At 49.5% G+C, this 200,744-nt stretch carries 171 protein-coding genes, 2 pseudogenes and 1 CRISPR repeat array (1 of these 174 running past the window's edge); of the genes and pseudogenes, 95 read left to right on the top strand and 78 right to left on the bottom strand.

Annotated elements, in window-relative coordinates:
• The 5 genes from L9G74_RS06995 to hemC all read right to left on the bottom strand — a co-directional run.
• The coding region (locus tag L9G74_RS06995) for a beta strand repeat-containing protein (protein WP_238895582.1) at positions 1–3,499 on the bottom strand (3,499 nt) is incomplete at its 3' end.
• A gap of 579 nt (positions 3,500–4,078) precedes the next feature.
• On the bottom strand, positions 4,079–5,248 hold the full coding sequence (locus L9G74_RS06990) for a heme biosynthesis HemY N-terminal domain-containing protein (RefSeq protein ID WP_238895581.1): 1,170 nt from the start codon (positions 5,246–5,248) through the stop codon (positions 4,079–4,081).
• The gene (locus L9G74_RS06985) at positions 5,245–6,381 is read right to left on the bottom strand and encodes a uroporphyrinogen-III C-methyltransferase (RefSeq protein ID WP_238895580.1); all 1,137 of its coding nucleotides are present in this window, start codon (positions 6,379–6,381) and stop codon (positions 5,245–5,247) included. The genes L9G74_RS06990 and L9G74_RS06985 overlap by 4 nt, the downstream gene beginning before the upstream one ends.
• Before the next feature lie 37 nt (positions 6,382–6,418).
• Complete coding sequence (locus L9G74_RS06980) at positions 6,419–7,141, bottom strand: uroporphyrinogen-III synthase (protein ID WP_238895579.1); 723 nt, start codon at positions 7,139–7,141, stop codon at positions 6,419–6,421.
• 8 nt (positions 7,142–7,149) lie between these two features.
• Positions 7,150–8,079 (bottom strand): hydroxymethylbilane synthase, encoded by a 930-nt coding sequence (hemC, locus tag L9G74_RS06975; protein ID WP_238895578.1) that lies wholly within the window; start codon positions 8,077–8,079, stop codon positions 7,150–7,152.
• Positions 8,080–8,287: 208 nt separating this feature from the next.
• On the opposite strand from hemC, the gene L9G74_RS06970 reads away from it, so the two are divergent.
• Positions 8,288–10,723, top strand: a complete 2,436-nt coding sequence (locus tag L9G74_RS06970; RefSeq protein WP_238895577.1) for a class I adenylate cyclase — start codon at positions 8,288–8,290, stop codon at positions 10,721–10,723.
• Positions 10,724–10,729: 6 nt separating this feature from the next.
• Here L9G74_RS06970 and cyaY read toward each other — a convergent pair whose 3' ends face one another.
• On the bottom strand, positions 10,730–11,059 hold the full coding sequence (cyaY, locus tag L9G74_RS06965) for an iron donor protein CyaY (protein ID WP_238895576.1): 330 nt from the start codon (positions 11,057–11,059) through the stop codon (positions 10,730–10,732).
• A gap of 68 nt (positions 11,060–11,127) precedes the next feature.
• On the opposite strand from cyaY, the gene lptM reads away from it, so the two are divergent.
• The 8 genes from lptM (at position 11,128) to L9G74_RS06930 (ending at position 17,240) form a co-directional block, all read left to right on the top strand.
• Complete coding sequence (lptM, locus tag L9G74_RS22430; RefSeq protein WP_369123384.1) at positions 11,128–11,289, top strand: LPS translocon maturation chaperone LptM; 162 nt, start codon at positions 11,128–11,130, stop codon at positions 11,287–11,289.
• Position 11,290: 1 nt separating this feature from the next.
• Positions 11,291–12,535, top strand: coding sequence for a diaminopimelate decarboxylase (lysA, locus tag L9G74_RS06960; protein ID WP_238895575.1), 1,245 nt, complete (start codon positions 11,291–11,293; stop codon positions 12,533–12,535).
• 45 nt (positions 12,536–12,580) lie between these two features.
• Positions 12,581–13,408 carry a diaminopimelate epimerase gene (gene dapF, locus L9G74_RS06955; protein WP_238895574.1) on the top strand — a complete coding sequence of 276 codons (828 nt, stop codon included), beginning with the start codon at positions 12,581–12,583 and terminating at the stop codon, positions 13,406–13,408.
• The gene (locus L9G74_RS06950; RefSeq protein WP_238895573.1) at positions 13,405–14,040 is read left to right on the top strand and encodes a DUF484 family protein; all 636 of its coding nucleotides are present in this window, start codon (positions 13,405–13,407) and stop codon (positions 14,038–14,040) included. The genes dapF and L9G74_RS06950 overlap by 4 nt, the downstream gene beginning before the upstream one ends.
• A gap of 3 nt (positions 14,041–14,043) precedes the next feature.
• Positions 14,044–14,940 carry a tyrosine recombinase XerC gene (gene xerC, locus L9G74_RS06945; protein WP_238895572.1) on the top strand — a complete coding sequence of 299 codons (897 nt, stop codon included), beginning with the start codon at positions 14,044–14,046 and terminating at the stop codon, positions 14,938–14,940.
• On the top strand, positions 14,940–15,665 hold the full coding sequence (locus L9G74_RS06940) for an HAD-IA family hydrolase (protein ID WP_238895571.1): 726 nt from the start codon (positions 14,940–14,942) through the stop codon (positions 15,663–15,665). Before xerC ends, L9G74_RS06940 begins: the two co-directional genes overlap by 1 nt.
• 168 nt (positions 15,666–15,833) lie before the next feature.
• The gene (locus tag L9G74_RS06935) at positions 15,834–16,415 is read left to right on the top strand and encodes a HupE/UreJ family protein (RefSeq protein WP_238895570.1); all 582 of its coding nucleotides are present in this window, start codon (positions 15,834–15,836) and stop codon (positions 16,413–16,415) included.
• A gap of 180 nt (positions 16,416–16,595) precedes the next feature.
• Positions 16,596–17,240, top strand: coding sequence for a GntR family transcriptional regulator (locus tag L9G74_RS06930; protein WP_238895569.1), 645 nt, complete (start codon positions 16,596–16,598; stop codon positions 17,238–17,240).
• 82 nt (positions 17,241–17,322) lie between these two features.
• On the opposite strand, the gene L9G74_RS06925 is transcribed toward L9G74_RS06930, so the two are convergent.
• On the bottom strand, positions 17,323–17,502 hold the full coding sequence (locus L9G74_RS06925) for a glycine zipper domain-containing protein (protein WP_238895568.1): 180 nt from the start codon (positions 17,500–17,502) through the stop codon (positions 17,323–17,325).
• A gap of 348 nt (positions 17,503–17,850) precedes the next feature.
• Positions 17,851–18,351 carry a phenolic acid decarboxylase gene (locus L9G74_RS06920; protein ID WP_238895567.1) on the bottom strand — a complete coding sequence of 167 codons (501 nt, stop codon included), beginning with the start codon at positions 18,349–18,351 and terminating at the stop codon, positions 17,851–17,853.
• A 106-nt stretch (positions 18,352–18,457) separates the two neighbouring features.
• On the opposite strand from L9G74_RS06920, the gene L9G74_RS06915 reads away from it, so the two are divergent.
• Positions 18,458–19,336, top strand: a complete 879-nt coding sequence (locus L9G74_RS06915) for a LysR family transcriptional regulator (protein ID WP_238895566.1) — start codon at positions 18,458–18,460, stop codon at positions 19,334–19,336.
• A gap of 247 nt (positions 19,337–19,583) precedes the next feature.
• A complete protein-coding gene (locus tag L9G74_RS06910; RefSeq protein WP_238895565.1) occupies positions 19,584–20,693 on the top strand; it encodes a glycerol dehydrogenase in 1,110 nt (369 codons plus the stop codon).
• 99 nt (positions 20,694–20,792) lie between these two features.
• Here L9G74_RS06910 and L9G74_RS06905 read toward each other — a convergent pair whose 3' ends face one another.
• The 5 genes from L9G74_RS06905 to L9G74_RS06885 all read right to left on the bottom strand — a co-directional run bounded on the left by L9G74_RS06905 (position 20,793) and on the right by L9G74_RS06885 (position 27,150).
• Entirely contained in the window at positions 20,793–22,193 is a 1,401-nt protein-coding gene (locus tag L9G74_RS06905; RefSeq protein WP_238895564.1) for a YdgA family protein, read from the bottom strand.
• 232 nt (positions 22,194–22,425) lie between these two features.
• Positions 22,426–22,734 carry a DUF3325 domain-containing protein gene (locus L9G74_RS06900; RefSeq protein WP_238895563.1) on the bottom strand — a complete coding sequence of 103 codons (309 nt, stop codon included), beginning with the start codon at positions 22,732–22,734 and terminating at the stop codon, positions 22,426–22,428.
• A 1-nt stretch (position 22,735) separates the two neighbouring features.
• Positions 22,736–24,475, bottom strand: coding sequence for a PepSY-associated TM helix domain-containing protein (locus tag L9G74_RS06895; protein ID WP_238895562.1), 1,740 nt, complete (start codon positions 24,473–24,475; stop codon positions 22,736–22,738).
• Positions 24,472–24,783 carry a hypothetical protein gene (locus tag L9G74_RS06890; protein WP_238895561.1) on the bottom strand — a complete coding sequence of 104 codons (312 nt, stop codon included), beginning with the start codon at positions 24,781–24,783 and terminating at the stop codon, positions 24,472–24,474. Before L9G74_RS06890 ends, L9G74_RS06895 begins: the two co-directional genes overlap by 4 nt.
• An 81-nt stretch (positions 24,784–24,864) precedes the next feature.
• Positions 24,865–27,150: a FepA family TonB-dependent siderophore receptor gene (locus L9G74_RS06885; RefSeq protein ID WP_238895560.1), complete on the bottom strand. Its 2,286-nt coding sequence runs from the start codon at positions 27,148–27,150 to the stop codon at positions 24,865–24,867.
• A 231-nt stretch (positions 27,151–27,381) separates the two neighbouring features.
• Between L9G74_RS06885 and L9G74_RS06880 the strand changes: the two genes are divergently transcribed.
• A complete protein-coding gene (locus tag L9G74_RS06880; protein ID WP_238895559.1) occupies positions 27,382–28,677 on the top strand; it encodes a hypothetical protein in 1,296 nt (431 codons plus the stop codon).
• A gap of 63 nt (positions 28,678–28,740) precedes the next feature.
• Here L9G74_RS06880 and L9G74_RS06875 read toward each other — a convergent pair whose 3' ends face one another.
• Complete coding sequence (locus tag L9G74_RS06875; RefSeq protein WP_238895558.1) at positions 28,741–30,498, bottom strand: DUF885 domain-containing protein; 1,758 nt, start codon at positions 30,496–30,498, stop codon at positions 28,741–28,743.
• Between the two features lie 259 nt (positions 30,499–30,757).
• Here L9G74_RS06875 and L9G74_RS06870 point away from each other — a divergent pair, with 259 nt between their 5' ends.
• The 3 genes from L9G74_RS06870 to guaD all read left to right on the top strand — a co-directional run bounded on the left by L9G74_RS06870 (position 30,758) and on the right by guaD (position 35,556).
• A complete protein-coding gene (locus L9G74_RS06870) occupies positions 30,758–31,969 on the top strand; it encodes a M24 family metallopeptidase (RefSeq protein ID WP_238895557.1) in 1,212 nt (403 codons plus the stop codon).
• A 723-nt stretch (positions 31,970–32,692) separates the two neighbouring features.
• Positions 32,693–33,901, top strand: a complete 1,209-nt coding sequence (locus tag L9G74_RS06865; protein WP_238895556.1) for a BCCT family transporter — start codon at positions 32,693–32,695, stop codon at positions 33,899–33,901.
• 296 nt (positions 33,902–34,197) lie between these two features.
• Positions 34,198–35,556: a guanine deaminase gene (guaD, locus tag L9G74_RS06860; protein WP_238895555.1), complete on the top strand. Its 1,359-nt coding sequence runs from the start codon at positions 34,198–34,200 to the stop codon at positions 35,554–35,556.
• 1 nt (position 35,557) lies between these two features.
• Here guaD and L9G74_RS06855 read toward each other — a convergent pair whose 3' ends face one another.
• The gene (locus tag L9G74_RS06855; RefSeq protein WP_238895554.1) at positions 35,558–36,526 is read right to left on the bottom strand and encodes a sensor domain-containing diguanylate cyclase; all 969 of its coding nucleotides are present in this window, start codon (positions 36,524–36,526) and stop codon (positions 35,558–35,560) included.
• Between the two features lie 210 nt (positions 36,527–36,736).
• On the opposite strand from L9G74_RS06855, the gene L9G74_RS06850 reads away from it, so the two are divergent.
• Both L9G74_RS06850 and L9G74_RS06845 read left to right on the top strand, forming a co-directional pair.
• The gene (locus L9G74_RS06850; protein ID WP_238895553.1) at positions 36,737–37,168 is read left to right on the top strand and encodes a hypothetical protein; all 432 of its coding nucleotides are present in this window, start codon (positions 36,737–36,739) and stop codon (positions 37,166–37,168) included.
• Positions 37,169–37,212: 44 nt separating this feature from the next.
• The gene (locus L9G74_RS06845; RefSeq protein WP_238895552.1) at positions 37,213–38,049 is read left to right on the top strand and encodes a hypothetical protein; all 837 of its coding nucleotides are present in this window, start codon (positions 37,213–37,215) and stop codon (positions 38,047–38,049) included.
• Positions 38,050–38,057: 8 nt separating this feature from the next.
• Here the strand turns inward: L9G74_RS06845 and L9G74_RS06840 are convergent, their stop codons facing one another.
• Entirely contained in the window at positions 38,058–38,300 is a 243-nt protein-coding gene (locus tag L9G74_RS06840) for a hypothetical protein (protein ID WP_238895551.1), read from the bottom strand.
• Between the two features lie 293 nt (positions 38,301–38,593).
• On the opposite strand from L9G74_RS06840, the gene L9G74_RS06835 reads away from it, so the two are divergent.
• The 3 genes from L9G74_RS06835 to L9G74_RS06825 all read left to right on the top strand — a co-directional run bounded on the left by L9G74_RS06835 (position 38,594) and on the right by L9G74_RS06825 (position 41,606).
• Positions 38,594–39,136 (top strand): hypothetical protein, encoded by a 543-nt coding sequence (locus L9G74_RS06835; protein WP_238895550.1) that lies wholly within the window; start codon positions 38,594–38,596, stop codon positions 39,134–39,136.
• A gap of 31 nt (positions 39,137–39,167) precedes the next feature.
• A complete protein-coding gene (locus tag L9G74_RS06830) occupies positions 39,168–40,166 on the top strand; it encodes a hypothetical protein (protein WP_238895549.1) in 999 nt (332 codons plus the stop codon).
• A 75-nt stretch (positions 40,167–40,241) separates the two neighbouring features.
• Complete coding sequence (locus L9G74_RS06825; RefSeq protein ID WP_238895548.1) at positions 40,242–41,606, top strand: GGDEF domain-containing protein; 1,365 nt, start codon at positions 40,242–40,244, stop codon at positions 41,604–41,606.
• Positions 41,607–41,635: 29 nt separating this feature from the next.
• Here L9G74_RS06825 and L9G74_RS06820 read toward each other — a convergent pair whose 3' ends face one another.
• From L9G74_RS06820 to L9G74_RS06810, 3 genes are all read right to left on the bottom strand, one after another.
• Positions 41,636–41,869, bottom strand: a complete 234-nt coding sequence (locus L9G74_RS06820; RefSeq protein ID WP_238895547.1) for a DUF6429 family protein — start codon at positions 41,867–41,869, stop codon at positions 41,636–41,638.
• Between the two features lie 119 nt (positions 41,870–41,988).
• Positions 41,989–42,549, bottom strand: coding sequence for a DJ-1/PfpI family protein (locus L9G74_RS06815; RefSeq protein ID WP_238895546.1), 561 nt, complete (start codon positions 42,547–42,549; stop codon positions 41,989–41,991).
• A 591-nt stretch (positions 42,550–43,140) separates the two neighbouring features.
• Positions 43,141–43,584: a DUF4234 domain-containing protein gene (locus L9G74_RS06810; protein ID WP_238895545.1), complete on the bottom strand. Its 444-nt coding sequence runs from the start codon at positions 43,582–43,584 to the stop codon at positions 43,141–43,143.
• Between the two features lie 860 nt (positions 43,585–44,444).
• Between L9G74_RS06810 and L9G74_RS06805 the strand changes: the two genes are divergently transcribed.
• The 3 genes from L9G74_RS06805 (at position 44,445) to L9G74_RS06795 (ending at position 47,405) form a co-directional block, all read left to right on the top strand.
• Positions 44,445–46,136: an FAD-binding protein gene (locus L9G74_RS06805; protein WP_238895544.1), complete on the top strand. Its 1,692-nt coding sequence runs from the start codon at positions 44,445–44,447 to the stop codon at positions 46,134–46,136.
• A 62-nt stretch (positions 46,137–46,198) separates the two neighbouring features.
• Entirely contained in the window at positions 46,199–46,549 is a 351-nt protein-coding gene (locus L9G74_RS06800) for a cytochrome c3 family protein (RefSeq protein ID WP_238895543.1), read from the top strand.
• A gap of 268 nt (positions 46,550–46,817) precedes the next feature.
• Positions 46,818–47,405 (top strand): nucleotidyltransferase family protein, encoded by a 588-nt coding sequence (locus L9G74_RS06795; RefSeq protein ID WP_238895542.1) that lies wholly within the window; start codon positions 46,818–46,820, stop codon positions 47,403–47,405.
• 40 nt (positions 47,406–47,445) lie between these two features.
• On the opposite strand, the gene L9G74_RS06790 is transcribed toward L9G74_RS06795, so the two are convergent.
• The 4 genes from L9G74_RS06790 to L9G74_RS06775 all read right to left on the bottom strand — a co-directional run bounded on the left by L9G74_RS06790 (position 47,446) and on the right by L9G74_RS06775 (position 52,674).
• Entirely contained in the window at positions 47,446–48,504 is a 1,059-nt protein-coding gene (locus tag L9G74_RS06790) for an XdhC family protein (RefSeq protein WP_238895541.1), read from the bottom strand.
• An 84-nt stretch (positions 48,505–48,588) separates the two neighbouring features.
• On the bottom strand, positions 48,589–50,892 hold the full coding sequence (locus tag L9G74_RS06785; RefSeq protein WP_238895540.1) for a xanthine dehydrogenase family protein molybdopterin-binding subunit: 2,304 nt from the start codon (positions 50,890–50,892) through the stop codon (positions 48,589–48,591).
• Positions 50,876–51,361 (bottom strand): (2Fe-2S)-binding protein, encoded by a 486-nt coding sequence (locus L9G74_RS06780; protein ID WP_238895539.1) that lies wholly within the window; start codon positions 51,359–51,361, stop codon positions 50,876–50,878. Before L9G74_RS06780 ends, L9G74_RS06785 begins: the two co-directional genes overlap by 17 nt.
• Before the next feature lie 20 nt (positions 51,362–51,381).
• Positions 51,382–52,674 (bottom strand): cytochrome c, encoded by a 1,293-nt coding sequence (locus L9G74_RS06775; RefSeq protein ID WP_238895538.1) that lies wholly within the window; start codon positions 52,672–52,674, stop codon positions 51,382–51,384.
• Positions 52,675–53,414: 740 nt separating this feature from the next.
• Between L9G74_RS06775 and L9G74_RS06770 the strand changes: the two genes are divergently transcribed.
• Complete coding sequence (locus L9G74_RS06770) at positions 53,415–54,617, top strand: MFS transporter (protein WP_238895537.1); 1,203 nt, start codon at positions 53,415–53,417, stop codon at positions 54,615–54,617.
• 145 nt (positions 54,618–54,762) lie between these two features.
• Here the strand turns inward: L9G74_RS06770 and L9G74_RS06765 are convergent, their stop codons facing one another.
• Entirely contained in the window at positions 54,763–55,314 is a 552-nt protein-coding gene (locus L9G74_RS06765; RefSeq protein ID WP_238895536.1) for an acyloxyacyl hydrolase, read from the bottom strand.
• Positions 55,315–55,984: 670 nt separating this feature from the next.
• Between L9G74_RS06765 and L9G74_RS06760 the strand changes: the two genes are divergently transcribed.
• Together L9G74_RS06760 and L9G74_RS06755 are read left to right on the top strand one after the other, a co-directional pair.
• The gene (locus L9G74_RS06760; RefSeq protein WP_238895535.1) at positions 55,985–56,242 is read left to right on the top strand and encodes a helix-turn-helix domain-containing protein; all 258 of its coding nucleotides are present in this window, start codon (positions 55,985–55,987) and stop codon (positions 56,240–56,242) included.
• Complete coding sequence (locus tag L9G74_RS06755; RefSeq protein WP_238895534.1) at positions 56,242–57,474, top strand: type II toxin-antitoxin system HipA family toxin; 1,233 nt, start codon at positions 56,242–56,244, stop codon at positions 57,472–57,474. Before L9G74_RS06760 ends, L9G74_RS06755 begins: the two co-directional genes overlap by 1 nt.
• Positions 57,475–57,879: 405 nt before the next feature.
• Here L9G74_RS06755 and fis read toward each other — a convergent pair whose 3' ends face one another.
• The 3 genes from fis to prmA form a co-directional block, all read right to left on the bottom strand.
• Positions 57,880–58,185, bottom strand: coding sequence for a DNA-binding transcriptional regulator Fis (gene fis, locus L9G74_RS06750; RefSeq protein ID WP_037441607.1), 306 nt, complete (start codon positions 58,183–58,185; stop codon positions 57,880–57,882).
• A 14-nt stretch (positions 58,186–58,199) separates the two neighbouring features.
• Entirely contained in the window at positions 58,200–59,171 is a 972-nt protein-coding gene (dusB, locus tag L9G74_RS06745) for a tRNA dihydrouridine synthase DusB (protein WP_238895533.1), read from the bottom strand.
• A 146-nt stretch (positions 59,172–59,317) separates the two neighbouring features.
• Positions 59,318–60,205, bottom strand: coding sequence for a 50S ribosomal protein L11 methyltransferase (gene prmA / locus L9G74_RS06740; protein WP_238895532.1), 888 nt, complete (start codon positions 60,203–60,205; stop codon positions 59,318–59,320).
• A 372-nt stretch (positions 60,206–60,577) separates the two neighbouring features.
• On the opposite strand from prmA, the gene L9G74_RS06735 reads away from it, so the two are divergent.
• From L9G74_RS06735 to L9G74_RS06725, 3 genes are all read left to right on the top strand, one after another.
• Positions 60,578–61,300, top strand: a complete 723-nt coding sequence (locus L9G74_RS06735) for a fumarate reductase cytochrome b subunit (RefSeq protein ID WP_238895531.1) — start codon at positions 60,578–60,580, stop codon at positions 61,298–61,300.
• A gap of 65 nt (positions 61,301–61,365) precedes the next feature.
• Entirely contained in the window at positions 61,366–63,399 is a 2,034-nt protein-coding gene (locus tag L9G74_RS06730) for a fumarate reductase flavoprotein subunit (protein WP_238895530.1), read from the top strand.
• A complete protein-coding gene (locus L9G74_RS06725) occupies positions 63,392–64,138 on the top strand; it encodes a fumarate reductase iron-sulfur subunit (RefSeq protein WP_238895529.1) in 747 nt (248 codons plus the stop codon). The genes L9G74_RS06730 and L9G74_RS06725 overlap by 8 nt, the downstream gene beginning before the upstream one ends.
• Before the next feature lie 159 nt (positions 64,139–64,297).
• Here L9G74_RS06725 and L9G74_RS06720 read toward each other — a convergent pair whose 3' ends face one another.
• Positions 64,298–65,011 carry an HD domain-containing protein gene (locus L9G74_RS06720; RefSeq protein WP_238895528.1) on the bottom strand — a complete coding sequence of 238 codons (714 nt, stop codon included), beginning with the start codon at positions 65,009–65,011 and terminating at the stop codon, positions 64,298–64,300.
• 61 nt (positions 65,012–65,072) lie between these two features.
• Here L9G74_RS06720 and L9G74_RS06715 point away from each other — a divergent pair, with 61 nt between their 5' ends.
• The 5 genes from L9G74_RS06715 to L9G74_RS06695 all read left to right on the top strand — a co-directional run bounded on the left by L9G74_RS06715 (position 65,073) and on the right by L9G74_RS06695 (position 70,674).
• The gene (locus L9G74_RS06715; protein WP_238895527.1) at positions 65,073–65,672 is read left to right on the top strand and encodes a TetR/AcrR family transcriptional regulator; all 600 of its coding nucleotides are present in this window, start codon (positions 65,073–65,075) and stop codon (positions 65,670–65,672) included.
• A 105-nt stretch (positions 65,673–65,777) separates the two neighbouring features.
• Positions 65,778–66,800, top strand: coding sequence for an FAD:protein FMN transferase (locus L9G74_RS06710; RefSeq protein ID WP_238895526.1), 1,023 nt, complete (start codon positions 65,778–65,780; stop codon positions 66,798–66,800).
• Positions 66,801–66,902: 102 nt separating this feature from the next.
• Positions 66,903–67,820: a LysR family transcriptional regulator gene (locus L9G74_RS06705; protein WP_238895525.1), complete on the top strand. Its 918-nt coding sequence runs from the start codon at positions 66,903–66,905 to the stop codon at positions 67,818–67,820.
• Positions 67,821–68,079: 259 nt separating this feature from the next.
• Entirely contained in the window at positions 68,080–69,615 is a 1,536-nt protein-coding gene (locus L9G74_RS06700) for an MFS transporter (protein ID WP_238895524.1), read from the top strand.
• Positions 69,616–69,630: 15 nt separating this feature from the next.
• The gene (locus L9G74_RS06695; RefSeq protein WP_238895523.1) at positions 69,631–70,674 is read left to right on the top strand and encodes an HlyD family secretion protein; all 1,044 of its coding nucleotides are present in this window, start codon (positions 69,631–69,633) and stop codon (positions 70,672–70,674) included.
• Between the two features lie 323 nt (positions 70,675–70,997).
• Here L9G74_RS06695 and L9G74_RS06690 read toward each other — a convergent pair whose 3' ends face one another.
• The 4 genes from L9G74_RS06690 to L9G74_RS06675 all read right to left on the bottom strand — a co-directional run bounded on the left by L9G74_RS06690 (position 70,998) and on the right by L9G74_RS06675 (position 75,883).
• Positions 70,998–71,363 carry a hypothetical protein gene (locus L9G74_RS06690; protein ID WP_238895522.1) on the bottom strand — a complete coding sequence of 122 codons (366 nt, stop codon included), beginning with the start codon at positions 71,361–71,363 and terminating at the stop codon, positions 70,998–71,000.
• Between the two features lie 16 nt (positions 71,364–71,379).
• Positions 71,380–72,219 (bottom strand): hypothetical protein, encoded by an 840-nt coding sequence (locus L9G74_RS06685; RefSeq protein WP_238895521.1) that lies wholly within the window; start codon positions 72,217–72,219, stop codon positions 71,380–71,382.
• Positions 72,220–72,672: 453 nt separating this feature from the next.
• On the bottom strand, positions 72,673–73,776 hold the full coding sequence (locus L9G74_RS06680) for a Fic family protein (protein WP_238895520.1): 1,104 nt from the start codon (positions 73,774–73,776) through the stop codon (positions 72,673–72,675).
• A gap of 1,081 nt (positions 73,777–74,857) precedes the next feature.
• Positions 74,858–75,883: an SMP-30/gluconolactonase/LRE family protein gene (locus L9G74_RS06675; RefSeq protein WP_238895519.1), complete on the bottom strand. Its 1,026-nt coding sequence runs from the start codon at positions 75,881–75,883 to the stop codon at positions 74,858–74,860.
• A 163-nt stretch (positions 75,884–76,046) separates the two neighbouring features.
• Between L9G74_RS06675 and L9G74_RS06670 the strand changes: the two genes are divergently transcribed.
• The gene (locus tag L9G74_RS06670) at positions 76,047–77,021 is read left to right on the top strand and encodes an AraC family transcriptional regulator (RefSeq protein WP_238895518.1); all 975 of its coding nucleotides are present in this window, start codon (positions 76,047–76,049) and stop codon (positions 77,019–77,021) included.
• Between the two features lie 192 nt (positions 77,022–77,213).
• Entirely contained in the window at positions 77,214–78,098 is an 885-nt protein-coding gene (locus L9G74_RS06665; RefSeq protein ID WP_238895517.1) for a MurR/RpiR family transcriptional regulator, read from the top strand.
• A gap of 59 nt (positions 78,099–78,157) precedes the next feature.
• Here the strand turns inward: L9G74_RS06665 and L9G74_RS06660 are convergent, their stop codons facing one another.
• The 9 genes from L9G74_RS06660 to L9G74_RS06620 form a co-directional block, all read right to left on the bottom strand.
• Positions 78,158–78,862 (bottom strand): glutamine amidotransferase-related protein, encoded by a 705-nt coding sequence (locus L9G74_RS06660; RefSeq protein WP_238895516.1) that lies wholly within the window; start codon positions 78,860–78,862, stop codon positions 78,158–78,160.
• A 173-nt stretch (positions 78,863–79,035) separates the two neighbouring features.
• Positions 79,036–79,956, bottom strand: coding sequence for an N-acyl homoserine lactonase family protein (locus L9G74_RS06655; RefSeq protein ID WP_238895515.1), 921 nt, complete (start codon positions 79,954–79,956; stop codon positions 79,036–79,038).
• Positions 79,957–80,017: 61 nt separating this feature from the next.
• Complete coding sequence (locus tag L9G74_RS06650; RefSeq protein ID WP_238895514.1) at positions 80,018–80,893, bottom strand: alpha/beta hydrolase; 876 nt, start codon at positions 80,891–80,893, stop codon at positions 80,018–80,020.
• A 190-nt stretch (positions 80,894–81,083) separates the two neighbouring features.
• Positions 81,084–82,127 carry a PDR/VanB family oxidoreductase gene (locus L9G74_RS06645; protein ID WP_238895513.1) on the bottom strand — a complete coding sequence of 348 codons (1,044 nt, stop codon included), beginning with the start codon at positions 82,125–82,127 and terminating at the stop codon, positions 81,084–81,086.
• 10 nt (positions 82,128–82,137) lie between these two features.
• Entirely contained in the window at positions 82,138–82,779 is a 642-nt protein-coding gene (locus L9G74_RS06640; RefSeq protein ID WP_238895512.1) for an aromatic-ring-hydroxylating dioxygenase subunit beta, read from the bottom strand.
• Positions 82,776–84,077 carry an aromatic ring-hydroxylating oxygenase subunit alpha gene (locus L9G74_RS06635; protein WP_238895511.1) on the bottom strand — a complete coding sequence of 434 codons (1,302 nt, stop codon included), beginning with the start codon at positions 84,075–84,077 and terminating at the stop codon, positions 82,776–82,778. Before L9G74_RS06635 ends, L9G74_RS06640 begins: the two co-directional genes overlap by 4 nt.
• A 26-nt stretch (positions 84,078–84,103) precedes the next feature.
• Positions 84,104–85,603, bottom strand: coding sequence for a glutamine synthetase family protein (locus L9G74_RS06630; RefSeq protein WP_238895510.1), 1,500 nt, complete (start codon positions 85,601–85,603; stop codon positions 84,104–84,106).
• Positions 85,604–86,604: 1,001 nt separating this feature from the next.
• Positions 86,605–87,003 (bottom strand): VOC family protein, encoded by a 399-nt coding sequence (locus L9G74_RS06625; protein ID WP_238895509.1) that lies wholly within the window; start codon positions 87,001–87,003, stop codon positions 86,605–86,607.
• A 44-nt stretch (positions 87,004–87,047) separates the two neighbouring features.
• Complete coding sequence (locus L9G74_RS06620; protein WP_238895508.1) at positions 87,048–87,932, bottom strand: LysR family transcriptional regulator; 885 nt, start codon at positions 87,930–87,932, stop codon at positions 87,048–87,050.
• Positions 87,933–88,397: 465 nt separating this feature from the next.
• Here L9G74_RS06620 and L9G74_RS06615 point away from each other — a divergent pair, with 465 nt between their 5' ends.
• Both L9G74_RS06615 and L9G74_RS06610 read left to right on the top strand, forming a co-directional pair.
• On the top strand, positions 88,398–88,979 hold the full coding sequence (locus L9G74_RS06615; protein ID WP_238895507.1) for an NAD(P)H-dependent oxidoreductase: 582 nt from the start codon (positions 88,398–88,400) through the stop codon (positions 88,977–88,979).
• A 152-nt stretch (positions 88,980–89,131) separates the two neighbouring features.
• On the top strand, positions 89,132–89,560 hold the full coding sequence (locus L9G74_RS06610; RefSeq protein ID WP_238895506.1) for a DoxX family protein: 429 nt from the start codon (positions 89,132–89,134) through the stop codon (positions 89,558–89,560).
• 20 nt (positions 89,561–89,580) lie between these two features.
• Here L9G74_RS06610 and L9G74_RS06605 read toward each other — a convergent pair whose 3' ends face one another.
• The 7 genes from L9G74_RS06605 to L9G74_RS06575 form a co-directional block, all read right to left on the bottom strand.
• On the bottom strand, positions 89,581–90,216 hold the full coding sequence (locus L9G74_RS06605; RefSeq protein ID WP_238895505.1) for a LysE family translocator: 636 nt from the start codon (positions 90,214–90,216) through the stop codon (positions 89,581–89,583).
• A 50-nt stretch (positions 90,217–90,266) separates the two neighbouring features.
• Positions 90,267–91,124 (bottom strand): helix-turn-helix domain-containing protein, encoded by an 858-nt coding sequence (locus L9G74_RS06600; protein WP_238895504.1) that lies wholly within the window; start codon positions 91,122–91,124, stop codon positions 90,267–90,269.
• A gap of 148 nt (positions 91,125–91,272) precedes the next feature.
• Positions 91,273–91,914: a TorD/DmsD family molecular chaperone gene (locus tag L9G74_RS06595; protein ID WP_238895503.1), complete on the bottom strand. Its 642-nt coding sequence runs from the start codon at positions 91,912–91,914 to the stop codon at positions 91,273–91,275.
• A gap of 66 nt (positions 91,915–91,980) precedes the next feature.
• Positions 91,981–92,616: a DMSO/selenate family reductase complex B subunit gene (locus tag L9G74_RS06590; RefSeq protein WP_238895502.1), complete on the bottom strand. Its 636-nt coding sequence runs from the start codon at positions 92,614–92,616 to the stop codon at positions 91,981–91,983.
• A 13-nt stretch (positions 92,617–92,629) separates the two neighbouring features.
• A complete protein-coding gene (locus L9G74_RS06585; RefSeq protein WP_238895501.1) occupies positions 92,630–95,083 on the bottom strand; it encodes a DMSO/selenate family reductase complex A subunit in 2,454 nt (817 codons plus the stop codon).
• 49 nt (positions 95,084–95,132) lie between these two features.
• A complete protein-coding gene (locus tag L9G74_RS06580) occupies positions 95,133–97,100 on the bottom strand; it encodes an MtrB/PioB family decaheme-associated outer membrane protein (protein WP_238895500.1) in 1,968 nt (655 codons plus the stop codon).
• A gap of 12 nt (positions 97,101–97,112) precedes the next feature.
• The gene (locus L9G74_RS06575; RefSeq protein ID WP_438944551.1) at positions 97,113–98,060 is read right to left on the bottom strand and encodes a DmsE family decaheme c-type cytochrome; all 948 of its coding nucleotides are present in this window, start codon (positions 98,058–98,060) and stop codon (positions 97,113–97,115) included.
• Positions 98,061–98,343: 283 nt separating this feature from the next.
• Here L9G74_RS06575 and L9G74_RS22300 point away from each other — a divergent pair, with 283 nt between their 5' ends.
• Positions 98,344–98,964 (top strand): TetR family transcriptional regulator, encoded by a 621-nt coding sequence (locus L9G74_RS22300; protein WP_326521505.1) that lies wholly within the window; start codon positions 98,344–98,346, stop codon positions 98,962–98,964.
• 8 nt (positions 98,965–98,972) lie between these two features.
• On the opposite strand, the gene L9G74_RS06565 is transcribed toward L9G74_RS22300, so the two are convergent.
• The 6 genes from L9G74_RS06565 to L9G74_RS06540 form a co-directional block, all read right to left on the bottom strand.
• A complete protein-coding gene (locus tag L9G74_RS06565; protein ID WP_238895498.1) occupies positions 98,973–99,404 on the bottom strand; it encodes a hypothetical protein in 432 nt (143 codons plus the stop codon).
• A gap of 241 nt (positions 99,405–99,645) precedes the next feature.
• Positions 99,646–100,803 (bottom strand): DUF6607 family protein, encoded by a 1,158-nt coding sequence (locus L9G74_RS06560; protein WP_238895497.1) that lies wholly within the window; start codon positions 100,801–100,803, stop codon positions 99,646–99,648.
• A gap of 55 nt (positions 100,804–100,858) precedes the next feature.
• Complete coding sequence (locus L9G74_RS06555; protein WP_238895496.1) at positions 100,859–101,425, bottom strand: Lcl C-terminal domain-containing protein; 567 nt, start codon at positions 101,423–101,425, stop codon at positions 100,859–100,861.
• Positions 101,426–101,427: 2 nt separating this feature from the next.
• A complete protein-coding gene (locus tag L9G74_RS06550) occupies positions 101,428–102,861 on the bottom strand; it encodes an Lcl domain-containing protein (protein ID WP_238895495.1) in 1,434 nt (477 codons plus the stop codon).
• A 41-nt stretch (positions 102,862–102,902) separates the two neighbouring features.
• A complete protein-coding gene (locus L9G74_RS06545; protein WP_238895494.1) occupies positions 102,903–105,236 on the bottom strand; it encodes a proprotein convertase P-domain-containing protein in 2,334 nt (777 codons plus the stop codon).
• 6 nt (positions 105,237–105,242) lie between these two features.
• Entirely contained in the window at positions 105,243–107,387 is a 2,145-nt protein-coding gene (locus L9G74_RS06540; protein WP_238895493.1) for a TonB-dependent hemoglobin/transferrin/lactoferrin family receptor, read from the bottom strand.
• A gap of 909 nt (positions 107,388–108,296) precedes the next feature.
• Here L9G74_RS06540 and L9G74_RS06535 point away from each other — a divergent pair.
• Positions 108,297–108,851 carry a hypothetical protein gene (locus tag L9G74_RS06535; protein ID WP_238895492.1) on the top strand — a complete coding sequence of 185 codons (555 nt, stop codon included), beginning with the start codon at positions 108,297–108,299 and terminating at the stop codon, positions 108,849–108,851.
• Between the two features lie 227 nt (positions 108,852–109,078).
• Here the strand turns inward: L9G74_RS06535 and L9G74_RS06530 are convergent.
• The 3 genes and pseudogenes from L9G74_RS06530 to narX all read right to left on the bottom strand — a co-directional run.
• Positions 109,079–109,711 (bottom strand): annotated as a pseudogene (locus L9G74_RS06530) (IS5 family transposase); the annotation flags it as partial.
• A gap of 69 nt (positions 109,712–109,780) precedes the next feature.
• Positions 109,781–110,455: a two-component system response regulator NarL gene (gene narL / locus L9G74_RS06525; protein ID WP_238895491.1), complete on the bottom strand. Its 675-nt coding sequence runs from the start codon at positions 110,453–110,455 to the stop codon at positions 109,781–109,783.
• A 27-nt stretch (positions 110,456–110,482) separates the two neighbouring features.
• The gene (narX, locus tag L9G74_RS06520; RefSeq protein ID WP_238895490.1) at positions 110,483–112,288 is read right to left on the bottom strand and encodes a nitrate/nitrite two-component system sensor histidine kinase NarX; all 1,806 of its coding nucleotides are present in this window, start codon (positions 112,286–112,288) and stop codon (positions 110,483–110,485) included.
• Positions 112,289–112,877: 589 nt separating this feature from the next.
• On the opposite strand from narX, the gene L9G74_RS06515 reads away from it, so the two are divergent.
• The 6 genes from L9G74_RS06515 to L9G74_RS06490 all read left to right on the top strand — a co-directional run bounded on the left by L9G74_RS06515 (position 112,878) and on the right by L9G74_RS06490 (position 123,648).
• Positions 112,878–114,317, top strand: coding sequence for a NarK family nitrate/nitrite MFS transporter (locus L9G74_RS06515; protein ID WP_238895489.1), 1,440 nt, complete (start codon positions 112,878–112,880; stop codon positions 114,315–114,317).
• Positions 114,318–115,098: 781 nt separating this feature from the next.
• On the top strand, positions 115,099–118,860 hold the full coding sequence (locus L9G74_RS06510) for a nitrate reductase subunit alpha (RefSeq protein WP_238895488.1): 3,762 nt from the start codon (positions 115,099–115,101) through the stop codon (positions 118,858–118,860).
• Complete coding sequence (narH, locus tag L9G74_RS06505; protein WP_238895487.1) at positions 118,860–120,392, top strand: nitrate reductase subunit beta; 1,533 nt, start codon at positions 118,860–118,862, stop codon at positions 120,390–120,392. The genes L9G74_RS06510 and narH overlap by 1 nt, the downstream gene beginning before the upstream one ends.
• 17 nt (positions 120,393–120,409) lie before the next feature.
• The gene (gene narJ / locus L9G74_RS06500) at positions 120,410–121,135 is read left to right on the top strand and encodes a nitrate reductase molybdenum cofactor assembly chaperone (RefSeq protein ID WP_238895486.1); all 726 of its coding nucleotides are present in this window, start codon (positions 120,410–120,412) and stop codon (positions 121,133–121,135) included.
• Positions 121,136–121,139: 4 nt separating this feature from the next.
• Positions 121,140–121,817 (top strand): respiratory nitrate reductase subunit gamma, encoded by a 678-nt coding sequence (gene narI, locus L9G74_RS06495; RefSeq protein WP_238895485.1) that lies wholly within the window; start codon positions 121,140–121,142, stop codon positions 121,815–121,817.
• Positions 121,818–122,286: 469 nt separating this feature from the next.
• Positions 122,287–123,648 (top strand): ammonia-forming cytochrome c nitrite reductase subunit c552, encoded by a 1,362-nt coding sequence (locus L9G74_RS06490; protein ID WP_238895484.1) that lies wholly within the window; start codon positions 122,287–122,289, stop codon positions 123,646–123,648.
• Between the two features lie 235 nt (positions 123,649–123,883).
• Here the strand turns inward: L9G74_RS06490 and L9G74_RS06485 are convergent, their stop codons facing one another.
• The gene (locus L9G74_RS06485; protein ID WP_238895483.1) at positions 123,884–124,951 is read right to left on the bottom strand and encodes a methyl-accepting chemotaxis protein; all 1,068 of its coding nucleotides are present in this window, start codon (positions 124,949–124,951) and stop codon (positions 123,884–123,886) included.
• Positions 124,952–124,986: 35 nt separating this feature from the next.
• Positions 124,987–126,177, bottom strand: a complete 1,191-nt coding sequence (hmpA, locus tag L9G74_RS06480) for an NO-inducible flavohemoprotein (RefSeq protein WP_238895482.1) — start codon at positions 126,175–126,177, stop codon at positions 124,987–124,989.
• A gap of 199 nt (positions 126,178–126,376) precedes the next feature.
• Between hmpA and norR (L9G74_RS06475) the strand changes: the two genes are divergently transcribed.
• Positions 126,377–127,912, top strand: coding sequence for a nitric oxide reductase transcriptional regulator NorR (norR, locus tag L9G74_RS06475; RefSeq protein WP_238895481.1), 1,536 nt, complete (start codon positions 126,377–126,379; stop codon positions 127,910–127,912).
• Between the two features lie 47 nt (positions 127,913–127,959).
• On the opposite strand, the gene norR (L9G74_RS06470) is transcribed toward norR (L9G74_RS06475), so the two are convergent.
• Entirely contained in the window at positions 127,960–129,510 is a 1,551-nt protein-coding gene (gene norR, locus L9G74_RS06470; RefSeq protein ID WP_238895480.1) for a nitric oxide reductase transcriptional regulator NorR, read from the bottom strand.
• Positions 129,511–129,796: 286 nt separating this feature from the next.
• Here norR (L9G74_RS06470) and L9G74_RS06465 point away from each other — a divergent pair, with 286 nt between their 5' ends.
• From L9G74_RS06465 to L9G74_RS06450, 4 genes and pseudogenes are all read left to right on the top strand, one after another.
• Positions 129,797–130,342 carry a class I SAM-dependent methyltransferase gene (locus L9G74_RS06465; RefSeq protein WP_238895479.1) on the top strand — a complete coding sequence of 182 codons (546 nt, stop codon included), beginning with the start codon at positions 129,797–129,799 and terminating at the stop codon, positions 130,340–130,342.
• Between the two features lie 53 nt (positions 130,343–130,395).
• A complete protein-coding gene (locus L9G74_RS06460) occupies positions 130,396–131,154 on the top strand; it encodes a ferredoxin--NADP reductase (RefSeq protein ID WP_238895478.1) in 759 nt (252 codons plus the stop codon).
• Between the two features lie 14 nt (positions 131,155–131,168).
• Positions 131,169–131,477: a TehB family protein gene (locus L9G74_RS06455; RefSeq protein ID WP_238895588.1), complete on the top strand. Its 309-nt coding sequence runs from the start codon at positions 131,169–131,171 to the stop codon at positions 131,475–131,477.
• Positions 131,478–131,654: 177 nt separating this feature from the next.
• A pseudogene (locus tag L9G74_RS06450) lies at positions 131,655–132,865 on the top strand (IS256 family transposase).
• 25 nt (positions 132,866–132,890) lie between these two features.
• Here L9G74_RS06450 and L9G74_RS06445 read toward each other — a convergent pair.
• From L9G74_RS06445 to L9G74_RS06435, 3 genes are all read right to left on the bottom strand, one after another.
• Entirely contained in the window at positions 132,891–133,100 is a 210-nt protein-coding gene (locus L9G74_RS06445; protein WP_238895477.1) for a hypothetical protein, read from the bottom strand.
• 174 nt (positions 133,101–133,274) lie between these two features.
• A complete protein-coding gene (locus tag L9G74_RS06440; RefSeq protein WP_238895476.1) occupies positions 133,275–133,484 on the bottom strand; it encodes a DUF3892 domain-containing protein in 210 nt (69 codons plus the stop codon).
• 172 nt (positions 133,485–133,656) lie between these two features.
• Positions 133,657–134,103: a hypothetical protein gene (locus L9G74_RS06435; RefSeq protein ID WP_238895475.1), complete on the bottom strand. Its 447-nt coding sequence runs from the start codon at positions 134,101–134,103 to the stop codon at positions 133,657–133,659.
• A 166-nt stretch (positions 134,104–134,269) separates the two neighbouring features.
• Here L9G74_RS06435 and L9G74_RS06430 point away from each other — a divergent pair, with 166 nt between their 5' ends.
• Genes L9G74_RS06430 through cas6f form a run of 4 tightly spaced genes read left to right on the top strand, consistent with a single transcriptional unit; the run spans position 134,270 to position 139,247 of the window.
• Complete coding sequence (locus tag L9G74_RS06430; protein WP_238895474.1) at positions 134,270–135,481, top strand: TniQ family protein; 1,212 nt, start codon at positions 134,270–134,272, stop codon at positions 135,479–135,481.
• On the top strand, positions 135,475–137,568 hold the full coding sequence (locus L9G74_RS06425) for a type I-F CRISPR-associated protein Csy2 (RefSeq protein WP_238895473.1): 2,094 nt from the start codon (positions 135,475–135,477) through the stop codon (positions 137,566–137,568). The genes L9G74_RS06430 and L9G74_RS06425 overlap by 7 nt, the downstream gene beginning before the upstream one ends.
• A gap of 1 nt (position 137,569) precedes the next feature.
• A complete protein-coding gene (gene csy3, locus L9G74_RS06420; protein ID WP_238895472.1) occupies positions 137,570–138,640 on the top strand; it encodes a type I-F CRISPR-associated protein Csy3 in 1,071 nt (356 codons plus the stop codon).
• Position 138,641: 1 nt separating this feature from the next.
• Entirely contained in the window at positions 138,642–139,247 is a 606-nt protein-coding gene (gene cas6f, locus L9G74_RS06415) for a type I-F CRISPR-associated endoribonuclease Cas6/Csy4 (protein WP_238895471.1), read from the top strand.
• 129 nt (positions 139,248–139,376) lie between these two features.
• A CRISPR array of direct repeats spans positions 139,377–140,064; the repeat unit is 28 nt; unit sequence GTTTACTGCCGCATAGGCAGCTGAAGAA.
• Between the two features lie 67 nt (positions 140,065–140,131).
• Here the strand turns inward: cas6f and L9G74_RS06410 are convergent.
• Entirely contained in the window at positions 140,132–140,449 is a 318-nt protein-coding gene (locus tag L9G74_RS06410) for a helix-turn-helix domain-containing protein (protein ID WP_238895470.1), read from the bottom strand.
• Positions 140,450–140,551: 102 nt separating this feature from the next.
• Between L9G74_RS06410 and L9G74_RS06405 the strand changes: the two genes are divergently transcribed.
• The 3 genes from L9G74_RS06405 (at position 140,552) to L9G74_RS06395 (ending at position 142,975) form a co-directional block, all read left to right on the top strand.
• Positions 140,552–141,100, top strand: a complete 549-nt coding sequence (locus L9G74_RS06405; protein ID WP_238895469.1) for a VspR family transcription factor — start codon at positions 140,552–140,554, stop codon at positions 141,098–141,100.
• Positions 141,094–142,473: a DEAD/DEAH box helicase gene (locus L9G74_RS06400; RefSeq protein WP_238895468.1), complete on the top strand. Its 1,380-nt coding sequence runs from the start codon at positions 141,094–141,096 to the stop codon at positions 142,471–142,473. Before L9G74_RS06405 ends, L9G74_RS06400 begins: the two co-directional genes overlap by 7 nt.
• Before the next feature lie 196 nt (positions 142,474–142,669).
• The gene (locus tag L9G74_RS06395) at positions 142,670–142,975 is read left to right on the top strand and encodes a hypothetical protein (RefSeq protein ID WP_238895467.1); all 306 of its coding nucleotides are present in this window, start codon (positions 142,670–142,672) and stop codon (positions 142,973–142,975) included.
• A 24-nt stretch (positions 142,976–142,999) separates the two neighbouring features.
• On the opposite strand, the gene L9G74_RS06390 is transcribed toward L9G74_RS06395, so the two are convergent.
• From L9G74_RS06390 to L9G74_RS06370, 5 genes are all read right to left on the bottom strand, one after another.
• Positions 143,000–143,209: a hypothetical protein gene (locus L9G74_RS06390; protein ID WP_238895466.1), complete on the bottom strand. Its 210-nt coding sequence runs from the start codon at positions 143,207–143,209 to the stop codon at positions 143,000–143,002.
• Positions 143,209–143,718 carry a hypothetical protein gene (locus L9G74_RS06385; RefSeq protein WP_238895465.1) on the bottom strand — a complete coding sequence of 170 codons (510 nt, stop codon included), beginning with the start codon at positions 143,716–143,718 and terminating at the stop codon, positions 143,209–143,211. Before L9G74_RS06385 ends, L9G74_RS06390 begins: the two co-directional genes overlap by 1 nt.
• A 176-nt stretch (positions 143,719–143,894) precedes the next feature.
• Positions 143,895–144,923 carry a TniB family NTP-binding protein gene (locus L9G74_RS06380; protein ID WP_238895464.1) on the bottom strand — a complete coding sequence of 343 codons (1,029 nt, stop codon included), beginning with the start codon at positions 144,921–144,923 and terminating at the stop codon, positions 143,895–143,897.
• A complete protein-coding gene (locus tag L9G74_RS06375; protein WP_238895463.1) occupies positions 144,923–146,764 on the bottom strand; it encodes a TnsB C-terminal domain-containing protein in 1,842 nt (613 codons plus the stop codon). Before L9G74_RS06375 ends, L9G74_RS06380 begins: the two co-directional genes overlap by 1 nt.
• Entirely contained in the window at positions 146,761–147,393 is a 633-nt protein-coding gene (locus tag L9G74_RS06370) for a TnsA endonuclease N-terminal domain-containing protein (protein WP_238895462.1), read from the bottom strand. The genes L9G74_RS06375 and L9G74_RS06370 overlap by 4 nt, the downstream gene beginning before the upstream one ends.
• A 266-nt stretch (positions 147,394–147,659) precedes the next feature.
• Here L9G74_RS06370 and L9G74_RS06365 point away from each other — a divergent pair, with 266 nt between their 5' ends.
• Positions 147,660–148,316 (top strand): SDR family oxidoreductase, encoded by a 657-nt coding sequence (locus L9G74_RS06365; RefSeq protein WP_238895461.1) that lies wholly within the window; start codon positions 147,660–147,662, stop codon positions 148,314–148,316.
• Here the strand turns inward: L9G74_RS06365 and L9G74_RS06360 are convergent.
• Positions 148,313–148,819, bottom strand: coding sequence for a YbaK/prolyl-tRNA synthetase associated domain-containing protein (locus tag L9G74_RS06360; protein WP_275297271.1), 507 nt, complete (start codon positions 148,817–148,819; stop codon positions 148,313–148,315). The genes L9G74_RS06365 and L9G74_RS06360 overlap by 4 nt on opposite strands.
• Before the next feature lie 242 nt (positions 148,820–149,061).
• On the opposite strand from L9G74_RS06360, the gene L9G74_RS06355 reads away from it, so the two are divergent.
• Complete coding sequence (locus L9G74_RS06355; protein WP_238895460.1) at positions 149,062–151,461, top strand: TonB-dependent receptor plug domain-containing protein; 2,400 nt, start codon at positions 149,062–149,064, stop codon at positions 151,459–151,461.
• A 105-nt stretch (positions 151,462–151,566) separates the two neighbouring features.
• Here L9G74_RS06355 and L9G74_RS06350 read toward each other — a convergent pair whose 3' ends face one another.
• Both L9G74_RS06350 and L9G74_RS06345 read right to left on the bottom strand, forming a co-directional pair.
• A complete protein-coding gene (locus L9G74_RS06350) occupies positions 151,567–151,908 on the bottom strand; it encodes an AzlD family protein (RefSeq protein WP_238895459.1) in 342 nt (113 codons plus the stop codon).
• Complete coding sequence (locus tag L9G74_RS06345) at positions 151,908–152,681, bottom strand: AzlC family ABC transporter permease (protein ID WP_238895458.1); 774 nt, start codon at positions 152,679–152,681, stop codon at positions 151,908–151,910. Before L9G74_RS06345 ends, L9G74_RS06350 begins: the two co-directional genes overlap by 1 nt.
• A gap of 186 nt (positions 152,682–152,867) precedes the next feature.
• Between L9G74_RS06345 and L9G74_RS06340 the strand changes: the two genes are divergently transcribed.
• The 11 genes from L9G74_RS06340 (at position 152,868) to L9G74_RS22380 (ending at position 167,705) form a co-directional block, all read left to right on the top strand.
• Positions 152,868–153,527, top strand: coding sequence for a hypothetical protein (locus L9G74_RS06340; protein ID WP_238895457.1), 660 nt, complete (start codon positions 152,868–152,870; stop codon positions 153,525–153,527).
• Positions 153,528–153,620: 93 nt separating this feature from the next.
• Positions 153,621–155,789, top strand: a complete 2,169-nt coding sequence (uvrD, locus tag L9G74_RS06335) for a DNA helicase II (protein WP_238895456.1) — start codon at positions 153,621–153,623, stop codon at positions 155,787–155,789.
• A 179-nt stretch (positions 155,790–155,968) separates the two neighbouring features.
• The gene (gene ubiA / locus L9G74_RS06330; protein ID WP_238895455.1) at positions 155,969–156,844 is read left to right on the top strand and encodes a 4-hydroxybenzoate octaprenyltransferase; all 876 of its coding nucleotides are present in this window, start codon (positions 155,969–155,971) and stop codon (positions 156,842–156,844) included.
• Positions 156,845–157,250: 406 nt separating this feature from the next.
• Complete coding sequence (locus tag L9G74_RS06325) at positions 157,251–159,410, top strand: TonB-dependent receptor (protein WP_238895454.1); 2,160 nt, start codon at positions 157,251–157,253, stop codon at positions 159,408–159,410.
• A 51-nt stretch (positions 159,411–159,461) separates the two neighbouring features.
• Complete coding sequence (locus L9G74_RS06320) at positions 159,462–160,505, top strand: ABC transporter substrate-binding protein (protein WP_238895453.1); 1,044 nt, start codon at positions 159,462–159,464, stop codon at positions 160,503–160,505.
• Positions 160,506–160,507: 2 nt separating this feature from the next.
• A complete protein-coding gene (locus tag L9G74_RS06315) occupies positions 160,508–161,299 on the top strand; it encodes an ABC transporter ATP-binding protein (protein WP_238895452.1) in 792 nt (263 codons plus the stop codon).
• Positions 161,296–162,321 (top strand): FecCD family ABC transporter permease, encoded by a 1,026-nt coding sequence (locus L9G74_RS06310; RefSeq protein ID WP_238895451.1) that lies wholly within the window; start codon positions 161,296–161,298, stop codon positions 162,319–162,321. The genes L9G74_RS06315 and L9G74_RS06310 overlap by 4 nt, the downstream gene beginning before the upstream one ends.
• A 25-nt stretch (positions 162,322–162,346) precedes the next feature.
• Positions 162,347–163,180, top strand: a complete 834-nt coding sequence (locus L9G74_RS06305) for a methyltransferase domain-containing protein (RefSeq protein ID WP_238895450.1) — start codon at positions 162,347–162,349, stop codon at positions 163,178–163,180.
• Between the two features lie 417 nt (positions 163,181–163,597).
• Positions 163,598–164,059 (top strand): (2Fe-2S)-binding protein, encoded by a 462-nt coding sequence (locus tag L9G74_RS06300; protein WP_238895449.1) that lies wholly within the window; start codon positions 163,598–163,600, stop codon positions 164,057–164,059.
• Positions 164,056–166,311, top strand: a complete 2,256-nt coding sequence (locus tag L9G74_RS06295) for a xanthine dehydrogenase family protein molybdopterin-binding subunit (RefSeq protein WP_238895448.1) — start codon at positions 164,056–164,058, stop codon at positions 166,309–166,311. The genes L9G74_RS06300 and L9G74_RS06295 overlap by 4 nt, the downstream gene beginning before the upstream one ends.
• Before the next feature lie 56 nt (positions 166,312–166,367).
• Positions 166,368–167,705 carry a c-type cytochrome gene (locus tag L9G74_RS22380; protein WP_238895447.1) on the top strand — a complete coding sequence of 446 codons (1,338 nt, stop codon included), beginning with the start codon at positions 166,368–166,370 and terminating at the stop codon, positions 167,703–167,705.
• 186 nt (positions 167,706–167,891) lie between these two features.
• On the opposite strand, the gene L9G74_RS06285 is transcribed toward L9G74_RS22380, so the two are convergent.
• The gene (locus L9G74_RS06285; RefSeq protein ID WP_238895446.1) at positions 167,892–168,473 is read right to left on the bottom strand and encodes a nucleoside triphosphate pyrophosphohydrolase family protein; all 582 of its coding nucleotides are present in this window, start codon (positions 168,471–168,473) and stop codon (positions 167,892–167,894) included.
• Positions 168,474–168,611: 138 nt separating this feature from the next.
• On the opposite strand from L9G74_RS06285, the gene L9G74_RS06280 reads away from it, so the two are divergent.
• Positions 168,612–169,061, top strand: coding sequence for a YhbP family protein (locus L9G74_RS06280; protein ID WP_238895445.1), 450 nt, complete (start codon positions 168,612–168,614; stop codon positions 169,059–169,061).
• Positions 169,062–169,101: 40 nt separating this feature from the next.
• Here the strand turns inward: L9G74_RS06280 and hslU are convergent, their stop codons facing one another.
• From hslU to priA, 5 genes are all read right to left on the bottom strand, one after another.
• Positions 169,102–170,427 carry an ATP-dependent protease ATPase subunit HslU gene (hslU, locus tag L9G74_RS06275; RefSeq protein ID WP_238895444.1) on the bottom strand — a complete coding sequence of 442 codons (1,326 nt, stop codon included), beginning with the start codon at positions 170,425–170,427 and terminating at the stop codon, positions 169,102–169,104.
• 22 nt (positions 170,428–170,449) lie between these two features.
• Positions 170,450–170,974: an ATP-dependent protease subunit HslV gene (gene hslV, locus L9G74_RS06270; protein ID WP_207354491.1), complete on the bottom strand. Its 525-nt coding sequence runs from the start codon at positions 170,972–170,974 to the stop codon at positions 170,450–170,452.
• A 159-nt stretch (positions 170,975–171,133) separates the two neighbouring features.
• Positions 171,134–171,733: an SPOR domain-containing protein gene (locus tag L9G74_RS06265; RefSeq protein WP_238895443.1), complete on the bottom strand. Its 600-nt coding sequence runs from the start codon at positions 171,731–171,733 to the stop codon at positions 171,134–171,136.
• A gap of 3 nt (positions 171,734–171,736) precedes the next feature.
• On the bottom strand, positions 171,737–173,482 hold the full coding sequence (gene argS, locus L9G74_RS06260; RefSeq protein ID WP_238895442.1) for an arginine--tRNA ligase: 1,746 nt from the start codon (positions 173,480–173,482) through the stop codon (positions 171,737–171,739).
• A 174-nt stretch (positions 173,483–173,656) separates the two neighbouring features.
• Positions 173,657–175,852 carry a primosomal protein N' gene (priA, locus tag L9G74_RS06255; protein ID WP_238895441.1) on the bottom strand — a complete coding sequence of 732 codons (2,196 nt, stop codon included), beginning with the start codon at positions 175,850–175,852 and terminating at the stop codon, positions 173,657–173,659.
• Positions 175,853–175,969: 117 nt separating this feature from the next.
• Here priA and L9G74_RS06250 point away from each other — a divergent pair, with 117 nt between their 5' ends.
• The 23 genes from L9G74_RS06250 to mreC form a co-directional block, all read left to right on the top strand.
• Positions 175,970–176,986: a hypothetical protein gene (locus L9G74_RS06250; RefSeq protein WP_238895440.1), complete on the top strand. Its 1,017-nt coding sequence runs from the start codon at positions 175,970–175,972 to the stop codon at positions 176,984–176,986.
• A 236-nt stretch (positions 176,987–177,222) separates the two neighbouring features.
• Entirely contained in the window at positions 177,223–177,435 is a 213-nt protein-coding gene (rpmE, locus tag L9G74_RS06245) for a 50S ribosomal protein L31 (protein WP_037441662.1), read from the top strand.
• A gap of 752 nt (positions 177,436–178,187) precedes the next feature.
• Positions 178,188–179,435 (top strand): malic enzyme-like NAD(P)-binding protein, encoded by a 1,248-nt coding sequence (locus L9G74_RS06240; RefSeq protein ID WP_238895439.1) that lies wholly within the window; start codon positions 178,188–178,190, stop codon positions 179,433–179,435.
• A 217-nt stretch (positions 179,436–179,652) separates the two neighbouring features.
• Positions 179,653–181,560: an RNase E specificity factor CsrD gene (gene csrD / locus L9G74_RS06235; RefSeq protein WP_238895438.1), complete on the top strand. Its 1,908-nt coding sequence runs from the start codon at positions 179,653–179,655 to the stop codon at positions 181,558–181,560.
• A gap of 174 nt (positions 181,561–181,734) precedes the next feature.
• Complete coding sequence (locus L9G74_RS06230) at positions 181,735–182,604, top strand: MSHA biogenesis protein MshI (protein ID WP_238895437.1); 870 nt, start codon at positions 181,735–181,737, stop codon at positions 182,602–182,604.
• Positions 182,601–183,203, top strand: coding sequence for a PilN domain-containing protein (locus tag L9G74_RS06225; RefSeq protein WP_238895436.1), 603 nt, complete (start codon positions 182,601–182,603; stop codon positions 183,201–183,203). Before L9G74_RS06230 ends, L9G74_RS06225 begins: the two co-directional genes overlap by 4 nt.
• Positions 183,200–183,856, top strand: a complete 657-nt coding sequence (locus L9G74_RS06220) for an MSHA biogenesis protein MshJ (protein WP_238895435.1) — start codon at positions 183,200–183,202, stop codon at positions 183,854–183,856. Before L9G74_RS06225 ends, L9G74_RS06220 begins: the two co-directional genes overlap by 4 nt.
• Positions 183,840–184,166: an MSHA biogenesis protein MshK gene (locus L9G74_RS06215; RefSeq protein ID WP_238895434.1), complete on the top strand. Its 327-nt coding sequence runs from the start codon at positions 183,840–183,842 to the stop codon at positions 184,164–184,166. The genes L9G74_RS06220 and L9G74_RS06215 overlap by 17 nt, the downstream gene beginning before the upstream one ends.
• Positions 184,167–184,168: 2 nt before the next feature.
• The gene (gene mshL / locus L9G74_RS06210) at positions 184,169–185,872 is read left to right on the top strand and encodes a pilus (MSHA type) biogenesis protein MshL (RefSeq protein WP_238895433.1); all 1,704 of its coding nucleotides are present in this window, start codon (positions 184,169–184,171) and stop codon (positions 185,870–185,872) included.
• Between the two features lie 4 nt (positions 185,873–185,876).
• A complete protein-coding gene (locus tag L9G74_RS06205) occupies positions 185,877–186,776 on the top strand; it encodes an ExeA family protein (protein ID WP_275297268.1) in 900 nt (299 codons plus the stop codon).
• Positions 186,773–188,056 carry a tetratricopeptide repeat protein gene (locus L9G74_RS06200; protein WP_238895432.1) on the top strand — a complete coding sequence of 428 codons (1,284 nt, stop codon included), beginning with the start codon at positions 186,773–186,775 and terminating at the stop codon, positions 188,054–188,056. Before L9G74_RS06205 ends, L9G74_RS06200 begins: the two co-directional genes overlap by 4 nt.
• The gene (locus tag L9G74_RS06195; protein WP_275297267.1) at positions 188,053–189,801 is read left to right on the top strand and encodes a GspE/PulE family protein; all 1,749 of its coding nucleotides are present in this window, start codon (positions 188,053–188,055) and stop codon (positions 189,799–189,801) included. The genes L9G74_RS06200 and L9G74_RS06195 overlap by 4 nt, the downstream gene beginning before the upstream one ends.
• A 2-nt stretch (positions 189,802–189,803) precedes the next feature.
• Positions 189,804–191,024 carry a type II secretion system F family protein gene (locus L9G74_RS06190; RefSeq protein WP_238895431.1) on the top strand — a complete coding sequence of 407 codons (1,221 nt, stop codon included), beginning with the start codon at positions 189,804–189,806 and terminating at the stop codon, positions 191,022–191,024.
• Positions 191,024–191,509: a hypothetical protein gene (locus L9G74_RS06185; protein ID WP_238895430.1), complete on the top strand. Its 486-nt coding sequence runs from the start codon at positions 191,024–191,026 to the stop codon at positions 191,507–191,509. The genes L9G74_RS06190 and L9G74_RS06185 overlap by 1 nt, the downstream gene beginning before the upstream one ends.
• A gap of 62 nt (positions 191,510–191,571) precedes the next feature.
• On the top strand, positions 191,572–192,174 hold the full coding sequence (locus tag L9G74_RS06180) for a prepilin-type N-terminal cleavage/methylation domain-containing protein (RefSeq protein WP_238895429.1): 603 nt from the start codon (positions 191,572–191,574) through the stop codon (positions 192,172–192,174).
• A 54-nt stretch (positions 192,175–192,228) separates the two neighbouring features.
• Entirely contained in the window at positions 192,229–192,738 is a 510-nt protein-coding gene (locus L9G74_RS06175; RefSeq protein WP_238895428.1) for a prepilin-type N-terminal cleavage/methylation domain-containing protein, read from the top strand.
• Positions 192,739–192,781: 43 nt separating this feature from the next.
• The gene (locus tag L9G74_RS06170) at positions 192,782–193,243 is read left to right on the top strand and encodes a type II secretion system protein (RefSeq protein ID WP_238895427.1); all 462 of its coding nucleotides are present in this window, start codon (positions 192,782–192,784) and stop codon (positions 193,241–193,243) included.
• Positions 193,233–193,730, top strand: coding sequence for a prepilin-type N-terminal cleavage/methylation domain-containing protein (locus L9G74_RS06165; protein WP_238895426.1), 498 nt, complete (start codon positions 193,233–193,235; stop codon positions 193,728–193,730). Before L9G74_RS06170 ends, L9G74_RS06165 begins: the two co-directional genes overlap by 11 nt.
• A complete protein-coding gene (locus L9G74_RS06160) occupies positions 193,730–194,524 on the top strand; it encodes a prepilin-type N-terminal cleavage/methylation domain-containing protein (protein ID WP_238895425.1) in 795 nt (264 codons plus the stop codon). Before L9G74_RS06165 ends, L9G74_RS06160 begins: the two co-directional genes overlap by 1 nt.
• The gene (locus L9G74_RS06155) at positions 194,514–194,981 is read left to right on the top strand and encodes a pilus assembly PilX family protein (protein WP_238895424.1); all 468 of its coding nucleotides are present in this window, start codon (positions 194,514–194,516) and stop codon (positions 194,979–194,981) included. Before L9G74_RS06160 ends, L9G74_RS06155 begins: the two co-directional genes overlap by 11 nt.
• Before the next feature lie 4 nt (positions 194,982–194,985).
• Entirely contained in the window at positions 194,986–198,684 is a 3,699-nt protein-coding gene (locus L9G74_RS06150; protein WP_238895423.1) for a DUF6701 domain-containing protein, read from the top strand.
• A gap of 264 nt (positions 198,685–198,948) precedes the next feature.
• Positions 198,949–199,998, top strand: a complete 1,050-nt coding sequence (locus tag L9G74_RS06145) for a rod shape-determining protein (RefSeq protein ID WP_238895422.1) — start codon at positions 198,949–198,951, stop codon at positions 199,996–199,998.
• A gap of 47 nt (positions 199,999–200,045) precedes the next feature.
• Positions 200,046–200,744, top strand: the 5' portion of a protein-coding gene (gene mreC, locus L9G74_RS06140; RefSeq protein ID WP_238895421.1) for a rod shape-determining protein MreC. 171 nt of this gene lie beyond the right edge of the window; only the first 699 of its 870 coding nucleotides appear in the window; the start codon lies at positions 200,046–200,048; its stop codon lies beyond the right edge, outside the window.

Here is a 200,744-nt window from a genome sequence, read left to right as displayed (position 1 = left end):
GAGACTGCATACCATCAGCCCCTTCGGTGCCACTCCATGTCCCCGTCAGTGTTTGTCCTTCGACGACTTCATCGTTGCCGACTGCCACAGCAATGGTTGGAACATCATCAGCAATGACGATATCCAGTGAGCCGTTAGCAACACTGTTATCAGTGTCGGTAACAGAGACCGTTAGACTTTCAGTAAAGCTATCTGCACCAGCAGCATTGACCACGGCGCTATCGAGAGTGTAACTGTAACTTACTGTTCCGCCAGCAATTGAACCAGTAAAGCCCGTTAAGGTCAGGCTACCTTGCGGTGTATCAATAGTGACGTTGCCGCCTGCGGTATTGAGTGCCTGTAACTGAGCCAGTGTGAAATCTTGACCATGGACAGTCAGTGTTTGCAGACCATCAATGGTGTCAAAACTAAACACGCCAGTTTGGGTTAGCAGTGCATCATTTTCAGCACTTCCACCCGGCAGATTCGCTTCGTCAACGTTTATCTCTCCGCCTGCCATATCAAGACCAGTGAGACTAACGCCATCATCTGTGCCGGTAATGGTGATGGTTAAGGTGCTAGTGAGTGATTCAGTGCCATCAGTGGCGGTGTAGGTAAATACGGTCTGGGCAGTTTCGTCGGTCGCCAAGGCTTGTGATGCCGCGCCAGTAGCCGCAAAGCGGTAGCTGCCATCGCTATTGATGGTCAGCGTACCGTAGCTGTTAGTGAGCACGGTGGCTGCGCCATCCACGACCGCCGTGGCGGTGCCGCTGGTGCCGCTCAAAATACCGGTGACGCTGAGGCCATCGCCATCCACGTCGGTATCGTTGCTCAGTACGCCGTCTTCCGCCGCCACGATCAGGGTGGCATCTTCATGCACTGCGCCCACATCAGGTCGCAACACTGGCGCATCGTTGGTGCCAGTAATGGTGATGGTTAAGGTGCTAGTGAGTGGTGCGGTGCCATCAGTGGCGGTGTAGGTAAATACGGTTTGCGCGGTCACGCCCGCTGCCAACGCTTGTGACGCGGCGCCAGTGGCGGCAAAGCTGTAGCTGCCGTCGCTATTGATGGTCAGCGTACCGTAGTTGTTAGTGATCACTGTGGCCGCGCCATCTACTACCGCCGTGGCGGTGCCGGTGGTGCCGCTCAAAATACCGGTGACGCTGAGGGCATCACCATCCACGTCGGTATCGTTGCTCAGTACGCCTTGTGCCGCTGCGACAGTCAGGGTGGCATCTTCATCCACTGCGCCCACATCAGGTTGCAGCACTGGCGCATCGTTGGTGCCAGTAATGGTGATGGTTAAGGTGCTGGTGAGTGATTCAGTGCCATCAGTGGCGGTGTAGGTAAATACGGTTTGCGCGGTCACGCCCGCTGCCAACGCTTGTGACGCGGCGCCAGTAGCGGCAAAGCTGTAGCTGCCATCGCTATTGATGGTCAGCGTACCGTAGTTGTTAGTGATCACTGTGGCCGCGCCATCCACTACCGCTGTGGCGGTGCCGGTGGTGCCGCTCAAAATACCGGTGACGCTGAGGGCATCACCATCCACATCGGTATCGTTGCTCAGTACGCCTTGTGCCGCTGTGACAGTCAGGGTGGCGTCTTCATCCACTGCGCCCACATCTGGAGACAGCACTGGCGCATCGTTGGTGCCAGTAATGGTGATGGTTAAGGTGCTAGTGAGTGATTCAGTGCCATCAGTGGCGGTGTAGGTAAATACGGTTTGCGCGGTCACGCCAGTGGCCAACGCTTGTGACGCGGCGCCAGTAGCGGCAAAGCTGTAGCTGCCGTCGCTATTGATGGTCAGCGTACCGTAATCGTTAGTGATCACTGTGGCCGCGCCATCTACTACCGCTGTGGCGGTGCCGGTGGTGCCGCTCAAAATACCGGTGACGCTGAGGGCATCACCATCCACATCGGTATCGTTGCTCAGTACGCCTTGTGCCGCTGCGACAGTCAGGGTGGCGTCTTCATCCACTGCGCCCACATCAGGTTGCAGCACTGGCGCATCGTTGGTGCCAGTAATGGTGATGGTTAAGGTGCTAGTGAGTGATTCAGTGCCATCAGTGGCGGTGTAGGTAAATACGGTTTGCGCGGTCACGCCAGTGGCCAACGCTTGTGACGCGGCGCCAGTAGCGGCAAAGCTGTAGCTGCCGTCGCTATTGATGGTCAGCGTACCGTAGTTGTTAGTGATCACTGTGGCCGCGCCATCCACTACCGCTGTGGCGGTGCCGGTGGTGCCGCTCAAAATACCGGTGACGCTGAGGGCATCGCCATCCACATCGGTATCGTTGCTCAGTACGCCTTGTGCCGCTGCGACAGTCAGGGTGGCATCTTCATCCACTGCGCCCACATCAGGTGACAACACTGGCGCATCGTTGGTGCCGGTGATGGTGATGGTTAAGGTGCTAGTGAGTGAGTCAGTGCCATCAGTGGCGGTGTAGGTAAATACGGTCTGGGCGGTCGCGCCAGCGGCCAAGGCTTGTGACGCGTCGCCAGTAGCCGCAAAGCTGTAGCTGCCATCGCTATTGATGGTCAGCGTACCGTAGCTGTTAGTGATCACCGTGGCTGTGCCATCCACAACTGCGGTGGCGGTGCCAGTGGTGCCGCTCAAAATACCGGTGACGCTGAGGGCATCGCCATCCACATCGGTATCGTTGCTCAGTACGCCGTCTAATACGCCAACAGTTAAAGTAGCGTCTTCATCCACTGTGCCAACGTCCGGGGCTAATACTGGCGCATCATTAACTGGGGTCACAACGATGGTCAGGGTGGCGCTATCTCCGGTGTTCGTGGTGTAGGTCACCACTGGTACGGTGCCATTCCAATTTTCTGTTGGTGTGAAAGTGTAGCTGCCGTCGGCATTAAGGGTCAGTGTGCCGGATTCCAGCGTAGCAGTATCGTTGGCTGCGAAGGTAGTGCCATCAACGGTAAAACCGACCACGGTGAGATCAACACCATTGCTGGTATCGTTGGTCAACACATTACCGGTGGCTACAGTATCTTCATCGATAGTGTTGGTATCGTTTGCGGTCTGTACGGCTAACTCAAAAGGAACTTCGGTCGTGTCGGTCGGGGTGTCGGCAGTGGTGGCAAAGGTGCCAGTGTCGTAGCCTGATGCGGCCAGCACTTCGGCGCCATCGCGGCTCACGTCAACATAGCCTGAGTCACCTTGGTTAGCCAAGTTACCACCTGCCGCGGTTTCAGGCAGGTTAGCGGTTGGGTCTTCACCCGAGGCGATCAGTGCTTGCAGCTCGGCAATTTCAGCATCGGTGGCACCACCTGTAGCAGCACCAAGATCCAACTGCAGAGCCGCTGCGGCGCCACTTTCATCCAACGTCAGCAAGCTCCCATCTTGGGCGAGCAGTTCAGCACGAGCATTATCTGCGACGATCAATTGTGCACCAGCTGGCACAATTTCACCGTCACGCAATGGCCTTGGTTGACCATTTTCGACGATAGAAATTTGTCCGTTGATGCCTTTGATTTGACCGCTTTGTTGGATGGTAACTGTGTTCATACTGACCCCTACTACTCATGCTCAATTTGGTTAAGAGCTGAGCTTTTACGATGTTTGTTACAGGCGCGTAAACAACCACAACGCGTAGTTACGAAAATTACGACAATAGTAGGGGAGTATAGATGGGAAGTCAATTTTTTGACATTTAAACAAAATCAATAGAATCAATGCTATATCATAAATCTGTATAAATTTAGTACATTATTTATAAGAGTTTTTGCTCAAAAAAATGGCTTACGTCTAAGGTGTCACATTCTTATATCATTTAGTGATAGATATCGCGTATCGATGAGGTTGAATGGTGGCATCGCGCAGAAGCTGTTAGGGAGGTTAGGTTTCACGAGGCGGATGAACGTTTTCAGCACTGCGCGAGCGGGCGGTTGGTTGATGTAAACCCATGCTGAATGTGGTTTCAGTCGGCTTGTTTGGTTGACTAAGTGTCGCAGGCCGTGCTTTGTCCATAACGCATTTGACTGGAACAAAAATTAAACGCCAAAGACCAACAGCGTCTAGGTCACGCTTTGTTTCTAACGTGTTTCATTGGAAAGAATCAAACACGTTAGAAACTGCAACGAAAGATCAGAGAGCTTGCGCGGCGGCACGATAAGCATCGGCAGCCTGTTGTTGCTGAGCAAGTTGCTCATGTACGCGCGCCAGTGCGAGATAGTTGTTTGCCGATGGGTCTTGAGTGGCTAACTTTTGCAACGCTGCCAATTGTTGTTGTGGCTCGCGTAACTGTGCATACACTTGCGCCATGCAGCGTTGATAGGCGATACGGTTTTGGCACTTCACCTCAATGGACTGCAATAGTTTTAACAGTGCGCTATCGTCCGCTGAGATGATGCGGGCAATCACGTTAAACACCGCGTCATCGGCGTCATGTTTTACGGGTTTGCTTAGTAGTTTGATCGCTTCATCGTGTTGCTCAAGCAGATGCAGTTGTTCAGCATACGCTGCGATTAACGCATCTTGGGTTTTCTCTTGGCGAGAAAAACTGGCCCAACACGCATTGAGTTGTGCTAAATCTTGAGCACCAGCTTGTTGCAAGAGTGCAGTGCATGCTTGGTTGTTGAGCTGTTGGTATTGCGGCTCATCAATCAGTTGGCGTTTGAATAGCGCCGGCAAAATGGTGCGTAGCGCGGCCCAGTCGTGCTGTGCTTGATAGACATCGCGCGCCAGTTTCAGCAGTGGCGTTTTACTTTTTGCGCTCGGTTGTAGTTTGTCCAATTCAGTCCTGGCGGCGGTTTCGTCACCACTGCGCAGTAAGTAGCGGGTTCTGGCGGCGGTTACCGCTTCAAATGCCAACGGCAACTCTGCCGCTTTTTCTAAGTATTCGTCGCGCTCTTCGGTCTTCAACTGATATTGCGCCGCACGGGCAGCAGCCAGATAGTTGAGCACTGGAATTTCGCCTTGTTCGGCACCTTTGCGCATGGCGCGTTCGGCGGTAGGCCAGTTTTCTTCGGCCATCGCCAGTGCACCAACTAAGGTGTGCTTACGCGCGGCTTTCCGGCGCCAGCGTTGTGGCAGATAGCGGCTAGTGAGCACCACATTGAGCACGGAGACGACCACCCACTCAACCAGTTGTAATACGCCGTAAAACAAAATCATCGCTACGATGGCAAAAATCACACTGGTTTCCAGCTGCCAGCCGAGAAACGAGATATAAACATATCCTTTATTGCCGACAATCAGCGGGCTGAGCAGGGCGCCAGCGAGAATGATGATCAGATAAAACAGCACTCGGATCATGGCGCAACCTCCTCATTCGGTAGGAGGTTGCCATACGTCACCAACTGCTTAAGTTGCTTGCTGGAATTAAACTGCTGCACGGTAATGGCATCAAGTTTCAAGCTGGCCAGTGCTTCTAAACTGGCTAACACCTCTTGGGTGCTGCTGTCTTCCAAGTCGTAATATTGCTGAATCCATTTACGCGCGAGGGTGATCGATTGGCGGTAGTTCAGCTCGTTATATTGATACAGCGCGAGTTGTGCTTGCAGGAGCTTGTTGCGGATATTTTCTTCCAAATACCATTCTTGTTTGCCTGACAGCAGCGGCGTGACATCGGTAGACACTTTGCGAATGGTGAAAAAATCATCTTTTAATGCACGCCAAGTTTTCGCTAGGTTGGTGCGCCAATCGCTGAGGGACGTGGTGACTTGCTGATCGTCAGCCTCTGGCTCATCTTGCTGTTGCAAACGATTGAGCGGCATTTTCTCTAACTTGGCGATCACGCCATCCAACGCATACACGGTACCCGCAATATCGGCATTTTTGATTTCGCTCACTGCGGTAATATCTTCGGCAATGGCGCGGCGCAGCGGCACTAAGGATGATTCTTGCATGGCGGCGATACGTTCATCGGCGGCTTTTAACAAACCCACCGCAGTTTGCGGATCTTTTTCTAACCAGAGTTTTCGACCGGCCAGACGTACTAAGTATTCCGCTTCGGCGGCGAGCCAATGGTTTGGATGACGTTGTGCCAGCGCGGCGACTTTAGTGCCAAGCTGCTCTTCAGTTTGCTGCATTTTTTGCAGTGTGTTTTGGGTATCACCCAGCTGTTGCTGTTGCGTTTGCAGCGCTTGGCTCAACTGTTGTAGTTGCTGTGTTGGCGCGTTCTGCGCTTGCACAATCTGCTGTTGCAGCTGTTGGTTTTGCAACTGTTGCTGTTGTATCTGTTGATACAGCCAGAAGCTGGCGGCTAGTGCGGCAATTGCCAACAAGGTGACTAACAGTAAACCTAAACGCATCGGCCAAGGTGAACGAGCTTGAGTGGCTACAGCGGTGTCATTGCTTGATTGAGAGGGTGCCGTGGTTGCCTCGGTCGAAGCTTGGGCATGTTCTTGGTGTTGCAGTTGTTCAGCTGGCGCTTTCTCGTTGTCCATAAAACCAGTCCTAGAGAATGTGAAAACCGGGGGATAGTTACAGCGACAACGCCGCTAACACAGCCTGATCATTGGCTGCACCAGCGTTGGTTATATAACGGAATCCTGATTTATTGGCTTGCTGTTCCACCCGAATACTGGGCACTATGATATGACATGCCAGCAGCCAAGAGAAATTTTCTTTAGTGACGAGGTTGATTAGGTTAACAAGTGCTTCACCACTGGTGATCACAATCGTATCAATGCCAAAGTCTCGCCATGATTTAACTAACGTTTGGCTGTCGTAGGGCGGGCATTGGCGTTGATAAACTTCGCAGTATTGCAGCTGTGCCCCAAACGTTTGCAGTTGTTGCGCTAAGGTTTCACGGCCGCCGACGCCACGGACAATCACAATACGTTTGCCCTTGACCACAGCAGGTTGTAAGCCATCTAGGCTCAGCAGCCCTTCGGTTTGTTGGTTATCTAACGGCGTGCTGTGCGCTGTAATTCCCAGTGCTGCTAATGCTTGAGTGGTGGCTTGACCCACGGCGTAATATTGCGCCGTGGTGGGCCAATGGCTGACACTGGTTTGCGCACAAGTGACGGCATTGGTGCTGATAAAAATAACGATATCCGCTGCGGCCAGTTGCTGATTGAGCTGCGGCGCAGCGATGGTGGAGATCTGCAATAGCGGGGTTTCCATAAACGGGATCTCTCGTTGCTTGAGAGATCCTATCATGGCGTCATTTCGGCCAGCAGGCCGAGTTAGCAGCAGCTTCATAAGCGGGATTAGTTACCGTAAACCGCCTGCAAAATCGCTTTGGCACCTTTGCCCAGCAGCTCATCTGCCAAGGCGATGCCCAACGCTTCTGCTTCACTTACTTTGCCGCTGATTTCACCGCGGATCACTTCGGAACCGTCAGGGTTACCCACCAAGCCGCGCAGCAACATGTCGTCACCCGTGATTTCAGCAAATGCGCCAATCGGTACTTGGCAACCGCCTTCCAAGCGGGTGTTCATGGCGCGTTCGGCCAATACACGGTAGCGAGTTTCTTTGTGTTCTAACGGTGCCAACAGCGCTTTAACGCGCGCGTCGTCGCTGCGGCATTCAATACCAACGGCACCTTGGCCGTTCGCTGGCAGCGATTCACTGGTTTCGATAAAGCTAGTGATGCGCTCTTTGAGTTCCAAACGGATCAAACCGGCAGCGGCGAGGATAATGGCATCGTAGTCGCCAGCATCAAGTTTGCTCAGGCGAGTGCCCACGTTACCGCGCAAATCTTTAATCACTAAGTCAGGACGGCTTTCACGCAATTGGCATTGACGACGCAGGCTTGAAGTGCCCACCACCGCACCTTGTGGTAGCTCAGATAAGGTTTTGTAAGTGTTAGACACGAACGCATCGCGTGGGTCTTCACGTTTGCAGATCACTTGCAAACCTAAGCCTTCCGGAAATTCCACTGGCACATCTTTCATCGAGTGCACTGCGATATCCGCTTGGCCTTCGAGCATGGCAACTTCCAGCTCTTTCACAAATAAGCCTTTACCGCCTACTTTAGCCAGCGGCGTATCCAGAATGATGTCACCTTTAGTGCTCATCGGCAGCAGCTCGACCTGCAACCCCGGATGAATGCGTTCCAATTCTGCTTTGACAAATTCTGCCTGCCACATGGCGAGCGGACTTTTACGAGTAGCAATGCGAATAAGATTGTCTGACATGCCCGAAATGTTCCGTAAGTTATGTAATGTAAGTAATTGCGGCAATGCTAACATTGCCAGCAAGTGATTAGCACGAGCCAGCCCGCAATCTTTGCATTTAAGCGAATAACTCATACAGTAAAAGTGTGATGCGCATCGCAAATACTTGCTGAATGTGACAAACATGTTAGTATTAGTGGTTACTTAAGCAAGGAAGTGAGTAGTACGGATGATACAGCGCCAGCAGCAGTATTTTGCCTCTGCCGAGCGACTCAATCGAGTACGGCTCGCGCGTGCGCAAGCATTGTTTTCTCCACTGCAACAGCAGTTGTTTGCGCTGATCCCTGTACTGCTGCATTACCACGATGCACGCTTACCCGGTTACAACAATCCTCATACGCCGCGAGGCATTAGCCAATTTGAGCTGCAACAGCAGCACACCGACGCGCTCACTAAACTCAAGTTAACCTGTAACGCCGCCACTGCGGTCAAACCCCGGTTGGAAGGCGTGTATGTGATGGGCAGTACCGCCAGTTTTGGGCAAAACCCTAAAAGTGATGTCGATGTGTGGCTGGTGCATAGCATGGGTATTAGCTGTGCCGGGCTAAGGTTATTACGTCAGAAAACCGCATTGTTGCATCAATGGTTTGCCGACTTTGATTTTGAGGTGAACTTCTACCTGTTGCAGCCAGAGCATTTTAAGTGGCGGCAGCAACAAGTGCAGCAACCTTCCAGCGACGAATGGGAAGTACTCGGCCAAGAACATTGCGGCAGTGCACAACACTGGCTATTGCTGGATGAATTTTATCGCAGTCATATTCGATTGGCCGGTAAGCCAGTGGTGTGGTGGCCTGAAGGTGTGCCCGATCCTGAGCAATTACTGTATTTGGGTGACATGCGTGAGTTGCCCGCCAGCGAATATTTTGGCGCTTCATTGTGGCAACTCTACAAAGGCTTGGATAAGCCCCATAAAGCGCTGCTGAAAGTACTGCTGTTGGAGGCTTACGCCAGTGAATATCCAAAAACTCGGTTGGTATCTGAAGAGATTTGGCATCTCACTGACGAGGGCAATTTCTCCACCGATAATGACCCCTATCTACAACTGTATTTCACCATCGAGCGTCATCTCACGCGTCTCGGCGATTTTCGCCGCTTGGAAATTGCGCGGCGCTGCTTTTATCTCAAATGCGGTATTCGTTTGAGTGATCCGCACACGCGCCAAGATTGGCGTTTCCACGATCTGCGTAAATTGGTACGTGATTGGGAATGGCCTTACAGCCTCGTGGCAACCTTAGATAACTGCCATCAGTGGCATAGCGGCGAGTTGCAATGGTTTAACGAACAACTCAACCAACTGATGTTGGTGAGCTATCAAAATCTGCTGCGCTTTGCTTCGACACACCAGTTGAGCAAGAGCTTTAAAATTGAAGACTTAAGCCTACTCACGCGTAAGTTACACACCTACTTTAGCGAAGATGCTCAGCAACTGCTCAAACTCAACCCGCTGTGGAGCCAGTCGATTGTTGAGCCGCATCTCACCATCGTCAAAAGTGATTCGCAGCAGCAATGCGCGCTGTACCGTGTCAAGCCGGTGCCCAAGTTGTTTATGGGCGAGTCGGCGATCTATCACGCGGATAATATTGCCTCGGTGGTCGCTTGGGCCTGCTTGAACGGCGTGGCCGATAAAAATACCCGTTGGCATCTGTTTGCCGATTCGGCACGGCGCAGTCGTTGCCTGTCTTATGTGGCGCGACGGTTGGTGCCACGCTTAACCGAATGCGAACGGCGTGTAGCCAAGCTCGATTTGTGTCAGCCATGGTTTTATCGTCAAGTCATTCTGTTGGTCAATTTGGAATATGACCCCACAACGCAATGGCTGGGACAGGAGATAATGGTTGATTTGTTGGGCATCAATCCGCTGTCGGTGGGCCGTCGGCAGCAGTGTTTGTTGGGCAGTATTCAGCTACTGACGCAGAACTCGTGGGGCGAATGGCATAGCTATGAATTTAGTCAGGAGCTTGGGCTATTGGAACTGATCCAGTTTTTAGCGCCAGGACTCAAACGCTCACCGGCCAATCTTAATATTCAAGTGTTCAGCGGCTCGATTAAGGCGCGCACTCAATTAGCGGCAGCGCTGTGTCAGCTGTTTCGTCAATTGATTAAGTTAATCCACCGCGCCGAAAAAGGCTGTACCTTAGTTCAACCACTGCAACTCCGTGATAAACGTTTTGGGATTTTTGTGGATGATAAGGGCGTATGTTATCGCGATCTCAGTGATGTCACCTCGCTGTACCAACAGGTGGTGCGTGGTAATTTAGATACGGTCGCCAGCCAAGATGGTGGTCAAGTCTCACTCAGCAGTTTGCCACTTGGCATCCAAAACGTGGCGGTAAAAGGTGTGGTGCAGTATTTCTTGCAACCCAATGGAGAGCAGGTCAACGTGTTGGTGTTAGATGAAGTGAATGCGTTGAGCCACTACGTGCAGGCGGCGCAAGATGTGAATGATTTAGTGAATCAGGTGTCGCAACACTTTGCCTTTGATGATGTGCATAATCTCAAGCATCGCTTTAATTTCCCGCAGTTTTTTTTAGTGACGGGTGAACAACATGCGCCGCATATTGTGCCATTTGGCTTGTCATCCTCAATGGCACAATCACAATTCTAACGGCGGTTAGATATCCAGCGTTAAACCACTCAGTTGCGTGATGGTGTCACGCACGAACGGCATAAACTCACCGCCGTTACGTTGATCCAGCCATTTGCCATCTACATAAGCAAAGTGGAAGCCACCAAAACGCGAGGCAACCCATAGCTCATGCAAAGGTTCTTGCTTGTTAATGACCAACTTAGCGCTGTCACCAAACTCCAGTTGCAGCACATTGCCCGAGGCATCAATATCGATATCTGCCCCTTGCTCATCAATGGCCTGTTCAATGGCAGCTTCAATCTTTTCAAACATATCATCAGCGAGTTGATGATATTGCGTATCTGTCATAGCCATGCAATATCTGTCCTTTGCTTTCATCAAGATGAATGCGATTATAAGGCCAATGTATTTTTGATGCACAGATGTTGAGTGAAATGAAACGACTTTTATCCCTCATGATGTTGTCCTTGTTACTTGTGGGCTGCGGCCAGAAAGGACCGTTATATAAAACGCCGACTAAAACACCCAATAAGGTGCAAGCCCCAGTAAATACTGCGCCACAGCCGACAGCGCAAGGAGAGTAACGTGGACCACTTTCAGTATCAGGAAAAGCAACTCTTTGCTGAAGAGTGTAGTGTGGCTGAGCTAGCCGCTCAATATGGTACGCCGCTATATATCTATTCGCGTGCAACGTTGGAACGCCATTGGCACGCATTTGACTCTGCGGTCGCAGAGCATCCACACATGATTTGTTACGCCGTTAAAGCCAATTCCAACTTAGCGGTGCTTAACTTGCTGGCGCGCATGGGCAGTGGTTTTGATATCGTCTCTGGTGGCGAACTGGCGCGGGTGATTGCCGCCGGTGGTGATCCGGCCAAAGTGGTGTTTTCTGGTGTAGGTAAAACCCCAGCCGAAATGAAAATGGCGCTAGAGCTGGGCATTTATTGCTTTAACGTGGAGTCTCTGCCTGAGCTAGAGATCCTCAATGATGTGGCTGCCGGTTTAGGCACAATTGCGCCAGTATCGCTGCGTATCAACCCCGATGTTGACGCCGGAACTCACCCTTATATCTCTACTGGCTTGAAAGAGAACAAGTTTGGTATCGCCATGGATGATGCGGAAGCGGCATACGTGCGTGCGATGGAACTGCCTTATCTGCAAGTGAAAGGTGCCGACTGCCATATCGGTTCGCAACTGACTGAACTCAAACCGTTCCTCGATGCCATGGATCGCATGCTGGCGTTGATTGACCGTCTGGCTGAGCGCGGGATTGAGATCTCGCATCTGGATGTCGGTGGTGGTCTTGGCGTGCCGTACAACGGTGAAACACCGCCAGAGCCAAGTAGCTATGCTAGCGCACTGCTGGAGCGTTTAGGCGATCGTAACTTGAAGTTGATCTTTGAACCAGGCCGTGCGATTGCCGCCAACGCGGGTATCTTTATCACTGAAGTGCTGTTCCTCAAAGAAAACGCCGATAAAAACTTCGCCGTGGTCGACGGTGCGATGAACGATCTGATTCGCCCATCACTGTACAGCGCCTACCAACAGATTATTCCAGTGCGTAAGCATAGCCGAGCGCCAGCGGTTTACGATGTGGTTGGCCCAGTATGCGAAACCGGCGACTTCCTCGGTAAATCGCGCGAACTGACCATTCGGGCTGGTGATTTGCTGGCGGTGCGTTCTAGCGGCGCTTACGGTTTTGCTATGTCATCTAACTACAACACGCGGCCACGTGCAGCGGAGGTAATGGTTGATGGCACTAACCACTATGTGGTGCGTGAGCGAGAAAAACTCGCGCAGCTGTGGCAAGGTGAGACCTTACTGCCATAAACTGGCGTAAACTCGATTATTGTTTGTGGCGTTCAAGGAGTTATCTTGATTCAGTTCACCAAAATGCATGGGCTAGGCAACGACTTTATGGTGGTCGATGCCGTCACGCAGAATGTATTTTTCTCACCTGAGCAGATCCGCCGTTTGGCGGATCGCAACTTCGGTATCGGGTTTGACCAACTGCTGTTGGTCGAGCCGCCGTACGATCCAGAATTAGATTTTCATTACCGCATCTTCAATGCCGATGGTAGCGAAGTTGAACAATGCGGTAATGGTGCCCGCTGTTTTGCCCGTTTTGTCAAAAACAAAGGACTGACACAAAAGTACAAAATTCGCGTCAGTACCTCATCTGGTAAGATGCTGTTAAAACTCGAGAAAAACGGCTCAGTCACGGTCAACATGGGCGTGCCGATCCTCGAGCCTAACTTAGTGCCGTTTAAAGCCAAAAAGGTTGAAAAAACCTATTTGCTGCCATCACAAAGCCAAACGTTTTTATGCGGCGTGGTTTCCATGGGCAATCCCCATTGCGTGATTGAAGTGGACGATGTGGCTGCCACCGACGTTGATAGTATCGGCGCCGAATTGACCAAACACGAACGTTTTCCTAAAGGCGTGAATGTTGGTTTTATGCAGGTGATTAACCCAGAACATATCAAACTGCGAGTGTACGAGCGTGGTGCGGCAGAAACCTTAGCCTGCGGCAGCGGTGCCTGTGCCGCTGCGGCGGTAGGGCAACTGCAAGGCAAGTTAGCCAAAACGGTGCAAGTTGATCTGCCCGGTGGTTCGCTGACCATTGCGTGGGAAGGTGAGGGGCGTCCGTTGTATATGACGGGGCCCGCGGAACATGTTTACGACGGTCAAATACAGCTATGACAGAGGCAAATACTCGACGCAACCCGCCGTTTGATGAGCAGATTATTCGCGAATATTTGCTGGATAATCCCGACTTTTTCAACCGCTTTCCTGAGCTGTTGTTAGCGATGAAAGTGCCGCATGTTGAACGCGGTGCGGTATCTTTGGTGGAGCGTCGCCAAGAGCTGCTGCGTCAGCGTGTCGGCCAACTCGAAGAAGAGATCACCGCCTTGATGACCATGGCAACGCAGAACGAGCGCATCTTTCGCTTCAACCTGCAGCTGTGCCAAAAGTTGCTCGAGTGTGAAGACATTGGCGAGTTACGCCAAAGCCTCACACACGAGCTAAAACAAGAGTTTGGCTTTAGCCACGTGCGCTTGATTACCGTGCATGATATCGACTCTGATCTGTCGGTGATCTGGCGTAACCGTTTGGCTGATGGTTATTATTTTGGGCGGCTTACCCATCATGAAGCGATGCGCCTGTTTGGTGCTGAGGTCGGCTCGGTATCCTTAGCGCGGTTGTCGGAAGATGCTGGCCAAGTGATTTTTGCTATTGCTAGCGGTGATGCCGCACATTTTCACCCCGAGATGGACAGCATGTTGCTGGAGCAGATCCGCCAGTTGCTGGACCATATGATCCCGAAGTTGTAACTCATGACAGCGTTAACGGCGTCACCTTGGCTAGAAAAATTTGAGCGTTTCCTCAGCGCTGAGCGCCAGTTGTCCCGTTACACCGTGCGCAACTATCTCAATGAACTGCATCGTGTCGGCGCGCTGTTAACCGCTGCCGACTGGCAAAGTGTGAGCTATGAGCAGCTCAAAGCGGTATTAGCTAAACTGCATCGCCAAGGTTTGAGCCCGCGCAGTTTGTCGCTGTGTTTATCGGCGCAGAAGCAGTTTTTTGAGTTTCTGCTGCGTGAACAACAGATAGAAGCTAATCCCGCCGCCCAGTTATCCGCGCCCAAACAGGGCAAACCCCTGCCCAAAAACCTCGATGCCGACAGTGTTAACCATCTGCTCGATATCGACGTTACCGACCCGATCTCTGCCCGCGATAAAGCGTTGATGGAGCTGTTTTATTCCTCTGGTTTGCGTCTGGCTGAACTGGCCTCGTTGAATGTGAACGACATTGACTTGCAAGCGGCGGAGCTGAAAGTGGTGGGTAAGGGCAGTAAAGAGCGCTTGTTGCCGGTCGGCTCGGTAGCGATAGCGGCTATCAAGCAGTGGCTCAATTATCGCGCGACCATGCCGCAGCATGATAACGCCTTGTTTATTAGCCAACGCGGCGGGCGCTTATCGCATCGCGGCATTCAAGCGCGTTTGAGTTATTGGGGCCAGCAGCAGCTATTAGCGGCCAAAGTGCATCCGCACAAACTGCGACACTCGTTTGCTACCCATCTGTTGGAAGCCAGTGGTGATCTGCGCGCGGTGCAAGAACTCCTTGGTCACGCCAATCTGGCAACCACTCAAATCTATACCAGTCTCGATTTTCAACATCTGGCCAAAGTTTACGATGGTGCCCATCCACGCGCCCGTAAAGGGAAAAACTAATGCAGTGTTTTCAGAAGTTGCAACAAGTTGCGGCCATCAGTTTTGATTTGGACGACACCCTGTACGACAATCACCCAGTGCTGATTGCCGCCGAGCAAATCTTGCAGGATTGGTTGCAGCAGCAGTTTCCCAACACGGCCGCTTGGGGTCAAAGTGAATGGCGAGCCCGTAAGCGACAACAGCTCCAGTTGCAGCCAATGTTAATACACGATACCTCAGCGGCGCGCCTTGCCACATTAACTGCTGGATTGCAGGCCTGCGGATACGATGCCGCCACTGCTGCCGCTGGCGCACAGCAAGGTTTAGCGGTGTTTTACCGTGAACGTAGCCGCTTTACCGTGGCGCCGGAAGTGGTTGAACTACTGCTCGCGCTCAAGCAGCGTTATTCGCTGATTGGCATCACTAACGGCAATGTCGATCATCAGCAGATTGGCTTAGGCGCGGTGTTTGAACACGTCATTCATCCTGGTAATGGCGTACGCATGAAACCCTACTGCGATATGTTTGATATCGCCGCAAATGTGCTTGGTATTCCGCTGCCGCAGTTACTGCATGTGGGCGATAATCCGGTGACGGATGTTGAAGGCGCCCGCCGAGTGGGTGCACAAGCAGTATGGCTCACGCCCGCTTATGGGCGTTTGAGCGCCGTTGCTTGTGGTCAACTGCTGCCACACTGGCGTATTGGGCATATCAGCCAACTCAAGACCCTTCTACTGGCTGATTGAGCGATTAAAGCCGCCAACTCAACCATTCCAATGTCGTTCTTGTTAACAAACATTAAAGTTACAAATCCTTGTTATTCCTTGCTGTAATTTCTAGCAAAAAATAGTATTATCACCGCCGTAACATTTGATCTACAATTTAACCAAAGAATAACGTCATTGGGGGCGTTGGTGATTATACGTTTGCTCGTTTTGCTGTCAGCGTTCGTTAATTTGCCCGTATTTGCTGGTCCTCTAGGGGATGAAGGTAGTTTCGGGACGGGATTACTACATCCGCTGTTTGGTATTGATCATCTGCTGGTTGCGCTCAGTGTTGGGATGATCTGCGCCATGTCCTCTAAGCGATTCATCTGTCTGATCCCGATAGGTTTTCTATTCTTTTTAGCGCTCGGTGGTATTGCTGGCGTGCTGCATATGGCATTCCCGCTGGTGAACCTAGTCGTGGCTGGCTCAGTGGTGGCCGTGGGCGGTTTGATCGCCCTCAATAAAGATTTTCCAGTGTCATTTGTGATGGCGTTTGTGGGCTTGTTGGCGCTGTTTCATGGTTATGAACACGGCTCGCAATTGGCCGATATGCAGAACATGGCGGCGTACGGTATCGGATTTATCTTTGGCACCGTGTTACTGCTGCTGTTGGGCGTGTTGCTCGGGCGCGCCATTCTACACTTTGACCATCAACACCGTTGGTTGCGTTACACCGGTAGCGCTATCGCAGCTTTCGGTAGTTATTTAGTGGTGGGTGTGTTTGTCTAACGCCTGCCTCCGCAGTTATTTCTCTCTCTTACAAACATCATAAATTGAATATTTTTATTGAGTTAGCTGAGTATTCATGTAAATAGTATACCGTTTACATTTTTGCTCTACGCCGCTTGGAGTGTGCATGCTCAGCGATTTTGCGTGGTGCGGTTTGCCATTTCGCCGAAGGAGTATGCCATGACAATCGTGGTGAAAACCCTGTCAGAACAAGCTTATGAGATTATTCGTGAGCGCATCTTAACCCATGAAATTTTGCCGTCGAAACCACTGCGGCAAGATGCGTTGTCACAAGATCTAGGCGTGAGCAAAATTCCACTACGCGAAGCGCTGACGCGGTTAGAACAAGATGGCTTACTCAGCTCGCATCCCAATCGTGGTTTTATGGTGCGGCCGCTGACGATTGCAGAAGCCGAAGACGTGTTTCATCTCCGTGGTTTACTGGAGCCTGAAGCAGCAGCCACGGCTTGCTTACATGCGACCGCTGAGGAGCGCAAAAACGTCAGCCGCATCTTCAAACAGTTTGATGGTTTGTTGGTCAGCCAAGGCGCGCAAGCGGTCACCATCAACCGTGAGTTTCATCTGGCGATGATCCGCCCGATCAAACGTGCCGTGAGTTTGAGTATTATTGAAAAACTCCATTTCTTGTCAGAGCGTTATGTGCGCATGCATCTGGAACCGCCACAGCGTGGGCAGACGGCTTACAATGAGCATCTGCATATTTATGAAGCGTGGATGGCGGCAGATGCAACCTCGGTAAAAGCACTGCTATTTGAGCATAACGCAAATACGTTAGCCGACTTGCGGCAGCAGATCCCAACCTAGTTCTGCTGTTAACGCTTATCGCTTAACGCTTATCACATCTGGCTTCAAACAGCATAATTCAAGCCCATTCTGGCGATGATGATTAATCGTCATCATCGGTCGACTTTTGACTGGATGGCAACGAGCCAATGCCCACGCCCAGCAGCATGCCTAAGCTAATCCCCAGTGGAATATGTTTGATGGCAATCCCAAAGAGAAAGCCGACCACAAAGCCCACGGCAATATTGAACGTCAAGTTTTCATCGCGTCTGTTTTGGTTCATCTTGCCCTCGCTTGGCAGTCATGCTCGACATTTTCAGCCTCAGTCAGATAGAGGTGCGCTTAATTGACGTCCGTGTGTACTCCAATGGTGAGAACATTGTGTTCAGGTTCATATTAAGTGTAGCAAGCAAATTAGCATTTCATGCTGCAAGCTAAAATTTGCTCATGGTGATGCCGAATAAAACTCGCTGAACTTGGCGTGCTAGCGGCGGCTGCGCTCCGTGGCCGAGCAAGTCTGGGCTTGGTATTGTCCGCCGCATAAATTTGAAGCACAAAAAAAACGCCTCTGGGAAGGCGTTTTTGCTTGCTGGGTTATCATTCACCGGAATGATGTATTTCTAACAAACTGTTATTTCAGATTGTTTGGAAAATCTTTTGGTAATTCACTGGCGGCGCAGTTGATCACTTCTTCATTGTTTTCGCCGCAATCACGGACAAAGGTGATGGTGGCGAATTCGTCGATCACTTCTGTTGGGTAGGCTGGGCCGGCATCGCGATAGGCTTTCATCTGTTCGATGTGTTCGTTTTGGAAACACACGGTTTTTTTCGGGTCGTTGATGATCCAACGTGGGAAGAAGATGGTGCCGTGGAATACTTTGTCGCCCAAGTTGATAATCAGGCTCACGTCGGTGCCGGTAGGTTCAGTCCAAGAGATTTTGTACACATCGCTGGCAACGCGCACCAGATAGATCTGTTGGTCTTTGACCCAACGGTTACCCACGATACCGCTGTGAATGCGGTAGTCCATGGTTGCAGCGTTTTTAACGTAAATTTCGTAGTTCCAGCCATTGTCATAGGTATACACCAGATGTTTGCCGACTAAGCCGCTGACATCATTCTTATCAAACATATTCTTTACCTCTCATGTGCTGTTCATTTAACTTGTGCCCAGCTTAATCATTTTATATTTTTATAAAAAACGTAATTTTTGAATAAAAAACATAAAGAATTTTTATATGTTTAAAACCAGCATTGAGCAGTGGCAGCTGTTAGCAGCGGTGATTGAGCATGGCAGTATTGCCAGTGCAGCAGAGCAGCATCACCGTAGTCAGCCAGCGGTGAGTTATCAGCTAAATCAGTTGCAGCAGCGTTTGGGCGTAGAACTGTTGCAGTTACAAGGGCGGCGCTTGGTGTTGACCGAGGCGGGGGCGGCGCTGTTGGCGCAGGCGCAACTACTGTTGAATGGCTTTAGCGATTTGGAACTGCGGGCTGAGGCGATTCATGCCGGTCGGCGGGCGGTGGTGAATCTGGTGGTGGATAGTATGTTTCCACAGCCGTGGTTATTTGCCGGACTAAAGGCGTTCCATCAGCAATACGCGCAGACCCAAGTGCATGTGCAAGAGTCAGTGAAAGATGAGGGCATATTGCAGCTTCAACAGCAGGCGGGCGATTTGTATCTGATCAGCTTGCCGCCTGCTACCGCGCTAGAAAAACAGTTTGTGATGGATGTGCAGTTTGTCTGTGTGGCACACAGTGAGCATCCGTTGTTGCAAGTCGCGCCAGAACTGCGGCGCTCACAATTGGCGAACTATCCGATGATCCAAGTGGTGGATAAACAAAGCCAGCAGTTGAGTCAGCAATATCCAACTGCGCAGGAATCTTGGTATTTCACCTCGATTGATGCGGCGATTGGCGCAGTGGTGAATCAGCTCGGTTTTGGTTGGCTGCCTCAACAGCAAGTAGCGCCGCTATTGGCGGATGGCACGCTGGCGAGCATTGGCGTGAATAGCCGTACCACGCCACTCTATTTTGTGCGTGATGACCGCAGCCGCTACGATCCAACAGTGCAGGCGCTGAGTGAGGCATTACAGCAACAGATTGCTAAGGGCTGTTGACCTTTGTTGTATCCAGCTTACTTAGTTGACTAAGCGTCACTGGCCGCGCCTCGCCCATAATCCGTTTGATTTGCAGTTTAAAGGCCCGGAGTGACATGCACTGCTTAGCTTAATTAAAGCTGATGTTTTCACCCATTTATTGCACTGAATCTATCGATATAAACCCTTTGTTATTCGATTTTTCGAGGTCTATGCTGATCCGAGTTCGAAGGATTGAGACTGTTGAACTGAATACTCAGGAGGGTATATGTCTATTGTTCCACGTACCGTAACATCCCCCAAAAAATTCATTATTGGGAAAGGCCTTTTGGCCCAAATGCATGACTACGTTAAAGATTTCGGTGACAACGCATTTATCATCAGTGATGAATTCATTCTGAATCGCGTGCAAGAAGAAGCCGTGTCTGCACTGCAAGCCGCTAACATTGAAGCCAAAGCGGAGAAGTTTAACTACGAATGTAGTGAAGCGGAAATTAAGCGCTTGGGCGCGCTGGCTGAACAGCAACATGCCAATGTGATTGTGGGTGTCGGCGGCGGTAAAACGCTCGACTCAGCCAAGGCGGTGGCGTATTACCACAAGCTGCCCGTCGTGCTTTATCCAACTATCGCCTCTACCGATGCGCCTTGTACCGCACTGGCGGTGATTTATAGCGCAGAAGGGGAGTTTGAACGTTATTTGTATCTGCCACAAAACCCTGACGCCGTGATTGCGGATACGTCGATTTTGTGTGCGGCACCGCAACGCTTTTTCGCAGCGGGGATCGGTGACGCGTTAGCCACCTATTTTGAGGCGCGTACCTGTTATGCCGCTGATGGCATTAACTTGGTATTGAAAAAACCATCGCGTACCGGTTTAGGTTTGGCTGAGTTGTGTTATCAACTGCTGCGCGAAAATGTTGCTGCGGCGATGGATGCGGTGAAAAACAAGATTGTCACCCCAGCATTGGAGCAAACCATTGAGGCCACCATTTATTTGAGTGGTGTTGGTGCGGAAGCGGGCGGTTTGGCTGCGGCGCATGCGGTGAACAACGGCATGTCAGCCGTGCCAGATCTGCACCGGGCGCAACACGGTGAAAAAGTGGTGTTTGGCTTGTTGACTCAGTTGGTATTGGAAAACGCGCCGAAAGCGGAAGTGGATGAAGTGATCCGTATCATCAAAACCGCAGGTTTGCCGCTGACGTTGGCCGATATGGGGCTGCAACACTTCGTTGAAGCCGAATGGCGCACCGTGGCGAAGATTGCCTGTGCCGAAGGCGATACCATGGGCAATATGACCATGGAACTGAGCGAAGATGATGTTTATCAAGCGATGATTGCCGCTAACGCCATGGCTGAACGCTATAAGGCGCAAGCTTAAGCTCGGCAAAGTAAATGTGGTGCGTTCAGCACCGCGACTAACGCCTATTAAAACGAAAAAGCCGTCAAATTTGACGGCTTTTGTTTATACCACTGCGCGTTACAGTGGGATTGGGTTGCCATTCAGTGTGGTTTGACCTTGCTCGATGGCGGCTTCCAGCACTAACTTGCCATCTTTTTCCTGCAACATGCCGGTTTGGATCAGTTGATCCAGCACTACGCCTGATTGACTATCCAGCATCTGTTTTTGTTCATCAGCAGACATCTGCGCGAACTGTGGTGAGTAAGCTAATTGCTCTTTCAGTACCACGTTACTGATAAACGTCGCCATGCCTTTATCCGCATTGGCGTTCAGATGGGCTTTCAGGTGTTGTAACCAGAAAAATTTGTCAGTCAGTTGCTGAGCGGTCACTTGCTGGGTGATATCAGCAATGCTGCTATCGAGTTTGGCCGACAATTTACCTTCAGGCACTTCGGCACCCAGTTCAAAATTAAGCTGTGGCGACTTTTTCAATAACTCAGGCAGTTTTTGTTCTATTAGGCTAGCCATTTGCATCTGCACAGCTTCGGTATCTTGGCCAGCGCGATAACCATCTTCGATCAGCTGTTGAAAATCACGCAAGAAGCCATTGTCGATGTTGTTGATATCCATCGACAGCATCATGTTGTTGATATTGATATCTTGATAATGCGCTTCAGCCAGCTCGTAGCGCGCTTGAATGCTGCTGGTGTCGTTTTTACTATCAATCGTGTTGGCGGCTTTAATCAGCAACTTAGCCGCGTTGAAGTAATCAGAGGTAAAACTGCCCGCGGTGAAGGTGGTAGAAGATGCATAGAGATCGCCTGCCAGCGCACCCGCTAAGTCGGTATCAGCGGTTAGCTCGATTTTGATATCTTTGATGGCGGCATCAAATTCGCCTTCGCTGGTCAGTGAATCGATGTTGCCAGCGTAATGCAGGGTCTTACCTGACCATGAACCATCACCTTCATAACCACTAAATTTGAATGTCAGTCGGCCAGTGTCATCGCTAAAGTTGGCGGCAGTTATCTCATCGTGCACTTGCAAGCTGTTGGTCAATGAAGAGGTGACCACCAGTTTGTACAGTGGCTGCTCAGCATCCCACGTCAGGTATTTACGCAGTGGCTCGGCGGCAATTGCAGCGCTTGAGCTATAGAGGCCGAACAGCCCATTTTCATCAAACAGCAGCGGGCCAAATTTGGTATCCAGCGTCACATCAGTTTGCAGCTGTGGCAGATCTGCGGCAATTGGGTCGTTGGCAAATTGCGGTAGTTGCGCCAAATCTACGGCTAGCGCCAGCTGTGTCTTGGCACTGAACCAACCTTGTTCGTTGCTAAGAATGGTGACTTTGTAGCCTGGCGCAGCATTGAGTTGGGCAATCACATCTTGCATCTGTTGCTCAAAACGTGAACTCGCGTATTTAGGTGTGGCAACCACGGCTCCTGCAACAACAACCGCACCAACGAGCAATAGTTTTTTCATGAAAAATCCTTTTAGTTGATCACCTTGCTCGCAAAGCTACGAACAAAATTCGTGTATGTATGAGTATCAGACAAAAGCTGGCTGACATCGAAAGTTGACATAATATGCCATTGAATGAGTCGAAAAAACAAGGGGTAACTGAAATTAGACCATCAGTTTGGCAATTTTAGTTAAGCGGTTGTAACGGTGACAGCGGCCGCAGCAACGGGATGCTACGGCCGCTAAAGTGTGCTTAAGCCAACCAGTGGGTGACGGGTTTTGCTAATACCGCTAATAACTTAGGACGGTAGGTGAGCAGCAGTATCACGGTACAGGCCGCTAAGGTCAGTAACATGGCCCAGTTGATTAACGCGATAGAGATGCTGTCGATGGTTAACATCGGCCATAGTGACATCACTAACGCCACCCAACCCACTAACGTCAGCAGTCGCTGTTGTGCCAACGTGAGCGTCATATCGACAATCTTGTTGGCGTTACGGCCAGTGTTGACGCACAGCAGGTTAAAGCCGATAAAGGCCAAGACAAATCCGAGTAATGACATGTTATTGCTCCTGTAAACTGTCGGCTTGGCGTTTGTTAAAGCGTGGTTTTGGCTCGGCGGGTGACGCGAGGGTTTTTGCCGCCTGAATCTTCAACTGCACTTGGCGAGCCGCAAATAGCAGCCCTAAGCCCAATGCTAAGGCGGTTAAGTCAAAGCCGACACTGGCAAACTGGCCTTGCTGTAAGTTTTGCCAGATAAAATTACCGCCAGATAAACCATTCAGCAGCGGCAGCGACATCAAGCCCAATGCGGCCAGCAACAGCTGCTCGCGCCATGCGTGCAGATGCGGGCGGAAAATCGCGTGCAGCAAACATATCCCCCAGACGATAAAGAAGCCGTTGATCTCCCATTCGCCCCGTTCGGCCTGAGTGGCAGGCACTAAACGGTTGGCCCAGAAAAATCCCGCTACGGCGCACATCAGCCCGGCGATGGCCGCCACGTTCAGTCGTTCCACCAAGCGGTGGCCTTTCGGCATATAGCCGAGTTTCTGGCGGTCTTTCTCACGGGCGACCAGCCACATCACCAGTCCAGAAGCGATCATCACTGAGCCAAACACCCCTGACAAAAATAGCAGCGCGCGGGTGATTGGCGTGGCAAATAGCCCCATGTGGGTGGTTAACATAAATTTCCAAATGGTTTCAGCGGCAGAGTGCTCCGGCTCCTCTTTGGGGAGGAACTTGCCAGTGACGCCATCGTAACGCAGATCATCCAAGCTCGCTTTGCCGCCAAACAGTGACGGAGCCAAGGTGGTCACGCTGATTTCGGCGTCGGCTTTCCCCGGACGTTTGATGTTGATGCTATCAATCCCTTCTGGTGCACGTTGCAGGGCATCGGCGGCAATGGCATTGATGTCATACAGTCTGGCGTTATTAGGATTGGGCGCGGGCTGCTCGATGTTACCCCCGCCGCGGTAATCTCTTAAAAAGCCGCGCGGATCACCGTTGTACGCTGCACCAGCCACCATTGGCACTAACTGCCCCGCCAAAAATAGCAGCCCGGAAAAGGTTAAGATCAGATGGAACGGCAGGGCGATAACGCTGGTGGCCGCGTGAGCATCAAGCCAAGAGCGCTGGCCTTTTCTCGGCCGAAACGAGAAGAAATCTTTAAAGATATTACGGTGGATAATCACTCCGGTAATGATGGCGACAAACATGAAGAACGTGGCGATGACCACTAAGGTGCGGCCAATGGCCCAGTGCATGCCATACAGTTGGAAGTGGAAACGATAGAGGAACTCGCCACCCGCCGTGTCCCGTGGGGTGATCACTTGGCCGGTTGCTGGGTCCATCATGAAGTACTTCATGCCACGGTAACCTTCTTGCGGCTTGAGTTTGCCCGCACTATCAGTTGCTGGCGCTGCCGTCGAATGTTGCTGCTCGCTTTTGGCGGCCGCATTGTGGCTGCCCGGTTTGCCTTCTCTAGCTTCGCCTTGTTCTGGCTCTGGCACACGCCAGCGCACCTGATAAAGTGGCGTGCGAGCGGTGGGAAAACCGATGGTCCACTGCTCGGCATCGGCGCCATATTCCTCTAATAAGGCGGTCGCATGCGTGAGGCCTTGGCCTTGATCATAAATTGTGGCTTGCTGGGTTTCCGGTTGCATCCACTGGGTGATCTCTAAGCGATAGAACGACAGCGTGCCAGTGACGAAAATGGCAAAGAGTAGCCAGCCAACGGGTAATCCGGTCCAAGTGTGGACCCAAGTCATCGACTTGCGGAAAGAACGTTGCTTATCAAATTTCACACTATTGCTCCTGTCAGCCAGTACAGCGTAGCCGCAGCCGCAGCGGCGGGGATGGCTAAACCGATAAATGCGCCAATTAACGTACGGGCGTGAAACACCCACAGCACGGCGAGTAACTGTGCCACAAAGCCGAGCATGATGGCGCTCATGGTGGCGTCTTTCGCTGGCATTGCGAGCGTGATAGCAATTGCTGAACCCATTAAAATGGCAATGGCATAGGCGCCAAATAATGCCAATACGCAGCGGATGGTGGTGTTTAACCAGCCAATGCGGTCCAGTGGCGTATAAATGGGATTAACCAAAATCATGATGACATCCTCATCAAATGAGCTGATATAACGGCAAAAGCCGCACTCAAAGAGCGCGGCAATTGCTGGGTACTGTTGCGGTTAGAACGAGTAGGTGGCTTGCGCATAGTAAGCGCGTCCTGGCTCGTTGTAGGTGTTAGCCCCTTGAGTTGAGTTGGTCGACTCGCGGTACAGACGACGGTCAGTCAAGTTGGTCACACCGATGCTAAAGCGCAGTGAATCATTCAGATGATAAACCCCACCCAGACTTAACAAGCTGTATGGCTCGCGTTCACGTAGAGAATCGCCAGCGGCATCGGCGCCAGTTAAGGTCATGGTTTGTGGTTTCTGCGTACCGTAACGGGTCCAAGTGAACGACAGTGACAGATCGTCAATCACTTGCCAATCAACCATCGAGTTGATGGTATAACGTGGGATCACTGACAATGGTTGACCCGTGGTTTCATTACGGTTCTTGTCCATATAAGTCACGTTGGTGTTCCAGCTCAGCACTTCGCCGTATTCACCCAGCAACGGTACTTTTAAGTTACCTTCAACCCCTTCCACAATCGCTTTGTCGGCGTTGACCCATTGCAGCAGATAAGCACCGTTATCGTTTTCACCGTAGGGCACGAGGCCTGAGACAATTTTGCCATCGTAATCGTTGCGGAAGTAGGTCACGCTCGCATTCCAACCATCGTGTTGGTATTGCAGGCCGACTTCTTTGTTGACGCTGGTTTCTTGGTCGAGGTCGTCATTACCCAGAATGTAGCAACCAGCACCTTGGCTTGGGAACTGGTTAGGGCAACCATTACCACGGGTGTAATACAGATAATCTGGGTTTGATTGATACAAGTTCGGCGCTTTGAACGCTTTGGCGATACCGAGACGCAGAGTCAAGTCTTGGGTCAGCTCATATGAGGTGCTGACATAAGGGCTGAAGTTGCTGCCAAATTTGTCGTAGTGATCCATGCGCAGACCGGCGGTAAACATCCAAGCTTGCGTCAGCTCAATGTTGTCTTCGGCGTACAGTGCTTGGTATTTGCTATCGGACTTACCATCACGCTCATCGCTTAAACCATCAATGGCGCCGCCCATTGTGCCCTGAGAAACTGAGTGCGGATCATCCAGTTTATCTTGGCCAACTTCAAAACCGACGGTGCCGTTGTGCGCCATATTCCACAGTTTAAACGGAATGCTGGCGCTGCCTGCTAACTCATAGGTTTCATAAGTCGACGTAGACCATTCGGTATCAGAGGTAATACTGCCTTCGCCACCGCCCGCTAATCCTTCATTCATGCGATAGTTGCGGCTGTTTTCATAAGAGAATGACAGATTGGTATCACCCCAATCCCAGCTACCGCGATGGGCGATAGAGGCGCTTTGGCGATACATAACGTTGGTTTCGATGCCGTTATTGGCTAACTCGTTCATTAAGTCGCTACCGTTGGTGTTCACCGCGCGGTCACCCGCGTAGATGTTACCTTGACGGCTATAACCTGCTTCAACTTCCAGCACTTGATGTTTGGAAGCATCCCAACGTACTAAACCGTTAACGTCTTTATTGCGCACTCCTTCACGACCGGCTGGCGCCATGGCCGTTTCGGTGGTGGCGAAATCACCGTTTAAACGTGGATCGTCAGCGTCAGTTTTGGCGATGTTGCCATACAGGCGGAATGATAATTCATCGCTCAAGCCACCAGACAGGTTGAAGCCAGCGCGTTCACTGGCGCCTTCTAGGCTTTCTTCTGGTTGACTGGTAAACAAACTTACGCTGCCGTGTAGCTCTTTTGATGGCGCTTTGGTGATGATGTTGACCACACCACCAGAGGCGCCAGAGCCATAACGCGCCGCCGCTGGGCCACGCAGAATTTCGATACTTTCTACTGCATCGACTGGCACCCAGTTGGTATCGCCGCGGCTGTTACGCTCACCAGAGCGACCCATGCGCACGGAGTTACGTGATGATACGGGTTTACCGTCGATCAAAATCAGGGTGTTTTCAGGGCCCATGCCGCGCAGGTCGATCTGACGGTTGTTACCGTATTGGCCTGAGGCGCTGTTACCGGTGAGGTTAACGCCGGGCATTTTGCGAATAATATCCGCTAAGTCATTCGCAGGAGGACGACGGGCTAAGTCTTCAGCGGTGATAAATGATACACCCAGCGATTGTTTAATCTGCTGCTCAGCCGTACCGACTACTGTGATTTTTTCATCAATGGCGCGTTTTTTAGCTTGATGTTGCCCAAGAATCGAGGTGGTGTCAGCTACAGTTGCTGCTACATCTGGGCTCTGAGTCTCGGTATTGTTAGCATGTGCCATGCCTGCCGCTAACGCGAGGGCTAATGCACTCACTACTGATACAGTAGTGGGGACTGAACGGATCATCTATCGCTCCCAAAATTACAAATGATAATTATTAGCATTCGCGATATGGTAGTGACCTTGTGACCAAAACTCAAACCAGAATTTGTGGATAATCAATTAAGTATTACTTAATTAAGCGATCACGACAGAATAATTTATCGTTAAATCGGCTATAAGCAGTGGGTTATCCCTGTTAACATAACCTGAATCGCGGCTATCTTCTCCGCATTGCTGTTTGGTTTGTAGAATTTAATGATGTTATCTGTGATCTCCATCGCTTCTGAACAACGTACCCGCATCGCAGGCTGGCTTGTCTGTGGTACTGCGGCGAGTTATCTGTTAGCCATCGCACTCAATATCTCGTTATTCATTCCCACCATTATTGCTTGGCTTGCCGTGGCATTTTGCTGGCCGTCGTTAGGTAAGTCGGCACACAAACAAGCGGCGATTTTGTTTGGTTGTGGCGTGATCATGCTGCTGTGGGGCGCGATTAAGCAGGTGGAACTGGGGCTGTTTGATGCGGTGTCACGCAATCTGCCGCTACTCACCATGTTTGTGGCGGTGTCGTTTCTGGCGCTCACCAATCCCGAGGCAGAAGATACCTCACAGCCGATGGGCAAACGGGGGTTTTGGTCGACAATTCTGTCGTGTCATCTGCTGGGGGCGGTGATCAATCTATCGATCATCTTCGTGGTGGGAGATCGCTTGCAACGCAAAGCGCCGTTGACCCGCGGCCAGATCGTGGTGTTGATGCGCGGCTTCTGCTCTGGCGGGTATTGGTCGCCGTTTTTTATCGCCTTTGGTGTGGCAATGACGTATGCCAGCGGAGCGCAGTGGACGCGTACTGTGGTGCCTGGGCTGATTTTGGCACTGTTAATGGCGCTGTTTACCTACTATGAAATGCGCCGCTATCGCATTAATGGTTTTCGTGGTTATCCGCTGAAACGCGATAGTTTGCTAATGCCACTGATATTGGCGGTGTTGGTGCTGGTGTTACACACGGTTTACCCCGAGGTGCATATCCTCACCATTATCAGTATCGCGGCACCGATTGCTGCTTTGTTGTTTATCAAAGGGCGGCCACGGCGGCAGGTGTTGGTTACTTATATCGAGCGGCGTTTGCCGAGTGTGGCGAGCCAATTCGCGCTGTTTCTCGCGGCCGGGGTATTTTCTAGTGGGGTGGCGGCGTTGATTGCCAGTTACCCCGAACTGTTTCAATTCAACATTGCCCATATTTCGCCGTGGGTATTCTGGGGCGCCAGTTTAATGATGATTCTGGTCGGCTTGATTGGGGTGCATCCGCTGGTGAGTGTGTCGCTGGCAAGCCCATTGTTGCTGCCCATCGCCCACGATCTCAACCAACTGGCATTTCTTTATCTGTCGGTGTGGGGCACGGCCACGGCGGTGAGCCCGCTGTCGGGCGTCGGTTTGGCGATGGTGAGCCGTTATCAGGCCAACAGTATTGCCATTTTGCGCGATAACTGGCGTTACTTGCTGTTTATGTGGTTTAGCGCGGGTGCGCTGAACTGGCTAATCTTCGGTAGCTGATAACTATTTTTAGTGACAAAAAAGCCACGTTGATACGTGGCTTTTCGTCTTTAAATCAACAGATTAATCTTGATACGGTGACTTGCCACCATCGGCAATAAACTGGTCGATACGTGCATCCAACACCGACAGCGGTACCGAACCCATCTGCAACACGGTGTCGTGGAAGGCGCGAATATCGAACTTCTCACCTAAGGCTTGTTCCGCTTTCTGGCGGTTGTTCACTATGCTCATTTCGCCGAGATAGTAAGACAAGGCCTGACCCGGCCACGCGATGTAACGGTCAACTTCGGTGGTCACTTCATGGGTCGATAGTGCGGTGTTATCCAGCATGTAGTCCTGCGCTTGTTTGCGACTCCAATGTTTGGCGTGAATACCGGTATCCACCACCAAGCGGGCGGCGCGCCACATCTGATAACTTAGCATGCCAAACACTTCGTATGGCGTGTGGTACATGCCCATCTCTTCGCCAAGCTTTTCACTGTATAGCGCCCAACCTTCACCAAAGGCGGAGATGTAATAGTTACGGCGAAACTCCGGCAGCGCTTTGTTCTCAGCCGCCAATGGCATTTGGAACGCGTGGCCGGGGGCGGATTCATGCAGCGTCAGCGCTGGCAGTGAATACAGTGACCGAGCGGGCAGGTTGTAAGTATTCACCAAATAGACCCCCGGACCACCGCGACCGGCGGTGTAGTACGGCGCGATATCATCTGGTACCGGAATCACCGCAAATCGGCTGCGTGGCAGGCGGCCAAAGTACTGCGCCGCTTTGCCGTCAAACTCTTTGGCAATCCACGCGGCGCGGTCTAACAATGCTTGTGGCGTTTTGACGTAGAACTGCGGATCGGTGCGCAGAAAGTCGAGAAACTCTTTCAAGCTGCCATCAAACTGCACCTGTTTCATCACATCAAACATGCGCTGCTTGATGCGCGCTACTTCATCTAAACCGATTTGATGGATCTGCTCTGCGCTCAAGTCCAGCGTGGTGTAGGTGTTGATTTGCGATTGGTAGAAGGCTTTGCCGTCCGGCAGATCATATGCTGCCAGTGACTCGCTACCGTGCGGAATATATTCATTACGCAGGAAATCCAGCACCAGTTTATGGGCGGGGATCACCGCTTCGCTTATCGCTTTTAGCCCGGCTTGCTGTAACTCGGTTTTGAGTTTTGCGGGCAGGTTGGTTGGCATCTTGGTAAATGGACGATAGAAAATATTGTCGGCACCTTTGGCATCGACCACTGAGGCAGCGGTGGCGTCACGGCCTTGTAAGCTGATTTTTGGCAACACGAAACCACGTTCCATACCAGCGCGCATGTTGGCAATGTTCTGCTTAAAGTAGCGCGGCATGTCTTGCAGCCACTGAATGTAGTTGCGGTAATCCTGCTCGGTGTGGAAACCGTCGTCGGTCATGTAGGTCAAATCGCCCCAAAATGAGGTGTCGCCAGTAAGCGGACGTTCATACACTTTGTTGGTGATGTCGGAGATCAGCGAACCGATTTGTTGCTGGTATACCAGCAGGTTCATCTGGTTATCGGGCGATAACTTACTGCTATCGATGGTTGACAACTTTTGTTGCACATTTTGCCAGTAACTGAGGTTGGCTTGCTGCTTGGTTAAACTGACATCTGGCAAGGAACTTGGCACCGTGGCAACCACGCTATCTTCGTCCACGCCGTTTTGATCCTGACGCCATTGCCATTCAGTTTTATAAATATTTTCAAATGCTTGGTCGGCGCTGCTCGCCATGGCGCTAGATAGTGGTTGTAGAGCCAGCATTGATGCTAACAGCAACATGCGCGGAAAAACGGGTTTGCTTGGCACTGCCTTCTCCTTGTTGTATTAGTGTTGTCATTTCGTATACGTTATAAAAAGAACATGAAACCCTTTTTACGTCAATCGCTAAGCTTACGGAGCAGGCGTCAGCGCGCAGGCTCAATTGTTCAACTCATGCTGCCAGCGTTGGATAGCAGTGCAATAGCAGGGTAACAATCGATAGTAAGCAAATGTGTGCCGCATTAAGATAGTGCCATTTATCGCCGCTATGACCGTTAGCTTGGCGTGATAACCACAGAGAGAGATTATGAGTACCAAAGGCATTGGCGGCAGTACGCCAGAGCAAGCGTTAGCCCGTTTGAGCGATATGACCGCTGGCGCGGCGCAGATTGAACTAGCTGATTATCAAGCGCGTATTGCCAAGGCGCAGGCGTATCTGCGTGCCAACGGCATCGCCGCCTTGTATATCAACTCCGGTACCAATCTGAGCTATTTTACCGGCATCAAATGGGGCGTGAGTGAGCGGTTGATGGGCGCGGTGTTGCTGCCAACAGGGGAGATTTACTACCTGTCACCCGCGTTTGAGATCGACACCATCAAACAACGTTTGCTGGTGGATGGTGCCATTCTCGGCTGGCACGAACATGAAAGCCCGTACGCCTTGCTAATTGAGTCGCTCAACGAGCGCGGTATCAGCAGCGGCAAATTGGCCTTAGATGAATCAACCCAGTTTTTTATGGTGGATGGTATTCAACAGCAGGCGGGCAAGCTGACGGTAGTGAATGGTTTTAACGTCACCGCCCATTGCCGCATGCATAAACAGCCCAAAGAGACCGCGCTGATCAAACAAGCGATGCAGATGACGTTGGAAGTACATAAAGCGGCTGCCAGCATTTTGCATGAAGGTATCACCACCGCCGAAGTGGAAGCCTTTATCGAGCAAGCGCACCGCAAAGTGGGCGCCAGCGGTTCTTACTTCTGCATTGTGCTGTTTGGCAAAGCCACTTCCTATCCGCACGGCGTGGAATATGTGCAAACCCTTAAAGCGGGCGATATGGTGCTGATTGATACTGGCTGCAAGCTCAAAGGTTACCACTCAGACATCACCCGCAGTTATGTGTTTGGTGATGCAACTGACGAGCAACGACTCATTTGGCAGGCAGAGAAAAACGCCCAATTGGCCGCCTTTGCTGCCGCCAAACTCGGCGCACCATGTGGCAGCGTGGATGATGCGGCGCGCGCATCGCTGCAAGCCGATGGTTTAGGTGCAGATTACGATCTGCCGGGGCTGCCGCATCGCACTGGCCACGGTTTGGGTATGGATATTCACGAAGCGCCCTACTTAGTTCGCGGTAATCAAATTCCGTTGCAAACCGGCATGGTGTTCTCTAACGAGCCGATGATTGTGGTGCCAGAAGCCTTTGGGGTGCGGTTAGAAGATCACTTTTACATGAGCCAAACCGGACCAGAGTGGTTCACTGAACCGAGCCACAGTATCGACAATCCGTTCGCGCTGTAACAACACGCCCGTTGCTATTCTCCCATCTGCCGCGCGCCAAAGTGGCCGCCGCCGATGGGCTGTTGGCAGTGATTTTGAATTGGGAAATGTGATGTTCATCACAAAATTGCTGGGCATAAGCTGGTGTCATACGTCACGGCTGGGTGGCTGGCGTTTAATCCGCTAGCTGAAACCCACTGTATTTTCACATTTTTCGCTCAAAATAAGGCAAGCTCATGCCCGCTCGACCGTTTAATTCGCTACTCGCCGCCCGCACTATGCCGGGCATTCTTCTTCATCAATGGCTAACGCCATGCTCCAACGCCACGGGGCGATTTGATTACTGATATTTAAACTCGACGCTTGCGTAAGTTTACCCGTGACTGCTTTAACTCAACCCCGAACGGTGCGTCCTTTTAGGTTATACCAGCCCTCTCATTGCCGGAGTGGCGGGCGTGACCACCCAACTTGGTACGCCATCCTTACCAAACCTTTGGCAAGGAGCACACGACGCTGGTCGTTCCCATCTATTTTCTCCCCCATTGTTAACCGCAATGTGCATGCTCTTGTCTGCATCCAGACTTGGCAGGCCGCGCCCGCTCTTTTCGTGACGACACGACCTTTCGAACATGTAACCCCGGTAAAACAGATGATTCGGCTTACACCCTTTAGCCGCCTTGGTTGGCGACTGCAAACCCGATGAGAAACTCACGATAAAACCAACAGATAAACAGGAGATTTCCCGTGTTAATTTGGTTAAGTGCAGGTATTTGCTTAGCACTTTTGGCAATCATTTTCATTTTGTGGAAATGGGGCAACATTCAACTGATTGGCGTAACGCCAGTTAAAACCTTCAGCTTTATTGCGATTCTCTTTACCTCCGGCCTCGATGTCGGCTTGATTATGTTTCCGCTGACCGAGTTCAACCGCTACAGCACTCAAGCCGATTACGGTTTTACCAATCCGCTGGCGATTGAGTTTGGCTTTTGGGGCTTCTTTATCTGGGCGTTTTACTTTCTCACCTGTTTTTACTTCTGCATCATCGAACCGAAAGTGAAATTTTTTGCGATCCGCTGGGTGCAGCTGCTCAACAATGTGGTGATTATCGGCACCTGTGCCTTCACCGCCTTTTTGCTGCTGAAAAATCTGCCGTGGTATCTGCCAGCTTTAGGCGATGGCACAACCATAGCGCCAAGCTTTTATCTCATCGTATTTGCGGCGATTGCGCTGGCGGTATATAGCAGCACTGAACTGAAATATGTGCGGCTGCTGAGCCTGTCTTCAACGTTGCTGTTTTTGGGGTTGATCGCCTTTATGTGGGGCAGTGCCTTTTTGTGGGGCGATAGCCACATCAGCCAATATTTGGCCGAAGAGTCGTTGTTGTCGGGCTACTTTGAAAACATTCAGCACTTTCTGTTTCCTATCAACCAATACCATGCGTTTTATCTGTTTTGGTGGCTGGCGTGGAGTGTGATGATCGGCCAATTTACCGCGCGTTTTGCTGGTGGCTTGCGCACTTGGCAATTGCTGCTGGCGATGTTGGTGTTTCCGTCGATCCCGATTGCATTGTGGTTTGGCGTACTGTGGCATTATCACCAAGCGCATATCGCCACCACCGGTATCCGCAATGTGATGATGGTGGTGGTTGGCATTCTGTTTGTGGTGAATTCGCTCGACTCGTTGATCCGCTTGTACACCGACAACTTAAAGCTGACGCCGCAGCGCTTGGGACGCCGCAATTATCTGCTACTCAACTTCGCTGGGTTGGTGGCGTTAACGCTGCTATTTAAAATCGACTTTATTCGCATTCAGTGGGTTGGGGCGTTAGTGATTGGGCTGTTTTATAGCTGCGTTGCCTACATTCTGTATAAAAAATTCAACTCGGTGAGCCATATCACTAGCTCGCCGAAAGAGAACCAACTCAACTTCGACAAATTCAATTTAAGCCACTAGCCGCGCGGACAATGAATGCCAAGCGGGTTGTTTTGCTAACGGTTAACTGGTTGTGGATGCACTATTTTGGTTCGTTTAGCGCCAGTTTGCTCGCTTGGGTGGCAGGGGGCGGCGTAGCGCTAAAACAAATATCCACAAAAATAACCAGTTAACTATTGGCACAAATATCGCTAATATACGGTCGCTTTTTATGGTTTTCGGTTGTTATACAAAAATCGATTAACAAGGGCTGGGTGCTAATCACTGAGTCAAAAACCATTGGTATTTAATTTTTAAGTATTCAATGGAGTCTTGTTATGTCGATCCCTTCGATAGAGCCTGCTGTCGCCAGCATTTGTCCTTCTGCTCAAAATTGCGCCATTCGCGCAAGTTTTTTGCACTTTATTGCTAATCCCGCCGATGTGGCTACCCCCGCAGATAGCTACCAATATTTTGCCGATGGATTATTGGTGATTGAAAACGGCCTCATTGCCGAGTTACGTGATTATCGTGCTGATGACGCGGCTAAATATCCACAGTTGCAAGACCGTTCGGGTCAGTTGATCATGCCCGGGTTTATCGATACCCACATTCACTACGCCCAAACCGAGATGATCGCCGCTTATGGCGAACAACTGCTGGAATGGCTGGATACATACACTTTCCCCACTGAGCAGCAGTTTGCCGACAAGCACTACGCTGACAAAATCGCCCAGTTTGTGATTAACGAACTGCTGAAAAACGGCACGACGTCGGCCTTAGTGTTTGGCACTGTGCACCCGCAATCGGTCGATGCGATTTTTGAACAGGCGGCCGCCAAAAACATGCGTTTGATCGCGGGCAAGGTGATGATGGATCGCCATGCGCCAGACTACTTGCTGGATACGCCAGAATCGGGCTACGCCGAGAGCAAAGCCTTGATTGAAAAATGGCACAATCGCGGCCGTTTGCAGTACGCCATTACACCACGGTTTGCGCCCACCTCTAGCGCCGAGCAGTTGACCCTTACCGGTAAGCTGCGCGCGGAATACCCAGATACTTATGTGCAAACCCATGTATCAGAAAATAAAAATGAGATTGAATGGGCCAAATCATTATTTCCCGAATGCCGTGGCTACTTTGATATCTACCAGCATTACGGCTTAACCGGGCCAAAGTCGATTTTCTCCCATGCGATTCATCTTACTGAGGACGAGTGGCAAGCGTTCAGCGCTACCGACTCGGTGATTGCCTTTTGTCCCAGCTCCAATATGTTTCTCGGCAGCGGTCTATTTCCCCTCAAGCGGGCCAGCCGTGACAAGGTGCGCGTTGGTTTAGGTACCGATGTAGGCGCTGGTACCAGTTTCTCGCCGCTACAAACCTTGTGCGATGCCTACAAAGTGTTGCAGTTGCAGGGGCAGAAACTGTCGGCGTTGGATGGTTTTTATCTCGCCACCTTAGGTGGCGCTAGCGCGCTCAGTCTCAGTGACAAAATCGGTACGCTCGCCGTGGGGAGTGAAGCTGATCTCGTGGTGCTTAACTGGGCGGCGACCGAGGTGCAACAGTTACGGATGAGTAACGCGAAGAATTTGGAAGATAAGCTGTTCGCCTTAATGATGCTCGGCGATGATCGCAATATCGCCGCCACTTATGTGGCTGGGCACTGTGTTTATGATGCGGCCAATCTGAGCAAATAGCTTAGCGACGCCGAGGCTGCGCTTGTACAAACGCAACGCCATTTTTGCCCTGTTTTTTTACTTGGTACATGGCGTTGTCGGCTAATTGGTACAGCGCATTAAAGTGGGGATAAGGGCTAACAAATTGGCAAACGCCAATGCTTAAGCCGAGTTGGATGGCGGCACCATCTAGCTGAATTAATGGCTCTGTGCGAGCCAGTAACGCGCTGGTGAAATCGTTCAACTGGCGCTTATTGGTGGCCGGCACCAATACCACAAATTCATCGCCGCCCATTCTGCCAATGTGAGCCGCCGACGGTGCCAACTCTGACAGCCAGTCTGCGAGTTTGATCAGCACCTTATCACCACAGTGGTGACCAAATTGGTCGTTTATCAGCTTAAAGTTGTCGATATCGATAAACACCAGTGCGGCATTTTGTGGCGTTGGCCGCTGGTTCACACGTTCAAATTCAAACTCAAATTTGTGACGATTGAGGGCGCCAGTGAGCGGATCGCTACTCGCCAATAGCGCTAACTGCTGCTCATAACGTTTCTCTTGGGTGATATCGATGTGAGTGCCCATCATTCGCAGCGGCTTGCCGTCACGGTCAAACTCCACCACACGACCACGATCGGTCACCCAACTATGGCTACCGGTTTTATGCACCATTCGATGCACCACTTGATAACACGGCGTTTTGCCCGCTAAATGATCTTCCAGCGCGCCCACCACCTCCTTGTAGTCATCGGGATGGATCTTGCTTTTCCAAGTCTCCACGGTGGCGGCTAACTCTTGTGGCTGAAAGCCCAGCATTTGGCCCCATTCCATATTAAAAATGGTCAGCTTACCGCTAGGCACATGTTGTTCCCACAGGCATAGCCCCGTGCCGTCCAATGCTGCGGTGAGTTTTTCTTGCAGGCGCGCATTTTCGCGGCGTAAGCGAGCAACTTCTTGCTCAAGCAATTGTAACTGCTTCAGATGCTGTTCCATGATGATGCAGGTGTTATTGGCTCGTTGGCGTGATAAGAATATACGGGTTATGGCTGTTTACATTCTGTTCAATCTGGCAAAACGTTAAATAGAATGGCAACCGTGTTTTATGTTAATGACTCGATGCTCAAGAAGCGAGCAGAACATTTGTTTTACTGATGCAATGTGGTTCGTTATGCTGGAATACTTCAGCTATAACAAGGAAATGTTATGCGTAATTACAGGATGTTACTTGCCGTGACTGCATTGGTTTCTACCTCTTCGTTTGCTGTCGGTACCGAGTTATTGCCTACTCAACTCGCGTTGGCGAAAGAGCAATTGCAGCGTTTAACTGCGCAGACAACCTCTTCCTTTTCAGTGGTTGATAGCTCGGCCAAGCTGCTGCTGGTCGCGCAAAAGCCCTCGCCGTTGGACGCCTTCCGCCCAGCACAAAAGCAACAATTTATTGCTAGTGTCCAGTTTAACCAGCAGCATCTGCGTAACTTTGATATGCAATTACTGTCGCGGGAGCTTACGCCAACTGAGATTTATCAAGTGTTGTTACTACTCGATGCCGCCGAATATACACAGTTTTGCAGCCAGCTGGCGCGGGTTGAAACACCATTAGATATCTATCTTCTCACCTATGGAGGAGACGATTGATGCGCTTATGTTGCTTAGTTGTATGGTTGCTTTGTTGTGGCGCTGTGCAGGCGCAGTCTTTTTGCCAAGATGGTAAGAATGAAGAGGCGTTATATCAGGCCTTACAGCAGGTACGGGGGATAGGGGATGCAGATGGCGTGTCAGTGGATCGGTCATCGCTGTATGCAGCGGTGTTTCAGCAGTGCCAAATTGCACAGCAGCTCACGCAGTTAGCGGGCGTAGATAATGTCACGCTGCATAAGCTGTTTTTTGATTTGAATACCATCAGCTTTTTCACACTAGACGATGACCATATTGCCGCCATGCAGCAGGTGTTACGGGAGCAGCAACTGCGGGGATTATATGTGGTCCACCTCGCCCAAGTGCTCTATGAACGTTACTTGGTTGCGAGGTTATTTCCCCAAGCGCGGGCGATTCGGCAAGAGTTTTATCTACCACCACTGCCCGAATTCAACGACGTTACTTATCAGGGCCGGGGCCTGTTGAAATTCTCCCATCAGCAACTTATTTTGACGGGTGATGACTCAGAGCATCGTATGATTATTGTGGCGGCGCCTGGCTGTCACTTCTCACAAAACTTTTTGGCGTGGGCAGACGAACAACCAGAGCTAAGACAGTGGTTAGCAACCAATGCGTTGTTTTTGTTACAACCTAGTTTGAGTAATGATCTCGAAAGTGTGCAAGCAATGCAGCAACAATACCCGTGGCTAACGCTGGCGATTGCCTATAAAGCCGATGAATGGCCGCAAATTGGGCGTTGGGGCACCCCGAGCTTTTACTTCCATATCGCAGATCAGTGGCAGAGCTTTAGCGGCTGGCCTAGTGACGGCAATGCCGCTCAATTCTTCGCATTACAGCGGCAGCTACGTGTCAGCGATTAGCTCTGCCATTACTCTCGGCTTGGCAGATTGATAGTAAACAATGCCTCGGCGTCATCCGCTGCGCGCATATCACAGGGAGTTTGACAATGCGCGCAACTGGCGCGTTTAGCGCAGCACCACAAGCATAAACGCCACACCGCTTGTTTTGATTCTTTGTCCAAGCATTTGATATCTGCTGCACACAATTCACCCGCTAAAATTAACTTAGCGAGTTTCTCCTCACTGATGGCTAGATTGATATTCTTGGCCATATGACACACCTTGCTCGTTGTTTGTTCTACCCTAAAATATACGTTAATGAGAATTATTATCAAATGCAGATTGGGATTTTGCTGGTAAACGCACAAGCCGATAGCAAAGTGTTCATCGGGTCGCGACATGGATAATGGCAACTGCTGTGCTTTGAGTTTCACTGCGAGCGGGTAAATCGCCCCCTATCATTAAATCGGTTTAACTTAACTCAAACCGTAAAAGTTGGCGCTATGATGTTTGCCAAAGGTACAGCGGCAAGGGCGGCTGTCACGATATTTAAGGGGAGATGACCTTGAACAACTTGATGAAGTTTAGCTTGATAGCGTTGAGTTTCTTTGGGGTGATATTGATATCGGCGAGCGCGAATGCTGTGGAGTTAGCCGATGAAGACGTTATCGCCATGACGCAACAGTTGGAACAGCGGCCATTAGCCCCAGAAGCCGATGACTTACGCCAGCAGTTGTATGAATGGACCACCGACAGTGACGAGGTGCAGATCAGCGTGTGTGATGTGTTGGGGCCAATTCCAAGCCATGAGGAGATTCCCTACGCCAAAGAGCTGTTAGTTCAGTCATTTTTCGGCAATGCCGCCTATCAGTTGCAGCACCCTGCGAGTAAAAATGACCAATTAAAACTCCAGCTTGCGGGCATCACTAGCATGCTTAAAGCCTACCGCAATATCATCAAACAGCAGCCAGAAGCCCGTATTGCGACATATGATGCTTGGCTCAAAGCGCTAGATAGTGACAAACTAGCACGGCAGTTATTGCCAACCATTGCCCAAAAATGTTTGAGTGATGACCCACAGCAGAATCAATTTGCTGTATTGAGATAGTTATTTGCAACTACATAAATAAGGAGTGTTTATGCGAGGTAACCCACAGGGAATCGTGGTGTTGTTGTGCAGCCTAGTCGCGAGTTATGTGGCAGCGGCTGAAGCGCCGGAAATGACCCCAGCAGACTGGCGCACGGTGACCAACGGCATCATGGAGGATGACGGCAACGGCTATTATATGGATATTTATCAGAAGGAGGGTTTTGCTTTCTTTGGCTTGCGTTACGGTAAGGAGAGTAATCAGTTAAACGGCTTTTCAATGGGAGACCGCTGGACAATAGATAGTATGCCAGTGGGTGAAAAGATCCCTACTCAATGTTGGAATGAACAATCAAAAAAGTGGGTCGATCAATCACACGGCTTAGATGAACATCATCGTATCGAACATAATACGATCCACACCTACTACACCGGCACCAATGTACCGATTAAGTTAAAGGTCACGCCATTTGATACTCAAAGTGCAGCCTGGCAGCAGCAGCTTAAAAAATTCCCACAAGGTTTGAAATTTCAACAGGTTAAATGGCCTGCTCACGTGTTTCTTGTAGGGACTACTCAGGCAAGGGATGTGATATGCCGTGAAACCGAACAGGCGAAGTATCCCATCCGTGGTGATCGCCGCAGTATTGAAAAGCTTAACAACGCAATTATCGTTAACAGCTTATTCCGCGAGTTTTATCCCGATCGATACACTGGCACACGAGGACGCTTTACCCTCGATGATGGCCGCCATTTCACTTGGTATTTGCAAACAACCACGCTAGGAGAAAAGCTGCTGGCTGTACTGCAAAAGCCCGAGTTTGAGACCTTCGGCATGGAGGAACCCAGATACTATCAATGGACGGCGGATGGTTGGTTAGAAGAGGTGCAATGGTATGAGCATACCGACGATAGTCAACCTATGACTCAGCGTCTGACCTTTTCGTCAGAGTTTGCGCAGCAATTAGCCTCTCATCTTAAATCGATTGGTACCGCCATGCCTGCATTTGACCAATTTGACTCCTTAATGGATGAGCAGACAGACGAATAAATCATGAGTTGTGGTTGCTGAGTCGTCGGCAGCCACTACAATAAGCTCCTTATCTCAGATTTGTTTGGTTATCTCATGGGTTTAATCGACTTCCAACACGCTTCAATTCGGCAAAAGGTGAGCAGCTTATTTGTGGTGTTGCTGTCATTTTTGCTGGGCGTGATTGTATTTTCAGTCTTTAAGCTCAATCAGTTAAACCAAGATATGCGTGAAGTGGCTTACCTTGATATTCCCCTGAGTAAACTGGTTACCCAGTTAGAATTTATCGAGCTGGAGCAGCATCTGCAGTTGGAAGAGTATCAACTGCAGCAACAGCAGCACCAAACACTGAAACCGCATCAACAGCTGGTGTTTCAAAAACGTAAGCTGAAATCTTTGCAAGATCACGCTGTGAGCTTGCTAGAAGAAAACCTACAGCAAGGACGCGTTGTGCTCAATGTGGTTGCACATCAACAGGTACTGCATCAGCTCGTCAACTATCGCCAACTTAGTGATGCGTTTGAACAACATTTAAGTCAAATTTATGAGCAATCAGTAGCGGATGCATCGTTGTTGGCACAGACTGAAGCGCTCGCCACCGAGTTGGAACTCGAGCAAAAAAACTTGCTGCAACGCATCAGTCAAATGACCAGTAACGACGCCAATTTTACCGAACAGCAAGAGCAGGATTTTTTGCTCATCAACATTATTTTGGGTGTGTGTGCCTTGGTGATCGGCTTGATGCTTACCCTCTACATCACGCAGATTATTTTGCGCCGCGTTAATCGAATTCAGTCCAAGATCAAACGCTTTGGCAGCTCTCTTTCTGTTGATGATAACCGCACCGTTGCAGCCAGTTTACAAGCTAATCGCGATGAACTGGCGGAGCTGGAACATGATGTGGGCGTGTTGATGCGGCAACTGAGTAGGGAAATCGCCTCACGCGAAGAAGTGGAACAAAAACTGTTGCAACTTGCCACGCGTGACAAACTCACCGGTGTATACAATCGCCATAAATGGGATGAACAGATCAATCACAGCCTGAGTTTAGCGGAACGCGGTTATCCGTTTGGATTAATCTTGCTAGACATTGATTTCTTTAAAAAAGTGAATGACCAATATGGGCATAGTGCAGGCGATAAAATACTCAAATTGGTGACGAACGTCCTGCAACACGATACGCGTGATATTGATACCGTGTTTCGCCTCGGCGGAGAAGAGTTTGCCATCATCTGCCCAATGCAGGATCTCTCCAGCACCTTGATCATTGCTGAGAAAATACGTGTGGCTATCGCGCAAACCCATGCGCCCCAACTCCCCGCCGTAACTGTCAGCGCTGGCGTGGCGAGCTATCGACAGAACGACAGCGCCGCCACCATACTCAAACGTGCCGACCAAGCGCTGTATCAAGCCAAAGGCCAAGGACGTAATCAGGTGGTTAGTGAGGCTGAGCTGAGTTAGTGATATTTAAGGCTTGGGATAAATGGTCATTACTCTGACAAACTAAATAGTTGATGAAAAAGTTGCTCAGATTTTGCTTTTCCAGCAGCGGTCAGTACCAATGATTTGGACTTATTCACAGGGTTTTCTATTAACCCTTTAGCGTGCAGTCGCTGAGTAACTCCCCAGTCCAATTGCTTCCATGCGCTACCGTACTCATCGTGTAAGGTAAGAAACAATAATGCTAATGCTGCCTCGTCGATTTTATTCTCATCAATTTTCATAAGCTTCATTCCTTCTCATCCGTTGTCACTGCATGCTGTATCCACCTCATTCAACATCGAACTACTTGCTACATAACAGCCACCGACTACGCGGTGGCTGGGACAAAAGCTCAACGAGGTTATCCAAGCAGTTTGTTGAATTGAGCCAGCCAGTTCGGGTGTGCGGGCCAAGCGGGGGCGGTCACAAACAGGCCATCGGTGACCGCATCTGTTACTGGAATATCGGCGTAGTTAGCACCCGCTAACGCGACTTCCGGTGCGCAAGCCGGATAAGCCGAAATCGTCTTACCTTCAATCACTTTGGCGGCAGCTAGCAGCTGTGCGCCGTGGCATACCGCGGCAATAGGTTTGTGTTGTTGGGCAAAGGCTTGTACCAGCGCAATCACTTTACTATTGAGCCGCAGGTACTCAGGCGCGCGGCCACCGGGGATCAATAGCGCGTCAAATGCATCGGCGCTCACTTGGTTGAAATCGGCATTGAGGCTGAATAAGTGCCCCGGTTTTTCGGTATAAGTTTGGTCGCCTTCAAAATCGTGAATAGCGGTTTTTACTGTGTCGCCTGCCTGTTTGTCAGGGCAAACCACACTCACTTGATGGCCAACCATCTGTAATGCTTGAAACGGCACCATCAGTTCGTAATCTTCGACAAAATCACCAGCAATAATCAATATCTTAGCCATGCTTAATGCTCCTTGCGGTTGATGCGAAGCAGCGTCTGCTGCATAAGTGTCCCCATCAGGGTACTCTTGCTGATGGCGAAAAAATAGCCTGGTGAGAGTGTGGATTAGTTGTTAGACCGAAGATATTTATGCATGACACCTTGGAACGCGTTAGTGATTTTGTTTGTTGAACCATGTTTCAGTTAATGCGGGTGGCCGTGAGTCTATTTGATGCATTACTTTAATTTTTGCCAAGGTTAGAGGTTTTTATGGAATACCTCGGTGATATATTTGTTGTTAAGTAAATAATATTTATTGGTGTTTTGTTGGATATATTTTATTGAGTTTTTAGGTGGTGAATAATAACTGGTTTAATTAATGTTGGTTACGGTTGGTTTATTTGTTTTTATCTGTTGTTTAAATATCTTTGGATGGTTTTTTGAAATTTATTACTGACTTTTTAGTTTTTTCAAATGCTGTTAAAGCTGTTGATAAACTTTCTTATATAAACAGATATATATTGAGTTATCTATTCATGAACCGTGTGTTTCATCACGTTAGCAGACGGTGAAGTAGTAATACCCATCTGCTAACGATTGCTGTTAACGGGTATTAAGCCGCGGTTTCTGACGTAGTTGGATGACCAGTCAAAATTTCCTGCTTACGCTTTGCTTCAGGTAAATCATTGATACAGTAGTTGATATAGTACAGAGTAAAAATGAAAGTGTAGAAAGGGTTCATTATTAGGTCAATTCTATGTTCGTTAAGAGCATATTCTTGTAATGCTCTTTTCGCCTTAAATGCCCACACAATATACAATACGCTGGCTGCGATGGTTAAGACTCCTGCAATCACATCCGCTGTTGGTTCCCCTGAAGCACTAAATACGCCACTTAAACCAACACAAACAGCCAACCAAATAATAAAAACATTATCTGCAATTTTACTGTTGGTGATTTTTTCGATGCTTGCGCAGTTTTTATACAAATACAGCAGGGTGTAAATACCCGCTGTCGCTATAGTCAACAGTACCAGATTAAGCGTTTTAGTATTCACAGTTAGGAAGGTACGAATAAGTCCTGTGCGTGCTCTGCGTCGGCATACAGCCTTCAGATGCAAGGCGCAGTTTGCCGCGAATGGTGAGCCCTTTGCCAAAGCTGCAACGCAGCAGATGAGGCTGTACGCCACGCCCTAGGGGGATTGGTAAGCCCTCGCATTTCTGTGTTAGTTAACTTTGCCATGCTCCAGCATGTCAGCAGGTAACTGCCTAGAACTTCTACGGCTTACTAATCCAGAGCGCCGCGAAGACTTGTTTGTACCTTCCTCCGCTCAGCGATTGTTGCCATAAATCATCCTTGTTTTAGTTAAATGGTTTATAAATAAGTGAGGTTTGAAAATTTTCAAAAGGTAATATAAATATATTTCAGCGTCAAAAAAGATATGTTCGTCAAAAGTTTTATTTTGTCTCTTGTTGTTATATTAACTGTTTACTTAATTAGTGAGATTGCTCTTTACTAAATCCATTCTTTATTATTTAGGCTTAACTTAATCCAGTTTTGCTAAATGATTCACTTTCTCTAAATGAAAAATATCGATTAGATCTGTGAGCCAATAGTGTTTTTTCTCGCGTTATGAAAATAAAAACAGCTTTTTGAACACTCAATCGCAAATCAAACATGTTTTGAGAAGCACTGCAAAGACATAAATAACCATTCTTTTGGTAAAACATCATATGTCATATATTTAAATCCGTTCGTGGTCAGTTGCTAAAAATGACCATCGCGTAATCTCACCTGCACTTTTGGCAAATGTAATTCAATCAGGGTTATTACCAAAACAAACGGTGTTAATGGCACTTTTACCGTTAGCGGCTGGGGCTAGGGAGTAAAAGAATGAGCAATGGAGTAAAAAATAAAATGAGTAAAGATAATTCATCGAAATCGCAAGAACTCGATCAATATACTGCGAGCGTGCTGCAAAACGGCATCTCTCGTCGTAGCTTTTTAACTCGCGCCGCTATCGGCACTGGCGGGTTAGCTGTTGCTGGGCTGGGCGTAGGTACTGCTTCTGCCACCACTGCACCTGTAGTGGTGGGTGAACAATTTGGCGAAGTTGGTGGCGCTACCGTGAGCTTCCTGCCAAAACCGATTGCAATCGCTGACGCAGATATTGCATCAACTCAAACCTTTGATGTGATTGTGGTTGGTGCGGGTGCTTCTGGTGTGCCTGCTGCCTTGTCTGCTCGCGAAGCGGGTGCTTCAGTTGCTTGTTTGCAAAAACAAGCCTTCGCTGTTTCTCAAGGCAACACAGGTTCAGGCGTCGACCTGAAAACCAGTGATAAATCCGCCGTTGAGGCATTGGTTAACCGGCTGATGGCCGACAATCAACACCGTTCACATCCTGGTTTAATCCGTAAATGGGCCTACAACTCAGGTGAAGCGGTATCTTGGACGATTGACCGCATTAAGCAAGGTGGTGGTCAAGTTGAAGACCAAGGTACGGAACCACAGCACGGTATTCATGGGATTGCAGACAAAGGTGATCGTCTGAACTTTGTGACTTCTTTTTGCGGTCCAAAACCATACACCACCGGTGATGGCATGCGCGCACTGGCAAAAACGGCTGAAAAAGCGGGGGTGAAGTTCTTCTACAACACACCTGCAAAACAACTGATCCAAGATAAATCAGGCAAAGTGCTGGGTGTTATCGCGCAAACTCGTGATGGTAAATACCATAAATTCATGGCTAAAAAAGGGGTGATCCTGTCTTCTGGTGACTACCAAAACAACAAAGCCATGTGCGATTTCTTCATCCCAGATCTGAAAAACTTCGAACGTAAGCAACAAGATCGTACCGGTGATGGTTTTGCGATGGCCTACTGGGCTGGTGGTGTGATTGAACCTGTGGGTCATACCAAAATGCTGCACGATTTTGATGCCGGTCCAGCGTCAATGTGTGACATGCCGTTCTTGGTGGTTAACCGTGACGGTAAACGTTTCGTCAATGAAACTGTTGAAATGTCTTTGATGAACAACTACTTGAAAGATGAGCACAACGCTGGTCACTACTCTCAAGTGTTCGATGCAGACTACATGACTCAAGCGAAAGATTGGCCGGGTCATCTGTATAGCCCTGAAGAATTGAAAAACTATATGCCTGAAGAACCAGGTGAGAAAAAAGGCGTATTCCCATCCATCGCTAACACCTACAAAGCCGACACATTGGAAGAGTTGGCGAAAAAACTGGAATGCGATCCTAAAAACTTTGTCGCCACCGTTAAACGTTACAACGAGCTGTGCAAAAAAGGCAAAGACGAAGATTTCGGGAAAAAAGCAAGCCGTATGGTGCCAGTGTTGAAACCTCCTTTCTATGGTATTCACCGCCGCATGCGTATCTCTACCATCTGCTCAGGCATTTTGGTGAATGAAAACCATCAAGTATTGGATGCGGATGGTAAAGAGATCCCCGGCTTGTTCATTGTCGGTAACCTCGGTGGTGGCTTCTATGGTGGTGTTGACTATCCATTGACCGTATTCGGTTTGTCTCTGGGACGTTGCTACACCTTTGGCTACTTGGCAGGCAAATATGTTGCCGGTCTAAAAGCCTAAGGTCATCAAGAGCGAATGCCGAACACGGCATTGTTAACCCAATGAGAGAATGGACGAATACCATGAAAAAATTAACCGTAATCATGCTTTCCCTTGCCATGAGTATTATTGCAGGCTCAGTAATGGCTAAAGGTGACCAACTACTGGATCAGACTCACTTCGAAAAAGGCATTAAATGCGCGAGTTGCCACGGTAATGCTGAACCTCGTGAAGCGGTGACGATGATGAAATGTGTGCAATGCCACAACACCGAAAAACTGGCGAAGAAAACCCAAGACATGCAACCAACCAACGTGCACAACAACCGTCACTTTGGCACTGAAAGCGACTGTTTGAGCTGCCACCACGTGCACCAAACATCTGAAAATGCATGTGTAAGCTGTCACCCACGTTGGGGTTTTAAAGTCCCCTAGAGTGAACTGTCGCAACACAGTGAATCGTTAAACATCATGCAAGCCAAGCCACCGCCATGCGCGGTGGCTTTTTTATGACAGATCAGGCGGGCATCGCGTGGGTGGCCTGATGCATCTCTTCGTGAGCCAACTTTGCTATGCTCCAGCATGCCAGCAGTTAGCTGCCTTGAACTGCTATGGCTTACCAGTCCAGCGTGTCGCGAAGACTTGTTTGCACCTTCCTTAGGTTTGCATAATAGGGCGAAATTGATTTAACCAAGGAGTCGGCGTGACAGCATCAAATCATCCAATCGTGGGCATTTTGCTACTGGCAGCGGGCAAAGGCACGCGTTTTACGGCCGCGGGCGGCGAGGGCAATAAACTGTTGGCCTTGTATCCCAATAGCAACGGCGACCAAGTGCCGCTGTTGGCCTTTTCGTTATCACAAGCGGTAGCGTCTGGCTTACCAGTACGGCTGGTCACGCGCCCTGATGAGATGGAAATCATCGCCATGGCCGAGCAGTTTGGCGCAGCCGTTACCTTAGTGGCTAGCTCAGGCTCAGGCGAAACCATTGCGGCGGGCGTATGTGATAGCGCTAACTGGGCGGGGTGGTTAATTGCACCGGCAGATATGGGCTGGTTGCGCAGTGACGATTATGTGCAAGTGGCGGCGGCGCTAAGCAGTGATGAGGCGCAAGCGCGGATGATGTTTGACGATATGCCGGGGCATCCGGTCGGCTTTGGTAAAGGTTATGGCGCGGCGCTGAGCCAGTTAACGGGCGACCACGGAGCGCGCCAGTTGTTAGATGACACTAAGTTAGTCAAATTGGCAGGCCATAGCGGCGTTGTTAAAGATGCCGATCTGCCTGCCCAATAACGGTTAGCTTTTTGCGCGTTAGGCGTTGGCTTACTCAGCATTAGATGGCGCAGCTGGCGCCATCCTCTTCATTCAAGGGCGCAAGCTGATTGAGCGTACCTTGCACCACTGGCTTGGCGCTCATGTGCCCCAAATTTTTGATACGCACGATATCCGCCATAATGGCTAAGCCGATTTCTGCGGGGGTTTTACTGCCAATTGCTAAACCAATCGGCGCATGAATGCGCGATAGCTGCGCTTCGGTCAGCTCGCCGATGCGTTCTAACCGTTCGCGGCGTTTGGCGCTGTTGCGGGTTGAGCCCATGGCGCCGATATAAAATGCCGGCGTGTGCACCGCTTCCATCATGGTCAGATCATCTAAGCGTGGGTCATGGGTTAGCGACACAATGGCGGTGTTAGCGTGGCAGCTTTGTTGCTCCAGATATTTGGCCGGAAAGGTTTCCAGCAAACGCACGCCCGCAGGCAGTTGCTCAATATTGGCCAGCACGCTCTCACGCGGTTCTAGCAAAACCACCTCAAAACCGAGTGCATGACCAAACTCCATGCAGTAGTGTGCCACTGGCGAGTAGCCGGCCACTAACAACCTTGGCGCAGCCGCCATGCGGATATCAATGTTGGGGGCTTGGTAGGTAATTGCTGCTGTGGTGCCAGCAAAATCATCTTCGACGATTTGGGCGCACGCGTGCGGTAACTCAAGCTGTTTGCGGATGGCTTGGTAGCCTTGCACCGCATGCAATTGTTGTTTGAGATAATCGACGGTGGCGGCGCCAGCAGGCAGATATTCCACCAAAATCTCTAAAATACCGCCGCAGGGCAGGGTGACTTCTGGCGCGAGTTCGCCATCACCATAACGCACCACTTGCGACGCTTGTTGCCAGCGGCCATCAGCAATCTGCTGAATAAAGTGTTCCTCAACACAACCGCCAGACAAAGAGCCCTCTTGGCGTCCATCTTGTGTCGCCACCAACAAGCTGCCCGGCGAGCGTGGGGACGAGCCCCAAGTGTGCAAAACAGTGCATAACCACACCGGCACAGTGTCGGCCCAGGTGATCGCTTGTTGCAATACGCGAGCATCAAGAGGTTGCGAAAGATAGGACATAAGACAGCTCCTGAATTGAGCAGCGTGGCGTAAACACCACGCACAATAGTATGAAACAGGCCCGATGTGACTCGGGCCGCAACATTAGGCTTTTAAGGCCGCTTTAACATCGTCTGGCGTCATGGGGATTTTACGCAGACGCACGCCAACTGCATGGTAAATCGCGTTTGCAATGGCCGGTGCCACTGGCGTTACCGCAGGTTCGCCCAAACCTGCTGGCGCGTAGTCGTTTTTAATAAACTCGACTTTTACCTCTGGGGTTTGGCCAATACGCAGCGGCGTGTAAGTATCAAAGTTGCTGTCTTGGAACTTACCGTTAACCAGTTTAGTGCCTTCATACAGCGCCATTGATAGACCCCACAGTGCGCCGCCTTGGCATTGTGCTTCTGCGCCGTCTGGATCAACAATGATGCCCGCATCTACCGCCACGTGCAGTTTTTCCACATGCACTAAGCCAGTGTCGCGTTCAACTTTTACTTGGACTGCCACAGCAACCCAAGTTGGCATATCACGTTCTTGCCCGAAGGTTGACGCGATACCGATACCGCTGTCTTTTGGCAACTCTTTACCGTAGCCAATCATTTCGGCGGCTTTTTTCAGTACCGCCGCTTGACGGCTAGCGCCACCGGAGGCGATTGGGCCTGCACCCGCATTACGGCCTTCGGCAGTTAAGTGTTGCAGACGGAAATCTAATGGATCCACACCGGCATGGTGCGCCGCTTCATCCATAAAGCTTTCTACTGCCCAACCCACCCAACCAGGGCTTACTGAACGCAACCAACCCGGGCGGAAGGTATCGTTGGCTAAATCGTTCGATACCGCACGTACTTTCTGCGCGCCGACGTTATACCAGTGGTCCGCGCCCGCGATGGAGAATGGATCGTAAGGTTGGCCGTTGGTGCCTTTTGGCATAAATACCGGGATCATCACTTCCGTTGGCCAACCGGCAGTGGCGTGGTGTTCCATCGCCAGTACATGTTTGTCGCCATCAAAAGCCATACGCAGTTGTTGCAGTGATGCAGAGCGTGGGCTATCGAATTGCAAATCTTGTTCGCGAGTGAACACTAACTTCACTGGCTTGCCACCAATCGCTTTTGATGCCAGCGCGGCAGGAATGGTGTAGTCACCGTTCAGACGACGACCAAAACCCCCACCGAGCATGTAAGCGCGGATCACCACGTGATCTTCTGGCACTTGCAACGCCGCAGCCGCGACAGGCAGCGTCAGCGATTGCCATTGGCAGCCAGAGTGAATTTCCCACACGCCATCAGCATTTTGGAACACCAACGCGTTCAGCGGCTCCATCTGCGCGTGCAGTACGGTGTCGGTGATGTATTCGTGCTCAATACTGGAGGCGGCGTTGGCAAACACTGGCTCAGTGTTGGTATCGCCAGTATCCAAAATCGCACCTTTGCTGGCATCTTTTAGCAACTCACGGCCGTGGTTGATGATGTCAGCCTCAGAGACTTTCGCCGCTGGGCCAACTTGCCATTCCACTTTGACCAACTCAGAGGCTTTTTTAGCGGCATAGTAGCTGCTCGCTAATACCACCACCCAGCCGGGTACGGTGTTACTTGGGTCGTCCAGCGTGATGAACTGTTGATAACCTTTTACCGCTTTGGCAGCGCTATCATCTACTGACAACACTTTTGAGCCATAACGAGTGGGTGGCAGGATCGGCGCGGCATACACCATGCCTTCAACGTTGGCATCAATCCCAAACACGGTTTGACCGGTGGTTTTATTATTGATGTCCAAACCACGCACTTGCTGACCAACCAAGGTCATATCTTGGTTTGGTTTCAGTGGCAGTGCTTTTAATTCGTCTTCAGTGAATTGGCGGCTAACACCTTGGGCAATCAACTCGCCGTAACTGATCGACTTTTTACCGCAAATGATCTGGCCTTTGCTGGCTTGGCATAAGCGTTGTGGTACGCCCCACAGTTTAGCGGCCGCTTCCAGCAGCGCAGTACGACCAGCAGCACCAGCTTGGCGATAGATAGGCCAACTTTGTGATACTGACCAGCTACCACCGGTCACCATCAGGCCCCATTTTTTATCGCTATCGACGTGGATGATTTCCACATCATCCCAATCGGCTTCCAGCTCGTCCGCCAAAATACGCGCGATAGAAGTGCCCACGTGCTGGCCCATCTCGGCGCGGATGATGTTCACTTTCACTTTGCCAGCGCTGTCGATGGAGTACCACAAGGTCGGTTCGTACAGGGCGTCGGCATTTGGCAGCGGCTGACCGTTGTCAGTGGCTGGGTCCATTGCTGCCATCGCCATGCGCGGAAAACCAAAGCTCACGCCAGCCGCCGTCATCGCCACTAAAAAGCCGCGACGCGTCATGCCGGTGCCGTTGTCTTTATTAGGCAGTCTGCTCATCTTTGCCTCCCTGCATGCTCATGGTATTGGCCGCTTCGCGTACCGCTTCACGAATGCGCACGTAGGTCATACAGCGACACAAGTTACCACTCATTACCGCATCGATATCGTCATCAGAGGGATTAGGAATATCTTTCAGCAGCGCAGCGGCTTGCATGATTTGACCTGACTGGCAGTAACCGCATTGTGGCACTTGGTGTTTTTGCCAAGCCACTTGTACGGGATGAGTACCTTGCTCAGATAACCCTTCAATGGTGGTGATCTCTGCACCTTCAACCGCTGACAGCGGCGTAGTACATGAACGAGTAGCGCGGCCACCCACATGCACAGTACACGCACCACAAGTACCAATACCGCAACCAAATTTGGTGCCGGTCATGTTCAGTTCGTCACGGATAACCCACAACAGTGGAGTGTCACCGTCTACATCGACAGCCACTGGCTTGCCGTTCAAAATAAATTTAGCCATGTTACTCACTTCTCCCGTGATTATTGCTCAAAACGGGGTTGACTACGGATCTCACCCACACGCTGTTCTAGATTTGGCCAAGGTTGTTCGCCTGCGGCTTCACGCAGGTAAGCGGCGATGGCAGTGATGTCTTTATCACTCAAGGCATCACGGAAGGCTGGCATCACCACACCTTGGATACCTTGATTGGCACGGAAACCATCCAAAATCACATTGATGAGGTTGGTTGGATCATCCAAATGCACCGCTGAACCTAAGGCCAGTAATGGACGGCCTTTGACCAGTTGTTGCTTGCTGTAGTGGCAAGATTGACAAGACGCGGCATACAAACGCGCGCCTTCGTGAGTGCGCAGATCCGGCAATTGCTGTGCAGCAACGGCTTTAGCCAGCGCAGGGCTTTGGGCAGGGTCTTCGCTCACGTTACCTGCTTTATCAGCAAAGTAAGTAGCGATTGCCTTGATATCGTCTTTAGATAACGCCGCCAAACCATCGTGAACGACCGGCGCCATTGGGCCGCCAGCACTGCCGTGGAATGGTGAGTTACCTGTACTCAGATATTCAAAGAAATCTTGTTCACGCCATTTGAGTGGCGAGGTGCTAGAAGCCGTCAGTGATGGCGCAATCCAACCATCAATGGCTGCGCCGCTATACATTTGGTCACGTTTTTCACCGCCGAGGGCGTTACGTGGAGTATGGCAAGCACCGCAGTGGGCAATACCTTCAGCCAGATAAGCGCCGCGGTTCCACTCGGCAGACTTGTCGCTGTTAGGTTGGAAATCACTGGTATCAGCAAACAGCATCTTCCAACCCGCTTGCAGGAAGCGGATGTTCAATGGGAACGGAATGCCGTTCTCTTTCTTGGTTTGCTGTACAGGCTCAACAGACGACATGATATAAGCGTAAACGGCTTTGATATCGTCATCGGTCATCTTGTTGAAGTGTTCAAAAGGAAACGCAGGTAACAGATGGCTGCCGTCGCGGCTCACACCGGTGCGCATGGCACGGATGAAAGCTTCTTCTGACCAGTTACCGATACCCGTTGCTTGATCTGGCGTGATGTTACTGGAATAGATGGTGCCGAAATCAGAATGCATCTCATAGTTGCCAGCGAAAGGTTTGCCTCCAGGCGCAGTATGACAAGTGCTACAGTAGCCTGCCGCTGCTAAAACTTTACCCTTTGCAATCATGTCCGCTGAAAACTGATCCTTGGCTGGTGGCGTTATCGGAGCAATCGTCGGGTGCCAAGCGTAAACGCCAAAGCCAACCAATACGACGACCGCTGCGATGAGCACGCTGTATAAACCGCGTTTCATATCACATTGCCTCACGAATTTATGGAGTTATTTTTATAGGCGATGGAGCTGGCTCCATGCCCCTTTGTTGAAAAGTCGCTTCGTTATGTTTGATACGAAGCGAGGGAAGGTTCGAAAACATCCTATTACTTCCCAATCCAGAGGCGCTGACATATATCTGCCCACTCTGGCTGTGTTCCTGCGCACATTACTGCAGAATAGTGTGATCAGGTTAACAAAACCCAGCTAGTGTAAACCATAATCCCCTTACTGGTGAAGAGGTTATACCGTTGCACTCAATGAATTTTTTGACTAGCTTAGATGTAAAATTTAGTACGTTTAGCTAAAAGTTCACCATTTTTTGAGTTGAGCATACTTGGCATGAGCAACTTAGCTCGCGCCAACGGTCGATATGCCACATCGGGAAATAGCGGCTATTGCAGGAGAAAATAACGACACGGCCCATCACCCGCCTTGCCTAAATCACGCCCTGTCAGCAACAAAACGATCTGCCAACATCCACAGCCCCTAGCCACATAGCGCTATGGCAAAACCACCCAGTATTTGAGCAAGCAACACTTGAGTAAAAAACTCAGGCAATACTTTAGTATTAAAATTTTTGGCGTAGAATGACGCCTTTGCACCGTTTTACGCCGCTATTTCCGCTGTTTTCTGCGCTATTACCACAGATTTGGTTGTTTACCACGCTTAGCGGCGGGCCGTGTCATCGTCATCATTAAGTTGTAAAAGCAGGAGTGTTCATGAGTACCACCGCGACGCAAGTTATCAGCCAGCGGCCGATAGGTCTTACGCTGTTTGCCCTAGCGATAGGCACATTTTTACTTGGACTGACAGAGTTTTCCGTGATGCCAATGCTGCCGTTGGTTGCTGAGACATTTAACGTTTCTACCGGTAAAGTTGGGCACGTTATCAGCGCTTATGCCGCTGGTGTAGTTGTGGGGGCACCGCTACTGATGATGCTCACCCCCAAGATGAACCGCCGCACCGCGCTGGTGTTGTTTGCCGGAATGATCTTTGCCTTTAACGGCTTAAGTGCATTAGCCGCCTCATTTGAGCAGATGGTATTGTTCCGCTTTTTAAGTGGTTTGCCGCATGGCGCTTATTTTGGTACGGCGTTACTGTTTGGTGCCCGCCTCGCGCCAGAAGGGCGCAGTACACTGTATATGTCGCGGGTGTTCTCTGGCCTCACCATTGCCACCATTGTGGGCGTACCACTTGCCACCTTATTAGCGCAAAGTGTGAGCTGGCGTTGGGCATTGGTGCTGGTATCTGTGGGCGCTTTAGCTGCCTGTCTATTGTTGTGGCGCGTGTTGCCATCGTTACCCGCCGAAGGCGAAGGCTTAAAGAAAGATCTCGCCGTGCTCAAAAATCCGCTGATCTGGCCCATTGTTGGTATCGGCGTGATCGGCTTTGGCGGCGTGTTTTGTGTCTATACCTACCTAGCCGATACCATGCTGGCCGTTACCCAAGTGCCTGCGTATTACATCTCCATCGCTATGGTGATTTTTGGTATCGGTTCAACAGTTGGTAACTGGTTGTTGGGCCATGTGCGTGACCGCGTGGTGGCGAAAGTGACCGGCATTGTGTTGCTGTACTGTATCGCCTTAGCGGTGGTTTATGTGCAAGCGGCATCTAATGTTTGGCTGCTGTTTTTGGTGGTGTTTCTGCTCGGCGCCAGCTTGGGCTTAACCACCATTATCCAAGCCATGCTGATGCGCGTTGCCAATGGCGGCCATGCGGTGATTGGTGCACTGCTGCAATGTGCCTTTAACTCTGCCAATGCTATTGGCCCTGTAGCGGGCAGTTACGTGTTTCTTAATGGCTATGCCGCCAATAACACAGGTTACGTTGCTGCGTTACTGTTTGGCGGTGGCTTTATTATGTGGTTGGTGAGTCGTGTACAAGGACGACAAATTAACCAAGAATTAGAATCCGCGAGCTGATTTTGCTCGGTGATAAATATCGTTGATGCCATTTGAAAAGCCCACGTAATATGTGGGCTTTTCGTTGTGGTGCTGTGGCAGAATATAGGCTGCATCCGTTGAATCTCATTTTACTAACTTCGTGATTTTTTAGATCAATTGCCCATTAGAAACGATAGCTATAGCCGACGTTTAATAGGTCGATCCCGGGGTTATGGTCACTTAATCCCGCATTGGAATAATGTAAGTAGGTCAGCGAAATAATGTTTTTACGTGACTCACCAAATCTAAAGGCAAAGCCTAAGCGATCTTCAAATTGAAAGTGAATCCCCACATCCTTACCCGCAAATACCGTGTCTTTCATAAACGACACACCAATCCCCCCTTCCAAATAGACATCGGCTAAATCGGTATAAAACAGCGGATAGCGCAAGATAGGAGATGCAGCGACCAGCACATCAGTGTCGTTATGACCATCGTATTGCCAGAAATTTATGCTTGTTTCTAATGTTAAATCAAGGTCTTCACTAATGAAGTGTAATGAGTCAAAGTTGACTTGGTAAGCGAGTTTAACGCCATCGAGATCACCTTCGCCATGCACATAGTTAACCGCAACTCCGGTATCGTAGTCTGCCTGTGCGGTATTGATAAACGCGAGTGAAGATATAAACAAAGTTGCCAAGGAAAAGACACGGAATAATGAACGTTTGTTCAACATGTTAAGTCTCCTTAAACGTATTCTTTAATAACGTTCCTTCTATGGTTATATATAAAAAATAAATCGATTTACTTGATATATAAGGGCGTAACTTATAAATGCAAGCTGGAATAACGGCACCTTGTATTTATAAATGGGTGTTAATAGTCTGCTACTTATCGCACCGTGATTCACTGTTTTATTAATTTTAATAATGCCATGTTGTAGTAACTCGATATTTGTATTTAATGTTCTATTGGTTAAATAAGTGAGATCAAAAATAACAAATTAGATAACAAAGGTTGTTAATGTGAAGCTTTGATATTCACGGCAATGTCATTATCTTTATCTGATAGGATTATTTTACTGCAGGGACTTAGTGCTAATTAATAGGAATATCGGCATATGATTATCAATGACGCGTTGATAATTAGCACAAAGTTTTTTAGCGCTTTTACGAGAGTGAGTACACATTGGTTGGCGTTGATGTCTGCTGCTACGCAGATAGCTCAGAAATCGCTGTGTCCATGGGGATGATCAGCGGATCCGTTCACTGCCACACAGGCAGCTCAGCGAAGTAACTTAACGCTTATAAGTTTTGTGCATAGTGTCTAAAATATTGTTAGCTATATAGCTAATTTTTTTATTGTGAGCTATTTTGTTAGCTATATAGTTAACTTTTGGTGTTTACATGGCAAGCAGACAGGAAATTGGTAAAGCGGTCAGCGCACAACGTAAAGCGCTTGGCTTTACCCAACAGCGCCTTGCTGAGCTGACAGGTATTCATAAAGTCACTATCTCAGAAATAGAGAATGGTCGTTTTACTGGCTCGTTCGATATCTTCGAGCGTTTGCTTGATGCGGTCGGCTTACAGTTTAACGTGACACTAAAACGTCATGAGTTACCTGATTGGGATGAGATTGATAGCTTGTTTGCGGAGGATGACTAATGACCGTCGAAGCGAGCTTGCCTAATCAAATCAGCCGTATCACGGTTCATGCTGATGGTGCAGAGTTAGGCGTGTTGACCCATGGCTCAGTGCATCATTACCAGCCGACACAGGATAAACGCCATGTGTCGCTGACCATGACGAAAAAGGGCATGGATGGTTACTCATCCGGAGCATTGCATCCAATATTTGCACAAAACCTACCAGAAGGGTTTAACCGTCGCTTTATTGCTGAAAAGCTGGCTCGCTATGCCAAAGTCAACGATATGTACTTGCTGGCGTTGCAAGGTGATCACAGTGTAGGCATGTTGTCTTATCAAAGTGAGTTGGACTTGCCAGAAGCTGAGTCTGTATCTCTTAACGATATTCTGTCGTATCACAGTGCTGAGCCACTATTCCCGCAACTGCTTGAAAAATACTACTTGAGAAACTCACTTGCTGGTGTGCAGCCCAAGGTCAGTATTCCCCATGCAGGTGGCGCTAAAACGGATAGAACCTTTGAGCAAAAAGATCTGATTGTTAAGTCATTTGATGAGCAGTTCCCACTATTAACAGTAAATGAGTTTGTCTGCATGGAGGCAGCTCGTCATTGTGGTTTGAATCCACCAGCAACATATCTCTCAGATAATCTGGAAACCTTTGTGGTTGAACGGTTTGATAAAACCGCTGAGGGAATAAAGCTTGGTTATGAAGATTTCACTACGTTGTTGAAAAAGCCTAATGATCCCGATGCAAAGTACAGTAGCAGTTATGAAACGTTACTGAGGGCGACGTATCTTTACACCAATAGCCAAGCGGAAGTTGAAACCATGTTTCGTTACATCGTGTTTAACTGCTTGATTGGTAATGGTGATGCGCACCTCAAAAACTTTGCTGTGCAGTACTCGCCTGATATGTCACAGATTTTTGTTTCACCGCCATTTGATATCACCCATACGCTGATCTACGACACCATAGATAACAAGATGGCGCTTAAGCTCGCAAGCAGTAAGGCGTTCCCCGATGTATCCCATTTACTGAAGTTGGCTGAGGGCAAAGAGTTTCGCATCAGAAAAGCGAAGGAGATCATCGAGTCCACTGGCGATGGCATTATGGATTATTTAAAGCGTTCCGATGCCGTGCAGTTATTCGCTGGGTTACGTGATTCAATTGAGCAAGCGGTATCAAGCGTGATGACACCAACCTATACCACTAAAAGTTATCGCCACGACCGCAAGAAGAAGTTTGAGTAAGTGCCGGGGGTTTCTCGTTTTGTGAATCTATGGCAAGTCAGAGTGGCTATCCGACTTTTAACTCACGCATTATCATCCAAGCCCGTAGCTAAATAAGATGCACATGGCGCGTTGTTTATCTTGGCGACCATCATCCCCGATCCCAGCAGCATCTGAATGATAGCAAGGCGTTTGGTCGAACATCTAAACCATAGCGGTATCCACACAATATGAATTTATTTCTTAACGGTTATAGCGTGTAAGATTGGATTTAACGGCTACAGCGTGTAAGAGTGGTTTGAATCGTTGAGATTTGGTTGGAGTCCGATCAATCTGAGCATTAAACTCAGTTTTGGTCATTATGCATAAAAGCAAAAAGCCACTTCCGAGGAAGTGGCTTTTCTTTAAATATAACAAGAACTAATCTTAGTTCATGCCATATTTTTTCAATTTTTTGCGCAGAGTGCCGCGGTTGATACCCAGCATGTTCGCAGCGCGAGTCTGGTTACCACGGGTGTGTTGCATAATGATATCAAGCAGTGGAGCTTCTACTTCGCAAAGCACCATTTCATACACTTCCTGAGCTTCTTGACCATCTAACTGGCTGAAGAAGTTGCTCACGGCGCGTTTTACTGCGTCACGTAACAGTTGAGGCTTGATAGTGCCGTTAGCGGTTTCGATTTTGCCTACGGTAAGCGGATGAGCTTCTGTGTGAGTTGTCTGATCAAACATTCGTATTCTGCTCTTTAATTATCTAAAACACATTCATCAAAAAATCGTTCCACCATGGAACATTGTTCAGCAGCGCTTTCTATCCGATTAAAATCGGCGCGGAATTGACGCTGTTCTTCCTGGTCCAGGTACCAACCTATATGTTTTCTGGCGATGCGAACGCCTTTAAGTTCGCCATACAATCCATACAACTTGGCTAGATGCTCCAGCATCACTTGACGCTTTTCAGCATTCCCAACGGGCTCCAGTTTTTCACCGGTATCCAGGTAATGCTGGATTTCACGAAAAATCCAGGGTCGTCCCTGTGCGCCTCGTCCAATCATTAGGGCATCGGCACCGGTGTAATCCAGCACAAAGCGGGCTTGCTCCGGTGTGGTGATATCCCCATTGGCCACCACAGGAATCGACACATTTTGTTTAATTGCTTTGATGGTGTCGTACTCGGCATTGCCTTTGTACATGCATTGCCGCGTGCGGCCGTGAACCGCCAGCGATGCAATACCACTATCTTCAGCAATTTGGGCAATTTGAACACCATTCCTGTGCTCTGGGTCCCAGCCCGTGCGAATCTTCAGCGTGACCGGTACATCCACTGCTGCCACTACCGCATCCAATATCTGTTTGACCAGTTCGGGCGACTGTAGCAAAGCGGAACCTGCCAGCTTTTTATTCACTTTCTTCGCGGGGCAGCCCATGTTGATGTCGATGATTTGTGCCCCTTGCTCCACATTGAAGCGTGCGGCCCAAGCCATCTCGTCAGGATCTGCTCCGGCAATTTGTACTGAGCGTATGCCTTCCTCACCGGAATGCGCCATGCGCAAACGGCTTTTGTCGGTATCCCAAATATCGGGATTAGCCAACATCATTTCTGATACTGCTAAGGCGGCGCCGTAGCGTAAACAGAGATTGCGGAAGGGCTGATCAGTGACACCTGCCATTGGTGCCACGATCAGCTGATTGTTCAGTTGATATGGGCCAATTTGCATGTCGCGGTTTCACCTCGCTCTTCAAAGGGGCGCTATAGTACGACTTTTTATCGGCCATGAAAAGGTTAAAAAATCACCTGAGAGTAAACTTTTTTGCTTGACATTTATTAGCAACGAACTCAGCCGTGGCGCGCTTTGGCGGCTCATTACTGCGTTTTGCGGGTTCCTGTCAAGCGGCTCCAGTCTTCTTTGTGAGCAGCTGCATCCATATCAAACCATTGGCTGTAAATTTCGCGCAATTCTTCGGCTTGTTCGTTTAACAAACCTGACAACGCGAGTACGCCGTTCGGTTTAACTAACCCTGCAATTAATGGTGCCAGTTCGCGCAGTGGGCCAGCCAGAATGTTGGCTACCAGTACATCGGCCTGAATATCGGCAGGTTGGTCTTGTGGCAGATACAGTGACAGCTTGTCTTCTACGCCGTTACGGCGGGCGTTGTCTTTAGAGGCATCAATGGCTTGGTAGTCGATATCAATACCCACAGCGTGCGGTGCACCGAGTTTCAGCGCGGCCACGGCCAAAATGCCTGAGCCACAGCCAAAGTCGATCACTTGCTTGCCGGCCAGATCTAAGCTGTCGAGCCATTCCATACACAGTGCGGTGGTTGGGTGAGTGCCCGTACCAAACGCTAAACCTGGGTCGAGCAATACGTTAACCGCATCCGGCTCTGGTGCTTCACGCCAGCTTGGGCACACCCACAGGCGGTTACCAAATTTGATTGGGTGGAAGCTGTCCATCCATTCGCGTACCCAGTCTTTATCTTCTACTTGCTCGATTTTGTAGTCGGTATCGGCAGGCATATAAGGCTGAGCTTTGAGTTCAGCAATCACTGGAGTGAGATCGTCACCGGCATCAAATAGCGCAATCACTGTGGTGGCATCCCACAGCGGCGTTTCACCCAGCTTAGGTTCGAAGATTGGCGTATCGAAGCTGTCTTCAAAGGTGATGGAGACACTGCCCAGTTCCATTAACAGGTCACTTAGGGGCTCAGCGTGTTCTTTATTGCTGTTGAGGCGGAGTTGGATCCAAGGCATTGGCGTTCTCTTGTTAGCTGGGTGGCGACGGTGGCCACAATCAAAGTGGCGCTATTTTAGTGCAAGGTGGCGGATCATCGCCAGTTTGATAATCCTTCGCGTTGTAATCGTCTTTCTATTTTTAGCCAGAATAAGGATAAATGGCTGAAATCTGCTTTCTTTTTTGTTTTATTTATACAAATAACTCATTGATTACTAATGGCTAAATGGTATTACCATTGTTCACTTTTACTTAAATCATTTATCACTGATGCAGCAAAAGCTGCTTTTTTATTGAACAGGATCACAAAGGTTAGTTAAGCCGTTTGGCATTTAAGCGCTTTTGGATATTTTGAAATGCTGACTAAATTAACTTAAGTAACTTTTGTAATTATGTTGACGAAATACCATTTGGGTGAGCGCTGGTTGGGCTTTCCTCGCAGCTATCGTTGGGCGGCGGTCGCCGATAGATTGCAAAGCGCCAGTGGCGTGTTACTTGGGTTATTCCTGCTGTTGCACTTGCATTTTGAATCATCAATTTTGCTCGGCAAGGCGGCGTTTTACCGCGTGGCCCAAGTATTAGAAGGCGGGTTGTTTACCCCATCGGGTCACGGCGTGCCGTTAATCACCCAGCTGTTTTCGCTGGTTATGCTGCTGGTGTTAATGGTGCACGCCGCCACGGCACTGCGACGTTTTCCGGTACAACTGGGGCAATGGCGCGCGCTGCGCAATCATCTGCATCTCATCAAACATAACGATAGCAAGCTGTGGTTTTGGCAGATGCTCACCGGCTTTTTGATGTTTTTCTTAGTGCCAATGCACTTAGTCACCATGCTCACCAATCCCGAAATTGGCCCACATCTGTCGGCGGCGCGGGTGTACCACGACAACTATTGGCTGCTGTATGGGCTGTTGCTGCCCGCCGTAGTGGTGCACGCCATGCTGGGGTTATACCGCGTGGCAGTGAAGTGGGGCATCAGCTTTCAGCGTCACGGCTTATTGCTGCTCGCCAAAATCCTTATGGGTTATCTCATTATCTTAGGTGCTTGCAGCTTGGTGGCGTATTTGGTGATTGGTCACTCACTGACGCTACCGGTCACGCCATTTACCCCCTAACACGACATAAAAACGATAAATCGCTACAGCGATAAACCATGAGCAATTGGCTTGAAGGAGCACCTGTGAAACTGATTTATACCGATGCATTAGTGGTGGGCGCTGGGCTGGCGGGGTTGCGGGTGGCGATTGCCGCCAAAGAGCGCGGCTTAGATACGCTGGTGCTGTCGCTGATCCCCGCTAAAAGGTCGCATTCCGCTGCGGCGCAAGGCGGCATGCAAGCCAGCCTTGGCAATACCGTGAAAGGCGATGGCGATAACGAAGATGTGCACTTTCAAGATACCGTTAAAGGCTCCGATTGGGGCTGCGATCAAACCGTGGCGCGGATGTTTGCCCATTGCGCGCCCAAAGCGGTGCGGCAGATGGCGAATTGGGGCGTACCGTGGACGCGCGTCACCGCCGGGCCGCGGCAAGTGGTGGTTAATGCTGAGCGCATCACCATTGAAGAAGCGCAAGCGGCGCATGGCCTGATTAACGCCCGCGATTTTGGCGGCACCAAAAAATGGCGCACCTGTTACACCGCCGATGGCACTGGCCACTCACTGTTGTATGCGGTCGATAACAAGGCGATCTCGCTGGATATTCCGGTGCATGAACGCATGGAAGCACTGAAGATTATTCACGATGGCAAGCGTTGTCACGGCGTCATTGCGCGTTGCCTGATTACCGGTGAACTGCGCGCCTATATTGCTAAATCGACCACCATCGCTACCGGCGGTTATGGTCGCATTTATGAAGTGTCCACCAACGCGATTATCTGCGAAGGCGTCGGCCAAGCGCTGGCGTTAGAAACCGGCGTCGCCACCCTCGGCAATATGGAAGCGGTGCAGTTTCACCCGACCGCTATTGTGCCGGTGGGCATTCTCACCACCGAAGGGTGCCGTGGTGATGGCGGCTTGCTGCGCGATCGCAACGGCCACCGCTTTATGCCGGATTATGAGCCGGAGAAAAAAGAGCTGGCGTCGCGCGATGTGGTGTCACGGCGGATGACCGAACACATGCGTAAAGGTTTGGGTGTTGATAGCCCGTATGGGCCGCATTTGTGGCTCGACATCACCTTGCTTGGCCGCAAACACATTGACACCAACTTGCGCGAAGTGAAAGAGATCTGCGAGAACTTTCTTGGCATCGATCCCGCTGATGAATGGATCCCGGTGCGGCCAACCCAGCACTATTCCATGGGCGGCATTCGCACCAATCCGAGCGGCGAAAGCCCGCAGCTTTCAGGTTTATTTAGCGTGGGCGAAGCCGCCTGCTGGGACATGCACGGCTTTAACCGCCTCGGTGGTAACTCGCTGGCTGAAACCGTGGTTGGCGGCATGATCATCGGCAGTTATGTGGCCGATTTCTGCCAGCAAAATGAGCTGGTGGTTGATACCGCGCTGGTGAACAAATTCAGCACTGAGCTGCAAAGCGAGATTGACGAACTATGCCAAGACGGCGAGGGCGAAAACGCCTTTGCGCTGAAAACTCACATGCAGCGGGTGATGATGGATCATGTTGGCATCTTCCGTAATGGCCCTGAACTCGAAGTGGCGGTGGCCGAGCTGAAGGAGTTATTGCAGCGCTCACGCAACATCAAACTCAAATGCACCAAACGCCACGCCAACCCTGAGTTGGTGGAAGCACTGCGGGTGCGACGGATGATTAAAGTGGCGCTAACGGTGGCTTGTGGCGCATTGGCGCGCACCGAAAGCCGTGGCGCTCACGCCCGTGAAGACTATCCGCAGCGTAACGATAAAGACTGGCTGTGTCGCACGCTCGCCAGTTGGCCAAACGCCAACGATCTCACGCCAATCTTGAGTTATGAGCCGCTGGATGTGATGCAGATGGAGCTACCGCCCGGTTATCGCGGTTACGGCGCCGATAACGCCATCGCCCACCCTGATACGGCAAAACGTTTGGATGAGATCGCCACCATCGCCGCCGGTTTGGGCAGCCACATTACCCGCCAGCAGTTGCAGCAGGCGTTGATGCCATTTGAGCTACCGTCCTTTTTGCGCGCCAGTAACCAACGGCTGCATGACACCTTGCACGCCAGCCACAGCAAAAACACTACCACCCATACCAGCAACGTGGACGGAACATCCCATGAGTAACAGCCGTACTTTGACCTTTAATATCTTCCGTTACGATCCGCAACTGCCCGGTGATGCGCCCGCCATGGTGCAATATCAGCTCGAAGAAACGGCGGGCATGACGGTGTTTATCGCGCTCAATCGCATTCGCGCTGAGCAAGATCCGTCACTGCAATTCGACTTTGTTTGCCGTGCGGGGATCTGCGGCAGTTGCGCCATGGTGATCAACGGCCTGCCCACGCTGGCGTGCCGCACACTCACCGCCAAATATAGTGATGGCAACATTACGCTGATGCCGCTGCCGGGGTTTGAGTTGATTGGTGACTTGTCCGTCAACACTGGTAAGTTTATGCGCGAACTGGCCGAGCGCCTCAAGTTGTGGCTGCATCCGGCGGCCGATCAACACGACATCCATCTGATTGAACAGCCGATGGCGCCAGATGAAGCGGCCAAACTGTATGAGTTGGAACGTTGCGTCGAATGCGGCGTGTGTGTCTCGGCTTGTGCCACTGCGCAGATGCGTGACACCTTTGTTGGCGCCGTCGGCATGATGAAGATCGCGCGCTTTGAACTGGATAGTCGCGATGCCCGCAGCGCCGAAGATTTTTATCACGTCATTGGCACCCAAGATGGTGTGTTTGGCTGCATGACCTTACTCGGCTGCCAAGACAACTGCCCGAAAGACTTACCACACATGCAGCAGATCGCTTACTTACGCCGCAAAATGTCGCGCACTTTGATCGGCATATCTCACGCTTGATCGTCCACGCGCGGCGGCATGTGCCATGTTCACGTTCATGTACTGATGCGGTTTGTATCATCGCGTCACTGCATGGTTTGCCGCTGGCGTGATGTTGATGCTGGTGACGGGAGGCCACTGGGTGGCCTGTGGTCAGCCATTGGGCCGCGTTCGCGTTTATTAGAAATTCACCGCGAGCATTTTGTCGTAAAAGCCCAAGTCAATCAGCGTCTTCATATAGTTGTGAGGTTTACGCGCAATTTGATCTTGCAGCAAGGCGATAAAGGCTTCGGCAAAATCCAGTCTTGGGTATGCGCGCACAATGTCGTGCAGTGTTTCTGGGTGAATATCTTGGTGCCACAGCGCTGCCACATCCAGCCCCGCGCCATAGTGTATCAAGGCAATTTCTGGCTCTTTGGTCTCGGCCACCCCGATTGAGTCATGCAAGGCTACCATTTCGTGGATCAGCTCAGCCCTTGGGATCTCCAAGCCTTGCTCAATGGCAAAATTGTAGGCGCTTTTGGCACCATCGCATTCAAATGTGCCGCCGTGGTCATGCTGCTCGGTTAGCCCGAGGTCATGCATTATCGAGCCAAGAAATAGCACTTCCTTGTCATATTTTTTGTTCACCTTATGCGACATCGCCACGCCAAAAGCGTAGCTGCGAAAGCCGTGGTTGAGCAGAAAATCGGGGCTGCATGCCCGCACTAGCTCAATGGCTTGCATACAGGCAGGGGAGTCGGGGACGGCATACTCATGCTTGGCAATGTAGTTGAGTTCTTGCCGCTGTAGCTTGCGTTTGGCTCGGCTAAACCCGTCAACCACTTGTCCTTTAATCATATGGTGCAACAAGCACAGTTTAGATGGCGCGGTTTTGTGAATTGTTAATGACATCAGTTATTCCCTGAGATATATTCTGTACGAGTTTGTACAAAATAAACCGAGATATTATTTTATGCAAGATGGTACAAAAATAAAGTCTGGCCGTGGTCGGCCCAGAGCATTCGACAGAGAACAGGCGTTACTGGCAGCCATGCGGCTATTTCAAACGCAGGGTTATAGCGGCACATCCTTAGATGATTTGGCTAACGCCATGGGGATCAAACGCTCAAGTCTTAATAACACCTTCGGCAATAAGCTGGCGTTGTATCAACACACGTTGGCGCTTTATGAGCAGCGCATGGGCGAACAACTGACGCAACGGCTGTTTGGTGGCGCTGAGTTGGCAGAGTCGCTGAACGACTATTTTTCCGCGCTGATTGCGATCTACTGCCAAGAGGGCGGTCAAGGTTGTTTTTTCACCACCACCTTGCCGTGTGTGCTCCGTACAGAGCAGACGTTGCAAGAGACGTTCATGGCAAATCATACCGCGCTGGAGTCGATGTTTCTTGCGCGGTTGCAGCAAGCTGGGCACCAAGATGAGCAGGCGGAAATCAGCGCCCAACTGCTGCTGGCGCTGCAACATACATTATCGCTGCGGGCGCGCGCTGGCGTCAGCCAAGCGGCGTTACTTAAGCTGAGTTGCGCCGCCATTGCTCGCATTTTAGCAGCGTAAGTTATTGTTTAATCGTCTGTTAAACACTTTTCATCGGCACTTGGCCGCCGCGTTGTTGCCGCCGTTAGCCGATATACTATGAATAACGTTAAGGACATTGACACCGTGAGCAAGTTACCTCGCTTTAAGCCATTTCTACTGAGTTGTTGCACATTGGTATTACTCAGTGGTTGTGGTCAGAGTGATGAAGTGAAAGTGCGTTTAAGTGGCGCAACCATGGGCACTACTTATCACATCACTTACATTGCCAATACCACATCACCGAGCCAAACGTACCTGCAAACCAAAATCGATAATGCCTTAGATCAGGTGAACCAAGTCGCATCGACTTACATTGTCAGCTCCGAGCTTTCTCAACTGAATCAAAGCCAATCAACTGAGCCTCGGCATTATTCAGCGGCGTTGACTGAGATGTTGGCGGAGGGGATCCATCTGGCACAGTTTACCCAAGGTTATCTGGATATCACGGTGGGGCCACTGGTCAATTTATGGGGTTTTGGCCCTGATCATCATCCAAAATTCATTCCCACTGCCGCCATGATTTCCCAAGCTAAACAGGATGTGGGTGCGCATTTTCTCGCGCTTGATGGTCAGTCGGTGCGCAAGCTGAATCCTAAGGTGTATGTTGATCTATCGACCCTCGCCAAAGGCTATGGTGTGGATGTGGTGGCTGACACCTTGGCAGCGGAAGGGATTGATAATTATCTGGTCGAAATTGGTGGCGAGATGCGCATTGCTGGGCACTCGTTAGCGCAGCAGGACTGGCGCATTGCGGTAGAAAAGCCTGTAGCTGAGCAACGTCAGGTACAGCATGTGTTGCAACCCAAAGACAGTGCGGTGGCAACCGCAGGCGATTATCGTAACTTTTTTGATGAAAACAATGTGCGTTATTCCCATATTATTGACCCCAATACCGGCTATCCCATCCACCACCATACGGTGTCGGTGACTGTAGTCGGTAAGTCATGTATGGCGGCCGATGGGCTGTCGACCGGCTTAATGGTCATGGGCGTCGAAAAGGGGCTAGCCTTAGCTGATGCGAATAATATTGCGGCAATGTTTATTACCAGAAACGACGATGGTAGTTTTAGTGAGCATTATTCTCAGGCGTTTCAGCAATATCTGTAGCGGTATATGCTGGCGGGCGACTGCCCCTAGTAATCAGCATGTTGGCTCCATTGAACGGGGCAAGTGCTACCATAACAACACGGCTCTTTAGCGAATAATTTAATGTCTAATCCCGATTTAAATCTGCTTATTGCGTTCGATGTTTTGCTTGATGAGTGCTCGGTCACTCGCGCGGCGGAGCGGCTGCATTTAAGCCCACCGGCGATGAGTCGTGCCTTGGCCCGTATTCGGGAGTTGGTGGATGACCCGATTCTGGTGCGCTCCGGTCGACATTTGGTGCCAACACCGAGAGCACTTGAGTTGCGTAATTCGGTCAAGGCGGCGGTGGAGATGGCGCAGCAGGTGTTTACGCCTAAGCAATTAACCGATCCGGCGTTATTGCAACGCGTTTTCCATATTCGCACCAACGATTTTTCCTTTGGCGAAATTGCGCGGCAACTGGTGGTGCAGTTGAGCAAACAAGCGCCCCATAGCTCGCTGTGTATCGTGCCTGAAGGGGTGGTTGATGATCACGCCTTGGCGGAAGGCCGTATCGATCTGTACATCACCAGTAAACGCGAGTTCTCGCCAGATACTAAGCAGCAAAAGCTGTTTGATACCTCATTTGTGGGCATTGCCTGCGCTAACCACCCGCTCTTTGCGCAAGCCATTACCGCGGAACGTTTTGCGTCTTACGGCCATATTAGCGTGTCGCGCCGTGGTCGTTCGCGCGGTCCGGTCGATCAACAGTTGCAAACCTTGGGGTTGAAGCGCCATGTTGCGGTGATCTCGCCCTCGCTGTTCTCGGCATTATTTTATCTGCCGGGGTCCGATCTTATCTTGCCAACCATGCCGAGAAACATGCTGATGACGGTGGAGCGGCTGGGATTACCGCTGAGAACCTTTGAGCTGCCGGTTGAGGTTAATCCGATTGAAATCATGCAGGTGTGGCATCCAAGATTTGATAATGATCCCGCGCATCAATGGTTTCGTCGTCTGGTGAAAACTGTCTGCTTGTCCCATGTCGAGAAAAATAGTTAGCTTGGCCGCCAGCTTGCTGCGTTGGCTAAGCAAGCTGGCGACGTCTCATTCATAACACATTCAATTTGAATATAAATTAAGCAATAAAGGCCCACAGTCTCCACTGGATTCCATCTGGCGCAATCCATACTTCACCGATTAGCAATTTTGCTATTAATGGCTAGCCCTTAAAGTAGTCGCCCTTGTAAACGACTTGATAGGAGCCACGGGTGATGCAATCCCGACCATTAATTAGGCGCACCATCAGCGGGGTCGCCCGGTGAGTTCGTCTTCTTCTACCATCGCGCCACCTGCGCCAGCCAAAGCGGGTGATGCGGCATTCGGCATTCAGATCGCCACAGGCCTTATCGGCATTTTGTTGGCGGTGCTGATCGCCGGTTTCAATGAAAGTGTTACTAAGATCGCCATGCCCGATATTCGTGGTGCCATGGGCTATAGCTATGATCAAAGTACCTGGTTAATTGCGGTTTACGCGGCCACCTCGGTGACCGCCATGGCATTTGCGCCGTGGTGCGCGGTGACCTTTACCTTTAGAAAATTTGTCATTGTGGCGATGGGGGCCTTTGCCGTTATCGCCTTGCTGTGTCCGTTTGCCCCCAATTTTGAAGCGTTATTAGCGCTCAGGGCGATGCAAGGCTTACTCGGTGGCGCGATGCCGCCGATGTTGATGTCGGTCGCGTTACGCTATTTGCCACCCAAAGTGAAGTTGTATGGCTTGGGCACCTATGCGCTGACCGCCACCTTTGGCCCCAGTTTTGGTATTCCGTTGGCGGCGTGGAGTGTAGACAAATTAGGTTGGCAATTTGCGTTTTGGCAAGTGATCCCCATGTGTTTGCTGAGCATGACGTTAGTATCTTGGGGCATGCCGAAAGACCCGCTGCGACTGGAACGTTTTAAGACATTTAACACCCAAGGATTTTTACTCGGCGCGCCTGCCATCATCATGATTGTGCTCGGGTTAGAGCAAGGTCAGCGCCTTGATTGGCTTAACTCAGCCTTGGTGGAACTGCTGCTTGGCGGCGGTTTGTTGTTGATGTTGTTGTTTCTTAGAAACGAATGGAACCACGCGCTACCGTTTTTTAAGGTGCAAATCCTGAAAAAACGCAACTTAGCGTTCTCGCTGATCACCCTCGGCGGCATTCTGTTCATCATGGGCGCCACCATCAACATTCCGTACAACTACTTGGCGGCGGTACATCACTATCGGCCTTTGGATGCGACGCCCGCGCTACTATTGGTAGCGGTGCCGCAATTCCTATTTATTCCGCTAGTGGTGGCGATGTTAAACAACAAGCTGGTGGATTGCCGCTACATGTTGGCCGCAGGGTTGGCGTTATTAGGCTGCGCTTGTTACTTGGGTACCCAAGTGACCAGCGAGTGGCACCGAGACAATTTCTACGCCATCCAACTGATCCAAGCCGTGGCACAACCTATGGTGGTGATCCCAGTGATCATGCTGTCAGTCACCGGGCTAGATGCGCGCGACGGTCCATTTGCGTCCGCTTGGTTTAACACGCTGAAAGGTTTCGCTGGCGTGGCGGCAGGCTGTGTGATTGAGGTGTTGTCGCTCAAGCGCGAACACTTCCACTCCACGGTGTTGGTCGACCAGTTGGGCAATAGTGGTTTGAACCCTCAGGCGCACGCCATGGGCGATGTTGCCCATCGCATAGAACAACAAGTAACGGTGTTAACCTCGGCCGATCTCTACCTCTACGTGGCGATTGCTTGCATCGTGCTTATTCCGCTCGTGGCAATTTTGCCAACGCGTATTTTTCCCCCATCAGTCAGTAAATAAATTCTCGGATTACACATGAACACCGAACAACAGAAAAAAAATTATACACCGTTACTTTTTGCCGCCTTAGCCATTACCACCTTGGTAGGCGGCTGCGTCTACACCGACGACGGAGACAACCAAACCACCAACGATGCATTTGTGAATGCCGACTTTACTTGGATTGCGCCTAAAGTTAGCGGCTTAGTGGAAGAGGTGCTGGTTGCTGATAATCAGCAAGTTAAAGCGGGGCAGGTGCTGGCCCGTATTGATAGCCAAGAATATAGCGCCGAGCTACGGGCTGCCGAATCTAAGGTATCGATCAGCGAGGCTGATGTATTAAACGCGGCGGCATTGCTGAAAAAACAACATGCGGAGATCCGCCAAGTACAGGCCAAAATTGAGAGCAACATCGCCGATGTGGACTTTGCTGATCACGAGCTAGAGCGCTATCAAAACCTAGCGCGTCGAGGCGCAGGCACGGTGCAGTTTTCGCAACAAGCCTTAACCAGCCAGATGAAAGCCAACGCGCAACTACAAAATAGTCGCGCAGAGTTGGAGGCCGCCAACACCCAAATTGAGGTATTAGCCGCCGCCCATCAATCGGCCATTGCCGAGTTGGCACATGCCAAAGCTTTGTTAGAAAAAGCCAAGCTTAATCTGTCTTACACTGAGCTGGTCGCGCCTTTTGATGGTGTGGTTGGACGACGCACCGTGCGCAAAGGCGCATTCGTGCAGCCCGGTGAAACGCTGATGGCGGTAGTACCGATTAATCGTTTCTATGTCACCGCGAATTTCCGTGAAGTACAACTGACCAAGGTGCACCCCGGCCAAATAGCAGAGATTGCCGTGGATACTTTTCCGGACCAAAAACTGTATGGCAAGGTCGATAGTATTGCCCCCGCCACCGGCGTAACATTTGCCACCATCGCGCCTGATAACGCCACGGGTAACTTTACTAAAGTAGTGCAACGCATACCGGTGAAAATCGTATTCGATGCGAGCCAGCCGTTAGCAGCCAAACTTAAGGTGGGTATGTCGGTCGAAGCCAGCATCACTATTGATACAACACCGCGCTAACGTAAAAAAGGGCGCTGCACTCACTGGCTGCGCCCAATATCCAAACTGAAATTTATCGCAGTCGCAGGAGCACAGAGCTGCATGCTCATTGTGACTTCCACATGGCGTAGCACTACAACCGAGTAGTAAACGTCATGAGAGCTGTGACTGGTTTTTGGACATTTCCGAGTTAAAGCATTAACCCTAACTCGTCAGTCTCGGATAAAAATTTCTATAGGTTAACGCCTCAAATACCGGCATTGTGAAGTTGGCGTCTTTTTTGGAACAAAAAAGGTGACAGCTTTACAATGTCCGCGTGCTTTGACTTGTTAGCAATTTGCAGCTTAGTCATAACTAACCAATGGGTTCATCTTTGCAGGAGAGAACCACGTAATATTGTGTTTTTCTTTGAGGATCTCCGCTGCCTCTCTCCAGATTAGATGGCAGCTACCCCTACCAAGCCCATGCTTATCTTTTACTTTAGATCTTGCATCGTCTTTGGCCTGAGCGATGATTGTTTTCGTTTCAGAGTCATCTTCTATTGGATCATAGAATGGTTCACGAGGATCAGGCTGTTCATCCATTGCTCTCAAAACACGATCAAATAGCACCATATCCATGCCATTGAGAATTTCCTTCGCTTTACGCAAAGGAGTATGTGTTCTTTTGTGATAGGCATGGATTAGCCCACTGTTGATTTCTTTATTCATGATGGTTGCTAACGCCTCAAGAACCGGCGGCGTGTTCGCCGTCCGAGTTACTTGACTTGTTAATTTGCTCTTGCACCGAAGTGCTGTCTTTTTCCTCAAGTTCTAATGAGGAGTAACCATATTGTGCTGCCTGAAAGAGTGAAAACAATACAGCAACAAAACCAAGAGCCTTTACAGTGGGGCGTTCAAGAAACGTATTAACTCTATTGCCCCAGCTCTTGTTGTGAACAACAACCTTGTTTCGCTGAAGAAGGTAGTACATATGCTGAAACCAGTAGGCTTTACACATAGTTGACTTGTGAAGCTTTACATATTCTTTTGCTGCAAAAGCGTCGACCTCTTCCTTTCCCGTTAAGCCATCACGATGCTCACCATCGTTTAGCTTCATGAAGCTGGCCATTCTAGGGTGTTCTACACAGTTTTTCCCGTAAACAGCTAATATCAGTGACGACAAGTTAAATTTCTTAGAGTCAGGAATTCTTTTTCCCTCCTCACCAGAAAGAACTTTATAGCGATGGATTAGTGCTTCAAATCCATAGTTGATATTAGACATATTCCAATGCAGCCAGAACGCTCCATCATTTTCTGATAGAAAAGAGAAAAACTGTGCTAGCATCTCTTTTTCCAAGTCATCATAGTGCTCGTGAATATCTTCACGCGGAATCCTCTTCACCTCAGCAATCAAATGAATCGAAAAACTGTGCATGGTAGAGCTACCAACATGGAGTACTGCAATAGAGGTTATTCGCGGAGAATAATTCTCATTGTTGTCGTTTAGGTTCTGGCATGAATAATGAACAATAAATAGACTTTGCTCGTTTTCGTGTAGTTTTTTTAGTGTCTCTTTAGCGTTCAACTAAAACTCCATATTTTGATTGCAAACTAACATTTTATTAGTGCGCATGCGCATTTATCTTGTTGGACCAGTAAAAACGCGCACTGTTAACTATTTGTATGTAATGAACTTATCAGTATTTTACTAAATTCACCATCTGGAAAAACGCGCATGCGCGTTTTCCAAACCTATTATCTAACCCACAGATTTTATAATTGACTGATTTTAATCATATTTATTCATGTTGGAATGTGAAAATGCGCACGAAGTTGGGATAAAATTGCCATGATTTCAATATGACTGTATACCCGTACAGATTTTAGGTATTTCAAAGAAGGACAACATTTGAGTGAAATGGATGAAGATTTGTAGGCAAGAAAGTCGGCGTTTGACTGCGCCAAAGACAACGAGTTATGGGGCATCACTATACTTACTCTCATCACTTCATCCTGTCTAATAAAAGAGCGATAGAATTTATTTATGCGGAAGAAAATATCTTGTACTGCGTCCGCCAGAATCAGATTTTATTAAACATTTTAGTTCAACAAGTGAAGCTAAATGGCGCGTTGCGGTAGGCTTACTGACTTTGGCTACCTTGTGATATTGGCTGGTATTGATCCCTTCTTCAAAATCCCCATCTAACATGCGGTTTAATACTTTTACTTGCTCCGGTAGCAGTTTACTTTGATCTACTCGCAACCAATAGCTGGCCTTGTACAAAGTGGAATCAATTTGCTTAAGTGCGTCTGTAAAGGCTGCTTCTAACGTATTTAAGAACCACACAATCCACGGAGTGATATCCATATCGCATCGCTGTGTTTGTTCTAATATTTCATAATAGCTATGACGTTTTGCAAGTATGCTCACAGACATCGCATAGCACCGTACGGACTGCTTTTCGGCTTGGGATAAGGCTAAATCGGTTAATAAGCGGGTTATTCTGCCATTGCCATCATCAAGAGGATGCAGCGTAATAAACCATAGGTGGGCAATGGCCGCTCGTAATAAGGGGTCAAGCATGACGTCTTGTTGAGAGGAATTAAACCACGTAAAGAACTGTGACAATTCCTTATCCAACACATCCCGTCCCGGTGCTTCGAAATGCACCAAAGGCTTGTCAATCCGCCCTGATACAACCTGCATCGGCGCATCACCACGTAATTGCCCGCTTATCACTGGAGTAAACAAGGTGTGTCCGTCGGGAAATAGCTGTTTATGCCAATGAAGCACCCGTGCCAACGTCAAAGGGGAGTCTCGGTTTTCGATGGCATCAAGCATGATCTCGGCTAGCCCATCCGTTTGCTTAGTTGTCGGAAATGGGGCTGACTCGCTGATCCCTAAGCGATTGGCTAATGATGACCGCACGGAAAAAGCACTAAGCTGCTCGCCTTCAATAGCACTTGAATGCACGATATTTGCTAACAATGTGTCTAACATTGTTTCTGAGTTATCTTGCAGTTGGAGGCCTGTTTTGCCGAGCAGAACGCCTTGATTAAGACGAACACGTCTAAGTAATGGCTCAACTACGTCCTTTTTCCAAAAAAAATTAGGCCAATCAGTTTGTTGCCAGATCCACATAGTCATTCCATGATGAGAAAAAACCGTTATTCGAATCAAATTATGATTAGAATATGGTTTGTTTTCAAATCATATTTGATAGCATCAAAGCTGATTAAGGTGTGCGTAAACCTGAAAAGAAAACAGATGACTTGCAGTGATTCAAGCCATTTAAGGCTGATTGCACTAACATTTAGCGCACTTCGAAAGTTGCAGGGGGCTGCCAATTCTACGCATAACTAACTGATTGTATTGTCGACTTTTAGATGACCGAGTCAGAGCTGAACAGCGCGGATATCCCATCAAGTGTTGAAGTGCTAATCGGGTCTTGATAGCCAAGTTTCCTCTCGCTTAAAAGGCTTTTTCACACCGGTTCGGTAGGGCTGGATAAGCTTTATCATGATGACCTTTTATTTCACTCGAGGTCATCTTTAGGCTCAGATTTGATTGTGACCCCATTAGTAAAATTTGCGCTAATGACTCGTGATCACCGAGATGTTTATTGCTTCCGATAACTTATTTTGTAGCACGGTCCCGCAGACCGTGCCGATTTTCAAGATACAGAGACTCAGTCCGTCAGAAACATGATGAGTCTGTCATATCCTATTTACCTTTAGATGGTGCATTGCCTCGGCCGCCACCAGAAGGTTTTCCTGATGTACTGGGCCAATTTCCCCCAGGGCCGGAATGGCTTGATGGTCCGCGACCGCCATTGCCTGAACTACTGCCTTTAGAACCACCACTTCCTTTAGCCATAATAAAATCCCTCTTCACTGATTATCCAAACAAATGTTCAATGCCTGTTGATTGAGCCAATCAACACTGAAGGCTTGGTTAGATTGAAGGATTTAGCATGTGTATTCAGTTTGTTTGATCACAAACTATGTTCGAGATGTATGGAGAACAGTAAGCGTGCGATTCTCTGACAATGAAGTTAATGCCATGTCATACGCATAAGCATTACAACAGTTTGGTCATCAATCACGACTTGAGAGCTTTCAGCGAACGATGCCGAAACAGGGAATTGGCACATATTCAATAAAAAATGGCAGCGTGCTTGTGTGCTCGCTGCCATTTATTCATCCGAACAATCGCATCGCTCTTACTGCGATTTTTGCTGCCAGTATTGCTTGATGGCAGGGGCAAATCCGTAGGCTTTAAAGACCGCGCCGCCGGTTTTTAACGCTTCATCATTGCTAGAGGTGATATACAGTTCTCGCGTACCCGGTTTGATTGCCAAGTTGGTTGAGCGCAAGTTATGGCCTTGTTCTCGCCCGGCAAGGGTGATCTGTCCTATCGGCGTGGCATTCTTGTTCAGTACGATGACGCGGCCTTGTCCATGCAAGGCAATGTACAAGTTGCCATCGCTATCGGCTTTCATGGAGTCAGCCACTAACCCATTGAAACGGTAGGCAACGTTTTCACCAAAAGCGCGAATGTGCGTGGCATCTTGCATCAGCAGACGATGTAACACGCCCGCCGAGAACTCCACCACCCACAAGGTTTTGCCATCAGGTGACAGCGCGATGCCATTGCCGCCGCTCAGGTTTTTCAGGATCGGTGTAACGCTGCTCGCGTCGGGCGAGACATAGTACACGCCACCTACAGGGTTGCCGCTATCGCCACTGGCGTCGGTAAAATAGATGCCGCCATGTTGATCAAACACCATGTCGTTTGGGCGAAAGCCTTTGTCTGTGGCAACAATGGTTTGTATGTCGCTGCCATCAGGATTCATGACAAAAATCTTACCTTTGCTGCCATCAAACGCTACGGCGGCTACCACCAGTTTGCCATCTTTTCTTATGGCGATTGAGCATGGGGCGTACTCTTTGCTGTGGAACACTATGGTGTTGTTTTTCTGGTTGTCCACTTTCACAATCTGCCCGTGATACAGATCGGTGAGATAGAGATTGCCTTGGCCGTCAAAAGCGGGGCCTTCCAATAGCGTGGCGTCGTCGGTGATCGGCTGCCATAGCTCGGCCTGTACGGTTTGCAGTTGGTTATCGGGATACGGAATGATGTTGGCGTCGGCGTGACCGGCGGGGTAGTTGAGCTGTGTGTCTGCTGCGCTGGCAAGCGCTGGCAGTAAAGACAAGGCGATGCAGCCTGCCATGAGTGTGCGTTTCATAAGACAACCTAGTGTTTTGATGCCAAACAGATGGGATGGGGCCGCCAGCAACCTCTTGTGGCTACCACGGCCGCGCTAACTTTTTACGCTCCAATAGCGAATGTTGTTACTTTAACGCAAAGAAAGTACTCTTTTAATCGTTAAAAGTAGCAGGAGCTTGTGTGTGAGTACCATCGACCCTTTATCTGACGTGTTGCATCTCCTCGCGGCGCATAGTTATGTGACGATTGGCCAACGTGCCGGGGCAGACTGGGCCATTCGTTATGATGGCTTTGTTGGCATGAAGTTTCTGGCACTTAGAAAAGGGCAGTTATGGTTTCGGCTCGAAGCGGAGCAGCGTTGGCAGCAGTTAATGCCGGGAGATGGCATCATATTGACGCGCTTTGCGCCGTTTGTGCTGGCGACGGACCCGAGCATGGCGGCGGTGCCGCTGGCCGAGGTCGATTATGTCATCAAGGAGGGTTTTGCCGATCTTGGTGGTGACGACAGCGTGATCCTTTCGGGCAAGATGGAAGTGGACCAACTGGCATCGGCGTGGCTATTGGACCTATTGCCTGAGGTGATATTTATCGCGCATGGCTCGGATGTATCGTCAACGCTGAATTGGCTGATGGCGAGCCTTCACAAAGAGATCCAACAGCCACGTCCCGGCTCGGTGCTAGCAGGTAATCATTTAATGCAACTGATTATGATTGAAGGCATCCGCAGTTGGTTGACCTCGGAAGAGGCGGGCTTGAGTGGCTGGCTCGCTGCGTTGCAAGATAGCCGTGTGCTCAAAGCGTTAGGGGCGATCCACACCGACCCCAGCCGTAACTGGCAACTCACTGAGCTGGCAAGCATTGCGGGCATGTCGCGCACCGGATTTGCTCGCTTGTTTCTCCAATCAACCGGCACCTCCGCCATACAGTATCTCACCCAGTGGAAGATGCGCTTAGCCAGTCGCGCATTGAGACTCAGCAACGAGCCGATTAAACATCTTGCCTATAGTTTGGGATATGCGTCGGAAAGCACTTTTAGCACCGTGTTTAAACGGGTTTATGGTATATCGCCCTCTGAGCATCGACGGGCTTATCGGCAAGAGCCATCAAGCGCTTTGTTGACTCAACTTACCTCAATCGCTACGGGCAGTTTTACCTAAACAGCCCCTAGAGAGTATGGGCTAACGCGCATGGCATGCAGGAGGTAAGATTGTAAGGTTATCATTACTTTAAATATCGGTTAATGCGATATACTCTTGCCTTGCGTGTATTGCTATTGTCGTGCAGAGAGTTCCCCGCTTTGAAGGCAATACAGTTAAAGTGACATAACTGCGAGACATCGTCAGATGACCATGAAAATAGAAGAAAATGGAACTGTTTCAGAGCGTATTCGATCGCTGCGAGATCGCTTGTCACCTGCTGAACTTGCTGTCGCCAATGCTATTTCTGAAAATTACCCGATGGGAGGCTTAGTCCCTGTGGTGCAGTTGGCGGCTAACGCGGGCACCAGTCCACCAACGGTGGTGCGTTTCGTTAAGAAATTGGGTTTCGATGGATATGCCGAGTTTCAAGATATGCTGCGTAATGAAGCGCAAAACCGCTTGTTTTCACCGGTTGGCAGTTATCCAAATAATCGCTCTGGGCAGGATGAAAGCTCGCCGTCAGGTCAGGCCCAATTTGTTTATCTAGAAAGTATCCGCAATACCTTTGCATCACTCAGCGATAGCGAAATTACTAAAGCGGTTGAATTACTCTGCAGTTTACAGCATGACATTGTGATGGTCGGTGGGCATTTTAGCCAAGTCTTGGCGCAGCAACTCTATCGTTATCTTTCCATTTTACGGCCACAAGTTCGCGTTTGTACGCCCGAAATTCATAGTTTGGTGGATATCGGGCCGGCAACGGTTGCGGTGGTGTTTGATTTTCGCCGTTACCAGCAAACCACCATTAACTGGGGCATGGACGCGCTGAATAAAGGGGCCAAAATCATTTTAGTCACCGATCAGTACCTTTCTCCTTTTGCGGCAAAAGCCAATGTGCTGCTTACTGCAAGCAATAAAGGATTGGAGCCTTTTGACTCAATGACATCAGCCTTTGCCGTGACGGAGTTACTGATCTCTGAAACCGCGCGCGCCTTGGGTAAACCTGCTCGTGACCGTTTGGCGGAGTTCGTCCAACGTCAAGATGATGAAGATCGGCAAATTCTAAAATTTGACCCGCCCGTACGCGGAGTCTGACCGTGACAGCGTGTGATACAGCGGCTCCCGCATGTAGGAACCGCTGTGGCGGTGGCTCATTAAACGCGTTCAGTGAGAAAACGCGTAATGACCCGGCCGACCAGTTCTCCGTCCAAGGGCTGTTCAAGCGATGCTTTGCTTTCTTGCACCACTTGGTCAGTGGCGATACCTTGGCGCATTTCACAAAGCGCATAGGCGTATTCGACTTCAAACTCAGGGTGTGGCTGTAGCGTTAGCGTATTGCCGTTGTGGTAGATAAGCCCGGCGTAAGGCGTAAATGCGGAAGATAACAACACGTCTGCCTCTGCTGGTGCGGCGACCACTTGGTCTTGGTGGGAGCAAGCAATGGCGACTTCTGGTGCATCGATGAGGGAATTGTTCGGGGCAACTTGGTAGATGTGCCGACCTAATCCCCAGCCGCGATCGACTTTTTCCACTGTGCCACCAAGAGCCTGAGCAATGATTTGATGCCCAAAGCAGACGCCCACCATCGGCGTGCACTGTGCGTAGGCGGCTCGGATCAATTCTTCTAATGCGGGGCGCCATGGAATATCGTCATAGGCACTATAGGATGAGCCAGTGATAAACAAAGCTTGAATGTGCTCTAGCTTGGGAACTGGCTGCCCGTTAATCAGGCTAACAACTTCATAGTCCATTGCTGGATTATGCGAAGACAACATGCGTTTGAACATATCTGGCAAGCTGCCAAAACGGCTGCGTAAGGCTTGTGGCGCCGCGCCGACTTCAATAATTGTGAGTTTCATAATCTTTACCTTTTACTGAGGAGGCCGTTGATCGTGAGGGTTTAAAAGCGGCAGAGCGCAATATATTCGGCATTAGGCGCCAGCTGCTGTTGGGAGAGATAACGACATAGCACCTGCCTTGCCTAAATCCCGCTCTGTCTGCTGTAAAAACAACCAGCAAAGGCCACCAGCCCTTAGAGATAGATTTTTTTCTCATTAGAAATATGCGGGCGCCTAGAGGTGTCACCATCTCTCAGATTAAGCTCTGCTATCTGGTTGCCACTGGGGGCCTTCCAAGTCACATGTCGATTCCAAATCTCGCTATCATGACCGGGGATCACCCGTTCAAATTGATTTTTGACCACGCCGCGCATGGTGCGATAGGTCTCAATTTGATTGAATGCATTACCTTGGTGATACCCAGGAGGCCACATTTTTTCAATATTGGAATACCAATAGACAATGTCGCCAGCCGCAATGAATGGACCATTGTGTGTGTTGATTTCAAACCATTGGGAGCCAAAGGTGTGGGTGTCTTTGGCTAGACGGGCGGTAATGCCGGGGAGCACTTCTTCATCGCCGGTGATGAATTTAATCCGTCCATCAGTAACACCTTGCGCCGCGCGGATCAGGTCATTTGGGTCAAATGAGGTGAACACCCACTCTTTTTCTTCTTCGGTTTCATGCTGGTGGGAAGCGCAAACCGCTTTGTTCCAACCAGTGTATTCATCGAGTTGTATGTAAAGCTTGGCATTGGGGAACGCTTCAAAATTCCCCATATGATCAAAATGCATATGGGTGACTAAAATGGTGTCAACATCTTCCGGTGTAAAGCCAATACGGCCAAGCACATCTTCAGGGGATTCCCAGCTAGAAAATGCATAACGAGTGAGCCAATGATTATTTTGGAAACCACAATCGACTAATACCACATGTTGTTTGCCGCCGACTTCACCGCCAACAAGTAAGGTATAAATCATCGGGCTCATAGACGTTCCCGTATTACTGTAGATACCTGCACCGCCAAAGAAGTCTTGGGCCATATCTACTTGGCAGTAGGCTAATGACCAGATAGACCAATCAGTATTCACTTTAAATTGTTTATTCTCTGTCATTTTTAGTCCTTATTAAATTATCTTTTTTATACGGAATAACCGCGGTTTCATGTCAATAAATTTAAAGTGCTAAATGATGTTTTATAAAGTTAATCATTACGCCTTCACCTTCAATAAATTCGTCGAGAATATTGAAATGGTTACGCTCTAATATTGCAGAACTCACTTGCCATTCACTTTGTTTACATGCGTCAGCAAAATCTTTTGTTTGACGCAAAAACTCGGTGGTTTCTTCTGTGCCTACGGTAACAAGCAATGGCACTTTGCCGTGGTCGGGGGTTAATACTGGTGTGAGCGAAATTGCCTCTTCTGGCGTAATTTTTAAAATGGGATTGGCGGTTGTGTGCGGGATCGGTCTGACATCAAATAGACCACTAACAGCAATGGCGGCAACGTATGGCGTCGCTGGCATGTCGTATTCATGTTGCCAGTTCGATGACAGTAACTGTGCTACGCCGTGCCCACCAACCGAATGGCCAACGATCATGATTTTATTTCTGTCTACGCCCAACGATTCGGCATTGCGCCAGAAATAACTATAGGCGGCGCGGTGTTGGCGGACGATTTCAGACACGGGGACTTTAGGGCACAGGGAGTAGTTTTCTACCGCAGTGACAATACCTAAGTCTGCCAAAGCTCGAGCAACGTAACTCCATTCTTTACTGGTGGTCGCCTTCCAGTACCCTCCGTGTATAAAAAATACCGCTGGAGCCAGCTCGGCACTAGATGCGTTTTTCGGATAAAAAATATCCAGTGTTTCATCTGTTGTCGGCCCGTAGCGAATATCCAAAGTGCACGTTAAATTATTTCTTGCGTACTCACTATTTTTAATAAAAAACTCAACGTATTCACCAAAGTCCGCTACGGTGGCTTCTACATCATACTGCTTATCTATTTCGGCAGCCGATGTGAAGTCCCGATAAAGTGTTTGTGGCATGACATAACTCCTTTTGAATAAATATCAAAAGTAAAAGTTAATAGATAAATTACTCACTATTTATAAAGTGTAATATTGGGTATTTGAGTAATTAATATGTAATAGCTTACATTAGCCTGTGTCTCATTATTCCATGTGATTAAATGCTGGTAATAATTACCCTCGTATTAATCGTATGGAATACGATGAGTTAAAGATCCAACACCAGTTTGCGCGTTTTGGAGCGGCTAACGCAGATCATCATGGTTCGGTTTTCTTGTTTTTCCTCTTCTGAAAGTACGCTATCGCGGTGTTCGGGGGTGCCGGCTAGCACCGCGGTTTCGCAGGTGCCGCAGTATCCATCAGAGCAAGAGAAAGACAGTCCTTGGCGTACTTTGCGTACACATTCGAGAATCGTTTCATCCTTGCCAACGGTGATCGTCTCGCCAGATTTGCTCAGCTCAAGTTCAAATGAACCGTCTGGGTTACAGGTGGCTTGAGTCGCTTCATCATCACAATCAGTGACATCAACTGGAGCTGCGGCAGGCAGTTCTGCTCGGCCAAAACGTTCCATATATAGATGTAGTGCCGGTCTTCGAGTTATCTCTGCTGACAACGCATCCATTAGGCTGTTGGGGCCACAGGAATAAACCGCGGTGTCATCAGCTAACGCTGATACTAGCGTTGCAAGCTCAAGACGGCAGCCTTCATCTTTGATATGTAGGCTAACGCTACTGGCTGCTTCGTCGGCTAAGGCTTGAATGTCGGCGAGGTAGGCCATGCGCGCCCGCGAGCGGCCAAGGTAGTAAAGTTGCCAAGATTTTCCTTCGTTTTTTAAGCGAGCAATCATTGGCAAAATTGGGGTAATACCGATGCCGCCTGCAATAAACACGTAGCGTGTCGCCGGTGCTAAAGCGAAGGCATTTTTAGGTGGCGTGGCGTTGATAACATCGCCAATGCTGAGCTGTTCATGCAAATAGCGGGAACCGCCACGACTGTTCGGTTCAAGCAAAATGGCAAGCTCATAACTGCGCCCAGTGGTGCCTGCCACAATAGAGTAAGCACGCACTAACCCATCGGGCAACGCTAACTCCAAGTGCGCACCCGGCTCCCACGGTGGCAGATCATCGCCTGTGAGTTGTAATTTAACGATACCATCCGCAATCGCAGCCTTATCTGTCACCGTCAGTTGCAAACTGAATTTAGTGGCGGGAGCGATGTCGGATGTGGCGTCTTTGGTGATAGTCGTATTCATCGCTAATCTCTTACAGCAAAAATGTCAGGTTGTGATGGTTACGTGGGGCATCAAGCAGACAAACCACCTTGCGAGCAATTTTTATCACGCCATTCTCTTTTACAAAGACATGCCCCATCCAGCCACTGAATGTTTGAATCTCGTGGCCCGCACGCATCTCCTGAACGAGGAACTGTGAACGAATTTTTACCTCTTCGGCGTTCTCTGACGGTAAACGGACAAAGGATGTGCTGATGTGCGAGGTATAAGAAGGCGGTAATTGCGAATAGGCGACGCCGGTTCTTAACCACACGATGCGATCTCCAAGACGACGGCGGTCATCGAAGGCGATAGTGACTTGACGTTGTGGGTCAGCGCGTTCTGCATCGGGTAAGTCGCCAACAGCGGGCACCCAATAGACGCATTCGCGGCTATAAAGTTGATACCATTTCTCGAAGGCACGACGATCAAGTAGCCAGTTTTCATGGAGGATTAACGATTCATAGACGCTACGTTCCTCGGCGGTTAGTACGGTGCCACAGCCTTCCCATTCCCCCATGTCGTGACGCAACTTGGCATAATAAGCATCATTGATATAGGTTGATTCCAGCGTATCGCGGAGGATGTCTTCAAGGGTGAAACCATCCTGCATTGGATTGGCATTCATGCTCATTTTGCGCCCCCTTTGTTATCTTGTGCTATGCGTTTGAGCCATTCTTTCCAAAACACTCGTAGTGGTAGCTCGTCAGAAACTGGGCCACTGAGCATGCCTTTGGCGCCGATGTACTCTTTACCTGTGTCTAAGTGGCGGCCTGTTTGAACCCACTCGACTTCTTCAATTTCAAGGCCGACTTGGCACTCTTCAAAGTTGGCTAAATCATCCGGCTCGCCAAAGGATGGAAAGTCTTCTTGCAAGCGCATGCGCAGTGAGTTGACTTCATCTGGCAGATCATCCGCCACCAGCGCAGTGGCATACCAATTGATATGGGTCTTGTTCACGCTCTGCGGTTCAAGTACTTGGATCTGGTTTCCGATGATCAGCAGGTTGGGGAAAATATTGAGGTTCATGCCTGAGCCCATGACAACATCAAGCGCCGCATCGGCTTTATCGCCCATCTTTTCCTTGATAACCCGCTCATAGGTGCTTTCGCCCGGCATTGGGGCAGACTGATCCCAGTAGCGTTTAATCTCTGCGCGTTGGTCAATAAAGGTACCGCCATTGCCGCAGTCGGCAACGGTTTGCAGACCTTCGTCCACATTGCCAAGTGCCCATTGCATATCAACGCCGCCACCGTAGCGGTCTTTGCGCATGCGCAGCAGCGAAGCGTGAGAATATCCTGGGTGATAGCCATCGGCTGCGTTGTCGTAAATCAGTTTCCAGTTGCCTGCACAGCTAAACTTCGTTTGACCACGGCGCAGTTGCAGTTCTGCCCCCGGCCAGCGGTCGAGCCATTCGTCCAATAGTTCAGCGGCTGGGCCTAGGTGCGTTTTTAAGTCTGGCAACTCGGTGTTAAAGGTGCCGAAAATAAAGCCGCGATAGCTTTCAACCCGTAATTTGCCTAGCCCGAGTTGCGCTTTATCAAAAGATGGGCCGTAGCCTTCTTCAATGGGAACTGCCGCAAGCTCGCCGGTATTGGTAAATGACCAATTGTGGTAGGGGCAAGTGAACCTACGGGCGCTGCCTTCATCGTGGCGGCAGATGGTGGCGCCACGATGGGTACAACGATTTAGCAAACCGTGGAAATTACCATTGCGATCTCGAGTCACAATGATGGGACGTTTACCCAGACGTTTGCGCACAAAATCATTGGGTTTTGGCAACTCACTGGCGTGGGCTAAAAACGTCCAAGTACCACCAAAAACACGGCTCATTTCTAAATCAAAAATGCTGCTATCAGTGTAGAGGGTGCGATGGACGCGTCCCTCTTCCACCAGATGCTCAAAATGGGGACTGCTAGTCTGAATGCTCACAAAAAATCTCCTTATCTTTTATGTTATTAGTAGCGAGTGAAATATTCGTGATGCTCCCATTGGGTCACGACATCAGGGTTTTGCTCCCAATAAGGTTCGGCGGAGAGGAAACGGTTGATCTCACATTTCTTCATGGCAACTAGCCAGTTAATGAAGTTGTCCCCCATGGCGGAGCGGAAGAACTCACTCTTATCTAATGCTTCTGTGGCTTCCATGAGATTGGTTGGTAGTTTTGGACGATGGGTTGCTTCGTATGGGTTTGACTCCATTGGTCCCGGATGAAGCTTGCGTTCCAACCCGTCACAACCACTCAAAATTTGCGACGCAATATAGAGGTAAGGGTTGGCTGTTGGCTCACCAATACGGTTTTCAATATGACCAGACATATGTCTTGGGCGGCCTTGCACACGTACCATGGCGGCGCGATTGTCATAGCCCCAAGTGGAGCGATCAGGTGCTAATGAATTAGGTTTGCGACGACGATAACCATTGACGGTTGGGTTAGTGAAAACTGATGCTTCGACAGCGTGTTCCAATAAGCCTGCCACGTAGGACAAACCGGTCGGAGACAAGACCTCCTCACTGTCGGGTGCAGCGACAAAGGCATTACGCACCCCTGGCGCGGAGAGACTTTGATGTAAATGCCAGCCCGATGCGACAAAACTGGAAAAGATCGGCTTGGTCATGAAGGTGGCATGTAAGCCCATCCGTGCCATCACTTGTTTCACCATGGAACGGAACAGCACCATTGAGTCGGCGGCTTCAAGTGGGTCCTGTACGTCAAAGGTAAACTCAAGCTGACCGGGACCCATTTCGTCTTCCATGGTGCGGAGTGGTAACCCGAGTGCGAGACAGTTTTCAGCTAAAATGTCGGTGATTTCGCTGATCTTATCTTGTTGATCTTCTGACATGTAAGAGAAGCCACGCCATAGGGCTTCAACTGACGGAGGGGCAGGTGGCACACCTAGGCCACCCATGTGTTGCTCCCCTAGATTTTGGTCGGTTACTCGGGTGATATAAAACTCCACTTCTAAACCAGTAACTAGCTCAAATCCAAGGTTTTTCAAGCGAGAAATGGCAGATTTTAGTTGATAGCGAGCATCAAATGGCACGGGGGTACCGTCTCGCAAGTAAATATCACACAGCACCCATCCAACGGTGGGGGCCCAAGGAAGCACGCGGAAGGTGAGCGGGTCTGGCACCAGAATCGCGTTGGAAAAACCATGCATTACGTCGAGCCCCAATCCGCCTTCTTTGCTGAAAGGGTTAAAAGCAATGCCTTCTGCTGAGTCGAAGCTGAAATAGGCGCTAGTGAACTCTACGCCGTCTCTCAAGGCTGACTTGAATGCGCCGGGAAGTAGCGTTTTAGAGCGAAGCTTAGATTGCGCATCTGGCACCGATACACGAAATGTTTTTAGTTCGCCACTTTCTGCCATCGCAGCTATTTTCTTCGCTGCTTCCCGCTGCTCATCTGTCCAAAGGCCAAACTCTTCGATGAAACCCGAAAATACTGGAGCATCGCTCATATCCATTACCTCACTCTGTCTGTTCGCATTGTGTTTTATTGTGTTTTTACAATTCGTTTACTTATGTTCACTTTTTATATGTTTAATAATTTCCATGATCTGTGTCAATGTGAAATTTAATAAACATATTTTTTTCTCCCCTTGCATGCTATGCAATGGCAGTGCCGCGTGCTAGACAAGCGCTTGTATCTTATGGAAATGATGTTAGGTCGCTTAGGTTTTGCTGCTGCTCATATCAGATGTTTTGTTATTTTGTGTTTTTATTTCAGTTGGTTGTGTTTTTTCTTGGGCCGAAAACTAGCCCGGCTAGGACTGCTTTTGGCGGTATGGAACAAACGGCAAGGAAAGGATGATGAGCGAGTTTGGTCGTGCTAGATATTGGTGCAACCCATGTCTGTGGTGGTTCGTTTTGAGTGGTTTTTTGTGGTGAAGTGCAGCGGATGTCATTATTTATTTACGATATAAAATTAACTTTTTGATAACAATTAATGGTATTCTCTGTTTGCTATCTAGGCATTTAACATCGGGAAGTAGCGAGCTGTATTGACCACTTGGTGGAGTATGGAAATCCTTGCAACATCGATAGTAGAGGCATTTTGCATGCAACTGCATCGTGGCGATACTCATTCTGTCGTGGTAGAACTATGGGCAGCGCTATGTCAGTGAGTGTCGTCAATACGGCGGGGACTATGCTGGTGGTTGTTATGCTGAATACCCTATTTGGTGCAGCTAATATTGGGCGCTCTATATAAGTGCAATCTTATGCTCACTTAACAATATAGCTGCACTAATTTGAAGCGTGACGACAGGTTGAACATATACATCTTAACGGCGGCACTGTTCATTCCTCCGTCGCTGCTGATGAAGGCAAAAAATATTGTCGGCATTGGGCGCTTCGTCGATAACGTCAACGATTAACCATCGCTTGCCATGTTGATATCACTCTCGGCCAACCGAGAACAAGGCGCCTCTCGCCGAGGAAGCGTTTCCCCAAGTAGCCGCTATAAGGTCCATTGGCGGTTTTGTAATACGACGCGATAGCCGTCAACATCTTCAAAGGTTTTGCCGACCTCATCCCAATAAATATTGTAGGAGGGCACCGCAATAAATCCGGCGTGCTCCATGCGTTGGCAGCATTCGGCCCACACCTTATGATCTGGGAGATAGAACACTAGCAGATTGTCCTGTGTTGGCGCTTTGCCAACGGTAGTGCCGATATGATGGGTGAACTCTAAATGGTAGTTATGTGCCTCGTGGCCGATGATGGCGCCATCAAAGCCGTTATGATCAGCGAAAGTACCCAGCAGTGTAAAACCTAATCCATTGATATACATCTCAGTGATCTGCGCCAAGTTGTCGGTGGGGCGTGCGACTCTTAGTGTAGTGGTTTGCGGTATCATCTGTTGCTCCATTGATGCTGTGTAAGGAATTGGGAACTAGCTGGCTATCGAGTTTGCCATGGCGGTGCGGCAAATGCCTCGACCAGAAAATCGACTAACCGTCTTACTTTTAGCGGCAGTTGTTTCCTCGTGGGATAGATGGCAAAAATGCCTAGTTCTGTGGCGCGAAACTCGGGCATCAACTCAACTAATGTGCCTGCCCGCAGATCTTGATAAATCAAAAAATCGGGTAACAGCACAATGCCTTGATGGTCAAGTGCGGCGGCTCGGCAGGTATCGCCGCTGTTGGTTTGTATCCTTGGCCGTAAATGCACGCTGATCTCACCGGCGGGGCCGTTAAAGCTCCAAGTGTTGCCGGAAGACCAGTAGCTGTAAGCCACAATGTCGTGGCAGGTGAGTTCTAGCGGACTTTTAGGTGCGCCGCGTTTAGCAAGATACGTGGGCGATGCACACAACACCATGCGCGTGCGGGTCAACGGACGGCTAACAAGGCTTGAATCTGGCAGTCGTGCAATACGAATGGTGAGATCGTAGCTTTCTTCTACCACGTCAACAATACGGTCGGATAACACCACATCGAGCGTTATCTGCGGATGCAGCGCCGCAAAGCGCCCCCACAAGGCGGCAAGATGTAGGGTGCCAAAGGTTTGTGGCGCGCCGATGCGCAGTTCTCCCTGCACTTCTACCGTGCTAGCGCCGACTTCAGCCTCGGCATCACTGACAGCGGCCAAGATCTCTTTGCAGCGTTGATAATAGGTCAAACCTTCGCTGGTCAGTGACAGGCGGCGGGTGGTACGTTGAATCAACCGAGAACCTAAATGTTGCTCCAGCTCTGCAATATGGCGAGATACCGCGGGTTTTGACAGGCCCACAGTGTTCATGGCGCCAACAAAGCTGCCAGCCTCAACCACTGCGGTGAATGTTCTCATTGACTGTAAAATATCCATCGTTTCATTTTATGGAACAATTTATTCAAAAATACTGCCTTTATCTCTTTAGTCAACCCCAATAGAATGACCGACACACTTGGAAGCGACAGGTATAGACCTTCAGCGCATAAGCTGTTGTTGGCCGATATGATAACCGTGCGTTATGCCAATAAAGTATTGGTTAGCGTAAACAGGCATGATGCCATCTTGTCGCTGCATGATACGTTTTATGACGACATCTATGACCCGGTGAATAACGTCGATGCCATGCATCGGTTAAGGAAGGTACAAACAAATCCCCGTTGGGAGTGACATGTAGCTTCATCTACTACATTGCCGTTTTTTGCCAAAGCTTTCCCGCACGTCATGTATCGTTATATGGCTTTATTGCTACTGATGTTATTAATATCAGCAGCAATAAAGTGTCGATTAAATCTATTTAATAAATAAGATGAGAGTAGTTATATGAGTAATATATTAATCATCAATGGTGCCAAAAGTTTTCTCATCTCTAAAGGCGAGTTAAATAACAAATTTGCCCACCTTGCTTATGACCATTTAGCATCTAAAGGACACAATGTGTCGATGACTGTGGTTGACGAAGGTTATGATGCCGAAGAAGAAGTTCAAAAAATCGTTAATAGCGATTTGATCATCTTCCAAATGCCAGGCTGGTGGATGGGCGAACCATGGACCGTCAAAAAATATCTTGATGAAGTGTTCACCGCAGGGCACGGCGTGTTGTATGCAAACGACGGTCGTACACGTGCAGATGATAGTAAAAAATATGGCAGCGGTGGCCTTTTGCAAGGCAAAAAATACATGCTGTCAGTGACTTGGAACGCGCCGCTGGAAGCGTTTGACGACCCTGAACAGTTCTTTGAAGGTGTAGGTGTTGAAGGTGTTTATCTGCACTTCCACAAAGCCAACCAATTTTTAGGCTTAGCACCACTGCCAACATTTATTGCTAATGATGTGCAGAAAGCCCCGCAAATTGACCAAGATGTTACCCGTTATATTCAACACATGGATGAATATATCAAATAGTTGAATATCACGCCTGTGGGTTATTAATATCGCTTTAGTCACCCATTGCCATTATTAGTGCTGTTACACGAAATCAATAAAGGTGTAACGGCACTATTTTTATCTCTCACGCTGGTCTGCGTGCCGAAATTATATTATGGAAGAGTAAACCTATGACAAGATTTATCGATTCATTATTAACTAATTATTGGTTTTGGTTACTGGCGCGAGTGTTATTGTCGGTGGTTTTTCTATCTTCAGGTTTAGCAAAGCTGCTTGATTTTCAAGGCGGCATGAATGAGATGCAGCAGGCCGGGTTATCTCCCACTTGGCTATTTAACGTGCTCACCATTGTGACGCTATTAACGGGATCGGTATTGTTGTTGCTTGACCGCGCCATTTGGCTGGGCGCCGCAATTTTGATCGCGTTTCTGTTGCTGTCCATCGTCATTGTGCATCACTTTTGGTCTCTGCCTGAAGCGCAAGCCATGACGTCTTTATATGTGGCGCTCGAGCACATGTCAGTGATTGGCGGCCTGATGGCGGCGAGTATTGCCAGCCAATTGCGCAAAAAAATCAGTGGTAAGAGTCACGCTCAGTAGCCGCTTGACCGCCCAAGATGTTACGACAAATACCCTGTAAATAAGCTGATGCCAAAAGTGATTAAGATGGCGCCAGCAACGCGTTCCACAAGGTGTATATAGGCGCTGAGTTGTTGTTGCACTTGCGGACGGGCAATGAGTGCGGCAATCAATAAGTCCCAGAGTAATACCGCTAAAAACATCCACACACCGCAAGCGATTTGCTGTGGTAGCGTGACGTCATTGCCGAGAATCACCGTCATTAAGCTCATGTAGAATAGGGCATTTTTGGGGTTCAATAGTGCCGAGTTTAGCCCTAGCAGCAATTGCTGCATGGCTGATGGCGCCGCAGCGTGAGTGGTGCTGCGTAGTGGGTCGGTTCGCTTGCTGCGTAAGAGTTTTTGGCCGACCCACAGCAGGTAAATAGCACCTGCTGTTTCGACGAGTGTAAACATCAACGGGTTATCTCGAATATTGGCCCAACCCAGTATCACCAACGCAATATAGATGCCGTTGCCTAGGGCCACACCAAGGCAGATAAATCGACTGCCGGCCAATTTGTGACGAATGGCATGCGCGATGATGAGAAAGAAGTCTTGGCCTGGGCTCAGCAACGCGACAAAGTGCGCTAAAGCTAATGCTGGAAACGCCGCAGGTAAAAGGGTTGAAAGCAACATAAACAATAACCTATAGCCAACATGGATAGCGGTACTATAGGTTTTGTCATTTAGGATTTATTGTCGAAAATTGACAATGTTTGTTGATATTGCCGCGGCGTGGAGGCGGTGTAGTTAACAAACATGCGATGGAGTTGGCTTTGATCGGCACATCCAACCTCGCTCGCAACATCTACGATACTCATGCCACTTTTGAGTAGCATCTTGGCTTGTTCCACACGTTGATTATTAACGAAGGCTTTCGGCGTAATGCCGTAATGCTTTTTAAAGGTACGGATTAATGTGGCTTGAGGCTGCTTGAACTCTTGAGCCATCGCTTGCAGTGGTGGTGCGCTGCTAATGTTTTGCAGCAAGCGCTGTGTTAAGGCATGCACTATCGGATTGGCTACATCATTAATAGTTTGGGGCGTGCAGTAACGGCATAACAGATAGCGCAAGTAGTCTGCGATGGCGAGCGCATCGGCGTCATGATTTTGATGGATAAATGCCGCTAGCAACGCATTGAAACGCTTGCTACCTGCCGTGGCGGCGACTTTATTTATGTTGCAGCTAAATTGGCGGACGGGGTATTCGTAGTGGGCGGATAGCACATCGCAACACCAAGCGTTGTCGATATAAAGCATGTGATAGCTGCGACTGCGATCAGCCAATGGATTACACGCGTGCACGATCTGCGGGGCAATGAGAATGATGTCGCCCTGTTCGAGCAGCAACTCCCCCTGCGGCAAAGATAGCTGAGTGGCGCCTGACAGCATAAGCCCCACCGAGAACTCAGCATGGCTGTGCGCCTTATACGCTTGCGTACTATCGCGCGTGGTGCGAATGGTCAGATATGGCAGTCGCTCGCTCACGCAAAATTGCTGCTGTACATCACGTGCAGTACGTTGTTTAGCTGAATGCTGAGCCACGCATTTCCTCCCAAATTAACCGTGTGGGTTATCTTAGGGCACTGCGCCTAAATCATCAAAAATTGTCTGCACCCATCAGTGAGCGGATGGTGCGGCGTATCTTGCGGTTGCCGCAGTGGTTGCGGGTGAACACTGCGGCCGTCTGTGGTTAGCTGCCCACGCTATCGCTTAATAGCTGGTGTTGCAGTGTGTGGAGATAGGCTTGTGCAAGATAGGCAAATCCGCGGTAAAAATCGCTGTCAGTGGTGTCGATGACCGTGTCGAGGAAGGTGAATATCCACGGCGCAGTGTGCAGCTGCAGCAAGGTATGCAACTGCTGTTGGTACAGCGCTGGGTTGTCACTCTGTGCCATGTTGTCCAATAACACCGCGATGGCTGCAAAGATCAACCCGGCGTGATCGAGCGGCTGATTACAGCTCAGTGAAAAACTGATCCCTACGGTTTTGAAAAACTGCATCAAGGCTTGGGTGCTGCTGCCGTTCAGCAGTTGCTGTTCATCGGTATACACTGAGCCCCAAGGCGGTGCTGCAGGCATTCTTGGGCCGATAAACAACCTGCCAAACTCAAGTTTTAATGGATGTAGACTATCTGGCGCCACGCTCCACTGCTGTAACAGTTCAAGTCCTTGGGTTTGTGCTGTGCTGGCCGATAGTGGTGGCCACGCATTGTTAGCAAAGATGTGTGCTAGTTGGCTGATGCTGGGCGCGGTTGGCTCGTTGAAAAACACATTGTGCAAGATATTGGCGATGGCACGTAGCTCGCTGAGATGTGCTGTGGCCGTGGTTGTCATACTTTGCTCCTGAGTGATTAAAATATGGCCGACACAACTTTTACCTTGTGTCGGCCATAGCAGGGACTACACTTCCGCCCAGTTCAGGATCTGGCCGCTTTTATCGCCGGTGGGTTTGGCATGGCGATTAGCTTTGATAATCAGATTCGGATGGGTAATTTCGGTTGATGGCAACGGCGCGATATTAGGTTCAATCGCGTCAGGATATTTGGCTCGCAGTTGTTCGATGGGCGCAAAGTCCAATGCACGTTGTGGGCACGCCTCAACACAGGTCGGCAATAACCCTTGGGCCAAGCGTTCGTAGCAACCATCACATTTGGTCATTACGCCCTTGTCGTTATCGATTTGCGGTGCGTCATATGGGCATGCGCGCGCACAACTGCCGCAGCCAATGCACACTTTGGCGTCAACATGGACTAAGCCATCTTCGCGGCGTTTATGCATGGCACCGGTCGGGCAGGCTTTGGTACACGCCGGTTCTGAGCAGTGATTGCAGCCGATGGAACTGTAATAGGCATACACATTCTGGTTCACGGTGCCGTCGCCATTTTGCGTCCATTGACCACCGGCAAATTCATATACGCGGCGCCAGTTGATACCGACAGGCAGATCTTTACGGTCTTTACAGGTCACTTGGCAGGTTTTACAGCCAGTACAGCGGGTTGCGTCAAAATAGAACCCGTACTGAATTTTAGTGTTCATTATCTATACTCCGTTAGGCTCTTTGAATTTCGACACGAATGCTATGTTGACCATTCCCCTTGGACAGTGGGGTTGGGCGGTGTGAGGTCAACACGTTGATATTGCCGCCTTTATCAATGCCATTTTCCATTTTGAGCCAAGCCCCTTGCCCTAAGGCGGCCACCCCCGGCATCACCCTTGGGGTCACTTTGACGTCCACTTCTATGGTGCCGCGACTGTTGAACACGCGCACTTTATCGCCGGTGCTCAGTCCGCGCTGATCGGCATCAATCGGGTTCATCCATACCGCATCTTGCACAGCTTCGCGTAACCAAGGCACATTGTGATAGCTTGAGTGCACGCGGCCTTTGGTGTGGTAGCCACTCAGTTGCAGTGGGTAGTCGTAGCGGGTCGCTTCATCTTCAAAGCCATCCCATGCTGGCACGTATTTCGGCAGGGCGGAGATAACATCGCCTTCGGCCAGTTGCCAGTGTTTAGCCAAATAAGCCAGCCGTTCAGAGTAGATCTCAATCTTGCCTGATGGCGTCGGTAGCGGGTTGGCGAGCGGATCTTCGCGGAACGCTTTGTTGGACAGGTAGGCACCATTTGGCAGGTATTTACGGTAGATCCCTTGCTTTAACATCACTTCTTTATCAGGTAAGCCGGGGTTCATCGCTTGGGTGGCGGCGTAGGCTTCATCCAGCCACTGTTTGTGGGATTTCCCTTGGGTAAATTCCGCTTCAATTCCCATACGTTTAGCTAAGCCGACGCACATTTCGTACAGCGGTTTACTCTCAAACATCGGCCCAACCGAGGTGCTCATCTGTACCAATGTTGCGGTATCACCCGCCACATGGCCTTGGTTAACAAGGTCTTCGGTTTCAACGTAGGTAACATCGGGCAGGATGATGTCAGCAAATTCAGCACTGGCGTTCATCACGTTATCAATCACCACAATGAACTCGCATTTGTTGTCGTCGGCCAACACTTTTCTGGAGTAGTTAACGTCGGCATTTTGGTTGATCAACCGGTTAGTCGCGTAGGCGACAATGGCTTTGATGTCGGTATCGAGTTTGCCATCGCCATTTTCGTCCAGTTCTTCGTCAGGCAGGATCACGCCGTCTTTGAGCACGGTGAGATCTTTGCCGTTTTCTACCGCTTCGATGAACTTGAAGAATGAGATACGTTTCTTCACTGGGTTGGCGTCATCACCCGCTTCGGCATGGCTCTCCATGTTGAACACATTCATCGATGCCGCCATCGGAATGCCACCGTGGTTGGTGCCCGGTAGCCCCACTTTGCCCAGCAAAATCGGCAGCATGAAGGCGGTGCGGACGTTGTTTTCACCCGCGGAGTGACGGCCAATAGACATCGCCACTTGTACAAATGGGGCTTGGGCATCAGCTAATTCATGCGCCAATTCGATGATCGTTGTCGCTGGAATACCGGTGATGGGTGCCGCCCAAGCTGGTGTTTTTGCATTGGCGCCGGCAGTGAGATCGCCAGCGACAGGATTGTCGAGAATGTACGCCTTGTAGCTTTCGCTATATGGCACATCGGCGGGCATGGTGTTCTCGTCATAGCCGACGCAATATTGATTGAGGAAGGCTTGGTTGACGCGATTTTCGCTGATCAACACGTAGGCAATCGCTTCCACTAAAGCGGCATCAGTGCCGGGGCGGATCGGGATCCACTGATCCTCTTTACCTAGGCTAGAGTCGGTATAACGTGGGTCGATGATAATGGTTTTGAAGTTATGTTGTTGCTTCTGTCTAACAAAGTCATAGCCTTGACCTGAGCCACTCATGCCCAATTCTGATGGGTTGTGACCAATCATGAGCACCAGATCTGAGTTCGCCATTTCTGCGATAGATGAACCAAAGAGGTAGTCTACCTCGGCACCATAAGTGTATTTACAGGCTTTGATATATTGGGCAAAACTGAAGTTGCCATAGTCGCCAAGGTAGCCGCCAGAGAGGTTGAGTAAGCGATTCAAACAGCCGCGGTTAGAGAAACTGTACATCGCGCCCGGGCCACCCAATGCATAAATCGCTTCGTTACCATATTGGTTAGCAATGCGTTTGAGCTGTGCGGCGACGGTGTCCAGTGCTTCATCCCAGCTGATACGTTCAAATTGGCCGCTGCCACGTGGTCCCACACGTTTCATCGGATATTTCAAACGCTCTGGCGCGTACACTCTTTTACGCAATGAACGGCCACGCAAACAGGCACGCACGTTATGGTTGCCATACTCATCGTCGGTGGTGAAGTTGGACTCAATGCGGGTAATCACTCCATCTCGCGAGAACACCCGCACCGGGCAGTGTGAACCGCAGTCTACGCAGCAGGCAGACCAATTGAGTTTTTCCTCGGTGAGCGCTGGTGCAGTGGGTGTCGGTTTGGCATCACTTGAGCTTGAATCACACGCGGATAACGTGGCCGCGCAGCCAAAGGCTGCACTGGCTTTTAAAAAATCACGTCTTTCCATAATTTACCTCTTTTATTTTTCGAAAGGGCACGACCTTCCGCTGGCTTGTTTATAGTGAGATGGAATAATTCAACATGAGCTGATGGGCGTTGTAGTTGTGGTCTAGCTCCCCGAGGGTGAGCAGACCATTGATTGCATCTACCGCCACATTGGCGTAGTCGGTGTCGTAGTAACGCTCGTATTGATAGTTGATACCGAGTTGGCTGCGCTCACTTAAGCGATACTTGGCGTAAAGGCTCAGTGAGTGGCTAAATTGGTAGTCATCGTCGTCTGGTGTGGTCACTGCCGATACATTGGCGTCGCTGCGGCTATTGCTAAAGGTGTAATCGCCGCCCAAGCTCAAGGTGTTTTGCAGCAGGCCGGAATATTCAAAACCACCGCCAGCTGAGACAAATTTATCGTGGATAGTCGCTTGCCACTGGTTGCTTGACTGGTTGGCATCAATCCACTGTTGGCTCACAAAGCTATACAGCGACAGATGCTTGGTGGCTAAATAATCCAACCCCAGTTGATAGCTGTAATCTTGGTCATCGGTCAGCCCAATCTTGGTGTGGTCGTAATCATCTTTGGCGTATTTCAGGTTCATGGTGACGGCCACCGATGACCACGGTTGGTGAAACAGTTTCAACTCTGTTTCAACGCGGTCTCTATCTGCCAGATAGAACATCCGCAGTAACGGATTGGTTTCTGTGGAGGTCAGTCGGTTGGCTTGGTAGTGGCTGCCGTCGCGTTGGCTTAAGCCGCCTTTTAGCTCAACTTTCCAGCCCGCCCATTGGCTGACTTTTAGCTTGGCCCACAGTTGCTGTTCATCGGTAGTTTCACGGTCGCTGAAGCTACGTTCGTTGCGGTCAAACTGGTAACCCGCATCTAAGCGGTAACCGCTGGCGAGGCGATATTGAAATTTGGCACTGCCTTTGGTGGCTTTGGTATCAAGCAGCACATTGGTAAACGCTAAGCCGGTTTTGGCGTTGAAATCCAATTGGGGAAACTCAAACCGTGAACTCTGGTTGTCACGCTCGTTATAGCGGCCATTGAATACCAGCCGCAGTTTATCGGTGGCCATCAACAGGTAATTGGCATTGATATCTAAGGTGTTGAGCTGTCCATCCCAATTTTGAATCGGGCTGATCTGTGCGTTGACAAGAGCATCGTCTTGAATGATGCGACCGGCAGCGACGCTGGCATCAAAGACACTTTGCTGACCACGAATGTTGCCCGATAGCGTCACTTGGTGGGCTTCGTTGTCCGGATCTGGTGCCAATAAGCTGCCGAAAGTGTCGTGATACACCTCTTGCACATGGTTATTATAAAAGCTGCCAGCGTAGGCCAGCGTGGTTAACCAGTTGCTGCCACTCAAGCTGGACGATGCCAGCAGTTCATCTGTACGGCTATCAATGGTTTGCGCAAGATTCAGCGGGCGACGTGTGGTCACCGAGACCCGTTTGTGTCCCTGTTTTTCCTCACTGTGAAAGGCCACATCGCCGCTTAAATCGAGCCCGAACCACTCAGTTTGGGCATCAGCACCTAAGGTCACGCGGTTGCGTTCGACGCCCAAAACGGGCGAATAAACCGCGCCAGAGGTGAGTTGGTCATCACCAAAGTAATAAGTGGTGGTGGCTTTATCACTCTTGAGATAATTCCGTTGCTCATAGTTAGCGTATAGCTTGAGGTTATCTTTACTGATCGACAGCCCAGCATCGCCGTTGCGCATGCCGAGATTATGCGCAGTAGAAGCTATGCGCCAGCCTTCTTGGTTGATGTTCAGCCAACCATTTAATGCGGTCACCGCGCCAGTGTCTTGCTGCCCTAATGCATTGGCGGCGTGAATGTCGTCAATTTGGCTGAACCCGACACTGACGGTCAGTTCACCGCTTAACCGTTCAGGTGTCTGGCAACCTTTGCATTGCCACTGTGCCGCTTTGATGTTGCTGGTATTGGCGTTGCTTAAGCTGAAATCCACTGCCATTGCGGGCGTGGTGGCGCATGCGACAGCCAAAGCGATAAGAGTAAGTTTCATGATCTTCTCCCTCTAGCGCTGTAGCGCCTTTCCTTGTGGATGATTTGAGCCGTGAATTTGGCTATGGCAATTCAAGCAACTGCCACCTGCGGTGAACGCCGAATCGCCGTTGGCACCGTAAGGGCGCGAACTGTGCACGTTGCTGGCATGACATTGCTGGCATAGCAGTGGTGCGCGGGCTTTCAGCAAACTGTTATTCACACTGCCGTGAGGACTGTGGCAGTTATCGCAGCTATCGGTTACCGGCGCGTGTTCCCACAATTTCGGACCACGTTTTTCGGCATGGCAGCTGTAGCAAGTGTCGTTTAAGGTCTTTTTGTTGAGGGCGGCTTCGGTCTGGCTACCGTGCGGGTTGTGGCAATCGCTACATTGCATTTCGTTGGATTTCAATGGATGGCTAGAGCGTTCATTGATCTCCATTTTCTGTTGCGTATGGCAGTTGGTGCAGACAGTATTTTGGCCATTCGGCTGTAAAATCGGGTCTTTAGCGGTATGGATTTGGTGGCAACTGGCGCAGCTCATTCCTTCTAAATTGTGCACCGATGCATGCCAACTTTGGCGTTGAGTGTCTTGGTGGCAACTCAGGCACACACTATTTTGTGCTTCAGCGGTGGCGGAGGCGTTCGCACCAAAATCAATCATGGGTTCCTTACCGCCACGGTTGTGGTTACCCAGTGGGCCATGGCAAGCCTCACATTGCAGTCCTGCCATCGGGCTTTTGCCGGTTTTTGCGCCATGTACCCCTTGGAAAATCTCCATGACTTTGGCATTTTTCTTGTGGCACATCAGGCAAGTATCTGCGCCTTTGGGTGAATAATGTCCCTCTTCAAATTTTTTGGTGAGTGTTTGCATGACCGCTTCTTGCCCTCGGTCGCTCCATGGCGATGTTTGCCCTGAAAACGAGATGAAGCAAAAAGCCATCATTGTCGCTATTGATAGTTTTGCATTGCAGGTAAGCATTACTTTGCCCTTTATAAATGGGTAACCATTCTTATCAGTGGTTTTGTGTGGGCGATGGTAATTTGATCTTTACATACCTACCAGTAGGTATGTAAATGAATGTGAAGCACTGCAAAATCTATTTCCACAGTGAGACTGAGGTCATTATTTTATTTAAATTAGTAGTTTAATATTTAGTAATTCATGTTTTATATTGCATGTTATTTGTAATATAAAAGATTGAGGTGGTTATAGGTGTTTGATATTATTTGTATTCATTTAATTGCTAATATTTGGAGCGCACGTGGCAAGACGTACCAAGGCTGAAGCTGAAAAGACCAAGAGTGCGCTATTAGCCTCTGCGGTAGTGCTGTTCAGTGAACAGGGCGTGGCAAAAACCACATTAGATGATATTGCTACCGCAGCAGGAGTCACTAAGGGCGCTTTTTATTGGCATTTTAAAAATAAAACAGAACTCTTATTAGCCATTAGAGATCGATATATTACGTTTCTCGAACGTGGTTTATTTATTGATAAGTTGAAACAGGCCAAAGATATAACAGCGATTATTAATGTATGGTCAGATTTTTTTAAAGTGTTCGAACATTCAGAAGAGATCCATAGATTTAAAAAAGTGGTTGTTAAATGCGACGATGCTAATTTATTTATTCAACTATTAGTGGATGAACACCATCAATTAGAAGGCGTGCGCCAAGTGGTAGCCGAATCATTGGCGGCGCTGCCCGCATCCGCTTGGCAATCAGCCAAGGTTGGCAACTGCCAGTTAATCGCGAATATGGTGGTGGACTATGTGGATAGTTACATCTACCGCCAAATCGTGGTGGAGCGCAGCATTTCAGCACAAGAGATTATTGAATCGGTGAAGATTATCTTCAGAGGCGGCGGAGTGATTGTCGCCGATTGAGAGCAGCATTAACGCATGTTGAGTTGTTCGCTACGTTGTTGACGCCGTAATGTTTTTAATTGATCTGCCAATTGTTGCATCAACTGCACCTGATGCACTGCTGACGCATGCAATTGCTCAGCCTGTATGCTTGCCGCCAAGCGGCTACTTATGCTGATGATCAGGTCTTCAGCTTGGGTTAGCGGTTGCTGCGTTGCCTTGAAGAACAGCAACCTAAAAGCACAAAACAACACCGCCACCAGTAGGTTGTCGTCCCAGTCATCTTTGTCCCACGCTTGTTCCGCAAACGCCAAGGCCACGGCGAGATTACACACAGTGGCTAAAGAAGTAGCGCCCACGAGCAGTTCCTGAATCATTGGCTCAGAGCTTAGGCGTAAGCGCATCTGTTCGGCCAATTCCGATTTTTGCCACTGCTGAGTAACCGCATCTGAAAAGCGCATTTTCGTCCTAATACCGCACGTATGGCGGTGATTTGCTGAGGTTGGTGGCGCTAACTTTGCTTTAGATACGTGGGCGTTTGCAACATGGCAACCGATAAGCTTGCGATGGGTCACATTGTGTTTGGTGCAGCGACAACGCCCTATGGAGCAGGCGTGGTGGTTAACACTGCCGCCCACTGATGAATGGGCGGCGAGTGGATGAATGCGATGCCGTTATTTGATGGCCTAGCCAGCGTTGGCCTTAATACGCTTTGATAAACGGTTGCAGCATTTTATGGATTGCCTGACGTCCTTGTGCGGAATCGTAAGGCGCGCCTTCGGCAATTTCATCAGCTTTATCAAAGAAGAGCTGGAACATGAAATCTTCACCGACTTTTTTCTGGATCTCCATGCGCGGGTTTTGGGCGATCAGTTGTTGCCACACGTAGCGTACGTCAGCCCAGAATGGTGCGGTTTTTTTCCAGTACTCGTCGCCGGGAGTGTAATCAAGGCCCACAATACGCTCGTAGCGGGCAATCCCCAGTTCTTTGGCGAGATAGGGCACGGCTTGGGCCGGTTGGCCGTTATCATCCAATACCAGTTTGAGGTTTTCCTCTTCTTGCACCCAGCCGCTTGGCAGAATGGTGTGTCGGTTGGTGCCTTCTAACACGTGATAATCATCGCGGACACTGCCTTCACGTCTTGGCAATGGTCGCCAAGTGTCGGCGCTCTTCCAGCTTGAGAAACCGGCGTTGTGTTGCCATTGACCATAGGATTCGTAGCGCGGTGAGTCATCCACCTGATAGACCGCTTGTGCCCAAGTTCCTTTGACGTCGGAAGGCTTAAGTGACTGCTGTTGCCATTTGTTATGGCCAACATAAGCGAACAGTTCGGTCTTTTCATATTGCCAATCTTGGCGCCAGTGTTTCATCACCATCGGGGCCGAAGTTGAGCCGTCTTCTTGCTGGTAATACATCACCATAATATGTTGCAGGCTGATAAAGTCGCCTTTGTCTTCAGCAACATAGATGTACTCTGTGCCCCATGATTGATACGGTCGCGTGGGCTGGAAATCTGGAGTGAATCCGGCGATTTCGAGAAAGTCGAAGCTCACGCGATAAGGCCCCGCCATGGCGAGGATGGCGCGGCGATCTTGCTCAAATTTGCTGAGGTTGGCTTCGTGAATCGATTGCCAGCCAGCGTAGGGCTGTGGCGCGAGGGTGTTGTTAATCCCTACTTTGCTGCCGCCGCGCGGTTTCATCGCGCAGGCATCCAGTAACTGCCAAGCAAAGGTAAATTGTTTGCTGTTAGCGCAATCGGTGGGTTGTTGCTCTTTAGCAGGCGCGACGGCGCTGATAACGAGACTCATAACGGCGATGATAGCGATAGTCATACGTTGTATTAGCTGTTTTTTATACATGGTGTGGTTCTTTTTATCTATGGACGATGTGGGTGATGTAACCAAGGCCGTGGCGTTAGTTTTTATCGGCCACTAACAACACGCCAAACTCCTGTGATGGGGTATAGGCGTAGGTTTCGGCGTTAAAAATGCTGTAGGTCCACACGTTGGTGCCGTCACCAGCGGAGGTGTTGCTCCACAGGTAGGTGGACAGATCGCCCAATTCCGCTTGGGCAAACGCACTGTTGAATGCGCGGCCATTCATGGCGGGGCTATGACAAGCCGCCTCGGTGAGCGACATCAGCTCTTTGATGTTGGGCAAGCGCCAGTTAGCTATGCCAGCAAACTGGTGCAGCGCGTGATTATTTTCTGCCGCATCAATACTTTGTACTTGGGTTAACGCGCTTTGCCATGTATGCAAAGTGGCGGCACCGCTGCAAACACCGTTGCTGCTGTCCCAAGTCATACCGAGTGGGCAACGCATCCACACCAGACCGGTTTGCAAATCTTCAACGGTGCCATTGGATGACACAGCAAAACGGGTGTTAGGCGCGGTGCGGGGGATATCGGTCTGACACTCTTGCGCGGCATACAAGCTGGTGGATAACAGCATGCCGCTGATTAAGGTGATGAGTTTTTTCATGCTTATTCTCCTTTAGTCGCGGTCAGGCGTACTGGCAACTGATATGACGCTGAGTCCGTGTCGTAGCTTTCATCTTGTACGGTGATAAAGCTGCGGCTGCCGCGATAGTCTGCAGTGCGGGTAGTGATGTAGGGGTAATACATGGTGTGCTCTTCGGCATAGGCGGCGTATTGGCTAAAGGCCACATTGTCTGACCATACGGCGCCGTAGCCGTAGTCTGGTCCAAACCCTTGATTAGGGAAGTATTTGACGCTAAAGCCATACAGATTGTCGTTGGCGTCGGTGGCGGTTTCGCCAAAATCAATCAGGTTGAAAATTTCACCATCGGTAGGTAGACGCCAGTTGCTCACGCCGCACAGCGTTTGGGTGTTGACGTAGTCGACATAATCTTTGGTGGTGCAGATATTGTCGCCTGCGGCAGTACAACCCGCTTGTGCAATATCGGTAGCGTGCGGTTTGAAGCGGTCGGCCAGTTCAAGGGCAAACAGACGTTCTTTGTGGCGTACCGATTGGGCGTCGTCGAGTTTGTTTTCCCAAATCAGGCCGCTACGTTGATCGAGTACGCAGCTCCATTGGGCGGCGTCATCGGCCAGTTCATTACCTGCTGCATCGAGTTTGACGAACTGAAAACCTTTGCCTGTGGTCGTTTGGACGTCAGTTTTATCAAAACCATAGTCGGCGTCTTGTCCCGGATAGTCGGCCGGTGCGGCGCTAACATCACTGCTGTCATCGCTAAAGTAGAGGGTCACACCGGTGTCGTTCAGCGCGGTCGCGGTGCCAGCCAGTTGTTTGAGGCTAGCGACGAGCTGGCTCATCTGTGCTTCGGTGATGACTGGCTCAGAGGTCAAGTTCACCGCATCATTGAGGTTATACGTGAGCAGGCGTTCGACTTGAAGATCTTGGCTGTCGCTGATCAAGGCAAACGCTTCGGTCAAGTGGGTTTCTAGCGTGGTCAATTCAGCTGCGGTGAGGTTGTCTAGCAGTGAGCCAGACAAGTTGAGACCGGCATCGCTGAGTTGTTGCTGCACCACTTGCGCCGCTTGCTCTAAGGTTTGCCCAGCTACCATCTGCGCCGCAATAAGCGTGGTGACGCCATTGATCACGTTGCCGGTTTCTAGCGTTCGCGCCGGTGCCAAATAGTGCACGTTCGCGTGAGTGGCAATCAGCGGTTTACTGTAGATAGTGCGATCAGTGCTGGTGAGGCTAAACTCTCCGCTATTGTTGGCATTGGTGCTTGGTTCATTACTATCACAGAGATAGTTTTCGTTGATATCCACACATACCGACGTATCAGTATCTGCGCCTGCGACCGTCACGCTGCCGGCAATGGTGTAGGTTGGGATACTGGTTTCATTATTGGTGTCGCTGTCTCCGCCACTGCCGCCACAACCGGCGAGCAACAAAGCGATAGCGACGCACGAATACGGATGTTTCATAGTCTCTCCTTGTTAAAAATTGATACGTTTTAATCGGTTAATCACAGTCCACGCTGCTCGCGTGTGGTCCAACGCCAGAGGAGCGGCAGTAATAGCCACAGCAGGCTGGCAGGCGATGTGGCGCCGCCAGACGAGGACGATGCGGCGGGCTCGGGCGTTGCTGGTGGTTCAGGCGTTGTTGGCGGTGGTTCAACGGCGGGCGTGCCGCAATCGTAATTGTCGAAGTGGCTGACGCCCCATTGATTAAGCGTGCCAGTGTCGCCCGCACTGCTGTCGGTGATCTCCAACATCCACAACCCTTGGGTGGGTTCATTGGCCAGCGCCGCGAGCTGCGGGTCATGCGCAAAGGTGAAATAGTCTTTGATCGCCTGACGGGTGCTTAAGGCGTGATCAAACAGGGTGACTTTGGTGCCACTCGGTGAGGTGAGCGTCACTCTCAGGTCCTGCGGCTGGCTATGGCTGATGTCGAGATAGACCGCAAACTGGTTATCAACGCGCTTATCGGCATCGGTTAAGGTGATGGTGTATACCTTAGTGCCGGACACCAGTTGCCCGTTGTTCAGTTGTCTGGCATCGGGAATGGTGGAGTTTTCCATTTTGGCGGCGTGCGCTAACGCGGGCGTGCCAACAATCAGCGTGGTGGTGTGTTGCCACGGTTGTGATTGCAGTCGTTCGGCGTAGCGGTAGTTGAGATCAAAACTTGCCGTTAGCGCGACGCCACACTGTCCGTCAGTTGGCAGCACTTGGCTAAGTGTTAGCTCGCTGAACGCGGCATTGTTCAGCGCTTGGCTTTGTGAGCCCACTTGCCAACTGCCGTTGATTGCGGCTTGTCGGCCGGTGGGTTGCAGTGATACCTCAATCGGACTGTCTGCCGCCAGATAACGCGCCGCATATTCTGCGGTGAATGCTGGCTTGAGTAATCCATGTCGGCGAAAGTTGCTCTCCAGTATGGTGCGATAGTCTTTATCGGGATAAAGCTGCGCGGCGGCGTACAAGGTGCTCTCGGCAAGATCGTGCATTTTCATGCCTCTGCCGGTGCCATACATGCCTTCAAGCACAATGCGATTAAACTCGTCGAATGCGACGTCACCATAGGTGGTTACGGCGGTTTGTAGCGCTTGGAACAACGGCGTTGACCACAGTTCATCCCCCAAGGTGCCACCCACGCTGATATGGGGTTGGTACTCGGCGGTTTCGTAATATTTTGCTTGTAAGTTAGCTAAGCTGCGGGTGGCGATGCTGGTGCCAAAGTAGCCGTCCCAGTTGAATACCGTGGCTAATTCAAATTCATCGTGGCGGCGTGCGGCATCTTGATACTGCACGCGATAGCTATAACTACCGGCCCAATAATCACCAAAACCTTCACCAATCGCGCCGGTATGGCCGTAGCCCCAATCCGGTACGATGGCGTAAGACAAGCCATGGCCGAGTTCATGAATAATCACATCGGCGTCCAGCGCATCGGGTGATGGTCCACCCACGCCAAACAGCGCAGCATTTGGTCCTTTATAAAAGGCGGAATTGTTGCTCGCAAGGCCACGCGCATCAAACTCCAGCGGCTGGTTAAACAGTGAAAATCCCAGTGACGACACATAATCAAGCGAGGCGTTTAAATGATAAAACGCCATCACTTGGGCAAAACGTGGGTCATCCACGGTGAGGTTGGCTAGCTCGGCGATTGAGCTAAAACTCGTTACCGCGCCAGCCGTGACAATATCGCTATTGTCGCTGCTGGCTGGTTGACCATTGGCTGCTGGTGATACCAGTGCTTCCGCGTCCACTTGCCGTAACTGCTGGTTGGCGAGGTAGTAACGGCCATCTGCTTGTAACAGCGCGGCCGGGCGCAGCAGGTACTGATACGGTTGCGGATACTCCGCAAGGCTTTGCCATGGCGTGTCAGGGGCGGGCTGGCGTTGCATGGTGCGCAAATCTGGCTCAAATACCGCCACTTGGGCGTCAACCAGTTGCCCGTTAGCCACCGCTGGTGGGCGTTGTGCTTGCAATGTGCGCGGGTTTTCCAATTCTGCGGCAATGAGCGGGTCGCCATTGCGCACTATGGTGTTAGCCAAACTCAAAAATATCCGCGTCACCACATTGTCGTTATTGGTGGATAACACCACGGCTTGCTGCGCTTGATAGTTACCGTCAAGCAACACATCAAAGTTGTAGTGATGCCCCAGTAATGAATCGGTGCGATAGCGGAAACGATAGTGACCTTGGTCGCCATATTGCGCGTTGAGATAATCCAGCGCTTGGGCTGCATTCTCAATATGGAACTGCTCGGCGGGATAGTCCCAATCGGCGGCAGTGGCATTCATTGAGCACAGCACCCCGGCGCTGGCGGCGATGACCGTTAAAGAGAGTAATTTCATCATGGTGCTCTATAGCGTGTAGCGAAGGTTGATGGTGACGTAGCGCCCCGGCTCGGTGGCAAAATGGGCATCACTGGCGGCGGTGCCAGCCACGTCCTGATAGCGCACGTAATGACGATCGAGCAAGTTGTAGATATTGGCGCTCACGCTGAAACTGTCGGACAGCGCGTAACTCATGCCACTATCGAGCGTGACCCAACCGCTGGTGGCGGCACAAGCAACGGTCATTTGCAGGTCGGTTTCACACGTGGGCACGCGATCCATGCTGCTGGCCCAGTTGATGGCGAGATAACTCTCTAGGGCGCCGGTGTCGAAGTTAAGTGACACGTTGCCTTCGAGCGGCGTGATGGTGCGAACGTACTCATCATCGGCATTTTTGCCGTTCACATAGCCCGCTTTGGCTGATAACGACCATTGATGGTTAAATTTGTATTGCCCAAATACCTCCGAGCCGTAGGTGCTGACCCCAGCAATGTTTTGATATTGGCGTTGGAATAGCCCTGTGCTTTGGTCAAAACCAATCAAGGCGACATCAATAAAATCGTTAAATTTTTGGTAGTAGGCGGCCCAATAGAGTTTGACGCGGCCGTTATCGTACTTGGCACCAATTTCGTAGGCGTCGCTGGTCTCTGCTTTTAGTGCCAGATTGGGCACGATCACGAATGGCGTAAACGGCACAAAATCATGCAGCGAGAAACCATAGGCTTTGTTGTAATCCGGCGCGCGAAAACCGTGGTTGTACGAGGTGTATACATTCAAATGGTTGGCCAACGCGTAGGACAGCGACAACGATGGCGATAATTCGTTACTGTTGATCGCTTCCAGCGGGTAACCGGAGATGCTGTCTTCACCATCTGGCACTAAGCGGCGCGCATCAAATCGGAGTCCAGTGGTCAAGGTCCAACGCGCCACACTCATCACATCACGAAAATAGACGCCTGCCTCGTAACTGTCAGACGGCGCAAAAGGCTCTTTGGCAACGTTGGTCACGCCACGCCAATCTAACACTTGGTCACGATCCGTACGGGAAAAGCTCCGTTGGGTAAAATCGGCGCCATAGGCGATGTCATGGCTCCATGTGCCTAAGGTGCGACTCAACGACAGATCACTATTGAAACCGAAGGTGTCATCGCTAAAGGTTTGCGTTTCAAGCTCACGTCGTCTGATGGTGAGATCGTTTTGATCTTGGCGATTCATCAACCGATTGGTGAAGTTATCGGTGTCGGTGCTGCGCCAAAACAAGGTGCCAGTGAGTTCATCAAACCAAGCGGTTTTTGCGCGGTATTCCACGCCGACCTGGCCGTTGATCTCGCGAATTTCGCGCTGCTCGTTAAACGCACCAATTTGCCACACGCCATCGTTTTGTATCGAGGCGCGGCCTTCATTACGCCGTTGTTTGTCTTGATAATATTCAGCTTGCGCCCGCAGCGTTAACGCCGGGCTGAGCTGCTGGGTGATGTTCAGTTCGCTGCTGTATCCCTTGATATCGCGCGCCACCAAATCGCCGTCGAAGTTTTGGCTCTCATCGCCTTGCCAGCCGCTGACGTTCAACAAACTCTCGGTGTCGCCAGCGCGGAATGCCACGTTGGTTGAGCTGCGTAATTTGTTGCTGATGCCAGAGTAAGTTAATGAGGTGTCAGCATAAAAATTATCGGCCGCCAGATAATCCTCTGGCTGTTTAGTATGAATAATGACCGCGCCGCCGAGCGCGCCAGAACCATAAACCGATGAACTCGCGCCTTTGACAATTTCGATAGATTTGACCGTAGAAAGGTCAAAAGAGTTACGGCCCACCTGGTCATTAAGATCGGCGGCACCATAGCCGTCAGAAGAGGGCACGCCATCGCGTACAATACTGATTTTGTTGCCCGTCATGCCACGAATGACGATATTTTGCGGCGTGCCAGCGGAGCCAGTTACGCTCACCCCAGGTTCATTACGCAAAGCGTCAAATAATTCGGTTTGTCCCTTCTTTTGCAGCGTCTCACCATCAATGACCACGATAGAACCAGCCACTTCAGAAAGTGATTGCTCAATCTTATTGGCGGTAACCACGATCACCTCCATATCGTCGCTGACGTCTGTCTGTGCCGCCGTTGCAGCGCTTACGATAAGTGAACTCACCACGGAAAGTGAGAGACTAATTCCCTTCATTTCAGTACCTTAACCCAGATTTTTAAGACTCTTGCAAGTCATGTTTTTAGTGATGTAGTTCACATCTTCATAATATAGGGCGCGAATACTAATCAATAATGTTAATGATTACAATTATCATTTACAAATGGTGCTTGTTTGTAAAAATTGGGGAAATACGCCAAAGAGTTGAGTGTTAGTTCATGATTTTTATAGCGATTAATATCGATGTGAACGAGGTAAGGATGAGCAGGATGTAACGACGGTCAACCGATCTTAGTCTCGGCGGGGCAACTCAATCGACTTGCTGACCCTTGCTGAACATTTGCCGCCGATAACATGTGATTCTGGTAAGAAAAGTAAGGTACCGTGCCGTATCAGGTTGATTGCTAATACAGCAAACTGCAAGGGCTAGCATGGCATGCTCAACCAGCAAGTGAACGTGAAGTTGGTTAAATTTTAATAGCTCAGTTGTTGATGTTACGGTGACGCTTAAAAATTTTAATATATTGAAATTTAATGGATTAATTTAGCCGCTTTACTTTTAATAAATCTAATTTATGGCAGTTTATGTTGATGGTTTTATCGGCCAACTGTTGTTAAAACCATAAGTTGACATAGCCGCTATTTATAAATCATTGGGTTAGCCACTTTCTGCAACCATAAGCTGACAAAAAATATAACCATAAGATGACATAATTTTTTGTTGCTATTAGCGTTCAGATGTCAGAAGAAAGAAAATTACATTCTCAACTTGTTCTATGTCAAAGTTGATCACCGTAAAAATCATTTATGCCCCATTCCGTGGTATCGCACTACCAAGGAGACGCTCGTATTCTTAGCCTATTGACCATATTTTAGTAATGCTACAGAGTGACTGGTGCAATGGTGGCGATTCACTTTACACCTGAGCGCACATAGGAAAACAAAATGGTAAACATTGACTACTCAAACTGGGATGTGAGCCTCCTACAGGCAGCAATAGAATTGGTTCGTTATGAGGGGTTGTGGACGTATGACGAAACCAATTCGTGTTTCGAACTGACAAACGATATGGAGTCACTTGAATCAGCTACGCGGATGAAGGTGGTAGGAAGCGTGGCGCTTGAGCTATTAACTAAATCACTCTGTATCAAGCGTCAAATAGATATTCTAAAGCCACCAAGATCAACAATTCAGCAGATATCTCCTTATCAGGTGTTCGGTGTTAATGCTGAACAAAATTCATGGCTTTCAAGCGTCTTAACCGCACATGGAGTTACTACTGTTGCAGATCTCAATACAGTAACGTTTGCTGATTGTATACAAATGCTTCGTACCGATCCTGCATTGGTCCCGCTTTTAGATAAGGTTGATGATTGGCGGCGGGTACACCGTAATGTTGACTGCCATATTTCACACGACATAATTCTGACATTTGAATATGAACACCGTTTATTAAGTCTTACAAATCAGCTATTGGCCGTGTGCAAGCGAGAAATCTAAGGGAGAGTAATAATGCCTCATGCCTCCACAACGAGTTGACTCGTTGTCTGTGGCGCAGTCAAACGCAGACTTTCTTGCCTAGGGAACCTGCGATTAAGTTAGTACACTGAGGTTTAAATTCACCGAAGTTTCTTCCTCTACTTTTCCCGCACCGATTTTCCAAATTTTGACTAAAAAACAGCAGTTTTACCCCACTTTTAGTCAGTTTTCTGGCTTACTACCGGATTTTAGGTAGTCTTCGGCTCATAGCGTAACATCTGGTCCACTCTGACGATGTTGGCCAACGCAAATAACATCGCCAGATGATTATCGTTTTTCACCAAGCCTTTATAGCGAGCTTTCACAAAGCCGAACTGGCACTTAATGATGCGGAACGGATGTTCTACCTTGGCTCGAATGCTAGCCTTCAAGTACTCAGTTCTGATGAGCACTTTATTGAGCCGTGGATGTTGCTTGAGGATTCTGACTTTGCCCGGGCGTTCTGCGATGAGCCAATCAACCTTCTTATCTGCAAGCGCCTCGCGCTTTTCTGCACCTTGATAACCCGCATCGGCTGACACAAATTGCTCTTCACCGTGCAGCAAATTTTCCAGCTGATTTAAATCGTGCTCATTCGCTGATGTGGTCACCAAGCTGTGGGTTAAGCCACTTTTGGCATCAACGCCAATATGCGCTTTCATCCCAAAGTGCCATTGGTTGCCTTTCTTGGTTTGGTGCATATCGCCGTCACGTTGGTTTTGCTTATTCTTGGTTGAGCTGGGCGCTTCGATAATCGTGGCATCAACTAACGTGCCTTGCGTCATCATGACACCGCATTCGCTGAGCCATTGGTTAATGGTACTGAGTATCTTGCGGGCTAGGGAAGCATATAACAGCTAAACATGGCTTTATCGAATTGACAAAAACTGTCTTTTAAATTGCGGTCTTTACTACCTGTTGAACACGCCACTATTGTGAACCCATGCAGCGGTTTCCAAACGGGTTTTTAATTTTAATTTTTTAAGAATATTTTTTACATGGACTTTTACGGTCCCCTCACTAATACTCAGTTTTTTAGCAATAAGCTTGTTGGATAACCCTTTCGCAATCAGTTTAACAATTTCTCGCTCTCTTGCTGTTAGCAAATAGATATCTCGCTCTGCGCTACTGGGATTATTTTTTAACCCCTCGGTCAGAATAGTCGTAATATCATCGCTGATAGCAACTTTACCAGATGCGGCCTTTTCTAGCGCCAAGAGTAAGTCTTCTGGTTCCATGTCTTTGAGTAAATACCCATCAGCTCCGAGCTTAAACGCACTGACAACATCCTCTTCAAAATTCGATACTGTAAACACCAGAATGCGGCCGGAGAGTTCGCACTCTCTCAACTGGCACAGTGTTTCAATCCCCCCCATCTCTGGCATATTAAGGTCCAATAAGATCAAGTCAGGATCCAATTTCTGCGCTAGGGCAATACCATCTTGCCCACAGTTGCTTTCAGCCACAACCTCAATGATGTCACTCATTTCGATAAGTTGCTTAACGCCATTACGTAGCATGGGATGGTCATCAATCAGCAGAATGGTCGCTTTGTCAGCAATACTTTGTTCATGGCTCTGACTCATCAGGCACTCCTTCTTTGGGAATTCGAATTAGGCGGTAGCAAAGCAAACCTTCACTTCAACGCCACCATTAGCACGATTGCAGATGTGGCAACTTCCCGGTAATAAACTGGCTCGATCTTGCATAATCGTTAAGCCATAGTGATTTAGTGGGGACGCCGCTTGTGTTAAACCAATGCCATTGTCTTGTACTGTCAGAGTGATGTTCTGGCTGCTATCATAGTTCAAACAAACCACTGCATGAGAAGCTTGGCTATGTTTGTAGATGTTATTGAGCGCTTCCCTAACAATCTGCGTAATATGCACTGTCTGGTGTGAAGAAATACTTTGAGGGGGGACGTGATATTCGAGCTCAACGGCAAATCCGAGTTTATGGCTAAATTCGGCAACGGCAGACTCCAGTGCGGGACGCAGCCCTGGCGCATCGAGTTTCAATCGGAATGTTGTTAACAGCTCTCTGAGCTGGCTGTATGCCGATCCCACCTCATGACGCATTTCGCTGATCAGGCTCACCTGTTGCTCATTGAGATTACTCTTTTTCATTTGCAAACAGCTGATCTTCATTTTTAAGCATGACAAAGATTGTGCAATGGAATCATGCAGCTCTCTAGCGATAGCCGCCCGCTCTTCCATCAACATAAGTTGTTTGGCTTTGTAGGCTTTTTGCTCCAGTGATAGTGCAATAGAGATCTGTTCTACCAGCGTGTCTAGGAGTTGTTTATGCTCGTTAGTGATGATTTCGACGTCATGGCAACTCGCTGATAATTCACCATAAGTCGCTTCTTGGTCGGCAAGATTCCATGTGACGATTTGCATGCCATCAGCTACGGGAGGCTGTATGCATAAGTCACAAGTTTTGTCGGCACAGTGCATTGGCCGGTGTTCACTATGGCTGCGTAGTTGGGTGTACTGTCTGCTATCACTATATTCGAAAATCTTTAATTGAAAGCTGGTCAATGGCGTTATCTTTTCCAACTCTTTAAGTATTGGAATATATTTCAGACATTGCTGTTTTTCACTGTGTAGCAAGGTGCTGGCGTTATATAAGAATGTCAGCGATTGATTCTGCATGCGTATGTGTTGAGTTTTCGCAACCACTCGCAGCTCTAACTCATCATACATGTGGCTTAATTTGGCAGACATGCTGTTAATGGCTTCACCAAGCGTATCCATTTCGTCACGATGACGACTTGCATGAAACCGTAGGCTAAAATCCCCTTTGCTAATACTTGCCGCAATCGCAAAAATCTGTCTCCAAGGTTGTAAAATACGGCGCCGTAAAAACTCAGCAGCAATCACAGTTAATGCAATACAAAGCAGAATAAATACCGATTGCACCACCAACGCTAAATGCAAACGCTGCTCAGTTTTTTTGTCGATAGAGATAATAAGCACGTTTAACAGCTCAACATAGTGATTAACTGCGGCTCTCGCATCATCGGGATTTGAGGCCGTTAGTAGCTGGGGTTTTACCTTAGTGTCCCAATAGTGATTTAACTGTTCAAACTGCAGTGTGAGCCGATCGCGCACGAGCACCTCGTTCAAAAAACGCAGGTGCGCGGCGGCCATCGTATGCTCTTGCCCAGAAAGGTTGGTGATCTGCTGTGGTAGGTTGGTGAGTGTTGCTTTTTGCTCAGCAGTCAATGGCAGCATCGACAGCTGTTGATAGCTCTTCATACGCATGGAGCCAATTGCGTCAATGGCATGAGCATTGCCTTGAATGCTCTGTGATAACCAAAAAGAAGCCATCATTCCGCTAATTGCAAGTACGCTAAGTAGTACGAGCAGAATCGCTAGCTTTTTGACAATCGATAATGACGTTAAAAAATGCAGCATGCCTTGGGGTATTGACCTTTTATGTTTGATTTTTGTTAAAATTAAACGCGTGATGAACCAAGCGCGACCAGTGACGTTGAGTCAACTAAGCAAGCTGGAAACCGCAAACTTCAGCCAGTGTTAAATGCCCCTTTGAGCAGCGCCAACGCAGGATCGAACCCCGTTAGATGCCATTAGTGGAGAATGCGCGGCAGATCACCAGCCTTGCCGAACCTCCGCGTTTCCTGCTGCAACAACGCTCAACGAAGGTCAATAGCGCCCTTGCATCTTGAAGAGAATGTCCCAGTGGTTGTGACAAAAGCTGACGATGCCAGCGGCAGATGATATTTTAATCTTTGATTCGACAATTTATATGCCTACTAATAGGTATGCCGTAATAGTTGGATGCGTTGACATGTGGTGCTCTTGCTTAATAGATCTGGTTAGCTATTGATTTTAGAACATTAATATTCTGCGCAGATTGGAAATTAAGAGGTAGTTGGCTCTTTTGTCGGAATATTAGGAATTAAGAGACTTGAGCTGCATCAATTTTATTTGTCGTTGAAGACCGTAAAACCTGTCCCTTCAAATCACTGAAGGGGTGCTACACATGACCACATCTAACTCCTCCTCTAATGCCGTAAACGCGCGAGGGGTCATCCAAAACTGGCAACCAGAAGATCAACAATTTTGGAACTCCATAGGGGAAAAAACAGCCAAACGGAATTTATGGATTTCCATACCCTGTTTACTGCTCGCATTTTGTGTATGGATGTTGTTCAGCGCAGTTGCCGTAAACCTAAATAAGGTTGGCTTCAACTTTAGTACGGATCAGCTGTTCTTGCTGACCGCTTTACCATCAATTTCAGGGGCGTTATTGCGTATTCCTTATTCGTTTGTGATACCTATTTTTGGCGGGCGTCGTTGGACCGCGCTCAGCACGGCGATACTTATTCTCCCCTGCACTTGGATGACTGTCGCGATACAAGACACGACAACACCTTTTAGTATCTTTGTGTTGATCGCGTTACTTTGCGGTTTTGGTGGCGCTAATTTCGCTTCCAGTATGGCCAATATTAGTTTTTTCTATCCGCGGGCGATGCAAGGCGGTGCATTAGGGCTTAATGGTGGGCTGGGTAACTTAGGCGTTAGTGTGATGCAACTGCTGGTACCTTTTATTATCTCGTTTAGTGCATTCGGCATCTTCGCCGGCGCCGGAACGGTACAACCACAAGGAACATCACTTTGGCTACCTAATGCGGCATTGATTTGGATTCCATTCCTGTTGCTGTTTACACTGCTCGCTTGGTTTTTTATGAATGACATTGCGTCCGTTAATGGCTCAATTCGGCAGCAACTACCTGTGCTTAAACGCGGACATTTATGGATTCTTAGTTTCTTATACCTCGCAAGTTTTGGCTCATTTATCGGCTTCTCTGCTGGATTTGCCATGTTAACTAATACCCAGTTTCCTCACGTCAATATCCTGCAACTCGCGTTTTTTGGCCCATTAGTCGGTGCACTAATGCGGCCCATAGGTGGTTGGTTATCGGATAAGCTGGGGGGAATTAGGGTCACTATGGTTAACTTTGCACTAATGACTCTGCTGTCGTTACTGCTGTTTACCACCTTACCCAACGAGCATTCAGAAGGGCACTTTATCGCCTTTTTTGCGGTATTTATGGCATTGTTTGCTACCGCTGGCTTGGGCAGTGGTTCGACATTTCAAATGATCGCGGTAGTGTTTAGACGCCTGACCATAGCCAGGGTGATAGCTGATGGCGGTGATGAAACAGCAGCGCAAACCACGGCGGCTAGGGATACCGCAGCAGCATTAGGATTTATTTCAGCAATAGGTGCCATTGGTGGCTTCTTTATCCCTAAAGCTTTTGGCACATCACTGGCGATGACTGGCTCACCAGTGGACGCAATGAAAGTCTTTGTCGTTTGTTATTTTTCGAGTTTATTAGTGACGTGGTTGGTATATGGCCGCCGCATTAACCAAGGCATGGCCACTCGTTTAAGTAAGGCGAATAATGAAACTCGTTAAGTGACAATCTATTGCAAATTAATGGTTTTGGTCGATGGTGACCAAAGCCATTTTCATGTTGTGAGATATCCTCCGCTATCGCGCGGTATGCCACGCCATACAAGGACGGCAAAACTGACAGCATTTCGTTGTTAGCCAGCGTCGTTATAAGCCAGGATGCCCGTAGCGAGTCGCCGTTAACAGCAAAACATCTACCAAGTGAGAATATGCCAAGATTGGCGCACACCTTTGCAGCATATGTCTGGCGAAAGCCTAAACGCTAAAGAAGAGGCGAATAAGCCCCATGCGAGCGCTGCGTGGGGATGCCGCTTTCAGATGCCAGGCGTAGTTTGCGGCGAATGGCGACCTCTTTGCAAAAATGCGACATGGCAGATAGCGTTGTATGCCATGCCGTCTACGGTAAAAATGATTAACCGTCCCGAGATACGTCAATACCTATAAATAATATGCAGCCAAGGTTGAATCAGCAGTCAAACCTCGCTAAAACCGTTCGTGAGTTCGCCACGGTTAACGATGGAGTATCACTTAATAGTTTATCCGCTAACACCTTCACTCGGTTTATTACAGAAAAAACGAAAATTCGTTTATAAACAATAAGTTAAAATAGACTTGCCTCGTACCGCCTAAGAGGTATTAGCAGCATCTCGCCCAATTTCACTACTCGCGTAATTTGATCTCTATCATGAAATTATCGCAATCGCTTCTCTAAGCTGGCGCCAAATTATGCAATGTCGATGTCTAGTTCATGAGTGGGAACTAGAATGCAGCAGGAGTAGGCGGTATGAGTAAGTTTCTTGATAGGTTCCTTTATTTCAAGCAATTGGGCGACACGTTTGCAGATGACCATGGTCAGACGCTTAAGACCAACAGAGATTGGGAGGATGGCTATAGAAGCCGCTGGCAGCATGACAAAATTGTCCGTTCTACCCATGGGGTTAACTGTACAGGCTCTTGCAGTTGGAAAATATATGTAAAAAACGGTTTGGTCACATGGGAAACACAGCAAACCGATTACCCTAGAACCCGCCCAGACCTGCCCAACCATGAGCCTCGTGGATGTCCCCGCGGCGCGAGTTACTCTTGGTATTTGTACAGCGCTAACCGTGTGAAATATCCCATGGTACGCAAGCGTCTAATTGAGCTGTGGCGAGAGGCGCGGCGTCAACATTGTGATCCCGTTGATGCTTGGGCTGCCATAGCTCGTTCACCAGAAAAGATGAAGACCTACAAGCAGCAGCGCGGCCGAGGCGACTTTATTCGCGCTGACTGGTCAGAAGTGAATGAGATCATTGCGGCATCCAATGTCTTTACTGCGAAAGAATATGGCCCCGACCGTATTGCTGGCTTTTCGCCGATCCCTGCAATGTCGATGGTGTCGTATGCTGCTGGTGCGCGATACTTGTCACTCATTGGCGGTACCTGCCTGAGCTTTTATGACTGGTATTGTGACTTGCCTCCAGCGTCACCAATGACGTGGGGAGAACAAACCGACGTCCCTGAGTCTGCTGATTGGTACAACGCCTCTTACATTATTGCGTGGGGTTCAAATGTGCCACAAACACGCACACCTGATGCCCACTTTTTTACCGAAGTTCGCTATAAAGGCACGAAAACCGTTGCGGTAACCCCAGACTATTCAGAAGTTGCCAAGTTATGTGACCAGTGGCTCAACCCTAAACAAGGGACTGATAGTGCGCTGTCAATGGCGATGGGCCATGTATTACTGAAAGAGTTTCACATAAAACGACAAACGTCGTATTTCCAGGACTATGCTCGACGCTATACCGACCTTCCCATGCTGGTGTTACTGGAGGAGACTGGCGACGGAAGTTATCGAGCGGGCCGCATGTTGCGAGCATCGGACCTAGTGGATGATCTAGGCGAGGCAAACAATCCTGAATGGAAGACCATTGCAATTGATAGTCACACGGGCCAGCTCGTGGCACCACTCGGTTCGCTTGGTTTTCGCTGGGGCGAAAAGGGGAAATGGAATCTTGAAGCTAAAGCGGGTAACACACAGCAGGATGTTGAGCTCCAACTGAGCTTATTAGAGCAGCATGATCAAGTGGTCGACGTGGGCTTTCCCTATTTTGGTGGCACAGCAAGTGAACACTTTGATAGCGTGCCATTGGAGCAAACATTAACCCACAAATTACCAGTGAAGCAGTTAACGCTGGCTGATGGTCGTCAAGCGGTAGTCACTAGCGTATATGATCTTACATTGGCTAACTATGGTGTTGAACGTGGCTTAAATGATGTGAATTGCGCCGCCGAATATCATGAGTTAAAAGCCTACTCCCCAGCTTGGGCAGAACAAGTTACTGGCGTGCCCCAAGCCGATATCATCCGTATCGCCACCGAGTTTGGCGATAACGCGGAGAAAACCCATGGTCGCTCGATGATCATTGTGGGTGCTGGCGTTAACCATTGGTATCACATGGATATGGCATATCGCAGTTTCATCAATATGCTTATTTTTTGTGGCTGCGTGGGTCAAAGTGGTGGTGGTTGGGCACACTATGTTGGTCAAGAAAAACTACGGCCACAAACAGGGTGGCAACCATTAGCCTTTGCCTTGGATTGGCAAAAGCCGCCGCGGCATATGAACAGCACCTCTTTTTTCTATAATCACTCTAGCCAATGGCGCTATGAAACACTGCGCACGGATGAGTTGCTCGCCGCGAATGCCGATAAGTCTAAATTCAGCGGCAGCCTTATTGACCTCAACGTTCGCGCTGAACGCATGGGGTGGTTACCTTCGGCGCCGCAGCTAGACACCAACCCACTATCTATTGCCGCGCAGGCCCAAGCCGCAGGCATGTCCACCCAAGAATATACTGTTAACGCCCTAAAGCACGGCCAGATACGCTTTGCTGCAGAACAACCGGACAAAATACAAAACTATCCCCACAACCTATTTATCTGGCGCTCTAACCTGCTTGGCTCATCAGGTAAAGGCCATGAGTACATGCTAAAATACCTCCTGGGCACAGAACATGGTATTCAGGGGAAAGATCTCGGCGAACAGGGAGCGGTTACACCCGAAGAAGTTGAATGGCAAGACTCGCCCGCCACGGGAAAACTGGATTTGGTGGTGACATTGGACTTCAGAATGTCCAGTACCTGTCTCTATTCAGATATTGTGTTACCTACGGCCACCTGGTACGAAAAAGACGATATGAACACATCGGATATGCATCCGTTTATTCATCCGTTATCTGCCGCAGTTGATCCAGCATGGGAGTCAAAAACCGACTGGGAAATTTATAAAGGCATTGCCAAAAAGTTCTCCGAACTGTGTCACGGGCATCTAGGTAAAGAAACCGATGTGGTGACGTTACCGATTTTGCATGACACCGCGGCAGAACTGGCACAGCCATTTGGTGTCAAAGATTGGAAGAAAGGTGAATGTGAGCTTGTCCCTGGCATCAGTGCACCACACATTATTGAAGTAGAACGCGATTATCCAAATACCTATGCCCGCTTTACTTCATTAGGTCCATTGCTTGATAAGCAAGGCAATGGCGGCAAAGGGATCAACTGGGACACCCAAACTGAAGTCGATTTTCTCAAACAGCTTAACTATTCCCACAGTGAAGGAGCTAATGCCGGTCGGCCTAAAATTGAATCAGCCATTGATGCGGCTGAGGTCATTCTATCGCTGGCGCCGGAAACCAATGGCCAAGTTGCGGTAAAAGCTTGGGCTGCACTCAGTGAAGTTACCGGACGTGATCACACCCATCTTGCCCGTAATAAAGAGGAAGAAAAAATCCGCTTTAGGGACATTCAAGCGCAACCACGTAAGATTATCTCTAGCCCAACATGGTCAGGCCTTGAGGATGAACATGTCTCCTACAATGCTTGCTATACCAACGTTCATGAGCTAATCCCTTGGCGCACACTTTCTGGCCGACAACAACTTTACCAAGACCATGACTGGATGCGCGCGTTTGGTGAAAGCCTCGTTGTGTATCGTCCACCGATTGACACGCGTACCGCTCAGCCACTGTTAGGCAGCAAATCTAACGGTAATGCGGAAAAAGCCCTTAATTTTATTACACCGCACCAGAAGTGGGGGATCCACTCCACCTACAGTGACAACTTAATCATGCTGACACTGTCGCGGGGTGGCCCGATTGTGTGGATAAGTGAAACAGATGCCCGTGAATTAGGTATTGAGGATAACGATTGGATTGAAGCCTTCAATACTAACGGTGCGTTAACCGCACGCGCGGTCGTCAGCCAGCGCGTACCGGCAGGTATGGTGATGATGTATCACGCACAAGAACGCATTGTAAATATTCCGGGTTCAGAGATCACAGGTCAACGCGGAGGCATTCATAACTCCGTCACACGTATCAGCCCTAAACCTACGCATATGATTGGCGGTTATGGCCAGTTGTCTTATGGCTTTAACTACTACGGAACCGTAGGCTCAAACCGCGACGAATTTGTGGTCGTTCGCAAGATGAATAACGTTGACTGGCTTGATGAACAAAGTAACGAAGCCGCACAAAGTAAATCTGAACAGGAGAATATCTAATGAAAATCCGTTCTCAAGTCGGCATGGTGCTGAATCTCGACAAATGTATTGGTTGCCATACCTGTTCAGTCACCTGTAAAAACGTATGGAGCAGTCGCGAAGGCGTGGAATATGCTTGGTTCAATAATGTGGAAAGCAAACCGGGCGTGGGCTATCCCAATGAGTGGGAAAACCAAGAAAAGTGGCGAGGCGGGTGGATCCGTAAAATCAATGGCAAAATTGAGCCTAAAGCAGGTGGCAAACTCAGCTTGTTATCTAAAATTTTTGCCAACCCGCACATGCCAACGATTGATGACTATTATGAGCCGTTCAGCTATGACTACGAGCATCTGCAACAGGCCAAACAGAGTAAACATCAGCCCGTCGCTAGACCTCATTCACTGCTCACAGGTGAGCGTATGGATAAGGTCACCAAAGGCCCTAACTGGGAGGAGATCTTAGGGGGCGAATTTGCTAAGCGTAGTAAAGATAGCAACTTTGCCAACATGCAAAAAGAGATGTACGGCCAGTTTGAAAACACCTTTATGATGTACCTTCCTCGCTTGTGTGAGCATTGCCTCAACCCTGCCTGCGTAGCGACCTGCCCTAGTGGAGCAATCTATAAACGGGAAGAAGATGGCATTGTCCTTATCGATCAAGATAAGTGCCGCGGCTGGCGTATGTGTTTAACCGGATGCCCTTATAAGAAAATTTACTTCAACTGGAAAAGTGGTAAGTCTGAAAAGTGCATCTTCTGCTATCCGCGTATTGAGGCTGGTCAACCCACAGTATGTTCAGAAACCTGTGTTGGCCGCATTCGTTATCTCGGCGTTATGCTCTATGACGCGGATCGGATTGAGCAAGCGGCATCTACCGAACATCAAACCGATCTTTATCAGCGTCAGTTAGATATTTTTCTAGATCCTCATGATCCCGAAGTTATTGCTGAAGCATTGGCACAGGATATCCCTATGTCAGTGATTGAAGCGGCTCAACAATCGCCTGTCTATAAGATGGCCGTTGATTGGAAGTTAGCACTCCCGTTACACCCTGAATATCGTACCTTACCTATGGTGTGGTATGTACCACCGTTATCCCCTATTCAATCAGCCGCAGATGCTGGCATGTTGCCGCACGATGGTATTCTGCCGAATGTGGAAAGCTTACGCATCCCCGTACAATACCTCGCTAACTTACTCACTGCCGGTGATGAAAAACCGGTGCTAACGGCACTTAAACGCATGTTAGCAATGCGCCAGTTTAAACGAGCCGAGACCGTCGAAGGTGTGCGAGACACTCGCGCCCTTGACGAAGTCGGCCTCAGCGTTGCGCAAGCACAGGAGATGTATCGCTATTTAGCTATCGCAAACTATGAAGATCGCTTCGTCGTGCCATCTAGCCACAGAGAGTTGGCCAGAGAAGCATTTCCTGAAAGCAAGGGCTGTGGTTTTAGTTTCGGTGATGGCTGCCATGGTAGTGATAGCAAGACAAATCTATTTAATAGCCGACGTATCGATGCCATTGATGTCGGTGCGACATCGACTAAAAGATAGGCTGGGGGGATTTAATTATGATTAGCTTAATCATCATTGCGCGCTTATTAGAATACCCTAGCGAAGCCCTTTGGGAACACTGCGATGAGCTGTTTCACGAAGCGATGCAGGCCAACGAACTCACCAATGAACACAAGCAGCAATTGCTAGACACCATGACGGCGCTACTGAAAATGCCGTTCCTAGATGCACAAGCCGATTACTGTACCTTGTTTGATCGTGGGCGCTCGACCTCTTTGCTACTGTTTGAGCATGTGCATGCTGAATCACGTGATCGCGGCCAGGCAATGGTTGATCTCATGGCCCAGTATGAAGCGGCGGGATTATCGTTAAATAGTCGAGAACTGCCCGATTTTCTACCGCTTTACTTGGAGTTTCTTGCGCATCAACCTCACGCCAAAATGCTCGAAGGATTGCAGAATATTGTTCCTATTCTTGCGTTGCTAGCAGCACGGCTATACCAACGCCAAAGCCATTATGCCACGTTGTTTGATGTACTAATTTCACTTACAAATAGCGAAGTTAGCACCACCGAGTTGCAAGACAAAGTGGCCAGTGAAGCACGTGACGATACACCAGAAGCACTCGATGCCGTCTGGCAAGAGGAGCAAATCACATTCATGGGAGATGCAGGTTGTTCTACCAGTGAGCAAACGCAACATCAACGTCGTTTTGCGGGCGCGGTCACTCCGCAATATCTCAATGTTGAAGCATTACATACTGCTGGCTCATGTGGAGACTAATAATATGAATTACATTAATCACTTACTGTTTGATATTTATCCTTATATTGTCCTCGCGGTATTTGTCATCGGTAGTTGGCTGCGTTACGACTATGGCCAGTACAGCTGGCGCGCTGGCTCTAGCCAAATTATGGATCGTCAAGGAATGCGGCTCGCCTCAAACCTATTCCATATCGGCATTATAGGTATCTTAGGTGGGCACTTTGTTGGACTGTTAACGCCACATTGGTTGTATGAGCCAATAATATCCGCACCGCATAAACAGTTACTCGCTATGACCGCTGGTGGCGTATGTGGTCTGATGACATTGATAGGCGGCGTATTGCTATTAAAACGGCGACTTACGAATACGCGCGTTCGAGCCTCATCTTCTTTTGCAGATATCATGATCCTGAGCTTACTCGTGCTGCAAGCGGCACTCGGGCTGACGACCATAGCCTTCTCTACGGAGCATCTAGATGGTAGTGAAATGCTGAAACTGGCAGATTGGGCCCAGGCAATTGTGACATTCAGAGAAGGCGCGTCCACCAATTTACAGGATGTGGCCTTAATATTTAAACTGCACCTATTTCTCGGCATGACCCTGTTCTTACTATTTCCATTCTGTCGATTAGTTCATATATTTAGCGTACCACTTGAATATATAACCCGTCGTTATCAGTTGGTAAGAAGTCGAAGTTAGCGTAACAAATTTCAAAAAACATACCCATAAATGGCTACTCAATATTGAGTAGCCATTTATTATAAATAACACCTTTTTGATTACCACGTCACACTTATACAATAATTATCTGCTAAGGCTTTGAGTAACGCCGAGGGGTTAGTTAACCTTGACAAATAACATATATGATAAATACATGTTTAGCGCTGATAGTTAATCATAGCTAAGCTACCCCCATATTTTTAGCAAGGATGGACTATTGCTGAGCAACAGCACAACTATTTGTTATGTCACATTCTTATAGCTAAAAACAGTATTTACCACGTTGTTTTCAATCGCGTGATTCTCATATTTTAAAAGTAAAGAGGATTAAAAGGCTCCTGTCCTATTAACAATAGACTATAGATATCACCTTTTAATATTTCAGAAAACGATTGGTAAATAAGCCTAAGTATAAAATGTGTCCCACTAAATTTGAGGTGTAATGTTTATGGCACTAAGTAAAGTTTGTGTGTTGAGTTTATTACTATTCAGTCTACCGTCTGTGGCGCAAGATGATGATCATGCCACCATGCAAGCCAAGTTTCCCAATCAATATCAAAGTTGGGCATCCACCGTTGAACTCAAGCAACGCAAAGATCTGTTAGAAGAGAATCCAGCACTGGTGATCCTATGGGCCGGTGCGGCATATTCTAAGGAATATCACAGTGCTCGAGGCCATGCGTTTGCTGTGGCTGATGTCAGTCATACACTGCGTACAGGCCAAGCCGTGCCTGCCGGTGAGCAGGGGTTATCAGCCAGTTGTTGGACTTGTAAATCACCCGATGTTCCACGCTTAATCAATCAGATGGGGGTTGAAAATTTCTCTGCTAAGAACTTCGCTGATCTTGGCACTGAAATGAAAAACGTGATTTATTGTAATGATTGTCACGTTAAAGGCTCCAGTGAGTTAGCTTTACCCCGACCTCATGCGCAAAAGGCGATGGAAAAAGTCAACTTGCCTTTTGACAAGCAAAACTCAGCGATGCAGGATTCGCAGGTGTGTGGACAGTGCCATGTGACTTACTATTTCCGCCCTGAACGCAGTAACATTGTGAATATCCCATGGATATTCGGTAATACCGCCGACAAAATTGAGCAATACTACGATACACGTCGTTTCTATGAGTGGATCCACCCGATTTCTCGTACACCTTTGGTTAAAGCCCGTCACCCCGAGTTTGAGCAGTGGAGCCGTAGCCCCCATGCCAAGTTAGGTGTGAGTTGTGTCAGTTGCCATATGGGCAATAGTACCGATGCTGAAGGCAACACCTTTACTAACCATAAAGTGATCAGCCAAGCATTAAACAACTACGACGATGTTTGCCAAAAATGCCACAAGAGTAAGCAGGCGCTTACTAGCCGTTTGGATCATGCCAAAGCTGATATTGCAGCTAAGGCCAGAACCGTTGAGCAGTTGTTAGTCAAAGCTCACTATGAAGCCGGTGCTGCATGGGATGCTGGGGCAAACTGGGAGATGATGAACGCTGCCATTATGGATATTCGTCATTCTCAATGGCGCTGGGACTTTGCCATGTCTTCACATGGTTTATATGCCCATAATTCCAAAGAAGCACATGCCTTGCTGGATAAAGCCAACGAACAGGTGACAGCGGCTCGTACGAAATTAGCTGAGATATTAGAGAATCTTAAGGTCACTAAAGTGAATTACCCAGATTATTCCACTAAGACTGCCGCTCAAAAAGCTATAGGAATTAATCTTGAGCAGCTCACTAAAGAGAAACAAAAATTTATTGAGCAGGAAATAGATAAACATTGGCCTGCAGTTAGCCAAGTTGGTTATCAGAACTAACGCGTATAAATATATATTTATTCCCTTCGTAAATAGAAAATGCAAACCCTAAAATTTCTGGGTTTGCATTTTTATAGTAGCTACCAAATTAAAAACATGCTGACAGCATAAATTGACGTAACCGCTTCAATACCCCTAACTTATAATATAGTTTGAATTATTTTCTCGACAACTTTAATTTGACTATTTCCTAAACTGCTATTCATCATTTGCAGGTAAAAATCCTCGCATGTACTTACAATAGGTTTCCTGCGAAACTTATTCCTTCTGCCGTAAGCAGTTCCATCACTGTCAGATTCGACTGCTCCATTTGCTTGATCATGTTGATCGCTTGCTCATAGTCCTGCGACCGATGACAACGCAACGCATTTTGGGCGGAGCTGTGCACCTGCTCATGAGCTTTTTCAAAGTGCGCTGATAAAACCTTAGACGCTGACTGTTGCCATTGACCCAGTCGACATTCCGACGTTGATGGAATGTTGGTATGTTGACTCAAGCCTAATACTTCCTTGTAGATAGCAAATTTAAGTGATAACTCTTCCAAATTGGCGAGCTCCAACGATGACAAAAGTGCCAATTGAGTCATCACTTGTCCTCCTTCTGTGGACATCTGCGTAATATTATCCAGCATGTGATTAGCCTGATGTAGGCTGTTCGAGACATCAGTCGTTGCTGTTGCAGTTGTTTGTAGTGTTTGACTATTGTGTGCCACGTCATCTCTAATCTCTGCGATGCGGCTTGAAATATCGGTGGCGGCGGTTGCCGATTTTGTCGCCAGTTTTCGCACCTCATCAGCCACAACTGCAAACCCTCGTCCTTGCTCTCCCGCTCTTGCGGCCTCAATGGCTGCATTCAGAGATAACAGATTCGTTTGTGCAGCAATCTCTTGAATCAGGCATACCATCTGACTAATTTCAGCCGTTTTATTGTTAAGTTGTTGCAACGAACTGGCGATGCTCTCCACTTGTTGGAAAATGGCTTTGACAGCTTGATAGCTTTCCATCGAGGCTTGCGAGCATTGTTCGGTGACACGTTGTGCCATCAAGCTGTCTTGGGATTGTTGCTCAAGCTGCTCTGAAAGATGGCATAGCGATTGTCCTTGATGCTTCATTGACTGATCGAACTGCAACAGCTGTGCAATGACCTGCTGCTGATAATGTGCAGTCTGTTCGTGAGCTTCAATCTTTTGTTGTAACGTCTGATTCTCTTGTTGCAACTGTGTCAGTTGTTGTTTCAATGTGTCGGCGTCATCCGTAGGGACAAATGCTGCTGGTTGCCTAGTCTTTTCAAAGAAAGTAAACATAAGTAGAGAGCCTCTAGTGAATTAACCCTAAAAAATTAAGCTGGTAACCCACCTGAGCCAAAAACCTCCGCATATATCTGAGATTCAGGTACGCCATATGCCCGTAACTCAGTGATGTAGTGCTGCATAAATGCTAGTGGCCCACAGAGATAGTATTCTGCATCAGTTGCTGATGGCGGTAACACCTCCGTCAGCGCAAAAGGTGCGCGAGTACGTGGCTGTTCACTCCCTCCTTGTTCATCATAAAAATAATGTACCTGTGCACCTTGTTCAGCAAACTCGTCACTGAGCGCTTTAAAAGCGTGCACCTGTGGGTTTCTAGCGGCATGTACAAAATGCAGTGGGCGTGTGCCTTGTTGCAGCAGCGATTGTGCAATCGCAAGCATTGGGGTAATGCCGACGCCGCCACTGAGTAGGACTACGGGGCGCTGGGAGTCTTGCTGCAAGACAAAATCGCCAGTTGGTGCCGATAGTTCTAGCATATCGTTCACATCATAATCTGTGTGCAACAGATTAGAGACTGCGCCCGCAGGCGTTGCATTACCGGCCATTTCGCGCTTTACCGAAATACGAAATTCACTGCCCGTAGCAACATTAGACAAACTGTACTGCCGAGGTTGATAACAACCTAGCTGTTCAACATAAACACGCAGGCTAATGTATTGGCCTGGTTGATAGCTAGGCAGTTGACCGCCATCAAGCGGACGTAGGTAGAAAGAGGTGATCTCTTCACTTTCTATTTGTTTACGCACTATGCGAAATGGCCGCCATCCAGTCCACCCACCATCGGTAGCTATGTGCTGTTGATAAAGATCACTTTCGATACCAATAAATAACTGAGCTAGTTGATGGTAAGCGGCTGCCCAAGCATCAACTAGCGCTGATGTTGCCGCTTCACCTAGCACTTCTTGAATGCTGGCCAACAGATGTTTTCCCACAATAGCGTAATGCTCTGCACGGATCCCGAGGCTGACATGTTTATGGGCAATACGTTCGACAACAGGTAACAGTACCGTAGGATCATCGATATGTTCCGCATAGGCTAATACGGCACCTGCTAGTGCTTGTGGCTGGCGACCATCTTGTTGATGACCATGGTTAAACACATGCTTAAGTTCTGGATTGTATGTCAGCATGCGCTGATAAAAATGGGATGCTAAGGCAACACCGCTGCGCTGTAATACAGGAATGGTGGCGCGTACGAGGACTTTTTGCTGTTCATTCATCGAATTTTTACTCCATATAGTGATGCAAGAGTATGAACGCTATCGCAGTTTTTCTACGGAGGGCTCACTGTCTTAATGAAGTAATTACAACTAACGTGCCAATCACTAATCTGTTGAAATATATATAAATGGTTATTTGATTAGGGTAGAAAAAACCCTAAAATAAATGGTAAAAACAACCATTAGGGTGAAATTAACCATGCCGTTTCTGCCGGATTGTTACGACCTAACTCATGAGCAAGCGCCGCAACTGCGGCTGCGCCATCTCGTACTGCAAATACAACAACTCTTTGCCTGTAGCGCCGTTGGTTTACTGCAGCTTGATGGCGACATGTTAAAACCTGTAGCACTGGTTGGCTTAGTGACCACCACCCATGGTCGTCGATTTGCGATTAGGCATCATCCTCGTCTTGAAAAGATTCTAGCGACACGTGAGTTAGTACATTTTGCGCCAGATTCACCATTACCCGATCCTTATGACGGCTTGCTAGAAACCCAGCAGAATGTTCCGCTACCAGTGCATGATTGTATGGGAATAAGCCTGTGGCCCGATGGCAAATGTTGGGGGGTACTAACGCTAGACTCGATAGAAAAACAGCATTTTAGCTCGGAGCAGATTGCGTTAATACCTCAGTTGGCACGCTACTGTGAGACAGTGGTAAGGCTTAATCGACTAGAGCGCGAGGTAACAAGCTTACGACGGCGAGATGAGCAATTGCATCTTAAAAGCCCCGGTATGAGTGTGACTCAGGAGCTAATTGGTCAACATATGCTCATGCAAGACTTACTGCGAGAAATTGACACGGTAGCGGCTTCAGATCTGCCGGTTTTGCTCCGTGGCGAGACGGGAGTCGGCAAAGAGTTGTTTGCTTGGCGTCTGCACCAAAAGTCACTAAGAAATACGTCCCCAATGATCCATGTAAACTGTGCCGCATTGCCAGAAACGCTGGTTGAAAGTGAATTATTTGGTCATGTCAAAGGTGCATTTTCTGGCGCGACAACAGAGCGCGCAGGCCGTATTGAGGCTGCTGACGGTGGTACTCTGTTTTTGGACGAAATAGGCGAACTACCACTTACCATACAAGCAAAACTACTACGTACGCTGCAAAATGGTGAGATCCAACGTCTAGGGGCTGATAAGCAAATCAAGGTTAATGTCCGCATTATTGCAGCAACAAACCGAAATCTTGTGGAGATGGTAAAGTGTGGCGACTTTCGAGCAGATCTTTATCATCGCTTAACCGTATACCCCGTGGTCATTCCACCACTGCGTGAGCGGGGTGACGACATTCTGTTATTGGCGGGCTATTTTGTAGAGTGTAATCGCAGCCGTTTCAGTTTTCGCAGTTTAATCCTTGCGCCAACAACCGAGCAGCTACTATTGCAATATCGCTGGCCTGGTAATGTACGAGAGTTGGAACATGTTATTAGTCGCGCGGCATTACGTACTGTTAGCCAAGGTGCTGATAAAAAGGAGATCGTCACCATTGAACCATGCCATCTCGATCAAGAGCTACGCCATACGGTTGCGCATCAAACGTCGTTGGTGCCAGCTGCTGTCGCGGTCCCAAGTCATAGGGAGGGGTCACTCAAGCAACAGGTCAATGATTTCCAACGGCAATTACTGCAGCACACACTCATAGAGACCCAATACAATTGGGCCAACGCCGCCAGATTACTTAAGGTTGATGCCAGTAATCTGCATAAATTGGCGCAAAGACTGGGGCTTAAGTAACGTCTTTTCCGACGTGGAGAGCGTAACGCCCATAAAGCTTAGCCATGCTATTTTATGGCGAGCCGCTTGGCTAATCGATGCAGATTCCCTGTATCCATACCGAGCGCACGGGCAGTAGCAGCCCAATTATGCTGGTTATCTTCATAGCATTGTAAAATCAGCTGTTTTTGAAATGAGGCCGTGGCTTGTTTTAAGTTGCACTCTTCCGTAGATGACCACGGCAACCCCGCATGATCAGGCGCTAACTGTTGCAGCGCGTTCACGGTGGGGGCATGGCTGTTATCAATGCCAGATAGCGATAGATGGTGTGGCGTAAGAAGAATATTAACGTCGGCGCTGGACGCATTGGCTAATACCGCCGCACGGCTGATGACATGCTCTAGTTCACGCACATTACCAGGCCAAGGGTAATGTTTGAGGTTGTCGATGGTTTGCCGCTCAAACCGAATACTTTTGATATTGAGCTTTTGTCGAATCCGCTCTGCAAAAAAACCGGCCAGCAGCACCACATCATTATTTCTATCGCGTAATGGAGGCACAAACACCGGAAAAACACTCAATCTATGATAGAGATCGGCCCTAAATCGCCCCGCCATTACCTCCGCTTGCATGTTTCTATTGGTTGCCGCTACAATGCGCGTGTTCACTAATATCGTGCGGTCATCCCCGACTCGCTGAATATCGCCATACTGCAGTGCACGCAGTAATTTCGCTTGTAATGCGAGTGAAAGCTCACCCACCTCATCGAGAAATAAAGTGCCATTGTTGGCTTGTTCAAATTTCCCTTTTCGATGACTTATCGCCCCCGTAAAAGCGCCTTTGACATGACCAAAGAGTTCACTCTCAGCAACCGACTCGGGGAGTGCCGCACAATTAAGATACACCAACGCCTTATCGACACGCTTGGAGCGGTGATGAATCGCACTAGCGACCAACTCTTTGCCGACTCCAGTTTCCCCCATGATAAGCACGGTAAGATCTGTACTCGCTACGGCATCAATTTGCGCTTGTAATGACTGCATTGCCGCAGATTTACCAATCATCTCGTGTTTCATGCTATGGCGCACGGTCAGCGGCTCGCGCTCTGTCTGTTGTTCCAACTTGTCGAGCAGTAATGCCGTGTGCAAGCCACTGGCCGCCAACGCACTTATAAAGCGCAGTTCATCATTAGGGATGTTATCAAACTGATCTGGTGCAAAAGCATCAATAGTGATCGCCCCAATCAATTGGTCATCAATTAGTAGCGGTAAGCCAATACAGGAATGCACATGCAGCTGTTGACCGTGGTTGGGGATCAGCCCGTCATAGGGATCCGCTAAGTCACTGTCTGCGGGAAAACGGACGATATCTCCGGCACGAGCAATTGCTTGCAACCGTGGGTGCGCGTCAATTTCAAAGCGGCGGCCGAGCACTTCCTCTGCCAAGCCATTGATGGCCAGTGGCGTAAATTGCTGCCCTTGCAGTAACAACAAGGCCGAGGCATCACAGTTAACCACTTGTCGAATGGTCGCTAGCAGTCGATCAAATCGATTATCACGGCTCAATCCTGAGTTCAAATCTTTGGTGATACTCAGCCATTGAGGTAAGCGTTCTGCCATTTAAAGCTCCACTGGTTGTCATATTGACAGTATAGCTGTCAATATGACAATTTAAAACAATGTCATATCGACATCTTTTTTCTACTTATTAAAAAATAAATCAATATAAATCAATATATTGAATATTGGCATGTCCAATGCAATAACAAATTGTCAGGCCGATAAACCGTGGCTACCCGATGCCGCGTAGCCATCGCAACAGCAGTAAGTGGCAGGGTCACTAACGCCATCTATCACTGCATCAACTGATGGGCAGTATGTCTCGATTTAGAAGGATAAGAGTGCAATGAGTTTTGCAGAACCTGAAAAGCTAACGTTAATTTTTGATGCCGAAAATAGAGAGGAATGGCAACGAACATCCTACATTTTGGAGCGGCTGGCTATTCGCGATGATATGACCGTCGCTGACATTGGTGCTGGCACTGGATATTTTTCCAACATTTTTGCCGACCAAGCGCAAAAGGTATATGCCATTGACTGCGAGCCCAATATGGTAAGTTATATGCAGCGCCGCTTTCAGCAATCGTCACACAGCAATATCGACATCAGCCAATCCACTAAGACCGATCCCTGTTTGCCTAATGGCGTTGACTTGGTTTTTGTCGCCAACACCTATCGCTTTATTCGAGAGCGCACGCAGTTCTTAAACAATCTGCATGCACAAGTGTCGCCTAATGCACACATCGTTTTTGTTGACTTCAAAGGTGAGCAAGCCCAAGTCTCACCACAAATGGTGGTCGCAGAAGTTGAGCAAGCGGGATTTCGTGTCATCGATTTAGATGTGAGCGGTTGCCCTGACCACTATGTATTGTCATTTGCTAAAGTTAGCTAAAGCGCCATTTGGGAGCGTGGCATAATCGACAGAGACAAATGTTCGGAGGCAGCATGATTCCACAAGCTTTAGCATTGGGTAAAGTCGTACGGCGTATCGATTGGACCGCCCAGCAATTCTCCATTGTTGTTCAGGCTGACATTGCACCGTTCGTTGCAGGGCAGTTTACTAAGCTCGCATTGCAAAACGAGCAAGGTGATTGGATCCGTCGTGCATATTCCATCGTGAATTCGCCGCAAGAGTATGCACAAACTGGCGAATTGGAGTTCTTGATCGTGGCCGCGCCCAATGGGCAGCTTTCCGCCAAATTGCAGCTATTGCAGCAAGGGGATGCTGTTGGAGTGGGCAAACAGTCTAGTGGATTTATGACCTTGGCAGAGGTGCCTAGCTATGCCAAAGAACTATGGTTAATGGCGAGTGGTACGGGCATTGGCCCTTATATTTCCATGCTCAAATTTCCCTCGCTACCTTTTGAGAAAATTGTGTTAGTGCATGCCGTTCGTACCGAGGCGGATCTGGTGTACGCCAGCCAAATAGCGCAATTGCAGGCGCATCACCATAGCTTAACCTTCGTGAAAATTGTCTCTCGAGAAAACGTCAACGGTGTACTATCAGGCCGGATCCCACAATTGCTCCGCAATGGTGCGTTGGAGCAGGCGGCTTCTCTGTCCCTCGATCCTGATAGCAGTTTTGTCTATCTATGTGGTAACCCTTCCATGGTGAAAGACACTGGTGTCGCGTTAAATGAACGTGGGTTAAATAAACATTTAAGGCGTGCACCCGGGCATTATAGTTTTGAAAATTACTGGTAAATGAGGACCATATGATGAACCAGCTTAGTATACCAAAAGATTGGACTATTCAACGCTCAACCCCATTTTTTACCAAAGACAATGTGCCTCAAGCACTGTTAAGTCATCACAATACAGCGGCAGGGGTTTTTGGACAGCTTTGTGTCATGGCTGGCGTGGTCACTTACTATGGCTTTGCTGACGAACATGCCAAAGAGGCTGAAATTAAACGGGTGATCCCGGCAGGAAGCTTCGCCATTAGTCCACCACAATATTGGCATCGTATTGAACTCAGCGATGATGCACAGTTTAATCTCAATTTTTGGTCTGAAGCTAAAACGTAAAATCGGGCTAGAAAAATTCCCACTTTAAGCGTCGTATCGGGGATACAGAACAATTCTTTTAGGTCACAGACAAGCAGTAAAATGAGTTGGTGTTAACACATTAATTAATCTGCTGCGAGAGTGTAAAAAAAATCTGTGTAAATGGCATTCTATCCATGTATTTGAAAGGAATAAAGAATGTCAGTATCAGACCAGCTTATCGATCAGTTATTAGCTGATTACAAATCCCCAGAAGACCTGTTTGGTGAGCAAGGTATCCTTAAGCAGTTGACCAAAAAGCTTGCCGAACGTGCACTTGAAGCCGAGATGGAGCTACATCTTGGTTATGCCAAACATGATGCAGCCGATAAAAATACTGGCAACTCACGCAACGGTAAAAGCCGTAAATCAGTACGTACTATTCACGGCGACATTGAGCTTGAAACGCCGCGTGACCGTAATGGCAGCTTTGAGCCTAAGCTCGTCAAGAAAGGCGAGAAACAGCTCGGTGGCTTTGATGAGCGAATTGTCTCGCTGTACGCCAGAGGTATGTCTACCCGTGATATTCAAGCCCACTTTGAAGAAGCTTATTGTGTTGAAGTCTCGCCGACCTTTATTTCTCAGGTAACCAATGCCGTACTGGACGAGGTTAAAGCCTGGCAGCAGGCCACTGGCCCCAGTGTACCCGGATAGTGTATTTGGACTGTTTAGTCGTCCGCAGCCGCGATTCAGGCAGCATCCAGAACAAGTCCGTTTATCTGGCCCTTGGCGTGAACACAGACGGTGAGAAGGAGCTCCTGGGCTTATGGATAGCGCAAACCGAAGGTGCTAAGTTCTGGCTGTCAGTGATGAACGAGCTGAAAAACTGCGGTGTGGAAGATATCTTTATTGCCTGTGTCGATGGCCTCAAAGGCTTCCCGGATGCCATCGAGGCGGTTTATCCTAAAACGCAGGTACAGCTGTGCATTGTGCATCAAATCCGCAACAGCCTGCGCTTCGTTAGCTGGAAAGAGCGAAAAGCCGTCGCGGCAGACCTTAAAACCATTTATGGTGCAGCCACCTTGCAACAGGCTGAGCAGGCATTAGAGCAGTTTGCCGAGACGTGGGATAACCAGCATCCAAGCATCAGCAAATCTTGGCGCGACAACTGGACAAGGCTTAGTGTGTTCTTCGATTACCCACCGGAGATACGCAAGGTCATTTATACCACCAATGCCATCGAATCACTCAATGCCAGCCTGCGTCAGGTCACCAAGACTAGAAGGTCATTCCCAAGTGATGATGCGGTGCTGAAGTTACTGTATCTGGCTTTACACCAGATTGCTAAAAAGTGGACAATGCCACTGCGAGATTGGAAGCCTGCCATGACGCAGTTTATGATCATGTACGGTGACCGTGTGTCGTTATGATAAACAGCCACTTACACAGAATATTTTATAGTCTCTCATCTGGGGTAGAAAATAGAAACTGCGTTCCCTCACATGCTCGCCGTATTTGTCGCTCAAAAAATTCCTTTTGCTTTTGCTCTTGCTCTAAAGCTACTTCATCGTTGAATGATGGATCATCTAAATCGTGACGAATGACGTGGTAAATGAAATTCTCAATCTGAAGAGACTCAATTACAGGAGGGGTCAAAACTGCCATTTTACTTCCATATTTCTGAGTAGTAATTCTGTAACTCTGTTATTACATAGGCATTGTTTTGGATATAAAGTGGACGGTATGAATATCAAAATTTGTGAGCAATAAGACCAACAAACCAAAGACTTATTGCCGTACCTTTATATTGTTAATAACTAATTGATTATTAAAAATAAATTACTTATTAACATTGTTTGATTCTGTTGAATCGGGGTTAGAACGAACATACTCCTCACCATTGATGTTTACGACATGGTGATTGGGATGCTTGCCTTGTTCAACTTCTTGAACCAACCGATTACGGTCAACAACGCCACGCCCAGTAATGGTATAAGAATCATTTTCCCCATTTTCACCATCGTGATTTCCGCGAATATTTTTAGCCATAGTCAATAATCCCTTAGAGAATGTGATGAAATTATCACCATTCTCATATTGTGGCTATCGGTGTGTGTTTTCAATAGTGTTGGTTTAAATTTGTGCATTTGGAGGTATCAAGAAAAATTTAAACTAACTAGATGATTTCTTTCCCAACGGGTGCTGTGTTAAGCCATTCTTGTTATTCATTATCTGCTTCAGCATTTTTACGAACTAAATCAAAACCATGTTTAATGCCCGATAGCACTTCTGACTCATACGATTTGTCCGTTCCTACTAATTTTGCCAGCGCGATACCTAGTTCATTGGCAAGATCGCAAAGTTCGAGATCGCTGCTTGGTAAGGCTTGCACCGATGTGCGCACGGTTTTGAGCAACTCATCGATATTCACTGTCGGTCTTGTGTCTTTTTGATTTGGACCATCGTTAATACAGGACAATCCCTTTTCTTTACAGATAGCTATGTAGGTTTGTAGTGAGCGACGGCCTTCAATTTCAAGATGTCGTAGGTCATTGGCATAGAAATCTGCGCCACCGTTTAGGCCCACAAATTCCCCTCGATATTGACCGGACTCTTGGTCAAGCGTGACGTTAGCTTGAACGCCATCAATAACTATCTTATTACTCATTACTACCTCTATCTTCTAGGATGAATTTACGGGTATTTTGCCATGAAAGGTGTCATATCAGCATGATGCATTTTGTTGTAAAGAGGGTGTTATTTAGACTTTTTCTGTTGAAAATACGCTCAAGTACGATAGTTTATACAAACCGTTCGTTATTTAGGCGATATGAGTGTCTTTTCTATTTTCACCAGAGCAATCGGCGTTATTTGACGAAACGTTAGAGAGTTATCTTCTGCGGGTCACGGAGTGTAACAGCTTCGCTTCTTATCGGCAGTTGAGTCTTGCTATTCGTGATGAACTGTATGCTCAAGACTATCAAGCACACGGTGCATTTCCGCTTGAGCTGTCTCAACTCAATGTGATTTATGCGCAAACAAGTAGTCATTTTCGTGTTAGAGCCTTGGCTCTTGTTGCATCACTATTGGGGCTTCAGCCTGCGGAGTTGCTTAAACTAGCGCTGTTACGCTTAGACGTAAGGCTTTTGGGAAAATATGCCGCAATCTCTCATACTGCTACAGCGATTCCTGCGAGTTTTGTTCGCGAAAATAATCAAGATTCAGCAATCCCTATTTGCCCAGAGTGTTTAGCTGAAGCTCCCTACATCCGCCAGAACTGGCATTTTCAACCTTATCAAGCATGTACCAAGCATCATGTAGAACTAATCGATCACTGTCCGAAATGTAGCATGACATTGAACTATGTGTGGAATGAATCAATTACTCATTGTTCCTGTGGTTTTGATTTATCGACGGCAATGGCACCTAAAGCCTCAAACGAGCAGCTCCAGTTGTCAGGTTGCTTTGATGCCAGTGAGCCTCAGAGGTTGCCTGGCGTTCTATCATCGGTCTCTGTATCCGAGCGATTATCCGCGCTGCTTTGGTTCGATAAGCGCTATTCTCGTTCGCTATTCGATGCAGTAAATTATTTTGAGGACTGGCCATCTCAGCTTTATCGAGAACTAGATGAAATCACAGCTAATGCTGAGCAATACATGCTTGATGTGTTTAATCGAACGGCTTTCAGCAAAGTCTATGGCGACATCATTATCACTGCTGCGAATTTTGACTCTAATAGCCGTGTTAATTCATTTATTTACTGCGCAGTGATGTCATATTTTGCGGCATTTACAGAGCGTTTCCCGCGTTCAAAAACACCTAATCAAGCCGATTTGTTGCTAAGTATTGCTGAAACGGCAGCGGTGTTAAATACGTCAATAGAACAGGTCTATCGGCTGTTGGAAGATGGCGTTTTGGTGAGTGCGAAACGACTTGTGTCTCGTCAAAAAATAGAACCACATGTGGGACTATTTTATCTTCGACAAGTATTTGAATTGCGAACGAGCTTTGGGAGCATGGACGGAGTGTATATGTCGTCATGGTAAATATTGTCCCGCTGCAAACTGTACTGAGTCTTACTGACGTAAAAGAGCGAACTTTCCAGCTGAAACGCGGCTTTGCGCTCCACTCTAATATGCTTTTTGATGTTTCGGATCTAGAGTCGACAGCACTAATCATTTTGATCAATTCGACGCTGCCTGCCAAAGATAGACCGGATGATTTGATTGATAAACGAACCGCAAAAAAGCAACTAGCAAATCCCGATTTTTTCAACTGTTGTGTGGAGGAAGTTGCTTGGTTTCACACGCACAATCTTAAGTACCCAGATATCAGAGTAAGTATGCAACGCATACTTAGTTTGCCCCCAAGCCAAAAATCGAAAGTCCTTAGTAGCGCAGATGTTCCGATGTTTGTTGATTGGGCTCATGATGCGAAAAAAGTGAATTATGCCAAGTTGTTCGCTGCTGAGTTTTTTTGGCATGGTCAAAAACGCTCGTTGGCGAAGGTATTAAAAGAGATCGAACCGGAGTGGAAGACTGCATTTCAGTCGATGGGTGGCAAGGTTCAAGATTTGAAGGTCGTGAGTGACTCTCTCAATAGATTGTTGCCTCCAACAGAATTTCCGAACACCGTTGACCATAACTCACCGCAAATTCGCATGCCTTATCGCGATGACTATATCGCAGTTACTCCAGTTGTTAGCTCGGCAATGCTACTCGCTATTCAACAAAGTTATGCTCGAACGACTGAACTCAGCTTTACTCGCCCAGCTTCTGTAGGAGGATTAGTTTCCTCATTAGGTGGTTGGGTAAAGGTATTGCACTATCCACCGAACCTAGCGCGTCAGGGACAAAGCTTTTCCCAAAACCAGCTAGGCAGGCTGGCTGAGGTCGGTTCAATACTGAACTCGAAGGTGTTACGCCGTAAAGATTTCATCGCTTCATTGGAGAGGTTATCGCGGCTAGGGTATATAGCGACTAATAGGCAGCAACGTATTCAGTTGCGTGCGCAACAAAAATTGCTGAGAACGATAGTCTTACAGTGGCTTGCCCCCTTGTTTGAGCTGCGAGAAGCTATCGTTAGCGAACCCCAAGTAATTGAAAAATTATCGTCCATCTCAGATTCCACTGAATATGAATTTTTGATTGCTCCCGTTTCGTCCCTCAAACAATTTCTAAATCCGTTATTTGCATGCCTGAATAACCAAATCTCGAACTATTACGTGACGCAACATTTTGCTTTTGAGCCTCGTTTAATGTCGGTGCTGCGAAAGCAGCTCAGTTGGGCGTTATCTCAGATTGAATCTACCTCTTACCCAAGCGCTGACGATGATGGAAGCGTGAGTTATCTGCATTTAAAGGCTCTTCGCTTGTTTGACGGGGCGGCCTTATCAAATATGTACTGTTCAGGCATTCCGTCCTTAACTGCGATGTGGGGATTTTTGCATCACTATCAGAGAGAGTTGAATGCATCATTGGGAGCCAACATTCGCTTTGCTGCATTTGCTTGGTTTATCCGAGACTATTCATCTTCAACGGAGACCAAGTTACCGGAGTTTGATATGGCTGGCGCAAACCAGCGTGAGTTTAAACGCCGAGGGTTAATTGAAGGTCGATATTGTGATATGACGTTTGATGTTGTTATTCGCATTGAAGGTGATGCAAGTGAATTAAGTCAATTAGCGAGTGCTCAAAACGCACTAAAAGCCCATCTCCCCGCGCGTTTTGCCGGTGGTACGCTGTTACCGCCATCTATCTCATCATCAACTGCGGATTGGTGCCAATTCCAACAGAATTCAGCCACATTTTTTAAAGAAATTGGGTTGTTGCCGTATAGTGGTCGTTGGGTGCTGCCAACGCGGAAATCGATCAGTTCAGTCAACGAGATCGCTGATATCAACAAAATTAATCGAGCATTTGTACCTACGCACTTGGGCTATCTGTTTTTGGAAGCGCCAAAGCGTCGAAAAAACTCTCATGCAAGTCAGCATTGCTATGCCGAATCGGCGATAGGTCTGGTGGAGTTTACTCGACAGATTGAAATTAGGATGCAGGGGGCGCGTAATTTCTACCAACGTGCTTTTTGGCAGTTAGATATTAGGGAAAATTCAATGTTAATGGGAAGGGCTTGATATGGAATTATGCGAAATACTCAAATATGACCGATCTCTATACCCAGGGAAGGCTGTCTTTTACTACCAGACACCTGACAGTGAGTTTGTACCGTTACAGGCTAATATTGCGCGTATTAGAGGGCAAAAAGTAGGTATTACCGAAGGGTATAACGCTGATTCAACGCCCAAGAATCTTGCTCCGCAAGATCTGGCTTATGCGAATCCCGTGATTGTCGAGGAATGCTACGTTCCACCTAATATCTCTGAGCTTTATTGCCGTTTTTCGCTAAGAGTGAAAGCTAACTCTCTGGCTCCCTCTGGCTGCAGCAATGTTGATGTATTTAATACATTGTCTGCGTTAGCGACAAAATTTAAAGAGATAGATGGCTACCAAGAATTGGCTCGACGCTATTGTAAAAACATTTTATTAGGGACTTGGTTATGGCGAAATCAGTACGCAGGGGCGACAAGTATTACGGTTGTGACCAGTAATGGGAGCACCTATGTAATTAGCGATATAAGAGAGATTTCTTGGGAGTCTCATTGGCCCGATGAAGCGGTAAAAACGCTAAACGCACTAACAGATGAGTTTCTACTCGCTCTAACTAATCCATCAGTCTTTTGGCACGCTGACATCATCGCCAAAATGGACGTGGCCTTCTGCCAAGAGGTTTTTCCAAGTCAAATTCTTATCACTGAGAAACAAGACGGTGTACCAACAAAGCAATTTGCCAAGATAAAGTGCATTGACGGCTCTGAGGCGGTGAGTTTTAACTCCGTGAAAATTGGTGCAGCGATACAGTCCATCGATGATTGGTGGCAGCTTGGAAGCAATAAACGCCTGAGAGTTCATGAATATGGCGGAGATGGGCAAATAGGCATTGCTCACCGACGCCCCGAGTCTGAAAACGATTTTTACTCTTATTTTGTTAAGGCGGATCACTACTTATCTCAGTTAGAGCAAATCGATATAAAATCGACAGCGGCAGAAATTCCCCAATCTTTAACCTACCTGTTTGCAGTACTTATCAAAGGTGGAATGTTTCAGCAAAAACGAGCTAGTCGTGTAAAGAAAAAGCAGGAGGCCTGAGATGACACAATACTGTTTTATTGTGAAGTATCTTCCAAAAGAAGCGAACGTAAATGTTCTTGCTGGTAAGTGTTTATCCATCCTTCATGGCTTTGTTGCAAGGCATAATGTGCAAGGCTTGGGAGTGACTTTTCCTGATTGGTCTGACAGTTCCATTGGCTCAACAATTGCCTTTGTACATGCAGATTCAGCATTGCTCGCTCAATTCTCACAACAGCGCTATTTCACTGATATGCGTGATTTTGGTTTTTTCTCAGTAGGTGAAATTAATCGAGTTCCTGAACAATGCGCTCAAGTCCGTTTTCTAAGAAATCAGCACTACTCAAAGCAGTTTGTTGGTAGCGTTCGTCGCCGAATAATGCGACTCAAGAGAAGAGCTGCGCAAAGAGGTGAAGAATACATACCGAGCGGCTATCGTAGTGAAACTGAATACGCGTTGAGTCACAGTATTCCGACTAAAAGTCGAAGTACTCAGCAAGGGTTTATGCTGCATATTCAAAAGGAACTAGCTGAAAAAAATGAAGTCGTGCACGTTTTTAACGGATATGGGCTATCTGATAGCACTCGTGCAATCGGAACGGTGCCAGACCTCCATGGATTATTTTGACCTTATTTGTTCGCATCTTTTTAAGATATTGATTAATAACATTATTTTTGAAAAGTAAAAAGATAAGGTGAAATGCTTCCATGGAGCATAACTATATGTTTTTGAATAGATGGATAGTTAATTTCAATAGTTTACTGCCGCATAGGCAGCTGAAGAAACTCTTGGCCGCAGTGTTATAGACGCATTACCGTTTACTGCCGCATAGGCAGCTGAAGAAAGAACAGGCTATGCAGGTAACGCTTGAAATCAGTTTACTGCCGCATAGGCAGCTGAAGAAATCACGCCGCCGCAATCACAGCGCATACGCCCGTTTACTGCCGCATAGGCAGCTGAAGAATGTTGCGTGGTGAAAGCCACGTATTGCAAGCCGTTTACTGCCGCATAGGCAGCTGAAGAAGCATTAAGGACACGGTAGCTAACGCGCTGGCGGTTTACTGCCGCATAGGCAGCTGAAGAAAGTACGGCGCCGGAGGCGTTCCAACGCAGTACGTTTACTGCCGCATAGGCAGCTGAAGAAGTATGGTCGCGCAACGTGCAAAACATTGCTGCGTTTACTGCCGCATAGGCAGCTGAAGAAAGTGAATACCCAGTTGAACGTTGGTTCGGTTAGTTTACTGCCGCATAGGCAGCTGAAGAATCTATGTTTTTCTGCCAATTTCTCATAACCGTGTTTACTGCCGCATAGGCAGCTGAAGAACGAACATGGCTACAGCTTGTTCGTTGGCGTCAGTTTACTGCCGCATAGGCAGCTGAAGAAGTCAGGGGCGCAGAACATGAGTTTTATCTATCGTTTACTGCCGCGTAGGCAGCTGAATAAGCATTCGTACAAAGCGATTTACGGCCTGAATGGTTTACTGCCGTGTAGGCAGATATAAAAGATCCATTTACTCATTAGATTGCTGCAAATTTTCAATGAATTGCAGCAATTTTTCTTTTTCTGTTTTAGGCAATTTTTCAATTTTTATCGCTAGTTCAGCTGACAGGTCATCCTCACAAAAAAAGTAACTCATAGGCACCTCGAGTGCCGTCGCCAGCTTTCGCAGTGTGCTGATGTCGGGAACATGCCGCCCTTTTTCATAGTGGTTCATACGGCCGCTAGCAGAACTTTCTTCCATACCAATCATCACTCCCAAATGCTTTTGAGTGATGCCAGCACGTTTGCGAGCCTGCTTGAGCCTAAGTGGTATCGGGTTATCTTCCACGAAATATTCATTTTTATGGCCTTTGGATAACTTAGATTGTCTAAGTTTTACTTAATTTTGTATACTTAGCAATCCTAAGTTTTTAAGGCCGTCGATTGAAAAGTGAAACGTTCTAAAAAAATCAATGCAATCATGTACAAACTGTTAATTGAAAAAGAAATGGATGCCTTTTCTATCATCGAAGCGCGGGATGCGCTTTTGCAAACAGAGGCGACTGATCTTGATGCGAATGAGGCTCGCAAGCAGGTCTATCGTCATATATCGCTGTTTCAGCGAAACGGCTGGCTTAACAGCATTGGGAGTGGCCGGCAAAAGCGCTTTTATGTAACGGATGAGTTCAGAGAACTGTCTGTAGTCAGTAAAAAAGATACCTCGGCGGCTAGTTATCGCCGCCAGAAACAATGCTCCAAAAATAATAAAAGTGAATATTCCGTGCTCGTAAAAGAACGCAAAGAACACGAAGGTGAACTCAAAATCGTACTCGGTGAAATTGACGAATATCGAACACTTCAGACGCGTTTCCCTGCATTAGAAGATACGATTGCCCCATTACTCCAGCGTTCAAAGTTGCGTTCTGCTGAGCTGTTGGGGAAGGTCAACGTCTTAACAAATGTCCTAAAAAGCCTCTCAATAGAGGAAGCAACATGCTGAGGCTTTGGCAGGCAGTATGTGCAGCTGACGCTTTGCGTAAATTCAAAGCCGGAGGACACCATTACTTTTGCCAAGCCACTCCAGGCGCGGGAAAAACGACGCTAGCTGCAGAAGTTGCATTGCGTTTAGTTCAATCCGACATGATTGATTTAATCCTGTGTTTTTCTCCATCGCTTATTGTTGCTGATGGCATTAAAAGAACGTTCGAGAACAAGCTAAATAAAGCTTTTACTGGTGGTTTAGGAGCTATTGGACAGTCGTTAACATATCAAGCATTGCCAACGCTTAATGATGAGTTTTGGGCCGCGTTAAGGCATTATCGTGTGTTCGTCGTCTTTGACGAAATTCACCATTGCTCTGGTGATTCACATGAAAATGCTAATACTTGGGGCCAAGAAATACTGAGTAAAATTCAGGGACTAGCAACTTATACACTAGCGATGTCTGGTACGCCTTGGCGGACGGATTTATTGCCGATAGTTATGGCGCAATATACTGATCCTGACGGTGAGCTAGTTGTTGATTATCAATATACATTGCAGCAGACTATTCGAGATAGAGTGTGCCGCTCCCCACATCTCGTGTTGGTAGATAACCATCATCTGAGCCTGTCCTCTTTTCAAAATGGTCCTAAGAGCTTTCGTTCGATTCACGAGTTTCTTACTGAAACAAAGTCCTCATATCAAAGCATTATCCATAATCAAAGTGCTATTGAACATCTACTCAGTCTTGGCTGTGCCAAATTGGCTGAAATACGAGAAACATCGTCTCAAGCCGGTGGTTTAGTTGTCGCAGCTTCAGTCAGGCATGCACATAGCATTGCAAAAATTTTGGTAGAAAAATTCAGTCAATCGGTAGCTATTGCCACATATCTGGACGAAAAACCCATAGAGGAAATCGAACGATTTAGAAGCTCTAACACTCAGTGGATTATAAGCGTTGGGATGGTCAGTGAAGGCACAGATATTCCAAGGCTTCAGGTTTGTTGCCACTTAAGTTCAATAAAAACAGAGCTGTATTTTCGGCAAGTGCTTGGGCGGATTTTGCGAGTGAATGATGCGTCGAACCAAGAAGCATGGTTATACACCTTTGCAGAAGCTAGCTTGGTCAGTTTTGCGGAGCAAATAGAACAAGATATTCCAGATTCATGCATGTTTGTTCGGCTTGAAAGTTGTATTCAAAATATTCTCCCTACTAATGGTGAACCTAAGAATATTCAACCATACGGAACCGTAGAACCCCGTCGAGGTATCGATGTAAGCGTTGCCAGTCATAATAGTGGTATTTCAGAGGCTTTGGCTAAGGGCTTTTGCCAAGAGGAGTTACGACTAGGGGAGTTTAAGCTGCGTGTTATTTCCGCATTTTCAACGTAGTTTCATCATCGAATGAGAGAAAAAGGAGGTGAAAAATTAAGGTACCACTTAACTACCGAATAGGTAGCTGAAGATTTTCCTGCGCCACCCACAATAAACATTCGTTTATTTACTGCCGAAAAGGCAGATGTTGAAGTAGTGGCGATCCAGTACCCAGCGCGTTACGTTACTCTTACTCTTTTGCCAAGGATTAGTCATGAAAACCCGCAACAGACTCACAATATTAGAAAGTGATATTATTGCAACAGTCGATGACGTCAAAGAAGGATTAGGAGAGCTCCAAGTTCGTTGCTTGAATCACGGACCTCAACGCGTTCGATATATGGTGATATCGGCGAAAGAGCTGGAAAAAAAGTTGTTTTCAGTACAAATTTTGGCAGAGGCTCAGTTCAACTACCAGCAACAAAAATTAGCTTTTATCCCTATGGGACTATCAACAGCAACTGCTTTGAAAGTGGAAAGCATTATCAAGCATTTAGTCAATGTAGATGGCGACGGTTAAATTGAACCAACTCGGAAATAGGGTCTAGACGTGCTGTGCTTTCAGCTCTTTTTTGGACAGAAGTTCGTTATAACGTCGGCAATAACAGGTGAGTTTCGGATAAGAATTTTTAATACGAACATCTAAATAATCCGATAATGCCGTGCCGGTAAGTCCGTTGGCTACATTTTCATCTAATGCATAAGTTGCATCGGCAAGCAACGCATTGATATAGGCTTCATTTATCGTCGGCATTAATTATCGTCCTTATTATTAATTTCTTGGATATTTAGTTTTTGAAACAGGGTGTAGTACTCTTTTGAACTGCAGGTCCCGTTAAACAGCAGAGGAGGACTCCCCTCTGGAAAACCGATCAAGCGGCTTATCCAGCCGCCTTTGGCGTAATAACTTTTGCTGGTGATCACGATGTCATCAGTGCCAGCTAAAAACCAGTACCGGGTATGCTCAACGATAGGCACGGCTGCGCTGATATTTTTCCGGATCAGCGCTTTGGTGCTGACCGCTTGCCCCCTGACCTTATCTGCCTGGTAGCTTAGTAAATTATCTTCTGCGCATAAGGCCTGAAACTGGTGCCTGGCCCATATTTCATCAATAAAGCTGAGGCCTGCCAGCAGCGGCAACAGCAGCAGAGAAACCATTGTTTTCTTGCCCCCAGCAGGCATTTTCCATAGCAGAATCTGGCTTAAAAGGAGCAGGGCGCCCAGGTAAACCAAGGCAATAATCAGGGCAATAATGCCTATCATAGGTACTTCCTTTCAGATATTTAAGAATAATTAACTTAATGATTATTAGTAGTAAGGGGCGTAGAATCGCCATAGTTAGAGTTGGCACTTTGTCGCATTACTCAGTTTGGGTCAACATTAGGCGAGTGATGCTCATCTCAAGTCGCGTTGATAACTTTGAATGGGGCAATTTCGTTTTAAGTAATAGCTATCCACTCTTGCAACGTGTGTTTTGCTTCAGTGTATTGACGTGAAACAATTAAATCGTCCTGAGAAAGCGCATTTGGGTTGTAGTATGAGGCCTTGGCTATGCGTGAAAACTTCACCTTATCAGGGGGCTCCCTAAAAGGGTTAGGTTGTGAAGTACCAAATAGTGAATCATGTGCGGCAATAAAATGTTCTCTTTCTAATGTCGAAGAGTTGTGTAGCAGTGCATGGCGTAATGTTTCGGTTAGCAGGTGTTTGAGTATGCGGTTTTCGCCTTTACTTGCAGCAAATAGCGGTATGGCGAATTGGGCCTGTTCTATAGCTGGTTTTATTTCAAAAGGCATGTGATTAGCAAGTCCTTTGAGATACCGCCTGAAGTATTGCTGCGCTTCATTCGTGGTGATATCAAAGTAGCTTAGCTGCCGTCTCCGTATCAATCGTGATGACCACTGAGGCTCATCCGCAATTTTTTCCGCCCAAGGCATCCCCACAAGAACAATCGGTAGCTTTGCTGCCTCACTAAGATACTTTAAAGCATTGGCTATGAGCTGACGTTCTTGCTGTGATTTGAATTCAATGACTTCTTGAAATTCATTGATGATTAGTAGTTCAACGTTCGCGCTTATTAAGCATTTGACGGTATCTTTCCTTAAATCTCGTTGCAAACCTCGTTGTCTTGTTCTGCGATGACTTCCGAATAACTCCAAATCTGACAGAATTTGAGCAAATGTATGGTCAATACTTTTGCCACTGGCAATACGGGATACCAAAATTGGGTGGCTAGTGCGCGATGCCGTTTGCGAAGAGGCAACACGTTTTTGATAGTGATTAATTAAATGGCTTTTCCCTACACCAGTATCGCCTGTCAGTAGCATGCATTGCGGATCAGCATGGAATAACCGGCTCACTCTCAACTGATCAAAATCTTCAAATATTTGCTTTACCTGAGTGTGCTCAACGAGGCAGTCGCTAAACTGATTGAGCAATTGTATTTGATGTTCACTCAATAGTTGTGCCATTAAAACGCCTCTAAGTCGTCGCTGTCATCATCCCAAGACGAAAAGGCGTCAGGCTTGGTTGCGTTTCGGGTATTAGAAAGCGGCTTTGATGACTCTGGGACTATAGTTGTAGGTTTTTTATCACTGATATTGGCTAGTCGAGCTTGATTCTTCGCGGACTGTAGTTTGGTTGTTTTTTGTGAGGTTTGGAGTGTTTGCTCTTGAGCAATATTTTCTTTGATGGTCATCCTTGCTTTAGCAAGGTTGAGTTCATCGACTTGTGCTGCAATGATCTGTTTGTGATGTTTGCGAATCGTTTTGTACTGATACCAGCTCGTTTTATTGTCTGCTAGATGTTCTGTGCAAGGAACCTCCAGATATCCATCGATTTCTTCCAGAAAAACTTTGATGGTTGCAATATCATCAGGGTCGATTTTAATTGTCTTTTGGCGAGTTTTTTGACTCTGTGGATATTGCTTTCGATAGTCAGCTAATGCAGTGCTATCGTATCTAAGTCCGTCTAAAGTGAAGCCATTTCTAGTGAGTGTTCGCGTAACCGTTTTTCCCATGATGGCGTTGAAGCGCATTTCATCGTTTGGGGTCATCATTGGCGGCGGGAGGATGTTACAGCTTTCTCTCCATTTCATTATTGGAATTCGTGTTTGGCGTGAATCAGGTTGTTGATGGTAGACATCGACTACCCATCGATGGAATTCATTAATGAAAGTAGAAAAGCGAATTACGGCATCTTTTGACGAATTGTAGTCACCCTTTTCGAAAATATTGGAGAATGTTTTCCCTGGCATTTCAGAAAGGTGCAGCTGATTAATAACCCCAAACAAGCGTTCGATAAATGGTTTTAACCATGGTTTTCTAACAGGATTGTATTGGATGTTGATACCAGCGTCTTTACATGCCAGCTCTAAGCTTTTTGACCAGAATTCAGCGCCATTATCGACCACCAATGTTTCGAACTTACCGTAGCAAGGCCATTCATTTTTAAGGTCAATATTAAGGTGTGATAGGTCTTTCGGTTTGATGGCGTGGCTGATCGCCTTGGCGGTTGAGTCATATGATGGGGGATTGAAGCTGATATGAAATCCAAGAATACAGCCGCTGTATACATCGATGATGAGCGTTAGATAGGGACGCCCTAGCGGGATATATAGTTTGTCATCAATCACAATAAGATCTAGCGGAGTATGGTCTATTTCCACACGTTGTAAGATTCGAGTAGGTGGCTCGTGTGAAGCACAATATGAGAACCATTGGTCGGCTTTGAACTTACCAAATCGAGTTAAAGCTTGTTCGTAAGGTGGCAGGCTTCTAATCCGTTTGGCAAATGATGTGTATGAAATTATCGGGATTTTACCTTCGACAATATGTTCATTGGCAATAATAATTCTGTCTTTATAAAACTCATAAGCTCTAGCGATAGCTGGGCGCTTTGAGTCTAAAAAGCGAGATAATGCTTCTTCAAAAAAAGGCTCATCGCCTGTCACCTTGGCGGTTCTATTCCCCTTTCGATGATGCTGCTCTGCGAGTGACGAAACACTTCCTTGGGTATCCTTTAGCGCCTTGTACCAGCGTGTAACAGTCCGCCAACTGGGGCAATTTTCATGATCATCTTTAAACAATTCATTAAGAATCGGTGTGAGATTTTTTTCAGTCCAGCCACCAGATAAACGGCTTTCAATTTGTGAAAGCAGTATTAGCTTTTTGGTAGCGATGGCTTGCTGATGTTCGGAATAAGTTTGCAGATCTCTTGGAAGAATAACCGCATCATCAAGCTTGATATACTGAGCTGGTGTTTGTTGCGGTGTCAGTTGTGATGGGGCAAATTCATCCTTGAAGTCCGTCATTGGCACAGACTCAACAACGGGTCAGACATGAGAGTCTGGCTATGAATATCGGTAGTTATGCGCCGCTGACTCATTAGCTCTAACATAATACGTCGTGCGTCAGCCGTACTAAGTTTAAGTTGACGTGTTAATGAAGAAAGTGAACTCTCTCCACCGGAATTTGCTATGTGTTGCAATAGTTGTTTCTGTATTTCAGTCGTTTCATAAAAACCACTGTAGCGATGAATGAGCTTAAGATTATCAAGAGTAACTTGAGCTCGAATCTGCTTGTCTGTGATCAAGTACAGCGGAATCCCAATAGCTTGAGCGGCGACTCTCTTTGCATCAAATTTTTGCTGAAATTCAAAATCTTGAGTACGACTAAATGGCTTGTATTCGTGAAAACAATATGAGCGATCATGCAGCTCTAACAACATGTCCGGGGTGTAGGGTAGATATTTCCCATTGAACATATATCTAAACCCTTCAGGCTGACTTTTGAAGGATTTTACGCTGTCGTTATATTCATGGTGAAAACACGCATCAAATTCCAAAGAGCTTTCACAAAGCACAGCTTCACCGTTCTTGGTGCTAGCAAATTTGAAGACGTTCTTGTTCGGTGAGGCCTTTCTTAGGTCACGAATGTACACGGCGACATCTCTCCGAGGACTGCCAACATATGCTCTTTAAGTTAGCTAAATTTTGAGCAGGTTGCAAATTATGTCATCTTATGGTTTTAATAATTCCTAACTAACAGATATAAAACATTTTTATTTTGTTGTAAATTTTCATAAAGTCAGGTTTATGTCAGCTTATGGTTTAATTATGACAACTTATGGTTGTTTTATGTCAACTTATGGTTATATCGACACCAACTGAGTTATCCGCATGGTGTGGTCATCAATGAGGAGGTTATATGAGACGGATATTTATTATCGGTGGTGCAGGAAAAGTGGCCCGTTATTTGGCACCACGACTCACCAAGCAGGGCGATCATCCGGTGAGTTTGTATCGTCATTTTGAGCAAGAGCCTGAGTTGAAAGCGCTAGGCGCTGAACCGGTTTACGGCGACCTCGCTAAGCTCAGCCCTGAGTCGTTATCGCAATTGATGGCAGGCTGTGACGCCGTGGTGTTTAGCGCTGGTGCTGGTGGTAAAGGTGGCAAGGAAAACACCAAAGCCATTGATGGCGATGGGCTGGAAAAGTCGGTCGAAGCCGCCAAACTTGCCGGTATCGAGCGTTTTATATTGGTATCAGCGTTTCCAGAAGCGGGCCGTGGTCAGCCCATCTCCGATACCTTTGAATACTACATGGAAGTGAAAAAAGCCGCCGATGTTTACTTGGTTGCCAGCGGCTTGGATTGGGTGATTGTACGCCCCGGCACCTTGACCGATGATGCCGCCACCACCTTAGTTAACGCAGGTCTGGCGGTCAGCTACGGCAATGTATCGCGCGATAATGTCGCTGCCACGCTGGCATATATCATCGCCCATGATGCAATCAAGCGGGTGATTATTGAACTCACCGATGGTGACCAACCGATTGAGCAAGCGCTGGCAAAGTTTCAGCGCTAGTCGCTACTTCTAACAAAATCCACTAACTGTGGTTGGGCGATGCGGCGGTAATCGTCGCTCGCCACAATAATTGACCGTTCTAAACTCCCCGCATTAAATGCCAACTCATCAAACCGTGCAAACAGCTGCGGCGCTGCAACCAGCGTCAGTTCTGGATGGAAACTAAACGGCGGGATCGCGCCTGCAACACATCCGGTCAATTCTGCCATTTCTCTTGGGCTCGCTAACGAGGCTTTGCGACCACCAAAATGCGCCGCCAGTTTACTCAAATCGGCCTGCATATCTCCAGGCAGGATCGCTAGCACATGACGTTTGACGCCGTTGCCTTTGATATGGGTGAGCAGGGCTTTAGCGCCTTGACCCAGTTCGGTGCCGCGTAGCTCGGCTACCACTTCACAACGGCCAGCGCTGGCGTGTTCGATCACACGAAAACGCGCCTGCCCAAGGCGCAACTGTTGCGTGACGGTGCTGAAAATATCGACAGTGGAGATCTCTGCTAACATTAGGGTGGTTGACCTTTGTTGATCGTTTTTACAGTTGGCACAGGCTAGCAGTGTAAGCTCAGCGCCTATTAGGTACTTGATATAACTTTATTGAATTTTCTAGTGTAAATTTGAATAAATTAGTTATAAAAGACAGTGCTAGAATGCGCAGCAATTATTTTAGGTAGAAAATTTTTCTCCTTTTTGATTTTTATTTCCATTACCCGTTGATTTTATACACATTCTTTAAGGTTCCATCGTCTATGAAACGCATTTCAATTTTAGCTCTGGCAGTTGCTGGCCAGTGGGTAGCACCTGCAGTATTAGCTGCAGATGATGCCAACAATAGCAATATGGAAAAAATTTCTGTAGTGGGTTCACGTATTGCGATGCGTACCGCGACGGATAGTGTGGCACCAGTAGATATCATCACTGCTGATCAGCTGCAAGCAACGGGTCTGACGGATACCGCGCGCGCATTGCAATTTGCTGCGCCAAGCTACAGCTTTCCATTTTCAGCAGTAACCGATGGTTCTGACGCGGTGCGTCCAGCCAACCTGCGCGGTTTGTCGCCTGACCATACCTTGGTGCTGGTTAACGGAAAACGTTACCACAGCTCAGCGCTGGTGCACTTGTCCGGTACGGTAGGTAAAGGTGCGTCAAACGTCGATTTGAACACCATTCCAATGGCGGCGATCAAACGTATCGAAATTCTGCGCGATGGTGCGGCGGCACAATATGGTTCTGACGCGATTGCTGGCGTGATCAACGTGGTCCTGAAAGATAACCGCGATGGCGGTATGATCACCACCCAAGTTGGTCAAACCTATCAAGGTGATGGCGAACAATGGCGCGTCGGTGCCAACAAAGGCTTGAGCTGGAGTGAAGATGGTTTTATTAACATCTCGCTAGAAGCACAACACAAGAACAAAACTAACCGTGCTGGTTTGGACCCACGTCAGCAATATCCAACGCTGGCCGATGGCAGCCCAGACCCACGTGAAGAAACCTTCGACCGTAAAAACTTCCACGTAGGCGATGCGGAATACGACAACTTGTCGCTGTTTGCCAACGGTGCGCAGTACTTTGGCGACGACAAACTGTATTTCAGCGGTGGCATCAGCGACCGTGAAACGCACTCAGGCGCGTTCTACCGCCGTGCGCTGCAAGACAACAACGTGCCAGAAATCTATCCTGACGGCTATTTGCCGATTTTGGCACCGCGCATCAAAGACTATTCAGCGTTGATCGGTTACGAGTTCGAGCTGGGTAAATGGCATGTGGATACCTCTGCTGGTTACGGTAAAAACAGCTTCCAATACCGTGTCGAAAACTCAGTGAATGCTTCTTATGGTCCTGACAGCCAAACCACGTTCGACGCCGGTACTTTGTCTACCGACGAGATCGATTTGACCGTTGATGCATCGCGCTATTTCCCATTCTTCAACCAGTCGGAAGTGATGCTGGCCGTTGGTGCGGCATGGCGTGAAAACGGCTATGAAATCGAAGCCGGTGAACTGGCGTCATACGATAACGGCGGTTATCAAGATAAACCTGCGGGTAGCCAAGGTTTTGGTGGTTTTACACCGGAATCTGCCGTGGATGAAAGCCGTCACAACACTGCGGTTTATGCCGAATTAGAAAACCAATTGAGCGAAGCTATCTACTGGTCAGCCGCGCTGCGTTATGAAGATTACTCAGATTTTGGCGACAAGGTGAGCTGGAAATTGGCTGGTCGTTATGACTTTAACGACAACTTTGCTGTGCGTGCGACCGCCAACACCGGTTTCCGTGCACCAAGCGTACAACAGCTGTACTTCACTAACATCTCAACCCTGTTTAATCCGGATGAAACTGGTCAGTTAGTACCAACCGAATCTGGTACTTTCAACAACTTGTCGCCAGTGACCCAAGCGCTGCAAGTGGGCAAACTGCGCCCTGAAGAATCAACCTCATTCAGCTTGGGCTTTGTTTACACTGGTGACAACGGCTTGACCGTGACGTTGGACAGTTACCAAATCGATATTGATGATCGCATCGTACTGTCTAGCTCACTTAAAGCCAGTGACTCCGAAGCCGTTGGCGCTGCGTTGGCTGGTACCAATGCCGAGTCGGCCCGTTTCTTTATCAATGCCGTTGATACGCGTACCCGTGGTGTTGACTTAGTGGTAGCGCAACAGTTTGATTTGGGTAGTTATGGTGAGCTAAAAGCGAACTTGGCTTATGCCTACAATAAAACCGAGATTGAAGGCATACATGTGCCAGACATTTTGGACGATCTACAAGCCAAACTGTTCGACCATATCGAACAAGTGCGTATGACCGATGCTACCTCGCATAATACTGGTAGCTTAGGTTTGACTCACAGCTTGGGAGATTTCACCACTAACCTGCGCTTTAGCTACTTTGGTCCATACACCATTTCGTACAGCAGCACCGGTGACAAAGAGTATGAAGGCAAAACCACGGTAGATTTGTCTGTAGCATATGCCGCAACCGACAACCTGACGTTCACCGTAGGTGCGCAAAACTTGTTTGACACTTATCCAGAAAAACGTCCAGAAAACAACAACTACAACGGTATCTTCCAGTACCCACTGACCAACACACCATTTGGTTTCAACGGTGGTTACTACTTTGCAGAAGCGACTTACCGTTTCTAAGTTGTACGGACTTGGCAAGGTGTAAACGGCGCCTTGCTAACGTAAAAACCTGAGTTTTATGGCCACTCCTTGAGTGGCCTTTTTTTATGCCGATTTGTCAGCAACTTAGCCCAACCAGTAACGCAGCAAACCGGTGCTGACAATAGCAATAATCACCGTTGGCAGCAGTGATAACCGCAGCGTTGCCAATAAGGTAATCGCCACCGCCAACATATCGCTGAAGCGACCGGAGAAGATCACTGGCGCGATCACGGCAATCAACACGCAGCCCGGCACCACTTCCATCACCCGCTCGACGCGCGGGTTCAAGCGGCGCTTGCGCAGCGCCAAATAGCCGATAATGCGGGTGAGATAAGTGGTCAGCCCCATGGCGATAATCGTCAGCACCGCCATGTGTTGGGTGAACAGCTGTTCAATGGAAGCCATCAGTGGCTGATCGAAAGTCATCAGTGTTTCCCCCAAATAAGCGCGGCGATAATGCCAGCTAGCGTGCCGCCGGCAACGTACCACGCGCCGGGCAGTAGATGATACAACACGCCCGCCACCACTAAGCTCACCAGCCATGGCCAACAACGGCTTACACCGCGCCACATGCCCTTGAGCAGCACCAAAAAGACGGCGGTAAACGCCATATCAAAACCGTACTGCTCCACATCGCCAATCAGCGGCCCCACCGCCGCGCCGATGCCAGTAAAAATGACCCATGAGCTATACAAACACGCCGCCACTCCCAGATAAAACGGCACACTCAGCCGCATTGTATTGCGCTTTTGGCAGTCAGTGATGCCCATCGCCCATGCTTCATCACACATGAAAAACAGCAGCGGCAACGACTGCTTCTTGCTGAGATGACGCATAAACGGCACCAACGCCGCGCCCATGATGATATGGCGGCTATTGACCAAAAACGTCATGGCGACAATCAACAGCAGATGCGGTGGCGAAGTCCATAAACTGATGGCAGTAAACTCCGAGCCGCCAGCAAAGTTCACCCCAGTCATCAGCGGCACTTGCAGCACGGTAAAGCCTTGTTGCACCGCTTGCGCGCCCAGCACTAAAGCAAACGGAATAAATCCCAGCGTCATCGGCAAGGCGGTTGTTACGCCGCGTAGCAACTCGCTGCGTTGATTGAGTGGTGTGTCGTCGATACTGTCGGTGATAGTTTGCTCGGCTGAGTCGGCGGCAATTAAATGAACGTCGTTACTACTGGGATCAGTCATTGATGCATCGTGGCGCTGCGTTAAAGGAAAGATCGATATTGCCAGCCCTCGCCAGGTTGTAAAGCAAAAAGCGCAAAATACTAATACTTATATTGGTTTCACGTATTCATCAATTTTCTTATTTTGCAGGCTAATAGTCTTTTGATTTTCGTGCTATTAATGCTCAAAAAAAGAGGAGGATAGGTCTTGGATAGTATTTTTAGATTTGTCGGTAAAGAAGCATTTTTATATTTTGCCTTTTTTATCAATGCAGCTGCATTTACTTTGTTTGGAATGACGATTGCGAAAGTATCTGATAGCAAAGAGTTTTTATCAGCAGCAGCTGATTTGGGAACTATAGCTGCTGGCATTGGGACCCTTCTTCTCGCTTGGTATGGACACAATGCTTTTAGAATATGGGTTTCTCAGTATCGTTTTAAAGATGTATTTGAGGCTAGAAAAAAACTCTATAACAGCGGCGAAGAAATAATAAAAGTTGTTAATGAACTCATTCAAGAATTAGATTTTTCTGATGTTACAGACTCATTTGATTTCCATGAGAACAAGGATAAGTCTATAAAAGACAGTCAAGGTCGTTTAGAAAATTTATATACTGATTATCGTGAAAAATGGTTAAATATTAATAAATTGCTTAACAGTAGAGAGCTTCGGTTCGTCAACTACTCAGCAAAACAGCTTGAATTTGATATTGGCAAAATTTTTGTTCTTGCATGGGATAGAATGCGAGAAATTCGTAACTCTGGAAATAGAGAAACACAGTGTCTAGTTCACCTTCATAAAGAGTTTCAGAGAGTTGATAAATCATTCAAGAGTGATTTTATCGATTTCTGGCAAATAGCTGGTTAGCTATGTGTCAACTCCCTATTGCCGCTGTAATCTTGGGCAAACTCAGCAAGCTTTTCTTGCTATAATGCCGCCTCGATTTTGACGGAGGCAATGATGGACGTATCTTCTTTACTTGATGGCCTAAATGAGAAACAGCGCGAGGCGGTGGGCGCGCCGTTGTCCAGCATGTTGGTACTGGCGGGGGCAGGCTCAGGCAAAACGCGGGTGTTAACTCATCGTATCGCATGGCTGATGCAGGTAGAGAACCAAAGTCCGTACTCTATTTTGGCGGTGACTTTTACCAACAAAGCGGCGCGCGAAATGCGCGAGCGGGTGGAGAAAGTGGTCGGCCATAATATGAGCCGCATGTGGATTGGTACTTTCCACGGTCTTGCCCACCGCTTGCTGCGCACCCATTGGCAAGACGCCAACTTGCCGCAAAACTTCCAAATTCTGGATGGCGATGATCAATACCGATTGATCAAACGCATTCTTAAAAGCCTCAATCTGGATGAAAAACACTATCCACCGCGGATGGTGCAAAACTATATCTGCACCCAAAAAGATGAAGGTTTTCGCCCGAAAGATATCGAAGCGGGGCCGTTTCCGTTAGAGCAGAAGTTGAAAGAGGTGTATCAGGTTTACCAAGAGTCGTGCGACCGTGCTGGGCTGGTGGACTTCTCCGAAATTCTGCTGCGCGCTTATGAATTGTGGCTATACAAGCCGCTGATCTTGCAGCACTACCGTGACCGCTTTCAGCATATTTTGGTGGACGAGTTCCAAGATACCAACACCATTCAATACAAGTGGATTCAGGTGCTAGCGGGCACTACCGCCCATGTGATGATTGTCGGTGATGATGACCAGTCGATTTACGGCTGGCGTGGCGCGCAGGTGGAAAACCTGCACAAATTCCTCAAAGATTTCCCTGGCGCCTCGACCATTCGTTTGGAGCAAAACTATCGCTCTACCGGCAATATTTTGAAAGCCGCCAACGAGCTGATCGCCAACAACCTCGGCCGTTTGGGCAAAGACTTGTGGACTGAAGATGCCGCCGGTGAGCCGATTGCGGTGTACAGCGCCTTTAACGAACTCGACGAAGCGCGCTTTATTGTCGGCCGCATCAGCGACTGGCAAGACATGGGCAACGACCTGCGTGGCTGCGCCATTTTGTATCGCTCCAACGCGCAATCGCGCGTGTTGGAAGAAGCGTTATTACACAAAGGCTTACCGTACAAAATCTACGGCGGTTTGCGCTTCTTCGAGCGGCAAGAGATTAAAGATGCCATGGGCTATCTGCGCTTGATGGCTAACCACGATGATGATGCGGCGTTTGAGCGAGTGGTAAACACGCCGACGCGCGGCATTGGCGATCGCACCTTAGAAATACTGCGTTCAACCGCCCGTCATCACGGCTTGACCTTGTGGCAAACGGCGTTGCAGGCGCTGGACAATAAAATGCTCAGTGGACGTGCGGCGACTGCGGTGCAAACCTTCCTCGATCTGATTGTCACCATGGCGCGCGATACTGATGAAATGGCGCTGTATCGCATGGTCGATCATGTGTCGCAAGCCTCTGGCCTCAAAACCATGTACGAGCAGGAAAAGGGCGAGAAAGCGCAAAGTCGCGTAGAAAACTTAGAAGAGTTAGTCACCGCCGCGCGCACCTTTGAAGTGCCAGAAGAGCTACTCGATATGGGCGAGCTGAACGCGTTTTTATCGCACGCGGCGTTAGAAGCGGGTGAAGGCCAAGCGGACGTCAATGCCGATGCGGTGCAGTTGATGACCTTGCACACCGCCAAAGGGTTGGAATTCCCTGTGGTGTTTATGGCGGGCGTGGAAGAGGGTTTGTTCCCCAGTCAACTCACGCTGGAAGAGGGCGACCGTTTAGAAGAGGAGCGCCGCCTGTGTTACGTCGGTATGACCCGCGCGATGCAGCAACTGTATATCACTTACGCCGAGTCGCGCCGCATCTACGGCCGCGAAAACTATTCGCGTCCGTCGCGCTTTATCAAAGAGTTACCGCCAGAGTGTATCCGCGAAGTGCGCTTGAAAGCGCAGGTGAGTACGCCAGCGTTTAGCACCCGTTTTAGCCAGTCCAGTAGCGCCAGCAGTAACGAAACCGGCTTGCGTCACGGCAGTAGAGTGCGCCACTTCAAATTTGGTGAAGGGACAGTGGTCAATACCGAGGGCGCTGGGGCACAATCGCGTGTGCAAGTTAACTTTGATGATTTCGGCAGCAAATGGCTGGTGGTGGCCTATGCTAAGTTGGAATCGATTTAACATGAGTGGAGGCTACCGCTGGATTTAACGGCGTATTGTGTTGCCGTAAATCTGCTGCTGCCTTGGCTCATGGCAAAGTTTCGATGATGAAAAACTAATTTGTGGTGTAAATCACATTTTCGCTGCGCCATAATAGGCCGCAGTTAGCAACCACGGCAGCGGTGCGGAGAACCTAGCCAATGACTCTCAGGGATAAGTTACATGCCTATGCGCGCCTCGCGCGAATAGACCGCCCAATTGGAACCTTTCTTTTACTCTGGCCTTGTTTAATGGCGTTAATGCTGGCCTCCGGCGGCATGCCAGATCTTAAAGTGTTAGCCATTTTCATTATCGGCGTTTTTGTGATGCGCGCTTGCGGTTGCATCATCAACGATTACGCTGACCGTAAACTCGACGGCCATGTAGAACGCACTAAGATGCGTCCGCTCGCCAGTGGTGAAGTAAGCGTTAAAGAGGCGCTGCTGCTGTTTGTGGTGCTCGGTTTGCTCGCCTTTGGCTTAGTGTTGATGCTCAATCCGCTGGTGGTCAAACTGTCTTATATCGGCATTGTGCTGACGGTCATTTACCCGTTTACCAAGCGTTTTACCAACATGCCGCAGATGTTTTTGGGCGTGGTGTGGAGCTGGTCAATTCCAATGGCTTACGCAGCGGCCACGGGTGAAGTCCCGGCGGAAGCGTGGTGGTTGTTTGCCGCCAACTGGTGTTGGACCGTGGCTTACGACACCATGTATGCCATGGTGGATCGTGAAGACGATTTGAAGATCGGCATTAAATCGACCGCGATTTTGTTTGGTAAATATGATCGGCAGATCATCGGCTTATTCCAAATTGCCGCGCTGGCGTGTTTTATGACCGCCGGTTTTATCGCTGAACGCGGTGCGTTGTATGCGGTGGGCTTAGTGGTGTTTATCGGCTTTGGTTTGTATCAACAACGCTTGATCCATGATCGTGAGCGGGCGCCTTGTCTCAAGGCATTTTTAAATAACAACTGGGCGGGAATGTCACTGTTTTTAGCGCTCGGCATGGATTATTTACTGCACACCGCCGCACTGTAACCACCGCCGCTTTGGTAAACAAAGGCCACTTTTTTGTGGCCTTTGTTGTATCAAAATGTCGCACTTTGGCAATCTTGCCGCCAATAACATCGACGCTATACACGTTTTGACAGTTCGGTCTGAACCCCATAATTGACCTGCGGTATGAATAAATTTATCGTTATATAGTGTTGTATATATCGGTAGTTATCGCGATACCTCTTCGATAGATCTGGGCAACGTTAACGCTCAACCATAGTTCACAACAACGCGAAAAAAATAACAAACAACCTCCACCGACCAATTCTTCACAGTGAGCCTGCGGGGCGCACTGGCGTTGCGGTGCTGTCATGTTTTTTAAAATCACCAATCGCTGCATCTTTTAACGGGCGAGCATGGGGTGATGTCGTTACTTAAGGAACAGAGAATGCTTACGTCAGATAAATTTACACTAACCACGGTCACGCTTGCGGTAGGACTCGCCTTGAGCCACAGCGCTATTGCAGCAACAGCAAGCAGTGATGAGACCACTGCCACCAAAGCCAAAACCGAAGTGATTGTGGTGCGTGGTGATCGTGAAAACAAAGACGGTTTCCGCCCTAAAACTGTCGACCTTGGCCCGCTGGGCAGCCGTTCTATCAAAGATACGCCGTACGCCATCAGCGTGTTTAACCGTGAACTGATGGATAACGTTAACGCCACTAGCTTGAACGATATTTTGAAATACATGCCATCAACCCAGATGGAAGCGCGCGGTGGTACTGATGTTGGTCGTCCGCAAAGCCGTGGTATGGAAGGCGGCGTGGTGGATAACAACCACCTCGACGGCATGAATGTGGTCGCCACCACAGCGCAACCGATGGAACTGTTAGAGCGGGTAGAAGTGATCCAAGGTTTGACCGGTGCGATTTACGGCCCTGCCAGTCCAGCAGGTAACTTCAACTATGTATTTAAACGTCCAACGGAAGACTATTTTACTAGCGTGACCGCGGGCATGACCGATGACGGTGCGTGGTTGTTGCATACCGATACCAGTGGCAGCCCAAACCAATATTTTGGTTATCGCGTTAACTTGCTGCAGGAAGAAGGCGATGGTTATGTGAGTAACTCACACATCAACCGTAAAGCGATGGGCTTGGCGTTTGATATCAACCCTGACGATTACACTACCATCCAACTGAATGGCAGCTACTACAAGTTTGATAAGTTTGGTCTGCCAGGCGGCTTCTCTTACGGCGGTGATGTAGGTTTACCCGGCGCACTCGACTCAACTAAAAAAGGTTACGGCCAGCCATACAGCGGCGCAGGGTTAGAAACCACCACCGGCAGTGCCAAAGTGATCCGTCAATTGGGCGATAACTGGAAGCTCACCGCCGGCGTATTGCACCAAGAAGCCAAGCGCACGCTCAACGGCGTGAGCAATATCCTCAATGGTGACGATACCTTCTCTCAGCGCATGTCGACCTCAGGTGCGGCGGGCAAATTCACCGTCACCAGTAACGTCGCCAACCTGACCGGCCAACTGTACACCGGCGGCATTCGTCATGACTTAGTGTTGGGCACCGCGGGTTACAGCTGGAGCATCTACGGCGCCTCATCACGCAGTGCAGCAATGCTGGGTACCAGCGATTTAGATAACCCACAAGTGTATGACGCGCCAGAGTTAAACCTGAATCTGCCACGCCATAAAACCGGTAACACCACAGTGCAGAGTGGCATCATCGGCGACACCATCACCTGGAACGAACAATGGTCAACCATGCTGCTCGGTAGCTATAACGACTTTGACGTAGATAACTACAACGTCAATGGCGACAAAACCAATAGCTATAGCAAAGATGGTGTGAGTTCAACGGTATCGGTGATCTACAAACCCACCGAAAATATCAGCACCTACGTGACCTACGCTGACACCTTGGAAGCGGGTGGTAGCGCCTCACCTGATGCGCAGAACTTTGGTGAAACCTTAGATCCAGTGCGCAGCTACCAAAACGAAATCGGTATCAAAAGCAGTATCGGCGAGTTTGATGTTAACGCCGCGCTGTTCCGCGTAAAACGTCCAATGGCCTATGAAGGCGTAGACGGTTACTACCGCGAGCAAGGCATGCAAAACAACAAAGGTGCCGAGCTGACCGTTAACGGCTACCTGACCGACAACCTGAAAATCTACAGCGGTGTGACCTATCTGGATGCCGTGTTGGAAGATGCCTTTGACCCAGCCACCGCCAATAAACAAGTGGTGGGGGTACCAAAATGGCAAGGCAACATGTTGCTGGAATATAAGTTAGCACCAGTAGCGGGCCTATCATTCACCGGTAACCTGCACTACACCGGCAAACGCGCCGCCAACAACATCAACACCTCATGGGCGAGTTCATTTACCACTGTGGATGTGGGCGCAAAATACGTGTTACCTAAATTGATTGCCCAAGAAACTGTGCTGCAACTGCACGTGACCAACCTGTTTGATCGCGACTACTGGGCCGCCATTTTCCCCGGCAATATTTACGGTACACCGGGCGCGAGCAACAGCGCATTTTTGGGTGAACCACGCCAAATTAAACTCACAGCGACTGTGAAATTTTAACTGAGAACGCGCGGCTAGCTTCGGCTAGTCGCGCCATTGGAACAATTCATTATGGTTACCACTGCATCTGTGCGCCGCGCTTGTGTGGCGTTGTTATTGTTACTGCCCGCAAGTGCTTGGTCAGCGGCGACGCGCACCATTGAATATCATGGGCAAAAAGTCACCGTGCCTGCGCAAGTGACCAAGGTTGCCACCAGTTGGGAAGCACAAAATTCAGTGCTGGCCATGTTGGGCTTTGGCGACAAGATTGTGGCAACCACCCGTTATGCCCGCGACACACCAGCATTTCAAAAATTTATTCCCAGCATTAAAAACACTGAACTCTCCACCGCTGGCGGCTCTGCCGAGGTGAACGTAGAGCAACTGATGCGCTTACAGCCTGACATCATGTTTGTTTCTGCTGGTTTCCCGTCAACTAAACAAGCGCAACTTGAAGCCGCAGGTATTGCGGTGGCTAGTTTTACCGCTAACTCAATGGATACCTTAGTGGAACGGGTGCAGTTGACTGGCGAAATGTTGGGGCCTGACGCCGCAGCGAAAGCCAAAGCGTATAAAACGTATTTCGAGCGCAACAAAGCGCTAGTGGCCGCGCGGCTAGCTAAGATCCCCGCCGAGCAGCGGCTGAAAGTGTACATCGCCTCGGGCACACCATTGACCACATCTGGTCGGCCGTCACTGAACCAAGATTGGATCGACCTTGCCGGTGGCATCAACATTGCCGAGCACTGGTCGTTGAGCGATGTGCATCACGGCAGCGCTAACGTCAGCGTCGAAGCGATTTTAGCGGCGCAGCCAGATGTGATTATTAGCATGCGGCAAGGCGATGTGGCGACCATTGAGCACGACCCGCGCTGGCGCAATGTCAAAGCGGTAAAACAACAGCGGGTGTATGCCAATCCGCGCGGCCTGTTTTGGTGGTGCCGTGAAACCTCTGAAGAGGCATTGCAGTTTTTGTGGTTGGCAAAAGTGCTGTACCCAAGCGCGTTTGCTGATATCGATATTCGCCAAGAAACCCATGATTTTTATCAACAATTCTACGACATCGATTTGAGCGATGCGGATATCACTGCCTTTCTGGCACCGGTGGAGTCGTAACCATGACGCAACAGCCATTCAAGGGCAGGCGCGCTCCTTTGTTGTACGCCGATAATCTGGCGTTTCATTACGATGACCATGAGGTGCTGAATTCGGTCAGTGTTGATGTGTTTGCTGGTGAAGTCTTGGCACTGCTTGGCCCCAATGGTACTGGCAAGAGTACCTTGCTCAAGTTGTTACTGGGGTTAACTCAACCTAGCCGTGGCAGTGTCGGCCTTGGCGGTACGCCGCTGACGCAATTGAGCCGCCGTACTATTGCGGGGCAAATTGCCTACGTGCCGCAACATCATGTCAGCCCATTTCCATACAGCGTGCGGCAGGTGGTTGCCATGGGGCGGTTTCATCACAGTGGTTTACTGGGGCGCTCTAGTCAGCGCGATGCATTAGTGGTCGAGCAGGTGTTGCAGCGCCTGCGTATTGACCATCTGGCGGGGCGCCCCTACACCGAGATCTCCGGCGGTGAGCGGCAACTGGCATTAGTGGGCCGCGCGTTAGTTCAAGGAGCCAATATTTTGATGTTAGATGAACCGGCGTCAGCGCTGGATTTTGGTCATCAAGCGCGTTTGTTAGCCGAGCTGCGCCAACTGGCCGACGATGGTTATGCAGTGGTGATGACCACGCACCATCCGCACCATGCGCGCATGATTGCCGATCGGGCGCTGTTGCTGAAAAACGGCATAGTGAACGCCGTGGGCACGCCCGCCGAGGTGCTGACTCCGGTCGCTATTCAGCAGTTATATGATTTGAGCGAGCAAGAGTTAGCGGCATTTACCCGGGGGATGGCAGCCGCATGAGATATTGGTTTAGCTGTTTTCACGGCCAACTGTTGGCGTTATTGCTACTGCTGATCGCCATCGCATTGTTTGCCTTATCGCTCGGTAACTATCCACTGACCATGTTGGAGATCTGCCGTTTTATCGGCAGTCACTTGGGGCTGAGTGAATTGCCGCCAGAGCGTTACAACATACTGTCGAATATCTTGCTCGATGTACGCTTGCCGCGGGTGCTGGCTGCCATTTTGGTGGGCATGGCGCTGTCGGGATCCGGTGCCGCATTTCAGGCAGTGTTTCGCAATCCATTAGTGTCGCCGGGCATGCTCGGTGTACTGGCTGGCGCGTCGTTTGGTGCCACGTTGGGCATGTTGCTGCACGGCAACTGGTTCAGCATTCAACTATTGGCATTTGTGTTTGGTCTGGTCGCTGTTGGGCTGGGCGTGGCGATTGGCTTTATTTTTGGTGGCGGCTCGATGATCACCTTGCTGCTCGGCGGCATGATCAGCAGCGCCTCGTTTAGCGCCTTGCTGTCGTTAGTCAAATTTGCTGCTGACCCACAAGACGAGTTGCCGTCGATTATCTATTGGTTGATGGGCAGCTTGGGCATGTCGAACCTAAATGAAGTGCTGTGGTTACTGCCGCCGATGTTGCTGGCGGTGCTGGTGCTGTGGAGTTTTGGCCGAGCATTGGATGCGATGTCGATGGGCGAAGATGAAGCGCGCGCCTTGGGCGTGCCCGTCCATCTGGTGCGCTACGGTGTGATTGTGGCGGCAACGATGGGCTCGGCGCTGTCGGTATCGATTGCGGGCATGGTTGGCTGGGTCGGTCTCGTGGCACCGCATATTGCGCGCATGTTAGTCGGGCCTGAAAACAGCCGCTTGATGCCGGTGAGCATCATGTTAGGCGCAATTTTTTTACTGCTGGCCGACAGCTTGGCGCGCGGCTTTAGCGTGGTGGAAATCCCAATCGGCATTGTCACTCAATGTTTAGGTTTGCCGCTATTTTTGTTGGTGTTGCATCGTGCGCGCAAAGGCTGGAATTAACGCCGCGCCGCGTACAGGAGAAGTTATGCAAGGTTTAGTGAATTGGCGCTTGTTGCGCGAACGGATGATGGCACCCCTCAGCCAAGGAAAGTTGGCGAGTTTTGATTGGAACCAGATCACCGACATGTACGATGGCATGGCGCAACTGGAGCGACGATATACCCAAATGCAGGTTGATGTGTTGCCCATCACCGCTGACGATACCGTGGTGGATATCGGTTGCGGCCCAGGCCGTTTGTCGGTGCCGATGGCGCAAAAAGCTCACAGCGTTACCTGCGTGGATGCGTTTGATAATATGCTGAGCCGCTGTATGCACAACGGCGCGGCTGCTGGGCTCAATAATCTGCGGCCGCTGCTGCAAGACTGGAACAGTGATGATGCCGTGGCGCAGATCGGCATGCATGATATTGCGGTGGCATCGCGCTCTGTGGGTTTTGCCGATCTGATTAAACTCAACAGCATCGCCCGTAAATATGCGGTAGTGATGAGCTTTGCCAACGCGCCCAGCCTGCGCGAAATTCAGTTGAGCTTTCTTGATGGCATCATCGACATGCCTGCCATGCCGCACAGTGACGACCGCAACTTTGGCTACAACATTACCTTCAACATGTTGTACGACATGGGCGCTGAACCCAATATCCGTATCCTTGATGACGGTTATGAAGCGCAATTTGCTAGCCGCGAAGCCGCCTATGAGGCGCTGCGCTTTGTTGGCGATATTCCTGCCAATAAAGAAGCGCAGTATCGTGCTAATGTCGATAAATACCTCAGCGAAAACGCCGATGGTTTTCGCTTGTTCCGTGCTAGCCGCACCTTTGTGATGTGGTGGAAAACCTGCGAGTTACAGACCCTAAGTTAATCGCGTTTGCTACTTTTTTGCCTTTGGGCGTGGTGTCTGGTGTCGCGCTCAAAGGTTTTTTTTATGATTCAAATTCATCAGTGTTATGCGTTCTATTGCATTGTATTGTTCGACAACTCTCTGTTTTAATAAAGCTTCCCTATCAATTTTACTGTTTGTTGACAACCGTGTATTGTGTCGGTTGGCGCACAAAATCAGTATTTACTGACTAACTTTACAGTTGGCGGCGATATTACCGTTAGCTGCTTCAAATCAGACACCGCGAGTGGCGTTAGCGCGCAATGGTGTAAAACTGAACTCTATTTGGATCATTTCCGCGAGAAGTGATTGCTGCTGTAACCATAATAAAACCATTTAAAAATAACTATCGTCAGTGTGACTGCTGTCTGTCGAGCAAATATGGAGCTTTGGAACGACATGAAACTTCAGATTAACCAGCAAACTTATGATGTCGATGTGGCCGAAGATACCCCGTTATTGTGGGTGATTCGTGACAATCTTGGTCTCACCGGCACCAAATACGGCTGTGGTTTAGCCCAATGTGGTGCCTGTTCGGTGCTTGTCGATGGTGAGGTAGTACGTTCTTGCGTGATGCCTGCCGTCAGCGCGGTAGGCAAACAGATCACCACCATCGAAGCCATTGAACAAGATGACGTTGGCAAGCGGGTAGTGCAGGCGTGGGTTAACCACCAAGTGCCACAATGTGGCTACTGCCAATCGGGGCAGGTGATGGCCGCCACCGCATTGTTGAAAGCGACACCTAACCCCAGCCGAGACGAGATCACCGCGGCGATTAGCAACTTGTGCCGTTGCGGCACGTACAACGCTATTGATGCGGCGATTGATGAACTGGCAAAACCGGTGGGAGGTAACGCATGAAACCGTTAACTGAACACGAACTCGCTGAACTGGCGCAAGAGACACCCATTAACGTGTCTCGGCGCAACTTTCTGTTGTCATCAGCTGGTGTTGCCGCTGGTGCCTTGGTGTTAAGCGTGGGTATTCCGTTACGCCAAGCGCGCGCCGCAGCAGCGACCAAGATGGCGCCGGGGACTCGCGTGCCCGCCTTTTTGCAAATCACCCCAGACAACCGCATTATTCTGCAAAGCCCGTTTGTCGAAGGCGGCCAAGGGATTTTCACCGCCATGGCGCAGATTGTGGGTGAAGAGTTAGATGCCGAGCCAGCCCGCTTTATTGTGGAAAATGCGCCAACTGGCGCTGACTACCAAGTGATGGTGGGAGGCCCCGGCCGCATGACTGGCGGCAGCATGTCGGTGCGTACTAGCTATCAAACCATGCGGAAACTGGGTGCACTCGCGCGGCAGTTAATGTTGCAAGCGGCGGCTAACCAGTGGCAAGTACCACTGAGTGAGCTGATCACTGAACCGGGCATAGTGCTGCATAAAACCAGCAATCGCACCCTCAGCTACGGCGAACTCGCCAGCAAAGCGTTGGATTTGCCGGTGCCCGATCCTGATAGCGTCAGCCTCAAAGATCCGCAAGCTTTCCGTTGGATCGGCAAAGGGATCGATCGCGTCGATGTGTATGAAAAATCTGTTGGTAAAGCTAACTACACCATTGATTTGAAAGTCGATGGTATGTTGCACGCCGCCGTACAACATGCACCGCGCTTGGGTTTAGTGGCGGGTGACATCCTCAACCTCAAGCAAGTGCAAGCAATGCCTGGGGTGCACTCGGTACATAAAGTGACAGGCGCGGTTGCGGTGGTGGCACCGCATTGGTGGGACGCTAAACGCGCCGCCGAAGCGCTGCAAGTGGATTGGCAAGCAGCAACCAGCCAGCGCCAAGGCGTTCGTAGCATGCCAGCCGACTTCTCCAGCGAAGCCTTTAGCGAGATGCTGGCTAATCGTACCGAAGCGGGCAAAGACGCGGAAACCGCGGGTGATATTAGTAAGGTGTTTAGCGCCGCTACGCCAGAAAGCATTATCAGCGCCACCTACCAGACCCAATATGTGCACCATGCGCAGCTTGAGCCGCCATCCACCATTGCCCAATTCCATGACGATGGCCGCTTGGAAATTTGGTTGCCCAACCAAGCGCCGGATATGTTCTTGCGTGATATCGCTAAACGTGCGGGCATCGCTGAAGACCAGATCATTTTGCACTCGCCAATTCTGGGCGGTTTCTTTGGCCGTCACTTTCTCTACCCAGATGCCAACCCGTATCCGCAAGCGATTGAGTTAGCTAAAGCCACTGGCAAACCGATCAAGCTGATCTGGAGCCGTGAAGAGGAGTTCCTGCGTGATCCATTGCGGCCGATGGCGGCCGTGCGCATGAAAGCGGCGATTGAGAACGGCGTGCCGACTGCGTTGGAAGTGATCTCCGCCTGTGAAGGCCCCGGCGAAGCGATCTCTGGTCACGATCCGGATAACGTTGATGGTATGGCGGTTGAAGGTTTGACCGGGAAAAGCTACCAAATTGCTAACGTGCGTATCGCGCAAGACTACGTGGAAAACCCCACCATGCTGGCGTACTGGCGCTCGGTGGGTAACTCGATGAATGATTTTGTTTATGAGTGTTTCTTCGATGAAATGGCCGATAAAGCCGGTGCCGATCCTTACGAATTGCGTAAGGCATTGCTGAAAGACAACCCACGTTTATCGCACCTGCTAGAAACCGTAGTGAAATCTGCGGGCGGCTGGAAACGCGGCCCATTCACCGCGGCAGACGGCTCCAAACGCGCGCGTGGTATTGCCATGGCATCGCCGTTTGGCTCGCATACCGCCACCATTGCCGAAGTGTCGATTGAGCAAGGTCAGGTGAAAGTGCACGAGATCTGGGAAGCGATCGACCCAGGCACAATCGTCAATCCCGCCATTATTGAAGCGCAGGTGAAATCTGCCGTTGCTCTCGGTTTGTCACAAGTGTTGCTGGAAGAGGTGATTTATCAACAAGGTGAACCACTGGCGCGCAACTACGACATGTACCCGATTCTGCCACCGCATATGATGCCCAAAGTGCATGTCAGCATTGTGGAAAGCGGCGAGAAAATGGGTGGCATCGGCGAACCCGGTTTACCCCCAGTGCCACCGGCGGTTGTCAATGCGGTATCGCACCTGCTGGGACGTCGTATTCGCCGTATGCCGTTGTCTCGAGAAACCTTCGCTTAGGCGATGCTCTCGACGACGGCTACTTCCATTAGGACTGAATAAGAACGAGGGATTCGGTGAAAAAATTAACATTATCGATGCTTGTCATTATCGTACTTGTCGCCGTGGGCGCGTGGTACAGCACCCGCATACCGTCCACGCCATTAGCTGACGTCAATAGCAGCGAGCTGAACGCCAGTGAGCTGATTGCCAAAGGTGAATATGTGGCGCGCGCCAGTGACTGTGTCGCCTGCCACACCCTACCTGATAGCCCAGCTTTCAGCGGTGGTTTGGAGATGGCGACGCCTATCGGCTCGATCTACTCCACCAATATCACGCCAGATAAAACCCACGGCATTGGTCATTACACGCTGGCGGATTTTGAGCGTGTGGTACGCCAAGGTGTAGCGCCAGATGGTCATCGGCTCTATCCTGCGATGCCATTTCCATCTTACGCCAAGCTGAGCGATGACGATGTCAAAGCCTTGTATGCCTACTTTATGCATGGCGTGCAGCCGTCGGATAAGCCAAATAAGCAGAGCGAAATTCCATGGCCGCTGAACATGCGTTGGCCACTGGCATTTTGGAGTGGCTTGTTTACCGACAGCGGCAGCTACCAAAGTAACACTGAGCAAGATGAACAGTGGAACCGCGGGGCTTATCTGGTACAAGGCGCGGGTCACTGCGGCAGTTGCCACACGCCGCGTGGCTTAGCCATGCAGGAAAAAGCGTTGGATGAATCCAGCCCGCAATTTCTTGCTGGCGCATTGTTAGATGGTTGGTACGCGCCCAGCTTGCGCAATGATGTCAACACCGGCATTGGTCGCTGGAGCGAAGAGGATGTGTATCAGTTCTTAAAAAACGGCCGCAACCAACACGCGGTGGTGTATGGCTCAATGACTGATGCCTACAACAACTCGACGCAGTTTATGTCAGATGAAGACTTGTACGCGATGGCGCACTATCTGAAATCGCTACCGGGCGATCCATTGCGTGATGGCGAACCGTGGCAGCATAAACCTACCACAGTGACTGCCAGCATGGCGGCTCAAGATGCCGCTGCCAAAACCTATTTGGCACGTTGTAGCTCGTGCCACGGCACCGATGGCATGGGCCGTGGTCAGTACATTCCGCCGCTAGCGGGGGCAACCTCAATGCTGGCGAAAGAAGATGCTTCGGCCATCAACGTCACGCTCAACGGCTCAGGCCGTATTGTGAGCCACGGGGTACCAGATGCTTACCGTATGCCGCCATTCCGCCAACAGTTGTCGGATAAAGAGATTGCCGAAGTGCTCAGCTTTATTCGCACCACTTGGGGTAACCACGGTGGCGCAGTGAAAGTGCAAGATGTGACTGAACTGCGTGAGAAAACCGATCCGGCAAGCAGCCAAGTGATTATTTTGCAGATGCGTTAAGCCGCACTGCCGCTAAAATACCAAAGGCGACGATATGATATCGTCGCCTTTTTAGTGGTGAATCCAGCCGTAATAACGTCAGTTGACACTGATTTCTGGACTGCTATTTTTCTCGCTGCTCGCTGCTCGCTGCTCGCTGCTCGCTGCTCGCTGCTCGCTGCTCGCTTAACGCTTACAGCTTAACGCTTACGCTTTCACCAACTTCGCCAGATCGGCGGGGCGGTAATACACCGATTTCAGCACCTTGCCACGACGCACTAATTTGCTGCCTTGCTGGAAATCTTCGGCGCATTTGGCAATCAGATAATCACCTTTGGTCACGCCTTCAATCTTGATGCCTTGATCGGCGTAGTGAGCGATAGTGTCATCCAATTCTTGCTGCGTGCGACACACTTTGCTCATGTTGCTGCTGTGTACTTCATCCCAACATGGCTCAAACTCAATGCCCCGGCGGTTGGCAACTTGCAGCAGCACATCAATCATGTAGCTGATGCCGGTGGTATCGTCGGCGCTATTATCAATACCCAAGTGCGACAAACGGCCAACCAACACATAGATGCTGTCAACGATGGCATCGGCTTGCTCAACGGTGTCTTGCGCTTCGGCCAGCTCGGTCAACTCTTCGGTGATCAGCGAGGTGTGCAGCGTATCTTGCTGGTCGTTGAGCGACGCAGCATCGGCTACAGGCAAGTCATAGGTCTGGCGAAATTCACAGATATCGCGGTAGATTTTGGTAAATAGGGCGGGCGTTAATAGCTGTAATTTCATAGCAGGCTCGGCAAAATTGAAAACGCGTATGATAAAGCCCCACGGCGTCAGATTCAAAACCCGCAGGCAGGCAACACACGTCGATTGGCACTGATGGCGACGCACAGTACACTGTGGCGATTGAATGAGGGATGTTTCATGGCTGACTTTGCTGCACTACCCAATGCGATTCTGCATTATCTTGAACAACAACATGTACTGACACTTGCCACCCAAGATGCCGATGGTTTGTGGTGCGCCAGCTGTTTTTACTTTTTTGATAGCGCCAGTGCCAGTTGTTACCTGATGACCAGCGACAGCAGCCGTCACACGCAAGCGATGCTTGCTAAGCCGCACATTGCTGGCACCATTGCCGAGCAAACCCGCAACGTGGCAAAAATCCAAGGTATTCAATTTACGGCCATCGCCAAACCGGTGGCCGAAGCTGACGAGAAGATGATAAAGGATAAATACTGCGAGCACTTTCCGGTGGCGCGGTTAAAGTCAGCGCCGCTGTGGCAACTTGAACTGCAAACCATCAAGATGACCGACAACCTGCTCGGCTTTGGTAAAAAACACCATTGGCAGCGCGATATCAAACAGGCATAAAAAAAGAGCACCATGGGTGCTCTTCTCTAAAACAGGCGGCTTACAGAATGAAGCGGCTTAGGTCTTCATCGTGTACCAGCGTATCTAGGTGGGCATTGACGTAAGCTGCGTCAATCACATAGCTACTGCCTGACTTGTCCGATGCCTCATAGGAGATATCTTCCATCAAGCGTTCCATAATGGTGTGCAGACGACGGGCGCCGATGTTTTCGGTGCTTTCGTTCACTTGGAACGCCGCTTCGGCGATGCGCTCAATACCATCTTCGGTGAAGCTGATTTCAACGCCTTCTGTTGCCATCAAGGCGCGGTACTGTTCAGTCAGTGCTGCGTGTGGCTCAGTCAAAATACGTTTGAAGTCGCCGGCGGTCAGCGCGTCTAACTCAACGCGAATTGGCAAACGGCCTTGCAGCTCGGGGATCAGATCTGACGGTTTCGACATCTGGAATGCACCAGAGGCGATAAACAGAATGTGATCGGTTTTCACCATGCCGTGCTTGGTGTTGACGGTGCAGCCTTCAACCAATGGCAGCAGGTCACGTTGCACACCTTCGCGGGAGACGTCTGGGCCTGAGCTTTCGCCACGCTTACAGATTTTGTCGATCTCATCCAAGAAGACGATGCCGTGTTGCTCAACCAATTCAATCGCTTGGTCTTTCAGATCTTCTTGGTTCACCAGTTTCGCCGCTTCCTCTTCCGTCAGTTGCTTCATGGCGTCTTTGATCTTCAATTTGCGGCGCTTAGTTGGCGTTTGGCCCATGTTTTGGAACAGGCTCTGCAACTGGTTGGTCATCTCTTCCATGCCGGGAGGCGCCATGATTTCAACGCCCACTTGTGGGCCCATCACGTCGATCTCAATCTCTTTATCATCCAGCTGACCTTCACGCAGTTTTTTGCGGAAGATTTGACGGGTGTGCGATTGCTCGTCTTTTTCGTTGTCCCAGTCATTTTTCGGCTTCGGCAGCAGTGCATCTAATACACGCTCTTCTGCGGCTTCTTCGGCGCGGGTGCGGCATTTTTTCATCTGCTGCTCGCGGGTCATCTTCACCGCGGTATCGGTTAGATCGCGAATGATCTGATCCACTTCTTTACCAACGTAACCGACTTCAGTGAATTTGGTCGCTTCCACTTTGATGAATGGCGCGTTGGCTAGCTTGGCCAGACGGCGAGCGATCTCGGTTTTACCGACACCAGTAGGGCCAATCATCAGAATGTTTTTTGGGGTCACTTCATGACGCAGTGCATCATCAAGCTGCATACGGCGCCAGCGGTTACGCAGCGCAATCGCTACCGAACGTTTGGCTTTGTTCTGACCGATAATGTGGGTGTCCAGCTCGTGGACAATCTCGCGGGGGGTCATCTCAGACATAATCTTTCCTCAACGCTCCGGCTTAGTAATTCAGTTCTTCAATGGTTTTGAACTGGTTGGTGAACACACAGATATCACCGGCGATGGTCAGCGACTTTTCACAGATGTCGCGCGCGCCCAGTTCCGTATTTTGCAGCAGGGCAATGGCCGCTGACTGCGCGTAATTACCACCGGAGCCGATAGCAATTAAATCATTCTCTGGCTGCAACACATCACCATTACCGGTGATGATCAGCGAGGCGGAGTGGTCAGCCACGGCAAGCAGCGCTTCTAGTTTGCGCAGCGCGCGGTCGGTGCGCCACTCTTTGGCAAGCTCAACGGCGGCTTTCATCAGATGGCCTTGGTGCATCTCTAGCTGAGCTTCAAATTTTTCAAATAGGGTGAAGGCATCGGCAGTACCACCGGCAAAACCGGCAATCACTTTGTTGTGGTACAGACGGCGAACTTTACGCGCGTTGCCTTTCATGACGGTGTTTCCCAATGAAACCTGACCGTCACCCGCCATAACAACCTGATTATTGCGGCGTACTGATACGATTGTGGTCACGATACTTCCTCTCAAATGCTGGTGGGTGAACCAGTGGGTGATACAGCTGTATATGGGGGAGCGCGCGCAAATATCAACTGTAGCAACGGCAATTACTGCGGGGTTTGGCGCAAAAAATAAAAAACCGCCATCGAAGGCGGTCTTTTTGTAACGGGGCTGTTATCCCTGCCAGAACCAGATCATACAACCGTTAACACCGGCGCGTTGCAGCGAGTGGCGGTCACGTTCGGCTTTACGTTTTTGATCGTACGGGCCGAGGATCACTTTGTACCAATCGCCATTGGTGCCAGCCACTTTACGGACTTGCGCTTCAAGGCCTTGGAACGCGATCACGGCTTTTAACTCTTGCGCCTGCGAGTCCTTACGGAAAGAGCCACATTGCATTTGATATGGGCGTGCTGGCTGATTACTTGCTGCCGGTACATCCACCTCAACTTGCTTGTTTTCTAACTCTTTTTGGTAAGTCCATTCCTCTTTAGGGATTGGCGGCAACGCGTCTTTTACCACTGGCGCTTTCACGACTACAGGTTTTTCGGTAGCTGGTGCCACCTTTTCTACCCGTTGCTGCGCTTCTGTCGCGGCGTCATCAGTTTTTAAAAACCACAACATATAACCAAAGGCCACAATCACAGCCAGACCGAGTACCAACTTTAACGGTGATACTGGCCGTGGCGCTGGCGCAGCGGCTTTGGCAGGCGTGCTACGTTTACCGCGCGGCTTAGACTTGCGCGGCTTGCTATTGGCATAGTCGCTTCGCATCGGTTACATCCGCTCCAGAGTCTCAATACCCAGCAAACCCAGACCTTGTTGTAGCGTCTTAGCGGTCAGCTGTGATAACAACAGGCGGCTATCGCGCGCTGCTTCATTGTCAGCGGCCAATACTGGGCAAGCTTCGTAGAAGCTAGAAAACGCACCGGCCAATTCGTACAGGTAACTACACAGCAGGTGTGGTTGACCTTTGTCGACCATGCGGGCCAATACTTCGCCGAACTGTGCCAACTTGGTGCCCAGTTCTTTCTCTTTCTCTTCGTTGAGTTCGATTTTGGCGTTGGTTAAATCGATATCGGCCGCTTTCTTGAAAATGCCGACTACACGGGTGTAGGCATACAGCAAGTAGGGCGCGGTGTTACCTTCAAAACTGAGCATCTGGTCGAAGCTGAAGATGTAATCGCTGCTGCGGTTTTTCGATAGATCAGCGTATTTCACTGAGGCGATACCGACAACGCGGGCGATCTCTGCCAAGGTGGCTTCGTCCATATCTGGATTTTTGCTGCGTACCAGTTCAATGGCGCGGCTGTTGGCTTCATCGAGCAGATCAACCAGTTTCACTACGCCACCAGAGCGGGTCTTGAATGGACGACCATCTTCGCCGTTCATGGTGCCAAAGCCCATGTGTTCCAGCGTCATTTCATCACGCACAAAACCGGCAGTGCGGGCGAGGCTGAACACTTGTTGGAAGTGCAGCGCTTGGCGCAAGTCGACAAAGTACAGCGCGCGATCGGCGTGCAGCACCTTGGAGCGGTAACGCATCGCGGCTAAGTCGGTGGTGGCATACAGGTAACCGCCATCGGCTTTTTGAATGATGACAGGCAGCGGCTCGCCTTCTTTAGTGCGGAATTCTTCTTGGAATACCACTTTGGCGCCGTTACTTTCAGTCAGCAGGCCTTGGGCGTCCAAGTCAGCAACCACTTGGGCTAAATCGTCGTTGTAGGCGCTTTCACCGTGTACGTCTTTACGGGTCAGGCTCACACCTAAACGTTGATACACTTTGTGGCAGTGGCTCAATGAGATGTCGTTAAATTCGCGCCACAGTTTGTTGCAGTATTCGTTGCCAGATTGCAGCTCTACCACCAAGTGGCGGGCGCGGGTGGCGAACTCTTCGGACTCGTCGAAACGCACTTTAGCCGCGCGGTAGAAGGTCTCTAAGTCTGACAGTTCAATTTCGGTTGCTTCGCCGTTAGCGGCGCGCAGCTCTTCCATGTAGGCCAGCAGCATGCCGAATTGTGTCCCCCAGTCACCCACGTGGTTTTGGCGGATCACTTTGTGGTTCAAAAACTCCAGTGCGCGCACTACCGCATCACCAATAATGGTCGAACGCAGGTGGCCTACGTGCATCTCTTTGGCAAGGTTAGGTGACGAGTAATCAACCACAACGGTTTGCGCGGCTGGCAGTTGGATGCCGAGCTTGTCGTCTTTCAAGGCGGCTTGCAGTTGGTTAGCCAGCGCGTTTTCATCAATGAAAAAGTTGATAAAACCTGGGCCAGCGATATCCACTTTGGTCACGTTAGATGACGCTGGCAGATTGTCGATAATCAGTGCCGCCAGTTCACGTGGATTTTTGCCCGCGAGTTTACTCAGCATCATCGCTAAGTTAGTGGCTAAATCGCCATGCGTTTTATCCTTGGTGCGATCGACCTGAATCCTTGGTGCGGCATCTTCGGGAATGATCCCTTGTTGTTTCAAGGTAGTTACGGTTTGTTCGAGCAAAGATTGAATATGTGCTTTCATTGGCGTTTTATCGACACTGACGACTAATTAGGTGGATAACGGAATAACCGCACATTGTAGCGGTGATCGACGAAAGAAAGCTACGGGGTTAAGCGTTTTTATGCTACGGCCGTGCAAAAAATGGCACAAGTTGTGATGAGTACTTGCCCGCAGGCAGCGCGAAGCGGGCGCGGTTTACAGCAAATCTTGTGGATCGCGGTCGATAGTCCAACGGCAGCGGCGTGCTAATGGTTGCTGCTCGATGATGGGCAGTACCTGTTCAAAACGTTGTTGCAGCAGGCGACGGTCAGCCGCTTGCACCAGCAGATGACGCCGATGAAAACCGGCCTTGCGGTCGAGCGGGGCGGGCATCGGCCCGATCAGTTCAAGTTGTTCGTGCTGGCCCAATTGCTCGGCAAAATCGCGTAAAAACTGCTCGGCATCTGCGGCGTGATGCGCTTCAGCGCGGATCAGCACCATGTGCCACACCGGCGGCAGCAGTGCCATGCGGCGTTCTTCCAGTTGTGAGCGGGCAAATTCGCCATAACCGCGTTGCAGCAGATCTTGCAGCAGCGGGTTATCACCCTGGTGGGTTTGCAGCAACACGGTGCCGGGTTTACTGGCGCGGCCAGCGCGCCCGGCCACTTGGGTATACAGCTGACCAAACCGCTCCGGCGCACGAAAATCGGCACTGAATAGCGCGCCATCCACATCCAGCAAGGCCACTAAGGTGACATCAGGAAAATGGTGGCCTTTGGCGAGCATCTGCGTGCCGACCAAAATGCGAAAACTGCCGCGTTGAATCGCGTTCAGCTGTTGCTCCAACGAGCCTTTACGACTGGTGGTGTCGCGGTCAATGCGTACCACTGGATACTCAGGGAATTCTTTGGTGAGAATGCCTTCCAACTGTTCGGTGCCGATACCTTGGCCTTGCAACATGGTGCTGCCGCAGTTATGACATTGGCGCGGGATTGCGTACTGATTGCCGCAATGGTGGCAGCGAATTTCGCCCAATGATTGGTGCACGGTAAAGAAGGCATCGCAGCGGTCGCATTCATGCAGATAGCCGCATTCGTGGCACATCAGCGCGGGCGCAAACCCGCGGCGGTTGAGGAACAGTAACACTTGGTTGCCCGCTTGCAGGTGCAGGCGCATCTCGTTGAATAACGCTTGCGATACGCCGCCGCGTAGCGGTTGATTGCGAATATCAATCACCCCTTGGCGCGCTTTTACCGCATTACCGGCGCGTTCATTCAGTTGCAGGTGGTGATAACGGCCAGACAGCGCATTGTGCAGTGATTCCAGCGATGGTGTGGCGCTGCCCAGCACCACCGGAATATCCTCTAAGTGGCCGCGCATTACCGCGAGATCGCGGGCGTGATAACCCACGCTTTCTTGCTGCTTAAAACTGGAGTCGTGCTCTTCATCGAGAATAATCACCCCCGGCCAACGCATCGGCGTAAATAGCGCCGAACGGGTGCCGATGATAATCGCCGCCTCACCGCTGCGGGCTTGGCGCCAAGCATCGAGTCGCTGTTTGTCGGTAAGGCCAGAGTGCAACACGGCAATCGGTACTTGAAAACGATGTTTAAAGCGGTTGATGGTTTGTGGGGTTAAACCGATCTCTGGCACCAGTACTAACGCTTGTTTACCAGCGCGCAGCATGGTTTCAATCAGCGCTAAATAGACTTCGGTTTTGCCTGAACCTGTAACGCCTTCCAGCAGACTGCAATGGTAACCTTGCTGATGATTTAAGGTGGCTACGGCCACCGCTTGCTGCTTGTTGAGCTGATGCGGCGTTTCGCCCATTTTCAGCTCATCGCGCCAGCTAATGTCAGTGGTGATCGGTCGCTCGTAGATGCCAATCCAATCGCGCTCACGCAGCGCTTTGAGGCCGCTGGCACTCAGTTCCAACGCTTGAAACTCTTCAACGGTGAGTTCGCTGCCTTTGAGTAGCTCTAAGATTTTTTTCTGCGCCGGTGCTCGGTTAAGACTGGTGAGTTCCGCTTGCTCGCCTTTGTCGGTCAGCGCGTAGTAGCGGATAAACTCCGGCTGAGCGCTGGCGCCTTTACGCAAGGCGACCGGAATCGCTTGCGACAACATCATGCCGTGGCTACAAAAATAATATCTTGCTGCCCATTCGGTCAGTTTATACAGTGGCGCGTCGAGCAAGGGCTCATCATCGAGCACACGTAAAAGATTGCGGATCTTTTGCGGCGGTAGGTCGCAACTATCGCTAATATTGGTGACTAAGCCGATCAGTTTTTGTGGGCCAAATTGCACCTCCACGCGCACGCCCGGTTGCAGCGGTGTGGTGATCGACTCAGGGATGCGGTAGCTAAAGTTTTGCCGTAATGGGACAGGAAGAGCGATTTCGGCAAATTGCGACATGAAAAATAGCGTCAATAATAAAAAGGGGCGTCGGCTCAGTTTACCTATAGTGGCATGACAGGGCTAGCCGTAGCACAACAAAACCCGCTAACGGATTATTCACGGAGTAGAAATTTAATGAAATGGCCGTCAATGTTTGTCTGGTTGTTTGTCTGCGTCTGCGGTTTGAGTGTGGCGCCATCCGTGGCTAAGGTTGCGCATGTCAGCATCAATCTGCGCATGTTTGATGTGGGCAAATTGCCACTGTTGAAAATCAACATTGTGTCGAATATCACCGATACCAACCGCTTTCAATTTATCATGCATCAAACCAGTGGCGACGAACGTTTGATGGTCAGTCGCGTCAACGACTTTATGTTGTTGGTACAAGGCGTAGAAGAGGTTACTGACCGGCAAGCGGTGTTGCAGGTTAAAGAGTATCGCGACAACTATTGGATGGATGTGGCAACGTTGGCGCTTTTTAGCGACTCAGTGCCCGTCGGCTCGCCGCCAGACAACAAAAAATTTGCACTGTACAAACAGCAAGCCACGGTGCCGTTGCATAATGGCAGCGCGTCGAACCTCGCCAAAGTCACTGCCGTTGTCCAGCCTGTCGCTAAGGTTGTTAAACCGGTAACTGCGTCCGTGACGGCAGCCACCTCGGCGCCAGCAGCAAGCAACATTGCTGTTGCCCAGTCTCAGCCTGTCGCTAAGGTTGTTGAACCGGTAACTGCGTCTGTGACGGCAGCCACCTCGGCGCCAACAGCAAGCAACATTGCCGTTGCCAGCCCTGCGCCCGTATTGTTGGCGACGCTAGCTCCTGCAACATCGGCAACCGCTGACGCGCCAGTGACTATGCCTATGGCGACGTTAGCGGCTAACACGAGCGGCGATAGCGCGATCGTTGCTGGTTGCACCATCGACTATAACGGCGAACAAACCTTGTGGCGTTTGGCAACACGTTATTCCAAAGAGTGGCAGACCAATGTGTATGCCGCCGCCTTGGGGATCTTTGAAAGCAATCCTAAAGCCTTTGCCAAGGGTAAACCTTCGGGGCTGCGACGCGATGCCGTATTACGCTGCCCAAGTATGGATGCCTTAGTGCAATACGCCGATAAAAGTACCGCAGAGAAGAAGTTTGATAGTTTGCTGTAACGCCTTTGCCACGCCGCTTGTAGCCAGAATCATCGCTGAGGCATTGGCATGGCGCAGTGGTTAATGGCAGGGGCTTACGCGGGTCATTCGGCGTGCAACTTATTCGCATGCTCATGCTTGAATTACCGATAATGATGGCGTAAAATCCTGCGCCCTAACAATACTGTTATTAACCGCATGTGGTGCTCAACTTCGGGTTGGGAGAGCGACATGGCCTTAAATTTGAGGTAATCCCAATGAAACCAGGTATCCATCCTGAATACGCAGAAATCACTGCTACTTGTACTTGTGGCAACGTGATCAAAGTACACTCAACTGCTGGTAAAAACCTGCATTTGGACGTTTGTGGTGCATGTCACCCATTCTACACTGGTACCCAGAAAGTTGTTGATACCGGTGGTCGTATCGAAAAATTCAACAAACGTTTCGGTGTACTCGGCAAAAAATAATTGCCAACACACAGATTCTGAGAGAGGCGTCCATTGGACGCCTTTTTCTTTACTGGTCCTTTTTCTTTACTGGTAAACACCCAGCGGCCTTTTCTGTTTTTCCCTCTGCTTAGGGAAGGTGCGAACAAGTCTTCGCGACGCTCTGGATTTGTAAGCCATAGCAGTTCAAGGCAGCTAACTGCGGGCATGCTGGAGCATGGCAAAGTTAGCTAACGAAGAAATGCATGAGCTTACAAATCCCCGTAGGGCGTGGCCTACAGCTTCATCTGCTACGTTGCAGTTTTTGCAAAGGGCTCACCATTCGCGGCAAACTGCGCCTTGCATCTGAAAGCTGTATGCTCACGCAGAGCATGCACGGGACTTATTCGCACCTTACTTAGTTTTCCTGCCGCGTCCATTGGGTGGTTTATATTCCAGCGAATGTTAATGAGTCAAATCAGTAATATTATTTAAATATATTTCACTAAAGTAATATTATATCGTTAAAAGAACGCTTTTTTCTGAAAGTAGATTTCAACATTGTTTGCTTATTTCATGTGCGCTTTAGTAAAGTAACTTTGGTAAATAAAATAAATAACCACTGTGGTTGGATGAGCACTGTTTAATAACAAATAGTGTTTTATTAATGGCCAGTTTCGAGTATTGTTAGCGGCCAAATTTGTATTAAGTCACGCCTTATCAAATAATCAATGTGATCTAAATTGCAAATATTGAAGCACAGTATTTTTTGGCTTGAATTTCAGGAAAGATAGATGACCGATTTCCGTCAACGCGCACTCGATTACCATGAATTCCCTGTTCCGGGAAAAACCGCGGTAACGCTTACTAAACCAGCAGAAAGCAGTATGGATCTAGCGCTGGCTTACAGCCCAGGTGTGGCTGAGCCAGTACGTGAAATCGCCGACAATGCCGACAATGCTTATCGTTTTACCAATAAAGGTAATACTGTTGCCGTTATCTCAAACGGTACGGCTATTTTAGGCTTAGGTAATCTTGGCCCATTAGCATCAAAACCAGTAATGGAAGGAAAAGCGTTATTATTTAAACGCTTTGCCAATATCGATGCGACCGATATTCAGGTTAAACATCGTACAACGGAAGATTTTATTAATACCGTTGAGTCAATTGCCGATACTTTTGGCGGTATTAACCTAGAAGATATTAAAGCACCTGAGTGTTTTGAAATTGAACGCGAATTAATCGCACGCTGTGATATTCCAGTATTTCACGATGACCAACACGGTACTGCGATTGTGACCGCCGCAGGCATGCTGAACGCGTTGGAAATCCAAGGTAAAAACATTGCTGAAGCGTCGTTTGTGTGTCTCGGCGCGGGCGCGGCGGCCATTGCGTGTATGAGCCTGCTGATCAAGTGTGGCGCCAAGCGTGAAAACATCTATATGTTGGACCGCCAAGGTGTGATCCACAGTGATCGTGATGATCTCAATGAATACAAAGCGCTGTTTGCTACGCCAACTGACAAGCGTACGCTGCGTGATGCTATCGCCGGTGCGGATGTGTTCTTAGGCCTGTCAGGCGCCAACCTGTTGGGCGCGGAAGAGTTGGCGTTGATGGCGGATAAGCCGGTGATCTTCGCCTGTTCAAACCCAGATCCAGAGATCAGCCCTGCAATTGCGCACGCGACTCGCCAAGACTTGATCATGGGCACCGGCCGTAGCGACTACCCTAACCAAGTGAACAACGTGTTGTGCTTCCCGTTTATTTTCCGTGGTGCGTTAGATGTGCGCGCCAGTGAAATCAACGATGCCATGAAACTGGCAGCGGTCCAAGCGCTGGCGGAACTGGCTAAAGAAGAAGTTCCAGCTTCAGTATTGGCGGCCTATCCGGGCATTGATAGCTTGAGCTTTGGGGCCGACTACGTGTTGCCAAAACCGATGGACCCACGTTTGCTGCCACGCATCGCCTCAGCTGTGGCGCAAGCGGCAATCGACTCTGGTGTAGCACAACTGAGCACTATCCCTGACTACACTCAGCGGTAATTAACGTTTAACACTGTGTCAGTCTGCCAAATGCCCTCAACCTCGGTTTGAGGGCATTTGCTTTTCTATCGGCGCATTGTTTCCGCCGTCTTGGGGCGGTTGAGCGCTTGGCGCAGCAAAGTTTGCGTTTTACTATCTTCTGCTGAATAATCAAAAGCATCGCGGGTCAAATATTGGATTTTGGCCAAGAATTATCGGTGATCAGGAAGGCCAACCGATGGAACTCACCCGACTTCTCACCATTCGCTTATCGCGTTTCTGGTTATTGTCATTAATGCTCACGTTAGCGGTTGGCATCGTGTTTGCTGCCATGGCTTATTCGCAACTGACTTACCGTTTCCAGCAGCATAATATCGCCGCCATTGAACAAGCGTTTAGCCGTCATGTGCTGCGACAAGATATGGACGATGCCAACCTGTGGCTGCCCGATCTGCTCAAAGCTACCGACACTTTGCAAGCACGGGTGTGGAACGGCCAGGAGCTGGTATATGAATACACCAGCGCCGAACAGGCTGAGCTTCCCCGCGTGATTGATATCCAGCTACCGCAGCAGCCTAATCTACGGGTACAACTATTGATGCCACAGCCGTTGTGGCGCTATCTGCCGAATCGTTATGAAGTGGGCGTGCTGTTATTGGGTTTGCTGTGTTTTGTGGTGATCACTCGCCGTGGCTACTTGTGGTATCGCGAGCAGTTAGTCGGCCTAGAAAGCATTGGTGAACGTTGCCACCTCATTCTCAAGGGACGCTTTGAACAGGCCCGTGGCCGCTACAGCAACGGTCATCCGCGTTTTATTAATCGCGCTATCTCACTGCTGTTGGATGAGCTAGTGGAGGCCAAAAAAGATCGCGCCCGCTTTGATACCTTTATCCGCAGCAACACCTTCCTCGATCATGAAACCCATATCGGCAACCGCTTATTTTTTGATAGCCGCTTAGATGCGCTCAGCAGCCACAGCGGCATGATGTCGCACGGGGTGCTAATGTTATTGGAGTTTGATGAGCTAGATCAGCTCCACAGTGAGTTAGGCGATCACGGCATCAAGGAATACTTAACACTCAACGTCGAACATATGCGCCGTTTACTGCAATCACAGGCCAACAGCGTGTTTGCCCGCCGCAGCTACAGCCAGTTTGCGATTTTAGTGACGCAAATTAGCCTAGCAGAAGCGGAACAGTTGGCCTCAAGGTTAGTAAAACTGTGCGCCAGCTTAGCGCCACCAGACAGTAAAGCGAACCAAAGCTTGTGCCACTTGGGCTGCGCCTATTTTAAATTAGGCGATGAACAGCAACAGCTGATTGAAGAAGCGGAGATGGCGCTGCGTGCGGCGCAAATGCAGGGCAATAACAACTGGTTTATGTACGATAAAGGTGCAGTTGATGAAGAGTTTGCGCGCGGTTCGGTACGCTGGCGCACCTTCTTAGAGATGGCGTTAACAGACAAACGCTTTGTTGCCTTCGCCCAGCCGGTGATTGATGTGGACGGCATCGTGCAACAGCGAGAGATCTTTACCCGCGCGCGCGAACCTAACGGCAACTTAGTGCGGGCGACCTTGTTTTTACCGATGGCCATCAAGTGTGGTTTGATTGCGCCGATAGAACAATTAATTGTTGAGAAAGTGATTCAACAGTTGTTGGTTGCCAGCCACGGCGACGAGCAGTTCAGCGTTAACTTGTCGTTTGAAACCTTAATGAACAACGACTTTTTCCGCTGGCTCAAGCGCATCATGTTGGAACATCGCGATCTGATGCCACGCTTGAGCGTCGAGGTTGATGAAGCCTTTGCTTGTCGAGAGTTGGCCGCGCTCAGTCCAAGATTGCAAAGCATTAAAATGATGGGCGCGCGCATCGCGGTGGACCATGTGGGGCAAGAGTTAGTCAGTACCCAATATATTGTTGAAGCGGGCTTCAACATCGTCAAGCTGCATCGCTCTTTAGTGAAACAGATCCACTTACGGCCCGAAAACCAGCTATATATTCGTAGTTTACTCGGCAGTTTGCCGTTAGCTGAGATCAGTGTGGTGGCAGAGGGCGTAGAGTTATTGGAAGAGTGGCAAACACTGAAAATTCTCGGTGTCGGCGCTGCCCAAGGTGCACTATTCAGTGAACCGGTGGCAGTGGAATAGCTGGACCGCAGGGATGAAAGCAGATCTATCGCGCAACTTTTACATTTTTCGCAGATTATTCTGTGTAGAATGAAAGGATTAGCGTGTAACATTGCTAATTAATTTTTTGGTTATTAACCAAGCATTTTATCCCATGCGCCAGTGGCAAATTAGCAGATGAGAGTCCAACGCAATATGACAACTGCGCCCCTAAAACGATGGCAATTCTGGCGAGCGTCTCGCCCCAAACAGCAACTGGGGGTGTTTATTGGCGCTCAAGCTGCGTGGGTAACCAGCGCAGCAGCGGCAGATAACATCCGCTTCTATGCGCATCAGCGTGATTGGCACAACTTGTGGGATAAAATTGCCGCCGATTTTGACGCGTCGCAAGTGCAAATTGTGCTGGGCGCGGGCCAGTATCAACTGTTGGCCGCTGACAAACCGGCAGTGCCAGACGATGAAATTCCACAAGCCTTGCTGTGGAGCGTTAAAGATATGGTGGCGACTCCGGCCACTAATATTCACCTCGATTATTTTGAATTTCCCTCCAAAGCCAGCAACAAACTGCAAGTGGTGGTCACCGACAAGCAGCAGATGATGCAACTTGCCCAAGCGGTCGAAGGGCACGACTTTGCCTTGCAGGGCATCAGCATCGAAGAGCTAATGCTGGCAAATCTGTTTGGTAACGAGCCACAAGCTCGGTTGGTATTGAGCCATCTGCCCGGTGAAGAAGTGTTGCTGACGGTTGTGCGTGATGGCGAGTTGTGGATGCAACGCCGCTTGCGTGGTTTTAGCGGGCTGGACCATTTTACTGCTGATGATTTACGGCAACGCATCGCCGACGCGTTAAGCCTTGAGATCCAACGCTCGATGGACTTTTTTGAGAGCCAATTGCGTCAAGCGCCAGTGAGTTCATTGGAATTGCTCTGCGGTGGTGAAAACCAACTGCTCGCCACATTAGTTGCGGCCAACTTCAATCAACCGGTCAACGTGGTCGCAGCGCATGATATTGGTGGCAAACTGGCGCAACTCAGTTGCCTAGAATTGGCGCGGGAGGCCGAATGACTAAGACCCGCATCAACCTATTTAGCAGCGCATTATTACCGCCCAAGCAACGTCTTACCCTCAAAACGCTCGGATTATCTGGCGCACTGATACTGTTGCTCGGGGGCGCTAGCCTTGGCGTGATCAGTTATCTTCATGGTCAGTTGCAGGCGCAAGTGGCGCAAACCAAAACCTTGCTCAATAGCCAGCAAAGCCAGTTGGAGCAGTTGCAGGCGCAGTTGCAGCGGCATCAGCCCGATACCAGCTTGCAAGCTGAAGTCACTCTGCAACAGCAGGAATTGCAGTTAAAAACCCTGCTGCTCAATGAGCTGTCACAGCGAGAGCAATTGAAATCGGTCGGTTTTACTGAAAAGTTACAAGAACTTGCCAAAGTGTCGAATGGCAATATCTGGCTTACCCATCTACATTTTGATGAGCAAAAGATTGTTTTTGAAGGATATGGCAGTAGCCCTGAAGCGGTACCAGACTGGATTGCGCGATTATCTTTGACTCAAAGCTATCGCGGTAAAGCGTTCGCCTCTATGACCATGGCGAGGGAAGAAGGTAAGCCGTTGGCGTTTAAACTCACCACGGAAGCTGAGGAGAGCAGCGCTCAATGAATTTTCTGAGCAGGTTAGCCCAACAATATAACCCGCTATCGATGCGCGAGCGGTTGCTGATTGCCGTGGTGTGTTGGTTAGTGCTGGCCGCCGTGTGCTATTTGCCGTTTGAAACTCTGTGGCAGCAACGGCAGCAGTTAGCGCAACAGCAGAGCGCGCAGCAAAAGCAACTTGCGAGCATGGCTGCGCAAATCACGCTGATCCAACAACGGCTCAGTGAAGATCCCAATAAAGATTTACGCCTGCAACAGCAGCAACTTGCAGGCCAAATTCAAGCCGTTGATCAGCAATTGACCGCACAAACCGTCGACCTGATCCCCGCCGACAAAATGCCCGCACTATTGGCGCAGTTACTGAAACAAAGCCGAGGCGTCACTCTGTCTAGCTTCCAATCCATCGCCCCCGTGCCGTTGCTGGTGGTGGGCGATAAACAAGCTGGCGAGATGAATCTGTTCAGCCACGGTATCGTGCTCACCTTTGAAGGTGACTATTTTGCGGTGATGAAATTTGTGCAAGCGGTTGAACAACTGCCAGAAAAACTATACTGGAAGTCATTGGATTATCAGGTGGATGAATATCCCAATGCCAAAGTGGCGCTCTCGCTTTACACCCTCAGCATCAATAAGGACTTTATCAGTGTTGCGGCTAATTAGTGGTTGGACATTGTTACTGGCGCTGCCGGTGATGGCGGCGGACTTACGCGATCCCACCTTGCCACCCGTGGGCTGGCAAATCGACACCAGTGCGGCGGCGCAGAGCGCTAGCGATACAAGTTTAGTATTGAACTCCATCATCACCGGTGCGGCTGGCAAGCGCGCGGTGATCAATAACCAACTCTATCATGTGGGCGATAAGGTCAACGGTGTGGCTATTAGCGCCATCAGTGACCAACAAGTATCGCTGGCTAACGGCAATAAGTTACGGTTATTTCCGCCAGTGACGGCGCCAAATAAGAAGAGATAACAATGAAGAATAATCTGTCCTTACTCTTTTGCTGCCTTGCATTCGCGCTCAACGGTTGCCAACTGATTGGCCGCCCAGCGCCAACAGCATCTAAGGAAGCGCTCAACAACGCCGTGCAGGCGGATAACAGCAGTAAAACCAATATTCCAGCGGCGGCACCGATGCCAAGTGCATTACAACAAGAGCTGACCGGTGGTGGTTTGCTGGCTGGGGTTGAGCAAGCGCCACAAGAAAAACGCTTTAATGTGTCGGCGCATGATGTTGATGCTAAAGTGTTTTTTAACAGTTTGGTGGAAGATTCTCCGTTGAGCGTGGCAGTGCATCCGAGCGTGAGCGGCACCATTTCGTTATCGCTCAAAGGCGTGACGCTGCCAGAAGTGCTCAAAGTGGTGCAGGACATTTATGGCTATGAGATCTCGCGTTCGGGCAAAGTGTTGCAGATCTATCCCGCCGGCATGCGCAGCGAGACGTTCTCGGTTAACTATCTCTATATGGAGCGCGAAGGGTTATCGTTAACCTCGGTTAGCTCTGGCCGCATCACCGACAGCAACAACAATAGCAACGGTAATAACTACAATAGTAGCTTCCAGATGAGTAACAACGGTGATGGCTTATCTGGTAACCGCAATCAAAATAGTAACAGCAATACCACCAACGGCACGTTTATCTCTTCCAAAACCAAGACCGATTTTTGGGGCAAGTTGCAAGGCACCTTAGAGTCGATCATCGGTGCTAGCGGCGGTGGCCGCAGCGTGGTGGTCAGCCCGCAAGCGGGCTTAGTCACGGTGCGAGCTTTTCCTGATGAATTGCGCCAGATCCGCCAGTTCCTCAGTCAATCTGAGCAGCATCTACAACGCCAGGTGGTGTTAGAAGCCAAAATTGTGGAAGTGCGTTTGTCAGACGGTTATCAGCAAGGTATCCAGTGGGATAACGTGCTTGGCACCGCCTTGGCCAACGGCAATACCTCGTTCAATTTCAGCACGTCGCCTGGCACCATCGGCAATAGCATCAGCCAAACTTTGGGCGGTGTTACGTCATTCTCGTTCAACCATAACGGCGCCGATGGCAACTCAGACTTTGGTGGGCTGATCAGCTTGCTGAAAACGCAAGGCGATGTTGACGTGCTGTCGAGCCCAAGGGTTACCGCCTCCAACAACCAAAAAGCCGTGATTAAAGTCGGTACAGACGAATACTACGTCACCAATGTCTCGACCTCGACCATTGCTAGCGCCTCAACCTCCACCATTACACCAGATGTTGAGTTAACACCGTTTTTCTCCGGTATCGCCTTGGATGTGACGCCGCAAATCGACGCTGATGGTAATGTGCTGCTGCACGTGCATCCGTCGGTGACCGAAGTCTCCGAGCAAAACAAAACCATCAGCGCTGGTGGTGCTGAGCCATTAGAGCTGCCGCTCGCACAGAGTGAAATCCGCGAGTCCGATACGGTGATTCGCGCCCGCTCGGGCGATGTGGTGGTGATCGGCGGTTTGATGAAGAGCGATAGCCAGAACCAAGAATCGAAAGTGCCACTGTTGGGTGATATTCCGCTGCTGGGTCAGCTGTTTACCAACAAGGTTACCACCGTCACTAAAACCGAGTTGGTGATTTTGATTAAACCCACCGTGGTGGATGCCAATACTTGGCAACAGCAGTTGCAGCAGTCGCAATCTCTGTTAGACCGCTGGTATCCAACGAGCCGTTAAGTCTATGTATCAGCAGCACTTTGGTTTGCAGACGTTGCCGTTTGCCTTGACCCCAAACACCGGATTTTTTTTCGGTTTAGCGCCGCATGTTGAAGCGCTACAAGTGCTGCAAGTAGCGCTTCAAAGTGGCGAAGGTTTTATTAAAGTCACCGGAGAAGTCGGCACCGGCAAGACGTTAATCTGCCGCAAGTTACTCAACGATCTGCCCGATAGTTTTGTGTGTGCTTATCTGCCCAATCCCTATTTAACACCGGCCGAGCTACGCATGGCGGTGGCGCAGGAGTTGGGTATTGATATCAGTGCGGTGCACGATCAACAGCAGCTCACCGGCGTGATCCAACAGCGGCTATTGGCGCTAAGCGCCGAGGACAAACAGATTGTTTTAGTGCTGGATGAGGCGCAAGCGCTGCCGGATGACAGCCTAGAAGCGTTACGTTTATTCACCAATCTGGAAACCGAGCAGCGCAAATTGGTGCAGGTGGTGTTGTTTGGCCAGCCCGAACTCGATCAACGTCTGGCACAGCCGCAACTGCGGCAACTGCGACAACGCATCACCTTTAGTTATCAGTTACGGCCGTTGAACCAAGCCGAAGTGGCGGCGTATGTGCGGCACCGCTTGGCGGTCTCGGGTTATCAAGGACGGCCATTGTTTAACGCGCGGGCGTTAAAGTTACTGTTTATTGGCTCGCGCGGCGTGCCACGGCTGATCAACATTTTGGCGCATAAGGCGCTGATGTTGAGCTACGGCGCAGGCGAAGCGGGCATTAACGCGGCGCATATTCGCCTTGCCATTGGTGACACTGAAGATGCTCGGCCACTGTCTCACTGGCATTGGTGGTTATGGAGTGGTGCATTGTTGTTAGTGATGTTCGCATCGGTACTGGTGTGGCGAGGGATGCTATGAGTGTCGTTAATCAAATGCTCAAAGATTTAGATAAGCGCCAGCAGCAACATGAATTTCCACCGCTGGCGCAGGCCAATATTCCCGCGCAAAGCGGGCGTAGCGGCTGGCGCTTGCTGGTCATCGGTATCGCGCTGGGCGCACTGCTGTTTGGTGCGGGCTGGTGGTTGTTAGAACAAGTCAATAACCGCAGTAGCAGCCTGCCAGCGTTGATCACCATTGCTGAGACCGCCCCCAATACTCAAACCGTGCCCGCCGTTGCTAACGATGCTTTAGCCACCGACGCCGACAATATTGCTGCGACAGAATCGGCAGCGCCTAGCGTAACCGCAGATAATGCCGATGCTACTGCAGAGATTGCGGCCGATACTGCAGCGGAACCTGTCTTTGCCGCTGCGCCGCAAGCGCCTGCTGAGTTGCCGAGCACCACGGATGCAATCGCCTCGAGCGATGCCGACCCCCAATCAACCACTACGGAGCATCAAGCGACCGACGTTGCCGCTACTGCGGTATTAACCAATAGCGCAGCGGCTGATGTTGCCGAGCCAAGCGTAGCGCCTGAGCCAACAAGCAGCACCGCTAAAGCACCTGCCACAGGGGAAATCAGCAGCGATAATGAACCAACCACTGTTGCCGCTACGCCAGCGGCTAAATCCAGCAGCCACACCAAGCAGCAGCTACAGATCACCTCGGTAGAACTGACACCGGCGCAACTGGCGCAAAAGCAGTTGCAGCAAGCCACTGCGGCGTTAGAGCAGGGCGACACCGCCGAGGCAATTGGCTTGTTACGCCAAGCGTTGCAACACGATGCCGGTTTGCATGACGCGCGGCGCCAACTGGCGGCACTGTATTTTGCCGCAGGAAATCTCAGCGACGCCGAAGCCATTTTGCAGCTTGGCGTGCAACGTTTTCCACAAAATGAAGAGTTTTGGTTGCTGTTAGCGCGGGTGCAGTTGGCGGGCAGCCAATGGTCAGCCGCCGATAGCAGTTTGATGAATATCAGTGATACCTCGGCGCTGGCACCAGAAAAATGGTTAGCCAAGATCCAGATCGCGCAACAGGCGCAACAGTGGAGTAGCGTGCAGCAGGGGTACGAACAACTGCTGCGCATCGAGCCGAGCAATAGCCGTTGGCACTTTGGATTGGCGCACGCACTCGACGTGCAAGGTCAATATGCCGCCGCAGTGAGCGAGTACCAACAAGCGTTGGATTTAACCGGGCTGTCAGTGGATGCCCGCGCCTACATTGAACAACGTTTAGTGCAGATAGGAGATTTACGTTGAAACCCAGACTCAAAATGCGCCTCGGCGATCTGCTGGTACAAGAGCAGATCATCTCCGAGGAACAACTGCAAAATGCGCTGGCGGAGCAACGCAGCACTGGCCGTAAGCTCGGTTATACGCTGATCAACCTTAACTACATCAGCGAAGATCAGATGCTGCAATTCCTGTCGCAGCAGTTGAGCATTCCGGTGATCGATATTAGCCGCCGAGTGATCCCGCAAAGCGTGGTGACCTTGTTATCAGAAGTACAAGCACGCCGATTCCGTGCACTGCCGATAGAAGCCGATGCCGATTCTGTGCTGATCGCGATGAGCGATCCGGCCGATCTACAAGCGTTAGACGAGCTGGAATTACTGCTCGCACCTCGGCAACTGAAGTTGGCGGTAGTGAAAGAACGCCAGCTATTTACTGCCTTTGATAATCTCTATCGCCTCACCAGCCAGATTGCCGAAATGGCTGGCCAGTTGGAGGAGGAATACTCCGCGGGCGAACAGTTTGATCTCAGTGCCATTACTGCCGCCGATACTGACAACGAAACCACGGTGGTGAAGCTACTGCAGTCAATTTTTGAAGACGCCGTGCAGATCCGCGCCTCAGATATCCATATCGAACCCGGTGAACATACCCTGCGTATTCGCCAGCGGGTTGATGGTTTATTGCAAGAAACCGAGCTGAAAGAGGTCAACATTGCCGCCGCCTTGGTGTTACGGCTGAAGTTGATGGCGGGGTTAGATATTTCTGAAAAACGCTTGCCGCAAGATGGCCGCTTTCATATCGAGGTGAAACGCCACCACATCGATGTGCGTATGTCGACCATGCCGATCTACCACGGCGAATCGGTGGTAATGCGTTTGCTGGATCAATCGGCGGGCCTGCTGACGCTTGAGCAAACGGGTATGCCCAACGACATTTTGCAGCGGGTGCGGCATCAGATTAAACGGCCGCACGGTTTGCTGCTGGTCACCGGCCCAACCGGTAGCGGTAAAACCACCACGCTGTACGGCATTTTAAGCGAACTAAATAACGCCGAGCGTAAGATCATCACCGTTGAAGATCCGGTGGAATACCAATTGCCGCGCATCAACCAAGTGCAGGTGAACCACAAGATCGGCCTCGATTTTGCCAACGTGCTGCGTACCACCTTGCGGCAAGACCCTGATGTCATCATGGTGGGCGAAATGCGTGACCGCGAAACGGTGGAAATTGGCCTGCGTGGCGCACTGACCGGTCACTTTGTGTTATCCACTTTACACACCAACGACGCCATCACCAGCGCCCTGCGTTTGATTGATATGGGCGCCGCTGGCTATTTGGTCGCCAGTGCCTTGCGGGTGATTATCTCGCAGCGTTTGATCCGCCGCGTGTGTGAACATTGCGCCGAAGATTATCAACTCACGGCACAGGAGCGCGCCTGGCTGGGCAGCAAATCGCGCGTCGATTTCAGCCACGCCAGTTTCCGCAAAGGTTATGGCTGCCAGAGTTGCTCTGGCACCGGTTATCGCGGTCGTGTGGGGGTGTTTGAAGTCTTAGAACTGGATGAAGCGATGATCGACGCCATGCGCGCGGGCGATCCGGAAAAGTTTGCCCGTATGGCAAGGCAATCGCCGCTGTTTAAGCCGTTACTGCAATCGGCACTGGAATATCTGTTCCAAGGCTTGACCACCTTAGAAGAAGTGGCCAACTTAGTCGAAGATGTCTCAGATCAGCATATTCCAATGGCTGATGCCTTGAGCAGCGGAGACTAACCATGCCCATCTTTGAATATCGTGGACGAGATGCAGCAGGCCAAGCGGTGACTGGTCGCCTAGAAGCGACCAATGCCAACGCGGCCGCCGATCAGCTGCTCTCTCGTGCCGTTATTCCGTTGGAGCTAAAGGAAGCCAAAGCCAAGCAGCAGGTGGATATTGGCGCGCTGTTTCGTCGCCGTATCAGCTTAGATGAACTGCAAATTTTTACGCGGCAGATGTACTCGCTCACCCGCAGTGGCATTCCGATTTTACGGGCGATCGCAGGCTTGGCCGAATCGACCCACTCCAAGCGGTTAAAAGCGGCGCTGGAGCAAGTGGCAGAGCAACTGACCTCAGGTTTTACGCTGTCATCGGCGATGAACCAACATCCCGACATCTTCGATGCGCTGTTTATCTCGATGGTGCACGTGGGGGAAAACACCGGTAAGTTGGAAGAGGTGTTTTATCAACTATCGCAATATATCGAGCGCGAGCAAGAAACCCGTCGCCGCATCAAAGCCGCCATGCGCTATCCCATTTTTGTATTGCTGGCGGTCGCCATCGCCTTGGTGGTGCTCAATATTTTTGTGATCCCCAAATTTGCCGACATGTTTAGTCGCTTCCACGCCGAGCTGCCGTGGGCCACCAAACTGCTGATTGGCACTTCCAGCCTGTTTGTGCATTACTGGCCGTTGTTATTGATGTTGCTGATCGGTGGTTATTTTGGTGTGCGTTACTGGGTCAAAACTGAACGCGGTGAATGGCAGTGGGACAAGCTGAAGCTGCGCATTCCAGTAGTCGGTTCGATTATTGAGCGCTCAACATTGGCGCGCTATTGCCGCAGTTTTGCCATGATGCTCAGTGCTGGGGTGCCGATGACTCATGCGCTGAGTCTGGTGGCCGACGCAGTGGATAACCGCTATATGCACGACAGCATTGTGGATATGCGCCACGGCATTGAAGCGGGGGAATCGATGTTGCGCGTATCACGCAATAGCGGCTTGTTTACGCCGCTGGTGTTGCAGATGGTGGCCGTGGGGGAAGAAACCGGCCAAATCGAGCAACTGCTTAATGACGCCGCCGACTTTTATGAAGGTGAAGTCGATTATGACCTGAAGAACTTAACCGCCAAACTGGAGCCGATTTTGATCGGTATTGTGGCGGTGATTGTGCTGATCCTCGCCTTGGGTATCTACCTGCCAATGTGGGATATGCTCAATGTGGTTAAAGGTGGCCGCTAGTGCCTGTTGCACCGCAGGCTGAGGCCAAGTCATTGGGACTGTTTCGGCAGCTCGTGGCGCTGGTGGTGCTGTTATTGATTTTGGCGGTATTGGCGCAGCGCTATTTTAACGGCGTTAACAATGTCTCATCGCAAAGTTTAGCGCTGGAACATAATCGGCTGGTGAATGTGCTCGCCATGGTGCGCTCGCAGTGGCAAAGCTTAGGACGGCCGTCGGAGATGCAGGCCGATTGGCTGATGCATGATCAAGGTGTTAGCCGTTTAACCATGGCGCGTGGTGGTTGGCCGACCGTGACCGAAAACAGCGCCGCAGGTTGTGAACAGTTATGGACACAGTTATTGGGGATAACGCCAGCGCAAGCTGAGATCAGCGTCAATTATGAGCCGCAAGCGCAGCGGTGCCAGTTTATTGCCATGAGTGGTCAACGGCTGGAATATCAATTGGATAATGGTCAACTGCATTATTTTGCTGAGATCGCAAATTAGCGTAGTACATTAGATTTTATAGCGTTACCTGCTAGAATCGAAAAGATTCAGAGGAGAGTTGCATGCAAGGTAAAGTTCAGGGATTTTCGCTGATCGAGCTGGTGATCGTCATCATGATCCTCGGCTTGTTGGCCGCGACTGCCATTCCACGTTTTTTAAACGTGGCGGATGATGCTGAGAACGCCAGCGTCGAAGGTGTAGCCGGTGGTTTATCTACCGCGGTGAGCTTTGTGCGATCCCAATGGGAAGTGGATGGTCGCCGCAACGACTCGGTGATTTTAGACGGCACCACCATCAGCTTAGATATGCGTTTTGGCTTTCCTACGGGAACAGGCAATACCTCTGCCACTAGCATGACAGACGCCAGTTGCCAAAGCGTGTTCAATAGTGTGCTACAAAGTGCCCCAAAGAACGTCATTTATACTGCTGATGCGCGTGATCAACGTTACACTGTGCGAGTTGAAGACGGCGCTGGTGGCACGGTGAACTCGCTAGCAGGCGAGTCAGTCAGCGGTGTTGATGTCTGTGTTTATCATCAAGTGGCCTCGTTGCCACTTGATCAAAACAGTGGTGTAGCGAGTCCCGCTCCCACACAAACCACTGCCGATGCCAACGGTATTGTTTACAATCCGGCCACAGGTCAGGTGTTTACGTTTACGAATTAGCCTTAATTGATGGGGAAATTCGATATGAGTTCAAACGTTTAAAGGAAATAGAAAATGCAAAAACAACAAGGCTTTACCCTGATTGAATTAGTGGTAGTGATCATCATCTTAGGTATCCTTGCCGTCGTCGCAGCACCTAAGTTTCTGAATCTGCAGTCAGATGCTCGTGGCTCAACTTTGCAAGGTTTAAAAGGAGCCATCAATAGCGCCAATTCATTGGTTTATTCCAAAGCTGTCCTAGCTAGTAAAGAAAAAAGTAGTAACACAACGATCGATATTAATGATACTTCTTCAGACACTACAGATGACGTAGCAGTGGCATATGGTTATATGAAAGCGACTGCCGCTTCTCTAAAAGCAGGTGCTGATTTGGACATTGGGACTTCTGGTACTAGTGATTGGGTTATTGCCGTAACTGGTACTAGCGCTAAGATTACGCAAAGCGGTGCTCCGGCTGATGGAACTGATAGTGATGGGAATAGTACTTCGTGTAGCTTGACCTATACAGAGTCTACAGGCCAAGGTGTTAAGCCGACCATTACAGTTGATACTTCAGGCTGTTAATCACTTTAGGTGAGTCCATGCACCCACCTTATGATTTAACTTCATGACTTTTAGGACGCGGCACAATGAGTTAGCTTTTACCTTAATCGAACTGGTCGTCACCATTTTACTGTTGGCGATCATTTCGGTGGTGGTATTGCCACGCTTTTTCGGTGCCTCGTCCTATAGTGCTTTTGCTTTGCGGCAGGAGATCATCGCCGAGCTGCGGCGTGGTCAACAGTTAGCGTTTAACAATAGTGACCGCTGTTTTCGGCTTGATGTCGCTGATAGCGGTTACCAACTCCTTCACTTAACCCAAGATTGCAGCGCCGAAATCTTTCACGAATCCCTACAAGAATGGCCGCGAGGTGCGCAGTTGCAACTCGATGGCAATAATCAATTCTCTATTCTGTTTGACACACTGGGACGGCCACAACTGAATTGCAGCGCTGGCTGTTTGCAGGTGGTGGCTGATGAAGTGCTGCCGATAGCGGTCGAGCCGGAAGGATATATCCATGAAGGCTAAGCGCGGTTTTACTCTTATTGAGCTGATTGTCGGCATGTTGGTATTTAGTATCGCCATCGTGTTGCTTACTAGTGTGTTATTTCCGCAAAGTGACCGCGCAGCGCAAACCCTTCAACGCGTGCGCGCGGCGGAGCTGGCCCAGAGTGTGCTCAATGAAATCTGGGGCAAGGCGTACGACGATGAAACCCCCATCGGCGGTGTGCCTGCTGCATGTAATCCAAATGACAACAATAGTCTCTGTAGTAATCATATCGGCCCTGACGATGAAGGGCGTAATGATTATGATGATGTCGATGACTATGACGGCATGGACGAATCTGCCCCCCAGCTTAATAGCAACCGAACTTATGAAGATGATTACCCGGGGTTTCATTTAAAGGTATCGGTGACCGCTAACGATGACAATAGTGCTAAGTTGATCCAAGTGATTGTCACCACTCCGCAGAACGAGAAAATCGCTTTTGATGCGGTGAGGAGCAACTACTGATGCGCCGCACCACGCAAGGCTTCACCTTAGTTGAACTGGTCACCGTGCTGGTACTGTTGGGTATTCTCGCAGTGGGCGTCAGCAGTTTTTTGATTTTTGGCACCCGTATTTTTGTTGATTCGTCAGCGATTGATCGCATTATCGGTAGCAGCCGCTATGCCATGGAGCGCATGACGCGCGAGTTACGCAATGCCGTGCCAGCTAGTGTACGTGTAGGCGCTAACGGTACTGCACAATGCGTGGAGTTTGTGCCGATTGCCGCAAGCGGGAGTTATTTAGATATGCCGTTTGATCACTCCGCTAAGAATGGCACAGTCTTTACCCCAAGCTCGCCGCTACAAGTCGGGTGGCAGCTATTTATCTATCCTCTCACCGCCAGTGATATCTACGATATCAAGCGCAACAAACGGGTGATCATCAATAGTATCGATGAGACGAAAGGCGAATACACCACCGAGGTGAGTTTCCACAACGCGTTAAGATTTTCCGAGGCTTCACCCGCGCAGCGTTTTTACGCGGCCACTACGCCAGTGAGTTACTGCTTCTTTGCCAGTGGCGAGTTAGTTCGCTATCAAGACTATGGTTACCAAGACAGCCAACCATTGCCGCCTTCAGTTGGTGGCGCATTAATGGCTGAATACCTCGATAACACCTTGAGTGCGCAGGATCTTCCGCTCAGTGTTGTTAACGGTACGCTGAACAGTAACGCGATTGTGCAGCTATCACCTAGGTTTGCTATTAACGGCGACAGTTTTACTTATCAACATCAAGTGCAGGTGTTCAATGTGCCATAGTTATCCTATGCGCCTTGGGCGCCAACAACAGCGCGGTGCATCCTTGATGATTGCGCTATTTATCATTGTGGTGATGGCCGTATTAGCTACGAGCCTGATCCGCATCAGTTCCGATGCTGATGAAGGTGTCAATATTGAGGTGTGGAGCGTTAGAGCCTTTTATGCTGCCAACAGTGGCGCCGATGCCGCGTTGGCGCAACTATTTCCACTGAATGGCAATGCGCCGAGTTGTGCCAATGTCGATAGCCAATGGATACCACCAGACAGTGTTGGTTTTAGCGGTTGTGCGGCGGTGCAGCTGAGCTGTAACACATTGACGGCTGGTGAGTTATCGCTGTATCGCATCACCAGCAGTGCAGTGTGTGAAACTGGTGTTTGTGATGAATCACATGATGAAAACAGCCAATGTTTACGGGTGCACCGCAGTGTGGAGGTAGAAGCACGTGCTAGTGAATAACTGCTTGCTCAGACTCCGATCCGCGATGGTGGCCGTGACTGGCAGTTTCATTTTGCTGCTATCCTTGCTTGGCGGTTCGGCGCAGGCATTTGAACAGATAAACTATCAAAACGTATTCCCCGCCGTTGCACAAGGGACGAGAGCATCACTGTCGCTATTATGTTTGTTTGTGGAACAGCCCCAGCTTGGTATGTACGACAGCAGTAAAATCAACGGCACTAAAGGCAATAGTCTCCAGTACTGTAATTCCAACCTTGGGGCGGGTATGCCCGAAGATGCGTGTGATACCGCCGGGGCGAACCGCGACTATTGTCGAATTAACGGTACCTCACAGGTGCGCTTGTCATCCAGCTTTGGCAATGGCTTTTTATATTCTTCTAACCGTAATGACGGCAGTAGCGCTAGCAACATCGGCAATTGTAATTACGGTGACCAGTTACGACTCGGTTATGATGGCCGTAGTCAATTCAATACTGTGCGCTTGTACAAGGATTGTGATCTGTCTTTTTCTCCTGCACAAATGGAATATCGTTTGCGTACTTTAGATATCGGCGGTGGCGCGACGGTGACATTAAGTAGTGGTGATTATTGGATTGAATCGCTCACGGTGAATGGTAATGGTCATCTGCGTATTGATGGCAACGTTCGCTTATTTGTCGGCACGGGCCTTATCAACAGCGGTTTGGTGGATAAGAGTGATGCCAGCGCGTTAACCTTGGTGGCGTATAACAACTTATCTTTGGATGGTAGTAGCCGCTTGGATGGCTATGTTTATGGTTTCAGCCGGGTTTATCTGAATGACAGCTCAGTGATTTATGGTCGCGTGACCAGCGCAGCGTTGCTAATGACTGGAACGAGTCAACTCAACGATGCCGACCGTTTTACTCTGCCAAATCTCACCTGTTTTACCGATAACTTCTCCTCATCCAGTTTACCTAACTGGGTGGTAGCACGGAGCAGTGGCAACTTCTCGCCATCTACCACGCCTCAGGGACGCTTGCGCATGACGCAAGCTGTTGCTAATCAGGCAACATCGGCCACTTATCAACGGTTATTTCCCGGTGCGGCTAACTACATCACTGTGGAATTTAATCACTACGCCTATGATGGCAACGGTGCTGATGGCATGGCATTAGTGTTGTCGGATGCTGTGTTTACGCCGCGCCCCGGCGCTTTTGGTGGCCCGTTAGGCTATGGCTATAAACCAGGGATTGCGGGGTTTGCTGGTGGTTGGTTAGGCGTTGGTCTGGATGAATATGGCAACTACTCTTCTGAGGGCGGAGATTATAACTATGCCGGCATTTTACGCCAGACCGTGGCGGTGCGTGGTTCTGGTCGTGGCACCGCGGGATATAACTTCTTAGCGGCAGTTTGCGATACTTCAACCTTCAGCTACATATTTTTAGGCATCTGCATGTCGCCCCATATTGATGATAATAACGGCGCCAATCACCAATATCGCTTAACGCTCGATAGCCGTAACAGCGGCCGCGCTATTCTCAAAATTGAGCGTAATACGGGCTCAGGTTATAGCACCATTGTTGACAACTTTAACGTGTTAAACCGTGCGGGCCAGTTGGCGTTGCCGCAAAATCTACTGTTTTCGCTAACGGGTTCGACGGGGCAGAACTTCAACGTGCATGAGGTCGATAACATGCGCATCTGCGCCTTGAAATCGACAGCGATTACCGGCGTGATTGACCATTTCGAAATTGAAATTAACGACTCACCGCTCACTTGCACGCCGCTGAGCATGACCCTTAAAGCGTGCAAAAATGCTTCATGCAGTGAGTTATATACCGATCCTGTGACGGCGACATTGGCGCCCGAAGGGAACTCATGGCTGCCAAGTAATCCGGTCAGTTTCTCTGGCGGTTCGACCACGATTCAGTTATCCCATACTCAAGCGGGGCCGGTCACGTTAGATGTGACTGGCTCGGCACCGGTGACTAAAGCGTTTAGCACCACTTTATGCCGTCAAAATGGCGGTGCCTTGTCGAATGCAGCATGTACGGTGAATTTTAGCGACAGCGGCTTTGTCTTTGATGTGCCCGATAAATTAGCCGCCAAGCCGATTGATGTGCTGATAAAAGCGGTCAAAAAAGATGACATAACCAAGCGTTGCGTCAGCGCTTTTGCGTCAACACCTAAGAATCTGAAATTCTGGTCCAGCGTGGTTGATAGACCAAGCATTGCGGGTTACACACCACCGCCAGTGACCGTGAATAGTCGCGCGATAGCCTCAACGGCAGTCAGTGCTGAGTCGCAATCAGTCCAGTTCAATGCGCAAGGGGAAGCCACGGTAACGGTGAACTATGATGACGCTGGTAAGCTGGCATTGCATGCCCAGTACGTCGGCAGTGGTATTGATGCTGGTTTAGTGATGGATGGCGATGATGCCTTTGTTAGTTTCCCGGTCGGGCTGTGTGTGACGGCGCCTGAGCCTAATGCCGATTGTGCTTCTGGCAATGCCAGTTGTTCAGCGTTTCGTGCGGCGGGCGATCCGTTTACGTTAAATATCCGCGCTAAACGCTGGCACAACAATAACAGCAGCAATATCTGTAGCAACGGTGATACACCGTCGTTTGCTATGAATGCTGTCGCGTTATCACATCAGCTGGTGGCACCGCAGAATGGTCAGTTAGGTGAGTTAGCGCAACGCGATTATGCCCAGCTCGCCAGCGTCAGTGGTACTAATGTGCAACAAACCGTCGCGGAAGTGGGCGTATTTCGCTTTGCAGCAAACAGCCAATTGCCTTATTTGGACTCGCAAGCGTATGCCATTCCAGCCTATTTCTCTGATCCCGTTGGCCGCTTTTATCCTGCAGGCTTTAAGGCGGAAAACTCTCATGTGGTATCAGGTTGTGGTGCGTTTACCTATATGGCACAGCCGTTTTATTTGAGCACCAATTTAAGTGCGCGTAATCGTAGTGGTCAGCTAACGCTAAACTATACTGGCAGCTTTGCTGATGGCAGCGCGCGCTTGCAGGCCGCCAATAACTTGGATGGTATTGATTTGTCGGCGCGGTTGTCTGCGTTAGCTGGACAGTGGAACAGCGGCCAAATGAGTTTTAGCCAAGCACCAGTAACCTTCTCGCGGCCACCTGCACCACAAGCCGATGGGCCATATTCGGCGCTGGCGCTCGGAGTGCGCATAGATGACCGCGATCTGGTGCCGATGCTCGATGCAGATATGCGTGCCGATGCCGAGGGCAGTTGCACGGGAAGCTGTAATGCGCGGAAATTAGCAACCATAGATATGCGCCTTGGTCGTGCAGTGCTATTTGACACTTATGGGCCTGAAAATCAGCCCGTGGTAATGAACGGTCAGAGCCAATACTGGGATGGTCAACAATGGCGACTCAATACCGATGACAGCTGTAGCTTGGTCACGCCAGCCATGCAAACTCAGCAAAGTGATGCTGCCTTGGGTTATCTGTTTGAACCTAGTTTGAGTAACGGTCTGCAGATGATTCGCACGGGAGCACCAGCGCAGATCAGCCTAGGTAAGTTTGGGATTAGCTGGGAATCATCGGGCGCTTATCAAGGTAAAGTGACCGCACCTGTTGTGGTGCCAGATTATCTCAAATGGTATTGGCAATTTGATGGGGTATCTAATCTGCCGCAAGATCCGCGGGCGAGTGTCTATTTTGGTCGCTATCGCGGTCACGATCGCATCATCAACTGGCGTGAGGTACGTTAGCACATACTGACCTGCTGTCTATGTTGGTCGCGCCGCTCATGCACTAATGGCCGATGGCACGCGTGAGTGAATGAGTTGCTGGTAAAATGAACAATTCACGCCACTTTTATGACACTTTGCCGCCAACGAACCGATCTGCAAGAAAAAATTATGCTTCGTCAGCGTTTGTTAGCCTTGTCAGTCTTGTGGAACCGGGGAGGCATTGATAAAGTTAGCTGATTTTCAAATCTTCTTCTCCGACTCCACAGATTACAGGCTAGTTACATGTTGAAAAAGCTGCGTGGCATTTTTTCGAATGATCTCTCGATCGACCTAGGTACCGCCAACACCTTAATTTATGTCCGAAACGAAGGCATCGTCTTGAACGAACCTTCTGTTGTTGCTATTCGAGTGGATCGCAGCGGCAATAGTCAGCGTTCTATTGCAGCCGTCGGGATGGAAGCAAAACAGATGCTAGGGCGTACACCCGGCAATATTCAAGCAATTCGCCCGATGAAAGATGGCGTGATTGCTGACTTTCACGTAACAGAAAAAATGTTGCAGTACTTTATTAAACAAGTACATAACAACAGTTTTTTACGTCCAAGCCCACGCGTTTTAGTCTGTGTTCCCGTCGGAGCGACCCAAGTTGAACGCCGCGCGATTAAAGAATCAGCCATGGGCGCTGGTGCACGTGAAGTCTATTTGATTGAAGAACCAATGGCCGCTGCTATTGGTGCGGGTTTGCCCGTATCTGAAGCCACCGGCTCTATGGTGGTAGATATCGGTGGTGGTACCACTGAAGTTGCCATCATCTCGTTGAACGGTGTGGTGTATTCCTCTTCTGTACGCATCGGTGGTGACAAGTTTGATGAAGCGATCATCAACTATGTGCGTCGTAACTACGGTAGTTTGATTGGTGAAGCGACCGCCGAACGTATCAAACATACCATCGGTACCGCTTACCCAGGCGATGACGTGTTGGAGATTGAAGTTCGCGGCCGTAACTTGGCTGAAGGGGTACCAAGAAGCTTTACCCTGAACAGCAACGAAATTCTCGAAGCGCTGCAAGAACCGCTGTCAGGTATTGTCAGTGCTGTGATGGCCGCGTTGGAACAATCACCGCCAGAATTGGCTTCCGACATTTCTGAGCGTGGCATGGTGCTCACCGGTGGTGGTTCATTGCTGCGTGATTTGGACCGTCTGCTGATGCAAGAAACCGGTATTCCAGTGATGCTGGCAGAAGATCCGTTAACTTGCGTAGCGCGCGGCGGTGGTAAGGCGATCGAGATGATCGATATCCACGGTGGCGACCTATTCTCGGAAGAGACCTGAGTTAACAGTGCAGCATAAGGCGGTCGCAATACCGCCTTCGCTTTATTATGACGCCAATATTTGCTCGCAGTGTTTCGCATCAATTTCGTTTAACACTGGCAGTTATTCTGTCGGTGGCTTTGTTGTTTGCCAATAAAAAACTTGAACCCGCACGTGAGGCGCTCGCCTCGGTGTTAAGCCCAATGCAATACGTTGCCACAGCCCCCGGCAACTTGTTTGACTGGGGCGCGGAAAATCTCGCCTCCCTCAGCATGCTCAAAAAGCAAAACCAAGAGTTGCTACGTCAGCAGGTGATGATGAGCGAGCGTTTGCAGCGGTTTGAACATCTTCGCCAAGAGAACCAACGTTTGCGTGCCTTACTTGGTTCGCCACTACACATGGACGCCAAAAAGATGGTGGCCGAAGTGGTGGAAGTTGCCAGCGATCCTTTTCATCAATTTGTGGTGATTAACCACGGCAGTAACAACGGCGTATTTGTTGGTCAGCCGGTGGTGGATGCGCAAGGCGTGGTGGGCCAAGTGGTGGAAGTGAACGCGTTGACCTCGCGGGTGTTACTGATCTCCGACCCGAAACAGGGCATTCCGGTACGGATTACCCGCAACGATGTGCGCGTTGTTGCCAATGGTACCGGTGAACTCGATCAGTTAGATCTGCGTTATGTTGCCAAAAGCACCGATATCAAAGTGGGTGATTTGTTGGTGACATCTGGCTTAGGCAATCGTTTTCCCGAAGGCTACCCAGTGGCT

The organism is Shewanella electrica (assembly GCF_022321485.1).
GTDB lineage: Bacteria > Pseudomonadota > Gammaproteobacteria > Enterobacterales > Shewanellaceae > Shewanella > Shewanella electrica.
This window is presented reverse-complemented; position numbering and strand designations above follow the sequence as displayed.

Bases quoted from the DNA above. Each gene is read 5' to 3' on its own strand.
- L9G74_RS06990 (WP_238895581.1), bottom strand. From the start codon at position 5,248: ATGATCCGAGTGCTGTTTTATCTGATCATCATTCTCGCTGGCGCCCTG.
- L9G74_RS06985 (WP_238895580.1), bottom strand. From the start codon at position 6,381: ATGGACAACGAGAAAGCGCCAGCTGAACAACTGCAACACCAAGAACAT.
- L9G74_RS06980 (WP_238895579.1), bottom strand. From the start codon at position 7,141: ATGAAGCTGCTGCTAACTCGGCCTGCTGGCCGAAATGACGCCATGATA.
- hemC (WP_238895578.1), bottom strand. From the start codon at position 8,079: ATGTCAGACAATCTTATTCGCATTGCTACTCGTAAAAGTCCGCTCGCC.
- L9G74_RS06970 (WP_238895577.1), top strand. From the start codon at position 8,288: ATGATACAGCGCCAGCAGCAGTATTTTGCCTCTGCCGAGCGACTCAAT.
- cyaY (WP_238895576.1), bottom strand. From the start codon at position 11,059: ATGGCTATGACAGATACGCAATATCATCAACTCGCTGATGATATGTTT.
- lptM (WP_369123384.1), top strand. From the start codon at position 11,128: ATGTTGAGTGAAATGAAACGACTTTTATCCCTCATGATGTTGTCCTTG.
- L9G74_RS06950 (WP_238895573.1), top strand. From the start codon at position 13,405: ATGACAGAGGCAAATACTCGACGCAACCCGCCGTTTGATGAGCAGATT.
- xerC (WP_238895572.1), top strand. From the start codon at position 14,044: ATGACAGCGTTAACGGCGTCACCTTGGCTAGAAAAATTTGAGCGTTTC.
- L9G74_RS06940 (WP_238895571.1), top strand. From the start codon at position 14,940: ATGCAGTGTTTTCAGAAGTTGCAACAAGTTGCGGCCATCAGTTTTGAT.
- L9G74_RS06930 (WP_238895569.1), top strand. From the start codon at position 16,596: ATGACAATCGTGGTGAAAACCCTGTCAGAACAAGCTTATGAGATTATT.
- L9G74_RS06925 (WP_238895568.1), bottom strand. From the start codon at position 17,502: ATGAACCAAAACAGACGCGATGAAAACTTGACGTTCAATATTGCCGTG.
- L9G74_RS06920 (WP_238895567.1), bottom strand. From the start codon at position 18,351: ATGTTTGATAAGAATGATGTCAGCGGCTTAGTCGGCAAACATCTGGTG.
- L9G74_RS06915 (WP_238895566.1), top strand. From the start codon at position 18,458: ATGTTTAAAACCAGCATTGAGCAGTGGCAGCTGTTAGCAGCGGTGATT.
- L9G74_RS06910 (WP_238895565.1), top strand. From the start codon at position 19,584: ATGTCTATTGTTCCACGTACCGTAACATCCCCCAAAAAATTCATTATT.
- L9G74_RS06905 (WP_238895564.1), bottom strand. From the start codon at position 22,193: ATGAAAAAACTATTGCTCGTTGGTGCGGTTGTTGTTGCAGGAGCCGTG.
- L9G74_RS06900 (WP_238895563.1), bottom strand. From the start codon at position 22,734: ATGTCATTACTCGGATTTGTCTTGGCCTTTATCGGCTTTAACCTGCTG.
- L9G74_RS06890 (WP_238895561.1), bottom strand. From the start codon at position 24,783: ATGATTTTGGTTAATCCCATTTATACGCCACTGGACCGCATTGGCTGG.
- L9G74_RS06885 (WP_238895560.1), bottom strand. From the start codon at position 27,150: ATGATCCGTTCAGTCCCCACTACTGTATCAGTAGTGAGTGCATTAGCC.
- L9G74_RS06880 (WP_238895559.1), top strand. From the start codon at position 27,382: ATGATGTTATCTGTGATCTCCATCGCTTCTGAACAACGTACCCGCATC.
- L9G74_RS06870 (WP_238895557.1), top strand. From the start codon at position 30,758: ATGAGTACCAAAGGCATTGGCGGCAGTACGCCAGAGCAAGCGTTAGCC.
- guaD (WP_238895555.1), top strand. From the start codon at position 34,198: ATGTCGATCCCTTCGATAGAGCCTGCTGTCGCCAGCATTTGTCCTTCT.
- L9G74_RS06855 (WP_238895554.1), bottom strand. From the start codon at position 36,526: ATGGAACAGCATCTGAAGCAGTTACAATTGCTTGAGCAAGAAGTTGCT.
- L9G74_RS06850 (WP_238895553.1), top strand. From the start codon at position 36,737: ATGCGTAATTACAGGATGTTACTTGCCGTGACTGCATTGGTTTCTACC.
- L9G74_RS06840 (WP_238895551.1), bottom strand. From the start codon at position 38,300: ATGGCCAAGAATATCAATCTAGCCATCAGTGAGGAGAAACTCGCTAAG.
- L9G74_RS06830 (WP_238895549.1), top strand. From the start codon at position 39,168: ATGCGAGGTAACCCACAGGGAATCGTGGTGTTGTTGTGCAGCCTAGTC.
- L9G74_RS06825 (WP_238895548.1), top strand. From the start codon at position 40,242: ATGGGTTTAATCGACTTCCAACACGCTTCAATTCGGCAAAAGGTGAGC.
- L9G74_RS06820 (WP_238895547.1), bottom strand. From the start codon at position 41,869: ATGAAAATTGATGAGAATAAAATCGACGAGGCAGCATTAGCATTATTG.
- L9G74_RS06815 (WP_238895546.1), bottom strand. From the start codon at position 42,549: ATGGCTAAGATATTGATTATTGCTGGTGATTTTGTCGAAGATTACGAA.
- L9G74_RS06805 (WP_238895544.1), top strand. From the start codon at position 44,445: ATGAGTAAAGATAATTCATCGAAATCGCAAGAACTCGATCAATATACT.
- L9G74_RS06800 (WP_238895543.1), top strand. From the start codon at position 46,199: ATGAAAAAATTAACCGTAATCATGCTTTCCCTTGCCATGAGTATTATT.
- L9G74_RS06790 (WP_238895541.1), bottom strand. From the start codon at position 48,504: ATGTCCTATCTTTCGCAACCTCTTGATGCTCGCGTATTGCAACAAGCG.
- L9G74_RS06785 (WP_238895540.1), bottom strand. From the start codon at position 50,892: ATGAGCAGACTGCCTAATAAAGACAACGGCACCGGCATGACGCGTCGC.
- L9G74_RS06780 (WP_238895539.1), bottom strand. From the start codon at position 51,361: ATGGCTAAATTTATTTTGAACGGCAAGCCAGTGGCTGTCGATGTAGAC.
- L9G74_RS06775 (WP_238895538.1), bottom strand. From the start codon at position 52,674: ATGAAACGCGGTTTATACAGCGTGCTCATCGCAGCGGTCGTCGTATTG.
- L9G74_RS06770 (WP_238895537.1), top strand. From the start codon at position 53,415: ATGAGTACCACCGCGACGCAAGTTATCAGCCAGCGGCCGATAGGTCTT.
- L9G74_RS06765 (WP_238895536.1), bottom strand. From the start codon at position 55,314: ATGTTGAACAAACGTTCATTATTCCGTGTCTTTTCCTTGGCAACTTTG.
- L9G74_RS06760 (WP_238895535.1), top strand. From the start codon at position 55,985: ATGGCAAGCAGACAGGAAATTGGTAAAGCGGTCAGCGCACAACGTAAA.
- L9G74_RS06755 (WP_238895534.1), top strand. From the start codon at position 56,242: ATGACCGTCGAAGCGAGCTTGCCTAATCAAATCAGCCGTATCACGGTT.
- fis (WP_037441607.1), bottom strand. From the start codon at position 58,185: ATGTTTGATCAGACAACTCACACAGAAGCTCATCCGCTTACCGTAGGC.
- dusB (WP_238895533.1), bottom strand. From the start codon at position 59,171: ATGCAAATTGGCCCATATCAACTGAACAATCAGCTGATCGTGGCACCA.
- prmA (WP_238895532.1), bottom strand. From the start codon at position 60,205: ATGCCTTGGATCCAACTCCGCCTCAACAGCAATAAAGAACACGCTGAG.
- L9G74_RS06735 (WP_238895531.1), top strand. From the start codon at position 60,578: ATGTTGACGAAATACCATTTGGGTGAGCGCTGGTTGGGCTTTCCTCGC.
- L9G74_RS06725 (WP_238895529.1), top strand. From the start codon at position 63,392: ATGAGTAACAGCCGTACTTTGACCTTTAATATCTTCCGTTACGATCCG.
- L9G74_RS06720 (WP_238895528.1), bottom strand. From the start codon at position 65,011: ATGTCATTAACAATTCACAAAACCGCGCCATCTAAACTGTGCTTGTTG.
- L9G74_RS06715 (WP_238895527.1), top strand. From the start codon at position 65,073: ATGCAAGATGGTACAAAAATAAAGTCTGGCCGTGGTCGGCCCAGAGCA.
- L9G74_RS06705 (WP_238895525.1), top strand. From the start codon at position 66,903: ATGTCTAATCCCGATTTAAATCTGCTTATTGCGTTCGATGTTTTGCTT.
- L9G74_RS06695 (WP_238895523.1), top strand. From the start codon at position 69,631: ATGAACACCGAACAACAGAAAAAAAATTATACACCGTTACTTTTTGCC.
- L9G74_RS06690 (WP_238895522.1), bottom strand. From the start codon at position 71,363: ATGAATAAAGAAATCAACAGTGGGCTAATCCATGCCTATCACAAAAGA.
- L9G74_RS06680 (WP_238895520.1), bottom strand. From the start codon at position 73,776: ATGTGGATCTGGCAACAAACTGATTGGCCTAATTTTTTTTGGAAAAAG.
- L9G74_RS06675 (WP_238895519.1), bottom strand. From the start codon at position 75,883: ATGAAACGCACACTCATGGCAGGCTGCATCGCCTTGTCTTTACTGCCA.
- L9G74_RS06665 (WP_238895517.1), top strand. From the start codon at position 77,214: ATGAAAATAGAAGAAAATGGAACTGTTTCAGAGCGTATTCGATCGCTG.
- L9G74_RS06660 (WP_238895516.1), bottom strand. From the start codon at position 78,862: ATGAAACTCACAATTATTGAAGTCGGCGCGGCGCCACAAGCCTTACGC.
- L9G74_RS06655 (WP_238895515.1), bottom strand. From the start codon at position 79,956: ATGACAGAGAATAAACAATTTAAAGTGAATACTGATTGGTCTATCTGG.
- L9G74_RS06650 (WP_238895514.1), bottom strand. From the start codon at position 80,893: ATGCCACAAACACTTTATCGGGACTTCACATCGGCTGCCGAAATAGAT.
- L9G74_RS06645 (WP_238895513.1), bottom strand. From the start codon at position 82,127: ATGAATACGACTATCACCAAAGACGCCACATCCGACATCGCTCCCGCC.
- L9G74_RS06640 (WP_238895512.1), bottom strand. From the start codon at position 82,779: ATGAGCATGAATGCCAATCCAATGCAGGATGGTTTCACCCTTGAAGAC.
- L9G74_RS06630 (WP_238895510.1), bottom strand. From the start codon at position 85,603: ATGAGCGATGCTCCAGTATTTTCGGGTTTCATCGAAGAGTTTGGCCTT.
- L9G74_RS06625 (WP_238895509.1), bottom strand. From the start codon at position 87,003: ATGATACCGCAAACCACTACACTAAGAGTCGCACGCCCCACCGACAAC.
- L9G74_RS06620 (WP_238895508.1), bottom strand. From the start codon at position 87,932: ATGAGAACATTCACCGCAGTGGTTGAGGCTGGCAGCTTTGTTGGCGCC.
- L9G74_RS06615 (WP_238895507.1), top strand. From the start codon at position 88,398: ATGAGTAATATATTAATCATCAATGGTGCCAAAAGTTTTCTCATCTCT.
- L9G74_RS06610 (WP_238895506.1), top strand. From the start codon at position 89,132: ATGACAAGATTTATCGATTCATTATTAACTAATTATTGGTTTTGGTTA.
- L9G74_RS06605 (WP_238895505.1), bottom strand. From the start codon at position 90,216: ATGTTGCTTTCAACCCTTTTACCTGCGGCGTTTCCAGCATTAGCTTTA.
- L9G74_RS06595 (WP_238895503.1), bottom strand. From the start codon at position 91,914: ATGACAACCACGGCCACAGCACATCTCAGCGAGCTACGTGCCATCGCC.
- L9G74_RS06590 (WP_238895502.1), bottom strand. From the start codon at position 92,616: ATGAACACTAAAATTCAGTACGGGTTCTATTTTGACGCAACCCGCTGT.
- L9G74_RS06585 (WP_238895501.1), bottom strand. From the start codon at position 95,083: ATGGAAAGACGTGATTTTTTAAAAGCCAGTGCAGCCTTTGGCTGCGCG.
- L9G74_RS06580 (WP_238895500.1), bottom strand. From the start codon at position 97,100: ATGAAACTTACTCTTATCGCTTTGGCTGTCGCATGCGCCACCACGCCC.
- L9G74_RS06575 (WP_438944551.1), bottom strand. From the start codon at position 98,060: ATGCTTACCTGCAATGCAAAACTATCAATAGCGACAATGATGGCTTTT.
- L9G74_RS06565 (WP_238895498.1), bottom strand. From the start codon at position 99,404: ATGCGCTTTTCAGATGCGGTTACTCAGCAGTGGCAAAAATCGGAATTG.
- L9G74_RS06560 (WP_238895497.1), bottom strand. From the start codon at position 100,803: ATGTATAAAAAACAGCTAATACAACGTATGACTATCGCTATCATCGCC.
- L9G74_RS06555 (WP_238895496.1), bottom strand. From the start codon at position 101,425: ATGAAAAAACTCATCACCTTAATCAGCGGCATGCTGTTATCCACCAGC.
- L9G74_RS06550 (WP_238895495.1), bottom strand. From the start codon at position 102,861: ATGAAACATCCGTATTCGTGCGTCGCTATCGCTTTGTTGCTCGCCGGT.
- L9G74_RS06545 (WP_238895494.1), bottom strand. From the start codon at position 105,236: ATGATGAAATTACTCTCTTTAACGGTCATCGCCGCCAGCGCCGGGGTG.
- L9G74_RS06540 (WP_238895493.1), bottom strand. From the start codon at position 107,387: ATGAAGGGAATTAGTCTCTCACTTTCCGTGGTGAGTTCACTTATCGTA.
- L9G74_RS06535 (WP_238895492.1), top strand. From the start codon at position 108,297: ATGGTAAACATTGACTACTCAAACTGGGATGTGAGCCTCCTACAGGCA.
- narL (WP_238895491.1), bottom strand. From the start codon at position 110,455: ATGAGTCAGAGCCATGAACAAAGTATTGCTGACAAAGCGACCATTCTG.
- narX (WP_238895490.1), bottom strand. From the start codon at position 112,288: ATGCTGCATTTTTTAACGTCATTATCGATTGTCAAAAAGCTAGCGATT.
- L9G74_RS06515 (WP_238895489.1), top strand. From the start codon at position 112,878: ATGACCACATCTAACTCCTCCTCTAATGCCGTAAACGCGCGAGGGGTC.
- L9G74_RS06510 (WP_238895488.1), top strand. From the start codon at position 115,099: ATGAGTAAGTTTCTTGATAGGTTCCTTTATTTCAAGCAATTGGGCGAC.
- narH (WP_238895487.1), top strand. From the start codon at position 118,860: ATGAAAATCCGTTCTCAAGTCGGCATGGTGCTGAATCTCGACAAATGT.
- narJ (WP_238895486.1), top strand. From the start codon at position 120,410: ATGATTAGCTTAATCATCATTGCGCGCTTATTAGAATACCCTAGCGAA.
- narI (WP_238895485.1), top strand. From the start codon at position 121,140: ATGAATTACATTAATCACTTACTGTTTGATATTTATCCTTATATTGTC.
- L9G74_RS06490 (WP_238895484.1), top strand. From the start codon at position 122,287: ATGGCACTAAGTAAAGTTTGTGTGTTGAGTTTATTACTATTCAGTCTA.
- L9G74_RS06485 (WP_238895483.1), bottom strand. From the start codon at position 124,951: ATGTTTACTTTCTTTGAAAAGACTAGGCAACCAGCAGCATTTGTCCCT.
- hmpA (WP_238895482.1), bottom strand. From the start codon at position 126,177: ATGAATGAACAGCAAAAAGTCCTCGTACGCGCCACCATTCCTGTATTA.
- norR (WP_238895481.1), top strand. From the start codon at position 126,377: ATGCCGTTTCTGCCGGATTGTTACGACCTAACTCATGAGCAAGCGCCG.
- norR (WP_238895480.1), bottom strand. From the start codon at position 129,510: ATGGCAGAACGCTTACCTCAATGGCTGAGTATCACCAAAGATTTGAAC.
- L9G74_RS06465 (WP_238895479.1), top strand. From the start codon at position 129,797: ATGAGTTTTGCAGAACCTGAAAAGCTAACGTTAATTTTTGATGCCGAA.
- L9G74_RS06460 (WP_238895478.1), top strand. From the start codon at position 130,396: ATGATTCCACAAGCTTTAGCATTGGGTAAAGTCGTACGGCGTATCGAT.
- L9G74_RS06455 (WP_238895588.1), top strand. From the start codon at position 131,169: ATGAACCAGCTTAGTATACCAAAAGATTGGACTATTCAACGCTCAACC.
- L9G74_RS06445 (WP_238895477.1), bottom strand. From the start codon at position 133,100: ATGGCAGTTTTGACCCCTCCTGTAATTGAGTCTCTTCAGATTGAGAAT.
- L9G74_RS06440 (WP_238895476.1), bottom strand. From the start codon at position 133,484: ATGGCTAAAAATATTCGCGGAAATCACGATGGTGAAAATGGGGAAAAT.
- L9G74_RS06435 (WP_238895475.1), bottom strand. From the start codon at position 134,103: ATGAGTAATAAGATAGTTATTGATGGCGTTCAAGCTAACGTCACGCTT.
- L9G74_RS06425 (WP_238895473.1), top strand. From the start codon at position 135,475: ATGGTAAATATTGTCCCGCTGCAAACTGTACTGAGTCTTACTGACGTA.
- csy3 (WP_238895472.1), top strand. From the start codon at position 137,570: ATGGAATTATGCGAAATACTCAAATATGACCGATCTCTATACCCAGGG.
- cas6f (WP_238895471.1), top strand. From the start codon at position 138,642: ATGACACAATACTGTTTTATTGTGAAGTATCTTCCAAAAGAAGCGAAC.
- L9G74_RS06400 (WP_238895468.1), top strand. From the start codon at position 141,094: ATGCTGAGGCTTTGGCAGGCAGTATGTGCAGCTGACGCTTTGCGTAAA.
- L9G74_RS06395 (WP_238895467.1), top strand. From the start codon at position 142,670: ATGAAAACCCGCAACAGACTCACAATATTAGAAAGTGATATTATTGCA.
- L9G74_RS06390 (WP_238895466.1), bottom strand. From the start codon at position 143,209: ATGCCGACGATAAATGAAGCCTATATCAATGCGTTGCTTGCCGATGCA.
- L9G74_RS06385 (WP_238895465.1), bottom strand. From the start codon at position 143,718: ATGATAGGCATTATTGCCCTGATTATTGCCTTGGTTTACCTGGGCGCC.
- L9G74_RS06380 (WP_238895464.1), bottom strand. From the start codon at position 144,923: ATGGCACAACTATTGAGTGAACATCAAATACAATTGCTCAATCAGTTT.
- L9G74_RS06375 (WP_238895463.1), bottom strand. From the start codon at position 146,764: ATGACGGACTTCAAGGATGAATTTGCCCCATCACAACTGACACCGCAA.
- L9G74_RS06365 (WP_238895461.1), top strand. From the start codon at position 147,660: ATGAGACGGATATTTATTATCGGTGGTGCAGGAAAAGTGGCCCGTTAT.
- L9G74_RS06360 (WP_275297271.1), bottom strand. From the start codon at position 148,819: ATGTTAGCAGAGATCTCCACTGTCGATATTTTCAGCACCGTCACGCAA.
- L9G74_RS06355 (WP_238895460.1), top strand. From the start codon at position 149,062: ATGAAACGCATTTCAATTTTAGCTCTGGCAGTTGCTGGCCAGTGGGTA.
- L9G74_RS06350 (WP_238895459.1), bottom strand. From the start codon at position 151,908: ATGACTTTCGATCAGCCACTGATGGCTTCCATTGAACAGCTGTTCACC.
- L9G74_RS06345 (WP_238895458.1), bottom strand. From the start codon at position 152,681: ATGACTGATCCCAGTAGTAACGACGTTCATTTAATTGCCGCCGACTCA.
- uvrD (WP_238895456.1), top strand. From the start codon at position 153,621: ATGGACGTATCTTCTTTACTTGATGGCCTAAATGAGAAACAGCGCGAG.
- ubiA (WP_238895455.1), top strand. From the start codon at position 155,969: ATGACTCTCAGGGATAAGTTACATGCCTATGCGCGCCTCGCGCGAATA.
- L9G74_RS06325 (WP_238895454.1), top strand. From the start codon at position 157,251: ATGCTTACGTCAGATAAATTTACACTAACCACGGTCACGCTTGCGGTA.
- L9G74_RS06320 (WP_238895453.1), top strand. From the start codon at position 159,462: ATGGTTACCACTGCATCTGTGCGCCGCGCTTGTGTGGCGTTGTTATTG.
- L9G74_RS06315 (WP_238895452.1), top strand. From the start codon at position 160,508: ATGACGCAACAGCCATTCAAGGGCAGGCGCGCTCCTTTGTTGTACGCC.
- L9G74_RS06310 (WP_238895451.1), top strand. From the start codon at position 161,296: ATGAGATATTGGTTTAGCTGTTTTCACGGCCAACTGTTGGCGTTATTG.
- L9G74_RS06305 (WP_238895450.1), top strand. From the start codon at position 162,347: ATGCAAGGTTTAGTGAATTGGCGCTTGTTGCGCGAACGGATGATGGCA.
- L9G74_RS06300 (WP_238895449.1), top strand. From the start codon at position 163,598: ATGAAACTTCAGATTAACCAGCAAACTTATGATGTCGATGTGGCCGAA.
- L9G74_RS06295 (WP_238895448.1), top strand. From the start codon at position 164,056: ATGAAACCGTTAACTGAACACGAACTCGCTGAACTGGCGCAAGAGACA.
- L9G74_RS06285 (WP_238895446.1), bottom strand. From the start codon at position 168,473: ATGAAATTACAGCTATTAACGCCCGCCCTATTTACCAAAATCTACCGC.
- L9G74_RS06280 (WP_238895445.1), top strand. From the start codon at position 168,612: ATGGCTGACTTTGCTGCACTACCCAATGCGATTCTGCATTATCTTGAA.
- hslU (WP_238895444.1), bottom strand. From the start codon at position 170,427: ATGTCTGAGATGACCCCCCGCGAGATTGTCCACGAGCTGGACACCCAC.
- L9G74_RS06265 (WP_238895443.1), bottom strand. From the start codon at position 171,733: ATGCGAAGCGACTATGCCAATAGCAAGCCGCGCAAGTCTAAGCCGCGC.
- argS (WP_238895442.1), bottom strand. From the start codon at position 173,482: ATGAAAGCACATATTCAATCTTTGCTCGAACAAACCGTAACTACCTTG.
- priA (WP_238895441.1), bottom strand. From the start codon at position 175,852: ATGTCGCAATTTGCCGAAATCGCTCTTCCTGTCCCATTACGGCAAAAC.
- L9G74_RS06250 (WP_238895440.1), top strand. From the start codon at position 175,970: ATGAAATGGCCGTCAATGTTTGTCTGGTTGTTTGTCTGCGTCTGCGGT.
- rpmE (WP_037441662.1), top strand. From the start codon at position 177,223: ATGAAACCAGGTATCCATCCTGAATACGCAGAAATCACTGCTACTTGT.
- L9G74_RS06240 (WP_238895439.1), top strand. From the start codon at position 178,188: ATGACCGATTTCCGTCAACGCGCACTCGATTACCATGAATTCCCTGTT.
- csrD (WP_238895438.1), top strand. From the start codon at position 179,653: ATGGAACTCACCCGACTTCTCACCATTCGCTTATCGCGTTTCTGGTTA.
- L9G74_RS06230 (WP_238895437.1), top strand. From the start codon at position 181,735: ATGACAACTGCGCCCCTAAAACGATGGCAATTCTGGCGAGCGTCTCGC.
- L9G74_RS06225 (WP_238895436.1), top strand. From the start codon at position 182,601: ATGACTAAGACCCGCATCAACCTATTTAGCAGCGCATTATTACCGCCC.
- L9G74_RS06220 (WP_238895435.1), top strand. From the start codon at position 183,200: ATGAATTTTCTGAGCAGGTTAGCCCAACAATATAACCCGCTATCGATG.
- mshL (WP_238895433.1), top strand. From the start codon at position 184,169: ATGAAGAATAATCTGTCCTTACTCTTTTGCTGCCTTGCATTCGCGCTC.
- L9G74_RS06205 (WP_275297268.1), top strand. From the start codon at position 185,877: ATGTATCAGCAGCACTTTGGTTTGCAGACGTTGCCGTTTGCCTTGACC.
- L9G74_RS06200 (WP_238895432.1), top strand. From the start codon at position 186,773: ATGAGTGTCGTTAATCAAATGCTCAAAGATTTAGATAAGCGCCAGCAG.
- L9G74_RS06190 (WP_238895431.1), top strand. From the start codon at position 189,804: ATGCCCATCTTTGAATATCGTGGACGAGATGCAGCAGGCCAAGCGGTG.
- L9G74_RS06180 (WP_238895429.1), top strand. From the start codon at position 191,572: ATGCAAGGTAAAGTTCAGGGATTTTCGCTGATCGAGCTGGTGATCGTC.
- L9G74_RS06175 (WP_238895428.1), top strand. From the start codon at position 192,229: ATGCAAAAACAACAAGGCTTTACCCTGATTGAATTAGTGGTAGTGATC.
- L9G74_RS06170 (WP_238895427.1), top strand. From the start codon at position 192,782: ATGACTTTTAGGACGCGGCACAATGAGTTAGCTTTTACCTTAATCGAA.
- L9G74_RS06165 (WP_238895426.1), top strand. From the start codon at position 193,233: ATGAAGGCTAAGCGCGGTTTTACTCTTATTGAGCTGATTGTCGGCATG.
- L9G74_RS06160 (WP_238895425.1), top strand. From the start codon at position 193,730: ATGCGCCGCACCACGCAAGGCTTCACCTTAGTTGAACTGGTCACCGTG.
- L9G74_RS06155 (WP_238895424.1), top strand. From the start codon at position 194,514: ATGTGCCATAGTTATCCTATGCGCCTTGGGCGCCAACAACAGCGCGGT.
- L9G74_RS06145 (WP_238895422.1), top strand. From the start codon at position 198,949: ATGTTGAAAAAGCTGCGTGGCATTTTTTCGAATGATCTCTCGATCGAC.